This is a genomic window from Pseudarthrobacter sp. SL88 (genome assembly GCF_026672455.1).
GTDB lineage: Bacteria > Actinomycetota > Actinomycetes > Actinomycetales > Micrococcaceae > Arthrobacter.
Map to the genome: position 1 here is coordinate 1 of NZ_JAPPRD010000001.1, position 230,686 is coordinate 230,686.

185 protein-coding genes, 1 tRNA gene, 3 rRNA genes, 2 pseudogenes and 2 riboswitches (1 of these 193 cut by a window edge) are annotated in these 230,686 nt (G+C 66.9%); of the genes and pseudogenes, 99 read left to right on the forward strand and 92 right to left on the reverse strand.

The window, feature by feature from the left end; all coding sequences use genetic code 11:
* Positions 1 to 487: 487 nt before the first annotated feature.
* From OVA06_RS00005 to OVA06_RS00035, 7 genes are all read left to right on the forward strand, one after another.
* Positions 488 to 2,009, forward strand: a 16S ribosomal RNA gene (locus OVA06_RS00005).
* Between the two features lie 486 nt (positions 2,010 to 2,495).
* Positions 2,496 to 5,624 (forward strand): 23S ribosomal RNA (locus tag OVA06_RS00010).
* Between the two features lie 162 nt (positions 5,625 to 5,786).
* Positions 5,787 to 5,903 (forward strand): 5S ribosomal RNA (gene rrf, locus OVA06_RS00015).
* Together the 16S, 23S and 5S rRNA genes form the textbook arrangement of a ribosomal RNA operon.
* 490 nt (positions 5,904 to 6,393) lie before the next feature.
* Positions 6,394 to 6,681: an HU family DNA-binding protein gene (locus tag OVA06_RS00020; RefSeq protein ID WP_015938867.1), complete on the forward strand. Its 288-nt coding sequence runs from the start codon at positions 6,394 to 6,396 to the stop codon at positions 6,679 to 6,681.
* Positions 6,682 to 6,813: 132 nt separating this feature from the next.
* Positions 6,814 to 8,970, forward strand: coding sequence for a cytochrome c oxidase assembly protein (locus OVA06_RS00025; protein WP_268160552.1), 2,157 nt, complete (start codon positions 6,814 to 6,816; stop codon positions 8,968 to 8,970).
* A complete protein-coding gene (locus tag OVA06_RS00030) occupies positions 8,970 to 10,994 on the forward strand; it encodes an NHL domain-containing thioredoxin family protein (protein ID WP_268155347.1) in 2,025 nt (674 codons plus the stop codon). The genes OVA06_RS00025 and OVA06_RS00030 overlap by 1 nt, the downstream gene beginning before the upstream one ends.
* Before the next feature lie 329 nt (positions 10,995 to 11,323).
* Positions 11,324 to 11,854, forward strand: coding sequence for an endonuclease domain-containing protein (locus tag OVA06_RS00035; RefSeq protein WP_268155349.1), 531 nt, complete (start codon positions 11,324 to 11,326; stop codon positions 11,852 to 11,854).
* Positions 11,855 to 12,036: 182 nt separating this feature from the next.
* Here OVA06_RS00035 and OVA06_RS00040 read toward each other — a convergent pair whose 3' ends face one another.
* From OVA06_RS00040 to OVA06_RS00055, 4 genes are all read right to left on the reverse strand, one after another.
* A complete protein-coding gene (locus OVA06_RS00040) occupies positions 12,037 to 13,029 on the reverse strand; it encodes a hypothetical protein (RefSeq protein ID WP_268155351.1) in 993 nt (330 codons plus the stop codon).
* A gap of 205 nt (positions 13,030 to 13,234) precedes the next feature.
* Positions 13,235 to 14,962, reverse strand: a complete 1,728-nt coding sequence (locus OVA06_RS00045; protein ID WP_268155353.1) for a helicase HerA-like domain-containing protein — start codon at positions 14,960 to 14,962, stop codon at positions 13,235 to 13,237.
* A 48-nt stretch (positions 14,963 to 15,010) separates the two neighbouring features.
* Positions 15,011 to 15,562: a GNAT family N-acetyltransferase gene (locus OVA06_RS00050; RefSeq protein WP_268155355.1), complete on the reverse strand. Its 552-nt coding sequence runs from the start codon at positions 15,560 to 15,562 to the stop codon at positions 15,011 to 15,013.
* Positions 15,559 to 17,520: an FAD/NAD(P)-binding protein gene (locus OVA06_RS00055; protein WP_268155357.1), complete on the reverse strand. Its 1,962-nt coding sequence runs from the start codon at positions 17,518 to 17,520 to the stop codon at positions 15,559 to 15,561. The genes OVA06_RS00050 and OVA06_RS00055 overlap by 4 nt, the downstream gene beginning before the upstream one ends.
* 332 nt (positions 17,521 to 17,852) lie before the next feature.
* Between OVA06_RS00055 and OVA06_RS00060 the strand changes: the two genes are divergently transcribed.
* Genes OVA06_RS00060 through OVA06_RS00095 form a run of 8 tightly spaced genes read left to right on the forward strand, consistent with a single transcriptional unit; the run spans position 17,853 to position 25,383 of the window.
* Positions 17,853 to 18,947 carry an amino acid ABC transporter permease gene (locus OVA06_RS00060; protein ID WP_268155359.1) on the forward strand — a complete coding sequence of 365 codons (1,095 nt, stop codon included), beginning with the start codon at positions 17,853 to 17,855 and terminating at the stop codon, positions 18,945 to 18,947.
* A complete protein-coding gene (locus OVA06_RS00065; RefSeq protein WP_268155361.1) occupies positions 18,947 to 19,753 on the forward strand; it encodes an amino acid ABC transporter ATP-binding protein in 807 nt (268 codons plus the stop codon). The genes OVA06_RS00060 and OVA06_RS00065 overlap by 1 nt, the downstream gene beginning before the upstream one ends.
* 10 nt (positions 19,754 to 19,763) lie before the next feature.
* Entirely contained in the window at positions 19,764 to 20,855 is a 1,092-nt protein-coding gene (locus OVA06_RS00070; RefSeq protein ID WP_268155363.1) for an ABC transporter substrate-binding protein, read from the forward strand.
* A complete protein-coding gene (locus tag OVA06_RS00075) occupies positions 20,852 to 21,985 on the forward strand; it encodes an LLM class flavin-dependent oxidoreductase (RefSeq protein ID WP_268155365.1) in 1,134 nt (377 codons plus the stop codon). Before OVA06_RS00070 ends, OVA06_RS00075 begins: the two co-directional genes overlap by 4 nt.
* The gene (locus OVA06_RS00080) at positions 21,975 to 22,802 is read left to right on the forward strand and encodes a DUF1684 domain-containing protein (protein WP_268155367.1); all 828 of its coding nucleotides are present in this window, start codon (positions 21,975 to 21,977) and stop codon (positions 22,800 to 22,802) included. Before OVA06_RS00075 ends, OVA06_RS00080 begins: the two co-directional genes overlap by 11 nt.
* The gene (locus OVA06_RS00085; protein ID WP_268155369.1) at positions 22,799 to 23,869 is read left to right on the forward strand and encodes an LLM class flavin-dependent oxidoreductase; all 1,071 of its coding nucleotides are present in this window, start codon (positions 22,799 to 22,801) and stop codon (positions 23,867 to 23,869) included. Before OVA06_RS00080 ends, OVA06_RS00085 begins: the two co-directional genes overlap by 4 nt.
* Positions 23,870 to 23,878: 9 nt before the next feature.
* On the forward strand, positions 23,879 to 25,252 hold the full coding sequence (locus tag OVA06_RS00090) for an NtaA/DmoA family FMN-dependent monooxygenase (RefSeq protein WP_268155371.1): 1,374 nt from the start codon (positions 23,879 to 23,881) through the stop codon (positions 25,250 to 25,252).
* The gene (locus OVA06_RS00095) at positions 25,252 to 25,383 is read left to right on the forward strand and encodes a hypothetical protein (protein ID WP_268155373.1); all 132 of its coding nucleotides are present in this window, start codon (positions 25,252 to 25,254) and stop codon (positions 25,381 to 25,383) included. The genes OVA06_RS00090 and OVA06_RS00095 overlap by 1 nt, the downstream gene beginning before the upstream one ends.
* Before the next feature lie 104 nt (positions 25,384 to 25,487).
* Here OVA06_RS00095 and fdhA read toward each other — a convergent pair whose 3' ends face one another.
* The 11 genes from fdhA to OVA06_RS00150 form a co-directional block, all read right to left on the reverse strand.
* Positions 25,488 to 26,699, reverse strand: coding sequence for a formaldehyde dehydrogenase, glutathione-independent (gene fdhA / locus OVA06_RS00100; RefSeq protein WP_268155375.1), 1,212 nt, complete (start codon positions 26,697 to 26,699; stop codon positions 25,488 to 25,490).
* A gap of 134 nt (positions 26,700 to 26,833) precedes the next feature.
* Positions 26,834 to 28,237 carry a ferredoxin reductase gene (locus OVA06_RS00105; RefSeq protein WP_268155377.1) on the reverse strand — a complete coding sequence of 468 codons (1,404 nt, stop codon included), beginning with the start codon at positions 28,235 to 28,237 and terminating at the stop codon, positions 26,834 to 26,836.
* Positions 28,234 to 29,538 carry an aromatic ring-hydroxylating oxygenase subunit alpha gene (locus OVA06_RS00110; RefSeq protein WP_268155379.1) on the reverse strand — a complete coding sequence of 435 codons (1,305 nt, stop codon included), beginning with the start codon at positions 29,536 to 29,538 and terminating at the stop codon, positions 28,234 to 28,236. The genes OVA06_RS00105 and OVA06_RS00110 overlap by 4 nt, the downstream gene beginning before the upstream one ends.
* Before the next feature lie 464 nt (positions 29,539 to 30,002).
* Positions 30,003 to 31,601 (reverse strand): APC family permease, encoded by a 1,599-nt coding sequence (locus OVA06_RS00115; protein WP_268160554.1) that lies wholly within the window; start codon positions 31,599 to 31,601, stop codon positions 30,003 to 30,005.
* 154 nt (positions 31,602 to 31,755) lie between these two features.
* Complete coding sequence (locus OVA06_RS00120; RefSeq protein WP_268155381.1) at positions 31,756 to 33,405, reverse strand: GMC family oxidoreductase; 1,650 nt, start codon at positions 33,403 to 33,405, stop codon at positions 31,756 to 31,758.
* The gene (locus OVA06_RS00125; RefSeq protein WP_268155383.1) at positions 33,406 to 34,902 is read right to left on the reverse strand and encodes an aldehyde dehydrogenase family protein; all 1,497 of its coding nucleotides are present in this window, start codon (positions 34,900 to 34,902) and stop codon (positions 33,406 to 33,408) included.
* Positions 34,903 to 35,250: 348 nt separating this feature from the next.
* Positions 35,251 to 35,850: a TetR/AcrR family transcriptional regulator gene (locus OVA06_RS00130; RefSeq protein ID WP_056081507.1), complete on the reverse strand. Its 600-nt coding sequence runs from the start codon at positions 35,848 to 35,850 to the stop codon at positions 35,251 to 35,253.
* A 75-nt stretch (positions 35,851 to 35,925) separates the two neighbouring features.
* Complete coding sequence (locus OVA06_RS00135; RefSeq protein WP_268155388.1) at positions 35,926 to 36,522, reverse strand: hypothetical protein; 597 nt, start codon at positions 36,520 to 36,522, stop codon at positions 35,926 to 35,928.
* Positions 36,523 to 36,673: 151 nt separating this feature from the next.
* Positions 36,674 to 37,654, reverse strand: coding sequence for an ABC transporter substrate-binding protein (locus OVA06_RS00140; RefSeq protein ID WP_268155390.1), 981 nt, complete (start codon positions 37,652 to 37,654; stop codon positions 36,674 to 36,676).
* Positions 37,655 to 37,898: 244 nt separating this feature from the next.
* Positions 37,899 to 38,597: a type 1 glutamine amidotransferase domain-containing protein gene (locus OVA06_RS00145; protein WP_268155392.1), complete on the reverse strand. Its 699-nt coding sequence runs from the start codon at positions 38,595 to 38,597 to the stop codon at positions 37,899 to 37,901.
* A gap of 49 nt (positions 38,598 to 38,646) precedes the next feature.
* Complete coding sequence (locus OVA06_RS00150) at positions 38,647 to 39,540, reverse strand: aldo/keto reductase (RefSeq protein WP_268155395.1); 894 nt, start codon at positions 39,538 to 39,540, stop codon at positions 38,647 to 38,649.
* 157 nt (positions 39,541 to 39,697) lie between these two features.
* On the opposite strand from OVA06_RS00150, the gene OVA06_RS00155 reads away from it, so the two are divergent.
* The 3 genes and pseudogenes from OVA06_RS00155 to OVA06_RS00165 all read left to right on the forward strand — a co-directional run bounded on the left by OVA06_RS00155 (position 39,698) and on the right by OVA06_RS00165 (position 45,209).
* Entirely contained in the window at positions 39,698 to 40,690 is a 993-nt protein-coding gene (locus tag OVA06_RS00155) for an LLM class flavin-dependent oxidoreductase (protein WP_268155397.1), read from the forward strand.
* A gap of 270 nt (positions 40,691 to 40,960) precedes the next feature.
* A pseudogene (locus tag OVA06_RS00160) lies at positions 40,961 to 43,592 on the forward strand (trehalase-like domain-containing protein).
* Between the two features lie 66 nt (positions 43,593 to 43,658).
* A complete protein-coding gene (locus OVA06_RS00165) occupies positions 43,659 to 45,209 on the forward strand; it encodes an MFS transporter (RefSeq protein ID WP_268155399.1) in 1,551 nt (516 codons plus the stop codon).
* A gap of 15 nt (positions 45,210 to 45,224) precedes the next feature.
* Here OVA06_RS00165 and OVA06_RS00170 read toward each other — a convergent pair whose 3' ends face one another.
* From OVA06_RS00170 to OVA06_RS00185, 4 genes are all read right to left on the reverse strand, one after another.
* Positions 45,225 to 46,355: an FAD-dependent oxidoreductase gene (locus OVA06_RS00170; protein WP_268155402.1), complete on the reverse strand. Its 1,131-nt coding sequence runs from the start codon at positions 46,353 to 46,355 to the stop codon at positions 45,225 to 45,227.
* 20 nt (positions 46,356 to 46,375) lie between these two features.
* Positions 46,376 to 47,302, reverse strand: a complete 927-nt coding sequence (locus OVA06_RS00175) for an AEC family transporter (RefSeq protein WP_261619829.1) — start codon at positions 47,300 to 47,302, stop codon at positions 46,376 to 46,378.
* A gap of 51 nt (positions 47,303 to 47,353) precedes the next feature.
* Positions 47,354 to 47,779: an aspartate 1-decarboxylase gene (gene panD / locus OVA06_RS00180; RefSeq protein ID WP_200937827.1), complete on the reverse strand. Its 426-nt coding sequence runs from the start codon at positions 47,777 to 47,779 to the stop codon at positions 47,354 to 47,356.
* A 145-nt stretch (positions 47,780 to 47,924) separates the two neighbouring features.
* On the reverse strand, positions 47,925 to 48,836 hold the full coding sequence (locus tag OVA06_RS00185) for a LysR substrate-binding domain-containing protein (RefSeq protein ID WP_268155407.1): 912 nt from the start codon (positions 48,834 to 48,836) through the stop codon (positions 47,925 to 47,927).
* Positions 48,837 to 48,989: 153 nt separating this feature from the next.
* On the opposite strand from OVA06_RS00185, the gene OVA06_RS00190 reads away from it, so the two are divergent.
* Both OVA06_RS00190 and OVA06_RS00195 read left to right on the forward strand, forming a co-directional pair.
* A complete protein-coding gene (locus OVA06_RS00190) occupies positions 48,990 to 50,453 on the forward strand; it encodes an amino acid permease (protein WP_056081484.1) in 1,464 nt (487 codons plus the stop codon).
* Between the two features lie 289 nt (positions 50,454 to 50,742).
* Positions 50,743 to 54,273 carry a bifunctional proline dehydrogenase/L-glutamate gamma-semialdehyde dehydrogenase gene (locus tag OVA06_RS00195; RefSeq protein WP_268155410.1) on the forward strand — a complete coding sequence of 1,177 codons (3,531 nt, stop codon included), beginning with the start codon at positions 50,743 to 50,745 and terminating at the stop codon, positions 54,271 to 54,273.
* A 113-nt stretch (positions 54,274 to 54,386) separates the two neighbouring features.
* On the opposite strand, the gene OVA06_RS00200 is transcribed toward OVA06_RS00195, so the two are convergent.
* Both OVA06_RS00200 and OVA06_RS00205 read right to left on the reverse strand, forming a co-directional pair.
* Entirely contained in the window at positions 54,387 to 54,701 is a 315-nt protein-coding gene (locus OVA06_RS00200) for a hypothetical protein (protein ID WP_056081481.1), read from the reverse strand.
* A gap of 147 nt (positions 54,702 to 54,848) precedes the next feature.
* A complete protein-coding gene (locus OVA06_RS00205; protein WP_045732473.1) occupies positions 54,849 to 55,703 on the reverse strand; it encodes a LysR family transcriptional regulator in 855 nt (284 codons plus the stop codon).
* A gap of 132 nt (positions 55,704 to 55,835) precedes the next feature.
* Here OVA06_RS00205 and OVA06_RS00210 point away from each other — a divergent pair, with 132 nt between their 5' ends.
* Positions 55,836 to 57,257 carry an MFS transporter gene (locus OVA06_RS00210; protein WP_268155413.1) on the forward strand — a complete coding sequence of 474 codons (1,422 nt, stop codon included), beginning with the start codon at positions 55,836 to 55,838 and terminating at the stop codon, positions 57,255 to 57,257.
* A gap of 2 nt (positions 57,258 to 57,259) precedes the next feature.
* Here OVA06_RS00210 and OVA06_RS00215 read toward each other — a convergent pair whose 3' ends face one another.
* The 4 genes from OVA06_RS00215 to OVA06_RS00230 form a co-directional block, all read right to left on the reverse strand.
* Entirely contained in the window at positions 57,260 to 58,510 is a 1,251-nt protein-coding gene (locus tag OVA06_RS00215) for an amidohydrolase (protein WP_268155415.1), read from the reverse strand.
* A 183-nt stretch (positions 58,511 to 58,693) separates the two neighbouring features.
* On the reverse strand, positions 58,694 to 59,872 hold the full coding sequence (locus OVA06_RS00220; protein ID WP_268155417.1) for a N(5)-(carboxyethyl)ornithine synthase: 1,179 nt from the start codon (positions 59,870 to 59,872) through the stop codon (positions 58,694 to 58,696).
* Entirely contained in the window at positions 59,869 to 60,009 is a 141-nt protein-coding gene (locus tag OVA06_RS00225; RefSeq protein WP_200937826.1) for a hypothetical protein, read from the reverse strand. The genes OVA06_RS00220 and OVA06_RS00225 overlap by 4 nt, the downstream gene beginning before the upstream one ends.
* Positions 60,010 to 60,127: 118 nt before the next feature.
* Positions 60,128 to 60,201 (reverse strand) — tRNA-Gly (locus OVA06_RS00230).
* A 241-nt stretch (positions 60,202 to 60,442) separates the two neighbouring features.
* Between OVA06_RS00230 and OVA06_RS00235 the strand changes: the two genes are divergently transcribed.
* Positions 60,443 to 60,904 carry an SRPBCC family protein gene (locus OVA06_RS00235; protein WP_268155419.1) on the forward strand — a complete coding sequence of 154 codons (462 nt, stop codon included), beginning with the start codon at positions 60,443 to 60,445 and terminating at the stop codon, positions 60,902 to 60,904.
* A gap of 91 nt (positions 60,905 to 60,995) precedes the next feature.
* Here the strand turns inward: OVA06_RS00235 and OVA06_RS00240 are convergent, their stop codons facing one another.
* Positions 60,996 to 62,780 (reverse strand): CAP domain-containing protein, encoded by a 1,785-nt coding sequence (locus tag OVA06_RS00240; protein ID WP_268155421.1) that lies wholly within the window; start codon positions 62,778 to 62,780, stop codon positions 60,996 to 60,998.
* Positions 62,781 to 62,913: 133 nt separating this feature from the next.
* On the opposite strand from OVA06_RS00240, the gene dcd reads away from it, so the two are divergent.
* Positions 62,914 to 63,489, forward strand: coding sequence for a dCTP deaminase (dcd, locus tag OVA06_RS00245; RefSeq protein ID WP_015938813.1), 576 nt, complete (start codon positions 62,914 to 62,916; stop codon positions 63,487 to 63,489).
* A 28-nt stretch (positions 63,490 to 63,517) separates the two neighbouring features.
* On the opposite strand, the gene OVA06_RS00250 is transcribed toward dcd, so the two are convergent.
* Genes OVA06_RS00250 through OVA06_RS00260 form a run of 3 tightly spaced genes read right to left on the reverse strand, consistent with a single transcriptional unit; the run spans position 63,518 to position 66,630 of the window.
* Positions 63,518 to 64,699 (reverse strand): cation:proton antiporter, encoded by a 1,182-nt coding sequence (locus OVA06_RS00250; RefSeq protein WP_268155424.1) that lies wholly within the window; start codon positions 64,697 to 64,699, stop codon positions 63,518 to 63,520.
* A 5-nt stretch (positions 64,700 to 64,704) separates the two neighbouring features.
* Complete coding sequence (locus OVA06_RS00255; RefSeq protein WP_056081463.1) at positions 64,705 to 65,187, reverse strand: cation:proton antiporter regulatory subunit; 483 nt, start codon at positions 65,185 to 65,187, stop codon at positions 64,705 to 64,707.
* Between the two features lie 39 nt (positions 65,188 to 65,226).
* Complete coding sequence (locus OVA06_RS00260) at positions 65,227 to 66,630, reverse strand: MFS transporter (protein ID WP_268155428.1); 1,404 nt, start codon at positions 66,628 to 66,630, stop codon at positions 65,227 to 65,229.
* A gap of 192 nt (positions 66,631 to 66,822) precedes the next feature.
* Between OVA06_RS00260 and OVA06_RS00265 the strand changes: the two genes are divergently transcribed.
* Genes OVA06_RS00265 through mnhG form a run of 6 tightly spaced genes read left to right on the forward strand, consistent with a single transcriptional unit; the run spans position 66,823 to position 73,380 of the window.
* The gene (locus tag OVA06_RS00265) at positions 66,823 to 69,837 is read left to right on the forward strand and encodes a Na+/H+ antiporter subunit A (RefSeq protein ID WP_268155430.1); all 3,015 of its coding nucleotides are present in this window, start codon (positions 66,823 to 66,825) and stop codon (positions 69,835 to 69,837) included.
* Positions 69,834 to 70,460 (forward strand): Na(+)/H(+) antiporter subunit C, encoded by a 627-nt coding sequence (locus OVA06_RS00270; protein ID WP_268155432.1) that lies wholly within the window; start codon positions 69,834 to 69,836, stop codon positions 70,458 to 70,460. Before OVA06_RS00265 ends, OVA06_RS00270 begins: the two co-directional genes overlap by 4 nt.
* Complete coding sequence (locus OVA06_RS00275; RefSeq protein ID WP_268155434.1) at positions 70,457 to 72,148, forward strand: Na+/H+ antiporter subunit D; 1,692 nt, start codon at positions 70,457 to 70,459, stop codon at positions 72,146 to 72,148. The genes OVA06_RS00270 and OVA06_RS00275 overlap by 4 nt, the downstream gene beginning before the upstream one ends.
* Positions 72,145 to 72,690: a Na+/H+ antiporter subunit E gene (locus OVA06_RS00280; protein ID WP_056081446.1), complete on the forward strand. Its 546-nt coding sequence runs from the start codon at positions 72,145 to 72,147 to the stop codon at positions 72,688 to 72,690. The genes OVA06_RS00275 and OVA06_RS00280 overlap by 4 nt, the downstream gene beginning before the upstream one ends.
* Positions 72,687 to 72,965 (forward strand): monovalent cation/H+ antiporter complex subunit F, encoded by a 279-nt coding sequence (locus OVA06_RS00285; RefSeq protein ID WP_091723671.1) that lies wholly within the window; start codon positions 72,687 to 72,689, stop codon positions 72,963 to 72,965. Before OVA06_RS00280 ends, OVA06_RS00285 begins: the two co-directional genes overlap by 4 nt.
* Before the next feature lies 1 nt (position 72,966).
* On the forward strand, positions 72,967 to 73,380 hold the full coding sequence (mnhG, locus tag OVA06_RS00290; protein ID WP_268155438.1) for a monovalent cation/H(+) antiporter subunit G: 414 nt from the start codon (positions 72,967 to 72,969) through the stop codon (positions 73,378 to 73,380).
* A 32-nt stretch (positions 73,381 to 73,412) separates the two neighbouring features.
* Here the strand turns inward: mnhG and OVA06_RS00295 are convergent, their stop codons facing one another.
* The 3 genes from OVA06_RS00295 to OVA06_RS00305 form a co-directional block, all read right to left on the reverse strand.
* Positions 73,413 to 73,676, reverse strand: coding sequence for a DUF4235 domain-containing protein (locus OVA06_RS00295; RefSeq protein WP_015938803.1), 264 nt, complete (start codon positions 73,674 to 73,676; stop codon positions 73,413 to 73,415).
* 58 nt (positions 73,677 to 73,734) lie between these two features.
* Positions 73,735 to 75,915, reverse strand: coding sequence for a hypothetical protein (locus OVA06_RS00300; RefSeq protein WP_268155439.1), 2,181 nt, complete (start codon positions 75,913 to 75,915; stop codon positions 73,735 to 73,737).
* 98 nt (positions 75,916 to 76,013) lie between these two features.
* Entirely contained in the window at positions 76,014 to 76,550 is a 537-nt protein-coding gene (locus OVA06_RS00305) for a heme-degrading domain-containing protein (protein ID WP_268155441.1), read from the reverse strand.
* A gap of 96 nt (positions 76,551 to 76,646) precedes the next feature.
* Positions 76,647 to 76,784: riboswitch (TPP riboswitch) on the forward strand.
* Between the two features lie 67 nt (positions 76,785 to 76,851).
* Here OVA06_RS00305 and OVA06_RS00310 point away from each other — a divergent pair.
* The 3 genes from OVA06_RS00310 to OVA06_RS00320 are packed head-to-tail and all read left to right on the forward strand — an operon-like array spanning position 76,852 to position 79,825.
* Positions 76,852 to 77,475 carry an ECF transporter S component gene (locus tag OVA06_RS00310; RefSeq protein ID WP_268155444.1) on the forward strand — a complete coding sequence of 208 codons (624 nt, stop codon included), beginning with the start codon at positions 76,852 to 76,854 and terminating at the stop codon, positions 77,473 to 77,475.
* On the forward strand, positions 77,475 to 79,028 hold the full coding sequence (locus tag OVA06_RS00315) for an ABC transporter ATP-binding protein (protein ID WP_268155446.1): 1,554 nt from the start codon (positions 77,475 to 77,477) through the stop codon (positions 79,026 to 79,028). The genes OVA06_RS00310 and OVA06_RS00315 overlap by 1 nt, the downstream gene beginning before the upstream one ends.
* Entirely contained in the window at positions 79,025 to 79,825 is an 801-nt protein-coding gene (locus OVA06_RS00320; RefSeq protein ID WP_268155447.1) for an energy-coupling factor transporter transmembrane component T family protein, read from the forward strand. Before OVA06_RS00315 ends, OVA06_RS00320 begins: the two co-directional genes overlap by 4 nt.
* Before the next feature lie 4 nt (positions 79,826 to 79,829).
* Here the strand turns inward: OVA06_RS00320 and OVA06_RS00325 are convergent, their stop codons facing one another.
* Positions 79,830 to 80,678: a hypothetical protein gene (locus OVA06_RS00325; protein ID WP_268155448.1), complete on the reverse strand. Its 849-nt coding sequence runs from the start codon at positions 80,676 to 80,678 to the stop codon at positions 79,830 to 79,832.
* Between the two features lie 180 nt (positions 80,679 to 80,858).
* On the opposite strand from OVA06_RS00325, the gene OVA06_RS00330 reads away from it, so the two are divergent.
* Both OVA06_RS00330 and OVA06_RS00335 read left to right on the forward strand, forming a co-directional pair.
* Entirely contained in the window at positions 80,859 to 82,382 is a 1,524-nt protein-coding gene (locus OVA06_RS00330) for a UDP-N-acetylglucosamine 1-carboxyvinyltransferase (RefSeq protein ID WP_268155450.1), read from the forward strand.
* A 66-nt stretch (positions 82,383 to 82,448) separates the two neighbouring features.
* Positions 82,449 to 83,669, forward strand: a complete 1,221-nt coding sequence (locus OVA06_RS00335) for a glutamate--cysteine ligase 2 (RefSeq protein ID WP_268155452.1) — start codon at positions 82,449 to 82,451, stop codon at positions 83,667 to 83,669.
* Positions 83,670 to 83,769: 100 nt separating this feature from the next.
* Here the strand turns inward: OVA06_RS00335 and OVA06_RS00340 are convergent, their stop codons facing one another.
* Genes OVA06_RS00340 through OVA06_RS00350 form a run of 3 tightly spaced genes read right to left on the reverse strand, consistent with a single transcriptional unit; the run spans position 83,770 to position 85,664 of the window.
* A complete protein-coding gene (locus OVA06_RS00340; protein WP_268155454.1) occupies positions 83,770 to 84,978 on the reverse strand; it encodes an O-succinylhomoserine sulfhydrylase in 1,209 nt (402 codons plus the stop codon).
* A complete protein-coding gene (locus tag OVA06_RS00345; RefSeq protein ID WP_056081412.1) occupies positions 84,979 to 85,389 on the reverse strand; it encodes a rhodanese-like domain-containing protein in 411 nt (136 codons plus the stop codon).
* A complete protein-coding gene (locus OVA06_RS00350; protein WP_056081410.1) occupies positions 85,386 to 85,664 on the reverse strand; it encodes a DUF1737 domain-containing protein in 279 nt (92 codons plus the stop codon). The genes OVA06_RS00345 and OVA06_RS00350 overlap by 4 nt, the downstream gene beginning before the upstream one ends.
* A 13-nt stretch (positions 85,665 to 85,677) precedes the next feature.
* Positions 85,678 to 85,792, reverse strand: a riboswitch (SAM riboswitch).
* A gap of 239 nt (positions 85,793 to 86,031) precedes the next feature.
* Here OVA06_RS00350 and opgC point away from each other — a divergent pair.
* A complete protein-coding gene (gene opgC, locus OVA06_RS00355) occupies positions 86,032 to 88,512 on the forward strand; it encodes an OpgC domain-containing protein (RefSeq protein ID WP_268155456.1) in 2,481 nt (826 codons plus the stop codon).
* A gap of 36 nt (positions 88,513 to 88,548) precedes the next feature.
* Here opgC and OVA06_RS00360 read toward each other — a convergent pair whose 3' ends face one another.
* Both OVA06_RS00360 and OVA06_RS00365 read right to left on the reverse strand, forming a co-directional pair.
* Positions 88,549 to 89,142 (reverse strand): GNAT family N-acetyltransferase, encoded by a 594-nt coding sequence (locus OVA06_RS00360; RefSeq protein WP_268155458.1) that lies wholly within the window; start codon positions 89,140 to 89,142, stop codon positions 88,549 to 88,551.
* A 130-nt stretch (positions 89,143 to 89,272) separates the two neighbouring features.
* Positions 89,273 to 89,527: a hypothetical protein gene (locus OVA06_RS00365; RefSeq protein ID WP_268155461.1), complete on the reverse strand. Its 255-nt coding sequence runs from the start codon at positions 89,525 to 89,527 to the stop codon at positions 89,273 to 89,275.
* Positions 89,528 to 89,781: 254 nt separating this feature from the next.
* Between OVA06_RS00365 and OVA06_RS00370 the strand changes: the two genes are divergently transcribed.
* Positions 89,782 to 90,489 carry a TetR/AcrR family transcriptional regulator C-terminal domain-containing protein gene (locus OVA06_RS00370; RefSeq protein ID WP_268155463.1) on the forward strand — a complete coding sequence of 236 codons (708 nt, stop codon included), beginning with the start codon at positions 89,782 to 89,784 and terminating at the stop codon, positions 90,487 to 90,489.
* A 24-nt stretch (positions 90,490 to 90,513) separates the two neighbouring features.
* Here OVA06_RS00370 and OVA06_RS00375 read toward each other — a convergent pair whose 3' ends face one another.
* Entirely contained in the window at positions 90,514 to 90,978 is a 465-nt protein-coding gene (locus OVA06_RS00375; protein WP_268155465.1) for a pyridoxamine 5'-phosphate oxidase family protein, read from the reverse strand.
* Positions 90,979 to 91,038: 60 nt separating this feature from the next.
* Positions 91,039 to 91,968, reverse strand: a complete 930-nt coding sequence (locus OVA06_RS00380; RefSeq protein WP_268155467.1) for an aminodeoxychorismate lyase — start codon at positions 91,966 to 91,968, stop codon at positions 91,039 to 91,041.
* Positions 91,969 to 92,097: 129 nt separating this feature from the next.
* Between OVA06_RS00380 and cls the strand changes: the two genes are divergently transcribed.
* A complete protein-coding gene (cls, locus tag OVA06_RS00385) occupies positions 92,098 to 93,537 on the forward strand; it encodes a cardiolipin synthase (RefSeq protein WP_268160556.1) in 1,440 nt (479 codons plus the stop codon).
* A 28-nt stretch (positions 93,538 to 93,565) separates the two neighbouring features.
* Here the strand turns inward: cls and OVA06_RS00390 are convergent, their stop codons facing one another.
* From OVA06_RS00390 to OVA06_RS00420, 7 genes are all read right to left on the reverse strand, one after another.
* A complete protein-coding gene (locus OVA06_RS00390; RefSeq protein ID WP_268155469.1) occupies positions 93,566 to 95,701 on the reverse strand; it encodes a chorismate-binding protein in 2,136 nt (711 codons plus the stop codon).
* Between the two features lie 19 nt (positions 95,702 to 95,720).
* The gene (locus OVA06_RS00395; RefSeq protein WP_056081387.1) at positions 95,721 to 96,260 is read right to left on the reverse strand and encodes a low molecular weight protein-tyrosine-phosphatase; all 540 of its coding nucleotides are present in this window, start codon (positions 96,258 to 96,260) and stop codon (positions 95,721 to 95,723) included.
* A gap of 161 nt (positions 96,261 to 96,421) precedes the next feature.
* Entirely contained in the window at positions 96,422 to 97,045 is a 624-nt protein-coding gene (locus tag OVA06_RS00400; RefSeq protein WP_268155472.1) for a LysE family transporter, read from the reverse strand.
* 34 nt (positions 97,046 to 97,079) lie between these two features.
* A complete protein-coding gene (locus OVA06_RS00405) occupies positions 97,080 to 97,469 on the reverse strand; it encodes a type II toxin-antitoxin system VapC family toxin (RefSeq protein WP_268155474.1) in 390 nt (129 codons plus the stop codon).
* A complete protein-coding gene (locus OVA06_RS00410) occupies positions 97,466 to 97,693 on the reverse strand; it encodes a type II toxin-antitoxin system Phd/YefM family antitoxin (protein WP_056081731.1) in 228 nt (75 codons plus the stop codon). The genes OVA06_RS00405 and OVA06_RS00410 overlap by 4 nt, the downstream gene beginning before the upstream one ends.
* A gap of 144 nt (positions 97,694 to 97,837) precedes the next feature.
* Positions 97,838 to 98,656 carry a methyltransferase domain-containing protein gene (locus OVA06_RS00415; protein ID WP_268155477.1) on the reverse strand — a complete coding sequence of 273 codons (819 nt, stop codon included), beginning with the start codon at positions 98,654 to 98,656 and terminating at the stop codon, positions 97,838 to 97,840.
* Positions 98,657 to 98,721: 65 nt separating this feature from the next.
* Complete coding sequence (locus tag OVA06_RS00420) at positions 98,722 to 99,252, reverse strand: MarR family winged helix-turn-helix transcriptional regulator (protein WP_056081375.1); 531 nt, start codon at positions 99,250 to 99,252, stop codon at positions 98,722 to 98,724.
* Between the two features lie 223 nt (positions 99,253 to 99,475).
* Between OVA06_RS00420 and OVA06_RS00425 the strand changes: the two genes are divergently transcribed.
* Positions 99,476 to 101,677, forward strand: coding sequence for an MMPL family transporter (locus OVA06_RS00425; RefSeq protein WP_268155480.1), 2,202 nt, complete (start codon positions 99,476 to 99,478; stop codon positions 101,675 to 101,677).
* 202 nt (positions 101,678 to 101,879) lie between these two features.
* Positions 101,880 to 102,170 carry a hypothetical protein gene (locus OVA06_RS00430; RefSeq protein WP_268155482.1) on the forward strand — a complete coding sequence of 97 codons (291 nt, stop codon included), beginning with the start codon at positions 101,880 to 101,882 and terminating at the stop codon, positions 102,168 to 102,170.
* A gap of 76 nt (positions 102,171 to 102,246) precedes the next feature.
* Here OVA06_RS00430 and OVA06_RS00435 read toward each other — a convergent pair whose 3' ends face one another.
* On the reverse strand, positions 102,247 to 103,542 hold the full coding sequence (locus OVA06_RS00435) for an MFS transporter (protein ID WP_268155484.1): 1,296 nt from the start codon (positions 103,540 to 103,542) through the stop codon (positions 102,247 to 102,249).
* Between the two features lie 94 nt (positions 103,543 to 103,636).
* Here OVA06_RS00435 and OVA06_RS00440 point away from each other — a divergent pair, with 94 nt between their 5' ends.
* The 6 genes from OVA06_RS00440 (at position 103,637) to OVA06_RS00465 (ending at position 108,818) form a co-directional block, all read left to right on the forward strand.
* Positions 103,637 to 103,957 (forward strand): ArsR/SmtB family transcription factor, encoded by a 321-nt coding sequence (locus OVA06_RS00440; protein ID WP_268155486.1) that lies wholly within the window; start codon positions 103,637 to 103,639, stop codon positions 103,955 to 103,957.
* Between the two features lie 235 nt (positions 103,958 to 104,192).
* The gene (gene dnaK, locus OVA06_RS00445) at positions 104,193 to 106,064 is read left to right on the forward strand and encodes a molecular chaperone DnaK (protein ID WP_056081363.1); all 1,872 of its coding nucleotides are present in this window, start codon (positions 104,193 to 104,195) and stop codon (positions 106,062 to 106,064) included.
* A gap of 3 nt (positions 106,065 to 106,067) precedes the next feature.
* Positions 106,068 to 106,742, forward strand: a complete 675-nt coding sequence (locus OVA06_RS00450) for a nucleotide exchange factor GrpE (RefSeq protein WP_056081358.1) — start codon at positions 106,068 to 106,070, stop codon at positions 106,740 to 106,742.
* Positions 106,743 to 106,825: 83 nt separating this feature from the next.
* The gene (locus tag OVA06_RS00455; protein ID WP_268155489.1) at positions 106,826 to 107,803 is read left to right on the forward strand and encodes a DnaJ C-terminal domain-containing protein; all 978 of its coding nucleotides are present in this window, start codon (positions 106,826 to 106,828) and stop codon (positions 107,801 to 107,803) included.
* Positions 107,804 to 107,818: 15 nt separating this feature from the next.
* Positions 107,819 to 108,244, forward strand: coding sequence for a heat shock protein transcriptional repressor HspR (locus OVA06_RS00460; RefSeq protein ID WP_056081345.1), 426 nt, complete (start codon positions 107,819 to 107,821; stop codon positions 108,242 to 108,244).
* Between the two features lie 175 nt (positions 108,245 to 108,419).
* The gene (locus OVA06_RS00465) at positions 108,420 to 108,818 is read left to right on the forward strand and encodes a hypothetical protein (protein WP_442793499.1); all 399 of its coding nucleotides are present in this window, start codon (positions 108,420 to 108,422) and stop codon (positions 108,816 to 108,818) included.
* A gap of 24 nt (positions 108,819 to 108,842) precedes the next feature.
* Here OVA06_RS00465 and OVA06_RS00470 read toward each other — a convergent pair whose 3' ends face one another.
* Entirely contained in the window at positions 108,843 to 110,252 is a 1,410-nt protein-coding gene (locus OVA06_RS00470; protein ID WP_268155492.1) for an aldehyde dehydrogenase family protein, read from the reverse strand.
* Positions 110,253 to 110,458: 206 nt separating this feature from the next.
* Between OVA06_RS00470 and OVA06_RS00475 the strand changes: the two genes are divergently transcribed.
* Both OVA06_RS00475 and OVA06_RS00480 read left to right on the forward strand, forming a co-directional pair.
* Entirely contained in the window at positions 110,459 to 113,167 is a 2,709-nt protein-coding gene (locus OVA06_RS00475; protein ID WP_268155494.1) for a PEP/pyruvate-binding domain-containing protein, read from the forward strand.
* A gap of 194 nt (positions 113,168 to 113,361) precedes the next feature.
* The gene (locus OVA06_RS00480; protein WP_268155496.1) at positions 113,362 to 113,541 is read left to right on the forward strand and encodes a hypothetical protein; all 180 of its coding nucleotides are present in this window, start codon (positions 113,362 to 113,364) and stop codon (positions 113,539 to 113,541) included.
* A gap of 99 nt (positions 113,542 to 113,640) precedes the next feature.
* Here the strand turns inward: OVA06_RS00480 and OVA06_RS00485 are convergent, their stop codons facing one another.
* The 6 genes from OVA06_RS00485 to OVA06_RS00510 all read right to left on the reverse strand — a co-directional run bounded on the left by OVA06_RS00485 (position 113,641) and on the right by OVA06_RS00510 (position 120,157).
* Positions 113,641 to 114,456 carry an HpcH/HpaI aldolase family protein gene (locus tag OVA06_RS00485; RefSeq protein ID WP_268155498.1) on the reverse strand — a complete coding sequence of 272 codons (816 nt, stop codon included), beginning with the start codon at positions 114,454 to 114,456 and terminating at the stop codon, positions 113,641 to 113,643.
* Positions 114,441 to 115,226, reverse strand: a complete 786-nt coding sequence (gene hpaH, locus OVA06_RS00490; protein WP_268155501.1) for a 2-oxo-hept-4-ene-1,7-dioate hydratase — start codon at positions 115,224 to 115,226, stop codon at positions 114,441 to 114,443. Before hpaH ends, OVA06_RS00485 begins: the two co-directional genes overlap by 16 nt.
* Positions 115,227 to 115,228: 2 nt before the next feature.
* Entirely contained in the window at positions 115,229 to 116,323 is a 1,095-nt protein-coding gene (gene hpaD / locus OVA06_RS00495) for a 3,4-dihydroxyphenylacetate 2,3-dioxygenase (RefSeq protein WP_268155504.1), read from the reverse strand.
* A 110-nt stretch (positions 116,324 to 116,433) separates the two neighbouring features.
* Positions 116,434 to 117,945: a 5-carboxymethyl-2-hydroxymuconate semialdehyde dehydrogenase gene (gene hpaE, locus OVA06_RS00500; protein WP_268155506.1), complete on the reverse strand. Its 1,512-nt coding sequence runs from the start codon at positions 117,943 to 117,945 to the stop codon at positions 116,434 to 116,436.
* Positions 117,946 to 117,975: 30 nt separating this feature from the next.
* Positions 117,976 to 118,662, reverse strand: coding sequence for a GntR family transcriptional regulator (locus tag OVA06_RS00505; RefSeq protein ID WP_268155508.1), 687 nt, complete (start codon positions 118,660 to 118,662; stop codon positions 117,976 to 117,978).
* Positions 118,655 to 120,157, reverse strand: coding sequence for a fumarylacetoacetate hydrolase family protein (locus tag OVA06_RS00510; RefSeq protein ID WP_268160560.1), 1,503 nt, complete (start codon positions 120,155 to 120,157; stop codon positions 118,655 to 118,657). The genes OVA06_RS00505 and OVA06_RS00510 overlap by 8 nt, the downstream gene beginning before the upstream one ends.
* A 259-nt stretch (positions 120,158 to 120,416) precedes the next feature.
* Here OVA06_RS00510 and OVA06_RS00515 point away from each other — a divergent pair, with 259 nt between their 5' ends.
* Both OVA06_RS00515 and betT read left to right on the forward strand, forming a co-directional pair.
* Positions 120,417 to 122,315, forward strand: coding sequence for an FAD-binding monooxygenase (locus OVA06_RS00515; RefSeq protein ID WP_268155510.1), 1,899 nt, complete (start codon positions 120,417 to 120,419; stop codon positions 122,313 to 122,315).
* A 219-nt stretch (positions 122,316 to 122,534) separates the two neighbouring features.
* Positions 122,535 to 124,733 carry a choline BCCT transporter BetT gene (gene betT / locus OVA06_RS00520; protein WP_268160562.1) on the forward strand — a complete coding sequence of 733 codons (2,199 nt, stop codon included), beginning with the start codon at positions 122,535 to 122,537 and terminating at the stop codon, positions 124,731 to 124,733.
* A gap of 13 nt (positions 124,734 to 124,746) precedes the next feature.
* On the opposite strand, the gene OVA06_RS00525 is transcribed toward betT, so the two are convergent.
* From OVA06_RS00525 to OVA06_RS00555, 7 genes are all read right to left on the reverse strand, one after another.
* Positions 124,747 to 125,604 carry a prephenate dehydratase gene (locus OVA06_RS00525; protein WP_268155512.1) on the reverse strand — a complete coding sequence of 286 codons (858 nt, stop codon included), beginning with the start codon at positions 125,602 to 125,604 and terminating at the stop codon, positions 124,747 to 124,749.
* Positions 125,605 to 125,656: 52 nt separating this feature from the next.
* Positions 125,657 to 127,570 (reverse strand): amylosucrase, encoded by a 1,914-nt coding sequence (locus OVA06_RS00530; protein WP_268155514.1) that lies wholly within the window; start codon positions 127,568 to 127,570, stop codon positions 125,657 to 125,659.
* Positions 127,571 to 127,801: 231 nt separating this feature from the next.
* Positions 127,802 to 128,578, reverse strand: coding sequence for a polyphosphate--glucose phosphotransferase (gene ppgK / locus OVA06_RS00535; RefSeq protein WP_268155516.1), 777 nt, complete (start codon positions 128,576 to 128,578; stop codon positions 127,802 to 127,804).
* Position 128,579: 1 nt separating this feature from the next.
* The gene (locus OVA06_RS00540; protein ID WP_268155518.1) at positions 128,580 to 130,298 is read right to left on the reverse strand and encodes a glycoside hydrolase family 13 protein; all 1,719 of its coding nucleotides are present in this window, start codon (positions 130,296 to 130,298) and stop codon (positions 128,580 to 128,582) included.
* 49 nt (positions 130,299 to 130,347) lie between these two features.
* On the reverse strand, positions 130,348 to 131,235 hold the full coding sequence (locus tag OVA06_RS00545; protein WP_268155520.1) for a carbohydrate ABC transporter permease: 888 nt from the start codon (positions 131,233 to 131,235) through the stop codon (positions 130,348 to 130,350).
* Positions 131,232 to 132,173 carry a carbohydrate ABC transporter permease gene (locus OVA06_RS00550; protein ID WP_442793500.1) on the reverse strand — a complete coding sequence of 314 codons (942 nt, stop codon included), beginning with the start codon at positions 132,171 to 132,173 and terminating at the stop codon, positions 131,232 to 131,234. Before OVA06_RS00550 ends, OVA06_RS00545 begins: the two co-directional genes overlap by 4 nt.
* A 37-nt stretch (positions 132,174 to 132,210) precedes the next feature.
* A complete protein-coding gene (locus OVA06_RS00555; RefSeq protein WP_268155524.1) occupies positions 132,211 to 133,488 on the reverse strand; it encodes an ABC transporter substrate-binding protein in 1,278 nt (425 codons plus the stop codon).
* Positions 133,489 to 133,579: 91 nt separating this feature from the next.
* Between OVA06_RS00555 and OVA06_RS00560 the strand changes: the two genes are divergently transcribed.
* Together OVA06_RS00560 and OVA06_RS00565 are read left to right on the forward strand one after the other, a co-directional pair.
* Positions 133,580 to 134,788, forward strand: coding sequence for an ROK family protein (locus OVA06_RS00560; protein ID WP_268155526.1), 1,209 nt, complete (start codon positions 133,580 to 133,582; stop codon positions 134,786 to 134,788).
* An 83-nt stretch (positions 134,789 to 134,871) separates the two neighbouring features.
* Positions 134,872 to 135,246 (forward strand): VOC family protein, encoded by a 375-nt coding sequence (locus tag OVA06_RS00565; RefSeq protein WP_268155527.1) that lies wholly within the window; start codon positions 134,872 to 134,874, stop codon positions 135,244 to 135,246.
* 51 nt (positions 135,247 to 135,297) lie between these two features.
* Here the strand turns inward: OVA06_RS00565 and OVA06_RS00570 are convergent, their stop codons facing one another.
* The gene (locus OVA06_RS00570; RefSeq protein WP_442793501.1) at positions 135,298 to 135,966 is read right to left on the reverse strand and encodes a GntR family transcriptional regulator; all 669 of its coding nucleotides are present in this window, start codon (positions 135,964 to 135,966) and stop codon (positions 135,298 to 135,300) included.
* A 124-nt stretch (positions 135,967 to 136,090) separates the two neighbouring features.
* On the opposite strand from OVA06_RS00570, the gene glyA reads away from it, so the two are divergent.
* The 10 genes from glyA to OVA06_RS00620 all read left to right on the forward strand — a co-directional run bounded on the left by glyA (position 136,091) and on the right by OVA06_RS00620 (position 147,737).
* On the forward strand, positions 136,091 to 137,440 hold the full coding sequence (glyA, locus tag OVA06_RS00575) for a serine hydroxymethyltransferase (RefSeq protein ID WP_268155529.1): 1,350 nt from the start codon (positions 136,091 to 136,093) through the stop codon (positions 137,438 to 137,440).
* Positions 137,437 to 138,657 carry a sarcosine oxidase subunit beta family protein gene (locus OVA06_RS00580; RefSeq protein WP_268155530.1) on the forward strand — a complete coding sequence of 407 codons (1,221 nt, stop codon included), beginning with the start codon at positions 137,437 to 137,439 and terminating at the stop codon, positions 138,655 to 138,657. The genes glyA and OVA06_RS00580 overlap by 4 nt, the downstream gene beginning before the upstream one ends.
* 29 nt (positions 138,658 to 138,686) lie before the next feature.
* On the forward strand, positions 138,687 to 139,094 hold the full coding sequence (locus OVA06_RS00585) for a sarcosine oxidase subunit delta (RefSeq protein WP_091723585.1): 408 nt from the start codon (positions 138,687 to 138,689) through the stop codon (positions 139,092 to 139,094).
* Complete coding sequence (locus tag OVA06_RS00590; RefSeq protein ID WP_268155532.1) at positions 139,091 to 142,033, forward strand: sarcosine oxidase subunit alpha family protein; 2,943 nt, start codon at positions 139,091 to 139,093, stop codon at positions 142,031 to 142,033. The genes OVA06_RS00585 and OVA06_RS00590 overlap by 4 nt, the downstream gene beginning before the upstream one ends.
* Positions 142,026 to 142,676 carry a sarcosine oxidase subunit gamma gene (locus OVA06_RS00595; protein ID WP_268155534.1) on the forward strand — a complete coding sequence of 217 codons (651 nt, stop codon included), beginning with the start codon at positions 142,026 to 142,028 and terminating at the stop codon, positions 142,674 to 142,676. The genes OVA06_RS00590 and OVA06_RS00595 overlap by 8 nt, the downstream gene beginning before the upstream one ends.
* A complete protein-coding gene (locus OVA06_RS00600; RefSeq protein WP_268155536.1) occupies positions 142,676 to 144,106 on the forward strand; it encodes an L-serine ammonia-lyase in 1,431 nt (476 codons plus the stop codon). The genes OVA06_RS00595 and OVA06_RS00600 overlap by 1 nt, the downstream gene beginning before the upstream one ends.
* Positions 144,107 to 144,109: 3 nt before the next feature.
* A complete protein-coding gene (gene purU / locus OVA06_RS00605) occupies positions 144,110 to 145,006 on the forward strand; it encodes a formyltetrahydrofolate deformylase (RefSeq protein ID WP_056081264.1) in 897 nt (298 codons plus the stop codon).
* Between the two features lie 168 nt (positions 145,007 to 145,174).
* On the forward strand, positions 145,175 to 145,756 hold the full coding sequence (locus OVA06_RS00610) for a sugar O-acetyltransferase (RefSeq protein ID WP_268155539.1): 582 nt from the start codon (positions 145,175 to 145,177) through the stop codon (positions 145,754 to 145,756).
* A 10-nt stretch (positions 145,757 to 145,766) separates the two neighbouring features.
* Positions 145,767 to 146,330: a TetR/AcrR family transcriptional regulator gene (locus tag OVA06_RS00615; protein ID WP_268155541.1), complete on the forward strand. Its 564-nt coding sequence runs from the start codon at positions 145,767 to 145,769 to the stop codon at positions 146,328 to 146,330.
* Between the two features lie 45 nt (positions 146,331 to 146,375).
* On the forward strand, positions 146,376 to 147,737 hold the full coding sequence (locus tag OVA06_RS00620; RefSeq protein WP_268155543.1) for an MFS transporter: 1,362 nt from the start codon (positions 146,376 to 146,378) through the stop codon (positions 147,735 to 147,737).
* On the opposite strand, the gene treS is transcribed toward OVA06_RS00620, so the two are convergent.
* Positions 147,668 to 149,962, reverse strand: a complete 2,295-nt coding sequence (gene treS / locus OVA06_RS00625; protein WP_268155545.1) for a maltose alpha-D-glucosyltransferase — start codon at positions 149,960 to 149,962, stop codon at positions 147,668 to 147,670. The genes OVA06_RS00620 and treS overlap by 70 nt on opposite strands.
* Positions 149,963 to 150,215: 253 nt before the next feature.
* Here treS and OVA06_RS00630 point away from each other — a divergent pair, with 253 nt between their 5' ends.
* Positions 150,216 to 151,706: an APC family permease gene (locus tag OVA06_RS00630; RefSeq protein WP_268155547.1), complete on the forward strand. Its 1,491-nt coding sequence runs from the start codon at positions 150,216 to 150,218 to the stop codon at positions 151,704 to 151,706.
* Here OVA06_RS00630 and OVA06_RS00635 read toward each other — a convergent pair.
* Positions 151,699 to 152,337, reverse strand: a complete 639-nt coding sequence (locus OVA06_RS00635) for an AmiS/UreI family transporter (protein WP_268155549.1) — start codon at positions 152,335 to 152,337, stop codon at positions 151,699 to 151,701. The two genes, OVA06_RS00630 and OVA06_RS00635, sit on opposite strands and share 8 nt — an antisense overlap.
* 204 nt (positions 152,338 to 152,541) lie before the next feature.
* Here OVA06_RS00635 and gdhA point away from each other — a divergent pair, with 204 nt between their 5' ends.
* Positions 152,542 to 153,879 carry an NADP-specific glutamate dehydrogenase gene (gene gdhA / locus OVA06_RS00640; protein ID WP_056081241.1) on the forward strand — a complete coding sequence of 446 codons (1,338 nt, stop codon included), beginning with the start codon at positions 152,542 to 152,544 and terminating at the stop codon, positions 153,877 to 153,879.
* Between the two features lie 88 nt (positions 153,880 to 153,967).
* Here gdhA and OVA06_RS00645 read toward each other — a convergent pair whose 3' ends face one another.
* Positions 153,968 to 154,933, reverse strand: coding sequence for a helix-turn-helix domain-containing protein (locus OVA06_RS00645; protein ID WP_268155551.1), 966 nt, complete (start codon positions 154,931 to 154,933; stop codon positions 153,968 to 153,970).
* A 213-nt stretch (positions 154,934 to 155,146) separates the two neighbouring features.
* Here OVA06_RS00645 and OVA06_RS00650 point away from each other — a divergent pair, with 213 nt between their 5' ends.
* Positions 155,147 to 155,332, forward strand: coding sequence for a DUF1345 domain-containing protein (locus OVA06_RS00650; protein ID WP_268155553.1), 186 nt, complete (start codon positions 155,147 to 155,149; stop codon positions 155,330 to 155,332).
* A gap of 79 nt (positions 155,333 to 155,411) precedes the next feature.
* Entirely contained in the window at positions 155,412 to 155,552 is a 141-nt protein-coding gene (locus OVA06_RS00655) for a DUF1345 domain-containing protein (protein WP_268155555.1), read from the forward strand.
* A gap of 90 nt (positions 155,553 to 155,642) precedes the next feature.
* Here the strand turns inward: OVA06_RS00655 and OVA06_RS00660 are convergent, their stop codons facing one another.
* Positions 155,643 to 155,819, reverse strand: a complete 177-nt coding sequence (locus OVA06_RS00660) for a CsbD family protein (protein WP_045730732.1) — start codon at positions 155,817 to 155,819, stop codon at positions 155,643 to 155,645.
* 203 nt (positions 155,820 to 156,022) lie between these two features.
* A complete protein-coding gene (locus OVA06_RS00665) occupies positions 156,023 to 156,613 on the reverse strand; it encodes a TetR/AcrR family transcriptional regulator (RefSeq protein ID WP_056081236.1) in 591 nt (196 codons plus the stop codon).
* Between the two features lie 123 nt (positions 156,614 to 156,736).
* Here OVA06_RS00665 and OVA06_RS00670 point away from each other — a divergent pair, with 123 nt between their 5' ends.
* Complete coding sequence (locus OVA06_RS00670) at positions 156,737 to 158,722, forward strand: primary-amine oxidase (protein ID WP_268155560.1); 1,986 nt, start codon at positions 156,737 to 156,739, stop codon at positions 158,720 to 158,722.
* Positions 158,709 to 159,200, forward strand: a complete 492-nt coding sequence (locus OVA06_RS00675) for a hypothetical protein (RefSeq protein WP_082497413.1) — start codon at positions 158,709 to 158,711, stop codon at positions 159,198 to 159,200. The genes OVA06_RS00670 and OVA06_RS00675 overlap by 14 nt, the downstream gene beginning before the upstream one ends.
* A 126-nt stretch (positions 159,201 to 159,326) precedes the next feature.
* Here OVA06_RS00675 and OVA06_RS00680 read toward each other — a convergent pair whose 3' ends face one another.
* Genes OVA06_RS00680 through OVA06_RS00705 form a run of 6 tightly spaced genes read right to left on the reverse strand, consistent with a single transcriptional unit; the run spans position 159,327 to position 166,067 of the window.
* Positions 159,327 to 161,087 carry a glycoside hydrolase family 35 protein gene (locus OVA06_RS00680; RefSeq protein WP_056081703.1) on the reverse strand — a complete coding sequence of 587 codons (1,761 nt, stop codon included), beginning with the start codon at positions 161,085 to 161,087 and terminating at the stop codon, positions 159,327 to 159,329.
* A gap of 13 nt (positions 161,088 to 161,100) precedes the next feature.
* The gene (locus OVA06_RS00685; RefSeq protein WP_056081228.1) at positions 161,101 to 161,850 is read right to left on the reverse strand and encodes a DUF624 domain-containing protein; all 750 of its coding nucleotides are present in this window, start codon (positions 161,848 to 161,850) and stop codon (positions 161,101 to 161,103) included.
* Positions 161,847 to 162,782, reverse strand: coding sequence for a carbohydrate ABC transporter permease (locus OVA06_RS00690; protein WP_156368406.1), 936 nt, complete (start codon positions 162,780 to 162,782; stop codon positions 161,847 to 161,849). The genes OVA06_RS00685 and OVA06_RS00690 overlap by 4 nt, the downstream gene beginning before the upstream one ends.
* Complete coding sequence (locus OVA06_RS00695; protein WP_056081225.1) at positions 162,782 to 163,711, reverse strand: carbohydrate ABC transporter permease; 930 nt, start codon at positions 163,709 to 163,711, stop codon at positions 162,782 to 162,784. The genes OVA06_RS00690 and OVA06_RS00695 overlap by 1 nt, the downstream gene beginning before the upstream one ends.
* A 9-nt stretch (positions 163,712 to 163,720) precedes the next feature.
* Positions 163,721 to 165,001, reverse strand: a complete 1,281-nt coding sequence (locus tag OVA06_RS00700; RefSeq protein WP_056081221.1) for an ABC transporter substrate-binding protein — start codon at positions 164,999 to 165,001, stop codon at positions 163,721 to 163,723.
* Positions 165,002 to 165,053: 52 nt separating this feature from the next.
* Positions 165,054 to 166,067, reverse strand: coding sequence for a hydroxyacid dehydrogenase (locus tag OVA06_RS00705; RefSeq protein WP_268155566.1), 1,014 nt, complete (start codon positions 166,065 to 166,067; stop codon positions 165,054 to 165,056).
* A 152-nt stretch (positions 166,068 to 166,219) separates the two neighbouring features.
* Between OVA06_RS00705 and OVA06_RS00710 the strand changes: the two genes are divergently transcribed.
* From OVA06_RS00710 to OVA06_RS00745, 8 genes are all read left to right on the forward strand, one after another.
* Positions 166,220 to 168,229 (forward strand): heparinase II/III family protein, encoded by a 2,010-nt coding sequence (locus OVA06_RS00710; protein ID WP_268155568.1) that lies wholly within the window; start codon positions 166,220 to 166,222, stop codon positions 168,227 to 168,229.
* Positions 168,226 to 169,389 carry a LacI family DNA-binding transcriptional regulator gene (locus OVA06_RS00715; protein ID WP_261619507.1) on the forward strand — a complete coding sequence of 388 codons (1,164 nt, stop codon included), beginning with the start codon at positions 168,226 to 168,228 and terminating at the stop codon, positions 169,387 to 169,389. The genes OVA06_RS00710 and OVA06_RS00715 overlap by 4 nt, the downstream gene beginning before the upstream one ends.
* Positions 169,386 to 171,290, forward strand: a complete 1,905-nt coding sequence (locus OVA06_RS00720) for a DUF2264 domain-containing protein (RefSeq protein WP_268155571.1) — start codon at positions 169,386 to 169,388, stop codon at positions 171,288 to 171,290. The genes OVA06_RS00715 and OVA06_RS00720 overlap by 4 nt, the downstream gene beginning before the upstream one ends.
* 273 nt (positions 171,291 to 171,563) lie before the next feature.
* A complete protein-coding gene (locus OVA06_RS00725; protein ID WP_268155573.1) occupies positions 171,564 to 174,293 on the forward strand; it encodes a helix-turn-helix transcriptional regulator in 2,730 nt (909 codons plus the stop codon).
* Entirely contained in the window at positions 174,290 to 176,971 is a 2,682-nt protein-coding gene (locus tag OVA06_RS00730; protein WP_268155575.1) for a LuxR C-terminal-related transcriptional regulator, read from the forward strand. The genes OVA06_RS00725 and OVA06_RS00730 overlap by 4 nt, the downstream gene beginning before the upstream one ends.
* 472 nt (positions 176,972 to 177,443) lie before the next feature.
* Entirely contained in the window at positions 177,444 to 178,829 is a 1,386-nt protein-coding gene (locus OVA06_RS00735) for a nucleotide sugar dehydrogenase (protein ID WP_268155577.1), read from the forward strand.
* Positions 178,830 to 178,858: 29 nt separating this feature from the next.
* Complete coding sequence (locus OVA06_RS00740; protein ID WP_056081198.1) at positions 178,859 to 179,863, forward strand: dTDP-glucose 4,6-dehydratase; 1,005 nt, start codon at positions 178,859 to 178,861, stop codon at positions 179,861 to 179,863.
* A 406-nt stretch (positions 179,864 to 180,269) separates the two neighbouring features.
* Positions 180,270 to 180,893, forward strand: coding sequence for a hypothetical protein (locus OVA06_RS00745; RefSeq protein ID WP_268155580.1), 624 nt, complete (start codon positions 180,270 to 180,272; stop codon positions 180,891 to 180,893).
* Positions 180,894 to 180,924: 31 nt separating this feature from the next.
* Here OVA06_RS00745 and OVA06_RS00750 read toward each other — a convergent pair whose 3' ends face one another.
* Complete coding sequence (locus OVA06_RS00750; protein ID WP_268155582.1) at positions 180,925 to 181,890, reverse strand: chitinase; 966 nt, start codon at positions 181,888 to 181,890, stop codon at positions 180,925 to 180,927.
* A gap of 514 nt (positions 181,891 to 182,404) precedes the next feature.
* Between OVA06_RS00750 and OVA06_RS00755 the strand changes: the two genes are divergently transcribed.
* The 3 genes from OVA06_RS00755 to OVA06_RS00765 are packed head-to-tail and all read left to right on the forward strand — an operon-like array spanning position 182,405 to position 187,173.
* Positions 182,405 to 183,868 (forward strand): polysaccharide deacetylase family protein, encoded by a 1,464-nt coding sequence (locus OVA06_RS00755; RefSeq protein ID WP_268155584.1) that lies wholly within the window; start codon positions 182,405 to 182,407, stop codon positions 183,866 to 183,868.
* A 45-nt stretch (positions 183,869 to 183,913) separates the two neighbouring features.
* The gene (locus OVA06_RS00760) at positions 183,914 to 185,806 is read left to right on the forward strand and encodes a polysaccharide deacetylase family protein (protein ID WP_268155586.1); all 1,893 of its coding nucleotides are present in this window, start codon (positions 183,914 to 183,916) and stop codon (positions 185,804 to 185,806) included.
* The gene (locus OVA06_RS00765) at positions 185,803 to 187,173 is read left to right on the forward strand and encodes a glycosyltransferase family 2 protein (protein ID WP_268155588.1); all 1,371 of its coding nucleotides are present in this window, start codon (positions 185,803 to 185,805) and stop codon (positions 187,171 to 187,173) included. Before OVA06_RS00760 ends, OVA06_RS00765 begins: the two co-directional genes overlap by 4 nt.
* Before the next feature lie 47 nt (positions 187,174 to 187,220).
* Here the strand turns inward: OVA06_RS00765 and OVA06_RS00770 are convergent, their stop codons facing one another.
* A complete protein-coding gene (locus OVA06_RS00770; protein ID WP_268155591.1) occupies positions 187,221 to 188,297 on the reverse strand; it encodes a hypothetical protein in 1,077 nt (358 codons plus the stop codon).
* A 377-nt stretch (positions 188,298 to 188,674) separates the two neighbouring features.
* Here OVA06_RS00770 and OVA06_RS00775 point away from each other — a divergent pair, with 377 nt between their 5' ends.
* Positions 188,675 to 191,356 (forward strand): helix-turn-helix transcriptional regulator, encoded by a 2,682-nt coding sequence (locus OVA06_RS00775; protein ID WP_268155593.1) that lies wholly within the window; start codon positions 188,675 to 188,677, stop codon positions 191,354 to 191,356.
* A gap of 109 nt (positions 191,357 to 191,465) precedes the next feature.
* Here OVA06_RS00775 and OVA06_RS00780 read toward each other — a convergent pair whose 3' ends face one another.
* Entirely contained in the window at positions 191,466 to 191,603 is a 138-nt protein-coding gene (locus OVA06_RS00780; RefSeq protein ID WP_156368405.1) for a hypothetical protein, read from the reverse strand.
* 180 nt (positions 191,604 to 191,783) lie between these two features.
* Here OVA06_RS00780 and OVA06_RS00785 point away from each other — a divergent pair, with 180 nt between their 5' ends.
* On the forward strand, positions 191,784 to 192,749 hold the full coding sequence (locus tag OVA06_RS00785; RefSeq protein WP_268155595.1) for a LysR family transcriptional regulator: 966 nt from the start codon (positions 191,784 to 191,786) through the stop codon (positions 192,747 to 192,749).
* A 51-nt stretch (positions 192,750 to 192,800) separates the two neighbouring features.
* Here OVA06_RS00785 and OVA06_RS00790 read toward each other — a convergent pair whose 3' ends face one another.
* The 6 genes from OVA06_RS00790 to OVA06_RS00815 all read right to left on the reverse strand — a co-directional run bounded on the left by OVA06_RS00790 (position 192,801) and on the right by OVA06_RS00815 (position 199,013).
* The gene (locus OVA06_RS00790) at positions 192,801 to 193,796 is read right to left on the reverse strand and encodes a fumarylacetoacetate hydrolase family protein (protein WP_268155597.1); all 996 of its coding nucleotides are present in this window, start codon (positions 193,794 to 193,796) and stop codon (positions 192,801 to 192,803) included.
* An 11-nt stretch (positions 193,797 to 193,807) separates the two neighbouring features.
* Positions 193,808 to 194,878, reverse strand: coding sequence for an amidohydrolase family protein (locus OVA06_RS00795; protein WP_268155600.1), 1,071 nt, complete (start codon positions 194,876 to 194,878; stop codon positions 193,808 to 193,810).
* Positions 194,875 to 195,999, reverse strand: coding sequence for an FAD-dependent monooxygenase (locus OVA06_RS00800; protein WP_268155601.1), 1,125 nt, complete (start codon positions 195,997 to 195,999; stop codon positions 194,875 to 194,877). Before OVA06_RS00800 ends, OVA06_RS00795 begins: the two co-directional genes overlap by 4 nt.
* A 64-nt stretch (positions 196,000 to 196,063) precedes the next feature.
* The gene (locus OVA06_RS00805; RefSeq protein WP_235501524.1) at positions 196,064 to 197,056 is read right to left on the reverse strand and encodes a cyclase family protein; all 993 of its coding nucleotides are present in this window, start codon (positions 197,054 to 197,056) and stop codon (positions 196,064 to 196,066) included.
* Complete coding sequence (locus tag OVA06_RS00810; RefSeq protein WP_268155605.1) at positions 197,053 to 197,994, reverse strand: fumarylacetoacetate hydrolase family protein; 942 nt, start codon at positions 197,992 to 197,994, stop codon at positions 197,053 to 197,055. The genes OVA06_RS00805 and OVA06_RS00810 overlap by 4 nt, the downstream gene beginning before the upstream one ends.
* Entirely contained in the window at positions 197,994 to 199,013 is a 1,020-nt protein-coding gene (locus tag OVA06_RS00815) for a VOC family protein (RefSeq protein WP_268155607.1), read from the reverse strand. The genes OVA06_RS00810 and OVA06_RS00815 overlap by 1 nt, the downstream gene beginning before the upstream one ends.
* A gap of 320 nt (positions 199,014 to 199,333) precedes the next feature.
* On the opposite strand from OVA06_RS00815, the gene glnT reads away from it, so the two are divergent.
* From glnT to OVA06_RS00855, 8 genes are all read left to right on the forward strand, one after another.
* Complete coding sequence (gene glnT / locus OVA06_RS00820) at positions 199,334 to 200,767, forward strand: type III glutamate--ammonia ligase (protein WP_268155609.1); 1,434 nt, start codon at positions 199,334 to 199,336, stop codon at positions 200,765 to 200,767.
* 41 nt (positions 200,768 to 200,808) lie between these two features.
* On the forward strand, positions 200,809 to 201,729 hold the full coding sequence (locus OVA06_RS00825) for a glutamine amidotransferase (protein WP_268155611.1): 921 nt from the start codon (positions 200,809 to 200,811) through the stop codon (positions 201,727 to 201,729).
* On the forward strand, positions 201,717 to 202,466 hold the full coding sequence (locus tag OVA06_RS00830; RefSeq protein WP_261619487.1) for a protein glxC: 750 nt from the start codon (positions 201,717 to 201,719) through the stop codon (positions 202,464 to 202,466). The genes OVA06_RS00825 and OVA06_RS00830 overlap by 13 nt, the downstream gene beginning before the upstream one ends.
* 9 nt (positions 202,467 to 202,475) lie before the next feature.
* On the forward strand, positions 202,476 to 203,870 hold the full coding sequence (locus tag OVA06_RS00835) for an FMN-binding glutamate synthase family protein (RefSeq protein WP_200937806.1): 1,395 nt from the start codon (positions 202,476 to 202,478) through the stop codon (positions 203,868 to 203,870).
* Positions 203,870 to 205,090 (forward strand): FAD-dependent oxidoreductase, encoded by a 1,221-nt coding sequence (locus tag OVA06_RS00840; protein ID WP_268155613.1) that lies wholly within the window; start codon positions 203,870 to 203,872, stop codon positions 205,088 to 205,090. The genes OVA06_RS00835 and OVA06_RS00840 overlap by 1 nt, the downstream gene beginning before the upstream one ends.
* A gap of 11 nt (positions 205,091 to 205,101) precedes the next feature.
* Entirely contained in the window at positions 205,102 to 206,388 is a 1,287-nt protein-coding gene (locus OVA06_RS00845; protein ID WP_261619484.1) for an allantoate amidohydrolase, read from the forward strand.
* A 49-nt stretch (positions 206,389 to 206,437) separates the two neighbouring features.
* The gene (locus OVA06_RS00850; protein ID WP_268155617.1) at positions 206,438 to 207,049 is read left to right on the forward strand and encodes a helix-turn-helix domain-containing protein; all 612 of its coding nucleotides are present in this window, start codon (positions 206,438 to 206,440) and stop codon (positions 207,047 to 207,049) included.
* 257 nt (positions 207,050 to 207,306) lie between these two features.
* Positions 207,307 to 208,599: an ammonium transporter gene (locus OVA06_RS00855; RefSeq protein WP_091723494.1), complete on the forward strand. Its 1,293-nt coding sequence runs from the start codon at positions 207,307 to 207,309 to the stop codon at positions 208,597 to 208,599.
* A gap of 195 nt (positions 208,600 to 208,794) precedes the next feature.
* On the opposite strand, the gene OVA06_RS00860 is transcribed toward OVA06_RS00855, so the two are convergent.
* Both OVA06_RS00860 and OVA06_RS00865 read right to left on the reverse strand, forming a co-directional pair.
* Positions 208,795 to 209,838 carry a glycoside hydrolase gene (locus OVA06_RS00860; RefSeq protein ID WP_268155619.1) on the reverse strand — a complete coding sequence of 348 codons (1,044 nt, stop codon included), beginning with the start codon at positions 209,836 to 209,838 and terminating at the stop codon, positions 208,795 to 208,797.
* Positions 209,839 to 210,009: 171 nt separating this feature from the next.
* Positions 210,010 to 213,579, reverse strand: coding sequence for a DEAD/DEAH box helicase (locus OVA06_RS00865; protein ID WP_268155621.1), 3,570 nt, complete (start codon positions 213,577 to 213,579; stop codon positions 210,010 to 210,012).
* 217 nt (positions 213,580 to 213,796) lie between these two features.
* Between OVA06_RS00865 and OVA06_RS00870 the strand changes: the two genes are divergently transcribed.
* The 4 genes from OVA06_RS00870 to OVA06_RS00885 all read left to right on the forward strand — a co-directional run bounded on the left by OVA06_RS00870 (position 213,797) and on the right by OVA06_RS00885 (position 217,048).
* On the forward strand, positions 213,797 to 214,648 hold the full coding sequence (locus OVA06_RS00870) for a DMP19 family protein (protein WP_261619481.1): 852 nt from the start codon (positions 213,797 to 213,799) through the stop codon (positions 214,646 to 214,648).
* 155 nt (positions 214,649 to 214,803) lie between these two features.
* A complete protein-coding gene (locus tag OVA06_RS00875) occupies positions 214,804 to 215,535 on the forward strand; it encodes a protein tyrosine phosphatase (protein ID WP_268155623.1) in 732 nt (243 codons plus the stop codon).
* A 144-nt stretch (positions 215,536 to 215,679) separates the two neighbouring features.
* Positions 215,680 to 216,258, forward strand: a complete 579-nt coding sequence (locus OVA06_RS00880) for an RNA polymerase sigma factor (RefSeq protein ID WP_268155625.1) — start codon at positions 215,680 to 215,682, stop codon at positions 216,256 to 216,258.
* Positions 216,251 to 217,048: a hypothetical protein gene (locus OVA06_RS00885; RefSeq protein ID WP_268155627.1), complete on the forward strand. Its 798-nt coding sequence runs from the start codon at positions 216,251 to 216,253 to the stop codon at positions 217,046 to 217,048. The genes OVA06_RS00880 and OVA06_RS00885 overlap by 8 nt, the downstream gene beginning before the upstream one ends.
* A 96-nt stretch (positions 217,049 to 217,144) precedes the next feature.
* Here OVA06_RS00885 and OVA06_RS00890 read toward each other — a convergent pair whose 3' ends face one another.
* Positions 217,145 to 217,684 (reverse strand): COG4315 family predicted lipoprotein, encoded by a 540-nt coding sequence (locus OVA06_RS00890; RefSeq protein ID WP_268155629.1) that lies wholly within the window; start codon positions 217,682 to 217,684, stop codon positions 217,145 to 217,147.
* 178 nt (positions 217,685 to 217,862) lie between these two features.
* Between OVA06_RS00890 and OVA06_RS00895 the strand changes: the two genes are divergently transcribed.
* Together OVA06_RS00895 and OVA06_RS00900 are read left to right on the forward strand one after the other, a co-directional pair.
* On the forward strand, positions 217,863 to 218,363 hold the full coding sequence (locus OVA06_RS00895; protein ID WP_268155632.1) for a sigma-70 family RNA polymerase sigma factor: 501 nt from the start codon (positions 217,863 to 217,865) through the stop codon (positions 218,361 to 218,363).
* Entirely contained in the window at positions 218,360 to 219,130 is a 771-nt protein-coding gene (locus OVA06_RS00900; protein ID WP_268155635.1) for an anti-sigma factor family protein, read from the forward strand. Before OVA06_RS00895 ends, OVA06_RS00900 begins: the two co-directional genes overlap by 4 nt.
* Here OVA06_RS00900 and OVA06_RS00905 read toward each other — a convergent pair.
* The gene (locus tag OVA06_RS00905) at positions 219,127 to 219,615 is read right to left on the reverse strand and encodes an SRPBCC family protein (protein ID WP_261619474.1); all 489 of its coding nucleotides are present in this window, start codon (positions 219,613 to 219,615) and stop codon (positions 219,127 to 219,129) included. The genes OVA06_RS00900 and OVA06_RS00905 overlap by 4 nt on opposite strands.
* Before the next feature lie 92 nt (positions 219,616 to 219,707).
* On the reverse strand, positions 219,708 to 220,583 hold the full coding sequence (locus OVA06_RS00910; RefSeq protein WP_268155637.1) for a DUF1206 domain-containing protein: 876 nt from the start codon (positions 220,581 to 220,583) through the stop codon (positions 219,708 to 219,710).
* Positions 220,584 to 220,721: 138 nt separating this feature from the next.
* Between OVA06_RS00910 and OVA06_RS00915 the strand changes: the two genes are divergently transcribed.
* Both OVA06_RS00915 and OVA06_RS00920 read left to right on the forward strand, forming a co-directional pair.
* Complete coding sequence (locus OVA06_RS00915; protein ID WP_056081054.1) at positions 220,722 to 222,302, forward strand: hypothetical protein; 1,581 nt, start codon at positions 220,722 to 220,724, stop codon at positions 222,300 to 222,302.
* A gap of 4 nt (positions 222,303 to 222,306) precedes the next feature.
* Positions 222,307 to 222,753 carry a hypothetical protein gene (locus tag OVA06_RS00920; protein WP_268155639.1) on the forward strand — a complete coding sequence of 149 codons (447 nt, stop codon included), beginning with the start codon at positions 222,307 to 222,309 and terminating at the stop codon, positions 222,751 to 222,753.
* A gap of 34 nt (positions 222,754 to 222,787) precedes the next feature.
* Here OVA06_RS00920 and trmB read toward each other — a convergent pair whose 3' ends face one another.
* Both trmB and OVA06_RS00930 read right to left on the reverse strand, forming a co-directional pair.
* A complete protein-coding gene (gene trmB, locus OVA06_RS00925; protein ID WP_056081048.1) occupies positions 222,788 to 223,717 on the reverse strand; it encodes a tRNA (guanosine(46)-N7)-methyltransferase TrmB in 930 nt (309 codons plus the stop codon).
* Positions 223,718 to 223,858: 141 nt separating this feature from the next.
* Positions 223,859 to 224,239, reverse strand: coding sequence for a hypothetical protein (locus OVA06_RS00930; protein WP_261619470.1), 381 nt, complete (start codon positions 224,237 to 224,239; stop codon positions 223,859 to 223,861).
* A gap of 270 nt (positions 224,240 to 224,509) precedes the next feature.
* Here OVA06_RS00930 and OVA06_RS00935 point away from each other — a divergent pair, with 270 nt between their 5' ends.
* Positions 224,510 to 225,784 carry a CynX/NimT family MFS transporter gene (locus tag OVA06_RS00935; RefSeq protein WP_268160566.1) on the forward strand — a complete coding sequence of 425 codons (1,275 nt, stop codon included), beginning with the start codon at positions 224,510 to 224,512 and terminating at the stop codon, positions 225,782 to 225,784.
* A 6-nt stretch (positions 225,785 to 225,790) separates the two neighbouring features.
* On the forward strand, positions 225,791 to 227,176 hold the full coding sequence (locus OVA06_RS00940; RefSeq protein ID WP_268155643.1) for an MFS transporter: 1,386 nt from the start codon (positions 225,791 to 225,793) through the stop codon (positions 227,174 to 227,176).
* 9 nt (positions 227,177 to 227,185) lie between these two features.
* Here OVA06_RS00940 and OVA06_RS00945 read toward each other — a convergent pair whose 3' ends face one another.
* Positions 227,186 to 227,977 (reverse strand): SAM-dependent methyltransferase, encoded by a 792-nt coding sequence (locus tag OVA06_RS00945; protein WP_268155644.1) that lies wholly within the window; start codon positions 227,975 to 227,977, stop codon positions 227,186 to 227,188.
* A 327-nt stretch (positions 227,978 to 228,304) separates the two neighbouring features.
* Here OVA06_RS00945 and OVA06_RS00950 point away from each other — a divergent pair.
* A pseudogene (locus tag OVA06_RS00950) lies at positions 228,305 to 230,201 on the forward strand (DEAD/DEAH box helicase).
* Between the two features lie 80 nt (positions 230,202 to 230,281).
* Here OVA06_RS00950 and OVA06_RS00955 read toward each other — a convergent pair.
* A protein-coding gene (locus OVA06_RS00955) for an MBL fold metallo-hydrolase (RefSeq protein WP_268155646.1) crosses the window boundary here: on the reverse strand, positions 230,282 to 230,686 show its 3' portion. Its footprint extends 246 nt past the window's final position; only the last 405 of its 651 coding nucleotides appear in the window; its start codon lies off the right edge, out of view; it ends in the stop codon at positions 230,282 to 230,284.

Here is a 230,686-nt window from a genome sequence, read left to right on the forward strand (position 1 = left end):
GGGATCCGCGCAATTGCGCGGGTTTTGGGGACCGTCCCAGTGGTTGGGGGGTGGATTTGCGGTGGGGTTGGTGGGCGTGTATTGTTTTCTGAGTCGCCGCCGCTGATGCGGAAAGATAGCGGCAAAAACCCCCTTCCGAACGGCCTGAAAAATGGTTCGCACTCTGGTGTGTTCCTGGTGGGCGGGGCTGATCATTGTGCGCTTTGCTCTGCTGGATAGCGGATTTGCGAAGTGGCGGGTGGTCGGGTAAGTTTGGAAAGTTGCTCCGGAGCGATCCTGAACGGAATGTTTGGGTGGTGCCGGGTGTGTCTGTTGTTTGAGAACTCAATAGTGTGCCAAGTTTGTTGATACCAATTTATTGTATTGAATTGGTTGAATTTGCTGTGCCGCCACCCCGTGGTTGGCATGGTGTTTTTGGCTGGTTTCAAATTTTGTGCATCCATTTTGTCCCGTTATTTCCGGGGTTGGTGGGTGTGTCTGTTTTTCTTCAACGGAGAGTTTGATCCTGGCTCAGGATGAACGCTGGCGGCGTGCTTAACACATGCAAGTCGAACGATGAACCTCACTTGTGGGGGGATTAGTGGCGAACGGGTGAGTAACACGTGAGTAACCTGCCCTTGACTCTGGGATAAGCCTGGGAAACTGGGTCTAATACCGGATATGACTGATCATCGCATGGTGGTTGGTGGAAAGCTTTTGCGGTTTTGGATGGACTCGCGGCCTATCAGCTTGTTGGTGGGGTAATGGCCTACCAAGGCGACGACGGGTAGCCGGCCTGAGAGGGTGACCGGCCACACTGGGACTGAGACACGGCCCAGACTCCTACGGGAGGCAGCAGTGGGGAATATTGCACAATGGGCGGAAGCCTGATGCAGCGACGCCGCGTGAGGGATGACGGCCTTCGGGTTGTAAACCTCTTTCAGTAGGGAAGAAGCGTAAGTGACGGTACCTGCAGAAGAAGCGCCGGCTAACTACGTGCCAGCAGCCGCGGTAATACGTAGGGCGCAAGCGTTATCCGGAATTATTGGGCGTAAAGAGCTCGTAGGCGGTTTGTCGCGTCTGCCGTGAAAGTCCGGGGCTCAACTCCGGATCTGCGGTGGGTACGGGCAGACTAGAGTGATGTAGGGGAGACTGGAATTCCTGGTGTAGCGGTGAAATGCGCAGATATCAGGAGGAACACCGATGGCGAAGGCAGGTCTCTGGGCATTAACTGACGCTGAGGAGCGAAAGCATGGGGAGCGAACAGGATTAGATACCCTGGTAGTCCATGCCGTAAACGTTGGGCACTAGGTGTGGGGGACATTCCACGTTTTCCGCGCCGTAGCTAACGCATTAAGTGCCCCGCCTGGGGAGTACGGCCGCAAGGCTAAAACTCAAAGGAATTGACGGGGGCCCGCACAAGCGGCGGAGCATGCGGATTAATTCGATGCAACGCGAAGAACCTTACCAAGGCTTGACATGAACCGGAAACGCCTGGAAACAGGTGCCCCACTTGTGGTCGGTTTACAGGTGGTGCATGGTTGTCGTCAGCTCGTGTCGTGAGATGTTGGGTTAAGTCCCGCAACGAGCGCAACCCTCGTTCTATGTTGCCAGCACGTGATGGTGGGGACTCATAGGAGACTGCCGGGGTCAACTCGGAGGAAGGTGGGGACGACGTCAAATCATCATGCCCCTTATGTCTTGGGCTTCACGCATGCTACAATGGCCGGTACAAAGGGTTGCGATACTGTGAGGTGGAGCTAATCCCAAAAAGCCGGTCTCAGTTCGGATTGGGGTCTGCAACTCGACCCCATGAAGTCGGAGTCGCTAGTAATCGCAGATCAGCAACGCTGCGGTGAATACGTTCCCGGGCCTTGTACACACCGCCCGTCAAGTCACGAAAGTTGGTAACACCCGAAGCCGGTGGCCTAACCCCTTGTGGGGGGGAGCCGTCGAAGGTGGGACTGGCGATTGGGACTAAGTCGTAACAAGGTAGCCGTACCGGAAGGTGCGGCTGGATCACCTCCTTTCTAAGGAGCACCTACAGCTTTCTGTCCTGGATGTATGTCCGGTGGTGGGGGTTGTCAGGAGAATGCCCGTTGCACGGACGAATGTTTCGTGGCGGGTGCTCAAGGGTGGAATATCAACAAATAGCGGCCGCGTGTTTCTTTGCCTTGTCTAGTACGAACCCCACCTGGTGGTGGTTCTGGAACGGTGGGTGAGGGGGTGGGTGGTTTAGTGTTTGGCACACTGTTGGGTCCTGAGGCAACAGGACCGGGGAGGCCCTTTCGGGGGTCTTGTCCGGGTTTGTTTGTTTCTGGTTTCCCTGCTGCACCGATCATGCACTGAGTGTGTGTGGTGTGTGGTGTGGGGTTGTTGTTTGAGAACTACATAGTGGACGCGAGCATCTTGTATAAGAAGCAATTTCCAAGAATATGAACCTGGATCTGGTTCGTGCGCCTTTGGGTGTGCGGGTCGGTTTCTGTGGTTCTCTCGAAAATGTTTTTGATCTTTGTGGTCAAGTTTTTAAGAGCACACGGTGGATGCCTTGGCATTAGGAGCCGAAGAAGGACGTAGGAATCTGCGATAAGCCTGGGGGAGTCGATAACCGGACTGTGATCCCAGGGTGTCCGAATGGGGAAACCCCGCCAGGAGCGCGAGTTACCTGGTGACCCGCATCTGAACACATAGGGTGCGTGGAGGGAACGCGGGGAAGTGAAACATCTCAGTACCCGCAGGAAGAGAAAACAATAGTGATTCCGTTAGTAGTGGCGAGCGAACGCGGATCAGGCTAAACCGTTCCATGTGTGATAGCCGGCGGGCGTTGCATGGTCGGGGTTGTGGGACATTACGTGTCAGTTCTGCCGGGCTGACGGGGTGTGGGTGTGCGTATAGGTGAACGGTCTTGAAAGGCCGGCCAGAGAGGGTGTTAGTCCCGTAACTGTAATGCGTTGCACCGCCTTGTTGATGTATCCCAAGTAGTACGGGGCCCGAGAAATCCCGTGCGAATCTGTCAGGACCACCTGATAAGCCTAAATACTCCCTAATGACCGATAGCGGACCAGTACCGTGAGGGAAAGGTGAAAAGTACCCCGGGAGGGGAGTGAAACAGTACCTGAAACCGTGTGCTTACAATCCGTCGGAGCAACCTTGTAGTTGTGACGGCGTGCCTTTTGAAGAATGAGCCTGCGAGTTAGTGTTACGTCGCGAGGTTAACCCGTGTGGGGCAGCCGTAGCGAAAGCGAGTCTGAATAGGGCGTTTGAGTGGCGTGATCTAGACCCGAAGCGAAGTGATCTACCCATGGCCAGGTTGAAGCGACGGTAAGACGTCGTGGAGGACCGAACCCACTTCAGTTGAAAATGGAGGGGATGAGCTGTGGGTAGGGGTGAAAGGCCAATCAAACTTCGTGATAGCTGGTTCTCCCCGAAATGCATTTAGGTGCAGCGTTGCGTGTTTCTTATCGGAGGTAGAGCTACTGGATGGCTAATGGGCCCTACAAGGTTACTGACGTCAGCCAAACTCCGAATGCCGGTAAGTGAGAGCGTAGCAGTGAGACTGTGGGGGATAAGCTTCATAGTCGAGAGGGAAACAGCCCAGACCACCAACTAAGGCCCCTAAGCGTGTGCTAAGTGGGAAAGGATGTGGAGTTGCGAAGACAACCAGGAGGTTGGCTTAGAAGCAGCCATCCTTAAAAGAGTGCGTAATAGCTCACTGGTCAAGTGATTCCGCGCCGACAATGTAGCGGGGCTCAAGTACACCGCCGAAGTTGTGGCATTCAAATATTAGCTAAGCCCTTGTGGTTCAGGCGTTTGGATGGGTAGGGGAGCGTCGTGTGGGCAGTGAAGTCGCGGTGGAAACCAGCGGTGGAGCCTACACGAGTGAGAATGCAGGCATGAGTAGCGAAAGACGGGTGAGAAACCCGTCCGCCGAATGATCAAGGGTTCCAGGGTCAAGCTAATCTGCCCTGGGTAAGTCGGGACCTAAGGCGAGGCCGACAGGCGTAGTCGATGGACAACGGGTTGATATTCCCGTACCGGCGAAAAACCGCCCATGTTGAACAGGGGATACTAACTGCCCGAGACCTGCCCGATCACCCTTGTGGTGTGAGGGTTTTGGTGGAGCGCAGGACCTGATCCTGGGAGGCAAGCGTATTAACAGGTGTGACGCAGGAAGGTAGCCGAGCCGGGCGATGGTTGTCCCGGTCTAAGGATGTAGGGCGAGTGGTAGGCAAATCCGCCACTCATGATGCCTGAGATCTGATGGGACCCCCGTTTGGGGGGATTTGGTGATCCTATGCTGCCGAGAAAAGCATCGACGCGAGGTTTTAGCCGCCCGTACCCCAAACCGACACAGGTGATCAGGTAGAGAATACTAAGGCGATCGAGAGAATTATGGTTAAGGAACTCGGCAAAATGCCCCCGTAACTTCGGGAGAAGGGGGGCCCCAACCTTGATGGACACTTGCTGTCCGGAGGGGATCGGGGCCGCAGAGACCAGGGGGAAGCGACTGTTTACTAAAAACACAGGTCCGTGCGAAGTCGCAAGACGATGTATACGGACTGACTCCTGCCCGGTGCTGGAAGGTTAAGAGGACCGGTTAGCCTGTAAGGGCGAAGCTGAGAATTTAAGCCCCAGTAAACGGCGGTGGTAACTATAACCATCCTAAGGTAGCGAAATTCCTTGTCGGGTAAGTTCCGACCTGCACGAATGGAGTAACGACTTCCCCGCTGTCTCAACCATAAACTCGGCGAAATTGCAGTACGAGTAAAGATGCTCGTTACGCGCAGCAGGACGGAAAGACCCCGAGACCTTTACTATAGTTTGGTATTGGTGTTCGGAGTGGCTTGTGTAGGATAGGTGGGAGACGTTGAAGCCCGGACGCCAGTTCGGGTGGAGTCATCGTTGAAATACCACTCTGGTCACTTTGGACATCTAACTTCGGCCCGTAATCCGGGTCAGGGACAGTGCCTGATGGGTAGTTTAACTGGGGCGGTTGCCTCCTAAAAAGTAACGGAGGCGCCCAAAGGTTCCCTCAGCCTGGTTGGCAATCAGGTGTCGAGTGTAAGTGCACAAGGGAGCTTGACTGTGAGAGAGACATCTCGAGCAGGGACGAAAGTCGGGACTAGTGATCCGGCGGTACATTGTGGAATGGCCGTCGCTCAACGGATAAAAGGTACCTCGGGGATAACAGGCTGATCTTGCCCAAGAGTCCATATCGACGGCATGGTTTGGCACCTCGATGTCGGCTCGTCGCATCCTGGGGCTGGAGTAGGTCCCAAGGGTTGGGCTGTTCGCCCATTAAAGCGGTACGCGAGCTGGGTTTAGAACGTCGTGAGACAGTTCGGTCCCTATCCGCTGCGCGCGCAGGAAATTTGAGAAGGGCTGTCCTTAGTACGAGAGGACCGGGACGGACGAACCTCTGGTGTGTCAGTTGTACTGCCAAGTGCACCGCTGATTAGCTACGTTCGGATGGGATAACCGCTGAAAGCATCTAAGCGGGAAGCTCGCTTCGAGATGAGATTTCCATACACTTTATTGTGTGAGAGGCCCCCAGCCAGACCACTGGGTTGATAGGCCGGATGTGGAAGCGAGGACTAACGACTCGTGAAGCTGACCGGTACTAATAGGCCAACAACTTACACCACACAGAAAATACATAACTCTGCTTGCGTCCACTATGTGGTTCCCAACCAACAACCCAACACGTTGCTGGCCGGAACCACAACAACTGAATACAACACCACATGTTGTAACCACCAGATTTCCCACACCACCCCCTGAAAGGGGTTGGTGACGGGTAGAAGGGTTACGGCGGTCATAGCGTGGGGGAAACGCCCGGTCCCATTCCGAACCCGGAAGCTAAGACCCACAGCGCCGATGGTACTGCACCCGGGAGGGTGTGGGAGAGTAGGACACCGCCGGACAAACATTGAGTAGGGCCCTGACACAACTGTCAGGGCCCTACCACTTTAACCACCACCCACAAACCCACAGCCCACCCGAAGCGGCACCCCCTGTTGCCCCATCAGACGGGGCACCCACCACCCCGGGTCAGGAACCTCACCTGACACAGCAACCAGGCCCCAGGGAACCCTCCCACAACTGAGCGAACGTCACCCGGAGAAGGGGCTCCGGGGCGACAGCCTGGTCTCAGGCGGCTCAGGTGATACGCGGGACGGCGGATTGTGGCTGGAAGGTGCTTGCCGGCGTCGTGCGCATCTCAACTCCCCACCGCGAGCTGTCAGGCTCCGCTGAGGGCGAAAAACCCCCCAATATGCGGTGATTAACCTCAAAAAGTGGCGGAAACACGCGGAATTTGCGGCCTCAAGGGGTGGTAGCTGGTAAGTTTTCGAACAGTGGCCTGTGCGCACACCGCGTGCGGGCTCCGTAACCAGACCGTCCAGGAGGACATCAATGGCTAAGAACCGTAGTGAACTTGTTGCAGAGGTAGCGGGCAAGGCCGGCACCAGCCAGGCAGCCGTCAACACCGTCCTTGACGCACTGTTCGAGGTTTTCGAGACTTCTGTCGCCGCTGGCGAGAAGATCACCATCCCGGGCTGGCTGGCAGTGGAGCGCACCGACCGTGCAGCTCGCACCGGCCGCAACCCGCAGACGGGTGAGACCATCCAGATCGCAGCAGGCCACAGCGTCAAGCTGACCGCCGGCTCCAAGCTGAAGGCTGCGGTCTCCAACAAGAAGTAAGCTTCTTCGCCCGGCGCAACGCCGGAGCAGCTCTGGGAGCGGTGACCTGAGGGTCACCGCTCCCCTTGCTTTAAGCCCCGTCCCGGACCCACCAGCCGATTCGCCGCACAGCCCGGCGTGGCGGACAATGTAGTGGTGTCTTCTGCCGCAAAACCACGTTCCGCCACGCCTCAGCCCGCTCCCGGGAACGGAGCGAAGGGGACGGGCGGCACTGCCCTCGGAATTCCGAAAGGCTGGCAGCTCGCCGGCCTCGCTGCGGTGTTCCTGGCCCTCATCGCAGCACTGATCTTCTCCGGGGCTGCAGTGACCCGCGGCGTCTCCGATCCCGGCGCACTGGTGCGCTGGGGGCTTCCGATCAGCAAGGCGCTGCACAACGTGGCCGTGGCCACCGTCATCGGTGGCCTGATCTTCGCCGTCGGGATTCTGCCCAGGAGCCTGTCGCCGCGGAGCCGGGACAAAGGCGACCTCGGAGACAGCCCGGAACACCCGGCCTTCAGCCGGGCCCTCGCCGTAGCATCCGCCGCAGGTGCAGTGTGGACCCTGTCCGCTATCGCCGTGCTGGTCCTGACCTACGCGGACGTGGCCGGACAACCACTCTCGGGCGACGCCGAATTCACCCAGGCGCTCGTCTACTTCATGACGGACATCGAGACCGGACGGGCCTGGCTTGCAGTAACGATCATCGCGGCTGTTGTCACCACGGCACTGTTCGGGGTCCGGTCCCTGGGCGGCCTGGCCCTCACCCTGATCCTGGCACTGGTCGGCCTCGTCCCCGCCGCCCTGATCGGCCACTCCTCCAGTTCCTCGGACCACGAAGGGGCCATCAACTCACTCGGACTCCACCTGGTGGGTGTGAGCGCCTGGGTGGGTGGCATCATCCTGCTGGCACTCCTGTCCGGGATCCTCACCGGCCCCAAAGCCGGTACAACAACGGACATCACCGAGCCCACGCTGCGCCGGTTCTCCACCCTTGCCGGTTTCGCCTTCGTCCTGGTCTTTGCTTCCGGTGTCATTAACGCCAGCATCCGGATCACCAGCTGGGGAGACCTCTTCGGCTCGTCATACGGACAGCTGATCCTGGCCAAGTCTGCCGCCACCCTGGTCCTGGGCGGCATCGGATTCATGCACCGGCAGTGGGTCATCCCGCAGCTGGGCCGCAAGGGATCCACCATGTCCTCCCGGCGGGTGCTCTGGCAACTGCTCCTCGCCGAACTCCTGGTGATGGGCGCAACCTCAGGCATCGCCGTGGCGCTGGGCCGTTCCGCGCCCCCGCAGCCCACCACGTTCGCGCCCGACGCCTCGCCGGCCTTCATCCTGACCGGCTACGAGCTCCCCCCGGAACTGACCGCCACCCGCTGGCTCACCGAGTGGCGCCTGGACTGGCTGTGGATCGCGGTGGCCCTGTTCGGCCTCGTGGCCTACGTCCTGGGCGTCGCCAAGGTCCACCGCCGCGGCGACAAATGGCACTGGTTCCGCACCGTCAACTGGATCATCGGCCTCATAGTCCTCACCTACATCACGTCAGGGCCGCCGGCGGTGTACGGCCGCATCCTCTTCTCGGCACACATGGTGGACCACATGGCCCTGACCATGGTGGCGCCCATCTTCCTGGTGCTCGGGGCCCCGGTGACGCTCGCCCTGCGCGCGCTGCCCGCACGCGGTGACGGCTCGCGGGGCGCCCGCGAATGGATCCTGGTTTTCGTGCACTCGAAGTTCTCCCAGCTGGTCACGCATCCGCTGTTCGCCGCCGCCAACTTCGCGGGCTCGATCGTGATCTTCTATTTCTCCGACCTGTTCGGCTACGCCATGCGCGAGCATGTTGGCCACGAGCTGATGATCCTGCACTTCCTGCTGACCGGGTACATCTTCGTGCTCACCATGGTCGGCACCGATCCCCTGCCGCGCCGGGCGCCGTACCCCATGCGGCTGCTGCTGCTCCTCGCCACCATGGGCTTCCACGCGTTCTTCGGCGTCTCCATCATGGGCGGCACCGGGCTGCTCGCAGCGGACTACTTCGGCAACCTTGGCCGCACCTGGGGCCAGTCCGCGCTGGCGGACCAGCAGACCGGCGGAGCGGTGGCCTGGGGCATCGGTGAGGTGCCCACGCTCCTGGTGGCAATCGGCGTCGCAATTATGTGGTCCCGCTCCGACCAGCGGGAGACCAAACGGGTGGACCGCGCGGCGGACAGGAATAACGACGCCGATCTGGCCGCTTACAACGATATGTTTGCCAAATTGGCTGAACGCGATGCCAGGCTGGCTGACCGCAACAAGCTGGAAGGACGCTGATGAGCGAAACCGTACGCACCCACGCCCGGGTCCGGGCCTCCGAACTGGTGGGCCGCAACTGGCTCAACACCGGCGGCAAGACTCTCGACCTCGAAGCCCTCCGCGGCAAGATCGTCCTGCTCGATTTTTGGACCTTCTGCTGCATCAACTGCCTGCACGTCCTGGACGAGCTGCGGCCCCTTGAGGAGCAGTACTCGGACGTTCTGGTGACGGTGGGTGTCCACTCGCCCAAGTTCGAGCACGAGGCAGACCCCGTGGCCCTGGCCGCCGCCGTGGAGCGCTACGAGATCCACCACCCTGTCCTGGACGATCCTGAACTGGACACCTGGAAGGCTTACACCGCCCGCGCCTGGCCCACCCTGGTGGTCATCGACCCCGAGGGCTACATCGTGGCGCACCTGTCCGGTGAGGGCCACGCAGACGGCCTGGCAGTGCTGATCCCCGAGCTGATCGCAGAACATGAGGCCAAGGGCACGCTGCACCGCGGCTCCGGCCCGTACGTGGCCCCCGAGGCCACCTCCGGCACCCTGCGCTTCCCCGGCAAGGCGCTCTTCCTGCCAGCCGGCCGCGGGTCCACGGCTGGAGAGGAAGCGTCCGACGGCGGCACGGCAGCGGGTGCCGCAGCCAGCGGTTCCGACGGCAAGGGTTCCTGGCTGGTCACCGATACCGGCCACCACCGCCTCGTGGAGCTCGGCACGGACTTCGAAACGGTCCTGGCCACCTACGGCTCCGGCACCAAGGGCTACTCCGATGGTCCTGCCGCCGGGGACGACGCCACCGCACAGTTCAACGAACCCCAAGGCCTGGTCCTGCTGCCGGAAGACGTGGCAGCCAGGGCGGGCTACGACGTCGTCATTGCCGATTCGGTCAACCACCGCCTCCGCGGCTTGTCCCTGACGGACGGGAAGGCGCTGACGCTTGCCGGCAACGGCGTGCAGCGGCTCCTGGAAACCGGGCCTGCCCGCGTGGATGAGGACGGCGCCGGCTTCAGCGGTTCCCTGGGCAACGACCCCCTTGACGTCTCGCTGAGCTCGCCCTGGGACGTTGTGTGGTCGCGCAAACTGAACGCCGTAGTGGTGGCTATGGCCGGCACGCACCAGATCTTCAGCTTCGACCCACTCACCGGCGGCGTGGCCATCGTGGCCGGCAACGGACTGGAAGGGCTGTTGGACGGGCCAGCCCACGAGTCCTGGTTCGCCCAGTCCTCAGGCCTCGCCGAGGACGCCGACGGGAACATCTGGGTTGCCGACTCCGAAACGTCGGCGCTGCGCACGCTGGTCATCGACGACGCCAGGACGGTGACCGTGAAGACCGCCGTGGGCAAGGGCCTTTTCGACTTCGGCTTCCGCGACGGTACTGCGGCCGAGGCCCGGCTGCAGCACCCGCTGGGCGTCACGGTCCTCCCGGATGGCTCCGTGGCCATCGCCGACACCTACAACGGCGCCGTGAGGCGGTACGACCCCGCCAACGGCACAGTGTCCACACTGGCCCGCGGCCTTGCCGAGCCGTCCGACGTGATTGTGGACGCCACCGGGGCTGCCGGCGCCGAGCCGCTGCTGGTGGTGGTGGAGGCGAACAAGCACCAGCTGGTGTACGTGCCCATTCCCAAGGAAGCCCAGCAGGTGGACGAGGGCGCCTCCCAGACGCAGCGGCCCAAGAGCCCCGTGGCTCCGGGACCGCTGGAACTGACGGTTCGCTTCACCGCACCCACCGGCCAGAAGCTCGACGACCGCTGGGGTGACCCCACCCAGCTGAAGATCTCCTCCACCCCGCCCGAGCTGCTGGTGTCCGGCGGCGGCACCTCCGTGGGCCTGTTGCGCACGCTGGAGCTCTCACCGGAGGTGCCTGAGGGCGTGCTGCACATTACCGCCCGCGCCGCGGCCTGCGACGGCCCCGAGACCGAGGACGGCGAGATCCCGGACCACGCAGCCTGCCACCTGTACCAGCAGGACTGGGGCATCCCGGTGCTGATTCAGGCCGACGGCGACACCGACCTGGTCCTGGACCTCCGCGGCATGGACTGACGCGCCGGCCGTGCTTTGAGGCTGCCGCCTGTGACCCAAACGTCACGGGCGGCAGCCTTTTGCATCCGCGGAAACGTGTCTCCCGCGGAATTCCGGGGCTTGCAGCACGTGTAGGGCGCAAAAGCATGCTGTCCGTGACGCGGTCCAACTCGCACCGTTGTCCACATACGCCCGCCGGGAGCTACAGGGATGGTTGATGGAGAGCCAGCATGGCCGCATGGACGTGCATAAGGCGCTGGAAATTTGCGGAGGAGCAGCCCGAAGGCCCGCACTGGCAAGACTGGGGGTAAACGACGCTTTCCCTCCGTCGGGCCGTCCGGGCAGGGCTGGTGCAGCCCGACCGCGGGCTGTATGCGCTGCCAACCGCCTCTCCGCATCTAGTGGCCGCCCTGGCCGACGTGCTGATCCACGCCCTGCGGTGCTTGCCGTTTGCCGAGTCCCTGGTCATGGTGGAGTGCGCGGTGAGCCGCGGTGACATGACCCTTGAGTTCCTGGTCCAGCGTTTGCCTGGGAAACGAGACGGTAAGGCGAGGGCAGTCTTGGAGTGGGTGGACACGGGAGCCGACTCCCTGCTGGAAACTCTGGCCCGGACGTATTTCCGACGGGCCGGCATCCGGGTCGAAACCCAGGTGTATCTGGAGCGGGTGGGATACATTGACCTGCTGCTGGATGGCTGGCTGGTGGTGGAACTGGACGGCCGGCACCACGCCGAGTGGAAACAGGTTCAGAAGGACCACCGGCGCAACAATGAATCCGTTCTCCAGTGGTATACGGCACTGCGGTATTACTACTCGGATGTGGTGTTCCATCCCGCTGCCATGGTGTCGCAGGTCTTGCAGGTTCTGAGTCGCCGGCTATAACGGGTCCGGCTGTCACGCAGGGCATGGTTTTGGCGGATCGGAACAGCAAGAACTCCGGAATTTTGGGGATTATTAGGGGACTGTAGCCCAAAAGGGTGCTCGGCGTGACTCTGGCCCAATAAACCAGCCGGAAAGCTGGGCCAGTTTGGCTGGAGACCACAGCCAAAGGAGCCCCAGCAGCCCTAGAAGCTCAGCTGGGGAGTGACCTTGACGGTGTCGCCGGAAACGTCCAGGCGGGTGGTGAAGCTGAAGTCCACCTCTTCGTCCAACGGGTACCAGGCGCCCGTGAAGGAGTTCTGCTGCAGGGCCTCCACCTTGGCTTTTCCGTCCAGCGGTGAGACCACCCAGCGGCCGTCAAAAGGTTCAATGGAGACGTTGGGGTACTCGGTCACGGACCACTTGATGCTGCCGTCCTGCACCCTGTTGTTGCTGGCGTAATAGAAGGGGCAGTCGGGCTGCAGCCGCTGCTCCTTCTGGGCTTCGGCGGCACAGCCATCCAGGAATTCCCGGACCTTGGCGGACACGTCCTCCTTGAGCTTGCCGGTGGCCTGGGTCAGCAGGTTCAGCGGAGCCACAGGGGTGTCCCGCCCGGTCACCGTGGCGCGGCTGGCAGGCGCGGAGAAGTACTGTCCATCCAGCGACGCCTCGTATTCGCCGGGGTAGAACACGGCGAAGGAGTTCCGTCCGTTGGGCATGTTCACGGGGACGCCGTTGATGTTCGCTTCGCTGCCGTTCACCACGGTGATGTCCACAGTGGGCAGCCGGGACGGGACAAAGGCCCAGGTGTTGAAGAAGATCCATTCGGTGCCGGTCTTCTGCAGCACGAATTCGGTGCTGAGCCGGCTTCCGTCAATGGTGTAGTCCATCGGCACTGCCACGCGGTTGTCCGGACGTTCTTGTGGCTCGCCGATCTGGACGTTGGAGAGCCTCGACGCCGCTGTTTGCAGGGCCGTGCCGTCCAACATCGCTGCGTTGCTGGGCGGAACGGTGGCCCGCAGGAGGCCCAGCGCCTTGCCGCCGTTCCCGCTCTGCAGGGCGTCAATGTACTCGCGCACCGGCTGCTGCGGGCTGGCCACTGTGCTGTTGACCAGGTTGATGGCCACAATGGCTCCGGCCACGGCAAGCATGAGGCCCAGCAGCCATCCGGCCGCTATTCTCACCAACGCTTGACTCATCTGCACGTTTATTACAGTAACGTCACTACGTTGGCACACTAAAGTCGGCGCCTCCCCTAATTCCCGCCGCAGCCCGGCGTTGGCACCAGGGAGAGCGCCCGACCACGCCGGCACGGAGAGTGCCCGGGGGCACCTTTGGATCCGGCCCGGCCCGGCCCGGCCCGGCCCTGGCTGGCTCCGCGGATCCCCGTGCCCGGGGCCCCGGTCAGCGGCGGCGACGCCGGGAGGATGTGCCGAACATGCCGCGCAGCAGCTCACGGCCCAGCTGGGTGCCTACGGACCGGGCCATGCTTTTCAGCCCGCCACCGAGGGCGCCGCCGAGCACGCCGCCCAGGTCGCCCATGATTCCACCCCCCGGCTGGGATTGGCGTTGGGGCTCGGGTGCACGGGGTGCCCGCGGAGCCGGGACAGTGCCGGGCCTTTCGGCGGCGTCGTCGCTGCCGGAACTGTTATGCGACGTCCTGCTGCTGGGCCGGCCCAGGATTTCCTCCTCGATGCGCCTGGCCTCGGCGTCGACATCGTTCTGCTGGGAAGTCCCACCCGGCGTTCCATCGGAAGCCGCGGGACCGGTAGGTGCGGCCGTCTTGCCGGTGAGCTTCTCGTACGCGGAGGGGTTGTCCACCGCGGTGCCGTACTTGCCCAGCAGGGCGGACCCGGCCACGGTGCTCCGGACCAGGGCCTCGTCGCTGGGACCCATCACCGATTCGGGGGCCCGCAGCCGGGTGAGGGCCACCGGGGTGGGGGCGCCCTTGTCGTTCATGACGGTGATGACCGCTTCCCCGATGCCGGCCGACGTGAGCGTTTCTTCGAGGTCGTAGTCACTGAGGGGGAACGTGGATACTGTGGCCTTGAGGGCCTTCGCATCCTCCGGGGTGAAGGCCCGCAAGGCGTGCTGGACCCGGTTGGCCAGCTGGCCGAGGACGTCGCCAGGAACATCCTTGGGGGTCTGGGTGACGAAGAAGATGCCCACGCCCTTGGACCGGATCAGCCGGACCGTGGAGGTAATGGCGTCCAGGAAAGCCTTGGAGGCGCCGTTGAACAGCAGGTGCGCCTCGTCGAGGAAGAAGACCAGCTTGGGCTTGTCCAGGTCGCCGGCTTCGGGGAGGTCTTCGAAGAGGTCGGCGAGCAGCCACATGAGGAACGTGGAGAACAGCATGGGCTTGTTCTGCAGCGTCGGAAGCTCCAGGCAGGTCACCACGCCGCGGCCATCGGGCGCGGTGCGCAGCAGTTCGGCGGTATCGAACTCCGGTTCGCCGAAGAACTTCTCCAGGCCCTGGGCTTCGAGCGTGACCAGTTCGCGCAGGATCACCCCGGCGGTGGCCTTCGAGAGCCCGCCGAGCTGCTCGAGCTCGTCCTTGCCTTCATCGGACGTCAGGAACTGGATGACCGCCCGGAGGTCCTTCAGGTCGATCAGTTCCAGGCCGTTCTTGTCGGCGAAGTAGAAGACCAGCTGCAGGCTGGATTCCTGGGTGTCATTGAGCTCCATGATCCGCGAGAGCAGGATGGGCCCGAACGAGGTCACCGTGGCCCGGACAGGGATTCCGTTGCCGTCGCCGCCCAGGGCCAGGAATTCCACCGGGAAGGTCTTGCCGTGCCAGTCCTGGCCGATGCTCTGGGTGCGGGCCAGGAGCTTCTCGCTTCCGGGTGCCGCCGTGGCGAGCCCGGAGAGGTCACCCTTGATGTCCGCCAGGAAGACGGGCACGCCGGCGGTGGAGAGCTGCTCGGCCATCATGTGCAGGGTGACGGTCTTGCCGGTACCGGTGGCTCCGGCCACCAGCCCGTGCCTGTTCATCATGGCCAGCGGCAGCCGCACCGGAGCGTCCTTGTGGAGTTCGCCATCGATCAGGGCGGCCCCCAGCTCGATGGTGGCACCTTCCAGGGCATAGCCCTTCTGGATGGTGGCAAGCTTCTCTGCTGTGGTTTTGTTCGCCATGGCGCTAGCTTAGCGGCGGGCGGTGCATCTGCCGAGGTATCGGGAAGGTCAGTCCTGCGCCGTCCTGGTGCCGGCGGCGGGAAGTTCCTTGGTGAACGCCAGCGCTCCGATGGTCTCGGGGTCCGCGGCCAGGTCGAACTGTGCCTGGTAACCGGTGCGCAGATACAGGTGTTTGGCCTCGGGCTGCCGCGGGCCGGTGGTCAGGTACAGGGAGGTGTAGCCGCGGGCGGCTGCCAGTGACTCCAGCTCGGCGAGGACGAGGCGGGCCAAGCCGCGGCGGCGGTGGGCGGAGTGGGTCCAGATCCGCTTCAGTTCGGCCGTGGTGGCGTCATACCGGCGGAACGCGCCGCCGGCGATGGATTTGCCGTCTTCCTGGATGATGAGCAGCGCGCCGGTGGGGCCCTCGAACTCCGCAGCCGGGTACCGGTTCAGTTCCTCGGCTGCGGCGCCGCTGCCGAAGAGGTCCCCGTAACGGGTGTCGTATTCGACGGCGAGCTCGTCCAGGAGCGGCCGGACCCGGGGATCCTGCATGGGCAGGATCAGGACGTCCAGGGCGGCGCGGTCCAGGGGGCGGGGCTGGACTTCTGGTTCTGCTGTCACCGGTGGTTCCTTGTCAGGGTATGGTTCCGGCCGGCGGCGGCCGGCTCTGGGGATATTGTGGCGGACATTTCGCCGGCAAGGTTGCGGGCCGTGCCGAGGATGGTCCGGGCCAGGGCATCATTTTCCCGGAATGGGGCTGCGTTGGTGCGCGGCCGGGCAAACGCTCCGGCGCCCCAGCCGGACGTTCCGGGGCCGACGCCGAACACGGTGTCCTGAGGGGTGCCGTCCGCCCCCACCAGCCGGTGCTGCGGGGTTACCAGCAGCTTCCCGGTGGAGTGGATTCCGTCCGCGGTCAGCAGCTGCTGCTCGGTTCCCAGCCCGCTGCCGTGCAGTGAAGCCAGCACAGGGTTGAGCGACCGGACCACCGACGTGGCCGGCAACCTGGCCTCGATGAACGCCCTCGCCGAAACCACCCCATCGGATTGCGGGGACGCGGCAACGAAAGCCCCGGTTGATTCGTCGGTGGTGACCTCCACGCCGGGTCCCAGGAACTGCAGCAGCCCGGCACGGTGCAGGGCCAGCATCTGCCGCAGGCGGTGGGGCGGCGGCCCGGAATCGACGAAGCTGAAGAACCCGTGCCACCAGCCGTGTATGGCCTGCTGGGACCGGGCGTTCAGCCGGTCCGCGGGGACCACGCGGCCCACCTCCATGTACACGTGCAGCAGGGCCAGGAACAGGGCGAGCGTCTCGGGATGGTCCGGGCTGTCGCGGAGGGCGAGGTCGTGTTCGATGTATCCGGCCACGGCTTCCTGCACGGCGCGGTGGTCCGCGAAGCGGCGCCCGTCGAAGGGCCGGTCCAGCCGTTCGAGGTCCAGGTGCAGGCCGTCGTCGGGAACGGCGGCGGCCACGAGGTCCGCGCGCTCGCTGCTGTACCAGTCCAGCGGGGCATAGCGGGCAGAGAATTCGTCCCAGCCCAGGGCGGCTTGTTCGGGGCTTCCGGTCAGGAGCTCGCGGTAGTAGTAGTACCCGGCCTCCTTGGCCACCAGCGGCCAGAGGTGCTGGTGGAAGTCCAGTTCCCCGTGGCTTTGGAGCAGGGATTCGATAGCGGCAGGGGTGAAGAACCGCAGCGGTCCCGGTGCTTCGCCGCGGAGGACGGCGGAGATCTTGGAGTGGTAGGGCACGCCGCGGCGCGACCCGGCCCACAGCCGCGGTTCCCGTCCGGACGGAAGGTAGCGCAGCCCGCCGTCGGGCGCTTCCTCGAACCGGCCGCCGCGGCCCTCCATCAGGATGACCAGCAGGTCCACGAAGGCCAGGCCCATGCCGGAGACGATGACGTCCTGGCCCGGGGCGATGCCTGAGTAATCGACGTCGGTGGTGTAGCTGGGTGCCGCGTGGTAGCCGCCGTGCCGGGCGGCGAAGCCGGCGTAGACGGAAGCGGCGTCGGGCTGCGAGTCGGTGTGCCCCAGGGCGGTCACCAGGATGTCCGCATGCAGCGTCCGGCCGTTGGCCAGCGCGATTTCGTGCCCGCCGTCCGCCAAGGGTGAGATCCCGACGGCGGTGCTCCGGTGGGTGGTGACGCTGCGGTTCAGTGCCCTGGCGGCCCGGCGGAAGAACCACTCGAGGTACTGGCTCTGCAGCTGGCGGGTGGGGAATGTGGTGCCGTTGAGTGCCCGGAGCTGGTCCTGCAGGTGCTGCGGGAAGTCCGGCACATCGGTGATGGATCCGTCCAGGACGCCGGCGGTCCACTCCACCAGTCCCGGGCCCGCGGCGGCCGGGCCGTCGCAGGCCACGGAATCATCGGTGAACATGGTGATGTCCGCGGCCATGGAGTTCAGGAGCAGGCCCGGGTCCTGGTCGTACCGCCAGATGCGGCCCGAGCCCGGAACGTGCGGCTCCACCACATGGATCTCCAGCGGACCGGCAAATACATCGGGCCGGTTCGCGGCGATCCGTTCCAGGACGCCGGCCGTGCGCGGTCCGCCGCCGATGAACACGACGGCCGGAATCTTCGCTGGCATGGGGGCTCCTGACGGGCGGATGGGCTGATGCGCGGGCTGGTAAGAGGTGCAGCGGCGCGTTGGCAGCCGCCGGAGTGCCCATGCTAGGCAGCGGTGACGAGGGCGGTCGAGCGGCCGGTCACGCCCGTTAACTCCGCGTCACAACAGGTCAAATGACGCAAGAAACCGACTCATGACGCAGTGCGAAGCCCGGTGAACTAATGCAACTTCCGGTGTTGCCGCCCTGTTTGGGCCGGTCCTAGATTTGCAGCCAGCAACCGGGGCAAAAGCCCAGGCCGGAGCGCCCGCTCCGACCCGAACACCGGGACCCAGGACAAGAAGCGAGGTGGCACATGAGTTCAGCAACATCGAGGGTGGCGCAGGTACGGCCGGCACCCACGGGAGAGCCGGCAACAACGGCGGAGGCCGGCGCGGCGGCAGCCGCTCCCGGACAGGCGGCCACCGAAACCGCTTCGGCCCACAGCACCCTGCCTTCGGGAGGGGGATTGCCGCCCGAAGGACCAGCACGCATTGCCGCTGACTATTCGTCATACCGCGTGGTGGCTGCGAAGCATCCGTGGCGCTGGGTGGGGACTGCCGCCGTGGCACTTGGCGTCCTGGCCATCGCGTGGTCGCTTGCCACTAACCCGCGCTGGGAGTGGGGCGTGGTGGCCCAGTGGTTCACCGCGCAGTCCGTGGTCAACGGGCTCCTGGAAACCCTGAAGCTCACCGCCATCTCCGGCATCCTCGGCTTCGTGCTGGGCTTCATCCTGGCGCTCATGCGGTTGTCCGCCTCGCCGCTGCTGGTGTCCGTCTCCTGGACGTTCTCCTGGATCTTCCGGTCCACGCCGCTGCTGGTCCAGCTGCTCCTCTGGTACAACCTGGGCTACCTCTACGAAAAGATCAGCCTGGGCATCCCCTTCACGGATGTGCGGTTCTTCGAGGTCCAGACCACCACGCTGATCAGCCAGTTTGCCGCGGCCGTCCTGGGCCTGACCCTGAACCAGGCCGCCTACTCCGCGGAAATCATCCGCGGCGGCATCCTCTCCGTGGACCAGGGCCAGCTGGAGGCCGCCGCCGCCCTGGGCATCCCGGCCTGGCGCCGGTCCACCCGCATTGTCCTGCCGCAGGCCATGCGTGCCATCCTGCCCACCGCCTTCAACGAGATCATCGGCCTGGTCAAGGGCACCTCGATTGTCTATGTCCTGGCTTACTCGGAGCTGTTCTACACCGTGCAGGTGATCTACAACCGCACCCAGCAGGTCCTGCCGCTGCTCTTGGTGGCCACCCTCTGGTACGTGGTGATCACCTCCGTGCTCAGCGTCTTCCAGTACTACATCGAACGCCACTACTCCAAGGGTGCCGTGCGCAACTTGCCCCTGACGCCACTGCAGAAGGCCCGCAAGTTCTTCGCCACCCACGCCGCCACCAACCGGAAGAGCCTCTGATGACCGCCACCCTTTCAGCCCCCGCCACCCGCGGGCTCGTCGAAATCACCGGCGTCCGCAAGTCCTTCGGCGCCACCGAGGTGCTCAAGGGCGTCAGCCTCACCGTGGAGCCGGGCGGCGTGGCCGTGATCGTGGGCCCGTCCGGTTCCGGCAAGTCCACCCTGCTGCGCACCATCAACCACCTGGAAAAGGTGGACGGCGGCCACATCTCCATCGACGGCAAGCTGGTGGGCTACGAAATCCGCGGCCAAAAACTCCACGAGCTGCGGGAGAAGGACATCCTCAAGCAGCGCACCGAGATCGGCATGGTGTTCCAGAACTTCAACCTGTTCCCGCACCTCACCGCATTGGAAAACGTGGCGGAAGCGCCCGTCGTGGCCCAGGGCCGTTCCAAGGAGGAAGCCCGCCGCCGCGGCCTGGAACTGCTGGACCGCGTAGGGCTCAAGGACCGCGCCGGCGCCTACCCCAGGCAGCTTTCCGGCGGCCAGCAGCAGCGCGTCGCGATCGCCCGGGCCCTGGCGCTGGACCCCAAGATCCTGCTGTTCGACGAGCCCACGTCCGCCCTGGACCCGGAACTGGTCAACGAAGTGCTGGATGTCATCCGGGAACTGGCCAAGTCCGGCACCACCCTGATCATCGTCACCCACGAAATGGGTTTCGCCCGCGACGTGGCGGACACCGTGGTGTTCATGGACCAGGGCCAGATCGTGGAACAGGGTACCCCGCAGCAGATTTTCACCAACCCCCAGGAACCGCGCACCCGGAGCTTCCTCTCCAAGGTGCTCGAACCGGCTTTCAACATCTAAGGACCCATCCATGGCTTTTCCACCCCTGCGCCAGTCCGGCCGGCGCCGCTCCAGCACCCCGGGCCTCCGCAACCGCCGCAGCTTCGCGGCACTGCCCGCCGTCGTCCTCCTGGGAACGGCCGCGCTGTCCGCCTGCGCAGACCCCGGCGCTTCGGCCTCCGGTAATGCCTCCGGCGCGGCGCAGACGACGGCGGCACGCAACGGCGTCGTCTACAACACGTCCCCGGACCAGCAGCGGATCCGCGGCGAGAAGGATGCGGCGCTCGCCGCCAAGGTCCCCGAGCTGATCGGCAAGGACGGGAAGCTGACGGTGGCCACCACAGCCGGGTCCATCCCCCTGTCCTTCCACGCCACGGACGACAAGACGCCCATCGGCTCCGAGTTGGATATCGCCCAGCTGGTGGCGGACAAGCTGGGCCTGGAACTCGACGTCCAGGTCACGTCCTGGGAGAACTGGCCGCTGAAGACCCAGTCCGGCGACTTCGAGGTGGTTTTCTCCAACGTGGGCGTCAACAAGGACCGCGTGAAGCTGTTCGACTTCGCCAGCTACCGGGCCGCGTTCATGGGCTTCGAAGCCAAGAAATCCGCCACCTACGACATCAAGGGCGCGGACGACATCTCCGGCCTGCGCGTCTCCGTCGGCTCCGGCACCAACCAGGAAAAAATCCTGCTGGCCTGGAACAAGGAGCTTGAGGACAAGGGCAAGGCGCCGGCCACCCTGCAGTATTACCAGTCCGAGGCAGACACCATCCTGGCGCTGTCCTCGGGCCGCACGGACCTCAATATTGCTCCCTACCCGTCCACCGTGTACCGGGAAAACACCCGTGACGACCTGAAGGTGGTGGGCAAGGTGAACGCCGGCTGGCCGTCCGAGACGCTGGTGGCCGCCACCTCGCTCAAGGGCAACGGGCTGGCGCCGGTGATCACCGAGGCCCTGAACTCCGCCATCAAGGACGGCTCCTACGGCAAGGTCCTGGAACGCTGGGGCCTGTCAGAGGAAGCGCTGCCGGAAGCGAAGACCATCACGGAGGACAACTACGCCGCCACCCAGGCCGCGGCCACGGCCAGCGCATCAGCCGAAGCATCGAAGAAGTCCTCATGAAATTCCAGGTCCTGGACATCATTCCGCACCTGAAGAACCCGCTCACCGGGGAGATCGTCTCCACCGCGGACCGGCTGAACCAGGTAGTGGAAACCGCCCGCCGGGCAGAAGCCCTGGGGTTCGACAGCTTTTCGGTGGGGGAGCGGCACGCGGGTGAGTTCATTTCCTCCTCGCCCACCACGGTGCTGGCGGCCATCGCAGCCGTGACGGACCGGATCCGGCTGCACACCGGCGTCACGGTGCTGTCCGTGCTGGACCCCGTGCGGGTGGCAGAGGACTACGCCACCATTGACCAGCTCAGCCGCGGCCGCCTGGAGGTCACCATCGGCAAGGGCAACGAGGTGCTGCAGTACCCGCTCTTCGGCCTGGACCTGGCGGACCAGTGGGACCTGCTGGCCGAAAAGTACGAGCTGCTGCGCCGGCTGTGGCGTGAGGAAGGCGTCACCTGGTCCGGCAGGTTCCGGTCCGCGCTGACCGAACCTGCCACCACCACGCCCCGCCCCTTCGACGGTCCGCCGCGTATTTGGCACGGCTCTGCTACAACACTGACGTCGGCTGCCCTGGCCGGCAAGTGGGGCGATCCCCTGTTCACCGCCAACGCCATCCAGCCGCGGGAAAACTACCAGGTGCTGATCGATCACTACCGCGAAGAGTACGAGCGCCACGGCCACGATCCCCGGCAGCAGTATGTCGGCTCGGGCTGCGGCGCCGGCGGCGTGTTCATCGCCGACACCACCCAGGAGGCGGTGCGCCAGTTCGGGCCCGTCTACGAGGCCCTGGCGGCCAACCGCAACGTGCCGGGCAACAACTCGCCCTTCCGGGACATCCAGCACGCCGTCGCGGAGGGGCCAGCGCTGGTGGGAAGCCCGGAGCAGGTGATCGACAAGATCCTGAGCTACCACCAGCTCTACCGCCACAACCTTCAGTCCATCTCCCTGCCTACCACGCTGCCCTTCGAACAACAGCTGGAAATCCTTGAGCGCTTCGCCCTCGAAGTGATCCCGGCCGTCCGGGCCGCAGCGCCCACCACGCTGTGGGAGGCCGGGGACCTCTACGGCAACCGCCCCGAATTCACGCGATCCAACCCGTCCGCCAACGCCAGCAGGAGTGAGAACGCCCTTGTCCACTGAAACAGCCCTCGAAACCTTCGACGCCGACTGGCAGGAGTGGCACGCGGCGCACGAGCGCCACCGCGCCCACCCGCACGGCTTCCTCGCGGTGACCCACCTCCACTGGCTTAGCAGCGATGCCGCTCCGCTGGAAGGCGCCCCGGGCACCTGGAGCGCGGAGGCCGACGTCGTCCGCGTTGTGCTGCAGCCGGGTGAGAGCCTGCAGCAGGACGGCAAGGAACTGAACACCGAAGCCGGCGCAACCCTGGAACTCGGACCTATTGCAGAACGCGGCGGGATCAACCTCGTGTCCGGCGAGACCGTCATCGAGGTGGCCAAGCGTGGCGGCGAGTACATCGTGCGGCCGCGGAACCCGGAGAACGGGCTGCTCCGCGAGTACCAGGGCACGCCCGCCTACTCGCCCGATGCCGCTTACGCCGTCGGCGGAACGTTCGTTCCGTTCGAGGCGCCGCGGCCCACCACGGTGGGCGCCGCCGTCGAGGGCATTCAGCACGTTTACGAGGCTCCGGGCGAGATCCGCTTCAAGCTCGCCGGACAGGAACTGGCGCTGACGGCGTTCAACGGCCACGCGCCGGGTTCCCTGTCGGTGCTGTTCACGGACCAGACCTCCGGCACCACCACCTACGCGGCCAACCGCTCGCTCTCCGTGGTACCCGAGGCGGACGGCTCCGTGGTGCTGGACTTCAACCGGGCCGTCAACCTGCCGTGCGCCTACACGGACCTGGCCACCTGCCCGCTGCCGCCGGCCGAAAACCGGCTGCCCGTGGCCATTGAAGCCGGCGAAAAGATTCCCTACGAACGTCAGGACCAAAAGTGAGCAACACTAATACCCCTTCGGCCGAAGGAAGCCCGGCCGGTTTCCTGGCCATCGAGCTCGACGGCGCCGGGTGGGACGGGGCGGACATCTCCGGTGCGGTGCTGGCCGCCGAGTCCGCCGGCTTCCACGCAGCCACGTTCACGGACGCGCCGGTTCCCGGCCGCGCCAACGCACTGCAGCGGGCAGCGTTCGCCGGCCCGGTTACCAGATCGATTGCACTGGTGCCCGAAGTGGACACCGTCTACACCGAACCGTTCCACGTCTCCACCCAGCTGGCCAGCCTCGACTACGTCTCCGGCGGCCGGGCGGGGTGGATCGTCACCGCGGACGAGGCACCCGCGGCTGCTGCCGCCGTCGGGCGCTCTTCCGCTACCGGCGCCGCGCTGGGCCAGGAAGCTGCGGCGTCCATTGAGGTCTCCCGTCGGCTGTGGGATTCGTGGGAGGACGACGCCGTGATCCGCGACGTCTCCACCGGGCGGTACATCGACGTGGACAAGCTGCACTATGCCGATTTTGAGACGCCGGCCGGGTTTGCCGGTGCGGGCTATTCGGTGAAGGGTCCGTCCATCATTCCGCGGCCGCTGCAGGGTCAGCTGCCCGTGCTGGCTCCGGCATCGCTGCTCGGTGAAGTGCCGGTTGATGCCCTGGACGCAGTGCTTGTGTCCGCGCCTACCCCTGAGCTGCTGGCCGCGGAGGTCCTTGACGTGCGTTCCCGGGTGGGCGCGTCCGTGGCGGTGATCGCCGAGCTCGACCTCGTCCTCGACTCGCGCGGGCAGGCTGCGGCCTCGCGGGAGACACCGTTCGACGGCGGCCGCGCGGCCTTCGCGGGCACTGCCGCCGCCCTGACGGACTTCCTGGAGTCGCTGCTGGAGGATGCCGACGGCGTGCGCCTCCACCCGGCGTCGCTCGCCCTGGACCTCGACGAACTGGGCCGCCTGGTCCTGCCCGAGCTGCGCCGCCGCGGAGTGCTTCGTCCCGTGCTGCAGGACGGGACCTTCCGCGACCTGCTGGGCCTGGAGCGCCCGGCCAGCCGCTACGCATCTGCCGCCGCCGGCACCGGAAAGTAAGGAAAAACCATGACACAACACAACCGTGCTAAATCCAACGCCTTCCAGCCGAGCGGCCAGATCCAGTTCGGCATCTTCTTCCAGGGCGTCAACTCCGGCACCATCTGGAAAGCCGCAGAATCCGGTTCACAGACCGACTTTGAGTCCTTCCGCCGCATCGCCCAGACCGCCGAGCGCGGACTGTTCGCCGCGTTCTTCCTCGGCGAGGGGCTGCGCCTGCGCGAGCACCTGGGCCGCCCGCACGCCCTGGACGTGGTTGGCCGTCCGGACGCGCAGACCATGCTGGCCGCGCTGGCATCGGTGACTAAAAGCATCGGCCTGGTGGCCACCCAGAACACCACCTACAACGATCCAGCAGACCTGGCGCACCGCCTCGCCTCGCTGGACCTGATCTCGGGCGGCCGCGCCGCCTGGAACATCGTCACCACGGATAACGCCTGGACCGGCGCCAACTTCCGCCGCGGCGGCTACCTGGACCACGCGGACCGGTACAAGCACGCCGAGGCATTCGTGGAGACGGCCAAACGGATCTGGGACTCCTGGGAGACCCCCGCCGGCCCCGCCCGCCGCGTGCTCCACGAAGGCCAGCACTACACAGTGGACGTGACTCCGCGGCTGCCGCGCAGCGCACAGTATCGGCCTGTCCTGTTCCAGGCCGGGGACTCGCCCGAGGGCCGGAACTTTGCCGCCCGCCAGGCCGACGTGATCTTCTCCGCCCACCCGAAGTTTGACGACGCCCTTGAGTTCCGTAAGGACCTCGTGGAGCGCTCGGTGGCGGCGGGCCGCGGTGCCAACGCGGTGCAGATCATGCCTGCCAGCGAATTCATCCTCGCGGCCACGGCCGAAGAGGCTGCGGAAAAGAAGGAATGGGTGCGCAGCCTGCAGATCGGCCCGCAGCAGGCTGTTGCCTACCTGGAGCAGTTCTGGGGCCGCGAACTCTCCGCCTACGATCCCGACGGCCCGCTGCCGGAGATCGACCCCGTGGTGGAGGAGACATCCGAGACCCGCGGCAGCGGCTTCCACGGTGCCAAGGCCCGCCAGCTCGCGGACCAGTGGCGCGCCGAGGCCAAGGACAAGGGCCTGTCCATCCGCCAGTTCGTGACCTCCAAGACGGCGCGGATCGACGCCACGTTCACCGGCTCCTACACGGCCGTGGCCGACCACCTGGCCGAGTACGCCCGGACGGGTGCGGTGGACGGTTTCAACATTTCGCCGTGGCTGGTTCCCACCGGCCTGGATGACATCGTCAACCACCTGGTGCCGGAGCTGCAGGAGCGCGGCGTGTACCCCACCGAGTACCGCGGCAGCACCCTGCGCGAGAACCTCGGGCTGGAAACGCCGGTGCGCACGGCCGATGTGCCGTCCGGGGCGGTCCGCGCCTGATGCGTACCGCAGGCTGCCAGAGAAGGGACGACGACGGCGGCGAGGAGGGTGCCGCCGCGGGCCCTTCCCTGGGGGCTGCTTGGGAGGAAACCTGCAAGCTGCAGCTCATCGTGTGGGAGCAGTGGCTGTAGGACCTTTCCCAACTGACGCGGGCCGCTGCGCTACCCATATGGACTGGGTGGTGCAGCGGCCCGCTCGAAACAGCCTCTGGGGAGACCCCGCCTCGCCTGCGGCTTTAGTTGAGGTAACCGTTCGGGTTCAGGACGTACTTGGTGGCCGCCCCGGCGTCGAACTCCGCGTAGCCCCGGGGTGCGTCTTCGAGCGGGATGGCCGTGGCGTTGACGGCCTTGGCGATGTGGATCCTGTCGTGCAGGATCGCCATCATCAGCTGCCGGTTGTACTTCATGACCGGGCACTGGCCGGTGGCGAAGGAGAGGGACTTGGCCCAGCCCGTGCCAAGTGACAGGGACAGGCTGCCCTTCTGGGCGGCCTCGTCCGCGGCGCCCGGGTCCCCGGTGACGTAGAGGCCGGGAATGCCCACCGACCCGCCGGCGGTGGTGATGTCCATCAGCGAGTTGAGCACTGTGGCCGGTGCCTCCTGGGCGCCGTGGCCGTGCCCGCGGGCTTCGAAGCCGACAGCGTCGATTCCTGAGTCCACCTCCCGGACGCCGAGGATCTGCTCGATCTGGTCGGCGGGGTCGCCGTTGGCCACGTTGACGGTTTCGCAGCCAAAGGACCGGGCCTGGGCCAGTCGGTCCTCGTTGAGGTCTCCGACGATGACCACCGCTGCACCCAGCAGCTGGGCGCTGGCGGCTGCGGCAAGGCCCACGGGTCCTGCTCCGGCAACGTAGACGGTGGACCCGACGCCGACACCCGCCGTGACGGCCCCGTGGAATCCGGTGGGCAGGATGTCCGAGAGCATGGTCAGGTCCATGATCTTCTCGAGGGCCTGGTCGCGGTCGGGGAAGCGCAGGAGGTTCCAGTCGGCGTAGGGGACCAGGACGTATTCGGCCTGGCCGCCCACCCAGCCGCCCATGTCCACGTAGCCGTAGGCGGACCCGGGGCGGTCCGGGTTGACGTTCAGGCAGATTCCGGTCTTGCGTTCCTTGCAGTTCCGGCAGCGGCCGCAGGAGATGTTGAAGGGGACCGAGACGATGTCTCCCACCTTGATGAATTCGACGTCCGGGCCGGCCTCGATGACTTCGCCGGTGATTTCGTGCCCCAGGACGAGGCCGGCCGGGGCGGTGGTGCGGCCGCGGACCATGTGCTGGTCAGAACCGCAGATGTTGGTGCTTACGGTGCGCAGGATGACACCGTGCGGGACCTTCCGGCCAACATTGACGGGATTGACGCCGGGGCCGGCCTGCAGTTCAAAGGTGGGGTAAGGGGTGTCGATGATTTCGACGACCCCGGGCTCCTTGTACGCAACGGCTTTGTTACCTGACATGGGCATGGCTCCTATGGTTGGCATTTGATTGCCACGGAAGGCCCGACGCTGGGTGCATCAGACCTTCCGTGTGGTTTTACTTTTCACTTGCGGTGAATCTTTGGGGTGGGCGGCACCCGCCGTTTACGGGACGGCTAGGCGTCGATCACCATGTCGGTGCGTGCGGTGGAACAGCAGGGCAGGAACTTGCCCGCATCGATTTCCCGTTTGCGGATCCCGCCCTGGTGGTTCATGTCGATGTCCCCGGACAGCTTGACCACCTTGCAGGAGCCGCACATGCCCTCTTTGCAGTTCGCGCCGATCCGGACACCGGCACGTTGCGCCACCTCGAGGATGTGCTCCTCAGGGTCGATCCGCACGTTGATTCCGGTGCGCAGGAAGGACAGGGTCAGGCTGCCGGTTCCCACGGTGTCGAAGCTGGACGCATCCGGGGTGGCGGCCTCCGGCGCGGCGGCTTCCGTGGAGGCCGGAGCGTCCGGGTCCACCGCTTCCAGCGGCAGCCCGGAAGCCTGCAGCGTTCCATCCTCGTCGTAGCCGGGCTCGTACATGCCGAACGCGGCGGGCTGGCTTTCGTAGTAGTCCTCGGCGGAGTCGGCGATTTCCTCCGCGATTTCTTCGGCAATGTCCGCTGCATGCGCGAGCTCTGCCTGGTATTCCAGGAGGGTCTGCCGGTCGCCCGAGAAGAACTCCATGTAGATGGAGGTGTCGTCGACGCCTACCTTCTTGAGCAGCTCCGTAGCGGTGTTCAGGTAGCCCTCCGGGCCACAGGCGTAGACCTGCCGGCCGTTGGCGTCGGGGGCCACCTCGTCGATCATCGCGGCGGACAACCGTCCCTTGAAGCCTTCCCACTCCTCGGGCCTGCCGCGGTCGCCCAGCGCGTAGAAGACCTTGACGCGCGAGTCCACTGAGGCGATGTAGGCCAGCTCCTTGTGGAACGCAAAGCCTCCGGCTTCCGCACCGTGGTAGAGGACCACCACGTCAGCGGTCCCGGGCAGGTCATGGATGGTCCGCAGCATCGACATGATGGGGGTGATGCCCGCACCGGCGGCGAGGAAGAGGTACCGTGCGCGCCGGTCCGCGTCGGGCAGGTGGAATGCCCCCACGGGGCCCAGCATGTCCAGGACCGTGCCGGGCCTGACGTTGCCGTGCACCCACGGTGAAACCAGTCCGCCGGCGTCGCGCTTGACGGTGACGCTGAAGGTCCAGGGTTCCGTGGGCGAGCTGGACAGCGAGTAGCTGCGGTCCACCGGCTCCTGGTCTTCGCCGTTCACCGGGAAGGCAATGTTCACGTACTGGCCCGCACGGAACGCCAGGGGAGCCCCGTCGCAGCGGCGGAACACGAACGTCATCATGCCGCCCGCTTCGGGGACGGTCTCAACGCATTCAGCCATGAACTCCTGCGGGTGCCAGGGCCCCAGGGCGCGCGCGGCGCCTGCGGGTCCCTCGGTGGTGCCCATCACCCTGTTCCACGGCATCTCCAGGCCGCGGATGCGTTGCGGCTCCTGGACAGCCGCCGTTTCAGAGAGGAGCTCAATCATGCCAAGTGCTCCTGCACCCGCTGCACGTACCAGTTGATGAAGGCCTCCACCTGGTATTCGCTCTTCATGTAGGGGCCGGGCTCGTAGGCGGGGCTGGCTGCGCCCTGCTGGCACAGCTCAACGAACGCCTTGTCCTGGATGTTGGTCTGCTGCCAAGTGTAGGTCAGCTTCTCACGGTCGTAGTCGACGCCTTCCACGGCGTCGTCGGCCACCAGCCAGGTGGTGCGGACCAGGGTCTGGTGTTCGTTAATGGGGAAGACGCCGAAGGTGATGACATGGTCGCTCTGAAAGTGGAACCAGCTGTTCGGCTGCAGGTGCATTGAGCAGCGGCCCAGGCGGAAGTCGCGCAGGTCGCCGAGCAGCTTCTTGGACAGCCGGCGGCCGTCGGCGGAGAAGGATTCGCCTTCTCCGTCAAGGGATTCCCGGGAGATGCGGATGCCCGCGATGCGCGTGTCCAGTTCCTCGACCACCTCGTAGGGGAGGCCGTAGCGGCGGCACCGCTCCTCGAGCGAGGACTGTGCTTCCTTGTTGCGGTCCCAGACCTCCTCGAGGTGGGTGGGGATCAGGCCTTCCGTCAGGCCCCAGGTGGGGAAGAGGGAACAGGCGAGTTCCGGGTGCCCGTCGCAGTGGTAGCACTCACGGTTGTTCTCCATGACGAGCTTCCAGTTGCCCTCTTCGATGATGTTCTGCTGGTAGGCAATCTTCGTCTTGGACAGGTCGTGCGGTGCCAGGTAAGGCTCGAAGATCTTCGAGGTCTCATCGAAGTCCGTGGGCGGTTCGTCAGCGATGCAGACGAAGATGAGTCCGGCAACCTCGCGGCTGTGGGCCCGCTTGAGGGCGAAGCAGTTCTTGTCGAACTTGGCTTCGCCGGGAGCGGAGGCGTGGATCAGGTTGCCCTCGGGGGAGTAGGTCCAGGAGTGGTAGCCGCAGACGAGGTTGCCGGTGGAACCGGCATTTTCGGTCAGGACACGGGCACCGCGGTGGCGGCAGACGTTGTGCAGGACGTTGACGCCGCCGTCGTCGTTGCGGAGCACGATCAGGGAATAGGGGCCGTAATCGACGGTGATGTAGTCGCCTGGCTCGGGCAGCTCGGCAACGCTGCCGGCAAAGATCCAGTGCTGGCCGAAGATGGCCTCCATGTCGATCTTGAAGATCGTGGGGTCAGTGTAGAAGGGGGCGTCAAGGGAGTAGCCCGTGCGCCGGAACTCGAACAGCGCTGCGATCTCTGCCTGCTGCTCTGCAGGCAAAGTCGAAGCGAGTTTTCCGCGTGAGTTGAGGGGCACGTTCACTGGAGCAGTCATTTTTTCCTCCCGGGAGGCTGGGTAAGTATGCGGTTGGTGGGGAGACTTCGGAGTTGGTGGAGGCAACTCGCGGTGTCGGAATGTCGCCGTTACGAGGTGGGGGAGGATCGACGCGGAAGAAGACCGGGCGTCCGGACTGAGCTTGTGGCAAGCCTCTCCATCTTGGGGTCCTTCCGCATGCGTCTTACGCAACAACAATCATGATGTGCAACAGCGTGACCTATGCCACGCCGACTGTCAAGTAGTTACAAACGCGTGGCCGCGGCCACAGAAATGTCTTGACATCGGAGTACGGCAGGGCGCCGCGGCATGGCGGCTGATTGGCCCGTCCAGCGCCGGTGCGGCAGCGTAAAAAAGCATCGAAATCTCTACTGCACGCGGGCGGCAAGGAAGGGCCGACGACGGCCTGGCGCGTGCCGTCGTCGGCCCTTCCCTGTGCGTTGTGCAGTCAGGGGTGGCGCCGCCTAGGGCACCTTGACCGCGACGGCCCCCTCCTCAGCGGGAACAGCGTCAGCCGGAAGAGATTCAGCCGGGACAGCGCCAGCAGCCGGGCCTGCGGACGGGTGGGCTGCCACTGCGGCGGCGTGCTCGGCCAGCACGCCCGTCTGGTGCCTGATCTTCAGCCGGTACAGCAGGGCCCCGCCGCCGGTCACGGCCGCCACGAACAGAACGCCGCCCCACTGCAGGTACCACTCGAAGGGCGGCACCGAGTTGTAGATCTCCGGCCGCGGCCAGATCAGGTTCACGGTCATGGCGCCACCCCACAGGACCGCGAGGATGTTCACGGGCAGCCCCCACTTGCCCATGCAGAACCCAGGCTCGGCACCGTCGGCATCGGCCAGTGGCCACTTCTTCAGGAGCCGCTTTCGCAGCAGGGGCACCGTCACCAGCAGGTAGGACAGATAGATCAGCACGATGCTGATGCTGGAGAGGATGGTGAAGATGGCCGGCTGCATCACGTTGATCAGCAACGGGAGTACCGCCAGGATTCCGATGACAATGGCAGCCACGGTGGGGGTACGGCGGACCGGGTCCACTTTGCTGAGCTGCCGGCTGAACGGCAGGTTGTTGTCCCGGGCCATGGCGAACATCATCCGGATCGCAGCGGCGTGGACGGCCAGGGTGCACACCACCACCGCCACTACGATGCAGGCCAGGAACGCCTTGCCGAACGGGCCGCCCAGGACGCTGAGCACGATGTACTGCAAGCCGCCGTCGGCCGATCCCACCTTGGGATCGGTAAGGTCCGGTGCGGCCAGGATGCCGAACAGCAGGATGAGCCCGCCCAGCAGGAACGACGCCGTGACGGCGCGGAGGATGGCCTTGGGTGCCGTCTTCTTGGGGTCCTTGGTCTCCTCACCCAGCGAGCTTGCCGTATCGAAGCCGTACATGACGTAGCCGGAGGCCATGGCCCCGATCAGGAAGACGCCGAAGAAACCGAGGTCGTGCCCTTCGCCGAAGCCCGCGGTATCGAAGAAGACCTCCGGCCCGCGCACCACATGCCAGCCGAGGGCGAGGATCAGCAGCACCGCCGCCACCAGCTCCACGAAGACGCCGATGCTGTTGATCCGCGTCATCAGCTTCACGCCGAAGGCGTTGATCAGGGTGGAGATGGTGATCATGATGGTGGCCAGCACCACGCCGTTCATGGCGAAATCGAACGGGCCCGTACCGTCTCCAACAAACTGGAAGCCGGACCAGAGCTGCGGCAGCGTGATCTGCAGTGCCAGTGCCACCGATCCCAGCGCCATGATGGAGGACAGCAGCAGCAGCCAGCCGGCCAGCCAGGACGACGTCCCGGACGCCAGCCGTTTGGCCCAGTTGTAGACCGAACCGGCCACCGGGTAGCGGCCGGCAAGCTCGGCGAAACAGAGGGCCACCATCAGCTGGCCCACGAACACGATGGGCCAGGACCACGCGTACGCGGGGCCGGCCATGGAGAAACCGAAATAGAACAGCTGGAAAACGCCGGTGAGGATGGAAATGTAGCTGACGCCTGCAGCGAAGCTGGCGAACTTGCCGATGCTGCGGTCCAGGGTCTGGGTGTAGCCAAATTCGTCCATGCCGCTTGAATCAATACTCTTGCTGGGTTCCACTGTGGACTCCTAAATCAGAAAAGCACGATGGGATCGAACCGCCCTGGGGCGCGGCTGAGTCGAAGGGACGGCGTGCACGCGGCGTGGCCATATTAAGCCCGTTGCCGCGGAGCCGTGCCCGTCAGGCGAAGGAAGGGGCGAATTCCTCCTCTGCCGTTGCCGCGGAGCTGCCGGCGCGGACCAGGTCGGCCCGGACCAGGTCGGCGCAGCGCTCGCCGATCATCATGACCGTGATGTTTGGGTTGACCGTGACGTGCTCGGGCATGACGGACGCATCGGCGACCCGGAGCCCGGTGACCCCCTTGACCCGCAACCGGGCATCCAACGGTGACATCCCGTCGTCGTCCGCCCCCATCCGGACGGTGCCCACCGGGTGGTAGACGGTGTTGTGGGTCTTGCGGATGTAGTCCTGCAGCTCCTCGTCCGTCTGCGCCGCGGCACCGGGTGAGAGCTCGCGGCCGGTCCATTCCGCCATGGCGGGCTGGGCGGCGATTTCGCGGGCTTTGCGGATGCCGGCCACCATGACGCGCATGTCGTGGCCGTCCGGGTCCGTGAAGTAGCGGGGATCCACCATCGGCTTGTCGCGGAAGTCGCGGCTGCGCAGGCGGACCGTGCCGCGGGAGCGGGCGTGGGTGACGTTGGGGGTGAGGCTGAAGCCGTTTTCCGTGGTGGGGTAGCCGTGCCGCAGGGTGTTCATGTCGAACGGGACGGAGCCGTAGTGCATCATCAGGTCGGGGCGGTCCAGGCCCTCCTCCGTGGGAGTGAAGATGCCGATTTCCCACCACTGCGTGGAGGCCTGCACCATGGGCTGTTTGGCCTCGAACTGGACCACGCCTTCGGGGTGGTCCTGCAGGTGCTCGCCCACGCCGGGGGAGTCCACCAGGACCTCGATGCCGTGGGCGGCGAGGTGTTCGGCCGGGCCGATGCCCGAAAGCATGAGCAGCTTGGGCGAATCGATGGCGCCGGTGGACAGGATGACTTCGTGGCGCGCGGAGAGCCGGTGGGTGCGGCCGAACGCTCCGTCCACCACGTCGACGCCGGTGCAGCGCTTGTCCGCGTTGAACACCAGTTGGCGGGCGCGGAGGCCGGTCAGGAGGGTGAAGTTGTCCCGCTCGATGATGGGGTGGATGTAGGACACCGAGCTGGAGGACCTGGTTCCGTCAGCCCTGCGGTTGATCTGGAAGAAGTTGGCGCCGTTGACCACTGTGGTGCCGGCGTTGAACTTCGCACGGGGGATGCCTGTCTGTTCGCAGGCGTCCAGGAGCGCGACGCCGGCAGGATCCGCCGGGGGCACGTTCATCAGGTGCACCGGGCCGGAGTCCCCGTGGTGGGGCGCGTCCGGCCCGGCGTCCTCATTGGTTTCCAGCCGCTGGTAGAGCGGCCAGGCGGCGTCGGCGTTCCAGCCGGTGGCTCCGTACTTGGACTCCCACTCGTCCAGGTCTTCGCGCGGGGCCCAGAAGGCGATGCAGGAGTTGTGGCTGGAGCAGCCGCCCATCACCCTGGCGCGGGCGTGGCGCATGAAAGAGTTGCCGTTTTCCTGCGGCTCAATGGGGTAGTCCCAGTCGTAGCCGGATTCGAGCAGTTCCATCCACCGGTCCAGCTGCAGGATTTCGGGCAGGTTGCGGTCGTCCGGGCCCGCCTCAACGAGTGCCACTGTCACGTCCGGATCCTCGCTCAGCCGTGCGGCCACGGCGGCGCCGGCTGACCCTCCGCCGATGATGACGTAGTCGAATCCGCGCTCGCTGACGTTCTCGATGTTGTCGAGGTGCATCTAGTTCTCCTTGCTGTGGTCAGCGAACCAGCCGGTGACCTGCGGGCTGGTGTTCTGGTAGATGTGCTTGGCTTCCTGGTACTCCGCCAGGCCGGTGGGGCCCAGCTCGCGGCCGACGCCGGACTGGCCGAAGCCGCCCCACTCGGCCTGGGGGAGGTAGGGGTGGTAGTCGTTGATCCAGATGGTGCCGTGCCGGAGCCTGCCGGCCACCCGCTGGGCCTTGCCGGCGTCCTGGGTCCAGACCGCGCCGGCAAGGCCGTAAATGGTGTCGTTCGCGGTGGCCACGGCCTCGTCCTCGGTGCGGAAGGTCTCCACGGTGACCACCGGGCCGAACGCCTCGTCGGTGACCACGGACATCCCCCGGGTGACGCGGTCCAAGACTGTCGGCTGGTAGTAGAACCCGGCGTCGTACTTTTCGCCATCCGGTGCCGCGCCGCCGGTCCGGAGCCGTGCACCTTCCTCGACGCCGCGTTGGACGTACGCGTTGACCTTGTCCCGGTGGGCGCCGGAGATCAGCGGCCCGGATTCGGCGTCCTCGTCGAAGGGGCCGCCTAGCCGGATGCCCCGGGCGCGGCGGACCAGTTCGTCCACGAAACGTTCGGCGATGGATTCCTCCACCACCAGCCGGGCGCCGGCCGAACAGACCTGCCCGGAATGGACGAACGCGCCGTTGAGGGCGTTGTCGACGGCGGCGTCAAAGTCAGCATCCGCGAACACCACGTTGGGGTTCTTGCCGCCGAGCTCCAGCGCCACCTTCTTCACGGTGACGGCGGCGGCTGCGGCGATGCGTTTGCCGGTCTCCAGGCCGCCGGTAAAGGAGACGAGGTCGACGGCGGGGTGTTCCGAAAGGGGTGCGCCCGCCTCGGGGCCGGTCCCGGTGACCAGGTTGGCCACGCCGTCGGGCAGGCCGAGGTCCTGCAGCAGCTGCATGGCCAGGATGCTGGTGGACGGGGTCAGCTCGGAGGGCTTGAGGACGAAGGTGCAGCCGGCGGCCAGGGCGGGGGCGATCTTCCAGGCGGCCTGGAGGAGCGGGTAATTCCATGGCGTGATCAGGCCGCAGACGCCCACGGGTTCGTAGGCGATCCGGCTGACGACGGCGGGATCTCCGGCGTCGACAATGCGCCCCGCCTGCTGCCCGGCGAGCCTGCCGAAGTATTCGAAGCAGGCGGCAATGTCATCCATGTCGATGCGGCTTTCCACCATCCGCTTGCCGGTGTCCAGCGACTCGGCGCGGGCGAACTTCTCGCGGCGCTCGCGCAGACCGGCGGCGACCCTGAGGAGGAATGCGCCGCGCTCCGGTGCCGGGACGCCGGACCAGGCGCCGGAGTCGAAGGCGGCACGGGCGGCTGTGATGGCGCGCTCCGCGTCCTCCCGGCCGGCCTCGGACACTGTGGCGACCAGTTCGCCGTCGGCCGGGTTGCGGATTTCACGGACGGCGCCGGACGCGGCGGCCTCCCACGATCCGTTGATGAACAGGGTGGTTGCTGTATCTGTCATGTGTCTCCCTAAGTGGTAGGTCAGGGGCCGTACCGGCGCTCCCCGGATGGTGCGGCAGCCGTGCCGCGGGCACGGCGGAGCAGCGCCGGAGGGTGCGGCGGCTGTGCTGCGGAGGTGACTTTTGCGGTGCGCGATGTCCGTGGTGCGGACATCGCGCCGGGGTTTTCGGGCCGGCGGGCTTAGCGCGGCGCGGAGCGGGGGGTGAAGTGCCGGGCCCCGTCAGCAGAAACCCGGGCAGGTGTGGCGTACGTCATAGAAGGACAGTAATGCATGTTGAACGAGTGTTCAATAGCAGGTTGAACACTCGTTCAAATGTGACTGGAGGATGAGGGTTTGTGGCGCTTCTGCCTAGCCGGCGTCCGGTGCAGGGCCGAAGGCGATGTCCTCGGTGCGCTGGATGCTGCGCTGGATGGAGGCCTTGTCCACGCCCAGGAGGGAGGTCAGCCACATGCCGTTCTGGATGACGACAACATCGGACGCGCGTTCCCGGCACTCAGCCCAGGTGAGCCCGGGCCTGGCATTGGCCACGAGAGTGGCGAGGCCGTCGATGTACCGGTCGAAGGCGGCGGCATTGATTTCGGCGTAGCCCTCATCGGCCTGGGCGAGGGCCCAGAGGTGGAGGCGCAGCGACAGGTATTTGGTGGTCAGCAGATCCGCACCCGCCACCCGGCGCAGGGCCGTGCGCAGCTGTTCGTCGGGAGTTGAGTCCGGATCGGGTGTGACCAGCAGGAGGTCGTGCTCGTCGACGCGGTGGAGGGCCGCCCGGATCAGGCTCGTCTTGTCGTCGTAGTAATAGTTCACCAGGCCCAGGGCGACGCCGGCCTCCCGGGCGACGGAGCGCATGCTCACGCCGGAGATCCCGTGCCGGGACAGCAGGTCCAGGGCCGCTTCGAGGATGCGGGACTGCCTGTCGAGCTGCTCGCCGGAGTTCACGGTGTTAGTCCCCATCTGGCCAGACTATTGCCAAACTTGCCGGCAGTGCACTTTCCCCTGTTCCTCAGCCGTGGTGTTGCGGCTGGGTGGTCAGTCGACGACGCCGTTCATGTCTTCGAACACCAGATAGTCCCCGTGGGCGGCCTGGAAGCCGAAGCTTTCCCAGTACCGGCGCAATGACGCCTTCGCGGCCTCGTACCCGGCCGTTCCTTCGGCGGGTGCGTTCTCCGCGGGCGCCGGGACTGCTTCGAGGATGACCTTGGACGCTGACCGGCCCACGCTGCTCAGGACGGCTTTAAGGATCTCGTGGCCGAGCTTGTTCCTGCGGAATTCCGGCGCCACCTGCAGCTTGGACAGGATCAGCAGATCCCCGCCCAGGGCCAGGTCCTTGACCAGGTCCGGGCGGTTGATCGTCAGCATTTCACCCACTGCGGCGACGTGCTGGTTCACAGCGTCCAGGGTCAGGAAGAGATCGATGATCCCGGCGTCCGGAACAACATACAGTTCCGCTTCACCGACGCGGACTTCCGTGCCGTCGCCGCCGTCGTCCGCGTCATCCCAGGTGCGGCCGCTGACGCTGACGTTCCACACGAGAGGATAGTCGTCCGGGTCATGGTGCACGCCTGGTATCCCACGGAACTGGCAGCGGTAATCGAAGCTCAGATACTCAGGGAGAAGTACTTCCACCGGAACTCCTAGTGCCACCACGCAATCGGCCTCGCGGCCCCATAGTCCTAAGACTAGGGACGGCGGCGCCGCTGCGCCATGGCCGGGCAATGAAGAATCCCCGCCTCGCACCCGAAGGTGCTGGGCGGGGATCCATTCGTCGGCGGTCCGCTTACTGCTTGGGCAAGCCCGCCGGGTTCAGTTCGGACTTCGGGATTGCCTCGGAGGACAGGCCCCAGCGGTCCAGGATCTTGGCGTAGGTACCGTCGTCGATCAGGTGGTTCAGGGCGGTTTGCGCGGCGACAGCCAGGCCGTTGCCCTTCTTGGTGGTGAACGCGATCTCGGCCTTCAGCGGCCAGCCGCCCTCCAGGGTGCCCACCTGCTTGGTCTTCCCATCCTTCGCCGCCTTGTAGGCAGCGCCGGCGTTGGGGCCGAACGTCAGGTCCGCACGGCCCGACTGGAGGGCCAGCCCGGAGGCGGAGTCGTCGTCGTAATATTGGAACTCCACCGGCTTGAGGCCGTTCTTCTTGTTCTCCTCGTCCCAGCGCACCAGGATGGCTTCCTGGTTGGTGCCGGAGCCAACGATGACCCGCTTGCCCGCCACGTCCTTGGCTTCCTTTACCTCGGTGATGTCCGAGTCGCTCTTAGCGTAGAAGCCGAGCAGGTCGTTGCGGTACGTGGCGAAGTCGAACTTCTCCTTGCGGGCCTCGGTGACGGTCACGTTGGAGAGGACGGCCTCGTATTTGGCTGACTCGATGCCCAGCGGCCAGTCGGCCCACGCGACGGGGAGGACCTCGACCTGCAGGCCGAGGGTCTCGCCCACGGCGTAGGCGATGTCCACCTCGCTGCCGATCAGGGTCTTGTTGTCGGAGGCGAAAGTGCTCAGCGGGGCCGTGCCGCCGGTGGTCACCACGGTCAGCTTGCCGTCGGCCTTGATGGCGTCGGGCACCTGCGCGGCCGCTGGCTGGTCCACGTCCACCTTGAAGCGGTCCTGCTCGGGGGACAGGTTGAAGGTCTTGCCGGCTGCGGTGGCGGTAGCCTCCGACGTCGGTGCTGTCGCCGCCGTCGCGCCCGGATCGGCGCATGCGGCCAGGCCCAGCAGGGACACTGCCAGGGCCGCGATAAGGGCCGGTTTCGGCGTGGGGATGGCCATGGTTTCCTCCTTGGAGGTACGAAGTTGATGCGACGGATGATGCGCGTTGCAGCAACTATCCGGGAGTGCCACCGGCAGAATCAAAGGCCCCGAAACCGGGCGATACGGGGAGTAACCGCAGTTAACGCGGGGACCGCCGCGGTCACAATCCGCGTACACCGACGGAGGGGACCAGCTCATAAGAGCTGGTCCCCTCCGTCAATACATCGGCGTCAGGCCATCCCGGCGGAAACCCGGAAGCCTGTCAGTCCAGGGCCTTGATGACTTCCTTGGCCACGTCCTCGCTGGACTGCGGGTTCTGGCCGGTGATCAGGTTCCCGTCGCGGACCACATGGGAAGACCAGGCAGCGGCGTTGTTGACGATCGCGCCCTTCTCCTTCAGCGCGTCCTCCACAAGCCAGGGCGTGTTCTCGCCCGTGCCGCCGTTCAGTTCCTCTTCGTTGCTGAAGACCGTCAGGCGCCGTCCCGCGAAAGTGAACGTCCCGGCGTCGTCCGTTGCGCTGAGCAGGCCCGCCGGGCCGTGGCAGAACGGCGCGATGACCTTGCCGTCCTTGTCCGCGGCCACCAGCAGGCGGCCCAGGTCGGCGTCCTTGTAGAGGTCTGCCATCGGGCCGTGCCCGCCGGGCATCACCACGGCGTCGTAGGAAGCGATGTCGACGTCGGCGAGCACCAAGGGCTGCGACAGCTCGGCGCCGATTTTGGCCAGGTAGTCCCGGAAGCCCTCGGCGCGTTCCTCGCCGCCGGCGGAATCTGCGGCCAGGCTGACCTGGTCCACGGTGGGCTTCGCACCGCCCGGTGTGGCGAGGTGGACAGTGTGTCCGGCGTCCACCAGGGTCTGGTGCGAGACCACCAGTTCTTCAGCCCAGAAGCCGGTGGGGTGTTCGCTGCCGTCCTTCATGGTGAGGGAATCGGCTGCTGAAACAACCATCAAAACGTTAGCCATGCTGTTCTCCTGCCTGTTGTGTTGCTGGGCACTGCGTGGAAAGCCGCCGCTACTTGCCGGCAGCTTCCAGCCCAGCGTACGTGTCGTCGTCGAGCGTGATGCCCGCCGCTGCGATGTTCTCCTCAAGGTGGCTGACGGATCCCGTGCCGGGGATGGGCATCATGACGGGGGAACGCCGGAGCAGCCACGCCAGCGCCACCTGCGAGGTGGTGGCATCCAGGCGCGTTGCGGCCTCGTCCAGCGGGCCGCCCGGCTGGGCCAGTTCGCCCGCGGAAATCGGGGCCCACGGGATGAAGCCGATGCCGTTCTCCTCGGAGTAGCGCAGCACGTCCTCGGAGCTGCGGTCCGTCAGGTTGTAGCGGTTCTGGACGGTGGAAACCGTGAAATGCTTTCCGGCGGCTTCGAGTTCGGCCACGCTGACCTGCGACAGGCCCAGCGCCCGGACCTTGCCCTCGTCCTGGAGTTCACGCAGCACACCGAACTGTTCCTCGGCGTCCACTTTCGGATCGATCCGGTGCAGCTGCAGCAGGTCGATGGTGTCCACCTTCAGCTTGCGGAGGCTCAGTTCAGTCTGCTGGCGCAGGTATTCGGGCCGTCCCACGGGGACCCACTTGTTGGGCCCGGTGCGGGTAAATCCCACCTTCGTGGCGATTCTCAGGCCGTCTTTGTAGGGGTGCAGGGCTTCGGCGATGATTTCCTCGCTGATGTTCGGGCCATAGGAATCCGCGGTGTCAATGAAGTCGACGCCGAGTTCGACGGCGCGGCGCACCACGGCCACGGCGGCGGCCCGGTCCGCGGGTTCGCCCCAGACGCCGTCGCCCACGATGCGCATGGCACCGAAGCCGAGCCGCTGCACGGTTCCCAGGTCTTTGAGGTCGATGGTGGCGGACTGGTTCGTTGTCCCGGTGCTCTTCGTCTCTGTGCTCTTCGTGTCTGGGCTCATAGGGGCGGCAACATCATCAGTGTGCTGCGTATTCCGCAGATCACAGAAATAAGCCGGGTGCCGCCGTGGTTATGCCATCTGTGCCTGCCGCGATTCCGGCGGGCGCGACGACGCAACGATATTCCGCACGCAACGCTCCGAAAGGCCGGCACCCGACGTGACCCTCCCGCTTTCCATCCTTGACCTGGCAACCATCGGCAAAGGCCAGACGGCGGCGGAAAGCTTCGCGGGCAGCGTGGCCATGGCGCAGAGTGCCGAGAAACTGGGGTACCGGCGGGTCTGGTACGCAGAGCACCACAACATGTCGTCCATCGCTTCGTCCGCCACCAGTGTGCTGATCGCCCACGTGGCCGCGCACACCGAAAGCATCCGGCTCGGCGCCGGCGGGGTCATGCTGCCCAACCACTCGCCGCTGACCATTGCCGAGCAGTTCGGCACCCTGGAAACCCTGTACCCGGGCCGGATCGACCTGGGCCTGGGCCGTGCCCCCGGCAGCGACCAGAACACCCTGCGGGCCCTCCGGCGCGACCCCATGTCCGCCGACAGCTTCCCGCAGGATGTCCTGGAACTGCAGGGCTACCTCACCGGACCCACCCGGATCCAGGGCGTGGAGGCAACCCCCGGCAAGGGCACCAACGTCCCGCTCTACATCCTGGGATCATCCCTGTTCGGTGCGCGGCTCGCCGCGCAGCTGGGCCTGCCGTACGCCTTCGCCTCGCACTTTGCCCCCAACGCACTGAAGGACGCAGTGGCCGTCTACCGCCGCGAATTCAAGCCCTCCGCGCAGCTGGAGGCCCCCCACGTGATCGCCGGAGTCAACGTGATCGCGGCCGATTCCGCGTCTGAGGCGCAGGAGATGATGCAGGCCACCAAACGCGCCCGCGTGTCCCTGTTCTTCGGCGGCGGGACCCGGGAATTCACCGATGATGAGGCGGACATGATTCTCGACTCCCCGCAGGGCCAGCACGTCTCGCAGATGATGACCTACTCGGCGGTGGGAACGCCCGACGTCGTCCTGGACTACCTTGACGGGTTCGGCAGGCACGCCGACGCCGACGAACTCATCGTGGCGCACCAGAGCACCGGCACGGACGCCCGGCTGCGCTCGGTGGAACTGCTGGCCGAGGTGGCCGGGCTGGCGCGCGTCTGAGCTGCCCGTCCGCGCAGGTCAACGCGCAGGTGGCCTGCGCGGAGACCTGCGCTCCGGCCGACCGTAGCGTCGCCCCGGATCCGGCGTGTGGCCCGGACTTTTACACATACGCAATGAAGGGGATATTCAGGAGAAACCGCAGGGGATGACGATGGGAACTGCTCCCCCCGGGAAATCCGCCAGGATCTCCGGGAGGGGCGCCAACCGGTAGTCCGCAGGTGACCCAGCGGCTGCAGTCCCGGCCTGGTTCTGCCTCGAAGGGGTTCCCTGATGCCCACGCCTTTGAACCAGAGCGTGGCGGATTCCGCCCTGCTCACCCGTTCCCTTCCGCTGGAGGTGCTCCGGTCGTTTGTCCAGGCGGATGCGGCGGACAGCGGGCTGACCCCGGCGCTGCTGGACGAACTGAAGGTTCTGGCACGTGTTCCTGCGCTGCTGGTGGCCTGCAACTACGGCGGCACCTTGTGCGACGCGGAAGGCATCTCCACCGAGATCCTCCCGCTGGGCAGCGCCGCCATCGCCTTGCGGGCACTGGCCGCCCTGCCCAGCACGCACGCCGCCATCATTTCGGGCCGCTCCCTGAGGGACCTGGCGGCGGTGTCCCGCCTCCCCGTGGAGGTCCACCTCATCGGGTCTCACGGCGCGGAGTCGGACATGGGCTTCGCGCACACCCAGACGCTGGCCACCGAATCGGTCCTGCAAAAGGTCAACGCTGCGCTCAACGAGGCCGTAGGGTTCCAGAGCGGCGTTTGGATTGAGCGCAAACCGGTGGCGGTTTCGGTCCACACCCGTCCGGCCCCGGCAGAGGTCGTCGCCTCGGTAACCGAAACTGCCCGGGAGATAGCGCGCGCCCACGGACTGTTCTTCATCGTGGACGGCTCGGTGCTGGACCTGTCGGTGGTGGAGCCGTCCAAGGGCGAGGCACTGGAGACCCTCCGGTCCCGGCTCGGCGCCAGTGCCGCCATGTTCGCTGGCGACGCCGACAGCGACGAACTGGCCATCGCCACCCTCCGCGGCCCGGACCTCGGGCTGCGGGTCGGCGGCGGCGAAACCGCAGCGGCGCACCGGCTCCGCGACCCCGAGTCCTTTGCCCGGGTCCTTGCCCTGCTCTTCGAACTGCGGCGGGCCTGGCTGTTCGGCGAGGACGCCGTGGGCCTCGAACGGCACACCATGATCGGCAACGGCTCCTCCACCGCACTGCTGACACCGGACGCAAAGGTCTGCTGGATGAGCCACCCGCTGCCGGACTCCGGCTCGGTGTTCGCCCACATCCTGGGCGGTGACGCGGCCGGCCACTTCTCCGTGGAACCGGCAAAGGCATCACAGGTGCTGGGCCAGCGCTACGTGGACAGCACCATGATCGTCGAAACCCGGTGGGCGGACGTCACGGTCACCGACTACCTCGAACCTGCCCCGGACGGCATCACCAGCCTGGTCCGGGTGCTGACCGGCACCGGAGCTGCCCGGATCACCTTCGCACCGCGGCCGGACTACGCCAACGCCCCGTTCGTCATGGAGGCCCGCGGCGACGAACTGCATGTGGTGGGCACGTCGGAACCGATCATCCTCTTCGCGCCGGGCGTGACCTTCAGCATTACCTCGGACGGCAGGCACGGGACGGCCACGGCATCGGTGAATCTCCAGTCCGGGCCCGTGGTGCTCAACCTGCGCTGCGGTGACACGGAACCCCGTCCCGCAGACCCGCAGGGGGAGACGGAGCGCCGGGCCGAGGTGGCCCTTCACGCCCGCCAGTGGGTGCAGAAACTCGCCCTCCCGTCCGTGAAACCCTCGCTGGTACGGCGTTCGGCACTGGTGCTCCGTGCCTTGGTCCACGAACCCACTGGCGCAGTCCTCGCCGCCCCCACCACCTCCCTGCCCGAAGGCATCGGCGGAACAAGGAACTGGGACTACCGGTACTGCTGGCTGCGGGACGGGTCCATGACTGTCAATGCCCTGGCGGACCTTGGCTCCACCGCGGAGGCCGTTGGTTTCCTTGGATGGCTGGGGCGGATCCTTGAGCATGCCCCGGGCCCGGAGTGGCTCCATCCGCTGTACTCCGTCACCGGTTCGCCGCTGTCCACGGAAGCCGTGGTGGACAGCCTCCCGGGCTACGCCGGGTCCCGCCCGGTCCGGATCGGAAACGCGGCGGACCACCAGGTCCAGCTGGACGTCTTTGGCCCTGTTGCGGAGCTGATCCATACCCTGAGTTCGAGAGAGGGCACACTCGCCGACGGGCACTGGGAACTGCTGGTCCAGATGGCCTCGGCAGTCCTGGCCCGCTGGCATGAACCGGACCACGGCATCTGGGAGGCCCGGCGCCCGGCACGCCACCACGTCTACTCCAAGGTGATGTGCTGGGTGACCCTGGACAGGTCACTGCGGACAGCTGACCGGCACGGCAGGGAGCCGGACCCCGCCTGGGCTCCCATGGCTGCCGCCATCCGGGATGAGGTGCTGCGGGAGGGCTGGGACGAATCGGCCAAATCCTACACAGTGGCCTACGACAGCCCGGATCTCGATGCCGCCGTCCTGCACATCGGCCTTTCCGGCCTGCTGGATGTCACCGACCAGCGCTTCCTGGACACGGTCACCGCCGTGGAACGGGAACTGAGGGTGGGGCCGACAGTCTTCCGGTACCGGTACGACGACGGCCTGCCGGGCTTGGAGGGCGGCTTCCACATCTGCACCACGTGGCTGATCGAGGCCTATGTCGCCGTGGGCCGCATCGATGAAGCCTGGGACCTGTTCGACCAGCTGGTAACCCTCTTCGGGCCCACCGGGCTGTTGCCGGAGGAATACGACCCCGGCACCGAGAACCCACCTGGGCAACCATCCGCAGGCATATTCCCATCTGGGTTTCATCCGCTGTGCCCGACTCCTGGATGCCCACCAGGCCGGACGGTAGGCGGCGTTTGTCCGGGGTACCTAGAGTGGAAGGAACAGGGATACAGAAACCGAATCGAGACTCATAATGACCGCCCGCGCCCAGGGGGTGGGGTTCCGCTCGGAGCGCGGCCCCATCCTCATCGCCTTGATGCTGTCCACCGGACTGGTGGCGATCGACTCCACTATCGTGGCTACCGCCGTCCCGTCGATCGTCCGCGACGTTGGCGGGTTCTCCTCGTTCCCGTGGCTGTTCTCGGCGTACCTGCTTGCCCAGGCCGTCTCCGTGCCCATCTACGGCAAGCTGTCCGACATGGTGGGCCGCAAACCGATCATCCTGACAGGCATTGGACTGTTCCTGCTGGGCTCTGTCCTCTGCGGCGTGGCCTGGAGCATGCCGTCCCTGATCGCCTTCCGGGCGCTGCAGGGCTTGGGCGCCGGCGCGGTTTTGCCGGTCAGCATCACCATCGCCGGTGACATCTACTCGCTGGAGGAACGCGCCAAGGTTCAGGGGTACCTGGCCAGTGTGTGGGCGGTGTCCTCCGTGGTGGGTCCAAGCCTGGGCGGCGTCTTCTCGGCGCTGGGCATCTGGCGCGGAATCTTCCTGGTCAACATCCCGCTGTGCGTCCTGGCTGGCTGGATGCTGGTGCGGACGCTGCACGAGAACGTGGAACGCGCCAAGCACACGGTTGATTACGCCGGAGCGGCCCTGATGGCAGGTTCCCTGGGCCTGTTGATCCTCGGCGCTTTGCAGGGCGGCGAGGCCTGGGCGTGGGATTCGCCGGTCAGCTTTGCCGTCTTCGGCGTCGGCGCGGTGCTCCTGGTGGCCTTCATCCTGGTGGAACGGCGGGCTGCGGAACCCATCCTGCCGTCCTGGGTGGTGCGGCGGCGCCTGCTGGTGACCACTGCGCTCGCATCCTTTGGCGTTGGGGCGGTGATGATTGGCTTGACCTCCTACGTGCCTACTTTCCTGGAGGGTGCACTGTCCGTCTCACCGCTGGTCGCGGGCCTTGCCCTGGCGGCACTGACCCTCGGCTGGCCCCTCAGCGCATCGCAGGCCGGCCGCTTGTACCTCCGGATCGGTTTCAAGGCCACCGGCCTGATCGGCATTTCCATCACCGTAGCCGGCCTGCTCATCCTGGCGTTGACGGCGGGCACCCCGAACGTGGCGCTGATCGCATCCAGCTGCTTCGTCGTGGGGCTCGGCCTCGGCCTGCTCGCAACACCCACGCTGATCGCCGCGCAGTCAAGCGTGCGGTGGAACGAGCGCGGCGTGGTGACCAGCACCAACATGTTTGCCCGCTCCATCGGCAGCGCCCTGGGCGTGGCAGTGTTCGGGGCCGTGGCCAACGCCATCTACTCCGGCAACCCGGGCGGTGAGGGAAACGGCCAGGCCGTGGTCGCCGCATCCAGCGCCGTCTTCCTGGCAGCCCTGGTGGCCGGGCTCCTGACGGTCCTGGCGGTGCTGGCCATGCCTCGGACGCGGGCAGCCGGAGCCGGGGATGCCGCTGCGGGGCAGGACCAGGCTTCCGAACAGGACACAGCGAACCAGGATCCAACGAACGGCAACGACGACGGCGGGGAGGACACCGGGCCGGACCGCACCGAAGTAGAGGATTCCGGCCGCCGAGGCAGCTGATCCGGCCGGCGGCAGCTAGCGCGAGGCGCTGAAGATGGCGGGGGCGGGGCGGGTGCCCGTGGCGAGGTCGGCAAGGATCCGGCCCACCACGGGCGTGAACTTGAACCCGTGCCCGGAGAACCCGGCGCCGATCACCACTGGCCCAATCCGGTCCAAGACGAAGTCCTCGTCCGGTGTGGTGGTGTAGGTGCAGCTGATGGCCTCGAAGGCATCGGCGTCCACGCCGGGCAGCCAGGTCCTCGCGTAGGCCTGCAGGGCAGCGAGCTGCTGCGGTTCCGGCTCGAAGGTGCGCCTGTCCGGGTCCACCACCGGGCCCACCCCGTGCCAGCCGGCCTTGATGCCCTCGCCGGGGGTGTGCATGCCGTAGACCGGGGAGTACCATCCCGCGTATTGCGATCCGCCGCCCGGGTAATGGTTGAACCCTGGCCATACCGCATCCGGATCGGTGATCCGGAAGTGCGCCGGCTGTTCCTGCGTCACCCTGAGCTTCGGCGTCCGCAGGCGCCCGCCCACGGCTGCGCCCAGCAGCTTTTCCGTCCAGCCGCCGGCGGTCACCACCACCTGTGCGGCGGTGACCATTTCGGTACCGGCGCTGCTTTCCAACCCCAGCCGGACGCCGTCGTCCGTTATCTCGAAGGACACCACCTTGGTGTGGTGCCGGATGTCGGCGCCCCGGGCTGCGGCAAGGCGCTGGAAAGCCGGCAGCGCGGCTTCCGGGTTGAGCTGGCCGCCGTCGGGCATGTAGAGGACCTGCTGGTCGAAGCGGATGCCGCGCCAGCGCTCGCCGGCCTCGTCCGGGCGCAGGAACTCGGCGCGCAACCCGGCCTGGGCCAGCGCTGCCGCAGCGTCGGGCAGCATGGGCTCGGGCCCGTGCGTGACGATGCCGGTCCGTGCCAGGAGCGATTCGCCGCTGTCCTGCTCCAGCTCGTTCCAGAGGTCCAGGGATTCGGCAATCATGGCAACGTATTCAGGCCGGTGGTATCCGGGATTGAAGTTGCGGGTGGTGCCGTGCGAAGCGCCGATCTTGTGCCCCGGCCCGAACTGCTCCACCAGTGTCACGTGGCGTCCCCGCCGGGACAGCGCCCATGCGGTGGCGGAGCCCATGGCGCCGCCGCCGATCACCACGGTGTCAAGAGTTGTTGCCACGGGTCCTCCTCGTCCAGTTGTCACGCCAGCAGCAGCGCGACGCCGATCATCGCCGGAACAGCCACCACGGTAGTAATCAGCACGGTGTCCTTGGCCACGGTGAGGCCGGTCTTGTAGCGGCTGGCGGCCACGAACACATTCTGCGCCGTGGGCAACGCCGACGTCACCACCACGGCGAACAGGGCGTGGCCGTCCATCCCCAGGGCGAAACGGGCAAAGACATAGGCCAGCGCCGGCTGGACGGCCAGCTTGAAGGCGCTGGCCAGCAGGGTGTCCACGCGGCGTCCGGCTGCTGCCTGCAGCGGCCGGGTCCCGTTCAGGCTCATGCCGAAGGCGATCAGCATGGCCGGAATCGCGGCGCCGCCAATCAGGTGGATGGGCTCCATGACCAGCTCGGGCACTTTAAAACCGGTGCCGGCAACAATGAGGCCCAGCGCAGATCCCACGATCATCGGGTTTCGCAGGATCATCACCACGAAGCCGAGCGGGGTGGTCCGGTGCGAGCTGGTGCTGGAGTCCAGGATCATGAGGAACACCGGGGTGAAGAAGGCCAGCTGGAAGATCAGCAGCGGTGCGACATAGCTGGCGTCGCCCAAGACATATACCGCAATGGGAATACCTAAGTTCGCCGAATTCGCGAGTGAGGCGGACATCGAGGACATCAGCGACTCGGGCAGCGAACGCTTCAGCCAAAACTTCACGATGGTGAAGAAGATGGCAGCCGTGGCGATGGCGGCCACTGCGGTGACCAGCAGCGGAGCGGCGAACACTTCCTGCAGCCGGGCCTTGCTGAGGGTCTCAAACAGCAGGGCCGGGCTGGCCACGAAGAACGTGAGGGAGCTGAGGACCTGGCGGGCGTTGTCACCGAGGATCTTCTGCCGGCCAACGAACCAGCCCACCAGGATGATGCACCAGACAACGAAGAAACCAGCGAGTACGCCTAGCACGGAGGAACCCGCGGCGGGCGGCGGAGAAGTATGCCGGGTCTCACGCCCCGGCTACAGGGCGGCGTTGTTGAGTGCGAACGGCGGACGCATCATGCCGGGGGTAATGCCCTCGGCGGGATCGTTCCCCAACTGGATGATGCGGTTGTTCTGGTCCACGTGGACCACCTTCGGCTCGTAGGCCTTGGCTTCCCCGGTGGTCATCTGGGCATAGGTGATGAGGATGACGAGGTCGTTCTCGTGCATCAGGTGTGCGGCGGCGCCGTTGATGCCGATGACGCCGGAGCCGCGCTCACCGGCAATGGTGTAGGTTTCCAGCCGAGCGCCGTTGGTGATGTCGACGATCGAGACAAGCTCGCCCGGCAGGATGTCCGCTGCCTCCAGCAGGTCCAGGTCAACGGTGACGGAACCTACGTAGTGCAGGTCTGCGTGGGTGACGGTGGCCCGGTGGATTTTGGACTTGAACATGGTTCGATTCATAACGGCTCCAGTCTAGCGCCGGGGGCGGGCCGCCGCAGTGACGCACGGAACACCCTCAGCTGAACGCTCTTGCGTCGTGAGCTGCCGGCTGGTTGCCCTGCGGCGGGGCCGGCGCGCAAGTCAGCCAACGTACGACGGCGGGCGGTTACCTGGCGTCTTCCCCCGCCACCGCGGCGGCAGCTGCAGCCAGGGTTTCCCTTGCTGCCAGGATGGCCGGCCGCTGCACGCTGGACCGGCGGACCGAGGTGAAGATGGTGCGGTGCGGCTTGCCCGGGAGCTCCAGCAGCCGGGCGGTGGTGCCGCGGCCCGTCCACACCAGGTCCGGCATCAGTGCCACAGCATTGCCGGATTCAATCAGCCGGGCCTGGGCCTGCAGGTCGGCCGTCTCGAAGCGCACGTCAGGTTCGAAGCCCGCGCTCCTGCACGCCTGTTCAGCCCAGTGGCGCGATGCGGCACCCCGCGGTTCCATGACCCAGGGGAGTTCCGCGGTGTCCGCGAGCGAGCGGATGGCCGTGCCGCCGTCGGACGCCGGGACCGCGAGCCGGATGGCGTCGGTTGTCAGTTTCACGCGGTCCAGTTCCGGGTAGCGGGGAGCCGCGTGGCCGGGGTACTGCTCGGCGATGACCAGGTCGAAGTCACGGGCCCATGTCTCATGCAGCGCGGTCTCGGGTTCCCGCTGGATCATCTCGATCCGGACCTCCGGGTAGGTGGTGGCCATCCGGGTGAGGGTGTCCGGCATCAGCGCCAGGGCCGCCGACTGGAAAACCGCAATCCGCACCGTGCCCGTAACGGTGGTCAGTGACGCCGCCAGATCGGCCTCGGCCTGCTCCATGGTTTCGAGCAGCTGGGCAGTATGTGTCACCAGCACCTCGGCCTGGGGGGTGAGCTGCACGCGGCGGCCCGTCTTCCGCAGCAACTCCACGCCCACCTCCTTCTCCAGGAGGGCAAGCTGCTGGGATACCGACGACGGGCTGTACTGCAGTGCCTCCGCCACCTCGGCGAGTGTCCCCCGGATGCTCAGTTCCCGCAACAGGCGCAGCCGGCGAACGTCAAGCATGGGGAAATCCTAACTGAAACTAATGAATATAGGTTAGAAGTAGTCACTTTATCTAATGCAAACCGGCTTGCATACTGTTGGGACTGAGTTACCCCCGTCACAGCCTTTCCAGGCGTGCCGCGGCGGGGCAGCACCCCACAGCAGGAGTTCCTGATGAGCACTAGAGATATGAGCCAGTCCATCATGCGGCGAAAGCCCATCGATGACATCGAAGAAGAGAACAAGCACAGCGGCCTCTTTAAATCGCTGGGCCTGTGGCAGCTCACCGCCATCGGCGTTGGCGGCATCATCGGCGTCGGCATCTTCTCCCTCGCGGGGCTGGTGGCCGCAGGAAGCGAAGGCAATCCGGGAGTGGGGCCCGCGGTGCTGATCTCCTTCCTTATAGCAGGCCTCGCCTCCGCGGCAGCGGCTCTTTCCTACGCCGAGTTTGCCGGCATGATTCCGCGTGCCGGCTCGGCGTACACCTACGGCTACGTGGCCCTGGGCGAAGTGATCGGCTGGTTCATCGGCTGGGACTTGCTGCTTGAATACATTGCCATCGTGGCCGTGGTGGCCATCGGCATCTCCGGCTACCTGGACGCGTTCCTGTCCGGCATCGGTATCCACATGCCCATCTGGATGACCTCCACGGTGGATGAGGGCAAGGGTGGCATCGTCAACATTCCCGCTATCCTGGTCTGCCTCCTGGTCACCTGGATCCTGTCCCGCGGCACCAAGGCATTCGGCCGCTTCGAGCTCGTGGCGGTGGCCATCAAGGTCATCCTCATCCTCTTCATCATCGGCCTGGGCGTCTTCTATATCGACACCAACAACTACAACCCGTTCATGCCCTCCGGCTTCGGGCCCGTGCTCGCCGGCAGCGCCACCGTGTTCTTCGCGGTCTTCGGCTATGACGCCATGAGCACCGCGGCGGAGGAAGCCAAGGACGGCAAGAAGCACATGCCCAAGGCCATCATCCTCTCGCTCATCGTCGCCATGCTGCTCTACGTGGCCGCCACCCTGGTGCTCACCGGCATGCAGAACTACAAGGACATCGACCCCAAGGCCGGCTTCGCGTCCGCCTTCAGCTCAGTCGGGCTGCCTGTGATCGCAACGATCATTTCCGTCTTCGCGGTGTTGTCCATCCTCACCGTGATGCTGACGTTCCTCCTGGGCGTCACCCGCGTGTGGTTCTCCATGAGCCGCGACGGGCTGCTTCCGGGCTGGTTCGCCAAGACCGACCGCAACGGCACCCCGCAGCGCGTCACCTGGATCGCCGGCATCGCCTCGGCCTTCCTGGCCGGCGTGTTCCCCATCAAGGAGGTCGCGGACCTGACCAACATCGGCATCCTGGCCGCGTTCGTCGTCGTCTGCCTGTCCGTCATCATCTTCCGATACAAGCGTCCGGATGCGCCGCGTACCTTCCGGCTGCCGCTGATGCCCCTGGTGCCGGCGTTCGGTGTCCTCGCCTCGGCCTTCCTCATGCTGCAGCTGCACTGGGAAACCTGGCTGCGGTTCGGTGTGTGGCTGGTCATCGGCCTGGTCATCTACTTCACCTATGGCCGCAAGAACTCGCTGATGAACCCGAACAGCCCGCGGCACCAGGAAATCGAGGAAATGCACCGCCCCCTCGCCTGACAGCCGAGCTCTTCGCAACACCTCAGCAACCTCTCCACACGGCAGGCCCTCCACCCGCAAACCCCCGGTTGCCCTATCAGATCGAGTCCCTAACACCCTGTTTTAGGTACTCGATCTGATGTGGCATCGAGGGAGGGTGGGGGGCCTGCCCTTTGGCGTCTGAAGGACTCCAGGAAACATCATTTTTCCTAACCTGTATTGGTTGGAAAAGGTCGCTTTATCTTATGTGATCAGGAGCGCATACTGATGAAAAGACCTCCTCCCACACTAGGAAAGATCGGGGAAAACCATGACCCACGTTGCAATGGAACCGGCAGTCACCCACGCGGCCACCCCGCAGACGGTCGACGTCGACGTCCCCCAGGCCAAAGCCCTCGCCACAGAGGCGGTCGCCTTGGTCCGGCGCTGGCTTACCGAGGCCGCGAAGGTTCCGGTGGATGCCTCCGCCGAACAGCTGGCCGGAGTCCTGAAGGACCCCAACGGCCTGGACTTCACTGTGGGCTTCGTGGACGGCGTGGTCCGCCCCGAGGACCTGAACGTCGCCGCCCGCAACCTGGCTGCGCTGGCGCCCAAGGTGCCGGCGTTCCTGCCCTGGTACATGCGCAGCGCCGTGGCGCTCGGCGGGACCATGGCCCCGGCGCTGCCGCAGGTAGTCATCCCCGCAGCCCGCAAGGTGCTCCGCGAAATGGTGGGCCACCTGATCGTTGACGCCACCGATGCCAAGCTGGGCCCGGCCATCGCGAAGATCAAAAAGGACGGCATCAAGCTCAACGTCAACCTCCTCGGCGAGGCAGTCCTCGGCGAGCACGAGGCCTCCCGCCGGCTCGACGGAACGCACACGCTGCTGGCGCGTCCCGACGTCGACTACGTCTCCATCAAGGTCTCCTCCACGGTGGCTCCGCATTCCGCCTGGGCGTTCGACGAAGCCGTGGAACACGTCGTCGAGAAGCTCACCCCGCTCTTCCAGCGTGCGGCTTCCTTCGCCGCCCCCGGCAGCAGCACGGGCGGCAAAGCCAAGTTCATTAACCTGGACATGGAGGAATACAAGGACCTGGACATGACCATCGCGGTCTTCACCCGGATCCTGGACAAGCCTGAGTTCAAGGACCTCGAGGCCGGCATCGTGCTCCAGGCTTACCTCCCGGACGCACTGTCCGCCATGATCCGGCTGCAGGACTGGGCCGCGGAGCGCCGCGCCAACGGCGGCGCCGGCATCAAGGTCCGCGTGGTCAAGGGCGCCAACCTGCCCATGGAACAGGTGGAAGCCTCGCTGCACGACTGGCCCCTAGCCACCTGGGGTTCGAAGCAGGATTCCGACACCAGCTACAAGAGCGTCATCAACTACTCGCTGCACCCGGAGCGGATCAAGAACATCCGGATCGGCGTGGCCGGCCACAACCTGTTCGATATTGCCTTCGCCTGGCTGCTGGCCAAGGAGCGCGGAATTGCGGATACCGCACAGCAGGGTATCGAGTTCGAGATGCTGCTGGGCATGGCGCAGGGCCAGGCCGAAGCCGTGAAGAAGGACGTCGGCTCACTGCTCCTCTACACGCCCGTGGTGCACCCGGCGGAGTTCGACGTCGCCATCGCCTACCTGATCCGCCGCCTCGAAGAGGGAGCCAGCCAGGACAACTTCATGTCCGCCGTCTTCGAGCTCGACAAGAACGAGGCCCTGTTCGAACGCGAAAAGCAGCGCTTCCTCGCCTCCTTGGAGGCCCTGGACAACAGTGTGCCGCTCCCCAGCCGGCGCCAGGACCGCAGCCTGCCGCCGGTCGCGATGCCGCACGATACGTTCAAAGACACCCCGGACACGGACCCCTCCCTGCCCGCCAACCGCACTTGGGGCCGGGCCATCCTGGACCGCGTTCCGGGCTCCACGCTGGGAAACGCCTCGGTCAAGGCGGCCTTCATCAGTGACGAGGCAACGCTGAACTCGGCCATCGAAACCGCCGTCGAGACGGGCAAGGCCTGGGGCGCACTCTCCGGCGCCGAACGCGCCGAAATCCTGCACCGCGCCGGCGACGCCCTGGAAGCCCGCCGCGCCGATCTTCTCGAAGTCATGGCCAGCGAAACGGGCAAGACCATTGACCAGGGCGATCCCGAGGTCAGCGAGGCGGTGGACTTCGCGCACTACTACGCAGAGTCCGCCCGCAAGCTGGACGCGGTCGACGGCGCCACGTTCGTCCCAGCGAAGCTCACCGTTGTCACGCCGCCATGGAACTTCCCGGTCGCCATCCCGGCCGGGTCCACCCTCGCGGCACTCGCCGCCGGCTCCGCCGTCGTCATCAAACCTGCCAAGCAGGCCGCCCGCAGCGGTGCCGTGATGGTCGAAGCCCTGTGGGAAGCCGGCGTGCCGAAGGACGTCCTCACTATGGTGCAGCTGGGCGAGCGGGAGCTCGGCACGCAGCTCATCTCCCACCCGGCCGTTGACCGGGTCATCCTCACCGGCGGCTACGAAACGGCCGAACTGTTCCGTTCCTTCCGCAAGGACCTGCCGCTCCTGGCCGAAACCAGCGGCAAGAACGCCATCATAGTCACCCCCAGCGCCGACCTGGACCTGGCAGCCAAGGACGTGGCCTACTCCGCGTTCGGCCACGCCGGCCAGAAGTGCTCCGCCGCGTCGCTGGTGATCCTGGTGGGCTCCGTTGCCAAGTCAAAGCGGTTCCACAACCAGCTGATCGACGCTGTTACCTCGCTGAAGGTGGGCTACCCGCAGGATCCCACCAGCCAGATGGGCCCCATCATCGAGCCCGCCAACGGCAAGCTCCTCAACGCCCTCACCACCCTTGGCGACGGCGAAAACTGGGCCGTGGAACCGAAGAAGCTGGATGAGTCCGGCAGGCTTTGGAGCCCCGGCGTGCGCTACGGGGTCAAGCGCGGTTCCTACTTCCACCTGACCGAATTCTTCGGCCCGGTCCTCGGCGTGATGACCGCCGGGACCCTGGAAGAGGCCATCGCCATCCAGAACCAGATCGAGTACGGACTCACCGCAGGCCTGCACTCGCTCAACACCGAGGAGCTGGGAATCTGGCTGGACAGCATCCAGGCGGGCAACCTCTACGTCAACCGCGGCATCACCGGGGCCATCGTGCAGCGGCAGCCGTTCGGCGGCTGGAAGAAGTCGGCCGTTGGTGCCGGCACCAAGGCCGGCGGGCCCAATTACCTGGCAGGGCTGGGCGACTGGATCCCCGCCGAGGCATCCGCAAAGGCTGACGTTGCGCACCCCGGCGTCCGCCGGATCATCAACGCCGCAGGCGCCGCCCTGGAGCCGGCCCACCTTGAGTCCGTGCAGCGCGCCCTGGCGTCCGACGCCGAGGCCTGGGCCAACGAGTTCGGCACCGCCAAGGACGTCTCAGGCTTGAGCGCGGAGCGCAACATCTTCCGCTACCGCAACCTCCCGGTCACCATCCGCCTCTCCGAAGGTGAGCCGCTGGCCCACCTCGTGCGGACCGTGGCGGCCGGCGTGCTGGCGGGGTCACCGCTCACCGTGTCCACCGCCGTCGAACTTCCCGCCCAGCTGCGTGCCGTGTTTCTCGGCCTCGACGTGGACCTGACGGTGGAGTCCGACGCCGGCTGGCTGGCTTCGGCGGGCCGGCTCGCCTCCGCGGGCAAGCTGTCCGGCGCCCGCATCCGGCTGCTGGGCGGTGACGCGCCGGCTCTCGCGGAAGCAACCGGCGGGCGGCCCGACATCGCTGTCTACTCCCACGCCGTAACCGAAGCCGGCAGGGTCGAGCTGCTGCCGTTCCTGCACGAGCAGGCAGTCAGCATCACCGCCCACCGGTTCGGCACCCCGAACCACCTCTCGGACGCGCTCATCTAGCAGGCCCTACGAACCAACGAGGCCGGGCGGCCACCTGAGGGTGGCCGCCCGGCCTCGTTGTTGGTTGGGTTTGCGGGGGAACGTCTATTACGGCCCGCCCGGCCCGTAGAATGTCAGCCCAGGTACCAGCCCGGCGGAGTCCACGTCACGGGCACGCTGTGGGCCGAGAAATCCTCGCACCGTGTGCAGGTGTAGGCCACTTCGCCCAGCGCTGCGACGGACCCGTCGTGCCGGTAGGTCGGCGGAATGTAGGACTCAAGGTAAATGAATTCGTCCGTCCGGCACTTTTCGCAGGTCGGCTTTCCGATGTAGCCCGAATCGGTGGCGGCAAGGCCGGTGCCGAGGTTGGACTGACGCGTTGCCGGCCGGGTGCTGGTGTGCGGGCGGGCGTGTGCGGCGCTGAGATGGGTGTTCCTGGCTGTCGTCATTGGCTGCCTGTCCCGGGCGGCGTGCCTTGGTGTGCAGGCGCGCCCGTAGTGTAGAACAGGCCTGCTGCTTGACCCCGGAGAAACCAGCATAGATTATGCAACGATCTGACATCAATGAAAGATTTCTCCGGTCTTTGCCTTGCCGGTTTACCCCTGGCGGTTGATGATCCGCCCAACAATGGACTGCGTAAGCGCGTCGATGACTTCAGCATTGGCTAGCGGGTTCCGGATCAGGGTGAAGTCCACATCGCCCACCGCTGGCAGGTCGAACCGGCGGGTGATGATCTTCAGGTCCTCCGGTACCAGCGATGACGGCATGACGGCCACGCCGATTCCGGCCCGGACCGCGGCCAGGACGCCGCTGATCTGGCGGGTAGTGCAGGTGATCCGCCAGGTCCGGCCGTGCGCTTCGAGAGCGTCGATGGCAAGTTTCCGGCTGAGGCTGGGGGAGGGGTAGGCGATCAGGGGCACCGGTGCGCCCGGTTCGAGGGACGTCTGCTCGAGGCCCACCCAGGAGAAGGAATCGTGCTGGACCACGGTGCCGTCCTTGGCCCCGGCCACCCACTTGACGAACACCAGGTCCAGTTGCCCGGCGTTGAGCTTGCGGTAGAGCTGATCGCTTTGGCCCACAGTCAGCTCAAGGTTGATCTGCGGGTAGATCTGCCGGAACTCGCGCAGGATCCGGGGCAGCCCGGTGATGGCCAGATCGTCAGCCGTGCCGAACCGCAGCCGGCCGCGCATCGCCGAGCCGGAAAAGTAGCGGGCCGCGGCGTCATGGGCGGAGAGGATGTTCCTGGCGAACCCCGCCATGGCGTCCCCGTTGTCCGTCAGCCGGACGTCCCGGGTGTCCCTGGTGATGAGGACGCGCTTGGCGGCGGTTTCCAGCTTCCGGATGTGCTGGCTGATGGTGGGCTGGGCCAGCCCCAGCCGGTCCGCGGCCTTGGTGAAGCTCAAGGTCTCGGCGACGGCCAGGAACGAGCGGAGTTGGGCTGGTTCGAACACGTGCACTCCATCGGCATTGTCTGTCATTGCGGTTTGCAATACGAGTTATAGGGACAATACGTCTCCATAATCTATTAGCGCCACCATAGCGTTAAGGGCATCCCGGACCGCACCCACTTTGAGGACAATCCTGTGGCACCCCCACCGCCGTCGTCGGCAACCGTCAGCCAGCCCGTCATCGATTCCGCGAGTTCAGCACCAGCCCTGCCGCCCGGCCCGCAAGCTCCGGACGTCCGGAACCGGGACGCGCTCACCCAGCCCGTGCCCGTCGTCGCGGAACGCCTGCCGTGGAAGCACACGTTTATCTCCCTCAGCGTGCCCAACTTCCGCATCTTCGCGGTGGGCCATTTCATCGCCGTCATCGCCATCTGGATGCAGCGCATCGCCCAGGACTGGCTGGTCCTCCAGCTGTCCGGATCCGTCACCGCCGTGGGGTTCACGGTGGCGCTGCAGTTCCTGCCGTCGCTGCTGCTGGGCCCGTGGGGCGGCATGATTGCCGACCGGTTCGCCAAGAGGAAGATCCTGATCCTGTGCCAGGGCATGGCCGCGGTCCTGGCTGCCCTGCTCGCCACGCTCGCCCTGACCGGCGCCATCGCGGTGTGGCACGTCTACGTGATTGCCCTGGTCCTGGGACTGGTCACGGTGCTCGACCAGCCCGCGCGCCAGGTGTTCGTCAACGAACTGGTGGGTCCCACCCACCTGCGCAACGCCATCAGCGTCAACTCCACCACGTTCCAGCTGGGCGGCCTGATCGGGCCGGCGCTGGCCGGACTGCTCCTCACCGCAGTCGGTGCGGGCTGGGCGTTCGCGGCCAACGCGGTGGCCTGCTGCTCCACCGTGGCGATGCTGCTCATCCTCCGCAAGGACCAGTTGCACGTCAGCGCCCCCACCCCCAAGAGCAAGGGCATGCTGCGCGAGGGGCTCCGGTATGCGCTGAGCAAGCCCACCATCTACTGGCCCTGGCTGATGGCCGGATTCATCTCCGTCTTCGCCATGAGCCTGCCGGTGATCCTCGCCGCTTTTGCCGACCACGTTTTCCGTGTGGGAGCCGGCGGGTACGGCCTCCTGAATGCGCTGGTGGCCCTCGGGGCCCTGGCCGGCGCCATAGCCTCGACCCGGCGACGCCAACTGCGGCTGCGCTCGGTGGTGTTCTGTGCGGGAATGTATGGGGCCATGCTGTGCCTGGCCGCGCTGGCCCCCTCGCTGGCAACGTTCGGGGCTGTGATGGTCCTGTCCGGGTTCTGGTGCCTGATGTTCCTCACCGGCTCCAACCAGCTGGTGCAGATCAGCTCAAACATGGGGATCCGCGGCCGCGTCATGAGCCTGTACATCATGGTGCTCATTGGCGGCCAGGCACTTGGCGGGCCGATGCTCGGGTGGATCGCCGAACATGCCGACCCCCACATGGCCCTGCTGGTATCCGGCGGTGTTCCGGCCCTCGCCGCACTCACGGTTGCAATTGTCCTGGCCCGGAAGGGCTCACTGCACCTGAAGGTGGACGTGCGGGACCGGCGCCGGCCGATCCGGATTGTGGACCGGCCGGCGGCTGCCTAGCACTACCCCTCGGGTGTTCCCACCCAAGCGAACGCGGCCACTACCAGCGCCGAGATTCCGGCGTCGAGCGTGGGCCGGATGACGGGGGCAAAATGCGGTGAGTGGTTGGACGGGATGGTGGAGGCCACCGTCCCGTCCTGGACCGCCTTGCCGTAAACCTCGGGATCGGTGCCGCCCAGCAGCCAGTACACCAAAGGTGCCCCGGCGGCTGCGGCGAGGGTGCCCACGTCTTCGCTGCCAGTGACGGGTCCGGGATCGACGGCGCCGCCCAGCTCCGCGGCAAACGCTTCCCGCACGCGGGCCGTGGCGTCGTGGTTGTTGATCACCGCGGGGAAGTGCTGCCCCGCGGTGATCGCGGGTGGTTGCGGAGCCCCGGAAGCTGCGGCCTCGCCGTTGATGATGCGGGTCATGCCGCTGATCATCCGCTCCCGGACCGCCGGATCCGCGGTCCGTATGCTGATGCCCAGCTGGGCCTCTTCGGGAATGATGTTGTCCTTGGTGCCGGCGTGGAGTTGGCCGACGGTGAGGACGGCCGTTTCGTTGCCGCCGATCTCGCGGGATACCAGCCCCTGCAGCCGCATGACGGTGGCCGCGGCCATCACCACAGGATCCACGGTGGTTTCCGGCCGGGAGCCGTGGCCGCTCCGGCCGAACAGCGTCACCGAGAAGCTGTCGGACCCGGCGAAGGCAGGTCCGGCATGCACGCCCAGTGCACCGGCGGGGAACGGGGCCACGTGCTGTCCCAAGACAACGTCAGGCACGGGGAAGCGGTCGAAGAGGCCGTCCGCCACCATGTCGCGGGCGCCGGCGCCGGTTTCCTCGGCCGGCTGGAACACCGCCACGATAATTCCGGACCAGGCCGGCCGATGGGCGCTGAACAGCGTAGCCGCGCCGAGGAGGCAGGTGACATGGATGTCGTGGCCGCACGCGTGCATTACGGGAACATCGGTACCCGTGGGGCCGGTGCCGCGCGCGGTGCTGGCGTAGCCAAGTCCGGACTTCTCCAGGACGGGAAGGCCGTCCATGTCCGCACGGAGCATCACGGTGGGTCCGTCGCCGTTCCGCAGGACACCCACGACGCCGGTCCCGCCCACTCCGGCATGGACCTCCCAGCCCAGCCCGGTGAGCCGTTCGGCCACGATCCCCGCCGTCCGGACTTCGGCGCCGGAGAGTTCGGGATGCCGGTGCAGATCCTCGTAAACTCCGGTGAGGTTCTGTGCCACCCCTGCAACGTCGTCCAAAACCTTTGTCATGACAGTCCTTACTTCCGGGTTCGCTTGCCTTGCGACCCTACGCCCGCAGGCTTGCGAAGGCCGGGCTTAAGCCTGGGCGTTCACCGATCGCAAAACCGTCGCCGGCCGGGGAAAAAGTGTGGCCTTGCCGGCGCCGGACGGTCCGGATTGTGGACCAGACGGCGGCCGTGCGGGGCCCAGGGGTCAGGACTGCCCGGCCAGGTCCGGGTTCCTGGCGGCGTGTGGATAGTCTGCCTCCCGCTGCTGGAACTCAAGCACGCTTTTGTTGAGGACCACGCCGGCGCGGATTTCGATGGCCCGCGCCAAAGTCTCGTTGCGGTCCCATTCGGCCGGGCCGCCAATCACCGGCTCAAGGAACGGCAGCAGGGCCTGGCTGATCTCCCAGCTGGAGGAGTTCCAGAGGTAGGACGGGCTGTGGTCCACCGCGTAATAGTTGATGTGGTCGCCCACCGTGAACATCGGCTCGGCAAAAGTGGTGGAACGGGCCCAGCTGAAACCCATGCCTTCATCACAGGAGACGTCCACGATCAGGCTCCCCGGGCTGAAGGCCGCGAGGTCTTCCGTCCGGAGGTAGGTCAGCGGGTTGTTGGGATCCTGCAGCGTGCAGTTGACCACGATGTCGCTTTCGGCCAGGAACGGTGCCAGCGGCAGCCGGCCCCGCTCGGTGATGACCTGGCTCAGGAAGGGTGCTTCGTCGTCGTGGTCGAACTGCACGATGTTCACTGAATGGATGGGGGCGCCCACCGCCGCGATTCCGCGGTTTGTCAGCACTTGGACGTCGTGTATGCCGTGGGCGTTCAGGGCGGTTACGGCGCCGCGGGCGGTGGCACCGAAACCGATCACCACGGCGCTGAGCCGGCGGCCGTAGTCACCGGTGGAACCGGTGAGCGCGAGGGCGTGCAGCACCGAGCAGTAGCCGGCCAGTTCGTTGTTCTTGTGGAACACATGCAGGCCAAAGCCGCCGTCGCTGGCCCAGTGGTTCATGGCCTCGAACGCGATCAGGGTCAGCTTCTTGTCGATGGCCAGCTGGGTGATGGCCCGGTCCTGGACGCAGTGCGGCCACCCCCACAGGACCTGGCCGTCGCGGAGTTCCGCCAGGTCTTCGGGTTGCGGCTTGGGCAGGAGCACAACGTCGGCCTCCGCAAGCAGCGTCGCCCTGGGCACGATTTTCCCCACCAGGGTGGCCAGGTGGGCATCCCCTACGCCGAAGCGTTCACCGTAGCCGTGTTCGAGGACGATGTGCTCGCGCAGTTCAGGGGCGATCCGCTCGAAATGGAGTGGGTGGATGGGCAGGCGGCGTTCGTCGGGTTTCCGGGTGGAGGCCAGGATGCCCAGGCTGAGCCGGGTCTGTTGGCCGCTCACTTCTTTTTGGCTGCCTTGCCGGGGGTGGTGTCGATGGAGCTGGCCGGCGCGGAAGCGGCCCTTTTGTCAGCGCGCTTTTCCTTGATGGACTTGCCGGATTTTTTGGATGCTGTTTGACGCGGGGACTTGTCAGCCATGGTTGCTCCTGTAGCGGAACCGAATAGGTTCCTGGCTTCCGACCTTACACGGGCGGACCTAATGGCCAGGCGGGAAAGCCGGGTGCCGGCGTCGTCCGTGGTGCTGGGCCTGGAAAACTGGAGCGGCTGACGGGAATCGAACCCGCGTATCAAGCTTGGGAAGCTAGCGCTCTACCATTGAGCTACAGCCGCATTGCCGCCGCATCCGCGGGGCAAAACTTAGCTTAGCGCAGATGGAAGGGCGCTCCGGCCACGGTGTTGGCTGTTGCAGCCGTGTCCCGGATTGGGCACGTCATCCAGTAACTCTTCAATAACGTCCCCGCATCTGGCTAGGCCGGCACCCGGCGCGCTGGCTAACCTGAACCGGAATGCTGCGGCGCCAGGGGGAGGCGGTCCGGGCAGCATGCCCGCGTCAACCACAGAAAGATCCCCCATGGCATCCGCAGAACACGAGGTCCTCATCCGGCGTGACGCCATGGCCGTGTACCTGTATTTGATGGACGCCACCAACCTGCTCCAGTGGCGCGAAGCTGTCCGGAGCGTGAAGCTGGTGCAGGGCTCTGCCGGTACCAAGGGGGCCGTTTACCGCAAGATGGTGGCGGGGCGGTCCGGGCTCAGCATTCCTGCCGAGCTGGAAATCACCCAGGCCAGGCCCGGCGCCGAAATCCAGTTCCGGGTGACCTCCGGCCCGTCGAACCGCTCTGGCGGCTACTACCTCAGCACCGAAAACGACGGCACCCGGCTCCGGTACGCGCTCGAAGCCCGTCCGGAAGGCCCGTTCTCCTTCCTGGACCGGTTCGGCCTCCTGAACAGGATCGCCCAGCGACGGGTGCGCACCGAAGTTTCCCAGCTGGACCGTCTCAAGGACGTGCTGGAGCTGCAGACCGTCAGCTAGCCAGGCGACGCATGGACGGACCATAGTTTTTCCACCCGCAGCCACCCCGGTGCAGGTTCTCCGCCACCTGCCCGTCGAGGTGCGCAGGTGCCTACTGCGCCAGCCGCTGGCCGGTCCAGGGGCCTGTAATGTTCGACGGCGACGCCAGGGTCCCGCCCGAGAGGTCCCAGTACTGCACAACATCCGAGGCCCTGCGGAGCGCGACGCCGGTGGAGTTCAGGCCGGTGACGTTCTTCAGCGGCCGGATGCCGGTGACATCCTGCCAGCCTGTGGCCACCGTGGGCCGCGCCTCGGCACGGAGGGCGGTGGTTCCCCAGCCGCGGTAGAGCTGCGCCGCGCCGTCAGCCCGGAGGGCGAGGACATCCTGGAAGCCGTCGGCGTCGTAGTCCACCATCGCGAGGCGGGACGCGGTGATGCCACTTGTGATCAGGGCCCTTGCCGACAGGTCGCTGGTGCCCTTGTTGGGGTACAGGAAGAGGTTCCCGCTGCTGTCCAGGGCCAGGATTTGCGGCATCCTGTTGTTGGCGCACCAGCCGCCCATAGCGAGGGTGAGGGACTGCCAGCCGCCGGACCCCAAGGTGATTGCTGCCTGGAATCCTCCGGTGGCGATGCCGCGGTGCAGGGTGAGGTTCCCGTTGGTCCACTGGGTCACGAGGTCGTAGGCGCCGTCCCGGTCCCAGTCGGTGACGAAGACTTCCTTCGCCCCGGTGAAGCCTGAACCGATGACCTTGGCGGCGGCGTACGTGCGGACACCTGTTGAGGCCCTGTTAAGCAGTTGGCCCGAAGAATTTACGGTCACGAGGTCGCCGGGCCCCGTGATGGCCGCGGCACTCAGGTCCAGGGTGGGAGGCATGTGCCGCCCCGTGGCATCGCACAGGGTGGGTGCCGGCGGCGGGAAGGCGGAGCCCCCGCCGGAGGAGGAACCGCCGGGCGAGTCCACGGTGCCGGCCGGGAGGGTGGTGTAGCCGAAGAAGTTCACCACACCCCATATCTGGAAGGTGGAGTTGGTGTACGAGATGCCGGCCCCCATGACGTTGAAGCGGGGGTCAATGAGCATGGCGTTGTGCCCCGGGGAGCCCTTCCACCACTCCACCAGCTGGGCGGCATCCCTGTCTGTCCGGATGGCGATGACCTCGCCTGCGCCGTTGTTGGGGTTCATGGCGCGCGGATCTGTCCAGAAGTTGGCGCGGTGCTCAATGACCTCGCGTGAGGCAATGTTGTCCGACCAGTCCTGCGCGAGGCCGGCGACAGTGGGGTTGTATTTCACCGGTTTCAAGCCCTTTGACGCCCGGTACTCGTTGATCTTGGTGAAGACGGTGAGGATCGCTGCGGAGTTGTTGTCCTTGACCAGTGCCTCCGTGGCCGGCAGCGCAGCCAACGATTCGGAGGTTGCCGGCCCGGATGCAGTGGGTGCGGACGTCGCCGGCGGAGGCGAGGCCAGCTCCGCCTCCGGTGCCCACAGCGGGGGTATCGAGGGCACCTCGTCAGCGGGCTGCGCAGCGGCGGGATCCGACGTGACGGTGGGACCGGCCGACGGCGCGGGGGACGGATCCTGGACCGGCCTGATGTCCAGCGCCGGTCCGACCGCGGCGGCCGCAGGAGCTGTAGGCGGTGCCGCATCCAGCGGCGGGGTGGGCGAGGCCACCCGGATGTCCGGATCAACAGCCGGGGTGAGGGCGGTACCCGTGGGGCTGTTTCCCGCGCCGGGCGTGCCGGCGCCGTCCCCCGTGGCCGCCCCCAGCGAGACGCGTGACGGTCCTGAAGATGCCACCTGCCGGTTCGAATCCAGCGGCAGCGGGGCTGGCCCCGCCGTCGAGGAGGCGAGCACCAGCGCGCAGAGCACGCCAATAAAAGAGGGCGCGACTAATTTATTCACAACATCCCCAGCTCTGTTGGGCCATCCGGGAGACCATCCGGCGCCTGTGTATCTGAGGCAACACTAGCCCCACTGGACAACAGCAACAACGAAAGAATGTGGCTGTGGATATCCCATACGGTAATTTGGGACGGTGCTGATCTCAGACCGCGATATTCGTGCCGAAATAGACTCCCAGCGGATCGTGCTGGAACCGTTCGAGCCCGCGATGGTGCAGCCGTCGTCGGTGGACGTCCGGATCGACAAGTTCTTCAGGCTTTTCGACAACCACAAATACGCCCACATCGACCCCGCGCAGGAGCAGCCGGAGCTGACGCGGCTGGTGGAGGTTGAGCAGGACGAGGCTTTTATCCTTCACCCGGGCGAGTTCGTCCTGGGCTCCACCTACGAGACTGTGACCCTCCCGGATGACATCGCCGCCCGGCTGGAAGGCAAGTCCTCGCTGGGCCGGCTGGGGCTCCTCACGCACTCCACCGCAGGCTTCATCGACCCTGGCTTCTCAGGCCACGTGACGCTGGAACTGTCCAACATGGCCACGCTGCCCATCAAACTGTGGCCCGGCATGAAGATCGGCCAGCTCTGCTTCTTCCGGCTCAGTTCCTCGGCGGAATTCCCCTACGGCCAGGGCGAATACGGAAACCGTTACCAGGGCCAGCGCGGCCCGACCGCCAGCCGGAGCCACCTGAATTTCCACCGCACCCGCATCTAGCGGAACCGGCACTCCGCACCAATTCCGACTACGCCTGCGCCGGGACCTGTCGCCTCCGCGACGACGCCTTGACCAGGGGTTCCACGAAGCGGGCGGCCAGCGGGCCGATGACGGCCATCAGCAGGACGTAGGCGGTGGCCAGGGCGGCAAGGTTGGACGGCACGGCGCCTGAGGCGACGGCCAGCCCGGCGATCACGATCGAGAACTCGCCGCGGGCTATGAGGGTGGCACCGGCACGGAAACGTCCGGGCCGGGCAATTCCTTCGCGTTTGGCGGCCCAGATTCCGGTGGCCATCTTGGTTCCGGCAGTGAGCAACGCCAGCACCAGTGCCCACCCCAGTACCGGCGGAATGGACGTGGGATCGGTATTCAGTCCGAAGGCCACGAAGAAGATGGCGGCGAACAGGTCGCGCAGCGGTTCGAGGATGCGGGTGGCGTTGTGGGCGGTGGCGCCGGAGATGGCGATGCCGAGCATGAAGGCGCCCACCGCTGCGGAGACCTGCATGGCAGAGGCCAGGCCGGCCACCAGGAGCGCGGCGCCCAGTACGTTAAGCAGGAACACCTCTGAGTTTTCGCTGTGCACGGCCTTGGACACATGGTGGCCGTGCCGCAGCGCCACCATGAGCACGGCTGTGACCACGGCCAACGCAATGGCCACGGTGGTCAGCCCGCCCAGGAAACTGACGCCCGCGAGGGTGGCAGTCAGGATGGGCAGGTAGACGGCCATGGCCAGGTCTTCGAACACCAGGATGGACAGCACCACCGGTGTTTCACGGTTGCCCAGCCGGCCCAGGTCCGTGATGACCTTCGCGGCGATTCCGGACGAGGAAATGTAGGTGACGCCGCCCATCACCATGGCCCCCACACCGCCCCAGCCCAGGAACAGGGCCAGTGCCGCTCCCGGGATGAAGTTGAGGACGAGGTCCAGCACGCCGGCCTGCCACGATCGCCGCAGGCCCGTGAACAGCTCCGCCGCCGTATATTCCAGTCCGAGCATAAGCAGGAGCAGGATGACGCCAATCTCCCCGGAAAGGTGTGCGAACTCGTGCATGCCTTCGAGCTTCACCACGCCACCGGCGCCGAAAGCGAGCCCGCCCAGCAGGTAGAGCGGGATGGGTGACATTCCGATCCGTCCGGCCAGCCTGGCCAACAGGCCAAGGCAGAACACAACGGCCCCCAGTTCGATGAGGGTCAGGGCCAGCGGGTCCATAGGGGTCAGCCGTGGCGCAGGATGTCGGCCGCCGAATCGAGGCCTTTCAGGGTTCCGACAGCAACCAGCAGGTCACCGGTATGCAGGATCACGTCGGGTCCGGGCGAGGGCAGGACCTCGCCTTCGCGCATGATGGCCACGATGGAGACGCCGCACCGGGTCCGGATGCATGCCTTGCCCATGGGCTGGTTCTGGAACGGGGACTCCGGGGCGATGGAGAACTGCCGGGTGACGATGCCCGGGACGTCCTTGTGCTCTTCCGTCAGTTTCATGGCGAGGTGCTGGCCGCCCAGCAGGTTTCCCAGGGTGGCGGCCTCATCGCTGGTCAGCGGAATGGAAGCCTGGCACGTATCGGGATCGTCCCATGTGGAGACGATGAGCTCGGTCTGGCCTTCCCTTAGCTCCACCACGCCGATCCGGCGTCCGGAAGCTGTCATGAAGTCCTTCCGGCGGCCGAGGCCGGGAAGGTTCGTTTCATCCACGTTCATGGCTAAAGCCTAGTCTTCCGGAGCGTTGCGTGGTGGGGGTCAGGCGGAGGGGACGACGGCGATGGGAGCCTTGTCCGGGGACTTCACCGGCAGCAGGACCAGCAGCCCGGCGAGCAGGACCACCATGATGCCCAGGATGCCCCAGCGCTGCGCCTCGCCGGCCGCCACCAGCGGGGTTGCCACGGTGATGCACAGCGTGAAGAGGGCCGGCGCCAGGAAGCTGACGGCCCGGCCGGTGGTGGCGTAGAGGCCGAACAGTTCGCCGGACTCCCCGTGCGGTGCGAGCCGGGCGAGGTAGGCCCGCGATGACGACTGCGCCGGGCCCACGAACAGGCAGAGGAACAGGCCGAACACCCAGAACGTGGTGCTGCCCGCCCAATCCATGCCGAAGAAGGAATAGTCGCCGTTACCCAGCACCAGGATCACGGTCCCGGCCACGAGCAGGCCCGCGAGCGAGCCGATAATGACTGCCTTCGGGCCCACCCTGTCGTCCAGGAACCCGCCGATGATGGCTCCGAATGCTGCCACCACATTGCCGAAAATGGCGAAGAAGATGACCTGTGACAGCTCGAACCCGAAGGTGCCCGCGGCGATGATGCCGCCGAAGGTGAACACCGCGGCCAGCCCGTCACGGAACACCGCGCTGGCCAGCAGGAAGTAGATGGTGTGCGGGCTGGTGGCGTAAATGGCGCGGATCCGGCGGAAGAGCAGCCGGTAGCTGGCGACGATGCCGAGGCGGGCTGCCTGGCCGGTCCGGGGCAGTTCCGGGACCGCGAACAGGACCGGCAGGGCAAAAATGAAGAACCACAGGGCCGAGAACACGGCCACCAGCCGGATGTTCAGGCTGTCCTGGGTGGAAGCGCCGAACCACTCGAAGCTGGGCTGGACGAACAGCTGCAGGACGATCAGCAGGGCCACGATGCCGCCCAGGTACCCGGCACCCCAGCCGATGCCGCTGACCTTGCCGATGTTCCGGGGGGTGGAAATCTGGGCCAGCATGGCGTTGTAGTTGACCCCGGCGAATTCGAAGAACACGTTGCCCAGGGCGATCAGCGTGACGCCCAGCAGCAGGAATTCCGGCTGCGGGAAGACGAAGAAACACAGCGCGGTGAGGACGGCGACGGCGGCCGTGTTGACTCCCAGCCACAGCTTCCGCCTGCCGCCGGCGTCGGAGCGCTGCCCGGTAACGGGGGCCAGCAGCGCGATGGCGAGGCCCGCCACGGCGAGGGCGGCGCCGAGGACCGCCGAGGCCTCATCCTTGCCGCCGAAAGCGTTGGACGTGAGGTAGACGGTAAACACGAAGGTGGTCATCACGGCGTTGAAGGCTGCCGAACCCCAGTCCCAGGACGCCCAGGCCAGGATCCGGCCCTTGCTGGATACCTGGCTGCCGGTTGCTAGTTCCGAGGACGGCTTTATGGCCCGGGGAGCGCTGGCGCTGTTCATAGCTGCATCGTATCCGCCGAGGGCGAACAGGATGCGGACCGAAGCCCTGACTGGCGCGGAATGACGCCCGGCGGCCGGGAAACCGCGACGGGTCAGGCGCCCGGACTTGATAAACTGTGGATTCCCGAACCCGACATTTTGCCGCCTGCTCCAACTTTTGACAATCGAATTCCTGACGTTGCGGAGATACCAGTGATCACAGTCCTTGCCGTGCACTTTTCGGTGGCTGTGCTGGCGCCGTGGTTCTTCAGGAAGTGGGGCCGCAACGCATTCTACGCTCTGGCAGCCGTTCCCGCTGCCTCGTTCGTCTGGCTCCTGTTCCAGTACGGCCCGGTCTACTCCGGGCAGGGTGCGGTGTCCGAGGTTGTCCCCTGGATTCCCGGCCTCCACCTCGAGTTCGCTTTCCGCATGGACCCGCTGGCCTGGGTGATGTCGCTGCTGGTGCTGGGCGTTGGTGCCCTGGTGCTGCTCTACTGCGCCCGGTACTTCAAACGGAAGGACCAGGACCTTGGCGCGTTCGGCGCGCAGCTCCTGGCCTTCGCCGGTGCCATGTTCGGCCTGGTGGTGGCCGATGACCTGCTGCTGCTCTTCATTTTCTGGGAACTCACCACCATCCTGTCCTACCTGCTGATCGGCTTTGCCCGCACCAGGCTGGCGGCCCGTCGCTCGGCGCTGCAGGCCCTCATGGTCACCACCGCCGGCGGCCTGGCCATGCTCGTGGGGATCATCATGCTGGGCCAGATGGCCGGAACCTACCGCCTTTCAGCCATCCTCGAACAGGCCCACGTGCTCGCGGAAGGCCCGTCCGGCGCCATGGTGAGCGCCGCCGTCGTGCTCATCCTGGTGGGTGCCATCACCAAGTCCGCGCTGGTGCCCTTCCACTTCTGGCTTCCCGGCGCCATGGCCGCCCCCACCCCGGTCAGCGCGTACCTGCACGCCGCCGCCATGGTGAAGGCCGGCATCTACCTGGTGGCACGGCTGGCGCCCGGATTCGCGGAAACGGCCTACTGGCAGCCCGTGGTGCTGGGCCTGGGCCTGGCCACCATGCTGGTGGGCGGCTACCGTGCGCTGCGCCAGACAGACATCAAACTCATCCTCGCCTACGGCACCGTCAGCCAGCTGGGCTTCCTCACCATGGTGGTGGGCCTCGGCACGCCGGACGCCGCGCTGGCCGGCCTGGCGATGCTGCTCGCCCACGGCCTCTTCAAAGCCACGCTCTTCCTGGTGGTTGGCATCATCGACCACCAGTCCGGAACGCGCGATGTCCGGAAGCTCTCCGGCGTCTTCAGGTCCTCCCGCGCCTTGGGGATCGTGGCCGGCATCGGTGCCGCGTCCATGGCCGGCGTCCCCTTCCTTGCCGGGTTCGTGGCCAAGGAATCCGTGCTGGAAGCGTTCGTCCACCACGCTGGGGACCCTGACGCCGGACCGTGGGGCATGGTGGTCCTGGTGGGGCTGGTCCTGGGTTCCGTCCTCACCTTCGCGTACAGCGCCCGGTTCATGTGGGGCGCCTTCGCCGTCAAACCCGGCGTGGAGCCCACCCAGTTCAAGGCCGTTCGGCCTTCCTTCATCGCAGCCCCGGCCGTCCTGAGTATCCTCACCATCGCCTACGGCCTGTGGCCGGCGCCGGTTGACGCCTGGATCCAGCCTTACGCCGCGCTGTTCGCGTCCACCGCGCCCGACGCCGGAACGCCGGGCGAGCAGGCCGGGCACCTGGCGCTGTGGCACGGATTGACCCCCGCACTTGGCCTGTCGGCGCTCACCTTTGTGTTCGGCGCTGCCATGTACTTCGGCCGCAACGCCGTGGCCCGGGCGCAGGCGCTGGTCCCGGACTGGGTGGATGCCGACCGCGCCTACCAGCTGACCATCGGTGCGCTGGACGACATCGCCGTGTGGATCACCGGCCGGACCCAGCGCGGTTCGCTGTACTACTACCTCGCCGTCATCCTCACGGTGGCGTTCGTCCTGCCGCTGAGCGCCATCCTCTTCGCCGGCAAGCCGCTTCCGGACAATATTTACCTGGTGGATCCGGGCTCTCCGCTGCAGATCGTCGCGGGAATCGGCATCGTGATAGGCGCCCTCGCGGCCGTCAAGGCGAACAAGCGCTTCCTTGCCGTCCTGATGGTTTCGGTCACCGGCTACGGCATCGCCCTGATGTTCGCCCTCCAGGGAGCCCCGGACCTGGCACTGACGCAGATGCTGGTGGAAACCATCATCCTTGTGGCCTTCGTCCTCGGCATGCGCCGCCTCCCGCCTGAACTGCGGGACCGGACAGGGGGCAAATACCGTGTGGTCCGTGTCATCATCGGCGCAGCCTTCGGGGCCACCATGGTGTTCGCGGCCATCTACGCCATGGGCGCCCGCGTGGCCCAGCCCATCTCCCTGCAGTTCCCGCAGCTGGCCTACGAAGGCGGCGGCGGACTGAACATCGTCAACGTCACGCTCGTGGACATCAGGGCCTGGGACACCTTCGGTGAGATCACCGTGCTGGCACTGGCCGCCACAGGTGTTGCGAGCCTCATCTTCGTCCGCGGCCGCGGCGACCGCCTGCGGGCCTCGGCCTCGGTGGCTGAAGGAACCGTGGGCCGGTTCCACGACGTGGACCCGGGTTCCCGGGACGGGGCCGCCCTGGCCATCAGCAGGAAGTTCGCCACGGCCACCCGGGACGCCTGGCTGGTGGCCGGCCGGACGCTGGCACCCGAACGCCGCTCCATCATCTTCGAAGTGGTCACCCGGCTGGTCTTCCACTCGCTGGTGATCTTCTCGCTCTACCTCCTGTTCGCCGGCCACAACCTGCCTGGCGGCGGCTTCGCAGGCGGCCTGACAGCCGGCCTGGCGCTGACCATCCGCTACCTGGCCGGCGGGCGGTTCGAACTCAGCGAAGCAACTCCCGTCAGCGCCGGTGGCCTGCTGGGCATCGGCCTGGCCACGGCCGCAGGCTCCGGTGTTGCCCCGCTCTTCCTGGGCGGCCAGGTGTTCCAGAGCGCCATCATCCAGTTCTGGCTGCCCGTGTTCGGGGACATCAAGTTCGTCACGTCCACCATCTTCGACATTGGCGTATACATCGTGGTGGTGGGACTGGTGCTGGACGTGCTGCGCAGCCTCGGCGCTGAAGTGGACGAACACATCGAGGAGCGGGGCTCCGAACCCGCAGAGTACGAGGAACCCGAAGACATGCCAGCCGAAACCATCTCAGGGGGCAAGGCATGAGCATCAACCTCGCCCTGCTCCTGGTCATGGGTGCCCTGTATGCCTGCGGCATCTACCTGATCCTGGAGCGCAGCCTCACCCGCGTCCTGCTGGGGCTCATGCTCCTGGCCAACGCCACCAACCTGCTGATCCTGGCCACCGGCGGCTACTCCGGCCTGGCTCCGATGTTCTCCAAGGACACCCCTGCCGGGGACTACAACGATCCCCTGCCGCAGGCGCTGATCCTGACGTCCATCGTGATCTCGTTCGCGGTGACCGCCTTCATGCTGGGCATCATCTACCGGACCTGGGTGCTGGCACGCGAGGACGAAATCCAGGACGACCTGGAAGACCTCCGCGTCGCCGAAACCCCCAGCTTCGACGCCGAGGACGACGCCGAGATCCCCGCCGAAACATCCGAATTCCCGCTCACCATGCTGGGGGGCGACGGGCAGGACATCTCAGACCACCGACCGGGCTCCGGCGATGAAGCGTCCGGCGGCCGTGAGGCCGGCGCCCGGGTGCACGGCGGCACTGCCACCGTGCTGGCGGGCGATCGCGAGATGCCCACCGAGCACGCGGCCCAGGAAGAAAAACCCGGCTCACCCAACGTCAAGCCCAGCCCGGAAGGAGGCGGACAGTGAACATCGCCAGTCTGGCCCCGCTCGCCGTCGTACTTCCCATCCTGGGCGCCGCCCTGACCTTCCTGCTGATCCGGCACTCCCGTGCCCAGCGGGCCGTCAGCATCGGGCTGCTGTCCCTGACCCTGCTGCTCGAATGCTTCCTGATGGCGGCGGTGTGGGACGGCGGAACCGTGGCCGTCAGCATCGGCGGATGGATTCCGCCGTGGGGCATCGTGCTGGTGGTGGACCAGTTCTCGTCACTGATGCTGGTGGTTTCCTCCGCGGTGAGCCTCGCGGTCCTCGTCTACGCCACGGGCCAGGGCATGGCCGACGGCGACAAGGACGCACCGGTGTCCATCTTCCACCCCACGTACCTGATCCTGGTGGCCGGGGTGTCCAACGCCTTCCTCTCCGGCGACCTCTTCAACCTGTATGTAGGCTTCGAGATCCTGCTGACGGCAAGCTACGTCCTGATGACCCTCGGCGGCACCGGGCCCCGCATCCGGGCCGGCGTCACCTACGTGGTGGTGTCCGTGGTGTCCTCGGTGCTGTTCCTGATTTCCATCGCCATGGTTTACGGGGCCACCGGAACCGTGAACATGGCGGACCTGGCCATCAAGCTCGGCGAACTGGACCAGGGCACCAAGACCCTCCTGCACGTGATGCTGCTGGTGGCGTTCGGCATCAAAGCCGCCGTCTTCCCGCTGTCCTTCTGGCTGCCTGACTCCTACCCCACGGCACCCGCCCCGGTCACCGCCGTGTTCGCAGGCCTGCTCACCAAGGTGGGCGTGTACGCCATGGTCCGAACCGAGACCCTGCTGTTCCCCGGAGACACCCTGAACACGCCCCTGATGATCGCGGCGCTGCTGACCATGGTGGTGGGGATCCTGGGTGCCCTGGCGCAGAGCGACATCAAACGTCTGCTCTCGTTCACCCTGGTCAGCCACATCGGCTACATGGTGTTCGGGCTGGCCATGTCCTCGGTTGTAGGCCTCGCGGCCGCCATCTTCTACGTTGCCCACCACATCACCATCCAGACCAGCCTGTTCCTGGTCACCGGCCTGATCGAACGCCGCGGAGGCAGCTCCTCGGTGGACCGGCTGGGAGGGCTGGCCAAGATCTCGCCGCTGCTGGCGATCCTGTTCTTCATTCCCGGCATGAACCTGGCCGGCATCCCGCCCTTCTCCGGCTTCCTCGGCAAGGTGGGCCTGCTGCAGGCCGGCGTGGAACTGGGAACCCCGCTGGCCTACGCCCTGGTGATCGGCGGGGTGGTGACCAGCCTCCTGACACTGCTGGCGGTGGCCAGGGTCTGGAACCGTGCCTTCTGGCGGCGTCCTGCAGACGCCGAACACCCGGACCCCGTCCTGCTGGCCGCCCCGGGGCAGCCGGTGGAAGGGGAAGCCCTGGACGAGGAAGCCCCGGCGGACCATGCCGGCAGGACTGGCCTGGCCGCACCGGTCCTCAGCCGGGCGGGAAGCGGTGGCAGCAGCACGCTGGTGAGGTCCACGCTGATGCCCCGCACTATGGTGGGGCCCACCGCCGGCCTGGTGGTCCTGGGCATGGCGCTGACCGTCTTCGCGGGGCCTCTGTTCGGGCTGTCCGACCGGGCAGCGGCGGAGATGCTGGACCGTGGCCCCTACATCCACGCCGTCCTGGGTGAGGACGTAACGGTGCCGGCCGTTGGAGTGCCCGCGGGAGCAGGAAAATGAGCCGCCGCCGTATTTCCCTGCGCCAGGAGCTTCCGCTCCTCGTCTGGCTGGTCATCGTCTGGGGCGCCCTCTGGCAGGACTTCAGCCCCGGCAACCTGCTGTTCGGGGCGCTGCTGGCCATCGCCGTCGCCCGGCTGTTCTACCTGCCGCCCGTGGAGCTCAGCGGACGCTTCAACATCCGGCACGCCATCCCCTTCGCCATGATGTTCCTGGGCCGGGTGGTGGTGGCCAGTTTCCAGATCCTGTACCTCGCCGCCGTCCGCGGGCCCAAGGTGCACAACGCGGTGGTGGCCGTGACGCTGCGGAGCCACCAGGACCTTATCGTCACCGCCACCGGCCACGTGATCTCGCTGATCCCGGGCTCGCTGGTGGTGGAAGTGGACCGGTCAACCTCCACGCTGTACCTGCACGCCATAAACATCAGCTCCGCAGAGGACGTGGAAAACCTGCGCAATGAAGTGCGTACCATCGAAGCCGGGCTCATCCGGATCATGGGCACCAACGAAGAACTCGCCATCGTACGGGCGGAGGCCGCAGCATGATGCAGGTGGTCCTGGCAGTTACGGCCGTCATCCTCTCCCTCGCCGCCGGCGGGGCGATCATCCGGATTGCCCGCGGCCCATCGCTGCTGGACCGGGTGCTGGCCTCGGACGTCCTGCTGGCCATCCTGGGCGCGGCGCTGTGCATTGACATGGCCGTGAACCGGCACCTGAACAACCTGATGCTGGTGGTGGCCATCTCCGTGATCGGCTTCATCGGGTCAGTGACCGTTGCACGCTTCGTGGCCGACCGGCGGGAGCACCCCAGTGAGCCCTGACATGTTAACCCCGGACCTGACCAGCGTGGATGGCTGGATCGACGTGGTGTCCGCCGTGTTCATGGTGGTGGGAGCCATCATGTCCCTGGGCGCCGCCATCGGCCTGCTGCGCTTCCCGGACCTTCTGAGCCGCATGCACGCCGCCACCAAGCCGCAGGTGCTGGGACTGTTCCTGCTGCTGGCCTCCATCGGGCTGCAGATGCGCACGTGGTGGGTGTGGCCGGTCCTGCTGGTTGCCTGGATCTTCCAACTGCTGACCGTTCCCGTGTCCGCCCACATGGTGGGCCGCGCCGGCTACCGTACCAAGCACCTGCACCGGGAACTGCTGACCTCGGACGAACTTGATGCGGTGGTGCAGAAAGCCGCCGCCCAGGCCGCCCGTGAGGACGGCGGGGACGACGGCTCAACCCGCTGAAGCCAGCCGGCGTGCGGGGACAGCGTGGGTGTTTAGACGATGTCCTGTGTCTTGGCGAAGCGGGTGATGGCGCGCTGCGTGCCGCGGTTGGCCAGGACCTGGATGATGGTGCTGACGAACGCAGAGATCAGCGCGAACGTCAGGGCCGAGCGAAGGCTGGTGGGGACGTCCTCGCCCTTGCCGGTGGGCGGCTTGTTGCCGGTGGTCTTTTCCCAGATGGTGTTGACCAGCTTGGTGCCGGCAAATCCTGCACCCAGGCTTACGCCGGTGCCGAGCAGCTTGATGAGAAGGTTCATTCCTAGTACTCCTTGCGGGCGGTAAAACGGTCTGCACCCCACCCTACTGGCTAAGTTCCTACGGCGCGGGGAGGAGCCCTTCCCATGCCACTGTCCAGTCCGGCGGGAAGCCGGGAGCATGCCGTGCCGGGCCGCCATCCCACCCCGCGGCCATGAGTGCCACCGCGGCCAACAGCCCGCCGTTGCCGGGCAGGTACAGCGGGAGCGATTCCGTCTGCCGGTTGTGCCCGTTGGGCAGGACCAGGTTCTTCGCCGCGTCCATCAACAGCGCATCCACGGCGGCCTCAGGGTCTTCCAGCCGGGCGGCCGTCATGGCCATCACGGGGTAGTCCCAGCCCCAGGTGCTGTCCCAGTCCCAGCCGGCCAGTACGTCATCAAGCGTGGCCCGCATTATTTCCGGGTCCACCAGGTCTGTCCGGGGCAGCACCCCGAGGCCGCACAGCATCGAGGGGTGGTCCGTGCGGATGGTGAAGGGCTCGACGTCGATCGCCGCGTACACTCCGTCCACCACCCTGGGTGGGACCATGCCGTCCGCTACCGCCGCCCAGGTGCGCTCGGCAGCCAGGCCCAGCCGCTCCCGCCACACATTCGCCACCCGGAGGGCCCACTGCCAGTAGGCAAGTTCGAACGTGGGGTTGGTGACCGTCCCGCGCACCGACTCGTAGCTCTCCTGCGCCGGCACCAGGGGCGGGCCCAGTTCAAAACCCCGGTCCGTTGGGTGTGCGAATGCGGCCATGAATACTGCCGTTTCGAAGACCACCGTGGCGAATTCCTCGAGGAGCTCCTGTGATGGTTCGGCCCGGTAGGCCAGTTCCGCCAGATGGATGGGGTGCGGCTGCTGCCAGACCAGGAAGGTGCCGATGGGGCTGGGACTTTCCCGCCCGTCCGGACCCACCTGCTTGGGCCAGCGGACGCCGTCGAACCCCTGGGCTTTGGCTGTCTGCCGGGCAGGTTCCAGGACGGACGCGTACCAGCGGAGTGCGGGCAGCAGGAGCTCCGTCCGGTTCCACATGGCGAAGTGGGCGGCATGCCACCAGTGCATCTCGAGGTGGAAGCGGCCGCGCCACGAATTGCAGACCAGCCCCGTCTCCTGCGGCGGCAGCGACCCGGAGCAGTTGATGGCCGTGAGGTACTGGGAGAGCACCGCCCGGCGTTCGATCTCGCCGGCCCGCGGATCGGCTGTTCCGGAGAGGTCGACGGCGCCGCCTGACTTCCAGAATTCCGGCCACGCCGTGCGGGACGCGGCAATGGCGGCACTCCCCGGTGCCGATGCCAGTTCCGGGGCCGGGCCCGATGCCGGCGCCGAAAGCCCGCCGATGCCGCCGCTGCCGCGGGGAAGACAGTCACCCCGCCCCGCGCTGATGAAGTGCACGCTGAAATCGAGGCTGTCCTGCCCCGCCGCGGCCCGGATGAGCACTTCGTGCGGGCCGGCCTGTTCGAGTTCCAGCCCCGCGCCGCTGACGGCCACCTGGTATCCGGAACTGTCCAGGCGGCGCGAAATCAGCCAGCGCCGGTTGGGGCCGCCGGCGTGCCGTTCCTCAACGGTGGTGGTGTGTGCGGCGGGGCTGTTCCAGTCGGCTGCGTTATGCCAGGCTTCGGAACCGTAGGGGAAGGCCAGGGATACGGCGAGGCCGTCCGCGAGGGCGGGAGAGAGGATGCGGAAGCCCAGCTCGTCCCTGTCCGGGCGGCAGGCCGTGGTGACATTGACCGGACTGCCGTGCAGGGTGAAGATGCTGGTGGCTGTGCCCGTCCAGAGGTCCAGGACCTGGTGCGCGCCGGTGATGTCGTTCCCGGTGAGCGCAGGGGCGTCCCTGCCCGGGAGCGCCAAGCCGATCCGGCCCAGGTCCAGCCGGTGGGGGTTGGCGCGGAGCCAGGTTTCCGCCCGCGATGACTGGGTTTCGCGGCCATCCACGATGGCGCCCACCATGTCCACGTAGGGGACCGGGCCGCGCGGTGAATCGTAGGGGACTGTGGAACCGGCAAGGGTGTACTCCTGTTCCGGCGGGATGGCGTGCCAGCCCCACTGTGCCTGCGTGCCCAGCAGGGTGCCGGGCGGCAGGTCGTCGCGGGCAGCTACCGGGTATTCCCCGGGAAGGGTCTGCATGCCGGTCAGGTCCATGGTGAAGCAGAACTCACCGTTGCCCACCGAGGCGGGGCTCCGCGGATCGAGGCTGTCCTGTTCCACGTTGTGGCGCCGTACCAGCGCTTCGCGGTTGATCACGGTCTGCTGGCTGTGCACGTTGCACGCACTCCTTGGCTCATGCCTGGGCCAGGTCCGGCAGCAGGCAGCTCAGAAAACGCTTTCCCGCCCAATCCTTGTAAGAACGCCGGGCAGTGTCAACCAGCCTGCCCGAGCACCCCGCGCATCGCTTCCACCACAAGGTCGTGGTCCGCTACCTGGGGGAGTCCGGACACGGTCACCGTGGCAACCGCGCCTACGCCCGCGACGTAGACCGGGAATGCACCGCCGTGGGCGGCGTAGCGGGACTGGTCGAACCACGTATTGTCCTCGATCCGGCCGCCACGGGCCCTGCCGCGCAGGCCCACCAGCAAGGACGGCACCTCGTAGCGGGCGGCCGTACGCTGCTTCGCGCGGACCCAGTGTTCGTTGTCCGGGGTGGCTCCGGGGAGCGCAACGTGGAAGAGGACCTGCTCGCCCTTGGTGATGTCGATGGCGATGGGAAGATTCCGCTCCTTGCCGAGTTCCACCAGGAGCAGGCCAAGGTTAAGGGCGTCATCGGGCGAAAAGCCGGGGAACTGCAATTCCCGGATCTCCGCCTCAATCCGGCTGATCAGGGCCTGGAGCGAGCCCTCCGGCTGGGCGTCGGTGGAGTCGGGATCGTAGGCAGTCACATCTGGCGGGTTGGCAGTCATGGCCCACAATCTACCGCCCTCCAGGTGTAAACTTGAGCACGCCCGGAAGGGCGCGAAAAATTCAAACGCAACACATCCACAGCATCATCAACAACACATTAACGACAGGGGAGCGCCGCCGTCGGCCCCGGCATCAGCCGGGAAACGCAGGCGGGCGCTGAGAGTGCGGACAGCCGCAGACCCTCGAACCTGATCCGGTTAGTACCGGCGCAAGGGAGTCGAGTTCTCGAAGTGCGCGGAGAATGGCGGCAGCAGCCGGCACCCGCGTCCACTTTCCCCTCCTGTTTTCCAGGAGGATCACATGACTACTTCAGCAATCAAAAAGCCCGCCAGCAGGTCCTGGCGCGTCGTGGACATTGTGGTGGCGGCCCTGATCGCCATCGCCGGCGGCGTCATCTTCTGGGCCTGGTCCCAGGGAACCGCCACGATTTCCGCGCCGATGAACGCGGCCTACCCGCCCCTCACCGGCCTGTTGGCCGGCGGCTGGATGATCCCGGCGGTCCTGGGCATGCTCATCATCCGCAAGCCCGGAGCTGCCCTGTTCTGCGAGACGGTCGCCGCCACCGGCGAGTTGCTCATGGGCTCCCAGTACGGCGCCTCCGTGCTGTTCTCCGGGTTCGTCCAGGGCCTGGGTGCCGAGATCATCTTCGCCATCTTCGTCTACCGGAAATTCAACCTCCCGGTCTCCCTCCTGGCCGGTGCCGCGGCTGGCCTCTTCTGCGGCCTGAACGATTCCTTCGCGCCGTGGGGCTGGAACATCGCCTACCCGGGCGGTGACAAGCTCGCGTACATCGCCTTCACGGTTATTTCCGGGGCCATCATCGCCGGCGCGCTCGCCTGGATCGCCACCCGCGGCCTTGCCCGGACCGGCGTGCTGAGCTCCTTTGCATCCCGGAAGGCCGCTACGGAGCCCGTTTTCTCCTGATGCCGGCACCTTCCCACGCCGCCGCGCCCCGAACGGTGCGGCCAGCGACGGTCACCGCCCGCGGCTGGGGCTGGCGGCACGCGGGCCGCACCACACCGGCCGTCCACGCCCTCGACCTCGACATCAGCCCGGGTGAGCGCGTACTCCTGCTTGGCCCGTCCGGGGCAGGAAAATCGACGCTCCTCCATGCGCTCGCCGGGGTGCTGGGCGATGAGGACGACGACGGCGAGGCAGGTGAGTCCGACGAGACCGGTTCGTTGCTGGTCGACGGCGGCCCGCCCCGCGGCCAGCGGGGCCGCGCGGGCCTCATGCAGCAGGACCCCGAGACCCAGGTGGTCCTTTCCCGGGTAGGCGACGACGTCGCCTTCGGCGCCGAAAACCTTGCCGTGCCCCGCGACGCCATCTGGCCGCGCGTGCATGAGGCGCTGGCCGACGTCGGCCTGTCCCACCTGCCGCTGGACCACCCGACGTCGGCTCTGTCCGGCGGGCAGAAACAGCGCCTGGCGCTTGCCGGCATCCTCGCGATGCGCCCCGGGCTGATCCTGCTGGATGAACCCACCGCCAACCTGGACCCGGCCGGCGTGCTCGAAGTCCGGGACGCCGTGGCCCGCTGCCTGGACAAGACCGGCGCCACGCTGGTGGTGGTGGAGCACCGGGTGTCCGTGTGGAAGGACCTCGTGGACAGGATCGTTGTGCTGCAGCCCGGTAGTGGCGCCAACCCCGCGGTGCTCCTTGACGGCCCGCCGGACCGTGTGCTGGCCGAAGCGCGGACCATGCTGATGGCCGCCGGCGTGTGGGTTCCCGGGTATGTTCCGTCCACCCGCGGGCGGGCGGCGGAACAGGCACCCGGGGCCGGAGGACTCCTCCTGGCCGCCGAAAACCTGGGCGTCTCCCGGCAACGCCCGCGCCGAATGGGCCTTCGGAAAGTCCCGCCGGTGCCGGTGCAGGAAGGCATTATTGCCCAGGTCCGCGCCGGGCAGGCGCTCGCTGTCACCGGACCCAACGGCGCAGGGAAATCAACCTTCGCGCTGACCCTTGCCGGACTCCTCGAACCGGTCAACGGGACGGTATCCGCGACGACGGACCTCAGCCGCGGCGCCGGAATCACTCCGTACCAGTGGAAAGCGGAACAGCTGATTGAGCGGATCGGCACGGTCTTCCAGGAACCGGAGCACCAGTTCGTCACCGGCAAGGTCCTGGACGAACTGCTCTTCGGTCCCAGGCACCTGGGGCACGGTGAAGACAGGGTTGATGAGCTGCTGGAACGGCTGCGGCTCACCCACCTGGTGGACGCCAACCCCTACACCCTGTCCGGCGGCGAGAAGCGGCGGCTTTCCGTGGCCACGGTCCTTGCGGCAAGCCCGCAGGTACTGGTCCTGGACGAGCCCACGTTCGGCCAGGATGCCAATACCTGGGCCGAGCTGGCATCGTTCCTCTCTGAACTCCTGGACGCCGGAACGGCAGTGGTGTCCGTGACCCATGACGCCGAGTTCACCGCGGCCCTCGGCGGCACGGAACTCAAACTTGCAGCGGCGGAAGCGGTGGCGACATGAGGCAGGAACTGAACCTTCGCGGAAACGCTGCGCTCCTGGCCGGCGCCAACCCGCTGAGCAAGCTGGCCGCCGTCGTGCTCATCACCGTGGTCCTGGCACTGTCCATCGACTGGGTGTCCGCGTCCGTGGCACTGTTCTTCGAACTGCTGCTGTTTCCGCTCGCCGGGCTCACGCTGGCGCTGCTGTGGCAGCGCGGCTGGCCGCTGATCCTCGCAGCCGCCGTGGGCGGGTGGAGCACCTCCATCCTGGCGCCGGACAGCGGCCGGACACTGATCGACGCCGGCATCTGGACCATGAGCGAAGGCTCGCTGGAGACTGGCGTGGGCTTCCTGCTGCGCGGCCTGGCCATCGCGTTGCCCGCAATACTCCTGGTGAGCTGCACGGACCCCACCGACCTCGCTGATGCGCTGGCGCAGAAGGCCCGGCTGCCGCACCGGTTTGTCCTGGGCACCCTGGCCGCGATGCGCCTCGTGGGGCTGATGGCCGAGGAATGGCAGACCATCGGAATGGCGCGGCGGGCCCGGGGGGTTGGCTCCCGCGGCAGCGTTTTGCAGCGGCTGAAGGCCACCCTGGGGCAGAGCTTCGGGCTGCTGGTCCAGGCGATCAGGCGTGCGTCACGGCTTGCGGTCACCATGGAAGCGCGCGGGTTCGGCGGCGGGCCACGAACGTGGGCCCGTGAATCCACCTACACGCTGTTGGATGCCTGGGTCCTGGCGGGCGGCCTGGCAATGGCCGGCCTGGCCGTCACGGCGGCAGTGTCAGCCGGTACCTGGAACATGGTGTGGGCCGGGAACTGACCTGCTAGCTGCAGGCGTGGTTGTAATCCAGCCCGGAGTGGATGAACTGCGTCAGCACCACTTTCCCGCCGCCCGTCAGCGGGGACTTTGAACACGCGGTGGCTGCTGAAGCTGCATTGCGGGATCCCGCCAGCCAGCTGGGCAAGGGGTAGAGGTTGCTGGAACTGCTGACGTTCCCCACGATCCTGTGCCACTGCTGGCCGGTGGAGTAGATACCCACACCAGCTGCGTCGATGCTGTGGAAGAAATCCGTCATGCCTTCCAGGACGGTGCGGTTGGCGTCCTTGCTGCTGGACCAGGTGTTTTCGGTTTCCACATCCAGCCACCAGACGTAGTCCGCGGGGTCGGTCACTCCACGGACGTAGGCTGCGTCAAAGGCCTTGGCGTAGCCGTACATGTAAGCGCAGGCCGTGCCGTAGTCCCCGGCCTTGCAGGAACCGTACGGGTTGTGCACCTTCGAGCCGGTGGGGTATTCGTCGCTGACCGGCCACCAGGAACCGGCCCGTCCGGGATTGGCAGTATTGATGTAGAGCTGCGCCTTGGGCTGCGAGTCGACTGCCCCGGATGACGATTCGGCCCATTCGAGCTGTTCCTGCAGGCACGGATTGGTGTTGTTGGCCAAACCGTTATTGACGCCCACGATGGCGAACGCCTGGTCTCGCGGCAGCTCGGCGCCGCACTGCGGCCACGAAACGTCGTTGCCGAGGAGGGACTGGCTCCCGCTTCCACCTTGCGGCACTGCCGGGGGATCAGTGGGATCAGCCCACGCGGGCCCGGCGCAGGTGAAAAGTACTGCTGCCACCAGCAGCCATGCCAGCCTGAACACTGGCAGGTGGGCTCGAGTCCGGGGCATGTGGGGCTCCGTTTTATCGCTTGAAGAAATTTATATTCCAGTCTCCCGCGGTATCACGGAGAGGACAAGGCGCAACGCCGCAGCCCAGCTCTATCGCATAGAAAAGATAAAGACGGACCTTGATGGAGCTGTAACCTGCAAAATTCGCCATCAAAAACTCATAGATGATATATTCGCTGCATGACCCAGGAAACCGCTGAACACGTCGCCGTCATGCTCAGGAACGCCCGGAGCGAAAAAGGCTGGACCCAGGGCCAGCTGGCCGCCGAGCTGGGAACCAGCCAGAGCGCGGTAGCCCGGATGGAGCAGGGTAAACAGAACCTGAGCCTGAAAATGATCCAGCGCCTCGAGACCATCTTCGACCGGAGCATCGTCAACGTGGGTAAACCGCAGATGACCCACCTTCGCGTGGAAGGCGGGCGCACCCTGTCCGGTTCGGTTGATGTCAACAGCAGCAAGAACGCCGGCGTTGCGCTCCTGTGCGCCAGCCTCATCAACCGCGGCACCACCGTCCTGCGCCGCCTGGCCCGGATTGAAGAGGTCAACCGCATCGTGGAGGTGCTGACCAGCATCGGTGTGGAATGCACCTGGCTCAACGCCACCGACCTCCGCCTGCGCCGGCCCGCTGTCCTGGACCTCGACTCGATGGATGTGGAGGCTGCCCGCCGCACCCGCAGCGTCATTATGCTGTTGGGTCCCCTGCTGGACGAGTCCGCCGAGTACAGGCTGCCCTATGCGGGAGGCTGCGACCTCGGCACCCGCACCGTCGAGCCGCACATGCAGGCGCTGCGCCAGTTTGGCCTGTCCGTCGAAGCCACGGCCGGTTTCTACGCTGTCCAGGCCCCGACGGCGGATTCGCGGGACCGCTCCTTCGTCCTCACCGAGCGCGGCGATACCGTCACGGAAAACGCCATCATGGCGGCCACCCACCGTGAGGGCACCACCGTCATCCGGAACGCCAGCCCCAATTACATGGTGCAGGACCTCTGCTTCTACCTGCAGATGCTGGGCGTCACCATTGAAGGCGTGGGCACCACCACCCTGAGGATCACCGGCAAGCCCGTCATCAACGCCGATATCGAGTACTTCCCGTCCGAGGACCCCATCGAGGCCATGAGCCTGATTACCGCGGGCATCGTGACGAACTCCGAGGTCACGGTGCGCCGCGTGCCCATCGAGTTCATGGAGATCGAGCTGGCCACGCTGGGGCAGATGGGCCAGCAGCTGGAAATCTCCGGTGAATACATGGCACGGAACGGCCGGACCCGGCTGGTGGACGTGACCACCAAGCCCTCGGAGCTGAAGGCCCCGGAGGACAAGATCCACCCCATGCCGTTCCCCGGCCTCAACATCGACAACCTGCCGTTCTTCGCGGTGATCGCAGCCAACGCCACCGGCCAGACGATGATCCACGACTGGGTGTACGAGAACCGCGCCATCTACCTGACGGAGCTGAACCGGCTCGGCGCGCAGGTCCAGCTTCTCGATCCCCACCGGATCTACATCAACGGCCCCACCAAGTGGCGCGCCGCTGAAGTGGGATGCCCGCCGGCGCTGCGTCCGGCCGCGTGCCTGCTGCTGGCCATGCTTGCGGCACGCGGCGTGTCCGAGCTGCGCAACATCTACGTGATCGAGCGCGGGTACGAGGACCTGGCCGAGCGGCTGAACACCATCGGCGCCAGGATCGAGTACTTCCAGGGCTGACATTCACTCTTCGTCATGAAGGGGCGGGGCACTTCAAATGTCCCGTCCCTGCCGCAGAATGTGACTATGCGTACCTTCGGCGTTGAGGAAGAGCTCCTGATTGTTGATCCGGAGTCCGGCGAACCGCTCGCCCTCGCTGACGCGCTTCTGTCCGGGCGGCACGTGGCAGCAGACGATTTGCCGCAGCCTCCGCAGGCGCCTGCCGCGAAGGACAACACGGACGGCGACGCGATGAGCCTGACTGCCGAGCTGAAGCTTGAGCAGATTGAGACGCAGACCCGCCCGTGCCTGGACTACGGAACGCTGCTGGACCAGATCCGTGCCGGCCGGTCCCTCGCCGACCAGGCGGCGCAGAAGAACCATGCCAGGGTCGCGGCGCTCGCAACCTCACCGCTGGGATCCACCAGCCACACCACCCCTGACCCCCGGTACGCCCGGATGCTGGAGCGTTTCGGGCTCACCGCCCAGGAACAGCTGACCTGCGGCTTCCACGTCCACACCTACATCGAGTCACCGGATGAGGGCGTGGCGGTGCTGGACCGGATCAGGGACAAACTCGCGGTATTGACGGCGCTCAGTGCCAACTCGCCTTTCTGGAACGGGCTGCCCACCGGCTTCGAAAGCTACCGGACCCAGGCTTGGAACCGTTGGCCGACGTCCGGACCAGCGGCCGTCTACGGTACCTATCCTGCGTACCGCCGGGTGGTGACGCGGCTCCTGGACAGCGGCGTGATGCTGGACGAAGGCATGTTGTATTTTGACGCGAGGCTCTCGCGGAACCACCCCACGGTTGAGGTCCGGGTAGCGGACGTCTGCCTGCGCGCCGACGACGCCGCACTGATCGCCTGCCTGGTGCGGGCGCTGGTGGAGTCGGCCAGCAGGGAGTGGCGCGACGGCGTGGACTCGGCTCCGGTCCCCACGGTCCTGCTGCGGATGGCATCATGGCAGGCCAGCAACTCCGGGCTCACGGGCGAGCTGCTGGACTTTGGCAACTTCCGTCCGGCACGCGCCGCCGATGTGGTCCGGTCGCTGGTGGATTACCTCGCCCCGGTGCTGGACGAACACGGTGAGCTGACACTGGCCCGGCAAGGCGTGGAGGACGTCATTGCCCGCGGCACGGGCTCGGCTGAGCAGCGCCAGGTGCGGGAAAAGGCACTGGCAGGCCAGCCCGGGGACTTCGGCTTCGGTGCGGTGGTGAAGCACGCTGTCAACGTGACCATGCGGGATACCCTCAAGGTTTCGGAGGCGAATACGGCGCCTGAGTTGCTGCGGGTGCGGCAGTCCTAACCCGCTCTGCCGGAAAGCCTGCCCCCACTGGCATCAAGGCTGGGCACACCGCCGGCGACGCCATCCGTGTCCGGACCAGCGTCGCCGCCGCGGAAACAGGCTAGATCTGTTTGAGGGCCTGTTCCAGGTCGCCGATGAGGTCCTCGGCGTCCTCAAGCCCCACGGACAGGCGCACAACCCCGTCGGTCAGGCCAATCGCAGCCCTGCCCTCCGGACCCATGGCCCGGTGCGTGGTGGTGGCCGGGTGCGTGATGAGGGACTTGGAATCGCCCAGGTTGTTGGAGATGTCGATGACCCGCAGCGCGTCCAGGAGTGCGAAGGCGGCCTCCTTGCCGGAGCGGCCGCCCGACGGTGCCAGCTCAAGGGTGAGTACCGTGCCGCCGGCCTTCATCTGCTTGGCCGCGAGCCCGTACTGCGGGTGGGACTTCAGGAGCGGATACTTCACCCAGCTGACGGCGGGCTGCTGCTCCAACCATTCCGCGAGCCGCAGCGCCGTGGCCGAGGAGTGGTTGACGCGCAGTCCCATGGTCTCCAGGCCCTTGGTGAGCACCCAGGCGTTGAACGCGGACAGGGCGGGCCCGGTATGGCGCATCAGTTGCTTCACGGGACCGTCAATGAATTCCTTGGTACCCAGGATGGCCCCGCCCAGCACCCGGCCCTGGCCATCGATGTGTTTGGTGCCGGAGTACACAATCACGTCCGCCCCCAGCTGGCCGCAGCGCTGCAGCAGCGGAGTGGCGAAGACGTTGTCCACCACCACCGTGGCACCCGCCGCGTGCGCAAGTTCGCTGACCGCCGCGATGTCCACGATTTCCTGCATGGGATTGGAAGGAGACTCGAAGAAGACAGCGGTGGTGGGCTCTGACAGGGCGGACCGCCACTGGTCCAGGTCAGGGCCGTCGACGAAGACGGTCTCCACGCCCCACCGCGGCAGGATTTCGTTGAGGATCACGAAGCAGGAGCCGAACAGCGAGCGGGCAGCCACTACCCGGTCCCCGGCAGCCAGCAACGCGCCGAGGGCCGTGAAGACGGCGGACATGCCGGACGCCGTCGCAAAGCATGCCTCGGTGCCCTCCAGCAGGCGGAGGCGTTCCTGGAACGTGGCCACCGAGGGGTTGCCGTAGCGGGAGTAGACGAAGCGTTCGTCTTCGCCGGTGAAGGCGCGTTCGGCAGCGGCGGCGGACTCGTACACGAACCCGGAGTTGAGGAAAATCGCCTCGGACGTTTCCTGGAAGTTGGTGCGGTCCAGTCCGCCGCGGACGGCCTGGGTGTCAGGGCTCCAGCCGGCGGCATCTTCGTTGAAGGTCACTTAGTTCTTTCCGAGGTTGGTGGGCAGGCCGCGGTTCTTCCAGCCGTTGACGGTACGTTCGCCGTAACGGTCCGGTTCGCCTTCGAAGCCTTCCAGGACGTTGTAGGAGATGAAGCCCGCCCGGGTTGCCGCTGTGGCCGCCGCGATGGAGCGCTGCCCGGAGCGGCACAGGAACAGCAGTTCGGTGCCGCGGTTCTCCGGGCCCTGCTGCTCAAGGTCGGTTATGAATTCCGGGTTGGGAATGCCGCCCGGAAACGTCCACTGGATGAACAGGGGATCGTTGTCCGTGGCCTTGGTGTCCGGGATGCCAATGTGCGCCCATTCGCCCTCAGTGCGGACATCCACCAGGATGGCGCCCTGCTCCAGTTTGGCCCAGGCCTCCTGGGGTGTCAGGTCTCCTGCGTAGCTCATGCATGGCCCTCGCCGTCGAATTCGGGTTCTTCAGTGGCGGATTCCAGGTGGTCCACAGCGGTGGCAACGGCGGCGTCCGCGGAGGCGATGGCTGCCGGGAGCACCACGGCCTGGGCTACGATGACGCTGCTGCCGTTGAAGGTCACTGCCGGGCTGCCGTGCAGCACGTACCCTTCCGCCAGGGCAGCCGAGATCCGCTCGCAAAAGGCGCGGTCGTCCGGGCCGCTGATCAGGCGGTAGGACAATTTCTCTTCAGGGACAGGTGCGTCAGACATGACGGATCTCCTTCTCTCACGCTTGCAGCTCGAATCGGTCGATATGCCGAGTATTCACCTGAGGCACCCCGCCGTGGAAGGAGGGTTGCCGACCGGCCAGTCAGGGCTTGGCGCCGGTACTCATTACTCCCCAAAAACGTAACACCTGCCGCCGGGAGCCGCACCGCCGCCGTCGTCATCTTCCGTAACTGAACCGGAAACACAGGGTCACAGGCGTGCCGGGCGCTTTCCGGACAGCGCCCGACGGCGGCATTGCCGCAGGTGGGCGGGTTTTACGCTGCTTCCTGCATGCATTCCCGGCGGGCTTCGACCGATAAAGTACAGGTGGGGCCGCTGCCCCATCAGGTCTTCGGCACCGGGGGGTTCCATGAGCATGCGTACATCCGCGCGACGACGCACCAAACCTTCGGTCCAATCGTTCCGCGCGGGCGCGTCGAGGGTGTGGACATTCCTTGCCGTTGTGCTTCTGGCAGCGAGTGCCGTGGTGCTGTCCGCAGGCGCCGCCAGCGCCGCCGACCTTAACCCGGACGAGGGAAAACCCCTGCTGGGGGCGGTGCTGGAGTGGGGTGAAGATTCCGCTGCCGGTTTCGCCGAACGGCTTGGAGCATCTCCCGCCGCCTACGGCCACGACCTCGCCCTGCCGTACCGCCCCTCGGAGCAGAACAACCTCCGGGGCTTCCTGGAGCAGGCGTCACTCCAGGGTTCGCATGCGATGTTCACTGTGAAGCCCACTGTGCCGCTCGACCAGATTGATGAAGCTGCCGCAGCGTCCTTTGCCGGGGAAGTGCGGCGGCTGACATCGGGTTTCACCGGGCAGGTGCTGATCCGTTTTGCCCCGGACATGAATGCCAGCTGGGTGGAATGGGGCCAGCAGCCCGGTGCGTACCGCAACGCCTTCCGTGCCGTGTCCGCCGCCTTCAAGACGTCCGACGGCGGCCCGCTGATGGTGTGGGAGCCGTACCTTGGCAAGGACTATCCCTTCGCCCGGAGCCGGAATGCGCCCGCTCCCGGCAGCGGGGGCTTCGCTTTGCTGGACACCAACGATGACGGAACGTGGGACGGGGCGGACAGCGCCTACGAACCCTACTATCCCGGCGATGACGCCGTGGACTGGGTGGGCCTGACCGCTTTCCACGACGATACGGCCGGCGGGGCGGCGGTGAACACGGTGCCGCGGGCAGGCGAGCTCCAGGAGATGCTCACCGCCTCCGGCGGGGAAAACTTCTACAGGGACTATTCAGCCGGCCGCAGCAAGCCGTTCATGCTGCAGACCGCTGCCTTCTACAGCCCCGCAGCCGGCGGCGCCTCCGAGGTGGACGTCAAGGCCGGCTGGTTCGACCAGGTGGTGGGGGCCGCCACGTCCACCAACTTCCCGAAGACCGCCATGGTGGTGTGGGACGAAAGGACCAGCACCCGGGACACGGGTGTAGCGAGCATCAGCTGGTTGCTGACCGGCAACTCCACCGTAGCCGCGGCTGCCCACGCCCGGCTGAAGGATTCGTCAATGGTGACCGGACCCGTCACGGAGGTTGGCGCCGGCGGCAGCTATGAACGGGCCAACACACTGACGGGCGCCGCGGCCTGGACTGTGGGAGCGGCGCTGATCCTCCTGTTGGCGGCACTGTGGCAGATTCCCCGCAGGGTTAACGCCGCCACGGCATGGGGCTACGGCGACCCCTCCAAACGGGATTCCCGGGTGGACCTGCTCCGCGGCATGGCCATTGTCTTCGTGGTGGTCAACCACCTGGGCATGACATCGCTGTTCCAGCTGCTGACCCAGGAGGCAGTGGGCTTCGTCAGCGGCGCCGAACTGTTCGTGTTGTTCTCCGGGCTGGTGGTGGGCATGGTCTACGGGCCCCGCGTCCGCGAGGATTTTGGCACCGTGCTGGACCTGACATCCCGCCGCGCCGGCAAGCTGTACCTGACGGCGCTGGTGGTCCTGGTTGGCGTCTTCCTGGTGTCCTTGCTTCCCATTTTCCGGACCGAGGCCCTCACCACCTTCGTGGACCAGGGGACCGGAGGGGCCGGGCACCAGGGGGCCGGCCGTACCTACGACCTCTATGCGGGGATGGAATCCCTCTTCCAGTTCCCGGTGCCGCCGCAGGTGCTGCCTGCCGTCCTCCTGCTGCAGTTCGGCCCCTGGCAGTTCAACGTCATGGGCCTGTACGTGGTGCTGCTGCTGGTCAGCCCGCTGGTCCTCGCCGCGCTCAGCCGTGGGAAGGCCGTCTGGGTGCTGGCCGCAACGCTTGGGCTCTACGCCGTCGGCTCCATCACACGCTTCCGGCTCTTGCCGTCGCAGTTCGAGGATTCGTTCCCTCTGCTTGTCTGGCAGGTGCTGTTCGTCATCGGCCTCGTGGCCGGCTACCACCGGCGGACCATTGTGGCGTGGCTGTCTGCCAGGACCTGGCTGGTAGTGGCATGCACCGCCGTCGCACTGCTGTTCGCGTTCCTGTCCTGGGGCAACCCCTACCTGGCCAACGGCTTCGACGTCCGCCTCGCCCTTATTCCGGACACGGCGTACCGGGTCATGTACGACGCACTCTTCGCCCGCACCTACCTGGCGCCGGGGAGGCTGCTCAACGTGCTGATCCTGGTAGTGGCTGCCTACGCGCTGCTGACTGCGTACTGGAAACCCATCGAGCGGGTGTTGGGCTGGTTCCTGATCCCCCTGGGGCGCGCCACCCTCTACGTGTTCATCATGCACGTGGTGCTGATCGCTGTGGTGGCCAACATCCCCGCCCTGCAGCAGGAGAATGTGCTGCTCAACACGGCGGCCTACGCCGTGGTCCTGGGGCTCCTGTGGGCGATGGTCCGGACGAAGTTCCTTTTCAAGATCATTCCTACCTAGCTGCGGCGTTCGGGGAGCCTGGGCTGGCTGCCCGGGTTACTGTCCGTGCGGCAGGATGAGCTGGTGCAGCAGGTGGTCCTGCCATGTTCCGGCGATTTTCAGGTACTCCGGGGCAACCCCGATCTCACCGAACCCTGCCCGGCGCAGGATTCGCCGTGACGCCGCGTTGTGCAGCAGGGTGGCGGCCTGGATGCGGTGGAGGCCAAGCTCGCTCTGCGCGTACCCGGCCGCGAACCGGACAGCAGCCGTGCCGACGCCCCGTCCCAGGAGGCCGTGGTCCACCCAGTAGCCAAGGTTGGCACTGAGGAACGGTCCCCGGACAATCCCGGTGAGGGTGATGGTTCCGACGATGCGCTGGGCCGCTGATGAGTTACCGAAGCCCTCGACGAGAACCCAGGGAACCTCCGTGCCCAGCACCAGCTGTTCACGCTTGGTCCGGATCAGCTCCCGCTGACGCCGGGCCGTGTAGAACGCCTCGGGCCGGCGGGGTTCCCACGGCGCCAGGTGCAGCCGGTTCCGGCGGTACGCCTCTGCGAGGGCGTGCCCGTCATTGCCGTGGAGCAGCCGGATACCCACGCCGTGGAGCAGTTCTTCCGGCTCGGCGACGGGTGCGGGGCGTGGATTGCTCATCCTTAGATTGTGCCGTGTAGTCCGCCGCTGCCTGCAGCCCGGCGGATCGGCCGTCCCGGCGGATGCTGTTGCCGCGGCATTAAATGAAAAATGCTGTGGCACACGTGGTGCCACAGCATTGGTTTCGGTTCTATACGAGTCCGGGGTAGCTGGCGACGATGTAGTCGGCTGCAGCCGGTCCCTTCATCCGCAGGCGGTTGTGCCGCGGGTTGATCCGGTGCTTCATGGCTGACCAGAACTGTGGTTCCGCGCCCGGGGAGCGCTGGTTGATGAAGCACCAGCTGGTGTAGAGCCCGAACAGGCGGTCACGGTTGAGGCCATGTTCTGTGGAGTCGTCGAGGTAGGTGGCTTCCTGGAGGAACAGATCGAACTGCGAATTAGCCATGGCGGCATCCCTTCGCTAAGTGCATGGTGTCGCCATTCGGCTATAGCGGCGAACCTCCACGCCCTGCACGGGGCGATGGAGTGTGACTTGACCCCTTGGAAAATTGGGGACTCTCAGGCGGAGTAACTGCCTTATCTACAATGTAGACTTTACCCGTAGACTACAACAGAAGCAATGCCCATGGCCGCTGAAGGCGGCCGACACCAGGTGCGGCAGCCGCCGGGTCCGGGCGTTCCAGATCCAAGGATGGAACCATGGAATCCCCCGAAACCCGCGGAGCAGGCGCTCAGCCGCGGCGCAAAACACCCCTCAGCAGGGAAACGGTCCTTGCCAAAGCCTTGGAACTCGTGGATTCCGACGGCGTGGACGCGCTGACCATGCGCCGCCTGGGCCAGGAGCTGGGCCGCGATCCGATGAGCCTCTACCGGTACGCAGAGAACCGTGCAGCGCTCCTGGACGGGGTGACCGAACTGGTTCTTGATGACCTCTGTATTGAGCCGGAAGATCCTGACTGGAAGGAACAGCTCCGCACCATCGCCCACAACCTTCGGTTGCTGGCGCTGCGCCACCCTAACCTTGTGCCGCTGCTTGTCACCAGGCCGCTCTCCACACCACTCGGACTGCGTCCCCTGGGCACCCTCAGGCCGCTGGAGCAAATCCTGTCACTGCTGATTGCAGCGGGCTTCAAGCCCTCGGACGCCCTCCATGTGTACCGCGCCTACTACGGATTCCTTTACGGCCATATCCTCAACGAACTGCAGGAATTCATCGTTGACCCGGAAGAAAACGAGGCGCTGCTCCGGTTGGGCCTGCACAGGCTGCCGCCGAAGGAATTCCCGCGGCTGCGGGCCCTGGCGCCGGCCCTTGCCGAATACGACGGCTTAAACGAACTCGACCAGGGAATCACCATCCTGCTGAGTGGCCTCGAAACCCAGCTGTCCCTGAAAGCCAACCGCTCCTGACAGCGTCTGCGCGGCCGGCAGTGGCTATTCGAACGATGCCCGCCGCCGGTCCTGCAGCCGGGTGTTCCAGACGTCCGGCCGGTTCACCTGGAACCGGCGGCCCGTCAGGGCCTTGGCGTTCAGCCGGATGTAGTTCGATTTTTCGCCGGGCTGCCAGGGCTCCAGCCCCAGGCCGTCCACGGCGTCCATTTCGGACTGATCCTCAATCACCTGGGTATCGCCGCGTACCACCACGCTCCATGCAAGCTCCGTGGCGGGGGCGTACCCGTCGATCTCCAGCGCCGCCGGGCGTTCCATCATGGCGCCCCACAGCTTGGAACCAGCTGCCGTGCGGAAGGCGATGCTCCGGCGGTGGACAACAAAATTTACCGGAAAGACCTCGGGGTGGCCGTCCACGACGATGGCAAGCCTGCCCAGCGTGTCGCCTGAAAGGAGGTCCCAGCAGTCGTCAAAGGAAAGGTTTTCGATTGGCAGCTTGAGCGAGTCCATGGTCCACACCTTACGGGCGAAGCGGGATGCGGAAAAGGGACTTCACCCCTTGTTTCAGTGCTATTCGATTCCGGCGTAAAGCTCGGTGAGCTCGGCCGTCAGTTCCTTCTGCAATGACGGGGTGCCAATCTGCTTGCCGTCGATCGTGTTAACGGGGGCGAGCAGGCGGACACTGGAGATCAGCCAGACCGCGTCGGCGTCCAGCAGGTCCTGCGGTTCCAGGGGTCCGTAGCCCAGTTCCCAGCCCGCTGCCTTTGCCGCGTGGAACAGGGCACCCTGGGATGTTCCGGGGAGAATGCCGCTGTCCAGCTGCGGCGTGATGAGGCGCTTGACGGTGGTGCCGTCCCCGGACTCTTCCACGTGGGCCAGCAGCACCGTGGAGGTGGGGCCCTCAAGCACGCGACCGTCGGAGGACAGGAAGATGACGTCGTCGGCGCCCTGCTTGCGGGCATGGCGCAGGGCGGCCATGTTGACGGCGTAGGAGAGCGTCTTGGCACCCATGAGCAGCCACGGTGCGCGCTCTGCAACGGTACTGTCGTAACCGCGGTCAAGCAGGATGACGTCGATGCCTGTTGCGCGCTGCCGGCGGCCGGCGGCCGGCGCAGGGGAGACCTGGACCCAGGCGGTGGCGGACGCCGCGCCCTCCACGCCGCGGGTAACCACCAGCTTGACCACCAGCTCGTCGTCATCCGGGGTGGTGGCGGGGTACTTTGCGTGGTGCCCGGCAATACCGGCAGCGATGGCCCGCCGCCACTCATCCTGCCCCGGAATGCTGAGGTCCAGTGCTTCCGCAGAGCCACCGAGGCGGTCCAGATGGGCCTGGATTTTCCGGACAGACCCATGTACGGCGAGCATTGTCTCGAAGATGCCGTCACCCCGGGTTGCTCCCTGGTCCGTGACCATCAGCTGCGGCTGGGATGCGTCGGCGGGCCGGCCGTCGGGGTAGGCGGGATCGAGGAAAACGAGTACCACGGGGGCGGGAGAGGTCATGGCTCCAGCTTAGTGCGGTGCCGCGCGGATAAGCTGGGCGGAGTGCCCGGACGGAACCCGTCCGCCGGGAGCTCATCTTCCGGGGGTTATCTCGTGTTGTGGCCATTTTCGCTTGCCGGCACCGCGCCGATGTGGGTAGTGGTGATCCTCGGTGTGGCAGACCTCGCCATCAGGATCCTGGCCTTGGGGATCATCCCGGGCAACCGGCGCCCCACCACGGCTATGGCCTGGCTGCTGGGCATCTTCTTCGTGCCCTTCGTTGGCATCATCCTCTTCCTGCTCTTCGGCAACTTCCGGCTGTCCAGCCGGCGCCGCGAGCAGCAGCAGCAGGTCAACGAGAGGGTGCAGGCGGGCATCACGGCGCTCTCCGACGCCGAAAACGACTACCAGGGCCCCGAATGGGTGAAGTCGGCCGGTGAACTGAACCGCCGGCTGGGTTCGCTGCCCATGGTGGACGGCAATACGGTGGATCTCATCCCCGGCTACCCGGATTCCATCTTTGCCATGACCGAAGCGGTGCGGAAGGCGAAGAAGTTCGTCAACGCCGAGTTCTACATCATGAGCACCGACCACATCACCGATGACCTCCTCACCGCCCTCGAGGAAGCCGCAGAACGCGGCGTCGAAGTGCGGGTGCTCTTTGACCACATCGGCACCCTGCGGGTCAAGGGATACAAGAACCTCCTCAAGCGCCTCAGAGCCGGCAAGATCCAGTGGAAGCGCATGCTGCCCCTGCTGCCCATCCACGGGCAGTGGCGCAGGCCGGACCTCCGGAACCACCGCAAGATCATGGTGGTGGATGGTGAGCTGGCCTTCACCGGGTCGCAGAACCTCATCGAGCCCTCTTACAACAACCCCCGCCACCGCAAGGCCGGCCGCGAATGGGTTGAGCTGATGGCCTGCCTCCGCGGACCGATCGTGACCACCCTGAACGTCGTCTTCGCCACCGACTGGCTCAGCGAGACGGACGAGTCGCTGGAGCACCAGCTGCAGCTTCCGGTGGACACGGCTCCGGGGCACGTCACCGCCCAGGTGGTGCCCAGCGGCCCGGGATTCATCACGGAGAACAACCTGCGGCTGTTCAACACCCTGATCTACTCGGCGCAGCACCGGATTTCGATCTGCAGCCCGTACTTCGTCCCGGATGATTCCCTGCTGTACGCCATCACCACGGCAGCCCAGCGCGGCGTGGACGTTGAACTGTTCGTTTCCGAAAAGGGCGACCAGTTCCTGGTCCACCACGCCCAGCAGTCCTACTACGAGGCGCTGCTCGAGGCGGGCGTCCGGATCTTCCTGTACAAGGCCCCGTTCGTTCTCCATGCGAAGCACTTCACCATCGACGACGAGGTGGCCGTCCTGGGCTCGAGCAACATGGACATGCGCTCGTTCTCCCTGAACCTTGAGGTGTCCGTCATGTTGCTCGGCGCAGACATCGTGGCCAAGATGCGCGCGGTGGAGAACACGTACCGGGACATCTCCCACGAGCTGCGGCTGGCGGACTGGCTGAACCGGCCGCTCGCCGCCCGCTATGTGGACAACGTGGCGAGGCTGACGGCAACCGTCCAGTAGTGCCGGCCAGCCAGTTCCGGCAGGGGCTTCAGGGGTCGGGGAATTCCGCGCCGAGGGTTGAAAGCACCCCGTAGGCCTTGGTCCGGATTTCATCGTATTCCTCGTCCGGCACGGAGTCGGACGTGATGGCGCCGCCGACGCCGAGGGTCAGTTCCGCCGTACCGTCGCCGTCCGCGCTGATCACCAGGGTCCGGATGGCGACGGCCAGGTCCGTGGCACCGTTCAGCGAGAAATATCCAATGGCACCCGAATAGACGCCGCGGGGGCCGGCTTCCAGCCGGTCGAGGATGGCCATGGTGCTGATCTTCGGCGCCCCGGTCATGGAACCGGCAGGGAAGCAGGCGGCCACGGCTTCGGCCCGCGGGGATCCCGGCGGCAGGCTGGCGTCGATGGTGCTCACCATCTGGTGCACTGTGGCGTAGCTTTCGATCGCGCACAGCCGGCTCACCGTCACGGAGCCGGGGACCGCGAAATGGCTGAGGTCGTTCCGCAGCAGGTCCACAATCATGATGTTCTCGGCCCGGTCCTTCAGCGACGTCGCAAGCTCCGTCCGCAGGGCAGCATCCTCAGCGGCGTCGGCAGCCCGGCGGCGGGTGCCCTTGATCGGTTCGGCACGCATGCCGCCGTCGGACGCTATCCGCAGGAAACGTTCCGGGGAGGTGCTGGCGACCGCCAGCCCATCGAACGCCAGGTAGCTGGCGAAGGGTGCCGGGTTTCGCCGGCGCAGGGCCAGGTACGTGTTCCATGGATCCACGGTATCCGCCGGAACATGCGCCGCGAGGGTGGTGGTCAGGCAGACTTCATAGGTGTTGCCCTCGCCGATTTCGCGCTGCGCCTCGGCAATTTTGGCCCGGTAGGCCACGCCACTGTCCCGGCTCGTGAACGCAGGCACGGGGGAGCCGCCGACGCCGGTGCTGCCGCCGTCAAGGGCGGCGCCGGCCGGGTAGGCGGCGGCATCCTGGCTGTCCGACGCCGTGGGTGTAGCCGCTGCGGCCCGCACCGCTGCCCGTGCGGTGTCCAGCCATTCGGTGGCGTCCGGGGCGTCCAGGGCCAGGAGCCAGGCAGTGCCTTCCACATGGTCCAGGACAACTGCCCGTCCGGCGAAGATCAGGGCAGCGTCCGGCGTGGCCGCGGAAACATCGGCGCCGCCGGTTTCCCGTTTCAGTTCGTAGCCCAGATAGCCCAGCCACCCCAGGGTGAACTCTCCGGGGTAGCCCTCCGGGGCGCGGACCGCCCGGCGGCCCCACACGGTGTCCAGCCACCGGAAAAACGGTCCGTCCACGCTGGCGGTAACGGAGCCGGCGCTGATGTGGCTGGCTCCGGCACGGTGCGTGACCGACTGGCCGAACGTGCCGCCGTCGTCCGCCAAAATGCTGAAGCGGCTGCGTTCGGCGGCCGTCCGCACGGTTGGATCGGCGGGATCCCCGCCTGCCGCCGGCCCCGTGATGATTGAAACCCCGGCGTTGGACGAGTCAAGCCAGACCGCGTTGGCGGACTGGCCGTAAAGGGCACTGAAGAGTTCGGCGGCCCGCGGGCGTGCGTCGAGCCGTTCCGCATGGAGGCTCAGGCCCCGGCGGGCAGACAGTTCGGGCGCGAGGACCTGGGCCAGCCCCGGGAGATACGGCAGGAGCTGCAGCACGTCCTCCGGCGCGCCGCCATCGGCCACGTTCCGGATGTGCAGGTCCGCCTCGGCGGCAACATCGTCCGCGGCGAGCCATTCGGACTCCTGGGCCGCCCACTGGTCCCAGTAAGGTTCGTAGGTTTCGCCGTCCCGCTGCAGCGCGCGGGTGCGTCGGACGTCCTCCGGCGAGTCCGCCCAGATGACCGCGCTCAGGAAGGGCCGGGCCGCGGCGGCCGCGGCGCCGACTCCCTCCACGATGACGATCTCGGCGGGAAGGGTGACCCGGGGGTCGCCGTCGTAATGCCTTTCCCAGTCCCAACTGGTCCAGGCAGCGGCCTCACCGCGGCTGAGCGGGCCGAGGACGGTGCTGATGTAGCGTTCGATGCCGGCGGCCAGGCCGTTCCAGCCGGGGTAGATGTCCTCGAGGTGGAACAGCGACACCTTGTGGCGGGCGCGCAGCCGCGCGGCGAGTTCCACGGCGAGGGTGGTCTTGCCTGCACCCGAGCGTCCGTCAATGGCGATGATGACGGGGGCTGGGCTCATGGAGTAGAGCGTACCGTTTTCAGTGCGCCTGCCGCGCCAGGTGTGCATTGCTTGCCACCGCTGCCCGGATGTGGTCAACGAGGCCGGGCATTGCGGTGTGGATCTGGTGCCAGACGGCGTCGAAATCGGCGTGGCCGCCGTACCAGGGATCCTCGATGCCCTGGTCCAGGAGGTCCCGGCCGGTCATCGCGGGGTCGAAGCTGCGGAGCATCCGGATCTTCTCCAGCGACTCCCTGTCCGGAGCTGCCTGGCTGAGCCACGCGTAGTGGTCGATGTCCAGTGCGAGGATCAGGTCCCGGTCGCGGAACCAGCCGTGGTCCCACTCCCTGGCCACATGGAAGTCCGTAGTGAGTTGCGTGATGGCCAGCCGGCGGGCCGCGCGCGGATCAATGGGCCGCCCGGCCTCGTACCCGGTGGTGCCCGCTGAGTCCACCATCACCAGGTCGTCCAGCCCCTCGCGTTCCAGTGCCGCCCGGAGCATGTGTTCAGCCATGGGGGAGCGGCAGATATTGCCCGTGCAAACGGCAATGACGCGGTATGGGCTCGACGTTGAGTTCATGTGTCTAAGCATGCGCTTTATGGCCACCGTTGGCCAGCGGCGATTCACAATATTTGACGGATTTGTAAAGATGCATGACGGCTGTTGGAAACGGGTAAGGGGCAGGGTTGAGGCCCTCCGGGCGCCTGGCGGGCCGCCTGTCCGGCGGCCGCATCAACCGATCAGTGGATGAAGGCCAGCAGGATTCCGACGCCGACGAACAACACGCCGAACACCTTGCTGAGGACCAGCTGGCCCCGTTCGGTCTGCGTGAACCGCTGGAAGGACCGGGCGGCCGCGGCGAAGAAGAACCACATGACCAGGATGTCGATGGCCACGATGGTGGCCGTGAGGATGGCGTACTGGGTAATCAGCGATTCTTCGGGCCGGATGAACTGCGGGGTGAAGGCGAGGAAGAAGACAATCGCTGTGGGGTTCAGGAGGTTGACCCAGAAACCCCGCCGGAAAATCGACGCAGCGGGCTCGAATGTGGACGCGGCCGCCTGCTCCTCCTGGACGGCGGGCTTGCTGAGGAACTGCCGGATGCCCAGGTAGACCAAGTAGGCGGCCCCGGCGTACCGGATGATGTTGAAGGCCAGCGGCGACCCGGAAACCAGGACACCCACGCCCAGCGCCACGATGAGCACGTGGACAACGAGCGCTGCCTGCTGGCCAAGGATTCCCCAGATGGAGCGGCGGAAGCCGGCGTTCAGGGAATTGCTCATGGTGTTGATAGCGCCGGCACCGGGCGTGAAACTGATGAGGGCGCCAGCGCCCGCCAGGGCCAGCCAAAGGGAAAATTGCACTAACCAATCTTACGCGGGCCGGCCGGCTGGCCCGTCACCAGAATGTGGCCACCGGTTCGAAGGCCTGCAAACTCCCGTCCGCCGTGACCAAGGTAAAACCCTCCACCATGGCCTGCGCTGCCAGCAGGCGGTCAAAGGGATCCTTGTGGTCCCAGTCGAGTTGTCCGGCAGCAAGCCCGTGGGATGCGCTGACCGGAAGCTCGGACGCATAGAGGTGGGCGAGTTGGCGGCCAAAGCTCGCGACGATCGCAGACCCGGCGGGAAGCTTTCCGAGCCTGTGCTTGTAGGAGAGCTCATAGGCGGTCACCGGCGAAACGAAGACCTGGTTATCCAGTTTGGTGATGGCGTTCCGGGCTTTGGTGGAGAGCCGCCGCGGCTCGGCGATTGCCCACAGGAAGACGTGCGTATCCAGGAGCAGCCTCATTCTTCGGCAACTCCCATTTCCTCCTCTGTCCACGGCTCATAAAACCCGTCCGGGATGTGGAGCGGGCCCAGGAACCCAAGATCCCGCCTGGTGGGAGGCTCGATCTTCACCAACCGCGCAACGGGGCGTCCGGCTTTCGCGATGACCACGTCCTCGCCGCGTTCCACGAGGTTCAGCAGTTCGGAAAGCCGGGTTTTGGCTTCCTGGACGTTGTACTGTCCCATATTGACCAAGTCTAGTTGGTCAACCTCCACGGCATAAGGCTCAGCCCAATACTCGTGGTCTCCGTAATAGGTCATGACCGAGGCTACGCCTGGGAACGCATGCGCGGCAGGGAACCTTGGGGCCATGTGGAAAACCGGTCCAACCTAGGCCCGGGCGATGACCTCCCCGTTCGGAATCAGGAACCAGCCGTCGTCCGTGGAGCCCCAGCGGTGCCAGCCGGCCGAGATCCGCGCCAGGTCCGCCGGGTTGGCGAAACCGTACTCCAGGGCCTGCTCCGCGAACGCCGAATGCAGCACCCGTTCGCCCCAGACTCGGGCCTGCCAGCGGCGCTGCTGGCCGGTGGCGTAGAGCCAGTTGCTGCTGGTGGGGGCGACATCGTGAAAGCCCGCGGACTGGGCCCAGCTGACCAGGCGCCGCCCGGCGTCGGGCTCGGCCCCGTTCCGCCGCGCGATGAGCTGGTAGAGGTCCATCCATTCGTCCAGCTCGGGGATGGCGGGGTACCAGCTCATGCCGTGGAAGTCGGCGTCCCGCACTGCAACGATGCCGCCCGGCTTGGCCACCCGGCGCATTTCCCGCAGCGCCTCGACGGGGTCGGTCAGGTGCTGCAGCACCTGGTGGGCGTGGACCACGTCGAACGTCCCGTCCGCGAAGTCGAGATCGTAGATGTTGCCGGCCACGAACTCCACGTTGGGCACTTCGCGTTCGACGGCGAGCGCCTTCGCCTGGGCGATGATGTCCGGCGAGCGGTCCAGGCCGGTGACCTTGCCCGGGCTGACCACGGCGGCAAAGTCGCACGTGATGCTGCCCGGCCCGCATCCGACGTCCAGCACATCCGTTCCCCGGGTGAGGTGCGGCAGGACGAACGCCGCTGAATTCTCGGCGGTCCTGGCGGCATGGGCGCGGACCACGGACTCGTGGTGGCCGTGCGTGTAGACGTCGTCTTCAGGCTGCTGGTCGCTCATGGACAAACGCTACTCCCAACCCGGCGGCAGGGACTGGCGTCGGGGCCGGAAAACGGGAGTGTCTGCTAGGTGGCGCTGTGGCCGGAGGGTTCGGGGGACTCCTCGCGGGCGGCAATGGTGGCGTCCACCATGGCGGCCATGAAACGCGAAACGGTATCCAGCTCCGCGTCGGTGAACTCCGCCATGGCCTTTCCCATGTGGCGTGAAAGCGGCGCAAAGATGGCACCGCCCTCGGTGAAGGCCTTGGGGGTCATCTTCAGCTGGACCTGGCGGCGGTCCGAGCTGTGGCGCTCGCGGACCACGTGGCCCGAGTTGTCCAGCCTGTCGATCAGGGCCGTGGTGGCGGGTGAGCTCAGGTTCAGTTCCTTGCGGAGGAGCCCGGGCGTGACCGTGTTGCCCTTCGCGGTATGGCGCATGATGACGGCCAGGGCGTTCAGGTCCGTCCGGTGCATGTCCTTGCGGCCGCCGGCGGCGTCCACGTAGCGGTTGGCCTCCAGCGTGAAGTCCTGCAGCAGCCGGACCAGGGGGTGGGGTCCGCCGGCACGAGGTGTTTCAGGCGCGGCCGGGCCGGTGTTGTCCGGGTTGCTGCCGGTCATCGTCACCTCCTGGAGTTCGCTGGGCCGTCGGTCTGCGCGCACTGGCCCTGACGGATATTACTTCAGCTGCCTTGGTCTTGCGTGGCATTGGCCCGGGAGGGCCCGCACCGGGCCGCGCAGCTAAAAAGCTTGACTGGCACTTATCTCTATCATGGAGATAGTCTAAGCTGGAATCAATCTTACTCCGCTTTGTCCCGCGTGGACCATCCGCATGGAAGGCATCATGAAACATCAGACTGCAGCCAAGGAACGCGTCCCGTTCTGGCTCCGCTGGCTCATTCCCGTCATCCTGGTGCTGACCTGGCTTGGCCTTGCCGGCATCGGCGGCCCAACCTTCGGCCGGTTGGAGGAGGTCTCCTCCAACGACCAGGCGTCGTTCCTGCCCGCCAGCGCCGAGGCCACGGAGGCCCAGGACTGGCAAGCGAAATTCCGTGACTCGGACGAGGTTCCCGGGGTGATCGTCATTGAGAGCGCCGAGGCTTTCACTCCCGCCCAGCTCGGTGAAGTTGCGGGACTCCGGACAACCTTGGAGGAACTGAAACTGGGCAGCGCGGTGATCGGCCCCATTCCGTCCGCGGATGGCAAGGCCGTGCAGTTCATCGCCCCCATAGGTGGCTCCGTGGAGGTCAAGGAGGCCGTCAAGGAGTTGCGGGACACCGTGGCGGAGGCGGCGCCCCAGGGAATGCAGACCTACGTCACCGGCCCTGCGGGACTGGCAGCGGACCTGACGGCCGCGTTCGGCGGGATTGACGGCATCCTCCTGCTGGTGGCGCTCTCTGCCGTGTTCGTGATCCTGCTGATCGTCTACCGGTCCCTGCTGCTGCCCATCATGGTCCTGCTGACATCAGTGTTCGCCCTCTGCGCAGCCATCCTGCTGGTGTTCGGCATGGCCAAAGCCGGCTGGATCCAGCTGAATGGCCAAAGCCAGGGCATCCTGTCCATCCTGGTGATCGGCGCGGCAACGGACTATGCCCTGCTGTTCGTGGCCCGCTTCCGTGAGGCGCTCACCCACACCATCAACCGGACATCGGCGGTGATCACAGCATGGAAGGCATCCTTCGAGCCCATCCTGGCCTCCGGCGCCACGGTAATCATCGCGCTGCTGTGCCTGCTGTTCTCCGACCTCAACTCCAACAAGGCCCTGGGCCCGGTGGCCGCGGCGGGCATCCTCTGTTCGCTGTTTGCCGCGCTGACCCTCCTGCCCGCCCTCATGGCCCTGCTGGGCCGAGCCGCGTTCTGGCCCTTCCGGCCCAAGCTGGTGCCCGCCGAGGAGCGCGAGCCCGAGCTGGTTACCGGGCTCGAGGGCCAGAAGGGGCTGTGGCGCGCCACCGGTTCGGTGGTGTCCCGCCGCCCGCGGACCATCTGGGTCGGCTCCGTCCTGCTCCTGCTGGTTGCCTCGGCCGGCGTCCTGCAGCTGAAGGCCAATGGGGTGCCCCAGACCGACGTGATCCTCACGGCCTCCAACGCCGTGGACGGCCAGGATGCGCTGGCGCGCCACTTCGACGCCGGAAGCGGCAGCCCCGCCGTCGTGGTTGCGGACCAGGCCAAGGCGCAGGAAGTCCTGGACGCGGTCAAGGCGGCCGACGGTGTGGGCGATGCTTACCTACTGGCCCAGGGCAGTGTTCCCATCACCGGAGCCCCCGGCGCGCCCAGCGAGCCGGACGTCCGCGAGGGCAAGGTCCTCATCAACGCCACCCTGAACTCCGCCGCGGACTCCCTCGAGGCAGAAGAAGCCGTCAAAGCGCTCCGGACTGACGTGAAGGCCGTTGACTCCGGTGCCCTGGTGGGTGGCGTGACGGCCACTGCGCTGGACACCAACACCACCGCCCAGCGGGACCTGGTGATCATCATCCCCGTGGTCCTGGTGGTCATCCTCTTCATCCTGATGCTGCTGCTGCGATCCATCGTGGCGCCGGTCCTGCTGGTGCTCTCCGTGGTGCTGTCCTACGCCGCCGCCATGGGTGTCTCCGCGCTGGTGTTCAACAACCTCCTGGGCTTCCCGGGCGCAGATGCCACTGTGCCGCTGTTTGGGTTCGTCTTCCTGGTGGCCCTGGGCGTGGACTACAACATCTTCCTGATGAGCCGCGTCCGGGAAGAATCCATCAAGCACGGAACACGGCCCGGCATCCTGCGCGGCCTCGGCGTCACCGGCGGCGTCATCACCTCCGCCGGCGTGGTCCTGGCGGCAACCTTCGCTGCCCTGGGCGTCATCCCCATCATGTTCCTGGTGCAGCTGGCCTTCATTGTGGCCTTCGGTGTGCTGCTGGATACCGTGCTGGTGCGCTCGCTGCTGGTGCCGGCCCTGGCCTACGACCTCGGCCCGAAGATCTGGTGGCCCGGCAAGCTCGCCCGGGCCGGCGGGGGCGCTGCGGAGAAGCCGCGGGAGCCCGGCGTCGAACCTCTCGAGGAGGTCTCCAGCCGCTGACGTCCGGCACTCCGCCAACCATCCATCCGTCTGGCCTGCTGCCGCCACCGCTCCAAGGTGGCGGCAGCAGCCGTATCCGGTGGCCGGGCGGCCCGGCCGGGGCGCCGGAAAGATAGGGTTCCGCACCCTATCGGCCGGTTCCGTGGCCCGATAAACTGCCCATGCGCCCGCTTGGACGCGGAACTCGAAGGAGAGATGACGCATGAGTGAAAACCGCGCTGACGAGGAACCCCAAAAGGGCAAGGCTGCCTCCGGCATGGAAGGCGAGGGCGGACAGTACACGGACGGCGACTACGGTGAGGCCGGCGCGATCGGAGTTCCTTCCGAAAACCTTGAGGATGGCCAGTATCCCGACGGCGACTACGGAGACGCCGGCACCAGCGGGAGTGAGCGCGGGGAAGAGGCGGTTCGGGACAAGGGGACTGACGGGCGGGTCCAGGCCGGGGAGGACGGGCACGGGCCCTCGCACGGGCGTCCGGAGTCCGACCGGTAGGCGTAACCGCCGGCTGATCCGGCAAATGACGGCGGCCAGCCGGGCCGGCTGGCCGCCCTTGTTGTGCCCGGCGGGCCTAGTGCCCGGCGTCCGAAGCCGCTCCGGCCCCGATGCGCTCTGCCTGGTGCGGGGCATCGCCGTCGGTGCCGTCCGTCGCTTCGCCGGACTGTTCGACGTCTTTGCTGCGGGCCCGGCTGATCGCTGCCACGGTGGCCAGCACCGTTACCAGGCCGCCGTAGGCGTAGGTGGTAACCGGGAGTGACAGGACAGGTGCCAGCAGGCCGGCCAGCACGGCCGGAACACCAAAGGCCGTGTAGGCCACAACAAAGAGTGACGCGAAGGTGCCGGCACGCTCGTGGTCCTCAACCAGGGGGCTGATGGACCGGATGACGCCCATGAAGGCCGTGCCGAATCCGGCTCCGGCCACCACTACGGCTGCCAGGAACAGGCCGAATGAGCCCAGCCCGATGGCCAGGAGTGACAGGGCGGTCCCCAGCGCCAGGGCCGTGGTTCCGAAAATGGTGATGGTGCGGGCACCGAACCGGTGCAGGACTGCGGCCGCTGCGGCTCCGACGCCGGCCAGGATGGTGATCACCATGCCTTGCCACAGGTGCTCCTGGATGCCGAACGTTGTGTGGACGATCGCAGCGCCGAGCGAGAGGTACAGCCCGCCCGTCGCCCATCCGGCAAATACGGCAGGGGCGCCGCTGACGAATCCGCTGCGGGCTGCCGGCGGAAGGGTCAGGTGCGGCTTGAGCGATGCTGCCAGGCCAGGCGCGCGGGGCGAGGTTTCAGGTGCGGCCCACACCAGCGCGGCAAAAGCGATGTAGAGGACCGACAGCGAGACGAACACCAGGGTGCGCGGCTCTGCCATCAGATCCAGCAGCAGCCCGGACGCAAGAGCTCCCAGCGCCAGGCCGCCCAGTGGCGCCACCGTGTTCCAGGCCGCGCTCGAGCCGGGGTCGTCCTCAGCTTCGAGATCCGCAATGGCCGCGGAAAGTGTGGTCAGCAGGAGGCCGCTGGCGATGCCCTGCAGGACGCGTGCCACCAGGAGCATGGCCAGCGAGTCCGCAAGGAGGAATGCCGTGACGCTGCCGGCGAGCAGGATGAAAGCGCCGCTGATGACGGGCCTGCGTCCCAGGTGGTCTGAAAGGGATCCGAAAACCAGCAGTGCCGCCAGGAGTGCGACGGCGTAGACGGCAAAGATCCCTGTGGTGGCTACCGGCAGCAGATGCAACTGCTCCTGCAGGGTGGGGTAGAAGGGGGACGGGGCGCTGGCGCCGGCCATCATTGCTGCCGTGGCAGCAGCGACGAGGACAAAGCCCAGCCGCCGGCGTGCTTCACGGGGCCGGGCTGCGGGGGAGTGCGTCACAACGTGCCACCTTCTGGGTTTTGGGGTTGGTTCGAAAAATATCGAATCAACAGTTTACTGGCACCAACCCCGATGGTTCAACTAAAATCGAACCGTGGCTACGCCGGCGAACCTCCCCCACCCCACCCGCGCGGATCTCGATCTGCCCAGCGTGCTCTTCGCATTGAGCGATCCTGAGCGGCTGGACATCGTGCGCCAGCTCCGCTCCGGCCCCCTCGATATGGCTGACTGCTCGCTCAGGGTCCCGGACATGCCGAAGTCCACAAAATCGCACCTCATGAAGGTCCTGCGCGAGGCCGGGATCATCCGCAACGAGGCCAACGGCCGGGGCCGGCGCCTGACCCTCCGGTCCGAGGACCTGGAAGCCCGCTTCCCCGGCTTGCTGCCCGCCGTCCTCGACGCGCCGGCGCAGTAGCGCCGGTTGGTACCCGTTCTCCCAGAGCGGAACCGGGCCGGAGTACCCCTTAATTCCCCGCCATTGCGGGCGTGGGGTGATTGCCGTCGTCGTGATCTGTATCCATAAAGGGACCAGAGTTGAGTGAAGTACGCTCAACTTCAGTTGACATCATGTGTGCCCTGAGTAAAGTTGAGTGCAGAACGCTCAATCATGCGGGCGCCAAGCAGTTTCCAAGGAAAGAAGGAAGCAACACATGTCACGTGCAGTAGGTATCGACCTCGGAACCACCAACTCCGTCGTCTCCGTTCTCGAAGGTGGCGAGCCCACCGTTATTGCCAACGCCGAGGGTGGCCGCACCACGCCGTCGGTGGTTGCATTCTCCAAGTCCGGCGAAGTCCTGGTTGGCGAAATCGCCAAGCGCCAGGCCGTCAACAACATCGACCGCACCATCGCCTCCGTCAAGCGCCACATGGGCACTGACTGGAAGGTGGACATCGACGGCAAGAAGTACACCGCGCAGGAAATCTCCGCGCGTACGCTGATGAAGCTGAAGAATGACGCCGAGTCCTACCTGGGCGAAAAGGTCACCGACGCCGTCATCACCGTCCCGGCCTACTTCAACGACGCCGAGCGCCAGGCCACAAAGGAAGCCGGCGAAATCGCCGGCCTGAACGTCCTGCGCATCGTCAACGAGCCCACCGCCGCCGCCCTCGCCTACGGCCTGGACAAGGGCAAGGAAGACGAACTCATCCTGGTCTTCGACCTCGGTGGCGGTACCTTCGACGTCTCCCTGCTCGAAGTGGGCAAGGACGAAGACAACTTCTCCACCATCCAGGTCCGCGCCACTGCCGGTGACAACCGCCTCGGCGGCGACGACTGGGACCAGCGCGTTGTCGATTACCTGCTGAACCAGCTCAAGGTCAAGGGCATCGACCTGTCCAAGGACAAGATCGCCCTGCAGCGCCTCCGCGAAGCCGCTGAGCAGGCCAAGAAGGAACTCTCCTCCTCCTCCAGCACCAACGTCTCCCTCCAGTACCTGTCCGTCACCCCCGACGGCCCGGTCCACCTGGACGAGCAGCTGACCCGTGCCAAGTTCCAGGACCTCACCAAGGACCTGCTCGAGCGCACCAAGAAGCCGTTCCACGACGTGATCAAGGAAGCCGGCATCAAGCTCTCCGACATCAACCACATCGTGCTGGTGGGCGGCTCCACCCGTATGCCCGCCGTCTCCGAACTGGTCAAGGAACTCGCCGGTGGCAAGGAACCCAACAAGGGCGTGAACCCGGACGAGGTTGTGGCCGTTGGTGCTGCACTCCAGGCCGGCGTGCTGAAGGGTGAGCGCAAGGACGTCCTCCTGATCGACGTCACCCCGCTGTCCCTCGGCATCGAAACCAAGGGCGGCGTCATGACGCACCTGATCGAGCGCAACACCGCCATCCCCACCAAGCGGTCCGAGACCTTCACCACCGCTGACGACAACCAGCCGTCCGTGGCCATCCAGGTCTTCCAGGGCGAACGGGAGTTCACCCGGGACAACAAGCCGCTGGGCACGTTCGAGCTGACCGGCATCGCTCCGGCGCCGCGCGGCGTCCCGCAGGTTGAGGTCACGTTCGACATCGACGCCAACGGCATCGTCCACGTCTCCGCCAAGGACAAGGGCACGGGCAAGGAACAGTCCATGACCATCACCGGCGGCACCGCACTCTCCAAGGAAGACATCGACCGCATGGTCAAGGACGCCGAGGAGCACGCAGCCGAGGACAAGGCCCGCCGCGAGGCAACGGACACCCGCAACTCCGCAGAGCAGCTCGCCTACTCCGTGGACAAGCTGATCGCCGACAACGCCGACAAGCTGCCCGAAGAGGTCAAGACCGAGGTCCAGGCCGACGTCGACGCCCTCAAGAAGGCGCTCGAAGGCACCGACGACGCCGAGGTCAAGACCGCGTTCGAGAAGCTGCAGGCTTCCCAGACCAAGCTCGGCGAAGCCATCTACTCCCAGGCCGGTTCGCCGGACGGTGCCACCGGTGCCGCGGGTGCTGAAGGCGCAGCAGCGGGCGATGGCGCCAAGGCCGACGAAGACATCGTCGACGCCGAGATCATCGACGAAGACGAAGCGAAGAAGTAAGCCATGCCCCATCACGGTAACGAGGAAGAGCACAGCTCACCCGCGAACCACGAGGGTAAGGGCAACAGCCAGGAACCGGTCATCCGGGACAACCGCAAGGTTGACCCGGTGACCGGGCAGGCCCGGCACCCTGAAGGCGAGCAGGCCGGTTCCGCGCAGGATTCCGACGGCGACGCGCTGGCCCAGGCCGAGGAGATCCTCAACGGCGTCGAGGTGCCCGCGGAGGAATCCGTGGCCCAGGGTGTTCCCGCAGGGTCCGCCAACGCTGAGGCAGCCGAGCTGAAGAACGACCTCCTTCGCCTGCAGGCTGAGTACGTCAACTACCGCAAGCGCGTGGAACGCGACCGCGCCGTGGCAGGGGAGATGGCCGTCATCGGCGTCCTGAACTCCCTGCTCCCGGTCCTGGACGACGTCGACGCCGCACGGCAGCACGGCGACCTCACCGATGGCCCCTTCGCCGCGATCGCCGCCAAGCTGGAGAACGCGCTGAAGACCTACGGCCTGGTCCGCATCGACGAAACCGGCGTGGAGTTCGACCCCACGGTCCACGAGGCCCTGATCCAGCAGCCCGGCGAAGACATCGAGGTTGACACCGTCAGCCAGGTGCTCCGCTCCGGCTACAAGTCAGGCGACCGCGTGCTCCGCGCAGCACAGGTCATCGTCGCTGTACCTGCGTAGCATTACCCCGGTGGTTGGGCTTGTCGAAACCCAGGTTTCGGCAAGCCCAGCCACCGACCCGTAACTTTTGAAAGGAAACGCCATTGGCTAGCCAGGATTGGGTGGACAAGGACTTTTACAAGATCCTTGGTGTTGCCAAGGACGCTTCCGATGCCGATATCAAGAAGGCTTACCGGAAGCTGGCACGGCAGTTCCATCCGGACACCAACTCCGGCGATGCTGCTGCCGAGAAGAAGTTCAAGGACGTCTCCGAGGCCTACTCGGTGCTCTCCGATGCCGACGAGCGCCAGCAGTACGATGCCATCCGCGCCATGGGCGGCGGCGCCCGGTTCGCTCCCGGCGGCGGTGCCGCAGGCGGCAACGGCGGGTTCGAGGACCTCTTCGGCGGCCTGTTCACCGGCAATACAGGGCGGCACGCGGGCGGCTTCAACCCGTCCGCCGGCAATATCCCGCCCGAGTTCGCGGACCTGTTCGGCGGCGGATTCGGCGGCTCGCCCGGGTTCCAGCGGACACCCCAGAAGGGCGCGGACCGCACCGCATCCACCAGCATCTCGTTCTCCGGTGCCATCCGCGGCACCACCATCGGCCTGCGCGAACCCAATGGCGAAGTCATCGATGTTCGCGTCCCCGCCGGCATCAAGGACGGCCAGAAGGTCCGTGTGCGCGGCAAGGGCCAGCCCGGCCAGGCCGGCAATGGCGACCTGGTGGTTGCCGTCTCGGTTAAGCCGCACGAGTTCTACACGCGCGACGGCGACAACCTCCGCATCCACGTCCCGGTCACCTTCCCCGAGGCTGCCCTGGGCGGTGACATCGAGGTGCCCACCATCGACGGCGAGAAGGTGCGGGTCCGTGTTCCGGCCGGCACGCCGTCGGGCCGTACCCTGCGGGTGAAGGGCAAAGGTGTGAAGACCTCCAAGGCGACGGGTGACCTCCTGGTGACCATCGACGTCGCGGTTCCCAAGAACCTGAACAAGGAGGCCGAGGCCGCCGTGAAGGCTTTCGCCGAGGCCACGGCCGGCGCTGACGTCCGAGAGGGCCTGGCCGCCAAGGCCCGGCTGTAGCGGAGGAGGTGTGCCGTGGACATCAACGCTGACCAGCCCATCTTCGTGATTTCCGTGGCGGCTGAGCTGGCTGACATGCACCCCCAGACGCTCCGCCAGTACGACCGCCTGGGCATCGTCAAACCCAGCCGTGCCCCCGGGAAATCCCGGCGGTACTCGCAGCGGGACGTCAACATGCTCCGCGAAGTGCAGCGGTTGTCCCAGGAAGGCGTCTCCCTCGAAGGGATCAAACGCATCCTGGAACTCGAAAACCAGGTGTCTGCCCTGCAGCGGCGCGTGCTGGAACTGACCGAGGAACTGGGGCGGCGCCCGCAGGCATTCGACTCCCGCATCTTTGCCGCGGGCGCGGCCGGCGACGTCGTGAGCCTGGCCCGCGGCCAGCGCCCCCGTCCCCGGTCGCAGGCCGTCGTGCTGTGGCGGCCCCGCGCCATCGGGCAGTAGCGGCAGCAGCCGGCCGGTGAGTAACCGGCGCCTGGCCGCTTGGCGAAAATAGAGTACCCACTACTCGTGCAGCCCCGTCCAAGGAAACCTTCAATGGAACCACTGCTGTTGCAGCAGTGGTTCCATTCGTTTCTGGGGGTTATTCCATGTTTGGTTCTCTTTTCTTGGCCCGGTCATGAGCCCGGGAATGGAAGCAGTGTCGTCCTTCAGCGCTTCGGTGCCCGGACAGACCCTGCTGGCCATCGGGCAAACAGTCGTGGTGGTGTGCGTCTGCTTCGACATGGTCCGGGCAACGTCCGTTCCGCGGTCGCACCGGCGCTACGTGGCCAGCACCGTCTTCCGGACCCTGGCCATCCCGGCGGTCATCGCCGATGCCCTGACGGTCCTGGTGGCCATCGTGGTGTCGTCGTGGATCGATGTGGTGATGGGCATGTTCGTGCTCACCGCCATCATCTTCCGGTTCCACAGCGGCAAGGACGAGGACAACTGGTGGCAGGGCAAGGGCAGGAAGCTCGCCCGTTGGGCCCGCCGCCACCTGTCCGGCCGCACGTCGGTGGCTTCTGCCATGGGGTGAGCCGGAGTCCTCAGCCGTTGAGACTCAGCCGTTGATGACCTGCGGGATGCCCAGGGCCTTAAGGCCTTCGGCGCCGAATTCCAGGCCGTAGCCTGACTGCTTGGCCCCGCCGAATGGAATCCGCGGATCGACGGCACCGTGCCGGTTGATCCAAACGGTGCCTGCTTCCAGCCGGGCGGCCACCGCACGGGCGGCCGCGGGGTCGGAGGACCACACCGAGGCGCCCAGGCCGACGTCGAGGGCGTTGGCCATCTCCACAGCTTCGTCGATGGTGCTGTAGCGGATGATCGGCAGTGCGGGGCCGAACTGTTCCTCGGCCACGAGTGGGTTGCCGTTGCCAATGTCCGCCACCAGCGTCGTGGGGTAGAAGTAGCCGGGCTGGCTGGAGTCCGGGTTCCCGCCGAGGAGGACGCGCGCTCCCGAAGCCCTGGCCGCCTCCACGAGGTTCGCGACGACGTCGTACTGCGCCTTGTTCTGCAGCGGGCCGAGGACGTTGTTCTCGTCCAGGCCGTTGCCCATCGGCATGGCCTTCGCGACGCCGGCGAGTGCCTCGCAGACGGCGTCGTAGATGGAGTCGTGGACGTAGAGGCGCTTGAGGGCGGCGCAGGTCTGGCCGGTGTTGATGAAGGCGCCCCAGAAGAGGTCCTGGGCGATCGCCCGGGGATCGGTGCCGGGCAGGACGATGCCGGCGTCGTTGCCGCCGAGCTCGAGCGTGAGGCGTTTGACGGTGTCCGCCGACGAGCGGATGATCGCCTTGCCTGTGGCGGTGGACCCGGTGAACATGACCTTGCCAACCGCCCCGTGCGACGCCAGAGCTTCGCCCACGTCCCGGCCGCCGGACACGACGGTCAGCAGCCCTTCGGGAAGTTCTTCGTTGAGCACCTTGGCCAGGGCCAGGACCGATAGGGGCGTGTACTCGGAAGGCTTGACCACCACGGTGTTGCCCATGCGGAGGGCGGGGGCGATCTGCCAGGTGGTGATCATCATGGGCCAGTTCCACGGCCCGATCGCGCCCACGACGCCGATGGGCCGGTAGTGGAGTTCGGCGCGGGTTTCGCCGTCGTCCACCAAGGTTTCGGGGGCCAGGGGAGTGCCGGCCGCAGCGCGGAGCCAGGCCGCGCAGGCGCCGACCTCGAAGCGGGCGTTGGGCCCGTTGAGGGGCTTGCCCTGCTCGCGGGAGAGCAGTTGGGCGAGCTCCTCGGCTGAGCGTTCGACGGCGTCGGCAGCCCTGAGGAGGATTGCGGACCGGGCGTCGTGGCCCAGGGCAGCCCACGCCGGCTGCGCGGCGGCGGCCGCAGTGATGGCCACTTCCAGGTCCGCCACACTGTGCACCGGAGCCTCGCCCAGAGCCGCGCCGGTTGCGGGATCCAGGATGGTCCGGCCGGTGCCGGGGGCGGGTGAGATGGCGGCCAGAAGCGCATCATAGGTTTCCACGGGTACTCCACTTCGAGTAGGCAAGGACGCCAGCCGGCGGCTGGACGGGCTACTTCCCAGTGTGGTTGAGCGCGGGGCGCGCCCCTTGTGTTGTGGCGCAGGACTGTTGACCTTGAGGGAACAGTGGCCAGGCCCGCGACGCGGTGCCATGATGTTGAGGATCAGGTTCACGGCACCGCCCCGCCGGGCAGCAAGGACGTGCGGTCATGCCATATATCAACGGTCTCAGCGATGTGGGAAACGGCGATCTGGCTGCTGCCGGCGGCAAGGCTCTTGGCCTGTCCGGGCTCATCCGCGCCGGGCTGCCGGTTCCGCCGGGATTCGTGCTGGGCACCGATGCCTACGCCGAATTCGTCAACGCCAACGGCTTGGGGGACGGCATCCAGCGCCTGGCCGCGGTGCCCCCGAACGCTGCGCCCGGCGACTATGCGGCTGCCTCCGACAGGATCCGTGCCATGTTCACGGGCGGCACCCTGCCTGGGGGGATGCGGGACGAACTTGCCGGCGCCTATGGGCTCCTCGGCGGAGCGGACGTCCCGGTGGCGGTCCGCTCATCAGCCACCGCGGAGGACCTGGCCTCGGCCAGCTTCGCCGGGCAGCAGGATACCTACCTGAATATCCGTGGATTCGAGGCCCTCACGAAGGCGGTCATCGACTGCTGGGCCTCGCTCTGGACGGCGCGCGCCATGGCGTACCGGGCCCGCGAAGGCGTCCTGCCCGGCCAGGTGCGGCTCGCCGTCGTGGTCCAGCAGATGGTGGAAGCCGAGGCGGCCGGCGTGATGTTCACTGCCAACCCCGCGAACGGCCGGCGCGACCAGGCAGTGATCAGTGCCGCCTGGGGGCTCGGCGAATCGGTGGTCAGCGGGACCGTCAGCACCGATGACGTGGTGGTGGAGGCGGCCACGGGGAAGGTGCTCTCGCGCCAGACGGCCGACAAATCCGTCATGACCGTATACGCGGAGGGCGGGACCCGGGAGCAGCCGGTGGCGGCAGCCCGCCGTCGTGCGCCCGTCCTGGACGACCCCGCCGCTGCCGAACTGGCCGCTTTTGGCAGGCGGATTGCGGAGCACTTCGGGATGCCGCAGGACATCGAATGGGCGCGTGCCGGCGGCAGCTTCTTCATCCTGCAGTCCCGTCCCATCACCGCCCTGCCGGCGGCGGCGGCCGACATCCCGGACACCTGGCCCCTGCCCTACCCGAAGGGCATGTACTTCCGGGCCAGCATCGTGGAGCAGTTGCCGGACCCGCTGACGCCGCTGTTCGCCGACTTCATTGACGGCTCCGTGGCGAGGTCGCTGCAGGCCCTTCTGGCCGGGGCGGTGGGCAAGGGAGCCGTCCGCGAGGGCGACGTCCGGCTGCCCACCGTCAACGGCTACGCCTATTACTACTACCGCAACTCCGGCATGTGGCGGATGATGGCCAAATCGCCGGCAGCCTTCCGCGCCCTGTTCCGCGGCGAGGCGCATATGGGCGTGGCCGGCTGGCGCGAATACTCGCACCCCAGGTACCAGCGGGTGGTTAAGGACTGGGCCGCGAAGCCGCTGCTGGAGCTGTCCGGCGAGGAACTGCTGGCCGGTGCGCAGTCGCTGCTGGACGCCGGGACCGTCTACTACACCGCCGTGCAGTCCATCATTCCGCTCGCAGCCACCAGTGAGCTCTCGTTCCGGGCGTTCTACGACAAGCTGGTCCGGCGGGACGGAGATCCGCCGGCGCAGGCGCTGCTCCTCGGTTTCGACAGCGAGCCCATCCGCGCCGAGAAGTCGCTCTACGACCTTGCCGGCTGGGCACGCAGCGACCCCGGGCTCACATCGGTATTGCTGGAACGGCCGACGGCGGAACTCGCCGGGTGCCATCGCACCGGTTCGCCGCCGGCCGGGGTGGACGACGTCCTGTGGCAGGAGTGGCGGTTCGCCTTCCAGGAGCATCTGGATCTCTACGGCCACGCCGTCTACAACCTGGACTTCGCCACCCCGGTCCCGGCCGACGACCCCGCCACCCTGCTGGAGACGGTGAAGTTCTACCTGCGCGGCCAGGGCACCGATCCGCATGAGCGCCAACGGCTCCTGACCGGGCGCCGGGAAGAACTGACCCATGATGCCGCGGCCCGGCTGGGACCCCGCCGGCGCGCCGTGTTCTTCCGTCTGCTGCGGTGGGCCCAGGCCACGGCTCCGATCCGGGAGGACGCCCTCGCCGACGTCGGACTCGCCTGGCCGCTGCTGCGGCGGACACTGCTCGAACTCGGGCACCGGCTGGTGGCCGCCTCCGTGATCACTGTCCCGGAGGACGTGTTCTGGCTGCGGTTCCAGGAGCTGCAGAGCGCCGTCGAGTTCGGGCTCGCTGCACCCGGCACGCAGGCGGCCGGTACTGCAGCCGTGGCCATCACCGGAACTGCCCGCCCTGTCCGCGCCGACGCCGTCGAGGAACGGCGGATGCTGTGGCGGGGCCAGGCGAAAGCCAATGCCCCGCAGATGCTCCCGGAGAGCCGGTGGATGGAGCGGTCCTTCGGCTCATGGATGCCGGCCGGGTCGCAGCACCAGAGCGGGGACGTCATCAAGGGTGTCGGTGCGAGCTCGGGCCGGGTCAGCGCACCCGCCCGCGTGCTGTCCGGGCCCCGGGATTTCGGCCAAATGCGGCCGGGGGATGTCCTGGTGGCACGGATTACCACGCCCGCCTGGACATCGCTGTTCGCCATGGCCTCGGCGGTGGTAACCGATGTGGGCGGCCCGCTGAGCCACAGCTCCATCGTTGCCCGCGAATACGGCATCCCGGCCGTCCTCGGCACCGGCGTGGCCACTCAACGGCTCACCACCGGGCAGCAGGTCCTGGTGGACGGGGACGCCGGCACGGTCACTGTCCTGCCGGCAGACCCCGCCGTGGCCGATGCTGCCGCGTCATCAACAAAAAAGTTATTGTGAACAGCTCATATTAAGCCGTAGGATCGGTTCCAGGCCGGCGAAGTCCTAAGAAAAACTGCCGGGTGACTCCTCCCCGGATCCAGGCACACCGCACCACCTGCCCAGCGCAACAACGTCTCCTGCTGCCGCCACAGCCGCGCGGGAACTGGGCATGTGGTGCTTGCTGCCGCCACCCCACCAAGCAGGAGAACACCATGACTTTGCAGTCCTACCTCATCGAAGCCGGCGCAATCGAAGCCACCGCCGTCCCTCGCGGCGGCAGCTACGTCACCTTGCCCGCCGGGCAGGAGGCTTCGCCGCGCCCCGAGGGCAGCATGTCCCGCACCCGGAAGACTTCCCTGAAACTGCCAGCAAAGCCCAGGGCACGTATGTGACCCTTCCCGGCGGCGCGGCAGGGGAGACGAAGCTCAGCTACACGCGCGTCGGCTGACCTGCGCCGGGCACTCTGCCCTGCCGCGCTGGCCGGTAGCTGGTCAGTAGCTGGCCTTGGTTTCGCCGTCGGGCTTTTGGATGAACTTTGCGACGAGGGCTTCGGAGCCCCGTGCGAGGAGGGCGACGTCGGCGCCCACCAGGATGAAGTCTGCTCCCTTGTCGAGGTAGTGCTGTGCGGTGTCGGGGTTGAAGGCGTTGACACCGGCAGGCTTGCCGGCAGCCTTGGCAGCGGCGAGGCAGTGCTCGACGGCGGCACGCACCTCGGGGTGTTCCTGCTGTCCCAGCAGGCCCATGGAGGCCGCGAGGTCGGAGGGGCCGATGAAGACCGCGTCGACACCGTCCACCTTCAGGATGTCTTCGACTGCTTCGACTGCGGCGGTGGATTCGATCTGGACGGTAACGCTGATGGTGCCGTTGGCCCGGGCGAGGTAGTCCGGGACCCGGTTCCACCGTGCGGCCCGGGCCAGCGCCGAGCCGACGCCGCGGACGCCCTGCGGCGGGTAGCGGGTGGCGGCCACCGCGGCTTCGGCCTCGGCGACCGAGTTGACCATGGGGATCAGCAGGTTCTGCACGCCAAGGTCCAGGTACTGCTTGATCACCACGGTGTCGTTGACCGGTGGCCGGACCAGCGTCTGAACCGGGTAGCCGTGGATGGCCTGGAGCTGGGCGAGGATGGATTCGAGCCCGTTGGGGCTGTGCTCGGCGTCCACCAGGAGCCAGTCCAGGCCGGATCCGGCGCAGAGCTCGGCGATCAGCGGGCTGCCGGAGCACACCCACATCCCGGCGAGCGGGCGGCCTGCGTCGCGTTGTTGTGCGGCCAGGGCATCGCGGAAGGTGTGGTCTATTCGAAGCGGCATGTCACGCTCCCCAGGGGTCCGTAGTCTGCGTGGACGGTGTCGCCCTTGTAGGCCCAGAGCGGGCGGGTGAAGGAACCGGCGAGGATGATGTCGCCGGCTCTCAGGGCGTCACCATGGGCTGCGATCTTGTTGACGAGCCAGTGGACCCCGTTGGCGGGGTGGTCCAGGACGCCGGCGGCCACTCCGGTTTCCTCCACGGTCTGGTTCTTGTAGAGGATGGCGGAGACCCAGCGGAGGTCCACGGCGTCCGGTTTAACTGGGCGTCCGCCGATCACCATGGCGCCCATGGCGGCGTTGTCCGAGATGGTGTCCACGATGGTCCGGCCCTCCATTTCGATTCTGGAGTCCAGGATTTCGAGGGCCGGGACCACGTAGTCAGTGGCGTTCAGGACATCGAAGATGGTGCAGCCGGGGCCCTTGAGCCCGTCTTTCAGAACGAAGGCCAGCTCCACCTCCACGCGCGGGTGGGTGTAACGGTCCCACTGAACGGAGCAGCCGGTTTCGAGGACCATGTCGTCGAAGATGGCGCCGTAGTCCGGTTCGGTGATGCCGGTGGCGGCCTGCATGGCTTTGGACGTGAGGCCGATCTTGCGCCCCACCAGGGTCCGGCCGGCTTCCTCGTTGCGGCGGCGCCATAACTGCTGGACGGCGTAGGAGTCCTCCACCGTCATGTCCGGGTAGCGTGCCGTCAGGCGGGGAACAGGGGTGCGGGTCCGCGCGGCTTCCAGCAGCTCATCCGCGATGGCCTCAATCGTCGTGGGCTCCAGCATGGCTACAGCTGCGCCCCCAGCTTGAAACCGGTCCTGTCCCCGGCGTCCGGACCGTCGCCGTCGGCCTTGCGCGTGTAGGAGAAGCCGTCGGCGCCCACGGTGACCGCCATCTCGGATTTTTCCTCACGTTCGATGACGGGCTGCGGGTTGCCGTCGAGGTCCAGGACCAGGGAAGCTTCGGTATACCAGGAGGGGACCACGGGGTTGCCCCACCAGTCGCGGCGCTGGTTGTCGTGGACGTCCCAGGTGATGGTGGGGTTGTCGGGGTCGCCGGTGTAGTAGTCCTGGGTGTAGATCTCGATGCGGTGGCCGTCCGGGTCCAGGATGTAGAGGTAGAACGCGTTGGACACGCCGTGCCGTCCGGGACCGCGTTCAATCCTGTCGCTGATGCGCAGGGCGCCCATCTTGTCGCAGATCTGGATGATGTTGTGCTTCTCGTGCGTGGCAAAGGCGACGTGGTGCATGCGCGGGCCATTGCCGCCGGTGAGGGCCGTGTCGTGGACCGTCTGCTTGCGGTGCATCCACGCGGCGTACGTGACGCCGTCCGAATCCTTGATGTCTTCCGAGACGCGGAAGCCGAGGTCCTCGAGGTACTTGCGGCCCTTGGGGACGTCCGGGGTGACCTGGTTGAAGTGGTCCAGGCGGACCAGCTCGCCGGCGGAGTAGAGGTCGTAGCGCTGGGTGAGGCGTTCCACGTGCTCGGTCTCGTAGAAGAACTCATAGGGGAAGCCCAGCGGGTCCTCAACGCGGACGGAGTCGCCGATGCCCTTGGTAAAGCCGTCCTTGCGGCGCTCCACGCGGCAGCCGAGTTCGCGGTAGTAGGCTTCGGCGGCGTCCACTTCGGCGGGCGACTTCACCCGGTAGGCGAATGCTGCGACGGCGGCGATGGGGCCTTGGCGGAGGACCAGGTTGTGGTGGATGAACTCCTCCAAGGAGCGCAGGTAGATGTTGTTCCCATCTTCCTCGGTGACGTGCAGGCCCAGGACGTCCACGTAGAACGCGCGGGACCTGGCGAGGTCGGTGACCACGATTTCCATGTAGGCGCAGCGGACGATGTCCGGGGCCGGGACGGTGGGAGTGGGGACGAAGTTGGTCATGGGATTCTCTCTTCTTTGAAAGGTGGGTTCTTTCCCAACTGGGTAGCAGCAGATGTCGTTTTGGGGGCCCATAACGACAACAACTGCGAGTCAGTTGGGCGGGGTGGTGCTTAGGCGCCGAACTTGGGGGTGTGGACGCTGCCGAGGGTGATGTGCACGGCCTGCTGGTCGGTGTAGAAGTCGATGGAGCGGTAGCCGCCCTCGTGCCCCAGGCCCGAGGCCTTGACGCCGCCGAACGGGGTGCGGAGGTCCCTGACGTTGTGGCTGTTCAGCCACACCATGCCGGCTTCGACGTTCTGGGAGAAATTGTGGGCCCGGGTCAGGTTTTGGGTCCAGATATAGGCCGCCAGGCCGTACTTGGTGTTGTTCGCGAGGGCGAGGGCTTCGTCGTCATTCTCGAACGGGGTGATGGCCACGACGGGTCCGAAGATTTCCTCCTGGAAGATCCGCGCGTCGGGGGCGACGTCGGCAAACACCGTGGGTGCGATGTAGTTGCCGTCAGGGAGGTGGTCCGGGCGGCCGCCGCCGGCCAGGAGCCGGCCTTCGGACTTGCCGATCTCCACGTAGGAAGCGACTTTTTCGTAGTGCTCGGGGTGGACCAGGGCGCCCACCTGGGTCTTGGGGTCGTGGGGGTCGCCCACCACGATGTTCCTGGCCCGGGCGGCGTACTTCTCACAGAAGTCGTCGTAGATGGCGCGTTCCACGAGGATGCGGGAGCCGGCGGTGCAGCGCTCGCCGTTGAGGGAGAAGACGCCGAACAGGGCCGAGTCGATGGCGGCGTCCAGGTCCGCGTCGGCGAAAACGACGCACGGGGACTTGCCGCCGAGTTCCATGGACAGGCCCTTGAGGTTGGTGGCGGCGTTGCGGAAGATGGTCTGGCCGGTGGTGGTCTCGCCGGTGAAGGAAATCAGCGGAACGTCCGGGTGCTTGACCAGGGCGTCGCCCGCTTCCTCGCCCAGGCCGTTGACCAGGTTGAACACACCGTCCGGGAGGCCGGCTTCCTTGAAGATGGTGGCCCAAAGGGATGCGGACAACGGCGTGAACTCGGCTGGCTTGAGGACCACGGTGTTGCCGGTAGCCAGGGCAGGGGCGAGCTTCCAGGACTCGAGCATGAAGGGGGTGTTCCACGGGGTGATCAGGCCGGCGACGCCGATCGGCTTGCGGTTCACGTAGTTGATCTGCGAGCCGGGGACCTTCATGGCGTCGTCGAACTGGGCCACGATCAGGTCCGCGAAGAAGCGGAAGTTCTCGGCCGCGCGAAGTGCCTGGCCTTTGGCCTGGGTGATGGGCAGGCCGGTGTCGAAGGTTTCGAGTTCGGCGAGGCGCCCCTCCTGCGTCTCCACGGCGTCAGCGATCCGGTTCAGGATCCTGGCGCGTTCGCGCGGCTTCATCCTGGGCCAGGGGCCATTTACGAACGCTTCGCGGGCGGCGGCCACGGCGAGGTCGATGTCTTCCTTCTGGCCGGCCGCGGCGGTGGCGTAGTTCGTGTTGGACACCGGGTCCAGGACGTCGAAGGTCTTGCCGCCCACTGAGTCAACGAACTGGCCGTTGATGTAGTGCTGGATGTGGGTGGGCAGGTCCTCGGGAATGTAGTGCTTGGCAGTTTCTGTTGAGGTCGTCATCGTTGAAGTCCTTTACTGGTGCTGAGCTTGCTAACGGGTTTGGGCGAGGTAAGCGTCCAACGTGGCGGTGCGGTGCTGGCGTGCTGCTTTTTCGATTGTGTCGGCGTCTGCTCCGTTTTCGATGAGCGTCAGCAGGTTTTCGTGTTCCTGGACGGAGCCCAGGGCGCGGCCGGGCACGAAGCGGAAGGTGGAAGACCGCAGCGCCGCGAGCCGGTTCCAGCCGCGGTGGACCAGGTCCAGGATGTGCGGGTTGGGACAGTGCTCAAACAGTACGGAGTGGAAATCCTGGTTGAGCCTGGTGAACCGGACGGGGTCGAAGTGGCCCAGACAGTCACGCATCTCCTCGTTGATGGCGCGCGCGCGGGCGATGGCCGGCCCGTCGATCAACGGTGCGGACAGCGCGGTGGCTGCCCCTTCCACGATGCTGAGGGTCTGCATGGTGTAGAGGTACTCGGTGGGGTCGATGCCTGCCACGGTGGCGCCGACGTTGCGCTCGAACGTCACCAGCCCCTCGGCCTCGAGCCGGCGGATGGCTTCACGGACAGGGACCACGCTGACGCCGAGGTCCTTGGCGATGATGCTCAGGACCAGCCGGTAGCCAGGGGTGAAGGTGCCCTCCACGATGCGGGCCTTGACGGCCTGGTAGGCCTGCTCGGACTTGCTGCCGGCGGAGGCGTCGGAAAGCTCCGGCACGCCGGTCACTGCTGTCTCAGTCATCGGCGTTGCCTTCCTTGCCTTCCCACTCCACGTACCTGGCCTGCCATTCGGCGTTCATCGGATAGAGGCCGTCCACGCTGTTGCCCTGCTTGACCATCTCGAAGATGAACGTTTCTTCCCGTTCCTGCCGGATGCAGTCGTCCGCGAGTTCTTCGGCGATGGCCGGTGGGATCACCAGGATGCCGTCGGAGTCGGCCACGATGATGTCGCCGGGCTGCACGGTGGCGCCGCCGCAGGCGATGGTGATGTCCGTGTCCCACGGGATGTGGCGGCGGCCCAGCACGGCGGGATGCGGGTTGGCGAAGTACGTGGGCATCTCCAGGCCGGCAACGGCGGTGAAGTCGCGGACGCCGCCGTCGGTGATGATGGCGGCGGCGCCCCGGATCTGGGCGCGGAGGGCCAGGATGTCGCCTACGGTTCCGGTGCCTTTCTCGCCGCGGGCTTCCATGACCAGGATTTCGCCGTCGTTGACGGAGTCGATGGCCTTCTTCTGGGCGTTGAACCCGCCGCCGTGGGTCTTGAAGAGGTCTTCGCGGTTGGGGACGTAGCGGAGGGTCCGGGCCAGGCCCACCACCTTGCGGTCCGGGCGGGTGGCCTGCAGCCCGTCGATGCTGACGTTGTTCAGCCCGCGTTTGCGCAGCTGCGAGGACAGGGTGGCTGTTGCCACGGACCCGAGCTTGGCTTTCAGTTCGGGGGAGAGGGCAGGCCCGACGGCGGCCCCCGCCCCGGGTGCCTCGCCAACGCCCGCCAGGCCGGCGGCCTCGCGGGAACCGTAGGCTTCCTCCCGCTGCAGGTCGTCAGCCTTGGGCCGGGCACCAAAGTTCGCGAACGCCGTCGTGCCTTGTTCAACTGTGGTGGCCAGGCGTCCCGTGGTGAGGGCGCCGTCAATGGTGCCCACCTCAACCTCCAGGACGTCACCGGGCGTGGCCACGGAGGCGCCGGCCGGGGTGCCGGTGAGGATTATGTCCCCCTCCTCGAGGGTGAGCAGCTGGGACAGGTCCGCGACGAGGCGGGCGAACGGGAAGAGCAGGTCTTCGGTGGTGTCGTCCTGGACCAGGTGGCCGTTGTGCCAGGTGCGGATGCGCAGCTTGGCGGGGTCGACGGCGTCTGCCGGGATCAGTGACGGGCCCACGGGAGTGAAGCCGTCCCCGCCCTTGGAGCGCAGGTTGGAGCCCTTGTCCGCGTACCGGAGGTCGTAGACGCCGAGGTCGTTGCTGGCGGTGACGGCGGCGACGTGGTTCCAGGCGTCCTCGAGGCTGACGCGGCGGGCGGCCTTCCCGATGACCAAAGCGATCTCGCCCTCGTAGCCGAGCAGTTCGCAACCGGCCGGGCGCTCCACTGTTCCGCCGCCCAGGGAAAGCGAGCTGGTGGGCTTGAGGAAGTACGACGGCTGCTCCGGGGTGCGGCCCCGCTGGGCGGCCCGGCTGGGGTAGTTGATGTGCACCGCGATCACCTTGCGGGTTGCTGCCAGGGTGTCGCCGTTGACCTGCTCCAAGACCTTCTCCTCATCAGGTACGAAATCGTATACGATCACTATTCTCCATCCTGCAGCCCGCCGTCAACCCCTGAATTTCCGGGCATCAGCACAGCGTTCCGGGAACTACTTGTAGCCTCCGTCACAGGCGGCGTACAGTGGAAGCCAGCTCTTAAGTTTCTATTATCGAATGTAGTGTTCTCATATAGAACGCATTCACAGGCTTTGGTCCACGAGATGACGCAGCGGTCATCCGCCCACAACGAAGTGAGGTAACCCCGTGCAGTTCCATCACCACGGCTATGTATCCGGCGACCCGCGTGTCCAGCCCGCGGCCGGCGTCGGACTCAATCGGCCCGAGGACCTTCCGGACGAGGTTGACGTGCTGATCGTTGGCACCGGCCCCGCCGGGATGCTGGCGGCGGCGCAGCTGTCCCGGTTCCCCAATATCACCACCCGCATCGTGGAACGCCGCCCCGGCAGGCTCGCCATTGGCCAGGCAGATGGCATCCAGGCCCGCAGCGTAGAGACGTTCCAGGCCTTCGGCTTTGCCGAACGGATCATCGCCGAGGCCTACCGGATTACCGAGATGGCCTTCTGGAAGCCGGACCCGGCCAACCATGCCAACATTGCCCGCGCCGCCCGCGCCGTCGACGACGAAATGGGCATCAGCGAATTCCCGCACCTGATCGTGAACCAGGCCCGCGTGCTGGACTACTTTGCCGAGTACATGGCCAACGCGCCCACCCGCATGAAGCCCGACTACGGCTACGACTTCGTGGGACTTGAGGTGGCCCGTGGCGGCGACTACCCGGTTGCCGTCACGCTCCGGAACACCGCCGGCCCGGACGAGGGCAAGGACCGGGTGGTCCGCGCCAAGTACGTGGTGGGGGCCGACGGCGCCCGCAGCAAAGTGCGCCAGGCGATCGGCTGCACCATGGCCGGGGATCAGGCCAACCACGCATGGGGTGTCATGGACGTGCTCGCCGTGACGGACTTCCCGGACATCCGCACAAAATGTGCCATCCAGGCCGCCGAGGGCAGCATCCTGCTGATCCCGCGCGAAGGCGGCCACCTGTTCCGCATGTATGTGGACCTGGGGGAAGTGGACCCCGCCACGCATCACGAGGTCCGCAGCACCAGCATCGAGCAGATCATCGCCAAGGCCAACGCAATCCTCCACCCCTACACGCTGGACGTGCGGAATGTTGCCTGGCACAGCGTGTACGAGGTGGGCCACCGGCTTACGGACAGGTTCGACGACGTCCTGCCGGAGGAGCGCGGCACCCGCACCCCGAGGGTGTTCATCACCGGCGACGCCTGCCACACGCACAGCGCCAAAGCGGGCCAGGGCATGAACGTCTCCATGCAGGACGGCTTCAACATCGCCTGGAAACTGGGCCACGTCCTGGAAGGCCGCAGCCCGGAAAACCTGCTCAGCACCTACTCCGAAGAACGCCAGGTGGTGGCCAGGAACCTCATCGACTTCGACAAGGAATGGTCCACCATGATGGCCAAGAAGCCGGAGGAGTTCGAAAACCCGTCAGACCTTGAAGACTTCTACGTCCGCACAGCCGAGTTCCCGGCCGGGTTCATGACCCAGTACACGCCGTCGGTAGTGACGGGCTCCGCGGACCACCAGGAACTGGCCAGCGGATTCCCCGTGGGCAAGCGCTTCAAGTCCGCCCGCGTGGTCCGGGTGGGCGACACCAACCCCCTGCACCTGGGCCACCACGCCACCGCTGATGGCCGCTGGCGGATCTACGTCTTCGCCGACGCCGCCCTGCCCGGCACCGGCTCAGCCGCGGACAAGCTCGCAGCGTGGTTCGCGGCCTCGCCGCAATCACCGCTGGCCGCAACGCCTCCGGACGCCGACCCGGACGCGTGGTTCGACCTGAAGGTCATCTACCAGCAGCCGCACACCGCCGTCGACATCGGTGCCGTGCCCGCGGTCTTCAAGCCGCAGGTGGGCCCGTTCAGGCTCACCGACTACGAGAAGGTCTACGCCACCGATCCTGCTGCGGACATCTTCGAGCTTCGCGGCATCGACCGCAGCGGCGCCGTGGTGGTGGTCCGCCCGGACCAGTACGTCGCGAATGTCCTGCCGCTCGGTGCGGTGGATGAGCTCGCCGAGTTCTTCGCTCCCCTCCTGGCGGCGGGTCAGCGCGCAGAGGTCTAAGGCAGGCAACCGGTTGCCAGAGGTGGGGGGTCGTGTACTACCATTGGCATGCAGCCCGCTCGGCGAGTGCCCCTCTGTGCACGGCCCTCCCTCCTTTTCCGGACCGGGGTCTTCTGCGGCCACCCGCCACGGGTGCCCGGCCGGCCCGCTGCCGATCGGAGGAGGACTTCATTGGCCGAAGAATTGGAAAACAGCCCGGGGGACCAGCAACCGAAAGCGATGATCCCGCGCAGCCAGCTTGGCGGCACCGAACGGCGGCGGCCCATTCCTGATGGGGAGAACCGCCCGCCCGTTTCCAGCCAGGAACTGAGCAAGGCCAAGGCCGAGCTCGCCGAGGAATCCAAGCCAAAGGTGAACTGGCGGGTGCTCGTCATCGCGTCAGCCATGATCCTGGCGTTTTCTGTCTGGGCCATGCTGGTGCCGGCCAGCGCGCAGGCCACCATGAAGACAGTGGTGGCCTGGATCGCCACGAACGTGGGCTGGTTCTACGTCCTCACTGTCACGGTCGTGATCGGATTCGTCCTGTGGGTGGCGCTGTCCAAGGAAGGCTCAGTCCGCCTTGGCCCGGACCACTCCAGGCCGCAGTACAAACTCTTCACCTGGGTGGCCATGCTGTTCGCAGCCGGGGTGGGCATCGACATGCTGTTCTACTCCGTGACCGGCCCCATCACCCAGTACATGAAACCACCCGCCGGTGAAGGGCAGACGGCGGCCGCGGCCCAGGACGCCGTGGTGTGGACCATGTTCCACTACGGCATTGCCGGCTGGGCCATGTACTCGCTCCTCGGCATGGCCATGGGGTACTTCGCCTACCGCTGGGGCATGCCGCTGTCCATCCGCGCAGCACTGTATCCGTTGCTCGGGAAGCGCGTCCGCGGCGGCGTCGGAGACACCATCGACATCGTCACCCTGGTAGGGACGGTCTTCGGCGTGGCCACGTCCATGGGCATTGGCGTGGTGCTGCTCAACGTCGGCTTCGCCATCCTGTTCGGCCTGCAGGAGGGCCTGGCGCTGCAGATCGCCCTGGTGGTTGTGGCTGTCATCCTCACCGTGGCCGCGTGCACCTCCGGCGTGGACAAAGGCATCCGCTGGATCTCCGAGCTGAACATCTGGAGCGCAGCGGCAATGCTGCTCTACATCCTGGTGACCGGGCAGACGTCCTTCCTGCTCAATGCCATGGTCGAAAACATCGGCCGGTTCCTGTTCACGCTGCCGGACCGCACCCTGCAGACGTTCGCCTACCAGGACGGCGGCTCGGAATGGATGGCCGGCTGGACCCTCTTCTTTTGGGCCTTCTGGCTTGCGTGGGGTCCGTTCGTCGGCCTGTTCCTGGCCCGGATTTCGCGGGGCAGGACCCTGCGGGAATTCGTCATTGCCGCCATCACCGCCCCGGTGCTGTGCGACTTCCTGATTGTGAGCATTTTCGGCAACAGCGCCATGCACAAGGTCCTGGGCGGGAACGCGGAATTCGCGCAGCTCGCCATGGCCAGCCCGGAGGAGGGCTGGTACGCCCTGCTGAACATGTTCCCGGGCGCCAGCTTCCTGATCGGGCTGGGCACGCTGTCCGGCATGCTGTTCTACCTCACCAGCGCCAACTCCGGCGCGATGGTGATGTCCAACTTCTCCTCATCGATACCCGATCCCTCGCAGGACGGCGCGAAATGGCTGCGCATCTTCTGGGCGGTCCTGACGGCGTTGCTCACCATCGCCATGCTGGTGGCCGGCGGCGTGACCACCATGGAATACGCCACCCTCATTTTCGCCCTGCCGGTGACGATCATCGCGTGGCTTGTGATGGCGTCATTCTCCAAGGCCCTGCGGATGGAGCGCGCCGAGCGCGAAGGGCAGGTCCTGCGGCGGCAGTCAACGGCGGCGCACGGAGGGCAGGTGCCGGACCGCACCTGGCGGCAGCGGCTGGCCAACATGCGCGCATACCCGTCCAAAAAGCAGGTGGCACTCTTCATGGAGGGCACTGTGCAGCCGGCGCTCGCGGATGTGGTCAAGGAGTTCACCAGGCAGGGGTACCACGCCACCCTGGATGTGGTGCCGAACCCGGATGCCGGCATTTCCAGCCACGCCCTGGTAGTCAGCATTCCGGAGCACCGCGACTTCCATTACCAGGTGCAGGCGGTGGAAGCGCCGGTGCCCATGTTTGGCGGGCGAATGTCCCGGCAGACGGACATCTACTACCGGGTGGAGGTTTTCGCACAGACAGGATCCGAAGGGTACGACCTCATGGGTCTGTCCCACCAGCAGGTGATTGACGACGTCCTGGACCGCTACGAGGCGCACCTGGGCTTCCTCACCTACTCCACCCAGCACGACTTTGCGTCAGTACTCACCCCGCCAGTGGCCACAGGCAGCATGGCAGTAGTGGACCCGGGGACGGCCAGCGCGCGGAATAGGACCGGAGCCTGAGTCAGCCCTGGCTTCAGGCCGCCGGGGTCCGGTCCGCCCTGTGGTCCGCTGCCGCGTACACGCCAAGGATCCGCACCTCGGTGGTGAAGAAGTCCAGTTCCTCGAGCGCCAGCCGGAGCGGAGTGTCCTCGGGGTGCGCCTCGACGTCGGCCATGAACATGGTGGCCGCGAACTCGTCGCCCACCATGTAGCTCTCCAGCCGCGTCATGTTCACGCCGTTCGTGGCGAAGCCGCCCAGCGCCTTGTACAGGGCCGACGGAACGTTGCGGACACGGAACACGAAGCTGGTCACTGCCGGGCCGGGAAGTTCGTCCCTGGCGGGCAGCGCGGTTTCCCGGGCCAGGACCACGAAGCGGGTGGTGTTGGAGGGATCGTCCTCCACCCTGGAGGCGAGAACGTCGAGGCCGTAGATCTGGGCGGCCAGCGGGGGAGCGAGGGAAAGCTTGCGGGGATCGTTCCACTCCGCCACCTCGCGGGCGGACCCGGCGGTGTCGCCCGCGATGACGGGTTTGAGGCCGTGCTCGCGGATGAGCTTCCGGCACTGGCCCAGGGCGTGGATGTGGCTGTGGACCTCGGCGGCACCCTCGATGGTGCTGCCCGGGATACCCAGCAGGTCGAAGTGGATGGGCAGGAAGAATTCGCCCACGATCTGCAGGTTGGACTGCGGCAGCAGGATGTGGATGTCCGCCACCCGGCCGGCGATGGAGTTCTCGATGGGGATCATGGCCAGGTCCGCCTCACCGCTGGAGACCAGTTCAAAGGCGTCCTCGAAGCTGGCGCAGGGGACGCTGTCCATGTGGGGGAACATCTGCTTGCACGCGATATTGGAGTTGGCGCCGGGCTCACCCTGGTACGCAATCTTTTGGGCCATGGTCCGTATGGTTTCACGCGCCGCGGCCCGTTACGAAAACGGGCCGCGGATACTACAGGGGAGTGACGCGCAGCCAGAGGTACTGCCGGGGGAGGAGCGTGACGCCCCCGTCCAGCTGCACCGCAGCTTCGGAGAGAAGGTCGACGGCGGCCGGGGCGAACCCGCCGAACGTTTCCGCCGGCAGGTCCTGGGCGGAGTCGCTGAAGTTGGCCAGGGCCAGCACCCGGGTGCTTTCCGGAGAAGCGCCGGGCCGCTGGTACGCCAGCACCGAGCGGTTGTGCGTGGCGAAGTCGATCAGCTGCGTGCCCGCCAGTTCGGGGGTGCCGGCCCGGACTTCCGTCATCCGGCGCAGCCCCGCGTAGACAGCACCCGCGGGCGTGGAGGGGTCGTTGCGAAGTTTGTACTGCTCCGACGGATAGTGCGGGCGGTGCACCCAGCGGCTGTCCTCCCCGTGGCCGGGTTCGCCCGCGTAGCCATAGTCGTTGACCTGCCCCACCTCGTCGCCCAGGTAGAGCAACGGGATGCCGCCGGTGCTGAACGGGACCGAGTGGGCCAGGAGGATCCGTTCCACCGCTTCCGCCGGACTGTCCTCCAGGCCGCACAGCGACGCCGTCGTCCCTGAAATCCTGCAGTCCCCGGTACGGGGGTTGTCCTGGAACGGGACGCCGCGTGCGAAGCTGTCGGGAAACCGGTTGACGTAGAACGAATTGAGGAAGCGGCGGTGGTCAAAGCCGTTGATGCCCAGTTCGGCGGCGTCCTCGTCGGCGAAGGTCCACCCGATGTCGTCGTGGCTGCGGACGTAGTTCACCCAGGCGGTGCCGTCCGGGATCTTGTGCCGGCGTTCGAGCGCCTGGGCGAGGAGTGACACATCCCGGGTGGCCAGGGATTCCCAGATGAGCGCCATCTGCAGCGGGTTGTAGGAGAGCTGGCATTCGGCGGGGTCGATGTAAAGCGCCACCTCGTCCGGGTGCACGATCGCTTCCGACTTAAACAGCAGCGACGGCGCCGCGAGCCGGCACACCGCGTTGAAGGCCCGGAGCAGAGTATGCGCTTCGGGAAGGTTCTCGCACGTGGTGCCCAGCTGCTTCCAGATGAACGCCACGGCATCCATGCGCAGGATGTCCACGCCCTGGTTGGCCAGGAACAGCATCTCGCCCGCCATGGCCCGGAACACGTCGGGGTTCGAATAGTTCAAATCCCACTGGTAGGTGTGGAACGTGGCCCACACCCAGCGGCCGTCCTCCATGCGGATGAAGGACCCCGGGTGGTTCTCGGGGAAGATCTCCCGGACGTCCTGCTCGAAGGCGTCGGGCATGGTCCGGTCCGGGAAGATCCAGTAATAGTCGCTGTACTCCGGGTCGCCCGAGGCGGCTTTCCGGGCCCACTCGTGTTCGTCCGAGGTGTGGTTGAAGATGAAGTCCACCACAAGGCTGATTCCGTTGCTGCGCAGCTCGGCAGCCAGCGAACGCAGCTGTTCCATGGTGCCCAGTTTGGGGTTGACCTGCCGGTAGCTGGACACCGCATAGCCGCCGTCCGAATGCGGCTCGGGCGCCAGGAACAGCGGCATCAGGTGCAGGTAGGTGAGGCCGAGTTCCTTGAAATAGGGGATGCTGCTGCGCACCCCTTCCAGGCTCTCCGCGTAGCGGTCCACGTAGCAGACGCCGCCCAGCATGCCATTGGACTGGAACCAGTGCGGGTTTGCCTCCCGCTCCGTGTCCAGGGCTTTGAGTTCCGGGGCGCGCTCCTGCCAGGACCGGGCGGCCTGGACCACCAGGGCTGCCAGCTGGTCCTGCCAGTCCGCCCGGGTGCCGTACAGCGGGCGGAACAGGCCGGTCAGCAGCGGGAGGTACCGGTCCAGCCGCCGCTGGAAGTCAGGGTCCGCGGCGAGACCGGCAGCGTGTTCGCTGGCCAGTGCTGCCAGAACTTGCTGCCGCGGGCTGCCCTCCACGCTGACGGATTCCTGCATGTCACGGCCCTTTCCGCTGACGCCGGGCGTGCCCTGAATGAAGCAGCCGACTTTTGTACCGAAGTATGCCACGTCACATTTTGGGGCGTGGCGCGGCAGGTGCGGGACGCTGACTTTCCCCACCTTTCAGGGCGGACGACGGCGTGTCCCGGCAACGCGCCGTCGTCCGCCCTGCGCCGCGGGCCAAGCCAGGGGAAATTCAGCGGCCCTGCGACGTGTACCGGTTCGGGATCAGGCGCGGAGCCGCGCATCCCGCCCTGCCGCGGCGTACAGGGCGGCGCCCACCACTCCGGCGGAATTCTCCAGCGCGGCGGGGACCACCGGGGTGCGCAGGGACAGCCGGGGGAGGAACTCGCTGCTGCACGCCGAAATGCCGCCGCCCAGGATGATGAGGTCCGGTGAGAAGAGGAACTCCACGTGCTGCAGGTATTGCTGCAGCCTGACGGCGTACTCGGGCCAGCCAAGACCCTCGTTCTCGCGGGCAAGGGCGGACGCCCGGGATTCCGCCTTGCGGCCGCCCACTTCCAGGTGGCCCAGCTCGAGGTTGGGCACCAGCCTGCCGTCGACGATGAGTGCCGATCCGATGCCGGTTCCCAGGGTCAGGACCAGCACCGTGCCGGAGACGTCCTGCCCCGCCCCGTAACGGACTTCCGCCAGGCCCGCAGCGTCAGCATCGTTGACCACGCACATGGCACGGCCCAGCCGGGCCTCGAGGAAGGGCCGGGCATCAAGCCCGATCCAGCTGCGGTCCATGTTTGCCGCGGACGCCGCCACCCCGTTCCGGACAATCGAAGGGATGGCGACGCCGATGGGCCGGTCCGGAGATAGTGGTGCCTGAGTTTCGAGCTCGCCGAGCAGCCGGTCCAGGGTGTCCGCGACGGCTTCCACAGTGCCGCCCGCCGGTGTGCGGAGCCGGCGCACGGCGCCGGCAGGGATGCCGCTGTCAAGGTTGACGGCAGCCCCTTTAATCCAGGTCCCGCCGACGTCGATCCCCAGCCCGAACCCCACGCTAGGCCTGCAGCCAGGCGGTGGCCGCTCCGGGCAGTTCACCGTTTTCCGCGGGCGAGCTGGCCACCAGCAGGCGGCCGGCGGGCAGCGCGAACGGCGCGGTGCCGAAGTTCGTTACCGAGGTCCAGCCGTTGGGCCGCCGGAAGGCCAGCACGTCATCCCGTCCGGTTTCCAGCCATTCCAGGGTCTCGGCTGACTGCAGTTCCCACCGCAGGGACAGCGCCCGGCGGTAGAGGGACAGGGTGGAGTCTTCCCGGTTTTCCTGGGCTTCCACCGAGGTGCCCGCGAACCATTCGGGCTGTGGCAGGTGGGAGCCGCCCGGACCGAACCCGAAGGAACTGCCGCCTGCGCTCCAGGGCAGCGGGACGCGGCAGCCGTCGCGGCCGATTTCGACGCCCTTGTTGCGGAAGAAGGACGGGTCCTGGCGCTCTGCGTCGGGGATTTCGCTGCCGACTTCCTGCAGGCCCAGCTCCTCGCCCTGGTACAGGTAGGCGGAGCCCGGGAGGGCAAACATCAGCAGCGACGCGGCGCGGGCGCGGCGCAGTCCAAGCTCGATGTCCACATCTTCCTGCCGGCCGCCCTCAAGCAGCCAGCGCTTGCCGGCCTGGCCGGCCATGATCTCCCCCTCCGCCGAAGATTCGGACACTGGAAGTCCGTAGCGGGTGGCGTGCCGGACGACGTCGTGGTTGGAGAAAACCCACGTGGACGAGGCGCCGGATGCTTCGGCCTCGGCGAGGTTCTTGGTGACGGTCCTGCGGAACTGTCCCGCGTCGAAGTCTGCCTGCAGGAGGTCGAAGTTGAAGGCCTGGCCCAGTCCATCCGGGCTGGCGTACCTGGCACGGCGGTCCGCGTGCACCCAGGCCTCGGCGACGGCGGTGCGCGGCGGGTTGTACTCGTTGAAGAGCGTGCGCCACTCGGCGTAGATCCCGTGGACTTCGTTGCGGTCCCAGTACGGGTGCTCGCCGGCAAGGTACAGCGCCTCGCCCCGGGCGTCGAGGTCAGCCTTGGAGGGCAGGGTCCCCTCGAGGTTCTTGGTAAGTGCGTGGGCGACGTCGATGCGGAAGCCGTCCACGCCGCGGTCGGACCAGAAGCGGAGGGTCTCCAGGAAGTCCGCGCGGACTTCCGGGTTGTCCCAGTTGAAGTCGGGCTGTTCCTTGGCGAAGATGTGCATGTACCACTGACCCGGTGTCCCGTCCGGTTCGGTGATGCGCTCCCACACCGGGCCGCCGAAGACCGAGTCCCAGTCCGACGGCGGCAGTTCACCATTCTCGCCCAGCCCGTCGCGGAAGATGTAGCGGCTGCGGGCCGCGGACCCCTTGGGCGCGGCCAGGGCTTCCCGGAACCACTCGTGGCGGTCGGAGGAGTGGTTAGGCACGATGTCAACGATCAGCTTGATCCCTGCCGCGTGCAGGGCGCCGGCCATGGCGTCGAAATCCTCAAGGGTGCCCAGCTTGGGGTCCACGTTGCGGTAGTCGTCCACGTCGTAGCCGCCGTCGGCAAGGGCGGAGGGGTAGAAGGGGCTCAGCCAAACCGCGTCGACGCCCAGTTCCGTCAGGTACGGGACCTTGGCGGTGATGCCGTTGAGGTCGCCGATGCCGTCGCCGTTGGAGTCGGAGAAGCTGCGGGGATAGATCTGGTAGACGGAGGCCTGGCGCCACCAGTTGGGATCGTCCTGGAAGGTGGCGGCGGTGCGGGGTGCCGTGATGGCGGTGGTGGTCACGAAGGTTCCTTTACGTCTGGTGTTCTGTGGGTGGGTCCGGGCGGAGAAGTTACTTGACGGCGCCCTGGGTGAGGCCGGACATGACCCAGCGCTGGGTAAACAGGTAGACCACGATGGCGGGCGCCATGGCCATCAGGTACGAGGCGAACGCCACGTTGTAGCTGTTGCTGAACTGCGTCTGGAAGATCTTCTGCAGTACCGGAATGGTCTGCATTTCGGGGTCGGAGATGATGAGCGAGGGCATCATGAAGTCGTTCCAGGAGGCGATGAAGGCGAAGATGCCCACCGTGGCGCTCATGGGCCCGAGCAGCGGGAAGATGAGCCGCCAGAACACCTGCCACGTCCCCGCGCCATCCATGCGCATGCTTTCCTCCAGCTCGAGCGGGATGGAGCGCAGGAAGGCCGTGAACAGCATGGTGTTGAAGGCCAGGGCAAAAACGATGTGCAGGATGGCGACGCCGAGGGGGTTGTCGAGTCCCACCAGGCCCGTGAGCTGGATCTGCGGCAGCGCCACCACGGGGAACGGGATGAACATTGCCGCGAGCAGGTAGAAGAAGGACCAGCGGAAGAGCTTGCGGTCCCAGTTCCTGACGATTGCGTAGGCTGCCAGCGCCGACACCACGATCTCCCCGACCACCGCAATGACGGACACGAAGACGGAGATCGCAAAGCCGCGGGAGAAGTTCGTCAGGGTCCAGGCCTGGACGAAGCTGTCAAAGGTCAGGGGGCTGGGCAGCGAAAATGCGTTGCCGTCGACGGCCTGTCCGGTGGTCTTGAACGCCATGCTGACGGTGACGTACAACGGGACGAGCACGCCGAGGGTGCAGACGATCAGGATGGCGGTTGCCGGCCAGTTGGTGCGCTCCTGGCCGCCGCCGAACCGCCGCTTCCCGGTGGCCGACGGGTTTGCTGGGATGGTGCGGGTCGCGGTGCTCATGCTGCGATCCCTCCTTTGCCACGGGTGAAGCGGAGCTGGATGACTGCGATGGTGACGCTGATCAGGAAGAAGATCACGGCGTTGGCCATCTGGTAGGCGTAATCGCCGCCTTCGAAGCCGCGGAAGATCGCCATGGCGACGCTGCGCGTGGAGACTCCGGGGCCGCCGTCGGTCAGGCCCACGATGATGTCGTAGGTGTTGAGGTAGTTCTTGAAGCCGAGGACCGTGTTGATCACGGCGTACCCGGCCACCAGCGGCAGGGTAATGTGCCGGAGGTTGTGCCAGGGGGTTGCTCCGTCGATGGAGCTTGCCTCGTAGACCTCCGGGGAAACGGTGAGGAGCCCTGCGATGTAGATCAGCATGGCGCTCGGAATCGACTGCCATGCCGTGACCAGGACGATCGCCAGCCAGGCAAGGTCGGGGTTGGCCAGGATGCTCGTGGCGAGCGGCTCGATGCCCAGGCTCTGGCCCGCCAGCGGCTGCGAATTCGAAAAGAGGTACTGGAACACGAAGGCGATGACGATGCCGGATATCACCATCGGGATCACGAACACGGTACGCAGCGCGGCGCGGAAGCGGATGCGGGACGTGAGCCCCAGGGCCAGGAAGAAGGCCACAACGTTCACCAGGATGACCGTCACGAGCGAGAAAGCGAGCGTGAATCCGTAGGATCCAAGGATTCCGTCATCCCGGAACACGGCGATGAAGTTCCGGATGCCGATGAATTCAAAGTCGCCGAACCCCACGGAGTTGGTGAAGCTGTAGACGAAGCCCAGCACGGCAGGCAGCGTGACTGCGAGCGTGAAGATCGCCAGGGACGGGAACAGGAAGAAGTAGTAGAGCGGGTCAACCCTGCGTTTACGCGTCCGTGGCGGGTTTGCCGCTGCTGGGGGCGATGTCACCACCGCCTCGGTGGAAGGTCTCGTCATTGATGACATGGATGGTCCTCGTTTCGTGCCTTGGTCTGTTGGGTGGTTACGCGCGGAATGCCAGGCGCGCCCAGTCGGCGTCCATCCGGCGCAGGGTGGCCTCGGCATCGGCGCCGCCGATGATCGACTGGATGTAGTTGGCGGCGGGAATCGTGTTGGGGATGAACTGTGAGGCACCCATGTAGAAGCGGCCCTCGTCGTAGTACTTCTGCATTTCCACGATCCTCGGGTCGGTGACCGGCGGGGCATCCTTGACCGTTCCGAAGCCCAGGAATTTGGCGTTGTAGGTGTCCTGGATCTCCGGCTGCATCAGGTACTGGATGAAGGCGCGTGCCCCCTGCTGTCCGTTCGAGACCTCGGGGACCCAGAGTGAAAGGTCGATGTTGACGCGTACCTTGAGGTCGGCGGGGTTGTCGGTCACAGGCAGGGGGAAGGTGCCAAGGTCCACATCGGTGCCGGCCTTTTCGATTTCGCCAAAGGCCCACGGCCCCTGGAAGTACATGGCTGCCTGCCCCTGCGCCATGGCGGTGTTGCCGTCCCCGTAGCCGCGGCTGGCGGCATCGGCGTTGACGTATTTCTTGAGCTGGACCATGCGGCGGACAGGTTCCAGCAGCGTCTTCTGGAATGAGACCTCGGAATCCGGTCCAACCTTCTCGCCCGCCTCGTGCATGGACTGGTAGAAGCCGCGCACATCGACCATCCCGCCCACGGTGTAGTCGAACAGGCCCTGGGCGATGGTCCAGGGATCCCGGAAGGTGCCGTAGATCGGAGTGATCCCCGCGGCCTTGAGCTTTTCGCAGACGTCAATGAGTTCGTCCCAGGTGGTGGGTACCGGGAGGCCGTTCGCCTCGAAGATGCGCCGGTTGTAGATGACCGACGCCGCCATGACCGAATAGGGGATGACGCTGGTGCGGCCCGGGTAGGTGGGGTACCAGTTGGTGAGGTCGAGGACGTCGCCGCGGATGGATGCCGCTTGCGGAAGGTCGGCCAGGTCCGATAGGGCGCCGCGCTCCATGAACCGCGCCATCTCCAGGTTGTAGTTGAGGCAGCCAAGATCCGGCGGGCTGCTGCGGACGAAGCTGGCAGATAGGTTCGTTGCCATGTCGTGCAGAACGCGGAATCGGTCCTGCGACGCCGTGAATTTCGCCGTGAGGTCGCGGAAGTAGGGGGCCGCTTCAGGTTTGGACTGGTGGAACGTGATGGTGGGCTGGGCTTCGGCCGGGCTGCACGCCGCAAGCCCGAAAGCGGCCAGAGAGCCTCCGGCGGCGGCAAGGAAAGTGCGCCGGGAGACTCGTGTCCCGGCGGACGGCAAAGGTGGCAACATCGGCTCCTCAGAGGGGGTCAATCAGAATTGATTTGGATCTTATATTTAGGTCCTATACGAGGATGGGGGACGCAGGGGCTATCGTCAAGGGGTGGACGGAACTACGGCGAGCTCGACGCAACTGTTACGGCAGATCAACTCCGGGGCGCTGCTGCGCTTCGCCCTCCAGGAGCAGGTGTTCACGGCGGGGGAGGCCATGGGTGCCACCGGGCTCACGCGCGCCACCGTGCTGGGCGTCTGTGACGGCCTGGTTGACGCCGGCTGGCTGGAGGAAGTGACCGACGGCGGCGAGGCCGGCCGTGCGCTCAAAGGCCGGCCTGCGCGCCGCTACCGGCTGCGCGAGGCCGCGGGGGTTGTGGTGGGGCTCGACGCCGGCGAAGGCCACCTCACCACCATCGTCGCCGACCTGCGCGGCCGTGAGCTCGCCAAGCGGCGCCAAAGCATCGACTCCCATGCGCTGGGGCGCGCCGGCCGCGTTGCCGGCGCCCGGGAGCTGATCCACCAGGCGCTGGCTGATGCAGCCTGCCAGGCAGGCGACGTGCTGCTGACCGTAGTGGGAGTACCCGCGCCGGTGGACGCGGACGGCAGGTCCCCCGGGGCCGGTGAATTCTGGCAGCTGATGAATTCCGGGTTCGACCAGCACCTTGAGGGCGCAGTCACCATCGAAAACGACGCCAACCTCGCAGCCATCGCCGAGCACGCGCAGGAGCCGTCAGCCAACGTGGCAACCCTGTTGTCGGGGGAGCGGTTCGGTGCCGGCCTGATCGTCGATGGGCGGCTGCTGCGCGGACGCAGGGGCGGCGCCGGCGAAATGCGGTTCCTGGACATTCTTTCGGACAGCAAGCTCGAACCTGAAGAAGGAACCTCGGACGGGTTCGGAGCGCTGGCCCGGAAGTGGGCGCGCACGCTGGTCCGTTCCTATGACGGAGACACGTCGCTGCGCCGGATCTCCGAGGAGGACATCACTGCGGAGGATGTGTTCCAGGCGGCCCGCGAGGGGGATCCGCTGGCGCGGGACATCATCGCCCGGCTTGGCACCCGGCTGGCGCGGATCGCCGTGGTGCTCTCCAGCCTCCTGGATATCGAACGGGTGGTCATAGCGGGTGGGATCTCGCGCGCCATTGAGCCGGTCCTGGAGCACGCACGCACACTGCTGCCGGCAAACTCCGGCCTGCCACTTCCGGACCTCGTTGCCAGCACCTTCGGAGCGGAAGCTGTGGTCCACGGAGCCATTGAAGCGGCCCTGACGCAGTTCAGGCGCGATCCCACGGCGTTCCTGCCGCGGGCAACCCGCCCCTGACCCACCTGCCCTGCCCTGCCCCGGGGCACTGCCGCTGCGGGAAATCGGCCGGTTCGGGTCTGCCAGCCCGTACACTGGCCACCATGTCATGCCGCATCAGTGAACTGGTCCTGAACTGCAACGATCCGGAGCTGCTGGCACGGTTCTGGTGCGGAGTGCTCGGTTACGAGGAGCTCGACCGCGAAGACGGCTCCATCGAGATCGGGCCTCCGTCCGGTTTCGGCGGACTGCAGCCCACCATCATCCTGAGTCCCAGCAGCAATCCGCGCACCGGGCGGCTGCCGCTGCATATCGACGTCAATCCTGTGGACCGGGACCAGGGCGCCGAACTGGAACGCCTGCTGGCCCTGGGCGCCCGGCCCGCCGACGTGGGGCAAACCGGCGACGAAAACTGGCACGTCCTGCAGGACCCGGAGGGCAACGAGTTCTGCCTCCTGCGCAGGCGCCTGGACCCGTAGCGCCCGGAACCCTGGAGCGTCGACCCCGGGGCAGGGGCCCGGCGTCCACGCCTACAGCACGTTGCGGATGGCCTGCTCGAAGCTGGTGACGTGCTCCAGGGCGAGCTTGCCCGCCCGCTCGGAATCGCCGTCGGCCACTGCTTCGAGCAGCTCAACGTGCTCAGCAATGTGCGACGACACGGACGGGACCTTCTCCAGCACCATGCACCAGATGCGGGTGGCCAGGTTGTCGTAGCGGATCAGGACGTCTTCCAGGTGCGCGTTTGCCGCTGCCCGGTAGATCAGCCGGTGGACCTTGATGTCATAGCGCATCAGGTCGTAGGGGTCATCGTCGCCGTCCATGCCGGCAATTGCGGCGGCGGTTTCCCGGATCTCCGCCCGGAGTGCAGGCGTGGCCAGCTTGGCTGCCCGCTTGGCCGCCAGGGGCTCCAGCGATTCACGCAGTTCGGAGACATCCGCGAGTTCGGTGATGTCGACGATGGTGGCGAACGTTCCGCGGCGGGGGTAGGAAACTACCAGGTGGTCGCTTTCCAGGCGTTTGAGGGCTTCCCGCACGGGCGTGCGCCCGATGCCGAGCTCGGCCGCGAGCTTGCCGTCGTTGATGGCTTCGCCGGGGCGGATTTCCAGCATGATCAGGCGGTCCCGCAGATGCCGGTATGCCCGCTCGGCGAGTGAGAGGTCTTCATCGCCGGCGATGGAGTTCTCCAGCATTACGCCCATGTTGAGCTCTCTTCCATGGTGACTATTGACTGCTACGTGATCTGGAACATACTATTACGTTAGTTCTAATATATCAGTTACAGATCAGTTACGGATCAGGACTTTCAGGTTTAGAAGGAGAAACATGCAGGACGCACTCAACGCCTCGCTCGCAACGGTGGACGCCGACGTCGCCGCCGCCGTTGCACGGGAACTGCACCGCCAGCAGTCCACCCTGGAAATGATCGCCTCGGAGAACTTCGCTCCGTCGGCTGTGATGGAAGCGCAGGGCTCGGTCCTCACCAACAAGTACGCCGAGGGCTACCCCGGCAAGCGCTACTACGGCGGCTGCGAGCACGTTGATGTGATCGAACAGCTGGCCATCGACCGGGTCAAGGCCCTGTTCGGTGCTGAATTCGCCAACGTCCAGCCGCACTCCGGCGCGCAGGCCAACGCCGCAGCCATGTTCGCCCTGCTGAACCCGGGCGACACCATCTTGGGCCTCTCGCTTGCCCACGGCGGACACCTCACCCACGGCATGAAGATCAACTTCTCCGGCAAGCTCTACAACGTGGTCCCGTACCACGTCCGCGAGGACGACCTCCGGGTGGACATGGCCGAGGTGGAAGCCCTGGCCCTGGAACACAAGCCCAAGCTGATCGTTGCCGGCTGGTCCGCTTACTCCCGGCAGCTCGACTTCGCCGAGTTCCGCCGGATCGCCGACCTCGTGGGCGCCTACCTGATGGTGGACATGGCACACTTCGCAGGCCTCGTGGCCGCCGGACTGCACCCGAACCCCGTCCCCTACGCGGACGTGGTCACCACCACCACGCACAAGACCCTCGGCGGCCCCCGCGGCGGCGTCATCCTCGCCAAGGAGGAGTACGCCAAGAAGATCAACTCCGCCGTGTTCCCCGGCCAGCAGGGCGGACCGCTGGAGCACGTTGTCGCTGCCAAGGCCGTGGCCTTCAAGCTCGCCGCCACCCCGGAATTCAAGGAGCGCCAGGAGCGCGTCCTGCAGGGTGCGCAGCTGCTGGCCGAACGCCTCCTGCAGCCGGACGTCCAGGAAGCCGGAATCTCCGTGGTCAACGGCGGCACCGATGTGCACCTGGTCCTCGTTGACCTCCGGCACTCCGAACTCGACGGCCAGCAGGGCGAAGACGCCCTCCACCACATCGGCATCACGGTCAACCGCAACGCCGTCCCGTTCGATCCCCGTCCCCCGATGGTCTCCTCAGGACTCCGCATCGGCACCCCCGCACTGGCCGCCCGCGGCTTCGGCGCAGCCGAGTTCGCCGAGGTTGCGGACATCATCGCGACGGCGCTTATCGCCTCCGCGTCCACGGGCACCCTGCCCGGGGACACCGCCGTCGAACTCCGCGCACGCGTCACGGCGCTCGCCGGGCAGTTCCCCCTTTACCCGCATCTTTCCGACAACAGCAGCGACGCCAGCCTGGCCGGTGCAGAAGCAGACCTGATTGGAGCAACCCAGTGAGCGCCCCCCACCTCCCCGAACACCCGGAATTCCTCTGGCGCAACCCGGAACCCAAGTCCTCCTACGACGCAGTGATCGTCGGCGGCGGCGGGCACGGCCTGGCCACCGCATACTTCCTGGCCAAGAACCACGGAATGACCAACATCGCGGTCCTGGAAAAGGGCTGGCTGGCAGGCGGCAATATGGCCCGCAACACCACCATCATCCGTTCCAACTACCTCTGGGACGAGAGCGCCGCCATCTACGAGCACGCCCTCAAGCTCTGGGAGATTTTGCCCGAGGAACTCGAGTACGACTTCCTGTTCAGCCAGCGGGGCGTGATGAACCTGGCCCACACCCTGGGCGATGTTCGCGAAAGCATGCGCCGCGTGGGTGCCAACAAGCTCAACGGCGTTGACGCTGAATGGCTGGACCCGCAGCAGGTCAAGGAACTCTGCCCCATTCTGAACATCAGCGATAACATCCGCTACCCGGTCATGGGCGCCACCTACCAGCCCCGTGCCGGCATCGCCAAGCACGACCACGTTGCCTGGGCCTTCGCCCGCAAGTGCGACGAGATGGGCGTGGACATCATCCAGAACTGCGAAGTCACCGGCTTCCTCAAGGACGGCGACCGCGTAGTGGGCGTCAAGACCAGCCGAGGCACCATCAACACCGAAAAGGTTGGCCTCTGCGCCGCCGGCCACAGCTCGGTCCTGGCCGAGATGGCGGGCTTCGAGCTCCCCATCCAGTCCCACCCGCTGCAGGCACTGGTTTCCGAACTGCATGAACCCGTCCACCCCACGGTGGTCATGTCCAACCACGTCCACGTCTACGTTTCGCAGGCGCACAAGGGCGAACTGGTCATGGGGGCCGGCGTGGACTCGTACAACGGCTACGGCCAGCGCGGCTCCTTCCACGTGATCGAGCAGCAGATGGCGGCCGCCGTCGAGCTCTTCCCCATCTTTGCCCGGGCGCATGTGCTCCGGACGTGGGGCGGGATCGTGGACACCACCCTGGACGCCTCGCCGATTGTCGGCACCACCCCGGTGGAGAACATGTTCGTGAACTGCGGCTGGGGAACCGGCGGCTTCAAGGGCACACCCGCGGCAGGCATGACTTTCGCGCACACCATCGCCACCGGCGCCCCGCACAAGCTGAACGCGCCGTTCTCCCTGGAACGCTTCGAAACCGGCGCGCTCATCGACGAACACGGCGCCGCCGCCGTGGCCCACTAGCCGCTGCCACGAGATAAGGACTAACGCACATGCTGCTGATCCCATGCCCCAACTGCGGCCCGCGGGACGAAACCGAATTCCACTACGGGGGACAGGCCCACGTCGCCTACCCGGAGAACCCCAACGAGCTCAGCGATACGGAGTGGTCCCGCTACCTCTTCTACCGCAGCAACACCAAGGGCACCTTCGCCGAACGCTGGGTCCACAGCACCGGCTGCCGCCAGTGGTTCAACATGCTCCGCGACACCGTGAGCTACGACATCCAGGCGATCTACCCGATGGGAGCGCAGCGGCCTGACCGGGCCGGCACCACCGGCGCCGAGTCCGGTACCGCCAGCCTTGCCGCGGACAGCACCACCACCGGGACCGCCGCACCCAGCACCTCAGGCACCAGCCTTTCCTCCACCACTGCAGCCCCGGAAGGAGCCACCAAGTGACCTCCCAGAACGCCCGCCTGGCCACCGGCGGCCGCATCGACCGCACCATCTCCTGGCGCTTCACCGTGGACGGCGAGGAGTTTACCGGCCACCCCGGCGACACCCTGGCCTCCGCACTGCTCGCCAACGGCCGCATCGCGGCCGGCAACTCGCTTTACGAGGACCGCCACCGCGGCATCATGTCCGCCGGTGTGGAAGAAGCCAACGCCCTGGTCCGTGTGGAAGCCCGCTTCCCCGGCCACGTGGCCGAATCCATGCTCCCTGCCACTACCGTTTCCCTCGTTGACGGGCTCCAGGCCCTCCAGCTCAACGGCCTGGGCAAGCTGGATCCGGCCGAGGACCGCGCCGAATACGACAAGAAGTACGTCCACACCGACGTCCTGGTGATCGGCGGCGGCCCCGCCGGCCTCGCTGCTGCCCGCGAAGCCGTCCGCACCGGTGCCCGCGTCGTGCTGCTGGACGACCAGCCCGAACTCGGCGGATCCCTGCTCTCCGGCTCCACGGCCGAGGGCCTGGCCGAAACCATCGAGGGCAAGCCCGCCCTGGAATGGGTTGCCGACGTTGAAGCTGAACTGGTGTCCGGCGCGGAATCCACGGTCCTGAACCGCACCACCGCCTTCGGCGCCTACGACGCCAACTACGTCATCGCCGTCCAGAACCGCACCGACCACCTCACCAGCCCGGCAGCACCCGGCGTCTCCCGCCAGCGGATTTGGCACATCCGTGCCAACCAGGTGGTCCTGGCCCCCGGTGCCCATGAGCGCCCCCTGGTCTTCGAGAACAACGACCGCCCGGGCGTCATGCTCGCCTCGGCCGTGCGCACCTACCTGAACCGGTACGCAGTGGCCGCCGGCAGCCGCGTGGTCATCGGCACCACCAACGACAGCGCCTACGCCACCGCCGCCGACCTCGCCGCCGCTGGCATCAAGGTGGCAGCCGTGGTGGACGCCCGTCCCAAGCTCTCCGCCGCGGCAACTGCCGCCGTCGAATCCGGCATCCGGGTGCTGATCGGCAGCGCGGTGGCCAACACCTCCGCTGATTCCGCGGGCCGGCTGGACGGCGTCACCGTCCGCAGCATCAACGACGACGGCGAACTCACCTCCGGCGTCGAGCAGATCGCAGCAGACCTGCTGGCAGTGTCCGGCGGCTGGAGCCCGCTGGTCCACCTGCATTCGCAGCGCCAGGGCAAGCTGCGCTGGGACGACGAGCTGGCGGCCTTCGTGCCCAGCACCGAAGTTCCCAACCAGCAGACCATCGGCTCCGGCCGCGGCTCGTTCGCCACCGCAGACTGCCTCGCGGAAGGCATCTCTGCCGGCGCGAAGGCGGCTACCGCAGCGGGCTTCGAATCCGCCGTCCAGCCTTCCGTCCTCTCCGAGCCGAAGGCCGCCGCCCCCACCCGCCAGCTCTGGCTGGTACCGGGGGAGAACGGCACCCCGGATGACTGGCACCACCACTTCGTGGACTTCCAGCGCGACCAGTCCGTGGCTGATGTCCTCCGCTCCACCGGGGCCGGCATGCGTTCCGTGGAGCACATCAAGCGGTACACCTCCATCAGCACCGCCAACGACCAGGGCAAGACCTCCGGCGTGAACGCCATCGGCGTGATCGCGGCGGCACTGCGCACGGCGGGCGAGGCTTCCCGCGGAATCGGCGACATCGGCACCACCACCTACCGCGCACCGTTCACCCCTGTGGCCTTCGCCGCCCTGGCCGGCCGCCAGCGCGGTGAGCTTTTCGACCCCGCCCGCATCACCTCGATCCAGCCGTGGCACGTAGCCAAGGGCGCCTTGTTCGAGGACGTCGGGCAGTGGAAGCGGCCCTGGTACTACCCGCAGGGCGGGGAAGACATGGACGCCGCAGTGCTGCGCGAATGCGCCGCCGTCCGTGACTCCGTGGGGTTCATGGACGCCACCACCCTGGGCAAGATCGAAATCCGCGGCAAGGACGCGGGCGAGTTCCTGAACCGTGTCTACACCAACGCCTTCAAGAAGCTCGCCCCGGGCTCGGCACGCTACGGCGTCATGTGCCTGGCTGACGGCATGATCTTCGACGACGGCGTGACCCTCCGGCTGGATGAAGACACCTTCTTCATGACCACCACCACCGGCGGCGCCGCGAAGGTGCTGGACCACCTGGAGGAATGGCTGCAGACCGAATGGCCCGAGCTGGACGTCCAGTGCACCTCTGTGACGGAGCAGTGGAACACCATCGCCGTCGTGGGGCCCAAGTCCCGCGAAGTGATCGCCAAGGTGGCCCCTGAACTGGCCGCCAACGGCGGACTCGACGCCGGGAACTTCCCGTTCATGACCTTCCGTGAAACCACCCTCGCCTCCGGCGTCCGGGCCCGGGTCTGCCGGATTTCGTTCTCCGGCGAACTGGCCTACGAGATCAACGTTCCGGCCTGGTACGGCCTGAACACCTGGGAGTCCGTGGCCGCTGCCGGCGCCGAATTCAACATCACCCCGTACGGCACCGAAACCATGCACGTGCTGCGCGCCGAGAAGGGCTACCCGATTGTCGGGCAGGACACCGACGGCACCGTCACCCCGCAGGATGCCGGCATGGAGTGGATCGTCTCAAAGGCCAAGGAGTTCATCGGCAAGCGTTCCTACTCCCGCGTGGACGCCCAGCGTGAAGACCGCAAGCACCTGGTCAGCGTCCTCCCCGTGGACCGCACGCTGCGGCTGCCGGAAGGCACCCAGCTGGTGGAAAAGGGACGCTCCACCAACCCCGCCTACGGCCCCGTGCCGATGGAAGGGTTCGTCACCTCCAGCTACCACAGCGCAGCGCTGGGCCGTTCATTCGGCCTGGCCCTGATCAAGAACGGACGCAACCGCATCGGCGAAACGCTGATTGCCGCCGCCGGCGACCAGCTGGTGGACGTGGTTGTTGCAGAGACAGTGCTTTTTGACTCCGAAGGGACCCGCAAAGATGGCTGAGACAGCAGCTTCCCCCACCCCCGCAAAGACTCCGGCGGACCAGGACCTCGCGGTCCGCACCAGCCCGGCCGGAGCGCTCCGGGACGCGTTCGCGGCCGGCTCGCTGGCCGGAACCGTTGAAATCTCCGAGCTGCCCTTCCTCACCATGGTGGGGATCCGGACGGCCGCAGGCTCCGACGCTGCGCAGCGCATCGCCGCGGTGACCGGCGGCCTGCCCGCCGGGTCCGGCGCGGTGGCCGGCAGCGGCGACACTTCGGTCCTGTGGTTGGGCCCGGCCGAGTTCCTGGTGGTTGCGCCCACCGAAGCCCACGAGTCCCTGGGCGGCGGCCTCATCCAGTCGCTCCGGGACGCCCTGGGCGGCGACTCCGGCCAGGTGGTTGACCTCTCGGCCAACCGCACCACCTTCGAACTGACCGGCCCGCAGGCCCGCTCCGTCCTGGAAAAAGGCTGCTCGCTGGACCTGCACCCCCGCGTCTTCAAGGCCGGCACCGCGTACTCCACGGAAATCGGGAACATCCCCGCCCTCCTGTGGAAGACCGGCGACGAGTCCTTCCGGGTCTTCCCGCGGGCCTCGTTCGCCGAGTTCCTGGGCCGCTGGCTCCTGGACGGCATGCGGGAGTACGCCTCGCCAGAGGTCCCCTGATGGCGCTCAGCGTCCTTGATCTCTTCTCTGTCGGCATCGGGCCCTCGTCGTCACACACGGTGGGCCCGATGCGGGCGGCAAAGCTCTTCGCGGACGGGCTGAAGGGCGACGGCCACCTGGCCTCCACCACCCGGGTCCAGTCCGAACTGTTCGGCTCCCTGGGCGCCACCGGCCGCGGCCACGGCTCGGACAAGGCAGTGGTGCTGGGGCTGCAGGGCCTGGAACCGGAGACGGTCAACACCTTTACCGCCGACGACCAGGTGGCTGCCGCGGCGCTCAACGCAGAACTGCAGATCGCCGGGACGCACCGGGTGGACTTCAACTGGGAAGAGGACGTGGTCCTCCACCGGCGCAAGTCCCTCCCCGCACACCCCAACGGCATGACGTTCCGGGCGCTGGACCACACCGGTGCCGTGCTGAGCGAACGGAGCTACTACTCGATCGGCGGCGGCTTCGTGGTGGACGGCGACGCCGAGGGCGCGGACAAGGTGGTGGCGGATGACACCGTGCTGCCGTACCCGTTCTCCACGGCTGACGAACTCCTGGAAATCTGCAGCCGCGAAGGCATGTCCATCTCCGAGGTCATGCTCGCCAACGAACTGACCTGGCGCAGCGAAGCCGAGCTCCGGGAGCAGCTGCTGGGGCTCTGGGACGTCATGAAGGAATGCGTGGAGAACGGCTGCAACGCCGAAGGCATCCTTCCCGGTGGACTGAAGGTCACCCGGCGGGCGCCGTCGCTCTTCCGCACGCTGACTGCCTCCGCCGCCTCGGCCGAAGCGTCCGCCAAGGCAGCGGCAGCATCGCCGTCGCCCGTCCAGGCGCCGGCCGATCCCTTGCTGGCGATGGAATGGGTGAACCTCTTCGCGCTGGCCGTGAACGAGGAAAACGCCGCCGGCGGGCGCATTGTCACCGCCCCCACCAACGGGGCAGCGGGCATCGTGCCTGCCGTGCTGCACTACTACGTGAAGTTTGTTCCGGGAGCCGACGACGACGACGGTGTGGTCCGCTTCCTGCTGGCGGCGGCCGCCGTCGGAATCCTGTTCAAGACGAACGCCTCCATCTCCGGCGCTGAAGTGGGCTGCCAGGGTGAGGTCGGGTCGGCCTGCTCCATGGCCGCCGCCGGCCTCTGCGAGGTGCTCGGCGGAACACCCGCGCAGGTGGAGAACGCCGCCGAGGTGGGGATCGAACACAACCTCGGCCTGACTTGCGACCCCGTGGGCGGGCTGGTGCAGATCCCCTGCATCGAACGGAACGCGATCGCCAGCGTCAAGGCGATCAACGCGGCCCGGCTGGCCCTGCATGGGGACGGCAGCCATAAGGTCTCGCTGGACAAGGCGATCAAGACCATGCGCGATACCGGAGCCGACATGAAAACCAAGTACAAGGAAACCTCCCGAGGAGGACTCGCCGTGAATGTGATCGAGTGCTGAACCATGACTGCTACTGAAACCCACGTGCCCGCGCCCAAGGCGCCCACCACCGTGGAACACGTCCTGACCCTTGACTGCCCGGAAGGGCCCGGCATTGTCCACGCCGTGTCCGGCTTCCTGCTGGATCACGGCTGCGACATCATCGACAACAAGCAGTTCGGTGAACGCTCTGAAGGGCACTTCTTCATGCGCGTGCACTTCGCCTCCGAAGGCGACGATTCCACGCTGGACGTTTTGCGGAACTCCTTCGCCCCCGTGGCGGAGAAATTCGGCATGCGCTGGCAGCTGGAACGCCAGGGCTCCAAGCGCAAGGTGCTGATCATGGTGTCCAAGTTCGGGCACTGCCTCAACGACCTGCTGTTCCGTGCCCGCATCGGCGAACTGCCCGTGGACGTGGTGGCTGTTGTGTCCAACCACCGGGACCACCAGGCCCTGGTGGAGTGGCACGGCATCCCGTTCCACCACATCCCGGTCACTGCCGCCACCAAGCCCGCAGCGGAAGCCGAGCTGATGGAACTGGTGGACGGGCTCGACGTCGAACTGGTGGTGCTGGCCCGCTACATGCAGGTGCTCAGCGACGACCTGACCCGGCAACTGGACGGCCGGGCCATCAACATCCACCACTCGTTCCTGCCCAGCTTCAAGGGCGCCAAGCCCTACCACCAGGCGTACGCACGCGGCGTCAAGACCGTTGGCGCCACCGCGCACTACGTCAACGCAGAGCTGGACGAGGGGCCCATCATCTCCCAGCAGGTGGTGGACGTGGACCACACCTACGGCCCCGAGGACCTGGTGGCCGCGGGCCGCGACACCGAATGCAAGGCCCTCTCCAACGCAGTGAAGTGGCACTGCGAAGGCCGGGTCATCCTGCAGGGCAACCGCACCGTGGTGCTCCGCTAGCACGGGCCTGCGCCGCTGCCGGGACTGGAACCGCCTCATAGGCGTCCCGGTCGGCGCCTGAGCGGACATCTTTACAGCTGAAGCGCGGCTGGTTGCCCTGACGGGTGGCCGGCCGCGCTTTATGCCGTGCTCTGGCACCGACCACAGCCGTTGTGTACGATCGTACGCATGACCGATTATTTCGCGGGTGATCCGCGCACCAACCGCGAGCGGATGCTGGCCGGGGACCTTTATATCGCCGATGACCCGGACAACGCCAAGGCATTTCACCGTGCCCTGAAGCTGCAGGCCCGGTACACGGCGGCCTACATCGAAGACCCGGAATCCGCGCGGCCCGTGCTGGCGGAACTGTTGGGTTCCGTGGGGGACAACGTGGATGTCCGGCCGCCGATCACCGTGGACTACGGCAGCTACATCACCGTGGGTGAAGGCACCTTCATCAACTCCAACCTGACGGCACTGGACGTCGCCGCAATCACCATCGGACGCGACTGCCAGATCGGCCCCAACGTGCAGCTGCTGACCCCCACCCACCCGCTCGAAGCCAAGCCGCGCCGGGACAAGCTCGAAGCGGCCAAGCCCATCACCATCGGGGACAACGTCTGGCTGGGCGGCGGTGCCATCGTCCTGCCCGGCGTGACCATCGGGGAGAACACCGTGATCGGTGCAGGGGCCGTGGTCACCAAGGACATCCCCGCCAACGTGGTGGCCGTGGGAAACCCTGCCCGGGTAGTCAAGGACCTGCCGTGAGGGTATTCCGGTGGCAGTGACCCAGCGCCGTTTCGACCCGGAACGGCGCGACCGCATCATCTCAGCAGCCCTGGACGTTATTGCCGAAGCCGGAGTGGCCGGGGCCTCCCACCGCAAAATCGCCGCCTGGGCAGACGTGCCGCTGGGCTCCATGACCTACCACTTCACCGGCATGGAAGAGGTGCTGCGCGAAGCCTTCACCCGCTTCGCCGCCACCATCGCCGTCCGCTTCGAAGCCCGCATGGCGCAGGCAACCACCTTCGACGAGGCCCGCGCCGCCGTGGTTGACCTGATCCACGAGGACCTCACCGGCTCAGCCCGCGAACTGGTCCTCACCCAGGAGCTGTACACCCTGGCGGCCCGCGAACCGCTCTACCGGGAGATCACCCACGCCTGGATGAAGCAGAGCCGCGACGCGCTGGTCCGGCACTTCGACCCCGCCACGTGCCGGATGCTGGACGCCCTGATTGAAGGCTTGTCCCTCCACGCCGCGCTGGACATCGAGGAACACCATCGCACTGCCACGGCCGAGGCGGTGGCCCGCATCACCACGCCCGCCGCGCCGCACCACTGACGCAGCAGCACACCACTGCCGTAATGCCCCCAGAAAGGCCGCCCCATGGCTTCCTCCGAAAGCCCACCTCCTTCCGAAGGCCCTGCTTCCTCCGGGAAAGATGCCCGTCCCGGCAGCACAGCACTCCCGGAAGCACGGCTCCGCCGGGCACGCATCGGCGTAGCACTGCTGTTCCTGACCAACGGCGCCCTGTTCGCCAACCTCCTGCCGCGCTACCCGGCCATCATGGATGAACTGCACCTCTCCAATGCGCAGTTCGGTATGGCGGTGGCCGCCTTTCCGCTGGGCGCCCTGGTGGCGGGCCTGGGCGCCGCCGCGCTGATCCGGCGCTTCGGAAGCGCAGCCGTGGCGGTACTCGGCACGGTGCTGACCGGCGCCGGTGTGCTGGCGGCCGGTGTGGCACCATCTTGGGCGTTACTGGCCTGTGCGCTCTTTGCCGCGGGGGCGGCGGATGCCATCACGGACGTGGCCCAGAATTCGCACGGGCTCAGGGTGCAGCGGCTGTACGGCCGGTCCATCCTGAACTCGTTCCACGCGGTGTGGAGCATCGGCGCCGTCCTGGGCGGACTCATGGGCGCGGGTGCCATCCTGGCCGGGTTGTCCCGGGGGCTCCACCTCGGCCTGTCCTGCCTGGTCTTCGCCGCGGTGGCACTTGCTGCCTCGAGGCTGCTCCTGCCGGGCCATGATCCCGCGGCCGCAGCGCAAGAAGCCCAGGCCACAGGGACGGCGAAAACCACGGGACGGCCACCGCTAAAGATCTGGGCAATCCTGGCGGCATTGGTGCTGATTGCCGTTTCGGGCAGCCTGGTGGAGGACGCGGGCAGCACGTGGGCCGCTGTGTACCTGTCCGGTTCCCTCGGGGCTGCCGCCTCGCTCGCGGCGCTGGGTTATGTTTCGCTGACCGGCGCACAATTCGTCGGCCGGCTGGTGGGCGACCGGCTGGTGGACCGTTTCGGCCAGCGTGCCGTGGCCCGCTGCGGCGGCGTGATCGTCCTGGCAGGAATGGGCTGTGCCCTGGCCTGGCCCACAGTCCCCGGAACCATTGCCGGGTTCGCCGCCGCAGGCCTGGGTGTGGCCACCCTGGTCCCGGCTGCCATGCATACCGCAGATGAGCTGCCCGGGCTGCGGCACGGCACCGGACTGACGCTGGTCAGCTGGCTGATGCGCCTGGGATTCCTCTGCTCACCGCCCGTCGTGGGGCTCATTGCCGACGCCACCAGCGTGCGCACCGGCCTTTTGGTGGTGCCGCTCGCCGGGGTCCTGGTCCTCCTCCTCGCCCAGGTGCTCCCGCCACGGCGGGGCGTGCTCCACTTGCCAAAGCAGCCCCGCCCCGGGGATCAGGCCTCCGTTGCCGGGGACCCGTCGTCGTCCGCTTCTTCAACCTCGAGCAGCAGCGCGGTGCCCTGATACGCCGGCAGGTCGATGAAGAAGCTGTGCAGGTCATCCACCTGGCCCACGGTTTCGCCGCTGAAGAGGTCGCGCACGCTGGCACCCGGCGGAAGGTGGGTGGACCGGACGCTGCCGGAGATGTCCTGGCCGGAGAAGTTGAGCACGGTGATTTCGACGGCACCGCCGGCCAGCCCGTTCACCAGGACCAGCAGCCCGCGGTGCGAAACGTCCGGCACGTCCAGGAGCGTTCCGGTGGCGATGCCGTGCTCCTCCCGCACCGCCAGGATCCGCTGGAGCCTGCGGGCAAAGGAGTTTTCGTTGTCGAGCTGTTCCGGGAGCGGCCCGTAGAGGCTGCGGGCGCGGGGCATTCCGGAGGATGAGGCCGTGGCGTCCGGGCTGGTGCCCATGATGTCGTGCGCGCCGCGGTTGATCCAGCGGGTGTCGCCCTGCGCGATCAGCTCCCCAACGGTGCCGCGGTCCAGCACCGAAATCCCGGTCAAATCCCAGCCGGACAGTGCGAAGACGCCCGGCTGCAGCGCGTTGTACATGGACAGCAGGATGTGGGCGTCCAGAACCTGCACCTCCTGCTCCGGCGTCAGCGCATCCGGATCCTGGATCCCCAGCGTGGCCATGATGAAGCTGACAGTGGTGCAGGCGATCCCGTTCATGGTGAACACGGAGTTGTAGGGGGCGTTTTCGCCTGTGAGCCGCTCCCGCATGGTCTGCTGGACGTGCTCGGCGATCTGGGCCCCGGTCATTTCCTGGCCGCCGAGCTCGAAGACGTCGTCCCGGTGGCCCGCGGCGAAGTGCATGAGTTCGTAGGTGAGCTCGTCGTGGTTCTGCAGGGCATGGACCAGGGAGGCCTGGTCCACCCCGATCTCCTTGGACAGACGGAGCGTCAGCCGCAGGAACTCCGTATCCCCGGTCACCAGCGCGAAGTGGTACGCGGGCCGGGTGATGAAGTCGTAGGAAAGGTCCGGGCCGGATTCGGAGGTGGCCTTGATGTCGTCGATGGTCAGGTTCAGTTCCTGGAAGGAGAACCCGCCCACCTTGCGGATCATGGAGCCGATGAGCTGGTTGGCGGCCTCGGACAGCGGGTGCCCCTCAGACCAGCCCGGCTCCTCCTCGGCGCTCTTCTCCACGCCCAGGAACCCGTTGGCATCGAGCCGGAGGGCGCCGGTGCCGAGGTCCACCAGCGAATGCAGCGCATCGCCCACCACCAGGCGCATGCCGGCGAACGTGGGGTCCAGCCAGTTGATGGACGGCTGGCCGGCTTTGAAGTAGTGGAGGTAGACCCAGCGGCGGGTCTTGCCGGTGGTGTCCACGATGGCCCGGGTGGCACTCCAGTTGGTTTCCTTCACGCCGGGTTCGTAGAAGATCACCCGCTGCAGGCGGCCGATGATGTAGCCGGCCTTCTGCAGGGCCTGTTCCGCGTCCGGGCTGAGGTTCACCGAGTCCTTGCCCTCGGGGACGTCCGGCAGCAGGTGCCAGTCCTCCTCGGGGATGTCCACCATGTGGTAGATGCCGGGGTAGTCCCGGAAGTTCATTTCGGCGAGGCGGAAATCGGCGCCCTTCCCGGTGTGGCCCGGGACGATGTCGTCGATGATGGTGCCGCCGTGCTCCGCGGCCACCTCGCACATCCGCCGGAATTCATCCTCGTCGCCGAACACCGGATCGATGCCCATGCTGATCCGGTCGAAGTGGCCGTCCACGCTGGGGGTCTGCATCCATCCGCTGATGCCGCCGGCCAGCTTGACCGGGCCGGTGTGGATGGCGCGGATGCCGATGTTCCGGAACGCCTCCCACATTCCCTCGTCCCCCAGGGCGGACAGGAAGGACTGGCCGGGCTGGGTGATGAAGGACAGGGGATAGGCGGTGAACCACACGGGGGCGCGTTCGACGGCGGCCCGCGGGTTGGGGTGCGCGTAGGAATTCTGCCACATGCTGGCCTGGCCCGAGAGCTGCCGGGCGAGCGTGTTGGCGTCCCCGAGCATCGCCTGGTTCCGCAGCCATTCGACATAGGCGGCGTTGCGTCCGTCGAACTCAAAGGACGGCCGGGTGGCAAGGTACTGGCGGCGCCGGGCGATGGGCCTCAGGGCCTTGGGGCGCGCCGGGTAGAACTGTTCGTCGTAACTGATCTCCGCGTCGGCTGCCTGCTCGGTGGCAGCGGCCGTCTCCTGGCCTTCTTCGACGTCGAGGGCATCTGCTTCAAAAATCCCCTCGCTGGTGGTCGGTTCGCTCATGGTTCCTCTTTCCGAAGGTTACTTCCATGGCCCGGAGGCGAAGCCCCGGGACACCTTGCGCACGAATTCACCGTACCCCGGCGGGCAAGGGCTATTCGCGGAACCGCGGCGGTGCGGCAGTAAAGGACTGTCATACGCACCGCTGCGCTCACGGACAAGAACCGGTCGCTGGCGGACAAACGGCCGCCTGATCCCCGCTGCGAAGCTGGATTCCTCAACAACTTCCCCGCTCATGACCGTGAGAAGGACCCTTATGAGTATTTCGAATTCCGAACCCCGGACCACTGACGCTCCGGCCAGGGAGCATTCCACCGCCCTCCGCGCCGGAAGCGTCGGAGTGATGGGCATTCTCTTCTTTGTCCTGTCTGCCCAGGCGCCGCTGACCGGCATCGTGGGCGCCTCACCGCTCGCGGCAGCCCTCGGCAACGGCGCCGGCGCCCCGGGCGCCTACCTGATTGTCGGCGTCGTGATTGTCATCTTCGCGGTGGGCTTCGTAGCCATGAGCCGCAGGATCCAGGCCAACGGCGCCTTCTATGCCTATGTGACGGCCGCGTTCGGCCGGAGAACCGGTGCGGGTGCGGCCTGGCTGGCCCTGCTGGCCTACAACACCATCCAGGCGGCCATGTACGGGCTGTACGGTGCGGCCTTCTCGGGGCTCCTCGCCTCCGCGGGCCTTGACGTTCCGTGGTGGCTGCTGGCACTGGCCACCATGGCCGGCGTCCAGGTGCTCGGGTCCCTGAATATCGAACTCGGCGCCCGCATCCTGGCCCTGCTGGTAGGCCTCGAAGTGGCGGTGCTGCTGCTGTTCGGCTTCACCGTGCTCTTCTACGGCGGCGGCCCGGAGGGCATCAGCGTTGCGGCATCCTTCTCGCCCCAGGCCATCGGGGCCGGCGCCCCCGGGGTGGCCATCATGTTTGCTGTGGCGTCCATGTTCGGGTTCGAATCCACTGCCATCTACTCGGCGGAAGCCAAGGACCCGCACCGCACAGTGGCACGGGCCACCTACCTTTCCGTGGGTGTCATTTCGGTGTTCTTTTCCTTCATCTCCTGGATGCTGGTCAGCTACTACGGGCCCTCCAGGGTGATGGACGCCGCCGGGGCAGCCCTGGAATCGGGAGATGCCACCTCCTTCGTGCTCGGCCCGATGGTGGAACTCTTCGGTCCGTGGGCGGGGACCGTCACGGGCATCCTGCTGGTGACGTCGCTGCTGGCCGGGACCATCGCCTTCCACAACGGCATCAACCGCTACCTGCACTCGTTGGCGCTCCGCGGTTCCATGCCCGCCCGGGTGGCCCGGACCAACCGGCACCGTGCACCCGCTGTCGCCGCCTGGATCCAGACTGCCGCCGCCGTCGTCCTGGTAATGCCGTTCGCGGCACTCGCCCTGGACCCCGTCCTCACCCTGTTCTCCTGGTTCAGCGGGCTGGCCGTGGCGGCGCTGCTGGTGCTGTACATGCTGTGCTCCGTGGCCGTCGTCGGCTTCTTCCGCCGCGAATCCGCCGGAGCCGGGCTGTGGCAGACGCTGATCGCCCCTGCGCTCGCCTCCGTCCTGCTCGCGTGGGTCCTCTACCTGGTGGTCAGCAACTTCACCGCCCTGATCGGCGGCAGTGGGGAGACAGCCGCGGCCCTGCTGGCGGCCGTCCCCGTGGTCTTCGTGGCGGGGGTGCTGGTGGAAGCCAGGGTGCAGCGCCACCTTGACGGTGCCGGGCGCGGAACGGCAGAGCCGGACCCGCGGCTCAGCTGAGTGTTGCCCGGCCGGCCGCAGGACCCGGCGGCAGCGGATTGGCCCGGTGCGCAGCTAGCGTCTCGCGCCGGGCCAGCAGGTGCGCGGCGCAGAACAGCCCTGCCACGGCGACAGCTGCCACCCATGCAGCCTCCGAGCCGGACGGCCAGGTGCCGGCCAGCCCCAGGAAGGCCGGAACGGTGGCGGTAACGGGGCTGGCCAGCACCAGGGACCACCCGATAAACGGGTCCATCCGCCTCCGGCCCAGTGCCAGGGAACCGAACAGGGAGCCCCATAGCCCGGCCCAGGCCAGCCACAGGACCGCGAGCAGGGGATCGGTGCCGAGCCAGGCCGCGGCCAGGAGCAGCCCCAGTCCGGCCACCATGCCGCAGAACCAGCCCAGCCCCTTCGATCCCAGGTGCAGCAGGGCGTCCAGCCCCACGTAGACGTAGGTCAGTCCGAACAGGAACATGCCGGCCACCGTCAGCAGCGGCGCCGCGCCACCCGCCAGGGACATGAGGCCGAGCAGCAGCTGGAGGGACCCCACCACCAGGTTCAGGATGGCGGCATCCCGCCACGGCAGCCGTTTCAGGGTGGCCAGGCCGTTGACCAGCAGGACGGCGCCGGAGAGCAGGAGGCACAGGTGCGCCATGTCAGGCCGCCTGTGAGCCGCGGTGACGACCGGCATTAGATATCGCTGAATGGAATTTCGTTGTCACAATACGGAGATTAGCTGAGAAGGTGGGTTTCGTTTGGCGGGCGGCAGTCGCAATCGGTTAGGTTGAAACGTAAACCTCTTGGGACAGCGCCGCCTCCGGTGTGCCGTCCCGCGTCCGGCCACGGTAAGGAAAACATCATGGATGCTCGGCTCGAGGCCATCAGGGACACCGTCCTGGCCAGGAACCCCGGCGAAGCGGAATTCCACCAGGCTGTGGTGGAAGTCTTCGAAAGCCTGGGGCCCGTTCATGACAGGCACCCCGAGTTCCTTGAAGCCGCCATCCTGGAACGGCTGTGCGAGCCCGAGCGGCAGATCATCTTCCGCGTCCCGTGGACCGACGACGCCGGACGCGTCCAGATCAACCGCGGCTTCCGGGTGGAATTCAACTCAGCGCTGGGGCCGTACAAGGGCGGCCTGCGGTTCCACCCCTCGGTGTACCTGGGCATCGTCAAGTTCCTGGGTTTTGAACAGATCTTCAAGAACGCCCTCACCGGCATGCCCATCGGCGGCGGTAAGGGCGGCTCCGACTTCGATCCCCGGGGCCGCAGCGACGCCGAGGTCATGCGCTTCTGCCAGTCGTTCATGACCGAGCTTTACCGCCACATCGGCGAATACACCGACGTCCCGGCCGGCGACATCGGCGTGGGCGGCCGCGAAATCGGCTACCTTTTCGGCCAGTACAAGCGCATCACCAACCGCTACGAGTCCGGCGTCCTCACCGGCAAGGGCATCTCCTGGGGCGGCTCGCTTGTCCGCCCCGAAGCTACCGGGTTCGGTACGGTCATCTTCACGCAGGAGATGCTGAAGACCCGCGGATCCTCCTTCGACGGCCAGCGCGTGGTGGTTTCCGGTTCCGGCAATGTGGCCATCAACGCGATCGCCAAGGCGCAATCGCTGGGTGCCACAGTGGTGGCCTGCTCCGATTCGTCCGGCTACGTGGTGGACGAGGCGGGCATCGACGTCGCACTTCTTCGCGAGGTGAAGGAAGTGGAGCGCGGCCGCCTGAAGGACTATGCGGAACGCCGCGGCGGTGTCACCTATGTGGACGGCGGCTCCGTGTGGGACGTCGACGCCACGGTGGCGCTGCCCTGCGCCACGCAGAACGAGCTCGACGGCGATGCTGCCGCCCGCCTGGTGCGCGGCGGCCTCCTGGCGGTCGGCGAAGGCGCCAACATGCCCTCCACCCGCGACGCCGTTGCGGTGTTCCAGGACGCCGGGCTGCTGTTTGGCCCCGGCAAGGCTGCCAACGCGGGCGGGGTGGCCACCTCGGCTTTGGAAATGCAGCAAAACGCCAGCCGGGATTCGTGGTCCTTCGAGCACACCGAGGAACGGCTGACGGAGATCATGGTGGGCATCCACCACCGCTGCGCGTCCACCGCCGACGAGTATGGCCAGCCGGGCAACTATGTGCTGGGCGCCAACATCGGCGGCTTCGTTAAAGTGGCCGATGCCATGCTGGCCCAGGGCCTGATCTGACCGGGGCTGCACCAGGGCTGCACCGGGGCGCCGCTCCGTGATGCCGCACCCGGCCGCTGCACCCGGCGTCCGTCCCCGGCTGCTGCTTCTAACTGCCGCGGCGCCAGTCCGACGGCGGCACGCCAAACGCATCCCGGAACGTGCGGCTGAAGTGTGCCGCGTCCAGGAAACCCCACCGGGCGGCCACGGCGCCGACCGGCAGCCCGGCGTGCAGCGGGTCCCGGAGGTCGCGGCGGGCGCCTTCGAGCCGCTGCGTCCGGATCCAGCTGGCCACCGTGGTGCCGGACTCGTGGAATACGTTGTGCAGGTGCCGGGTGGAAATGAAATGCGCCGCGGCGATGCTGGCCGGCGAGAGCAGGGGGTCCGACAGGTTCGCGTCAATGTACTCCCGCACCGCCACCGCCAGCATTGCCTGCGGCCTCATCCGGTCCGGGGAGATGTCCATCTCGGCGTGCAGCATGGTGGACACCAGGTCCAGGGCGTTCGCCGCCAGCCTCGAGCCGCTGGGCCCGTTGAGGACGTCCAGGTTCCCTGACAGCTGCCGGATGAACTGCCCCACGATGCCGCTGAGGCCGCCATCGCCGGCCATCCGCACTGCCGCCAGCTGCCCCACGTAATCCGTGGGCAGGGCGAGGGCGTCGCACGGGAACATCACCACCAGGATCCGTGTGGTGTCCTCGAAGGCCAGGGTGTAGGGCCGGTTGGTGTCGTAAATGGCGAGGTCGCCGGGGCGGAGGACCGCCTCCCGGTTGTCCTGGATCAGCAGGCCGGTGCCTTCGAGCTGCAGATTCAGTTTGAAGTACCGCTCGTGGGCCCGGGCAATGAGCGCCGGCGTGCGGTGGACTTCGTGGGATGTGGCCGTGACCTCCACGATGGACATCCGGTCCAGGACCCTGGAACGCAGCTGTCCGCGGAAACCCTCAACGTCTGCCGTCTCCGCCGCCAACGGCACGAAGGACTCGGCCACCAGATGCTTCCAGTGGTCGAACGATGAGGCAATGCTGGCGGTGAGGGCCTGGCTTGCGGGGACCGTAGCCCGGACGGGTGCTGGCATGGCTGCTCCTGACGAGTGGTCACTCGGACGTTCCCCCGGGACTGTGTCGTGGAACACAGTGACAACAGGTTAGGGTCCCTGGAATTTTTTTTCAACACTTGGCGAAAAAAGGCGACGGCGGCACTTTGCCGCGTGCCGTCGTCGTCCGTCCCCTGAGCGCGGCTTGGGCCGGAGGCCACCGCCGCCCATGCGCGGCGCGAAGACCCGGGCCGGGTGTTCTCCGACGCGCTGGTCCTTACCGCAACCGTGGCAAGCTTCGCCGGCGTGGGCCTCATCCTCGTCGATGCGTCCACGGCGGAGGGCTCCGCCAAAGATGCCATCGTGGCCCTCGGCAGCATCGCCCTGTCCTGGTTCCTGGCGCACACCCTCTTCACCCTGCGGTACGCCTCGATCTTCTAACGGGACCGGGGCGGGATCGATTTCAGCGGGGAGGAATCCCCGCTACAGGGATTTTGCGTACCGGGCCTTCACGGTGGGCATGACCTTCCAGGTTTCGGTCACGAGCCTCAAAACGCGGGCGATCCGCGGTACGGTCCTTCGGCAGGCACTGCTGTCCTACCTCCTGGGAACCATCGTGCTGGCCACCACCATCAACCTGGTCTCGGGCCTCGTCCGCTAGGCGGAGCCAGGTGCATGCCCCGGACATGCGAATGGGTGCAGTCCCCCTGAGGGGGCTGCACCCATTGCTATACCGGGAGCCGGCCTGGGACTAATCCTTCTTGAAGGCGTCCTTGACCTTTTCGCCGGCCTGCTTCAGGTCAGCTTTGGCCTGATCGGTCTTGCCCTCGGCCTTCAGGCTTTCATCGCCTGAAGCGTGGCCTGCAGCTTCCTTGCCCTTGCCGCCAAGCTTTTCCGCGGCGTTGTCAATCTTGTCGTCCAAACCCATGAGATGCTCCTTGCGTTCGTACCCGCCCCGGGAAGTCCCGGAACCTGACCCTCAATACTAAGCATGCTTTTAGTTTCCTGCGTCCCATTCCCGGCGGGTTTAAGGCAAACTCACAGGATTAGGGTAGGGGCCCTTGCGGTGTCCCGGCTGCGGCACTGTCTGGCTGCGTTTTCCGGCGCTGCCGGGGGCGGCTGTGGCGCGGTTCAGCAGCGCAGCAGGGCCAGATAGCCTTCCAGCTGCGCGGCGTGGCCGAACTCCATGCGGTCCGGCGGGGCGAGTGCGGCCTCGATCTGGGCGCCGAGCAGCATGTTCAGGAGCTGGCGGGCCAGGAGGGAATCGTCGACGGCGGCACGCACGTCGCCGCTCTTACGCGCCTCCGCGAGGTAGCGCCGGATGGTCTCCACCCATTCCTCCATGGACTGCCGGTGGATTTCCGCCTTCCCGGAATCGGTGACCGCCTTCTGCCAGAACGGGATCACGATGCGGGCCTCGTTGACACGTTCCTCGTCCAGCGGGAGGACCTCGAGGCAGAAAGCCTGGAGGGCGTCGAGGCCGGACCTGCCCCCGGTGACTTCCGCAATGCGACGGTTGGTCCGGTTGAACACGTGCCCGAAGGCGAACTCCAGGAGTGTGTCCTTGGTGGGGAAATAGGGTTTCAGGGCTCCGTTCGCGAAGCCGGCCTCCAGTGCGATTTCCCGCATGGTGGCGCCTTCCATGCCCTGCCTGGCGATGATCCGCCAGGTGGCATCCACCAACTCCAGGCGCCGCTCGTCGTGGTCAACAATCTTCGGCACCGCGGCCCACTCCCGGAAATTTTTTGGCTCGGACTCTTGTGGGCCATGTTACGGACGTTTATTCTCTACAACTATAGAAAATAAACCATCGGCGGCCGGCGACGGCCCGATCAAAGGTTTCCCATGACTCTCACCCCCACTGAAACCACCACGGCATCGGCCTCTGCATCTGCCTATGGGCCGGTCACGGCAGCGGAGATCCTTGAAGTCCGTTCCATCCTCCAGGCCAACGGGCTCTTTGGCCCACAGCACCGCATCGCCTACCTGGGGCTGCTGGATCCGGCGCGCGGCACGGACCCGCGTGGCGCGGACCCACGCGGTGACGCCGGCACAGTGAACCGCCGGTTCCGTACCTTCATCCACGATGTCTCCGGCGCTGCGCCGCGCGACGTCGTGGTCTCCGTGACGCAGCGGACGGTGGAAACCGCCGTCGAACTCGACACCGCGGTGACCGGCGAACTGCCGGTCCTCGAAGAGGAGTTCGAGGTGGTGGAGTCGCTGCTTGCCACCGACGGACGCTGGCTGCAAGCCCTGGCGGACCGAAACCTGGACGTCAGGAAGGTCCGGGTGGCACCACTCTCCGCCGGCGTCTTCGAGTACCCGGAGGAAAAGGGCCGGCGCATCCTGCGCGGGCTGGCGTTCGTCCAGGAGTTCCCGGAGGACAGCGCCTGGGCCCACCCGGTGGACGGGCTGGTGGCGTACGTGGACGTGGTCAGCCAGGAGGTCACCCGGGTGATCGACCTCGGTGCCGTTCCCGTCCCGGCCGAACACGGCAACTACACCGACCCCGAACTGACCGGCCCCATCCGCGAAACCCAGAAGCCCATCAGCATCACCCAGCCGGAGGGGCCCAGCTTCACCGTCACAGGCGGCAACCACGTGGAATGGGAAAAATGGAGCCTGGATGTGGGGTTCGATTCCCGCGAAGGCGTGGTCCTGCACAACCTGGCCTTCCAGGACGGTGACCGGAAGCGGCCCATCATCAACCGGGGCTCCATCGCCGAGATGGTGGTGCCGTACGGCGACCCGTCCCCCATCCGGTCCTGGCAGAACTACTTCGACACCGGTGAGTACCTGGTGGGCCAGTACGCCAACTCACTGGAACTGGGCTGCGACTGCCTGGGCGAGATCACCTACCTGAGCCCGGCCATCAGCGATGCGTTCGGCAACCCCCGGGAAATCCGCAACGGCATCTGCATGCACGAGGAGGACTGGAGCATCCTCGCCAAGCACTCCGACCTCTGGAGCGGGATCACCTACACCCGCCGCAACCGCCGCCTGGTGATCTCCTTCTTCACCACCATCGGCAACTACGATTACGGCTTCTACTGGTACCTCTACCTGGACGGCACCATCGAGTTCGAAGCCAAGGCCACCGGCGTCGTCTTCACGTCGGCGTTTCCGGAGGGCGGCTCGGACAACATTTCCCAGCTTGCCCCCGGCCTGGGCGCGCCGTTCCACCAGCATCTCTTCAGCGCCAGGCTGGACATGGCCATCGACGGATTCACCAACAGGGTGGAGGAAGAAGACGTCATCCGGCAGGCCATGGGCGAGGGGAATGAACGCGGCAACGCCTTCTCCCGGAAGCGCACGGTGCTCACCCGGGAGTCCGACGGCGTCCGGGAAGCCGATGCACGGGCCGGCCGCACCTGGATCATCTCCAACCCCGAATCCCGCAACCGGCTGGGCGAGCCGGTCGGCTACAAGCTCCACTCGCAGAACCAGCCCACGCTGCTGGCCGATCCGGACTCCTCCATTGCCCGCCGTGCGGCGTTCGCCACCAAGGACCTGTGGGTCACCCGCTACGCGGACGAGGAGCGGTACCCCACCGGGGATTTCGTGAACCAGCACGGCGGCGGAGCAGGCTTGCCCGGGTACGTGGCGCAGGACCGGGATATCGACGGCCAGGACATCGTGGTGTGGCATACCTTCGGCCTGACCCACTTCCCGCGGGTGGAGGACTGGCCCATCATGCCCGTGGATACCGTGGGGTTCAAGCTCCGCCCCGAGGGCTTCTTCGACAGGAGCCCCGTCCTGGACGTTCCCGCGAACCCGAACCAGCAGGCGTCCTTCTGCCACAGCGGGGGCGGCAGCGGTGGGTGCCACTAGCCTGGCCCCCGCCGCGCCGGGCGGCGCAGCCACGCGGACGACGCCGGGCGGACGGGTCCGCGCCCAGGGTCCCGTCCTGCACCGGCGCCTCTGCGCGGTGGTCACCGCAGTGTCCTGCGCTGCGCACCTGTGGCTGGCTGTCCCGGGGCACCACGGACCCTGGCTGGGTTTCCTTATGCTTGCCCTCGCAGCTGCCTGCCTTCCCTGCACCGTGCACATCTGGCGGCACAGCCGGGTGGGGCCCCTGCACCAGGTGGCGGCGTCCGCCGTGGCGATGGTGGCCGTGCACGCTGCCCTGCTGCTGGGCACGGCCGGCGCGGTGCACGCCCACGGGGGAGGGCCGGCGTCGTCCGCCGTTTCCCTGCCCGCGGCGGAGGACAGCCTGCAGCTGCTGCTGGTCATCGCCCTCGAACTCACCACCGCGCTGCTCGCCACAACGCTGGTGGCGCGGCTCCGTACTGCACGCCGGCCTGGCTGAGCCGCCCGGCGTCACGCAGGGCACGCTTTTGGCCTTCCCGGGCCCGGTACTCCGCGCAAAACCGGGCGTCCGTCGTCGGGTGCCCGCCGAAAGGATGCTGCGCGTGACGCGGGCAGGTCCCGCGAACTACTTCTCGTCCGGCCCCAGGTCCGGGGCGGCCACGAAGCGGACCTCCCGGGTGGTGCTGCCCTGCAGTTCCAGGACGGCGAGCTCATTGGCGCCCTCGCGGATCAGCGGGCCGGGCACGTACAGGGTGCGCTGCGGCCCGCGGCTCCAGTAGCGGCCCAGGTTGAAGCCGTTGATAAAGGCGTTGCCCTTGGTCCAGCCGTCCAAGCGGAGGAACCTGTCGCCCGGACCCTCGGCCTCGAAGGTGGCAAAGGAGACAGCGGGGCCAGCAACTCCGGTCTCGCCGGGCTGTTCGGCGGGAAGTTCCACTGCAGCGGCACGGAACGCCGCCAGCGAAGACAAGTCCACCGGCCGGACGCTCCAGTCCCGCACTTCCACACCGTCCAGCAGTGCCGGACCGGTCAGGCCCTTCGCCTCCCCGATCCGCGGCCCGTAGTTGACCCGGCCCTGGTCCTCCACGAGGACCTGCAGTACGCCGCCGCGAGGGAGGACGATGGAGCGCTCGCCGAGCTCCCGGCTTAGCGTCCCGAGGGGAAAGCCGTTCAGGAAGAACTGCGCGCGGTCGCGGATTTCGCTGAAGGTGAGGACGCCGCCGTCGTCCAGCCACCTTTCGTAGAGGAAGAAGCCGCGGTACTGGCCGGTGGTTTCACTCGGCGGCACGGAACCGGGGACGGCCACGGCGGGGAAGGCCGCGGCGACGTCCAGGAGCGGGGCACTCGACGTTACCGGCACGGCCGACGCCGGAACAGCGGCCCGGCGCTCCGGCACCTCCGCGGGAACCGGGAAGTGCTTGGCGATGACGTCCCGGAACGCGAAGTACTTCTCCGTGGGGTGGCCGTCCTCGGTGAGCGGCGCGTCGTAGTCGTAGGAGGTGATGGTGGGTTCGTAGATGCCTTTGTCGTTGGCACCGTTGGTGAAGCCAAAGTTGGTGCCGCCGTGGAACATGTAGATGTTCACCGACGCACCGGCGGCCAGCAGGGCGTCCAGTTCCGCAGCCGAGGCGGCGGCATCGGTGGTGTGGTGGTGGGTGCCCCAGTTGTCGAACCAGCCGTTCCAGAACTCCGCGCACATCAGCGGCCCGTCCGGCTGCCGCTCCCGCAGGAAAGCCAGCCGCTCATCCGCGCGCGAACCGAACGTGCCGGTCTTGTGCAGTCCGGGCAGCGAGCCGTCCTCGATCATGGTCCCGAACGGCTGGTCGCAGGTGAACAGGGGAACCTCGACGCCGCCGCGCTTGGCCGTATCCACGAGGTGCTGCAGGTAGGCCTTGTCCGAGCCGTACGCGCCGTATTCGTTTTCGATCTGGAACAGGATCACCGGACCGCCGCGGGTGACCTGGCGCTCCACCACGATGGGCAGCAACTGGTCCATGAACCCGTCCACGGCCGCCAGGTAGCCGGGCTCGCTGCTGCGCACGCCAATGCCCGGCTCGGTGAACAGCCACGCCGGCAGGCCGCCGTTATCCCACTCCGCGCAGATATACGGCCCGGGCCGGACGATCGCCTGCATGCCCTCGGCTGCCACCAGGTCCAGGAAGCGGCCAAGGTCTAGGCCGCCGCCGGTCCGGAAGCTGCCGGGCGTGGGGGAGTGCTCGTTCCATGGCACGTACGTCTCGATGGTGTTCAGGCCCATGAGGCGCGCCTTGCGGATCCGGTCCGCCCACAGGTCCGGGTGGACGCGGAAGTAGTGGATGGCGCCGGAGAGGATGCGGAACGGTTCTCCGTCCAGGAGGAAGTCGCGGCTGCCGATGGAAAAGGTATGCACGGTGGATCCCAAATCAGTTGGCGGTGCGGAGGGCGGCGGTGTAGGCGTAGGAGGTGTTGCTCCAGATGACAAAGAGCAGTGGTGCGGGCGCCAGGGCAATGCCGAGGACGGGCTGGAGGACGGCAGCGGAGGCGATGATGCCGAGCAGCACCAGCGCGGCGAGGCTGAGGTACCAGCGTTGGACGGTGAGGTAGAGGGCTGCCTTGAGCAGGTTCTTGAGGCCTGTTCCGGGCAGGAGTACGACGCCGGCGATCGCCATCACGGTCACGGTCACCGTTGCGGCGGCAGCCACGAGGATCACGGGGACCAGCAGGGCCGCCGCCGGCATCGACTGGACGATCACCAGGTCCACGCCGAGGAACAGCAGGATGGCGACGGCTGCGAGCCCGAGCGGGGCGGTCTTTCGGAAGCTGCGGCGGTAACCGCGGAGGTAGGCGGCGACGGGTTTTACCGCGGCGCCGTCGTCGTGCAGGGCCTTGAAGGTGGTGAAGAGTCCGGCGAGGGAGGGCGGGATGGTGATGGTGAGGGCGAGGAAGAAGGGCCACGCGGCGGCGGGGTCTGCCACCAGGGCCAGGCACAGCACCAGCGGTGCGTTCGCGAGGGCCATCAGTACGTTTCCGGCGAGGAAGGTGTAGATGAAGCCGAAGATGTTCCCGAAGGCCTCGAAGCCGGGGCTGGGGATACGCCCGGCCAGGCCGCGTTGCCGGGGGTGTTGGCCTGTGTTCGGTGAGTGCCGGGTGGGGTGCTGTGCCACGGTGGTCATCCTTTCATGCCGCTCGTGGCGATGCCCTGGATGAAGTAGCGCTGGCCGATGAGGAAGATCGCGAGGATGGGGATCACCGAGATCACGGAGCCGGTCATGATCATGGCGTATTCGGCGTCGAACTGGCCCACGAAGGAGCGCAGGCCGAGTTGGACGGTCCAGAGCCGGTTGGAGGTGAGGTAGATGAACGGGCCCATGTAGTCGTTCCAGGTGTTCACGAACGTCAGCAGGGCAAGGCTGGCAAGTGCGGGTTTGGACAGGGGGAGGATGACGCGGGCCCAGATGCCGTATTCGCTGAGGCCGTCGATGCGGGCGGCTTCGCAGAGTTCGTCCGGGATGGTCATGTAGTACTGGCGCATGAGGAACACGCCGAACGCGCCGAAGGCCTGGAGCAGGATGAGGGCGTTGAAGCTGTTGGTGAGGCCAAGGTTCTGCATCATGATGTACTGCGGGACCATGTAAGCCTGCCAGGGCACGGCGATGGTGCCGATGTAGGCCAGGAACAGTACGTCGCGGCCGGGGAAGCGGACCTTGGAGAAGCCGTAGGCGGCCAGGGAACCGGTGAGGACCTGCAGGCAGGTGATGATCACGGCGAGGTAGAGGGAGTTCTGGAGGTAGCCCATCATGGGGATGCGGGTCCAGATGTCGGTGTAGTTGCTCCACACGAACTCGGTGGGGATCCATTGGATGGGGACGGTGAGGACCTGGTTGTTTTCCTTCAGTGAGGAGGAGACCATCCAGATGAACGGCACCATCAACGCCGCCACGAGGACCACGAGGGCGGCGTAGATGACGAGGTCGGTGGTGCGTTTTTTCTGCTCGCGAGGAGAGCGGCGGCGTTCGGTTCGGCGGTCCTCTTCCGCGCTGTTCGGGGGAAGCCCGGTTCCCAGGAGCCGGGACTCGGCCTTGAGGTCTTCGGCCATGTTGGTCATCAGCGTTCCCTCCGCTGTTGGATCTTGAATTGGAGCACGGTGACGGTCAGCACGATGAGGAACAGCACGAGGGAGATGGCCGAGGAGTAGCCGAATTTTCCTTCGCCGATGCCTTCCTGGTAGATGAGCTGGGACAGCACGGTGGTGGAGCGGCCGGGGCCGCCGTTGGTCATGACGACGATGAGGTCGAAGACTTTGAAGCTGGAGACGGTCAGCATGACGACGACGAAGAACGTGGTGGGGCGCAGGGAGGGGATAGTGACATTCCAGAAGCGTTGCCAGGCGGAGGCGCCGTCGACTTCGGCGGCTTCGTAGAGTTCGGCGGGGATGGCCTGGAGGCCGGCGAGGTAGAGGACCATGTAGTAGCCCATGTCGCGCCAGACGCTGGTGATGATGACCGCGGGCAGGGCCCAGTCGGAGCTGGAGGTCCAGCCCGGCGGGTTGGCGATGCCGATGGTGGTGAGGAACTGGTTGATGGGGCCGTTGTCGGGGCTGAAGAGCATGTTCCAGACCACGGCCACTGCTACCAGTGAGGTGATGTACGGGAAGAAGATGGCGACGCGGAAGAAGCCGATGCCTTTGAGTTTGCGGTTCAGGAGCATCGCCAGGAGCAGGGCCAGGGCCATGGTGAGGGGGACATGGCCGATGGCGTAGACCACTGTGTTGCGCAACGCGATCCAGAAGGAGTCAGACGCGAACATTCGCTGGAAGTTGGCCAGTCCCACCCACTTCGGAGCGGTGAAGGAGGTCCACTCCATGAAGGACAGCGCGAACGCGGCCAGGACCGGGATGAGGGTGAAGGCCAGGAACCCCAGGAAATTCGGCAGGATAAACGTCCAGCCAATCAGGGTGTTGCGCCGGGCCTGCTTCCGGTTGCCCCGGCTGTGGACAGCCGGGGCAACCGTCGAAGGAATAGTTTCAGTGCTCATGGCTGCCTGTTACTGGCCCAGGACTTCGCTTTTGACGCGCTTGCCCATCTCGGCAACCCCGTCGGACACCGAGCGCTCACCCACCATGATCAGATCGTGCTCCTGGTTGAGGACCTTGTCCGTGGCGGCAGACTTGTCACTGACCGGCATTTCCAGGGCAACCTTGTCCGGGGTGAAGGCCTTCTTGGACAGCTCGTCCGTGGGCATGCCGGCAAGCTTGAAGTACTCGGCGGTGATGGCGTCGTTCTGCAGGGCCGGCACAACGCCGATCTTCGAGATGGCCTTGGCGCCCTCCTCACCGGCGGCCCACTCGATGAACTTCTTGGCTGCGTCCGAGTGCGCGGCGTTCTTGTTGACGGCGAACGCGGTGGGCGAACCGAAAGTGGTGACCTTGCCGTCGTCGTTCTTCTGCGGCATCGGAGCCAGGCCCCAGTCCACCGTGGACTTGCCGTCCTTCTTGGCCTGCAGGATGCCGGCGATGTACCAGGTACCCATGGGCATCATGGCTGCCTGGCCGGTCTCGAACATGGTGCGGTAGCTGGTCTTCTGGCTCTTTGCGGTGCCGAAGTCCAGGGTGGCACCGCTCTTCTGCAGGTCCAGGGCAGTGTTGTACTGGTCCTCGAAGAAGCCGTAGTCGCCGCTGTTCTGGTCAGCGTCATCCTGGGCGGCCGCGATGGCCTGCACCACGGAGCGCCAGATGTGGTGGTAGGTACCGTAGACCTTCTTGCCGCCGGCCTCGGTGGTGAGCTTCTTGGCCAGTGCGGTGTACTCGTCCCAGGTCAGGTCAGCGGGGTTCTCCACGCCTGCGGCCTTGAGCAGGTCCTTGTTGTAGTAGAGGAGCCAGAAGTCCTGCCGGTAGGGGGCGGCGTAGTACTTGCCGCCGATGTCGAAGGCGTCCAGGCCCGCGAGGTTGTCCTTGCCAACGGTGTCCACCACGCCGTTGATTTCCTGCAGCTGGCCGTTGTTGGCGTAACGGGCGTAGTCGATGACGTTCTTCATGGTGAGGACGTCGGTGGTGTCTCCACCGGCCAGCATGGTGGTGACCTTCTGCGGGTAGTCATCGGCGAGGATGTCCACGGGCTCGATGTCGATGTCCGGGTTGGCTGCTTCGTAGCTGTCGAAGAGGGCTTTGAACTCCGGGGTGCCTTCGTAGTTCCATACCGAAACGGTCAGGCGGGTCTTGCCTTCCTGGCCTTGGGGTTCGGCCGGTCCGGCGGCGCCGGCACAACCGGACAGGCCCAGGCCTGCGGTTACTGCCAGTGCGATGGCGGCGAGGGTGGTGCGCTTCATTGCGTGCTCCTTACTGGGTTTTTGGTCTGCCGCATCCGCGGCCGGGGTTGGTTCAGGCGCTCAGGGAGAGGTCTTCGGAGACCACCTGGGCTACGAGCTGTTCTCCGGTGAGGTACCGTTCGAGGTCATTCAGGGCGGCGTCGGACATCCGCCGGGTTTCGGTGCCCAGCGACCCGGCGATGTGGGGCGTGAGCACCACATTGGGCAGGTCATAGAGGACAGAATCCCTCGGCAGCGGCTCGGGTTCGGTGACGTCCAGGAGTGCGTGGATCCGTCCGGTGGCGCACTCAGCCTCCAGGGCCCGGGTGTCCACCAGCGAGCCGCGGGCCGTGTTGATCAGGGTGGCGTGGTCCTTCATGGCCCGCAGTTCCGCAGCCCCGATCATGTGCCGGGTTTCTGGCAGCGCCGGGGCGTGGATGCTTACGACGTCGGACTCCCGCAGCAGTTCGGCCAGGTCCACCAGCCGGCCGCCGGCGGCGGCCACGGCGGCAGGATCGGCATGCGGATCGTGGACCAGGCAGGTGACGTCCTGAAGCTGCTGGACCAGGCGGACCACGCGGCGGCCGATGCGGGAGAACCCCACCACCCCGATCACGCGGCCGATGTTGCCCACCTCACCGCGCTCGGTGGCGTAGGACCAGTCCTCACGCCAGGTGCGGGCATCGTTGGCCAGCACCTGCGCCTTCTTCCCGGCCAGCACGATGGACGCGAACGTAAACTCGGCCACCGGAATGGCGTTCGCATCAGCGCCGTTGGTCACCAGGATGCCCCGATCCCACAACTCAGGCGTGACGAAACTGCGCACCGTACCGGCGCAATGGAACACCGCCCGCAGGTTCGGCATCCGCTCGAGCGCCGCAGCATCAAGCCGCGGCACGCCCCAACTGGTCAGCAGGACCTCAACGTCCGCGAGCCGGGCCGCCACCGCCGGATCCTCCAGCGAATCGGTCCACGGCTGCCCGCCCAGATCCACCAGCTCCGCCAACCGGTCCAACCGGGTGGAATCGAACTGGTCAGCAAAGGTTCCGCGGTTCATGACCAGCAGGGCCTTGGGTTTTGGCGACATCCGGGCCTCCCTTCTCTCATGTTCGTTTGCGTTCACAACCGCACTTCATGTCTTGCATCACATCTAACAATCAGTAGATACTCATGAACAAGACAGAACAACCAAGTTATTCAACATCGATCTAAAACGATCGTATTCGAACAAGTGAGCTGATGATGACGTCCCCTTCCGGTCCCCACACCACGCTGCCGGCATCCGCAGCGCCACTGGCCGCAGCCTGGGGACCCCACGCCTCCCAGCCGTCGCTCCTCCGCCTGTTGGCCGGCGCGGCTGAGCGCATCAGTATCCCCGCAGCGGGCAGTAAAGCCTGGCCTGCCGCGGGGTTGAACTTGCCCGGGCCTGCGCTCGGGCAGGCACTGGAGGAACGGGGAACGCCGTGGCCCCAGCCCCTGGTGTCCCACTACGCCCGGTACTTCCGGGACGGAAACCGGACAACCTACGAGGGACTGGTGGCCGCCCGCCAGCAGCGGCTGACCCGCGCCGTCGTCATGGCCCTGGCCAGTGATCCCGGCCGCCAGGGCGCGTACGGAAGCGATGCGGAAGCGTGGCTCGACGAGGTCATCGACGGCGCGTTCCTGCTCTGCGAACAGAGCTCGTGGAGCTGGGCAGCGCACGACGACGTCTTCCGCCGCACGGGCTGCGTTGTTCCGGACCTGGCTACACCGTACCTGGACCTCGGCGCCGGGGAGGTGGCCGCGCAGCTGGCATGGCTGGACCATGTCCTGGGCAGGCAGCTCGATGACCGGGCGCCGGGGCTGCGGCGGCGCATCCGCGGGGAGGTCACCCAACGCGTCATCCGGCCTTTCCTCGACCGGCTGGACTGGCACTGGCTTGGCCTGGACGGGGACGTCCACAACTGGAATCCCTGGATCCACTCCAACCTGATTGCGGCGGCGCTGTTCCTGGTGGATGACCCCGCCACCCAGGCGCAGGCGGTGGCCCGCTGCATCGAGGGGCTGGACCGTTTCCTCGCATCCATCCCGGCCGACGGTGCCATTGACGAGGGCTTTGCCTACTGGTGGAACGGCGCAGGGCGGGCGCTGGAGGGGCTGGCCCTGCTGGAACAGGCCACGGGCGGCGTGCTCGACGGCGGCCTTCCGGTGGTCCGCGAACTGGTCGCCTTCCCGCACCGCATGCACATCGGCGGCGCATGGTTCCTCAATGTGGCAGACGGTCCGGCGCGCGCTGCGGCTGCCCTCCCGTGGGACATGCTGCACCGCTGGGCAGTTCGGCTGGGCGATCCGGAGGCGGCCGCCCACGCCGCCGCCATGGCCACCGGGGCGCCGGATCCCGCCGCGGGGCTCGGCCGTGTCCTGCACGCGCTGCTCGAACTCCCGGAACCGGCTTCCACCGCCAATCCGGCCCTTCCTCCGCTCGTGGCCGCCACGTACCTGCCATCGGTCCAGATCATGGTGGCCCGGGAAACCGGGGGAACGGCGGATGGACTGCTCCTGGCCGCGAAGGGTGGCCACAACGGCGAGCACCACAACCACCGCGATGTCGGCTCGGCAGTGGTTGCCGTGGACGGGGTTCCCCTGCTGGTTGACGCCGGGCAGCCCACCTACACCGCCCAGACGTTCGGCCCGGACCGCTACGGCATCCGCGCGATGCAGAGCAACTGGCACAGCGTCCCGTCCCCGTTTGGCCTTGAACAGGGGACCGGCAGGGAGTTCGCGGCCGGCGTCCTCAGCGCCCCTACCCAGGAGCGGCCGCAGCTGGAGCTGGCCCTGGGAGCGGCGTACGGTTTCGAACCCCGGGCCTGGATCCGGACGGCGGAACTGCACCGGGCCCCCGGCCGCATCACCATCGCCGACCGCTGGGACCTTCCCGCGCCGGCCACCGGCGGAACGGCCGACGTCGACATCACCTTCCTCACGGCGGGAACCCTGAGCCTCGGACCGGAAGGGACGGCGACCGTGCGCCCGGACGGCATCCGGGCGGTTGGCACAGCAGCCCGGACCCCTCGGGGAGCTGCTTTGCGCTGGGACCCGGCAGCCGTCGTCGTCCTTGTGGACGAATGGCTGCTGGACGATCCGCTCCTCGCCGACGTGTGGGGACCACGGCTGACCAGGCTGCGTTTCCGCACGCCGGCCGCAACTGCACCATGCTCTGTTTTCCGCGCCGCCGGCGCATTCACCCTCACTGTGGAGGCAACACCATGAGCCCTGAGCAACCGACCGAACCCACCGGGAAGTCGTTGTTTTCGCTGCAGCGACGGGAACGGCTCATGGAGGACCTGCGGGCGCACGGTGCCATCACCGTCCGCGATATCGCGGCGAAGCTTGGCGTCAGCGAACTGACCATCCGCCGCGACGTGAACATCCTCGCGGATGAGGGCCTGGTGTCCCGCGTGCATGGCGGCGCCACGCTGCCCAGCCCGCTGGACCGCTCGGCAGCGGGCCGGGCCGCCCAGCACAGCTACTCCATCGGCATGGTGGTGCCGTCGCTGGACTACTACTGGCCGCAGGTCATCAGCGGGGCGCGGGCCGAGGCGGAAGAGCAGAACCTGCGGATCATGGTGCGCGGGTCCGCGTACGACGCCGCGGACAACCGCAGGCAGGTGCAGGCCCTGCTGGACACCCAGAACATCGACGGCCTGATCGTGGCGCCGGACATGGGCGGCCACCACGGGCATGAACTGCTCCGCTGGCTGAACGCCCTGCCCATCCCGGTGGTGCTCGCCGAACGGCGTGCGCCGGCCGAGATTCCCGCGCACCGCCTCGAATGGGTGGCCACGGACCACGCGTTTGGTGCCGGCATGGCCGTGCGGCACCTGTGGCAGGAAGGCCACCGGCGGATCGGCTGCCTGACCGATTCGTCCAGCCCCACCAGCCCGCACGTGGTCCGGGGCTGGCAGCAGGCCCTGGCCGCACTGAAGATTCCGGTGGAGGACTCTGTCCACGAGGACTCCGCCAGGCAGGACCCCGCCAAGCACGGCAACGGTGGCCGGGCCAGCCACTTCGACCAAGTGCTGGAACTGTGCACCAAGACCGGCACCACGGCAATGCTGGTGCATTCGGACACCCAGGCGGTGGCATTCGTGCAGCACTGCGTGGACCGCGGGCTCACCGTTCCGGGGGACATCGCGATCGTGGGATACGACGACGAGGTGGCCTACCTGGCCGAGCCCGCCATCTCCGCCGTGCGGCCGCCCAAACAGTACGTGGGCAAGGTGGCGGTCCAGCTTATGGCCGCCCGGCTGGCCGAAGGCAGGATGCGTCCAGTGCACCGGATCGAGCTGAACCCGGACCTGATCCTGCGTGAATCCTCCATCGGGGCTCCACGGGTTCCGGCTGCCGGCGTACTGCAGGACTCCCTGTGAGCGCCGCGCCCCTGGCCATGCCCCCGCTGGACTTCCGTATCTCGCCGTATACCGGCCTCACCCGGGGCCACTGGTGCGCGTACGCCGACTACCTGCTGCGGTCAGCGCACCGCCATGCCACGGAAGACCACGCCAACCTGTACCTGCCGGGAGCCACCAGCGCCTACGGCCGGAAAAGCGATTCGCTGGAGGCCTTTGCCCGGACCTTCCTGCTGGCCTCGTTCCGGATCGCAGGTGATCCGGAGGGCACCGCGTGGCTGGCCGACTGGTACGCAAAGGGCCTCGACGCCGGAACCAACCCCGCGAACCCTGACCGCTGGCCCACCCCGGGCGAACTGGACCAGGCCAAGGTGGAGGCAGCATCGCTGGCCGTGGGTCTGGCACTGACCCGGGGCGTCCTGTGGGACCGGCTGCCGCAGCGCGTCAAGGAACAGCTGGTGGCCTGGTTTGAGACCGTGATCGGCCAGGCGTACCCGCCCATCAACTGGGTGTGGTTCCAGATCGTCGTCGAAAAGTTCCTTGCGGGCGTGGGCGGACGATACTCCGATGCGGACATCGACGCCGGGCTGGCCATCCACGATTCCCTGTACCGCGGCCACGGTTGGTTTGCGGACGGCCAGGAGCGCGCCTACGACCACTACGTGGGCTGGGCGTTCCAGGTCTATCCCCAGCTGCTGCAGCTGATGGCGCCGGAGGACCCCCGAGTGAAGGCCCGTGCTGCACTCGACGGCGAACGGCTGGCCGATTTCCTGGACGACGCCGTCCACCTGGTGGGGGCTGACGGCGCCCCGCTGGTCCAGGGCCGCAGCCTGATTTACCGTTTCGCGGCGGCAGCGCCGTTTTGGGCGGGACAGTTCGCGGGTCACACCCGGTTGACGCCCGGTGTGACCCGGCGGGCGGCCTCCGGCATCCTGAAGTACTTCCTGGACCGGGGCGCCCATAACGCCGACGGGCTGCTGACCATCGGCTTCCACTCCGAGTTCCCGGGCATGAAACAGTCCTATTCCGGAGCGGGGTCCCCCTACTGGGCCGCCAAGGGAATGATGGGCCTCGCCCTGCCCGCCGACCATCCGGTGTGGACGGCCGTCGAGGAGCCGCTGCCGGTGGAATCCGGTGACACCCAGCGGTTCATCGCGGCTCCGGGCTGGCAGGTGGACGGAACCGCCTCGGACGGTGTGGTGCGGATCCGCAACCACGGCACCGACCATGCCAACGCCGGCGTCCGGGTAGCCGATTCCCCGCTCTACGCACGGCTGGGCTACTCCACCGCCACCTTCCCGGACCTTGCCGCGGAATCAGTGGACAACGCCGTCGCCTTCGCCGATGCGGATGGCCGGCTGACGCACCGGACCGGATTCGAGTTCCTTGGCCATTTCAGGCAGGACGGGGTGCAGGTGGGGGCCTCGCGCTTCACCGCGCACTGGATCGATGTTGATCCCGACGGCGGCCCGGACCACGGCAGCGGCGCTGCGGGAACTGCCACGCCGGGGCCGGAGGTGTTGGTGGCATCTGTGACACGCGGCGCCGTGGAGCTGCGGCTGGTGCGTGTCCGCAACGCGGCTCGCAGCCGCGCCCGGTTGCGGATTGGCGGCTGGCCGGCTGATACCGCGGCCGGCCTGGCCAGTGAGGTCTTGCCCGTTGAGTGGGGCGGGGTCCTTGACGACGCCGGCACCTGGCACCGCGAGGCGCCGCACCCGGTGGGGGAGCACCTGGCCATCCCCTGGATTGGCACCACCGGTGCGGTGGCCGACGGGGACTATGCCGCCGTCGTCGTGCTCTCAGGACCAGGCCCCTTCGCCGAAGCGTGCGGGGCGCGCTTCGTAGCCAACGGCCGGTTCGCCTTCGCGGACGGTGCCACGATCGACGTTGATTCGGTGTTCGCGCAGCTCAATCCCGCGTAGGAACCACTGGTACCCCCTTCAACAACCTCTCCGCGTTGTCGAGTACTCACGAGTAGCACAGTAGTCCGTTAGGTAGTTAAGACGAGTACCCGCTACTGGTGCCTGCCAGGTGTCCAACTGATTAATTGGGGCTGTCACTACTTGACTGGCGGGGACCCGGTCACGGTGGCAGTTGGTGCGTCAGGGCCCCCGAAGTCCGTTCACCGATGCCCGCCTCACTGGGGTGCCGGACGGCCGGGCATCACGACGTCTACCAGCAGAGGGGGCCGCGGGGTGAGCTCAAGGACCTGGCCGCAGATTGGCGGCAGGACCACCGGAGAGGACCTCGTCCGCGCCCTGGACGATGCCCGCGCCGGGGTACTCATCACAGGAGCCTCAGGGAGCGGCAAAAGCTACCTCACCAGCCTCCTGACCAAGGAAATCCGTGATGACGCCTACATTGTGGTGCTCCGTGCCAGTGCCGGCCTCACCGCAAGCCCGTACGGCGCGCTGAACGTATTGCTGCGGGACCTGGATTCCCAGTTCCTGTCCCACCCGGCGCTCGTTTTGTCTGCCTTAACCACCCTGCTTGCCGAACGGGCCGAGGGCAAACCGGTGTACCTGGTGATTGAGAACGCGGCGGACGTGGACGAGCTCGCCGGAGTGGTCATTTCCCAACTTGCCCGCAACGGAACGGCCGGCCTGATCCTGACCTGCTCCGATCCGCAGCGGCTGGGCAGCGAACTCTCCCGGCTCTGCACGGACGGATATCTGGCACGGATCGAGCTCGGGCCGCTGCCCCTGCCCGAGGCCGTCACCTGGCTTGAAGCAAGCCTCGGCGGCCGGATTTCAGCATCCGCAGCCCACGAATTCTGGACCGCGAGCGGCGGGAACCCGCACTACCTGAAAATGCTTGCCGGGGAGTTGGTTGAGTCGGGCTCCCTCGCGGTGCGCGACGGAGTGTGGGTCCTGACTGCCACGGACAGGCCCCATGGGCCCGCCATTACCGACCTGGTGGTAACCCGGCTGGGCAAGCTGGGGCCTGGAGAACGCATGGCCGTGGAGATCGTGTCCCTGGCCGGGACCGTGCCGCTGGAGGCGCTGCTGGCCATCGCGCTGCCTGACGATGTCGACTCGCTTGAGAGGCGCGGAATCCTGGTGGTGGACCATTCGCTGCCGAGGATGGTCGGCGTGCAGAACCAGCTGCTGCGCGATGTCATCCGCGCCAACATCCCCACCGGCCGCAGCAGCGATCTCCGGCGGCGGTTCTGCGAAGCAGTGGACCCTGCGCTGATGCATCCTGCCCTCACCGCGGCCCTCGCCGGGTGGGCCCTGGAATGTGGTGTTCCGCTCTCCGAAAGAGATGCCCTGCGGGCGGCCCGAATCGCCAATACCCGGGCTGACCATCCGCTGGCGCTTCGTCTGGTCCGTTCCATTCCGGGTCATTACCTCAGTGCAACGGCGGTCGCTGAGGAGTCGTCCGCACTGGCGGCGCTCGGGGCTGTCAGCGAAGCGCGAAACGTCCTCCGGCAATATCGCGACAAAATCGGGGAAAGTGCGGGCGGCGATGGTCCGGGTCCGCTGCCCCCCGAAGAAAACGTGCGGTTCCAGCTGGCGGAGGCCGCGGTGCTGCAGTCCGATCCGGAGACCATGGACCAGGCAGTGGAACATCTCCGGCATGCCCGGAAGGCAATGGACGGGGAACTGCTGAAGGCAGACCTGGCCGGACGCTCGCCCCGGGGGAGCGGTGACGGTTCGGGCGGTGAAACCGTGCGGTTCCTCCACCAAGAGCTGGTGCTCGCCGAGGCCCGGAGTGCGGGGCTCCTGGGCCGCTATGGCGAGGCCGCCGCCCAGCTGGAAGGTGCCCTTCAGGACTTCGAAACCCACGGACCGGACTTCCGCTTCACGGCCGGGAGCTTGCTGTGCGAGGCCTGGGCGCTGACCGGGCGCCAATCTGAAGCAGCTGATCTTGCCGGCCAGCTGCTCGCCGACAGCCGGAACCCCATGGTGTCCGCTGCAGCGGCATGGGCGGCCGCGGGCCGGTTGCGTTTCGCGCTCCTGCTGGCGGGCTGCTGGGAAGACGCGGCCTCCATGCAGCAGCCGCACTGGGACTCGCCGCTGCCCGCAGGCCAGCCGCTCCCCGCGTGCTTCGACTTGGCCCTGGCTGTCTTGCGGTGTTTTCAGGGCAGGGCACACGAGGGCCTGGAAGCCCTGGTTCCGCTGATCGGGCAGCTGCGCGTGCGGGACGACGAGGGCCTCCTCGGCGCTGCCACCAGGGCGGCGGCTTACGCCTCAGCCCTGCAGGGCGAGCCGGAGCAAGCCGGGAAGTGCCCTGCCGGCAAACGGCCCGGGCCTGCGCGGCCCGGACGGCCGTTGGAGTTCATCACGGCGTTTTTCACCATCCTCGCCGCGGACAGCCCCGACAGGCCCCAAGCTGCCATCGACGCACTGATGCGGCTGGCAGATGACGAGCATGCCGCCGGTAATTACGGCCTTGAGGTGATCGCCCTGAGTACGGCCGTCCGGCTGGGACGGACGGCCGCGGCTCCCCGGCTGCTTGAGACAGCGTTGAGGTGCGACGGCGACTTCGCCGGATTGTGCGCAGCCTACGCGAATGCAGTGCTCGCCCATGACGTGGCCCAGCAGGTGGCCGTGGCCCAGCTCGCCCAGGACCTGCAGCACGACCGGTTCGCCTTCGACGTTGCGGAGGCGGTAATCCGCCGTGCACACGCTTTGGAGGACCGCGCCCTGCTCCTGCAGGCCCGGCGCATCGCGGAAACCTGCCGGCACCGGATGCGCGCCCCGGAGGACGCCGCCCAGCAGGAGGACCGCATCACCGCGCGGGAGTTGGAGATCGCCACCCTCGCGGCCAGGGGCCAGAGCAACAAGGCCATAGCCGCCAGGCTGCACCTGTCGGTACGGACGGTGGAGGGACACCTCTACCAGATCTACGGAAAATTGAAAATCGTGGAACGCTCGGAGCTGCCGTTTGCCCTGGGCCTCGCTGAGGGGAACCAGCAATGACCGAGGTACTGGCAAACGAAACGCTCGTCGGGCGCTCGGGCATCCTGGCCGCTGTTGCGGATTGCCTGCTGGACCGCAACGGGCCCGGCGTCCTCCTGCTGGGTGATGCCGGGCTTGGCAAGACTGCTCTGGTCAACGCGGTGATCCAGGAACTGGGCCACCGCGTGCGGCCCTTCCGGGTGTTCGCCGGGGCCACGCTGGCCGGGGTCCCGTTCGCCGCGCTGGCACCGTTGATCACCTCGCTGACGCCTGGCCAGATCACCGAGCCGCTGTCCGTGCTGAAGGCGGTGACCGCCGCCCTGAATCCAGCCAGGGAACGGGAATCGGTGCCTGCCGTCCTGGTGGTGGAGGACGCCCAGCACCTCGACGAGGGCAGCGTCGCCGTCCTGGCCCAGCTCACAGCAGCCGAAGTGGCCAAGGTGGTCTTCATCTGCCGCCCCCATCCGGCGCCGCCCGGCGAAATCTTTTCGATGTGGTCCGAAGGATTGCTGGACCGCTTCGACCTGCAGCCCCTGAACGGACAGGACGTCGACCAGCTGTGCGCCCAGGTGCTGGGCGCACCCGTGGTGCCCAGTGCGGGCGCAGTGCTCCGAAGGGCATCCGGTGGCAACCCGATGTTCCTGCTTGAACTCATTGGCAATGCCAGGTCCACCGGCCAGCTGGTCAGCCGGAACGGAGCCTGGATGCTGACCTCTGAGCTGCGCGGCAGCAGCCTGCGGCTCCTGGACCTGGTCCGGAACCAGATCGTCCACCTGGACCACCTGCAGCGTGAAGCCCTGGACACCGTCGCCCTGGCCGAACCCCTGCCCCTGGACGTGCTGCGGCAGGCGAGCGACCACTACGCCGTGGACGAATTGCAGGAGATGCGGCTGATCACCATCGATTCCGATGCCGGGCAGCATGTCCGGCTGGCCCAGCCGCTGGTGGGCGAAGTACTCCGGCAGATTGTGCCGGCCGCCCGCAGCCTGCGGATCCGCCAGCGCATCCTGCAGCTCCTCGAAAGCCGCCCGCAGACCATGGACGGCCTGCTCCGTTACGTATCCTGGGGGCTCGAGGCCGGTGCCAGGATTCCGGACAGCGAAATCCTGGAGGCCGCGCAGCTGGCCAACCGGCTCTTCATCCCCAGCTACGTCGAACGCGTAGCGGGTGCCATCAAAGACCCGGCACTCAAGCTCGCAGCCCGCGTGGAGGTCGCCCGCGCCAAGTGGTACCGCGGGGATATCCGGGGAACGGCATGGGAAATAGGCGGAATCGTTGAGAGGACCAACGATCCAGCCACCCTGCGGCAGGTGTCCATGCTTGCGGCGCAACTCGCCAGGCGCCAGGGGGCCGGACCCAACGCGGTAAAGCAGGCGGCGTACGAATGGGAGGCCGCCCTGGCCCGGATCGCCGAATCCGCCAGGGGAATCGACGCCCAGGAGCTCGAACTGGGACGCCTGGGGAACCGACTGCTGGTCCTGGAGGGAATGCAGGCGGAGGGCCGCCACGTGGAAACGGAGCGAGAGCTGCGGCAGATCTGGCAACGGAGCGGGGACGGGGAAACGCGGCTGCTCGCAGGAACCCTGCTGGCTGAGTCCATGGCCGTCACCGGCAAACCCCTATCGGCGATCCAGGTCCTGGCCGACGTCAAGGACATCCTCGATGCTGCAGGCCACTGGGGTCTGCAACACACAGGTTTCTTCATGCGCCGCTACATCCTGGCCCTGCTGCACGCCGGCGAGTTCGCTGTCCTGGAGGAGTACCTCCGGGACCATGTGTCCCTGGCGCCCAACTCGCTGATCTACGACGGCGGCGCGCTGCATTTCAGCGCTGGCAGCGTGGACCTGCGCCGCGGCAACCTCGGGGCGGCGCTGCCGTGCCTTCGCCAGGCTGTGAGCATGCTTCGGGTGTCGGACCTGCAAAGCGATCTGCCCGACGCCGTCGCTGCCGCCGCCTACGCTGCATCCCTGCTGAAATTCCGGGAGGTCGCTTCCTCCTACACGCTGGAGCATGAGGCGCTGACCAGGGACGGGATGGAATCATCCCTGTTGGGCCGTGCCCACGCCGCCATGGCCAAAGTCCAGCAGGTCGGGCTGCGCCCCACGTTGTCCCGGCTGATGTCGCTCGCGGATACCGCGGCAGCCAACGGGGCGGTGGGGCCGGAAATCGATATCCTCGTCCTGGTCCTGCGGGCGGGGGACCTCTCCGTGGTGCGCCGCCTGAAGTCGTTGGCTGAGACCAGCGAAGGCCGCACAGCCGAGTTCGCCGTCAGCTACAGCCAGGCCCTGGACACCAAGGATGCCGCCGGGCTCATCGCCCTGAGTGAATCCGCCGCCAGGGAGGGCCTGGACCTCGCAGCAGCGGACTACGCGGGCCACGCGCTCAGGATCCTCGAAAGCCGGGGGGACAAGTCCCGCCAGCTTGAAGCGCAGCGGCTCCTCAAACGGCGCACCGCGGCCCTGGGCAAGGCGCCGGCGGCCACAAGGCAGGGCATGCCGGACCTTACAAAGCTGACGCGTCGCGAACAGGAGATCGTGGCCCTGGTGCAGACGGGTTCGAGCAACAGGGACATCGCGCTCAGCCTCGGGCTCTCCCTCCGGACGGTGGAAGGCCACCTGTACCGGATGTTCGCCAAGCTCGGAATCAGCGACCGCGAAAAGCTGATCAGCGGCGATCACGGCGGCGAGCAGACAGTCTAACCATCCTTCTTCGTTAACCAGCGCCTGCTGCGGCGATGGTTTTCGGTGTTGCCTCCGCGGAATCCCGGGCAATCCAAGGGCGCGTGCCCCTCCGAGTACCAATGCGAGTGGTGGGCCGCCACAAGCCACGTAGTCTCACCGCCGGGTGCGGCGGGCGGGGTCAAAGACGGGTACACCACACTCGCGCCGGGCAAAGGACTTGATTAATACCCTCGTCTTGTTGGCAACCGCCAGCACGAGGGGAAGTGGGCCTCGACATGAAGCGCAGGAAGATTTCCTTTGCGGGGGACAGCCTCATGGCAGTCCGGCCGGAAGGCAGCTCCGATGCGACAGGTCTCCCGCCTTTGGCGGGGACCCCCCAAAACGGACCGGCGGTGAAGGGCGACGTGCCCCCGGAGACCCGGGCACACGCCTTCTCGCCGCCGGCTTTTATTCACACTGGAGACAAAATGCACCGGGAGGTCGACTGACCATGGCACCGAACACGAAGGTAAAAGCCCTCAAGAAACAGGTCGCCGTTGAATCCCATTCCCTGCCGGCTGAGGCAGTGGAATGGACTGAGGGCACCGCGGCGAGGGCAATTCCCGCCCAGGACCAGGTGTTCACTTTCGACGTCGCAATCGTCGGCCTGGGATACGTGGGACTGCCCACCGCCCTGGCCATCAATGCCTCCGGGCGGCGGGTCCTCGGGCTCGACGTCTCGGAGCGGCGGCTGGCGGTGATCCGTGAACAGCAGGCGGACCTGCTGGACTCGGACAAGGAGCGGCTGAAGACAGCGCTGCTGGACCCCTCGTTCATGCTGACCAGCGACCTCTCGCTGCTGGCCCACGCTGCGGCCGTTGTGGTCTGCGTTCCCACTCCGGTGGACGAGTACCTTGTTCCCGACCTCGGCATCCTGCGCGCAGCGTGCGCCTCAGTCGTGGAATACGCGGTGCCGGGGCAGCTGCTGATGCTGACGTCAACCACGTATGTGGGCACAACACGGGACCTGCTGGCGATGCCCCTCGCGGCGAAGGGACTCATCCCGGGACGCGACGTGTACGTGGCCTTCTCGCCGGAACGCATCAATCCCGGCGTCGACTCCTTCTCCCACGAAGATGTGCCACGGGTGGTGGGCGGTGTCACCACAGCCTGCGGTGAGGCAGCGGAACGGCTGCTCAGCGCCAGCACCAAGCTGGTCCATGTGGTCCCGTCCGCCGACGCCGCGGAAATGACCAAGCTCGTGGAGAACACGTTCCGGGCCGTCAACATTGCCCTGGCCAACGAGTTTGCCCAGATCTGCCACGAACTGGACATGGAAGTGATGGACGTGATCAACGCGGCCGCCACCAAACCGTATGGGTTCATGCCGTTCACCCCCGGACCGGGAGTCGGCGGGCACTGCATTCCCTGCGACCCGCACTACCTCCTGTGGCAGTTGCGCAAGGCCCGCGTGACGGCGCCCGTGATCGAGCAGGCAATGATCGGGATTGCCGGCAGGCCGCACCAGGTAGTGGAAAAGGCGAGGCGGATCCTCTCCGAGCGGAACCACGGCCTGGCGGGCTCGCGGGTGATGGTGGTGGGCGTGGCCTACAAGCCCGACGTCGAGGACCTCCGTGAATCCCCGGCCCTCGAGATTATCGCCGAGCTCATCGCGGACGGCGCCGAGGTGGCCTACTCGGATCCCTGGTGCCTCACCGCGCCCGACGGCAGGGGCGGCACGCTCATCTCCAATCCCGCTCCCCAACTGTGGGAAGCGGACCTCGTCATCCTGCACACCAGGCACAGCCAGACGGACCTTGACTGGCTGGAGAACGCCGCGGCAGTGCTGGACACCACCTACCGGCTGCCCAAGGCAGACAACGTCACCAGGCTCTGACCACATCACTCCATTTGGAAGCAGGAAGCATGAGAACAGCAATTACCGGCGGTGCCGGATTCATCGGGAGCCACCTTGTGGAGCACCTCCTGGCAGCGGGGGACGAGGTAATTGTCCTGGATGACCTGTCCACCGGCCGGCTTGAGAACCTCAAGGGCGTCATCGGGCACCGCAAGTTCCGTTTCATCGAAGGCAGCATCCTTGACCGGGCTGCCGTCGACAAAGCCGTGGCGGGGGCGGACCGGGTGTTCCACCTGGCCGCCGCGGTAGGCGTCAACCTGATCGTTGACCACCCGTTGGAAAGCCTGCGCACCAACATCCACGGCACGGAAGTGGTCCTGGACTCCGTCCTTGAAGCCGGAGCCAGCCTCCTGCTGGCATCCACCAGCGAGATCTACGGCAAGAACACCTCGGACAGCCTTTCCGAGGAATCGGACCGGATCCTGGGCTCCGCCCTGAAATCGCGCTGGACGTACGCGGCGGCCAAGGGCATCGACGAAGCCTTCGCCCATGCTTACTGGCGGCAGTTCGGGCTGCGGGTGGCGATCGTCCGGCTCTTCAATACCGTTGGTCCACGACAGACGGGACGCTACGGAATGGTGGTGCCGCGCCTGGTACGCCAGGCGCTCGCGGGCGAACCTTTGACGGTATACGGGGACGGGCACCAGACACGCTGCTTCTCCTATGTGGGCGACATCGTGCCCGCCATTACGCGGATCTCGGAGGACGAGCGCGCGTACGGTAACGCCTACAACCTGGGTGGCAACCACGAAATCTCCATCCTCGCCCTCGCGGAGCGGATCGTGGAACTTGTGGGAAGCGACAGCCCCATCACCCTGGTGCCCTACGAGCAGGCCTACTCCGAAGGGTACGAGGACATGCGCCGGCGGGTACCGGACAACACCAAGGCCTTTGGCCTGGTGGGCTTCGACCCGAAGACCACGGTGGACCAGATCATCACCAACGTCGCCGCGGACAACCGGACGGCGAACACGGTGGACGCTTCACGGTGGAAGGTTATTCTCGCCTCCTGATGGCCTGAAGTCCGGTTATCCGGTAGTCCAGTGGCCGGGCAGGGATTAATTTCCCGGCCCGGCCATTGGGCTGCAAATTTCCGGAAATGCGGTAAATGTCCGGAAAGCTATGAATTGGCTGTCAAAGTGCGCATTTCCCTCGCCTATGCCACCGGATATCAGGAAAATAAAAGTGGCAAGGCATACGAAGGAGCTTGGGTTGAAAAGAGCGGCAGCGCTGAATTATCGGCTTGTACCAGGGGGATCGCGCACGTGCCGAATTCGGCACAACAAGCGGCTCCGGTGGGGCCTCACCGCCGCCCTGTCCTCGGTGGCGCTCATCGCCGCGGGTTGTTCCTCACCGCCTGCCCCTCCGGACGGAGGAAGTTCCTCCGGAGAGGGCGGTTATCCGTGGCACACCAACATCGTGGCCACCACCTTTTGGGTGGGCGAACTTTTCGATCCCAGCGCTGACGACGGCAGCCAGGTCATGTCCACCTACGACTCCGGCTGGATGCGGAACTACGGCGGCTGCGACGGGGTGATGAAATCAGGTGCCTGTGAGACCGAGCAGCGGACCGAAGCCAACCGCTTCATGCCCACCGGCATGACACCCAAGGAAAACCCCTTCTATCTCGACCTGCCCTACGACGACGTCAACGACAGCAAAGCGTTCGCGGAACGGGCCAGTGTCATTCCCTGGGCCAGGGATTCTGTATATGCGGGCCGTGAGCAGGACAAATCATTCAGTTACATGAAGAACCAATGGGTGCGGATCCGCAAGGGAAACCAGGAATGCTACGGCCAGATCCAGGATGCAGGTCCCGGCCAGTACCACGACAAGGAATATGTCTTTGGATCCAATGATGCCCGCCCTGCCAATAAAGAATTCAACGGGGCCGGCATGGACGTTTCTCCGGCGCTGAACGCGTGCCTGGGTTTTGAAGACATTAACGGCGAATCGGACACCGTGGACTGGCAATTCGTGACACGCGACCAGGTGCCGGATGGGCCATGGCTCGACATTGTCACCACCAGCCAGGTCCGCTGACCCGGCAGCTCCAGGCAGCCCGCCGGCGGCGTTAGCGCAACCGGCCCTCAAAACCTCTGGCGAGGACCCTGGCGAACTCGCCGGGCTCCTGCTGGACTCCGCTGCACACGTGGCTCGCCTGGCCATCGGCAGCGGCTGCTGCGCATTCCCGGTCCCGGTTGAGCGACCACATCGACACCCTCTGGATGCCCTTTTGGACGGCGAAGGAATTCAGGCCGCTGGCAGCGTCCAGCCCAAAGACTTCGTCCGGCAGGTCATTGACGCCGATCATCGGAGTCAGCCCCATTTTGGACCAGATTTCCTGGCTGCTGAGGTTGGTCCCCACCCGTTGGTAGCTGATGCTCAGCTGGTCGTGGGTGGAGTCGGCGGCCGCCACCGCCGCGTCCAGCATGCTCTGCGAGGGACCGCGGCTGGACCCGTAGTTCATGGTCATGATGTTGACGCCGGCAAGGTCGACTCCGGCGGCCAGCATCTGGTCCACCACGGCAATGCCGTCGTCGGTCAACCCGCGGGGTGACGCCGGGAGCGTGAGCCACACATCCAGTCCGCCGCCCCACCCGTCCTTTTCCTTTTGGAGGGCTGCTACCGCCTCTGCCCGCCGTTCGCCGGCCGGACCGTTAAGCAGCGCATCCCCCTCAATGTCGAAATCGATGGTGGAGGGGGAATAGCGCTCCACGACTGAACGGTAGGCCGCCTGCAATTGGGCAGGATCCTGGCACGCGACGGCAAGCTCCGTGTTGACCGAGCCGCCAAACGAAACGGCAATGGCGCCACCACTGGATTTAAGGGCGGAGATCCGTTGCTCAAGGTTGAGCGCGTCCCTGGCAGCATCGAGGCTGTAGGCGTTGCCCCAGCTGGGAGCGCACGGCTGCGAGGAGTCTGCGACGACGAAGGCCAGGGTGACGTTCCGGCTCTCCGGCAGGCCGGGCCCGGCCAGGTCGTAGGGCGGGTCAACCGTCACATCTGCGTAACCCGAAAACCACGGTTGCTGTGCCATGCCCGCCTCCGCAATGAAACGCCATAGGAATAAGCCGCCAACCAGCGCCAGTGTTACTGCTGCGGCGACCACCGCGAGGCGCGTGCTGGAGCGCCGGTTTCCCGAAGGCAGGTGCAGCCGTCCCGCCCGTGATGGTGCCGGGGACGCGGCAGCCCTGATGACCTGGCCGGTGCCCGGTTTGGCTGCCACATGTCCCCCGTGTTGGTCGGAATTCCTGTCCACTCTCCTGAACCACCATTTGACCATAGGCGCCTTGTTTTCATGCCAGGATTGCCTGCAGGACGGGCCGCAATCGCCGGACAGGCAGCGCCGAGTAGTGGCTGCGCGCGGGTACGTGGTGCGAAAGCCAAATACGGGTACTGCCTACTCGTGTCCGGGGACAACGGCCCTCCATAGGCTGAGGCTGTGAACGACTGAAACCGGTCGGTGGAGAAACGGGTCTCACCATGGAAATCTCGGCAATAAAGGGCGTTGCCCTCCGATGGCGGCGTGCCGCCGCGGGCAGGTCCGCGCCGTGACCGGCGCACATCCCGGTTCCGGGAGCGCCGGCCGCGGGAATGACAGGCTGGCGTCAATGCAGGCCCGTGCTTCGCGCAGGAGGGTGGGCCTCCTCGCCGTGTCCTGGATTGCAGTCCTTGCCGTACTGACTGGCGGTGCGTCGCTCATGACGGCCAAAGGCGGGGACAGCAGCGGCGTTGCGGCGGGCCCGCAGACTTCCGATGCGCCCACCGCCGGCGCCGCGCCGCTGCTGTCAGTTTCCCTGACGTTCGACGGCGGCCGGTCCAGCCAGCGGGAGGCGGCCCGCATCCTGGCGGACCACCAGTTGCGCGCCACCTTCTTCGTCAACTCAGGCTTCATTGGCGCAGCCGACTTCCTCAACCAGGAGGACCTGCACCGCTTGGCCGAACAGCACCACGAAATTGGCGGCTACACGGTCACCCTGGCGGACCTCACTGCCGTCGAACCCGGCGAAGCGCAACGGCAGGTGTGCAGTGACCGGGCGACGCTCAGCGAATGGGGTTTCAAGGTGACCAGCTTCGCCTACCCGTTCGGCGCGTCGTCCCCCACCGCCGAGGAGATCGTGTCCGGCTGTGGCTACAACAGCGCCAGGGGGCAGGACCTGATCCGCAGCCCGTACTCCTGCGAATCCTGCGCCCCTGCCGAGACCGTACGCCCGGAGGATCCGTTCAACACCCGTGCCACCGCCGAGGTGGGCCGTGATTGGACTCTGCAGGGGCTGCAGCAGACCGTGGAGCAGGCCGAGGCGGCAGGCGGCTGGCTGCAGCTGGCCTTCTACGACATCGATGACTCCGGAAGTCCGCTCTCGATCACCCCGGCCCTGTTCGAACAGTTCGCCGCATGGCTGGATGCGCGGACAGCGAAGGGCACCATGGGGGTGCGGACCGTCCACGAGGTCATCGGGAAGGTGGCCAAGCCTGTGGTTCCGGGAGCGGATGCACCTCCTGCCGGGCCGGGCGTCAACGCCCTGCGGAATCCCGGGCTGGAAACACCGGGGAAGTACGGCCTGCCGGAATGCTGGCAGGTGGCAGGCTACGGAGAGAACTCGTCCGAATTGGCAACCCTGGTTCCCGGCTTCCGGGACGGAACGTCCCGGCGACTGGACGTCACGGCCTACAAATCCGGCGACGTGAAGCTCCTCCCTGCCCTGGACCTGGGCGCCTGCGCACCGAGCGTCATCCCAGGCCACGCCTACTCGCTCCGCGCCTGGTACCAGTCCAATGCGCCGACGCAATTCGCTGTCTACTACCGCAATGCCATGGGTGATTGGCAGTTCTGGACAGCCAGCCCGTACTTCCCCGCCAGGACCACGTACGGGCAGGCGGTCTGGGAGACACCGCCTGTTCCCGACGGGGCGGAAGCCATCAGCTTCGGGCTCAACCTTTTCAGCGACGGCCAGCTGGCCACCGATGACTACGAAATGTACGACACCGTGGGCGCGCCGCCTCCTGCCCAGTGAGCCCCCTGCCCCGGGGCCTCCCCAAGATGAATCGAGTGGTACGCCATGAAGACTGTTGGTAACGAGCCCGTGGAAGAGCTCCCTCCGCGCGAGGGTGCCCGGCGGGGACTGCTCCGCCGGGCAAAATCCTTGGTGACAGTGACGGCCGCCCTGGCCCTGGCCGTCGCCGGTCTGGCGATGAGCCCGCCTGCTGCCCACGCTGCCGCGCCCACGGTGGTCAGCCTGACGTTCGACGACGGCCACGCGGACCAGATGTCCGCAGCCCAGACCATGGACTCGCTGGAACTGAAGGGCACCTTCTACGTGACCTCCGGCGTCGTGAATACCCCGAACTACTTCACGCTCGCGCAGGTCCAGGCACTGGCGGCTGCGGGGCATGAAATCGGCGGCCATACCGTGACCCACCCCGACCTCACTACCCTGCCCAGCGACGAAGCCACGCGGCAGGTCTGCAACGACCGCGTCAACCTCAGCAACTGGGGATTCCGGGTGACCAGCTTCGCCCACCCCTTCGCATCGGCCAACGCCAGCACCGAAGCAATCGTCAGGAACTGCGGCTACAACAGTGCCCGGGGACTCGGTGACATCCGGACCAGGTTCAGTTGCGGCACCTGCGCGGTAGGTGAGTCGATGCCGCCAGCGGACCCGTACTATACGAAGGCGCCCGACCAGGTGGAAAACACCTGGACCTTGGCCGACCTCCAGCGAAGCGTTACGCAGGCCGAAAACGGGGCCGGGGGATGGGTGCAACTCACCTTCCACCACATCGCCAACAACCCTTCCGACCCCATCACCACTTCGCCAACGGTCTTCTACCAGTTCGCCACCTGGCTGAAGACCCGTCCCACCACCACTACCGTCAAGACGGTGGACCAGGTCATCGGCGGGACGCTCAAGCCACTGGTTTCCGGGCCGGCCGTTCCGCCGCCCGGCACGGGCAACCTGGTCAAGAATCCCGGCTTTGAAACGCTCACCAACGGCGCTCCCCAGTGCTGGCAGCAAGGCGGATACGGAACCAATACCCCCACGTTCAGCACCGTCAACCAAGGGCGGACCGGCAGGGGAGCCCAAGTGGTCATGCGGAGCTACGCCAACGGTGACGCCAAATGGCTGCCATCCCTCGACCTCGGCGGATGCTCACCCGCGGGAACGGCCGGGCACAGCTACAACCTGGGCATGTGGTACAAATCCACGGTCCCAACGCAATTCGCCCTGTACTACCGCAGCGGAATAGGCTCCTGGACCTATTGGACCTCAAGCCCCTGGTTTGCAGCGGCGTCAACGTTCCAGAAGGCGGCCTGGACCACCCCCGCGCTTCCCGCCGGGGCCAGCGGCATCAGCTTCGGCCTGAACATCTTCAGCAACGGCACGCTCGTCACCGATGACGCCGAGATGTTCGACGCCGCCGCAACACCACCGCCGCCCCCGCCCGCGGCGGGCGCGAACCTCGTGCAGAACGCCGGGCTGGAAACTGCGGGCACGGGTACTCTCCCGCAGTGCTGGCAGACGGCGGGCTTCGGGACCAACACCCCCACCTACGCCACGCTCGCCACCGGCGCGCACTCCGGTGCGAAGGCCGTCCGGCTGGTGATGAGCAACTACTCAAACGGGGACAGCAAGCTGCTCCCGTCCCTGGACACCGGTTCCTGCGCCCCACCTGCCATCGCCGGCAAGACCTACTCGCTGCGGGCCTGGTACACCTCCACTGCCACCACCCAGTTCGCGGTCTATTACCGCAACTCCGCAGGGGCATGGGTGTACTGGACCTCGAGCCCCTGGCTCGCGCCAACCGCCACCTTCACGCAGGCAAGCTTCACCACGCCGGCCCTGCCGGCGGGGGCCACCGCCATCAGCTTCGGCCTGAGTCTCTTCAGCAACGGCACCCTCGTCACGGATGACTACGCCATGTACGACACTGTGGGGGCTCCGGCGCTGTGATTGCTGTTTCCATCATCCTGGTCCTCGGTGTCAGCACCATCTTCTGGACCCTCGTGGGGCTGGCGCGCTTCGCGGGGGAGAACTCGTGGCTGCTGGAGGAGTGGCCACGCCGGTACCGCACCTGGCGGTCAGCCCGGGCAGGGTTGCCTGCCGTCGCGGCCCGGCCACGGAGGGGCCGCCACAGGGATCCGGGCGTCCGCATCCTGCCGTCCCATGTTGCCGTACTGGTGGCCGCCCACAACGAGGCGCTGGTGATCAATGAGACTATCCGCGCTGCGTCCAGGCTGGTACCGCGCCGCAACATCCACGTGGTTTCCGACATGTCCACGGATAACACAGCACAGCTGGCACGCGCCGCCGGGGTCAAAGTGCTGGAGCTTGACCCCAACCGGGGCAAGGCCGGTGCCTTGGCCGCCGGGATCGTGCACTTCGACCTTTGCCGGCGGTTCAAGGTGGTGATGCTCCTCGATGCCGATACCCGTCCCACCGAGGACTACCTTCGGACCGGCCTGCCGCTGTTTTCGGATCCAACGGTGGTGGCCGTGGCGGGCAGGGCAAAATCCATCATGGATCCGCCATCGCCCACCGCCATGGGACGGTTCCTGGTGGCGTACCGGGAGCGACTGTACATCGTGGTGCAGCTCCTGCTGAAGTACGGGCAGGCGGCTCGCGGCGCGAATGTGGTGTCCATCGTTCCGGGGTTCGCCAGCATGTACCGGACCAGTGCGCTGCAGGAGATCGACGTCGTCGCTCCCGGCCTGGTCATCGAGGACTTCAACATGACGTTCGAGATCCACGCCAGGAAGCTGGGCAGGATCGCGTTCCACCCGTCCGCTGCAGTGGCCTACACCCAGGACCCGGACCGGCTGCAGGACTATATGAAGCAGGTCCGCCGGTGGATTCTGGGATTCTGGCAGACGGTCCGGCGCCACCGGAAGCAGACCGGCCGGTTCTGGCTGGTCCTGGCAACTTACATCTTCGAGCTGCTGATGAGCTGCATCTTCTTCGTGCTGCTGCTGCCCGTGTTCCTGGTCTCCACGTTTGCCGCGATCCAGGTGGCAGCCTTCGGCAACGACTGGGACGTGGTGGTCTTCCTGTCCGGCCTGCTGCGGCCACAGGATGTGCTGATCGGTGTCCTGCTGCCGGACTTCCTGTTGACCATCCTTGCAGCGGTTTCCCTCCGCAAACCGGGGATACTGCTGATGGCGCCATTGTTCCCGCTGATGCGGATCCTGGATGCCTTCCTGTGCCTCCAGGTACTCCCGAAGGCGTTCTCCTCGGCGTCGACCGGCACCTGGGTCAGCCCCGCCCGCAGGGTGCAGGGGAAGGAACTGACCCCGGTGACGGCCGGGAACGTAGCCTCCTGAAAGCTGTCAGGAGGCTACGTCGCGCGGCACTGCAGGAGATGATCCCGTCAGTTGCTGACTCCGGAGGTGGTCTCGACGGTCAGCCACGGACCGGCCGGAACGTTGGCACGGTCAATGAAGCGCCACGAGACCCGGTCGCTGCTGCCGTCCGGTTCGGCAAAGCCAAGGCAGCCGTTCAGGGCGGGGGAGACGTCCATGCCGGCGCCCTGGGTAGCGTCGGCGGAGAAGCTCTGGTTGACGGGGCGCGCGTCGCCGGACCCGAAGACGTAGGCGGAGTCGTGGTATTCGGAGCCGCTGGAGGGGCCGGCATCCTCGATCTGTCCGTAGCAGGTGCTGCCGTTCGGGCCCGTGATTTGGACCCACCGGTTCTTCATATAGCTGTAGCCCTGGTCCGCGCAGTGGTCCACCCCCGCGGCGGCGTTGTCCGCGGCGGCCCAGGGAATGACCCGGCAACGCTCCTGGAAGGCGACGCCGTCGTTCAGGTCGTCGTAGGGCAGGTCCAGGTAGAACGGGTTCTGCAGCGGCCTGGGCTGGTTGAGCGGGAAGTATCCGTTGCTGGCAACGCGCCGTTCGGTGTCGCATTTGAAATCGGCGCCGGAACCGGAGCTCACTCCGTCACACCCGCCGTAGTAGCTGCCGGGACACCCGGCAGCGCCGGCGTCAACGGTGCCGAGCTTTACACCGGTGTGCTGGTACGCCCACTGGCTGTTGTAGGTGGAGCAGACCTGCGAACCGTCCGAGAGGCTGGCGTTGAAGATCTCGCCAACCCAGAACGTGGTGCTGACGATGTTGCTGTGCAGGGGGTACGCGCTGCTGCCGCTCCCGGTGGCTGCCGCCGGAACAATGGCCGGAGCGGGCGCCGGAGCCGGTGCTGCGGGGGCCGGGGCCTGGGTGGCCGGAGCGGGAGCGGCGGCCGCAGGGGAGGTTTCCGCTGCGGGAACCGGCGTGCTGCTTGGCGTGGGAGCGGGCGTTTGCTTGGGCTGTGCCTTGTCCTTGGCCGGCGACTCGGAGGGGCGCTGTCCGGCTGCGGATGTGGTGGCGGACGACTGCGTGGCCGAAACCGTGAACAGTCCGCCGATGGCCAGTAGCAGCACTGCTGCAAGAGCTGTAATCAGGTGTTTCATGGGGGTTCATATCTGTTGGGTGCATGGACTCCGAGACCATGGCGACCCGCCGCGGGCGCGCAAAAGTAACGCGCAGCGGCAAAGCTGCACGTCGTTTTTCTATCGCCCGGGATGGTGGATCGCGGTGGGGGCAGCTACATCAATCGGCGGCACGTCAACTCCCCAGCCGCAGGCGCCGGGACCTGCCCACGCCACCCAACCTTACACAGGCAGGGTCCAGCGCCCGAATCGGGGATACCCGGTCCGGGGCCCGAAAATCCAAGTAGTACACACTCAATCCCTGCCTGAACCGGCCCGATACCGTGTGAGCATCTCGACAACGGTCCTACCGCGGCCACCAGGAAATGCGCCCGGTGGCCTTCACCTAAGACAGGACCATGGACAACGCGGCAGGCAACCACCCTTCTCAGGGAATCATCCGGGCAGCGGAGCTGCATGACATTGTTGTCGCCCTGTCAGGGCCGGAACCGGCGGGTGTGCTGATCTCCGGCGCCGGCGGTTCGGGCATGACAACCCTGCTGGACGCCGCAGCCTCCGTCCTGGAAGGCACCTTCTCTGTAGTTGCGCGCACAGCGGCCAGTTCCTTCGCCGATGTTCCGTTCAGCATTGCCATGGCGCTGGTTCCGGACCTGCCCGCGAAATCGAATGCATCCCCCAGGTTCCTGGTGCAGGCCTCGCGCCAGGCGTTGCGCAGCGCCGGGCCGCCGGGCACGCCCGTGCTGCTCGCCCTGGACAACATAGATTTCCTCGACGACCTGTCGCTCTGGCTCCTCAACAGGGTGGTGTCCGAACCGGACATCCGGCTGCTGGCAACGCACCGTTCCGACCGGCCGCTGCGCATGGAACTGATGGAGTCGGTGGTGGCCAGGCAGTTGTCCGTGGTCAACCTTTCCGAGCTTGGACCGGAACGGATGCGGGACTTCCTGGCGTCCCGCCTCCAGGGCCGGCCGTCCGAAGGCCTGGTCCGGGACATCCAGGCGGACTCCGCAGGCAACATGCTGGCCGCGAGGCTCCTCCTGGATGCGGCGGTGGCCGGCGGTGGTGTTGCCTGTTCCGGTGGTGAATGGTCGATGACCCGCGACGCACGCGGGAGCACCCAGATCCAGGAGCTCGTGACGCGCCGGCTGGCCACGTATCCGCACCAGCAGCGGCAGCTGATAGATTTCCTGGCCGTCGGCGAGCCCCTGTCCGTCGGCGTCGCCGAAGCGCTGGCAGGCAGCGTAGCGCTGGCGGAGCTCCGGTCTGCGGGAGCCGTCCGGATCCAGGACGCCGGACTGCCGGATCCCGCTGCCGCCACCGCAACTCTCAACCATGTCCTCGAAGCCGGTGTTGCCCTGCAGCAGTTGGCGCCGGACCGGCAGCGTGAACTGCGGCTTGCCCTCCGCGGCCAGATGTCCCACGGCGATGCCGGTTCGCTGTGGGACCTGTTCCGCCGCGTAGCCCTGGAGCAGGTAAGCGGCTTGCCCACGCCGGACGCCGACCTGTTGGCCGTCGCCGTCGCCGCCAACGACCTGCATGACAGCCACCGGGCCCGGCAGGCCGCCGCAGGGGTGACGGCGCCGGAACTCAGGCTCCCGGCCGGCGTCGAACATGCGAGGGCCCTGTACCTCATGGGGGACATTTACGCCAGCGTCCAGCTGCTCAGGCGGTTGCTGGCATCCTCGGACGGGTCGGACAACAGGGAGTTCCTGCGGGCGGTCTGGTTGCTGCTGCGGGCGCTGTATCCCACGTCCCCGGACCCCAACGTTTTGCATGCCCTCGTGAACGATGCACGACGGCGGGTGGAGGCCGCCGTCGACGCCGAACCCTTTGGCGGGCAGGAGGCCCGGGACGAACTGGACGTCCTGCAGTTGTACCTTGACGCCCAGTCCGGAACCTGGCCACGCGCCGGGGATGCGCTGTACCAGCGGCTTAGCCGGCAGCACACCATCGGTACCGCTCTGGGCGGCGATCACCGGGATGCCCGTGAGACCGGTGGCCCGCCTCCGCTGCCGACAACCGAGGCGGGTGTGCTGCTCATGGCCCTGGTCTCGCAAGGGCTGGCCGTTGGCGGCCGGTTTGCCGAGGCGGTGGAGCTGTCCACCGCGGCCCTGGAATCCTTGGAACACCTGCCCCGGTGCACTGTGGACTTCCATGCCGTGGTGCTGATCATTCACGGCTCCAACCTGATCTGGCGGGGCCAGTGGGGTGGCAGGGAAATGGTGTGCTCGGGGGCGCCGCGGCAGACTGTGGGCCGGCTCAGCTATTTTGAGGGGCCGGCGCACCTGTACCGGGCCTTCGTCCTGGCCCGGCAGGGCAGCCTCGACCTGGCATGTGAGCATTTCCGGCAAGCAAAAGTGCGTTTCGATGAAGCAGACCCGGAAGGGCTGTTGCCGGTCACGCTGGGTGGACTTGCCGCGGCCGCGTGGCTGCTGGGAGACGTGGGGCAGGTCCGCCGCGCCCTGGCAGCCTACGACGCGAGACGGCAGTCAGGCAGCTATCTGGCTGCCCGGCTGGCGGACAGCTACTCTTCGGCGGCCCGTTCGGTGGTGAGCGGAGCAGGCTCGTCCAACCGCAGGCTGTTGCAGTTGGCGGATACCGCCGGCAAACGGGGACACCGCGCCCTGGAGAACCTGAACCTGGGACTTGCGGCACGGACGGGAGCGCGCGGAGTGAGGTCCCACGAGGTGGGGGTGGCGGACCTCATCTGGACCGTGACGCCGGCAATGCTGGGGGAGTTGCAGGACGACGTGCCGGCGTTCCGTCCGGAGGTAGCATTCCCCGGGGACGACGATCCTGACCAGGAGGATGTCCTGGGGACCGGGGACATGCCGGCGTCAGGGGCCACAGCTGCAAGGCCCGCCGCTGCCCTCCCTGACCTCGGCAAGCTGTCCAACAGGGAGAGGGAAGTTGCCGGGCTGATAGCTTCCGGGCTGAGCAGCGCAGAAGCGGCGGTCCGCCTGGGGATCTCCGTGAATACAGTCAACGCCCACCTGCAGCGGACCTACGGAAAACTCGGGGTTTCGAGCCGGCAGGAACTTTCCGAGGTGTGGAACCACGGAGGGGATTTCCCGGAGTAGCCCGGCCCGCCAGGAGGGTTGCACCAACCTACTGCCCGCAAAGGGGCCCGGCCGGTGAAGACTGCAATGCAGCTCTCCGGCCGGGCCCTGGTGGTGCCGGGCATCCCCGCTACAGCGGCAGGGACGTCATGAGTACCGAAATCGACACGAGGCCAAGGACGCACCAGACAAAGGCCAACTGCCACATCTTGGCCTGGCCCTTCCGGTGGCTTCCATGCCACACCCGCTCCATTTCCTGAGCATCCATGCAGCAATTCTGATGGCCCCGGCGCTGCCCTGAAAGCGTGCCCACCACCCCTCTGCGGGGTGGGGGCACTCCAATCACCCAGGTGCTACCTACGCATCCGGGGCGCGCGGAAGGCGGTCCGTGAGCTGCCTCCAGAGGTGCCCGGTCTTTGTGGGTGCGGGGCGCGGATAACCTGTGGGTATGAAGAACCTGGACCTGAACCTGCTGCCCCCTTTGCAGGTCCTGCTGGAGCTGAAGAACATCTCCCGGGCGGCGGAACGGCTCCAGCTCAGCCAGCCGGCCACCAGCGCGGCGATGGCGAGGCTCCGGCGGCATTTCGACGACGAACTCCTCGTCCGCAACGGCCGTACCTATGATCTAACCCCTTTTGCGCAATCCTTGGTCCCACTGGTTGACGAAGCCCTGCTGCACGTCCGGCGGGCCACCCGGGTGAGGTCAGGTTTCGACCCCGGCACCAGCGAGCGGGAATTTATCATCGCCGCCTCGGACTATGCCGCGGCGCTGATTGTTGGTCCCTTGCGGGGAATCCTCCGTGATGAGGCTCCCGGAGTGTCAGTGGACTTCATGCCCACCTCCAAATCCGGGATCCAGGGCCAGATGGCCGACTACTCGAAGATCGACCTTCTGGTGGGGCCCACCGGATACCACATGCAGGGTGCCAGCAGACAGCTTTTCCGGGACAGCTTTGTGATGGTCGCGGACGCCGGGAGTCCCCTGCTTCAGCAGCCCCGGCTCACACCGGCAGACCTGATCACGGTGCCGCACGCCGTCGGGTATTTCGGCGAGGGCGTCAGCACCCCGGCGGACAAGCTCTTCGAGTCACTGGGCCTGCAGCGGCGGGTAGCGGCCGTTGTGGCCGGGTTCCTGTCCCTGCCGCTGCTGGTGGAGGGGACGGACCTTGTGGCGCTGGTCCCGCGGATGCTGGCCGCGCGCGCCGGGCGCGGCGCCAACATCGTGGTCCTGGAATTCGCAGAGGGGACCGAAGCGTCCCTGGTGGAGGCCATGTACTGGCATCCGTCCCAGACGGAGGACCCGGCAAGCGTCTGGCTGCGTTCGGTGGTCCAGCGTTCATGTAGCCGGCTGCAGGAACTCTTCCCCGTCGAGGCTCACGCAGTCGTGATTGAATCCGCCACCGGGCAGCAGTAACTGCCGTCATGAGCCTCCTCAACGGCACTTGCGGCTACCTGCAGTGGTTTATCAGGTAGCCGGAACCGGAGCGGCAACCCGGTTGCGCGGACGGGTCCGGGCGGGAACCCGGGTCACCGCTTCGCGGCGCTCGCCTACGGTGTTTTCAATGCTGCCGATGCCTTCGACGGTCATGCGCACTACGTCGCCGGTTTGCAGAGGTGGGGGAGTCTGGGATCCGTTGCGGCCCCAGAGTTCGGCGAGGCAGCCGCTGCCGCAGGTTCCGGAGCCCAGTACGTCACCGGGCTTCACCACGGAGTCCTGGGAAGCGTACGCCACCAGTTCGGCGAACGGCCAGCCCATGTTGGAGAGCAGGTCCTGGCCGATCTGTTTGCCGTTGACTTCCACGGCCATGGCGACCGGCAGGAACCCTTCGCCGTCGTGCCGGTCCTCGAACTCGTCCGCGGTGACGATCCACGGTCCCAGGGTGTTGGCGAAATCCTTGCCCTTGCAGGGCCCCAGGCTGACCTTCATCTCCCGACGCTGCAAATCGCGGGCGGACCAGTCGTTGAGGATCGTGTACCCGAAGATGTGCCGGTGCGCCTCCTCGGCGGTCAGGTTGCGCCCGTCGCTGCCGGGAACGCGTCCGACGACGGCTGCCACCTCGGTCTCAAAGTCCAGGTCCGTACAGCCCGCCGGGATCCCAATCACCTCGCCGGTGCCGGTCACGGTGTGCGGGTTGGTGAAGTAGAACGTGGGCGCCTCGAACCATTCGGGTACCACGCCGGCGACGCCGTCGATGCTCTTCCGGACCCCCTCAACATGCTCCTCGAAGGCCACGAAGTCGCGGATGGTGGCCGGCGCCAGCGGAGCTAGTAGCTGCACGTCCTCCAGCGGAACCGCCGGGCCGGAGCCTATAGTCCGCCGGGCAATGTCCAGCGTCTCCTCCAATCCGGCGTCCAGCAGGGTTTGCACGTCCTGGGCCGCCGGCAGGGCGTGGCAGGCGCCGTCATCGACAAAGCCGGACTGCGTTCCGCCGTCGTGATTCCATCGGGCGATCTTGACCATGAATGTGTTCCTTAGGCTGTGCGGCTGGCGGTGCGGGCGGACGCTGGCACGATACCGAGGGCTGCGGCGTTCCCGGCAAGGATCTTGGCATCGTCTGTGGAGTGAAGCTGTGCCTGGGTTACCTCGGTGACTGGCTGGTCTGAGCCCATGTCGAACGGGTAGTCGGAGCCGAGCAGCACCTGGCCCGGGCCGGCGGCGGCCACGAGGGCCGCCAGTTCGGCCGGGCTGTGCACCAGGGAATCGAAGTAGAACTTCTTCACGTAGGACGACGGCGGTTCGGCGCACCCGTGTGCCTCGGGCCGGACCCGCCAGGCGCGGTCGGATCGGCCGAGGGTGGTGGGCAGGTACCCGCCGCCGTGTGCGGCCAGAATCTTGAGGTCCGGATGGCGGTCCAGGACGCCGGAGAAGATCAGATGGGACAGGGCCACGGCGTTTTCGGCGGGCTGGGAGACCGTGTTGGCGAGGTAGAAGCGGTCCAGCCGCTCATCCAGGGAGCAGCCGAACGGGTGTAGGAACACCAGGGCGCCCAGATCCTCCGCCCGGGACCAGAACGGTTCCAGCCGCGGGTCACTCAGCTCAACGGTGGTGCGGTCGCCACCGGGGGTGGCGGCGAAAGAACCGATTTCCACGCCCAGCAGCCCGCATGCCAGGACCGCGTGTTCCAGGGCTTCCACACACAGGTCAGGGTGCTGCAGCGGAACCAGGCCCAGGCCATTGAGCCGGTCCGGGGCGCGGTCCACGAAGTCCCGCACGGCCTGGTTGGCGGAACGGGCCAGCTGGAGCGCGAGTTCCCCGCCGGCGAAGTAGTAGAAGTGTGAAGGCGACGGCGAGACCAGCTGCACATCGACACCCTGGGCATCCATGTCGGCAAGCCGGCGGTCCAGGTCCGTCAGTTGCGGCCAGCGGTCCTTGATCATCTTGCCCGACACGGCCATGGACTCCTGGCCGTTGCGCCGCACTTCCAGGGCCTGCTGGGCGCCGAAACCCTCGGGATCAGCCTCGGCCACCAGCTGCTGCAGGGCCGGAAGCAGGACGTGGGCGTGGACGTCCACAGTGGGGGATTGAACTGAATCGGTGCTCATGCGGGTTCCTTCAGCATCGTGGACAGCGAGTTCATCAGGCCTGGCACGTTGGCGTCGCGGACGCCGTCGAGCATCCACTGGCCCAGCTGGACGGAGGCGGTGACTACTGCCTTGGCCCGGTCCAGCCGGCGGTCGGTGAATTCCTTCCAGAGCGTCTCGGTGATCTCGTCGGCCTGGATCAGCAGTTCAGCGAGGACAGCGGCGTCCTCAAGTGCCATGGCGGCGCCCTGCGCCACCGTGGGCGGGCAGCTGTGTGCGGCGTCGCCGATGATAACGGTACGGCCGCGGTTCCACGGCCCGTCCACCAGGTGGGTGGTGAACCACGTGTAGTTGATGCGGGCGCTGTGGTCCAGGTTGGCGCGGATTTCCTTCCACGGGCCGCCGTAGGCTGCGGCGAGTTCGGCCATGATGCGGGGGCCGTCGCCATGCTTGCGCTCCTGCGCCTTTTCCACCAGGTAGGCGTAGATGGTGTCAGGGCCCGTGGGGCAGTAGCCGGCGATGAAGCAGGGGCCGCCATAGGTGAGGTCGGTGCGGACCACTTCTTCGGGCCGCTCGACGAAAGCGCGCCAGATGCCCATGCCGGTGGGCCTGGGTTCGACATCGATGCCGATCGCCCGGCGAACAGCGGAGTGCAGGCCGTCGGCGCCGATCAGGATGTCGTAGCTGGCGGCGGTGCCATCGGCCGTGCGTACGGTGACAGACCCGCCGTCGTCCGCTATCTCCGTGACGCTCTTGCCGTAACTGATGCGTGCGCCCGCCTGCTCGGCGCGCTCGCGGAGGATGGCGGTGAGATCCGGCCGGTACATGCCCAGGGTAGCCGGAAGATCCTCGCCGCCTGTCCGGATGTCCTCCAGAACCGCAATCACCGTCCCGGCGGGATCCGGAGCGCGGAGGCCAAGATTGCTGAAGGAATACCCCTTGGCTTCCACCTGGTCCCAGACGCACAGCTGGCGAAGGATCCGCAGGGCGTTGCCCTGCAGGGTGATTCCTGATCCCAGAACCTGCGGCTCGCTGGCCTTCTCCAGGATTTCGACGTCGACGCCGGCCTCGGCGAGGAGGATGGCAGCAGCCAGGCCCGCGGCTCCGGCTCCGGCTATTCCCACTGTCTGTACTGCTGCCATCGTTGACTCCTTTGTTGGGACGGCGTTTATTGCATTGTGTGCCCGGTTCCGGAACGCGGGCTGACTACCTGACGGCGATCGGGTTGACCGGTGATCCCACTGCACCCGTGATGGGAAGCGGGGCCGCGGTCAACATGAAGTCGTACCTGCCGTCCAGGGCGCAGGCTTCCGCCAGGGCATCCGGATCCCACATTTCGCCCAGGAACAGGCCCAGGTTGGGGATGGCGATCTGGTGGAGCGGCTGGAAAGCACCCTCGAACTCGTTCGGCCGGACCTCGAAACCCCACGTATCCGTTGCGATACCCGCGATCTCGGATTCGTGGAGCCACGAAGCCGTGGTGAAGGACAAGCCCGGAGCGGAGCCACCTGCGTAGTCGCCCCATCCGTCGCGGCGTACACGGCTGTACTGGCCGGTGCGGATGATCACGATGTCCCCGCGCCGTACCTGCGAACTGGCACCCTGCGCCTGGATGGTTTGCTCGAGGTGTTCCGGCGTGATGGCAAAGCCGTCCGGCAATTCCCCACCGGTCCCCAGAACGCGCCCTACATCCAGCAGCACGCCACGGGTGACAACCTTTGCTGCCGCGGTCTCGATACCGGTGACCAAATCTCCCTCGGAGGTGACAACGTCGCCCGCTGCCCTTCCGTTCCAGGCCTTGCCGCGATCGAAGATGTGCCCCAGCCCGTCCCACTGCGTGGAACATTGGAGGGGCATGGCAATCACGTCATCTGCCCCGCCAAAACCATGAGGGAAACCCTGGTTTCCGCGTTCGGCGTCAACCCCGGTGTCCGTCATGGTGTGCACCGGGTTGGTGCGGCGCCGCCAGCCCTTTTGCGGCCCGTTGGTGTCGAACGGCTGCGAAAGGGAGAAAGCCTCGCCGGAGGTAACCAGCGCCGCTGCCTCGATCCGCTTTCCGGCATCAATGAAGTTCAGTGTCCCCAGCACGTCCCCTTCACCCCAACGGCCCCAGTTGTTGTACTGCTCCGCCGCGGCCGTAATGCTGGCCAAAGGATCGTTGCGCTGGATCACCGGCACCTCCACCTGGTTGGACGTCACTTTTCGTCCTGGCAGTGGATAAGCTGTGTTCCCAGGCCGCTGATGGTGCCTTCCATGACGTCACCGTCCTGGAGGAAGCGGCCCCAGTGCTGGCCGTTGCCGGCCGGGCTTCCGGTCAGGACCAGATCGCCCGGACGCAGCGGCATGATCTGGGAAGCTTCGCTGACCAGCTTGGCCACGCCAAAGATCATGTCCTGGGTGGACTCGTCCTGCATGGCCTTGCCGTTGAGTTTCAGGGTCACCTGGACATTCTGCGGATCGCCGAAGAACTTGGCGGGAACCAGCAACGGACCGGTGGGCAGGAAGCCCCGTGCGTTTTTGGCACGGTACCAGTCCGAACCAATGGCCGGCATGTCCTTGCGGAACACGAATTCCCGCGTGGTGATGTCGTTGACCATGGTGTAGCCGAAAACGTACTCCAGGGCTTCCTCGGGGGTGACCCGGAAAGCCTCTTTGCCGATCACGGCCGCCAGTTCCAGTTCCCAATCGTCGGATTTGCTGTAGGACGGCAGGGTGAGGGGGTCCGTGGCGGACGCGATCGCCGTCGGGAGTCCGATGAAGAAGTACGGCGTTCCCTGGCCAGCGCGCTTATCCATCATCGCGGCGGTCTTGGCCCTGACTTCCTCCGCATCCTGCCCGGCATCGCGGTGTGCCACCGCAAGATCAACGACGTGCTTGCGGTAGTTGGCGCCGGTCTGCAGGACCTGCGCCGGTTCAACGGGCGCAAGAATTTCGACGGCGGCGCGGTCCAGGCCGCTGTCCGCGCCGGCCGAGGCCGCCAGGGTGTCCAGTTCTGCTTCCATGCTGTCCCAGTGCTGGATCAGGGAATTGATGTCAGAGTCCAGCGGCAGGACGCGTTCTCCCACCAGGAGGCCTGCGCGGGCCTTGTCCGTGCCGGCTTCCTGGAAGCGGACCAGGGAGTATGCTGCCTCAGTCATCAGCCGCGGCCCTGCTGGGCGTAGGGGTTGAGCAGGGCTTCCTTCATTTCAGGAGAAGCGCCTTCTTCAGTGGCCGTGAAACCTTCAGCCGGCGGGAAGGACTCGGTCATGGAGTGCGGCATGGCACCGTTCTTGTAGAAGTTGTTGGAGCCCTCGGACGGCTTCCAGGTGTTGGCTTCCCAATCCGGCACGTAGTTGCGGTAGCCGCCGGAGTTGAGCTCAACGCGCATGCCGGACGGATCACGGAAGTAGAGGAAGTTCTGTTCGCCAACGCCGTGGATGGAGGGGCCGTATTCCATGGGGGTGCCGTTTTCCATCATGACGTCCGCGGTGCGGAGCAGGTCCTCGGTGGCGTCCACCCAGAAAGCGATGTGGTTGACGCGGCCGGCTCGCTTGGAGGTGTCCATGACGACGCCGAGGTCGTGGGACTTCTCGTTGGTGGTCAAAACGGAGAAGACCGTGATGGGAGCTTCGTCCAGGTCCACGAACGCCATGACGCGGAATCCCAGGGCCTCGTTGTACCACTTGGCGAATCCGCGGACATCCGAGCACGCCACCGTGACGTGGTCCAGGAAGCGGGGAGCGGCGGCGTGGCTGCTGCGGCGTTCGGGGCGGTCCGGGTAGGTGGATTCGAAGCCGGGCTCAGCCACGAACTTTTCTACCTCATAGAAGAGGCGCATGTGGTGACCGTAGGGGCCGGTGAATTCGTAGGCCTTGCCGAAGCCGTGGCCGCCGGCAGTCCAGGTGCCCTGAACACCGCTGGCTTCAACGCGGGCCGCAGCGGCTTCAAGTGCCTGCTGCGAATTGGTGCGCCAAGCCATGCGGCCAAGGGTGGCCTCGGGGCCTTCGGTGATGACCAGGCTGTAACGGTAGTAGTCGCCCCAGCAGCGCAGGTAGACGTTGCCATCCACCCGGTCGATGATGCGCATTCCGAACTTTTCCTCGTAGAACTTGGCTGAGGCGTCGACGTCGGGGGTGGTGATCTCAAGGTGGGCGAGATGGGAGAGGGGAGTTTCCACGCTGAATTCCTTCTGTGTACTGGCTGCTATCGGTTTGCTGCAGGTCCTGTAACCACTGTGAGCCAGTTCATGTATTTGGGAAAGAGCGCCTTTTCTATATATACCATCTGTCAAACAAATACCTTGAGGCCGGACGTTTAGCTTTCGAGTTGGAAGTTCCGGCCCGCTAACAAGTCCGGGCAGAACGCAGCGTGCCGCGTCTGTGCGTGCGGGGAAACATCGAGTTAACCTCCCGGCGCGACGCATGAAACGTGCCCTTGGATACTCTGGTGCAACAAGGTTTACTAGTAGCTAACACCAACCCGGACAGGAATGTTTCGATGACAAGTGTCGCAACCCCTGCTGTAACCCCCGCGGCGGAGTTCACCACTTCCGAACGCACCGAGCCGCCGGCAGCCCGCCCGGAAACTCCCGCCGAAGTGCCCGCCATCTCCCTTGCGGATATCGCCCGTGCCCACAACGTCCGCTTCCTCCTGGCCACCTTCGTGGACATGACCGGCAAGCCCTGCGCCAAGCTGGTCCCGGTGGAGGCCGCCGACGAACTCGAAAAGGGCGCCATGGGCTTCGCCGGCTATGCAGCGGGCCTCATCGGCCAGAAGCCCCAGGACGCGGACCTCATCGCCGTCCCCGATCTCACGTCCTTCACCCCGGTGCCTTTCATCAAGGAGGGCCTGGCCATCATCCACTGCGATCCGCACTTCAACGGCAAACCCTGGCCCTACGCCCCGCGTGTCATCCTCAAGAATGCACTGGCGCGCCTCGCGGACCAGGGCATGCAGGCCAAAGTGGGCGCGGAGGTGGAGTACTTCCTGGTCAACAGGAACGACGACGGGACGCTGAGCACCGCCGACGCCCGCGACGATTCGCCCCGGCCCTGCTATGACGCCCGCGGTGTCACCCGGATGTACGAGCACCTGACCTCCATCTCCGAAGCGATGAACAGCCTGGGATGGGGCAACTACGCCAACGACCATGAGGATGCCGCCGGCCAGTTCGAGCAGAACTTCAACTACGCTGATGCCCTCACCACGGCGGACCGCGTGGTCACCCTGCGCTACATCCTGAACATCCTCGCCGAACAGCGCGGCATGACCGCCACGTTCATGCCGAAACCGTTCACGGACCGCACCGGCACGGGCCTGCACTTCCACCTCTCGCTCTGGTCCGACGGGAAGGCCCTGTTCCCGGAGGAAGGGGATGCAACGGACGGCGGCGGCCGCGGCCTTGGGCTGTCCGGCCTCGCCTATTCGTTCATCGGCGGGGTCCTGGACCACGCCCCGGCGCTGCAGGCCTTCCTCGCCCCCACGGTGAATTCCTACAAGCGCACCGGCGCCACCACCAGCTCCTCCGGCGCCACCTGGTCGCCGCGGAAGGCATCGTACGGCGGCAATGACCGCACCCATATGATCCGTGTGCCGGACAACAAGAGGATCGAACTGCGCTCCGGCGACGGTTCCGCCAACCCGTACCTTGCGATCGCTTCAATCGTCGCAGCCGGCCTGGACGGGGTGGAGAGGTCGATCGACCCGGGCACGCCGTCCGGCCCGGGGGAGTCCAGGCCGGACGCCCACCTCCTGCCCGCCACGCTGCTGCACGCCGTCGAAGCACTCCGCAGGGACCCGGTCATCCTGGCCAGCCTCAGCGGCGACGCGGCAATCGGCTCCTATTACGCGGACGCCAAGGAAGACGAGTTCCTCAGCTGGCACAACCAGGTCAGCGACTGGGAAATCCGGACCTACCTCACCTCGATCTAGCCCTCCGCCCCGCCACCAAGAACCCAAGCAAAGGACTTTCCATGTGCGGAATCGCCGCGCTGCAGCTGCGCAATCCCTCGCTGCACCCCCAGATGGGCAGCCTCCTGTCCTCGATGCTCTGCCAGATCGTGGACCGCGGCCCGGACTCGGCAGGCCTCGCCGTCTACAACACGCCGGGCCTGGTCTCCCCAGGCACCTCCACGCTGAGCCTGCTCGGCGCGGACCAGGGGATCCCGACGGCGGCACTCACCGCAGGCGTCTCGGCCCTCCTCGCCGGAGTGCTTCCAGCCGATGCGCAGGCCGCCGCGAAGGTGGTGGGCGACACCACCCTGGTGAGCGCCGCCGTCGGGACCGACCTGCTGGTGAAGGCCGTCACCGAAACCGTTCCCGGCGCCACCATCATTGGCCGGGGTGAACACGTGGCCGTGATGAAGAGCGTGGGCCACCCGATGGAGATCGCCGTCCACCACGGGCTGGAGGCGATGGCCGGAAGCCAGGGCCTGTCCCACACCCGGATGGCCACCGAATCGGCCGTCACCTCGGGCGGCTCGCACCCGTTCTCTGTGGCCGACGACCTCTGCCTGGTCCACAACGGCTCCTTCTCCAACCACGCCACCGTCCGGCGGGGCCTCTTGCGTGAAGGCGTGGTGTTCGACTCCGAGAACGACACCGAGGTGGGCGCCCGCTACGTCGCCTCCCGGCTGAAACAGGGCGACACCCTCGAGGAAGCATTGGTGAACCTGGGCAAGGTCCTGGACGGCTTCTACACCCTGGTGGTCACCACCGCGGACAGCATGGCAGTGGTCCGCGACCCCATCGCCTGCAAGCCCGCCATCATCGCCGAAACGGACGACTACGTGGCCATGGCCTCCGAATACCGCGCCCTGGCCGCCCTGCCCGGCATCAGCAACGCCCGCATCTTTGAACCGGAACCCGGAAAGGTCTACACATGGTCACTCTGACAGCCCCCGAAACCGCTGCGCCTGAAGCAGCTGCACCAGCGGAGTCGGACGGCGGGGCCGCACCCACCGTGGTGGACCTCGCCGATGCGTCCGTCCGCAGCCTGAACCAGGCCCTGCATGACGCCGTTGACGGCCAGTCCTGGACCATCACCAGCCCGGGCGGCAAGCACAGCCTCGCTGTCGGCATCAGCGCCCGCGTGGCCGTGACCATCGAAGGCCATGCGGGCTATTACGCAGCCGGGATGCACCAAAAGGGTGACGTGACCATCAACGGCAATGCCGGCGTGGGGCTGGCCGAGAACATCATGTCCGGCCGCGTCCACGTGACCGGTGATGCCTCCCAGTCCGCCGCCGCCACCGGCCACGGCGGCCTGGTGGTCATCGACGGCAACGCCGGGGCACGCTGCGGCATCTCGATGAAGGGCGTGGACATCGTGGTGGGCGGCAACATCGGCCACATGTCCGCATTCATGGCGCAGGCCGGCCGCCTCGTGGTGTGCGGTGACGCCGGGGACGCCCTGGGCGACTCGATCTACGAGGCCCGGATCTACGTCAAGGGAACCGTGGCCTCACTCGGCGCAGACTGCATCGAAAAGCCGCTCCGCGAAGAGCACCTCGCAGAGCTCGCCGAACTCCTCGAAGCCGCCGGCCGCACCGACAACCCCGCCGACTTCAAGCGCTACGGCTCCGCCCGGAACCTCTACCACTTCCACGTCGACAACTCGTCCGCCTACTAGGAGGCCTCCATGACCGTCACCTCCCTCCCCGCACCCGCCCAGGCACCTGCTGCAGCTCCCGCCCAGAACCTGGCTGCTTCTGACATCGCTGCACTCGGTCTCCGCGAGTCCGCCACCTTCGACCGCGCCACCATCGCCGACATCCAGCGCGCCGCCGCCACCGGCGTCTATGACATCCGTGGCTGGGGCGCCAAGCGCAAGGTCCCGCACTTCGACGATCTGCTCTTCCTCGGCGCCTCGATGTCCCGCTACCCGCTGGAGGGCTACCGCGAGAAGTGCGATACCGACGTCGTCCTTGGCGACCGGCATGCCAGCCGCCCGCTGCACCTTCAGACCCCGGTGACCATCGCCGGCATGAGCTTCGGCGCCCTGTCCGCCAACGCCAAGGAAGCGCTGGGCCGCGGCGCGTCCGAGGTGGGCACCTCCACCACCACGGGCGACGGCGGCATGACGCCTGAGGAGCGCGGCCAGTCCAAGCACCTGGTGTACCAGTACCTGCCGTCCCGCTATGGCATGAACCCGGACGATCTCCGCAAGGCCGACGCCATTGAGATCGTGCTGGGACAGGGCGCCAAGCCCGGCGGCGGCGGCATGCTCCTGGGCCAGAAAATTACCGAACGCGTGGCCGGAATGCGCACCCTGCCGGTCGGTATCGACCAGCGTTCCGCCAGCCGCCACCCGGACTGGACCGGCCCGGACGACCTCGAAATCAAGATCGGCGAACTGCGCGAAATCACCGACTGGAAAACCCCCATTTACGTCAAGATCGGCGCGTCCCGGCCGTACTACGACACCGCGCTCGCCGTGAAGTCCGGCGCCGATGTGGTGGTGGTGGACGGCATGCAGGGCGGGACGGCCGCGACGCAGCAGGTGTTCATCGAGAACGTGGGCATCCCCACCCTCGCCGCCATCCCGCAGGCAGTCCAGGCGCTCCAGGAACTCGGAGTGCACCGCAAGGTCCAGCTGATTGTCTCCGGCGGCATCCGCACGGGCGCCGACGTCGCCAAGGCCATGGCCCTGGGCGCAGACGCCGTGGCCATCGGCACCGCCGCGCTGATCGCACTCGGCGACAACGACCCCCGCTACGCCGCCGAATATGCTGACCTGGGCTCCGCGGCCGGGTTCTACGACGACTTCCAGGACGGCCGGGACCCCGCCGGCATCACCACCCAGGACCCGGAACTCGCCTCGCGGCTGGACCCGGTGGCCGCTGGCCGGCGCCTGGCCAACTACCTGCGCGTCCTCACCATGGAAGCCCAGACCATCGCCCGCGCCTGTGGCAAGTCCCACCTGCACAACCTCGAACCCGAGGACCTGGTGGCCCTGACCATCGAAGCATCGGCCATGGCCCGCGTGCCGCTGGCCGGCACCAGTTGGATCCCCGGCGTGCAGGGAAGCTTCTGATGTCAGGCGGCGTCCCTGGCGGGACATCCGGCGAGGCCACCGGCTTATCCGGCGGCCACTCAGGTCCGTCAGATTACGTGGTGGTGGGCGCCGGCCTGGCCGGTGCCGCCACCGCCTGGCAGCTGTCCGCCCGCGGGCACCAGGTCACGCTGCTGGAGCGCGACGTCCCGGCCGCACACGACGCCAGCTCCCACGGCTCCGCCAGGATCTTCCGCTACGCCTACCCGGACCCGTTCTACACACAGGCCGTGCTGGACTCGAAAGCACTCTGGGACGGGCTGGCCGCCGAAGCGGGAACCGAACTGATCACACCCTTTGGCGCTGTGGACTACGGCCCCACCCGGCAGCCCGCCCTGCTGGCCAGCGTCCTGGCCGGGGCCGGGATCGACCATGAGCTGCTCTCCGCCGCGGAGGCCCGCCGCCGATGGCCGCAGATCGCGTTCGATACCGAGGTCCTCTGGCACCCAGGGGCAGGGGTCATCGACGCCGAAACCTCCGTGAACGCAATGGTGGCGCTCGCGGTCCGGAACGGGGCGGAGGTGCGGACCGGCTGGACCCTGGAGCGGGTGGAACGCCTGGGCAGCGGTACCGGCGCCGGTTACCGGCTGCACTCCGCCGCAGGGGAAACACTCGACGCCGGTCACGTGGTCATCAGCGCCGGCGGCTGGCTGCCACGGCTGCTGGAGTCGTTGCCGCTGCCGGCCGGGTTCCTCGCCGGCCTGCCGGAATTCACCGTCCGCCAGGAGCAGGCCTTCCACTTCAGGTACCGGGAGGACCCTGGCTATTCCGGAGCCACCTGGCCCACCTTCATCCACAAGGCCGCCGACATCCAGGCCTACGGGCTCCCTGGCGGCCGCGACGCCGGATTCGCCGGCCAAAAGGTGGCCGAGTACAACGGCGGCCCGCTGATCCCGTCGGCCGCGGACCAGACCGGCCACGTGGACCCTGCCAACCGCGCCCGCGTGGTGGACTACGTCCGCCGTTACCTGCCCGGCCTGGACCCCGAACCCTACGCCGAAACCACCTGCCTCTTCACGAATACGCCCACCGAGGACTTCCTCATCGACCGGGCGGACAACCTCACCGTCGTCTCGCCCTGCTCCGGGCACGGCGCCAAATTCGCCCCGCTGATCGGACAGTGGGCAGGGGACCTGGCCACCGGCGCAGCGGCGGTCCCAGAACGGTTCCGCGGCGCCACCTTGCCAGCACTCACCACGTAGAACGGATCCCCGTGAGCTTTCCCCAGACAGCACCCGCGCCGCTCGCCGTACCCGCAGGAACCACCGGCCCACCCACCGTAGCCGGCCTCCTTAGGGAGATCTCCGGCGTCGGGCGTGACAGGACGCGCGGCGGCTACTCCCGCCCGGTGTTTTCCACCGCCGAAACGGACCTGCGGAGCTGGTTCATCGAGCAGGCAACCCGGCGCGGGCTGGACGTCCACACCGATGCCAACGGAATCATCTGGGCTTGGTGGGACACGGCGACGGGCGTACGGAAGGACGCGGTGGCCACCGGCAGCCACCTCGATTCCGTCCCCGGCGGCGGCGAGTATGACGGTCCGCTGGGGGTCGCCTCGGCGCTGGTCGCCGTCGACCTCCTCCAAGCCCGCAATTTCCGCCCCCGCCGCCCCCTGGCGATCGCGGTGTTTCCTGAGGAGGAAGGCTCGCGGTTCGGTATCGCCTGCCTTGGCTCGCGGCTCCTCACCGGCGAACTCGATCCCAACAAGGCCCGCAACCTCCGCGACCCGGACGGCAACACCTATGCCGACGTCGCAGCTGCCAACGGACAGGACCCGCGGTTCATCGGCGCCGACTACAAGGCGCTGCAGCAGCTGGGCCTGTTCGTTGAGCTGCACGTGGAACAGGGGAGGGGCCTGATCGACCTGGACCAGCCGGTGGCGGTTGGCTCGTCCATCCTGGGACACGGCCGCTGGAAACTGGCCATCTCCGGCGAGGGGAACCACGCCGGCACCACACTCATGAAGGACCGCAGGGACCCCATGATCGCGGCCGCCAAGGTGGTGGTAGGCATCCGCGACACCGCCCGCAAGTACCGCGACGCCCGCGCCACGGTGGGCCGGCTGCAGCCCGTCCCCGGCGGCACCAACGTCATCGCGTCCCGCGTGGACCTCTGGATCGACGTCCGGCACCCGGAGGATTCGGTCACCGCCGCGCTGGTGGAGGCCATCGGGTTGAACGCCCAGGTCCTCGCCACCGGGGAAGGCTGCTCCGCTGCGCTCAGCATGGAGTCGCTGAGCCCCACGGTGCAATTCGACGGCGGCCTCCGGGACCGGCTGCAGCAGCTCCTGCCTGCCGCGCCGGTGCTGGCCACCGGTGCAGGGCACGACGCCGGGGTGCTGGCGGCGCACCTGCCAACGGCCATGCTCTTCGTCCGCAACCCCACCGGCATCTCGCATTCGCCCGACGAACTGGTGGAGGACCGGGACGCCGAAGCCGGCGCCGCTGCCCTGGCGGACTCCCTTGCCGGGCTCCTGGGCGGGGCCCGCGTCCTTGGCTAGCGCCGGCGTCGTACTCCGGAGCCCGCGTGGCCCGCCTAAGATGGCAACCATGACCGAACAGGCCGGGGACCGCGCAGAAGACCAGCCGGCCGGTGACGTGGCCGGCAAGCTCGAGCAGGTCATCGCCGCGCAGGTCCGGCACTACCGCACCGCGCAGGGCCTGTCCTCCGCTGAACTGGCCGCCCGGACCGGGCTGTCCAAGGCCATGGTCTCGCGGGTGGAAACCGCCACCACCTCCTGTTCCCTCACCACCCTGCAGCGGCTCGCCGACGGGCTGAAAGTCCCCGTCACCGCGCTGTTCCGCGGTGCCGACACCGACCGGGATGCCACCTTCACCAAGAGCGGCCAGGGCAGCCTGACGGTCCGCAGCGGAACCCAGCACGGCCACGAATACCGTGTGCTGGGAACGCTCAAGGGCCGCACCGACGCCCTGGAACCAACCCTGGTGACCCTCACGGACGCCAGCGACGTGTTTCCGCTGTTCCAGCACCCGGGCACCGAGTTCATCTACATGCTTTCGGGCCGGATGGTCTACGGCCACGGCTCCTACGAATACGCGATGGAAGCCGGCGACTCCCTGCTGCTGGACGGTGAAGGACCCCACGGGCCGCTGGAGCTGCTGGACCTCCCCATCAGCTTCCTGGCCATCTCCGCCAGATAGCTTCCGCTGCTGCCTAAAAACCCCGCAATACCGGGCATTTTGGCCTGCCCTGTTACTCCTGAAACTCGCGCGTGGATGGCTGAAACCAGCATTTAACACGCCCGAAACCCAGCCCGAAATGCCCGCCTTACAGTTGGATCACGACGGCAAACTGCCGCCCTCCGCTGAAGATGGCACAGACCCCGCGTCCCTTCCGCCGGAGCGGTTCTGACGGCAAAATTTCCGTTCTCTTCGTCGCATCACGAAAGGGGTTTCCCATGGATTCGGGAAATGTCGCTTGGATATTGGCCAGCTCGGCACTGGTCTGCATGATGATTCCCGCCCTCGCACTCTTTTACGGGGGCATGGTGGGCTCGCGCCGCATTCTCAACATGATGATGATGTGCTTTGGCGGCGCCAGCCTGGTGGCCGTCCTCTGGGCACTCTTCGGGTACTCAATGGCCTTCGGAAACTCCGTGGGCGGGCTGGGGCTGATCGGTGACGTCACCGAGTTCCCCGGCATGGGACAGCTGATGGCCGAGGATAAGGAGGCGTCCATCCCGGTCATCCTGTTCGCCGCGTTCCAGCTGTTCTTCGCCTGCGTCACCACTGCGCTGGTTGCCGGTGCCGCCGCGGGCCGCATGAAGTTCGGCGCCTGGATGGTGTTCGCCGGCATCTGGGCCACCGTCGTCTACTTCCCCATTGCGCACTGGGTGTTCGCGTTCAATTCCGCGGACGGCAGCACGGTGGGCGGCTGGATCGCCAACGGCATCAAGGCCATCGACTTCGCCGGCGGCACCGCGGTGCACATGAACGCCGGCGCAGCTGCCCTGGCCCTGGCCCTTGTCCTCGGCAAGAGCTCCGGCTGGCCCAAGGTGGAACACGCCAAGCCTCACAGCCGGCCGCTGGTCCTGGTGGGCGCGGGCCTGCTGTGGGTGGGCTGGTTCGGCTTCAACGCAGGCTCGGCCCTTTCCGCCGGACACTCGGCGTCGGTGGTCTTCCTGAACACGGCCGTGGCCGCGTCCGCCGGCCTGCTGGCCTGGGCCCTTGTTGAGCGGTTCCGACACGGCTCCGCAACCAGCATGGGCGCAGCGTCCGGCCTGATCTCGGCGCTCGTTGCCATTACCCCCGCCTGTGGCTCGGTCAGCCCGCTCGGTGCCGTGGCCATCGGTGCGATTGCAGGCGCTGTCTGCTCGCTGGCCATCGAACTGAAGTTCCGGCTGGGCTTCGACGACTCGCTCGACGTCGTCGGCGTCCACCTGGTGGGCGGCATCCTGGGTACCCTGCTGATCGGCCTCTTCGCCACCGACGCCGCCCCCAACGGGGTCAGCGGCCTCTTCTACGGCGGCGGGTTCGAACTGCTCGGAGTCCAGGCCCTCGCCACCGTCACGGTGCTGGCCTACTCGTTCGGCATCACCTGGCTCCTGGCCAAGATCCTGGACAAGACGATGGGCGGCCTCCGCATCAAGCCCGAGGACGAACTGCGCGGCATCGACCTCGCAGCCCACTCCGAGCTGGCCTACCTGACGGACGAGGACCCGGTGGACCTGGGCTCGCCGCAGCGGGTCTAACCCCGGCCCGTCACCTACCGGAAAGCAAAGCTGCCGGGCCCGCCTGCTGGGGGCGGTGTCCGGTAAACCCTCACTCCGTGAGGTGCAATCCAGAGCACGAGTCAGGGCCAAACCTTGGACCGGTGCCGGCAGGATTCTGCCGGCTTATAGTTCCAGGGTTTGGCCCTTCGTTGTGCCCGGCGCAACGCGGAAGTTTCAGTGTTCGGTGCACACCAGGACGCCGTCACGGACTTCCAGCACCGCGGCGCGGACGTGGCTCAGATGGGTGCGCGGGTCCGGTGCCATGGTGCCAATGTCCTCACCGCCCCAGTGCGGGTGCGTAAAGTAGACCAGCAGCGCCTGCTGCGCGCCGCCGTCGTACGTTCCTGCTGCAGGCGGAACGGGTAGCGGCACCACGTCCGCATGGCGTCCGACGACGGGCTGCCCGTCCACGGTTTCCGGCGCCGTGAGGATCAGCCCGCCCAGGTGTTCCTGCCGGATCCAGGCGCCGGCGGCATCTTCGGAACGGTAGACGGCCTGGCCGCGCCATTCGTCCACGATCATCCAGTAGCTGCCGCCCAGCCGGAAGACCTTGGGTCCCTCGTGCGGGCGCCCGGGGATTGCCACGCCTTCAAGGACCCACGACGCCGGGTCTTCCGGGGTGTCGCTGACCGCGCTGCAGGTGTTCGAACCGCGGGTCTCGTCCTTGTACCAGAGCCGGTAGCGGCCGTCCCCGCACCGGGCCACGGCGGCGTCGATGACCCTGGGGGAGTCGAGGTCGATGGGGCCGAGGTACTCCCAGTGGTTGAGGTCCCGGCTGGCGAACTGGACGATTTGGGCTTTTCCCGTCCAGTCCGTGCGCCGTCCGCCGAGTACGGAAAGGTACATGATCCACTGGTCCCCGATGCGGACGACGTCGGGCGCCCAGAGGGTTGCCGGCAGTTCCGTTCCGGGCGGGATGAGCCCCTCCGCGGTGCCCTGGTAGCGCCAGGTTTCGCCGCCGTCGGACGATCTCGCGACGCCGATGCCGGTCCCGTGGACCCATTCCACGCCGCGCAGTCCCGGAGCGGTGGCGCGGCGCTGGGTGTAGAACAGCACCCACTCGTTGGCCAGGTGGTCGGCCACCAGGACGGGATCGGTGGGGCCGTCCCAGACGGGGTCGCGGTAGGGGACCGTGAAGGCGTCAGGGCTCAGGTGCGGCAGGGCCTGCGGGGCCGGCGCATCAGGGGCAAGTTGCTCGGCCTGCTGTGGCTGGGGCACTTTTTCTCCAACGTTGTAGTTTTCGGCTGGATACCAGCATAGACGGCGATTTCGGACGCGTGAATGCGTTGGCGCTGCGCAGGTTCGCTGACGCTGCGCAGATCCGGGCCGCGAAACCGGATCTGCGCATCGAAGGTGGGTTTACGTGTCGAGGGTGCGCCGGCGCGAGGCCTACTCCTTGAACAGCCCCGCCAGGTCCTCGGCTGTGATGGCACCGCCGGACAGGGCATCGCCCTCCATGACGTCGGCGAACAGCTGCGACTTCCGGGTCTTCAGCGCCATGACCTTCTCCTCGATGGTGTCCTTGGCGACGAGCCGGTACACCATCACGTTCCGGGCCTGGCCGATCCTGTGGGTCCGGTCCACGGCCTGGGCCTCCGAGGCCGGGTTCCACCACGGATCGAGCAGGAAGACGTAGTCGGCTTCGGTGAGGTTGAGCCCGAATCCGCCGGCCTTCAGCGAGATCAGGAACACCGGTGCGCTGCCGTTCTTGAATTCGCTGACCACGTCGGCACGGTTCCGGGTGCCGCCGTCGAGGTAGCAGTAGTCGATCTCCTCCTCGTCCAGCCGCTCCCGGACCTTCCCCAGGAAACCGGTGAACTGGCTGAAGATCAGGGCCCGGTGCCCCTCAGCCACCAGGTCCTCGAGCTGCTCGAACAGCACATCCAGCTTGCTCGACCGGACCGCGGACAAAGCAGGGTCCACCAGCGAGACGTCCAGGCTCAGCTGCCGCAGCAGCGTCAGCGACTGGAAGATGGTGAACCTGTTCTTGTTGACGTCCTCGATCAGCCCCAGGATCTTCTGCCGCTCGCGCTGCAGGTGCGTCTGGTAGACCTTCTGGTGCCGCGGGTTCAGTACCACTTCCAGGATCTGTTCCTGCTTGGGCGGCAGGTCCTTGATCACCTGGTCCTTGGTGCGCCGCATCATCAGTGGGCGGACCCGGCGCCGCAGCTTCTCCAGCTGGCCCTTGTCGCCGTTCTTTTCCACCGGTTTCTGGTAGTACTCCGCGAAGCGCTTGGGGCTGGAGAACAGGCCGGGGGCCACGATGGACGTCAGCGCCCAGAACTCCATCAGGTTGTTCTCCAGCGGGGTACCGGTGATGGCCAGCTTGAACGCCGCCGGCAGCTTCCGGGCGCACTGGTACGCCTTGGACTGGTGGTTCTTTACAAACTGCGCCTCATCCAGCACCAGCCCGGACCACTCGCGCGAGGCATACGACTCGTAATCGATCCGGAACAGCGCGTAGGAGGTAATCACGACGTCGGCCCCGCCCAGGGAATCCGCCACGTCCTGCCCGCTCTTGGCAAAGGTTTCGCCCACGGTGCGGACGGTGAGGCCCGGGGCGAAGCGCGCGGCTTCGAGCGCCCAGTTGCCCACCACGCTGGTGGGTGCCACCACGAGGAAGGGCGCGACGGCGGCAGGCCGGGTGTCCGCAGGCTGCGCACCCGGGGTGCCAGTGCCGCCGTCGGACGAGCCAGCGCCAGCCGCCGCGGCCGAATCCTCCGGAACCGCAGCCCCCGAAACCGAATCCGCCGGAACCGAATCTTCCGGAACCGCCCCGGCCGCCTCAACGGCGAGTTCCTTCGCCGCGCACATCAGGGCGAGCGCCTGCACGGTCTTGCCCAGGCCCATGTCGTCCGCGAGGACTCCGCCCAGGCTGTGCTTGTACAGAAAACTGAGCCAGTTGAACCCTTCGAGCTGGTACGGGCGCAGCTCGGCGTTCAGGGAAGCGGGCAACGGCAGCCCGTCCATGCCGCCCTCCAGGAGGCCACCCACCGCGGAGCGCCACGTGGCCGCCTGCTGGTCCACGATCCCCAGCTGCGCCAGCTCATCCCAGAGGCCCGCCTGGAACCGGCTGATCTGCAGCGGCGCATCCTTGTTGTCCTGCAGCGACCGGGCCTCTTCGATGAGGGCACGCAGCTGGTGCAGTTCCGGCAGGTCCAGGGAGAAGTACGCGCCGCTGGGCAGCAGCATCTTGGTCTGCCCGGAAGCCAGGGCGGAGAACACGGCGGCGAAGGACACCGGCTGGCCCTCCAGCGAAATCTGGATGCCCAGGTCGAACCAGTCGCGCTGTTCGGTGGCTTTGGTGGAGATGGACACCACCGGCGCTTCCTCAGCCTCGCGGTAGTCGGCGATATCTCCGGCCGTCTCCACGTCCACGTCCCGTGCTTCGCGCAGCCGCGGCAGCACCTCCTCCGTGAAGGCGAGGGTGTCCAGCCCCTTCAGCTCGGCCGAGGCCGCCAGCCGGGGGGTGCCCCAGCCGCCGGTGGAGGACTCGCCCAGCGCGGCCACAACCTCCCACGGCTGCCCGATGCCTTCCAGGATGCGGGACTCCGCGGTGTCATCCCGGTAGCCCTGGTCGCCCGGGTGCCGCCACAACGGCTGGGCCGTCACATGGTTGCCACTCTTGTAATGCCATTCCCAGTGCAGCCGGACCCGGTGGTCGTTGCCGTAGTTCGCCAGCAGGGACAGCGACGGAACGGCCAGCGTGGGCAGCTCCACCGATTCGTCCCGGGCCGTGACCCGCGCTGTCTGCTTCAGCTTGGGGTAGAAGCCGGTGAGGAACCTGGATTCATCCCTGGCCGGGATGTGCAGCGTGCTGCCGGCCGTGACGAACGCCAGCAGTTCCTCGCTGAGCCCGCCCTCCAGGGGTGCCAGCGTGAGGACGCCGTCCGGATCGGGTACGCCCGGCAACGACGCCTCCCCGGTGGTGAAGAAGATCCCGTGCGCGGGCCGGCCGATGGTCCCGGCGGCCGCCGGATCGATCTCTTCGCCCTCCACGGTGATGGTGGGCGCCAACTCCAGGCCGCCGTCGGACGCGCCGCTGCCCGGGGCGGCGGGCTCGGGCTGTTCCGGTTCCGCGAGCGGAGTGCCGTACCGGCTGAGGGAAAGCGCGACGGCTGCAGGCGCCTCGGCGAGCCGCACGGGTTCAGAGCCGCGCGAGTTGACCAGAACAAGCCCGATCTTCCGGGCGTCGGCCAGCAGGCTCCACAGGTTCTTCCCCGAGTAGGAGTTCAGCCCCAGCCACAGCCCGGAGGCGTTGTGCATCCGGCTGGCCGCCGCCGAGTGGGAAGCCAGGAATTCCTGCAGCCACTCCACGTGTTCCTGGTTCGATTCCCGCCGGAAGTTCAGGTAGTTCAGGGTGTTCCAGGAGACGTCGCCGCGGATCCACTTGCCTTTGGCGCCCATGATCACGGGCCGGGCCTTGAGCTGCCGGACGCTGCGCACCGGGTTCCGCCGGCCGGTGTAGGAGAAGTGCGGGGCGGGTTCTTCAACCTCGAACTGCAGCGCCAGCGGCACCCCGCTGCCGGCAGCTGCCGTTCCAGGCTTGGCAATCAGGGGGTTGAGGGCCTGCTCCCAATCGGACAGCACGGCCCCTCCGGGCTGGTGCGAGACCTGCGTGGACGTTGACGGGGCCAGCAGCTGGACCCTTGTGGCCGGGTTGTCCTCAGCCGCGAACAGCAGGGCGGCAACGTGCTTGCAGTCTTTCCGCACCGGGCAGCTGCACACACCCACCGTGCAGCTCCACCCGCCGCCCTTGCGGACCAGCTTGGCCGTGGTGGAATACGGTGTGTCCGCGCTTCCCCTGACCTTGCCCAGCATGAGCCCGGTGCCGGCGTCGAACGATATCCCGGTGACCCGGCTGCCCATGGCATAGGCAAGCCCGGCCGCGAGCGAGCGGTCGTTGATGGCGGGAGTCTGTATTGCCAGTGCCGCACTCTCGTCCGGTTGGGATGGCATGGTGCGCGCTACTTTCAGCAGCCCACGGAAGGGCCGGGTCCGTCGGGTGGTTATCTGATCCATCTTAGTTCGCCCGGCAGCCCGGCCGTGCCGCGGTCCCCGGCACCGGCCTCCCATGAAAACTTCGCCTGACGTTCATGTCCCCCTCTACGGGGCGGCAGTTTTGCGGACGTAGCGTGAAAAATGTCCGCAGCACCAGCCAGCAGTGAGGGATTCCATGATCACCACCCAGCAGCCCGTCGTCCTGACCAGCAGCAGCATCGAAGCAAGTGATGAGGAAGCCGTGGCGGCCAACGTCAGCGTGGTGGATGCCATGCACACGGCGCTCCTGGCCACTGACGAAATGTCGCCTGTTGCCGTCCGCAGCTACTACGTGGATTTCTACCTCACCCAGGCGCTGGAGGGCGGGTTCGCGCAGTACGCCTTCATGTCCGTTGACCGTACCGGGACGGACACCCTCATCCGGGAGGGCATGGCCGGCATGGGCGCCACGGTCCACCTGGACCTGTTCAACCGCGCAGTGGAAGCCTACGGGGACCTGTCCGACGAGGACGCGGAGCACTACCTGGACGGGCCGCTGGATGACGACGACGAGGTGCCGGCCGGGGTCCTCGCCATGGAAGAGCTCGACGGCGAGTTCGAGGAACTGCTGGAACGGGAGAACATCACCGCCCTCAACGCGGCGTGGCTGCGCGGTCAGGCGGACCTGCTGGTCCTCGACGACGAAGAGGTGGGCCCCTACATCCAGCAGCTCGCCGCCCAGATCCCGGACCTGCCGGAGCGCCAGGCCAGGGCGGCCGAGGAAGCCCTGGAGGACGCGCCCGATTTCGAAATCATCATCCGGGAACTGTGCAGCATTGCCGGCTACGAGCTGGCCAGGATCACCATGGGCGACCCCAACTACGTGCACGACGGCGAAAAGACCCTCGCATGGTACTTCAGTACCGACCACGGCGACTTCCTCATGGTCGAGGAGGACGACGAAGCCTTCATGATCAACCCCGAAACGCAGGAGATCGTGGCGGCCGTGGAGTTCGAAGAGGCAGACGCCGGTTTGGTCGAAGCCTAGGGACGCGTTTTCCGGCCACGCCGAGTGGTCCCCCGGAAACCGGGCTGCCGGAAAAACTTTCACAGCACCCGTAACCTTTCCGGACTGCCCGGCGATGTAGGGGGTGATGGGCCCACCGGCCCCGACCCGCAAGTCGCCAAGGTTTGGAGTGTTTTATGTCTTTGTTCACCGTTCTTGCCACCAGTAAAGTCGCCGCCGGAGTCCTGGCAGCAGGCACCCTGGCCGTAGGTGGAACCGGCGCAGCCGCCGCTTCCGGTGTCCTCCCCACCGAAGCCCAGCAGGCCGCCCACGAACTCTTCGGCGCTCCGGCCCCGAAGCTGGCAGCCAGCGCCGCTTCCGACGCTCTTGAAGGCACCGCCGGCGCCGCAGCCAGCACTGATGCTGAAGACGTCGAGGCTGCCGCTGATTCAACGGCGAAGGCCACAACCTCCGCGGACGCAACTGCTTCCGCTGACGCCGATGCCAAGGTCAGCGAGGACAGCGTCGCTGCCAAGGGCTCGGCCTCCGTTGCCGCCAACTCCGCCGTGGACGCCGCAGGTGCCGCAGCAATCGGCCTTTGCACCGCCTTCACCCACGGTGGCCTGAACACCGCCTCCGAGGGCTTCTCCTCGCTGAAGCTCGCCGCCGACGGCGAAGCCAACATCGGCAGCTACTGCGCCGACATCGCGGCCGACGCCGATGCCGCAGCGAAGGCCGCGGCCTCCGCCAACGGTTCCGCCGCCGTCGATGCCCACCGCCCGGAACTCCCGGCCGTTCCCACCCTCCCGGCCGTTCCTGCTGTTCCGGCCGTCCCCGGCGTTGACAACGCTCCCAAGGTTCCGGCTGTGCCGGCAGTTCCCGCCGTCCCGGGCAACACCGTGGACGTTCCTTCGGTTTCCGCCCGCTAGCAGCAGTTGGCTAGGGTGGACTGCGGGAACCGGCCTTTGCCGCCTGCCCCCGCAGTCCACCTCGGCTGGTAAGCCGCAGCCGGGGCAACGCGCCGGCAGCCTGCAGATAGAACCGGGAAAGGCGCGCGCACGCCGTGTCCCGGAATGGAGGAGCCGCTGGTGCTGGACACTTTGGCCCAAGCAGAAACCGAAGAATTCGAGAACACGGCCGGAGCAGATCCCGCTGTGTTGTTTGCTGCTGCCTACCGGTCCTTCGCCGGCCCGGTCCAGGGTTACCTCAAAGCACGCGGCGTCGATGATCCCGAGGCCGTGACCCAGGACGTCTTCCTGGCCTTCTACCCCAGGATCGAAAGCCTCACGGGCGGCCTGCAGGGCGCAAAGTCATTGATCTTCTCCATTGCGCACGCCCGCATGGTGGACCACTACCGCCGGCTGGAGCGCAGGCCGCACCTGACGCCGTACGATCCCCACGACGACGCCCGGACGTCCCCGTCGGCGGAGGAGGACGCGGCGGGAATCACCGGAGGGGCGGCCGCCATGCTCGAAGGGCTGGCCGATGAACACCAGGAAGTACTGGCCCTCCGCATAGTGGCGGACCTGTCCATCGAACAGGTGGCCGCCATCATGGGCAAAAGCACCGGAGCCATCAAGCAGCTCCAGCGCAGGGCCCTCCAAAACCTCAAGGCACAGACGCTCAAAAGAAACCAGGCGAATCATGAGTGACACCGCAGGATCCCGCAGTGAAGGTTTCGTTGACCAGCTGCTGCTCGAGGCAGACCTGGACGACGACGGCCAGCTCCGCCCCGCCCTTTTGCAGCTCCGCGCCCTGGGCACCGAAGTTCCCGAGCCCTCGGCCGCCGTCGCGGCATTGCTCGGAGGCGCCCATGCCGCCGGGCCCGGCGAGACCAGCGCAGCACCTGCTGACCCGGCTGAACCCGCCGCAGCGGATTCCCCTGCTGCCCCTGTCAATGTTCCAGCTGGCACAACCGGCTCACCCGGTGACGAGCTTGCCGCGCGGCGCCGGGCGAAGCGCCGGGCCGCCCTCACCGCACTGACCTTGGGCGTTACCCTGACCGCCGGCGGTGCTGTTGCTGCCGCGTCCGATCAGGGCATCCGCGATTCGTTCACCCACTTCAACCACGCAGTGACCTCCTTCGTCACGGGATCCGGGCCCGCCGGACAACGGCAGGCACCCGTACCCCCGGCGCAACCGGGGGAACCGGCGGCGCCTGCCCCGGCTGCACCGGCGAGCCCGGCCGCAGTGCCCGCGGCTCCTGTGCCGGCTGAGGCACCTGCCGGGGCGCCGGCGTCGGACGCTCCCGCTGTTCCGGAAGGCGTCCCGTCCCCGGCCGTGACACCGGGCAAGCCTGCGGGCGTACCGGCGCCGGGGTCGCTGCCCACGGCCGTCCCCACCGAGGTCACGGACAGGCTGCCCCAGCGGCCGCAGGTGCCACTGCCGGAAGTGCCGCAGCTTCCGCTGCCCACCACGCTTCCGGCAGCCCCCCACGAATAGGCGCCTGCAGCCCGTCTTTGTGCCCGAAAACCTGTACCCGCGGACCTTTGCCTACGAGACCTGTGCCCACGAGCATAAGGGCCCGGCAGGCCGCCCCTAATAGGCGGCGCCGCTGGCCGTCTGGATCATGCTGCCGGATGGGTCTGCCAGGTACCAGACGTTGTTGACGCCCTGGCCCAGGACGTCGCCGGGCTTGGTGTCCTTGGCGAAGTAGTACAGCGGCATGCCCTCAAGCGTTACCTGCTGCTTGCCGTCCGCGGTGGTGATGGTGCCCAGCTTCCCGGTCACACCGTCGGCCGACGGTGTGGCGGACGTGGTGGTCAGCGGCGGCCACGCCTTCAGGCAGGCATCAGCACAGGCGCTGGTACCGGAGTCCTTGGTGTCCTTTGTGAAGAAATAGACGCTCATGCCCTTGGCGTCCACCACGATGGTGCCCGCACTGGAGGACGCCGTCTTGAGGTCGACGGCGGCACTTGACGTGCCGGTGGAGGTGGCGGACGGCGCAGCGGACGTGGCCGGGGCGCTTGCCGTTCCGGCCGGGCTGGAGGCCGGTGCGGTCCCGCTGCTTCCGCCGCAGGCGGCCAGTGCAGCAGTGAGGGCCAAAATGGCGAAACCTGTACCCAAACGGGATTTCATGGTTGCTCCTTTGCTGGTGCCCGGTGTGGGATCACCGGACGCTAACCGGTATGACGCCTCCGGGTGAAGAATGGTTCAAGGCGGCGGCAAAACAGGGTAGGCCGGTGTGGTTGAACCATTTGCCCGGAAACGGCGTCTGAATGGACAAACAGCGGATGGACGCGGGCAGGAGGATGGGATGCCGCTCGACGAGGATGCGGTGGAGTCCCTCTACCTTGAACACGGCACGGCGCTGCGCCGGTTCGTGCTCAGTGCCTCGCGGGACCCGCAGCTGGCCGAGGACGTGGTGCAGGAAACCGTGCTGCGGGTCTGGCAGCAGGCGCCCGACATCAACGGCAGCATCCGCAGCTACCTCTACCGGACGGCCAGGAACATCATGATCGACAACTACCGGCGCGCCCAGCGCCGCCCCGCCGAAACGCTGGAGGGCGAGCCATCCCGCCAGGCCGGGGTCATGGAGCGCGTGGACGGCCTGCTGAACCGGGTGCTGATCGAGGAAGCCCTCCTGCGCCTTAGCAAGGAGCACCGGGATGTCCTGGTGGCCCTGCACTACCGCCGCTTCACGGTCAACGAGGCCGCCGCCCAGCTCAACATCCCCAGCGGCACAGTGAAGTCCCGCGCCTACTATGCGGTGCGGGCCCTGCGGACCATCCTGGATGAGATGGGGGTGGAACCATGACCAAGGACCCCCACCACCTCCTGGGTGCCTACCTGCTGGGCGGGCTCGACGCCGGAGACCGGGCGGTGTTCGAGTCACACCTTCGGCAGTGCCGCTCCTGCCGGGACGAACTCGCCGGGCTGGAGACCCTCCCTGCGCTGCTTGACGCCCTTCCCGTGCCGGACGCCCTGGCCCTCACGTCGGTTCTCGGCGCCACCGAGCCCGCTGCCACCGAGCCCGCTGCCATCGAGCCCGGTGCCACCGAGGCCGGTGTAAAGGAGGCCGGGCTTGTGACCGGGCTGGCCGGCGCCGTGCCCACGGCCTTCTCCGGTTCGGCCCCGGACCAGGCACCCGAGTCGCGGCTGCTGCACGAACTGGCGCACCGGCGCCGGACAGCGCGACGACGGTGGGCAGCGCTCGCGGGCGCCGCCGCCGCTGCCTGCCTTGGGGTGGGCCTGGCCGTGGGGCCGCTGCTGGTGCGGGCGCCGCAGCCTGACGCCACCTACTCGGTGCAGTCCGGGGGAGGGCTGCAGTTCAGCATCGACCTGGCCCGGAAGACCTGGGGGACGGAACTGGCGGTCAACGGCAGCAGCCTGCCATCCGACGGGACTCTCTCGCTGTGGGTCAGGGACCGCGACGGCGGCGAGGACCGCGCATGCGCCTGGACGGCCACGCCCAGTGGCCGGGTCAAGGTCACCGGCGCCACGCCGATCCAGCTGGGCAAAATCTCCAGTGTGGAGCTGCGGGACGGGACGCAGCAGGCGGTCGCCGTCATCACCGTTCCCTAGGCGGTGCGGCCGCGGAGTTCCCGGAACTCCGCCTGGAGGGCGGCGTCCTCGCAAGCGCGTGCGAACGCCTCGATCCGCTTTTCGATCTCCCGGCCCAGCAGCCAGGTGCCGATCTTTTCCATCACCGGCCGCAGCAGCGCCGGACGGCAGGAAAAGGTGTACTTCCAGACGGCCCGGGTTCCGCCGTCGTCCACCGTGAAGCGCCAGCCCCCGCCGAAGTTCTCGAAGAACCAGGGGCCGGACACCATGGTCATGCCCACGTTCCGGGGCGGCGCATAGGAGACGTACTCGCTGACCATCACCAGGCCCAGGCGGGACCGCGTCCGGGTCCTGACTCCTTTGCCGGCCTGGGCTGCGCCGTCCAGGAATCCCTGCGCGGAGATGAACGGGTCCCATTTCAACCGGAAGGAACCCGTGGTCTGGGAGAAGGCGAAGGCCGTCTCCGGGTCGGTGCGGATATGGCGTTCAGCGCGTACCTGGGGCATGGTCCAACCCTAGCGACACGGGCAGCACTCCGGCCGCGCCGGACCGTACTGGAGGCGCCCGTGCCCGGCCACCTCCGGTACGTCCTGCGGGACTACTTGATCATCCGTGCGATCTTGGCCCGCACGATCATGAACACGCCGTAGCAAATCAGCCCTGCCCCCACCGCAGCCAGGAGATAGATCCCCAGGGGCTGGTCCCGCAGGCCGCGCAGGCCGCCGTCCAGGCCTGTGGACTGCTCCGGATGGGATTGCCACGCGGCAATGGCGATCAGCAGCCCGGTCAGCAACAGCACCGTCCCCTTGGCCACGTAGCCGGCGACGCCCAGCACCGTGACAGCGGTCCTGGCGGTGGGATTGCTGGGCAACACCAGGTGCTTTTCGAAGGATTTCCGCAGCCCGCGGATGGCGTACACGACGCCGGTGACGGCGATGGCGGTTCCCAGCAGTACCAGGAGGGCGACGCCGCCCGGAGCCTTCATCAGCGAGAAGGTCAGGTCGCTGGCGGCTTTTCGGTTGTCACCATCGGATCCCGTGCCCATGGCAAAGGACATCAGCGTCAGGGCCATGCCGGCGAACACCACTGCCTGCGCTGCGGCCTTCGCCTTGTTGGCGGCTTTCTGCTTTGCGGGAAGGTGTGTGTAGTCGAAGATCGCATCGCTGGCCTGCCAGATGGCCAGGGCTGCGCAGGCGGCGAAGCTGGCCCACAGCAGGAACGGTCCGGCAGGCTGGGTGGCAAGCTCGGCCACGGCTCCGCTGAAGTCCGCGCTGCCGGTTCCCCCGGTGGCGAGGCGGATGGCTATGGCACCCACCAGGAGGTGCAGTATGCCGCTGGCCGCGAATCCCGCCCTGGCCAGCACTTCCAGTGCACGTGAGTTGGTGACGTCTTCAGCCGCATCGGCGGCCTGCTTGAGTTCTCTTTTGATGGCAGTTCCTTTGTGCGTGCGCCGGGCGGCGGCGCTGTGGTTCACCGGTATGCGTGCCCCACATAAGGTAATCGTGCCACGGGTCCGGGCGATGGGGAGGGATCCCCATCGCCCCGGTCCGGTGGTTGTGCAACCATAAGCTTCAGCGATTCACACTCACCGCGAACCACCCGGGGGAACACCATGACTTTTTACGGCGCTGACGTCAGCCAGCTGCGGGCGCTGGCCAAGGCAGTGGACCAGGCCGCCTCCCTGCTGAGCAGCCGCGCAGGTTCGCTGCAGGGCCAGATCCAGTCCGCACCGTGGAAAGGGGCCGACGGCGCCCGTTTCCGCCAGGACTGGAGCTCCAGCCACCGGCCCAACCTGGAAAAGGTGGTCTCCAGCCTCCGGGCCAACTCCAAGATCCTGATGAAGCACGCGGACGAGCAGGAGAAGTCTTCCAACTCCTCCGGCGGAGGCGGCGGGGGCGGCACCTGGGACCGGATCAAGTCCCTGGCCGGGCAGGCGAGGGACTGGCTGCAGGAACAGGCCGCCGCAGCGGCGGCCGCCGCCGAACACCGCAAGGAACTTGAGTCCGGCCTGGACCGGATGCTGGACGCCAGCCCCGAAGAGCAGGCCAAGTGGTGGGCAGGCCTGTCCGAGGCGGACCGGAAGTACCTGATCGAGGGCGAAGGCGAGGACGGCCCCTTCGCCAAGGACCTCATGCGCATGGACGGTGGCATTCCCGAGTCCGCGCAGCAGCAGGCCAAGGAGCACCTGCAGGAACTGGCCAAAGCGGACATTCCGGTCTACACGGAGACCGGCAAGGCCTCCATCGAGGCACGTGTCGCCTGGGTGCACGGCGGCGCCGAAGTGGGCACCGAGGTGGTGGAGAACGCGGACGGTTCCGCCACCATGAAGGTCTACGGAAACATGGGCCTGGGCGTCAATGACACCTCGGGCACGGCCGGCGTCACCCTGAGCGGCGAAGTCTCGCGGGAGTACACGTTCGGCAGCGTGGAGGAAGCCATGGCGGCGCGGGCCCAGATGTACAAGGACCTGCCGCCGGACAGCATCGGCGACATCAAGGACGTTGCCGGCAACCCGCCCGGCTACGTCCTGGACACCATCAACGATGCCGCCGGAGACAACGGCTCAACCGGCCAGACGGACAAGGCCAAGGGCACGCTGTCCCTCGAGGCAGAGGGCGAGAGCGGGGCGGCCTCCGGTTCAGCCAAGCTGGACCTCTCCTACGAACGGAACCTCACGGACGGCACGGCGACCGCCAGCGGCGAAGTGTCAGCCCAGGGCAAACTCAATCTGGACGGACGGACGTTCGAGGCTTCCGGCAAGGGCGGCCTGCAGGTCAACATGGACAAGGGCAACAACATCGATTCCGTGACAGTCTCGATGGAAGGCACCGTAGCGCAGGGCGTTACCGAGGGCACCGACGTGAAGGCTGCCAAGGTGGAATCCTCCGTGTCCGCGGGAACGCAGGGCACCGTGAAGATCAACGTGGACTACACCCCTGAGAACCGCGCCGTGGTGGACAGCTACCTGCGCAACGTCGCCCTGGGCAACGACTACGGAGCAGCGCAAGACGCCGCCAAGCTGTACGAGGCCGGCTCGGCCACCGTCCAGGTCAACAGTGTGGTGACAGCATCCAACGAGGCCGGCTTCGACGTGAAGCTGGGCGAGGTGGAGGTCAAGACCGAGAGTTCTGCCACCACCAACGTGTCCACGTACTATAAGGTCCCCAACGACACCAAGCTCGAGAGGCTCTGAACCCATGTCAGTGCACATCGAATCCCCGCTGGGGTTTACCGCAGACTTTCCTGAGTACACCCAGGTCCTGGATGATTCCAGCGCCGGTCCCAACACCGAGCAGTACGGCCTGCTGGGCGGAGTCCTGGTCACAGTCATCAAGGACGACAACTCGGTGCAGGACGCGCCGCAGGCCACGGGCTGGGCGCACCTGATGGCTGGGTTCTACCTGGAGGAGCGCGGCGGCACACTGCTGGCTGAAGGCGAGCTCGGCCTGCCCGGCAAGTCAGCGTACGCCGTGGTGGCGGGCTACAGCGACGCCCAGGGGTCACCCAAAGTAGCCGCGACGGTAGGCGTGCTGGAAGACGGCCGGTTCATCGGCGTCGTGGTGATCTGGCCCTACACCAGCCCCGAAGCGGAGCCCCGCCTGGACCTGCTCAAAGACGTCGTCGCCGCCATCAGCGTCAGCTGAATCCTTCTGCCGGCTTGGTTCCAGCCCCCGGCTGTCAGGCCTGGCGCCTGCGGTAGCAAAGATCGAAGATCAACCGGCCGGCTTCGTGGGCTTTCGCCTCGAAGCTGGTCCTGATCCTGCCTTCGAACCGGGGAGCCCAGCCGCCGGTCTCGTCCACGCCCTCGTTGGGGCCGGTGTGCCCGGTACTGACCGGCGCGCGGCCCTCTCGGACAGGGGCGCCGCCCACCACTGATTCGACGCCGGACTGCCACACCTGCGTCAGCGGACTCTCCGGTCCGCGGCGCTCGCCGGTGTGCAGGTTCTCGAAGTCGGCGGACCCTGCCATCACATCGCGGACGTGGATGGCGTAGTTGGACCAGTCAGTGGCAATCCGGAACAGTCCGCCGGGCTTCAGTGCACGGGATGCCAGCCCGGCGAACTCCGGCTGGATGAGCCGGCGCTTGTGGTGCCGGGACTTGTGCCAGGGGTCCGGGAAGAAGACCCAGAGTTCATCGACGGAGCCTTCGGGCAGCATGGTGGCCAGCACCTCGGGGGCGTTGGCCTCCACCACGCGGACGTTGGTGAGGCCCCGGCCGTTGATCTTGATGATGGTGTTGGCCAGGCCGGGCGTGTAGACCTCAACAGCCAGGAAGTCCGTGTCCGGGTTCTGTTCGGCGGCGTGGCAGATGGCATCGCCCAGGCCCGAGCCGATTTCCACCACCAGCGGCGCCTTGCGGCCAAACTCCGCCTCGGCGTCGAACGTGTAATCCGGGTGGACCGACGTGTTGGCGACGTGCCGGGGGACGTCGACGGCCCACCGTTCTGCGTGCTCCTCCCAGGCGGTCTGGCGCCGGCCCTGGAGACGGGTGCCGCGGCGCACGAAGCTGACCGGCCGGCCACCGTAGGTGCCGAAGGACGCCTGCGTTCCGGGCGTCACCGGCCTCGGGACATGCGGCTGCTGGGGGTTTTCGGGGGAATCGCTCATCCCTTCCAGAATACCGGCAGGCAACGCCCGCCGCCCCCCGGCCCTGCTTGGCCGGCCCCGCCGCCCGCTGCACAGCTGCTGCCGCCCGGCCCCATCGGAGCCCGCAGGATGGACTCGCGAACCCGGATGGACCCTGCGGGATCAGTAGAACAGCATGGGCACATACCTCAGCGAGAGGACCAGGGCGATCACGGAGAGGACGCCGGACACCCAGAGTGATGCCACCGCCAGCCCCCAACCGCCCGATCGGCCTGTGGACTTCCTGATGACGGATACAGCCAATGGGACGGACACGAGCCAGCAGGCCAGTGGCAGGCTCAGGAAGACCAACGGCGCCACCCAGGGCGCGTGCGACGGGCCTTCATCCGGGTAGGTCATCAGCACGGCGATAAACGCCAAGGGACTGGAAATGTAGAGTGTGGCCGGTGCCACGATGGACAGCACCAGGCTGGCGATGGCCTTGGCGGAAACCGACTGTCCGGGGACGGGCGGAATGGACTCTTGAAAGGGCTGCGCGCTCATGTTCTCCCTGCTGGGCCGGATTGGCCGGTAGTTGGGCAATGGACGGGTAGGGCAGTGGACGGGTTGAGGACTTCGTTTGGCACTGGTCCGCGTCTCCAAACTAGGAAAGCGCCGGCCGGTCCATAAGCCATCGGCTCCCGTATGTGGATAACCTCCGGGTGCGGGGTGGCCGCGGCAAGTTGCCGGAGCCTGGCGGGGATCCGCCAGGGCCGGTGCTGCAAGAATGGGCGGGTGACCGAAGCAACGAATGCCGGGGCAAAGAAACCTGGCCTGAAGGCGGCGAAGGACCCCGCGCCACCCAAGGATTCCATCGGCCTCATCGACGCCGAGGCTGATGAGGCGCCCGCCCCCGGACCCACCCGGGTGGGGAACCGCCGGCAACTGGCCTACCTGGGACTGTGCCTGGTGCTGATCGGGCTGAACCTCCGGACCGTCTTCTCCAGTTTCTCTGCGGTACTTCCCGAGATCACGGCGCAGGCGTCGTTGCCCGGGTGGGCCATCGTGGTGCTGACGACGGTGCCGGTCACCCTGCTGGGGGTGTTCGCGCCGCTGGCCCCGGTGCTGGCGCGGAGGTTCGGCGCCGAACGCGTGCTGCTCGGTGCCATGGCCGTGCTGACCGCGGGGCTCCTGCTGCGCCCGGCCGACCCCGGACTTCCCGGCGGCCACCTGCCCGGCCTCCTCGCCGGAACTGCGGCCTGCGGTGCGGCCATCGCCCTGTGCAACGTCCTGCTCCCCGGCCTGGTCAAACGCGACTTCCCGCACCGGCTGGGCCTGATGGGCGGCCTGTACACCACGGCCATCTGTGCCTCGGCCGCGCTGGGGGCCGGCTTCACCTACCCGGTCTACGCGGCAGCAGGGGAGTGGACCGCGGCGCTGTGGTTCTGGGCGCTGCCGGCCGCCGTCGTCCTTCTCCTGTTCCTCCCGGTGGCCCTGCGCCAGCACCCTGCCCGGCACCAGGCTGTCAGGGACGGCGTGAACGTTTGGCGTTCCGCGGTGGCCTGGCAGGTCACCATCTTCATGGTGCTGCAGGCCATGATGTCTTTCAGCGTCTTCGCCTGGCTGGCCCCCATCCTGCGGGAACGCGGCGTGGACGGCGCCACTGCCGGGCTGATCGTCTCGGTGAGCATCGTGCTGCAGATGCTGGGTTCGCTGTTCGCCCCCGCGCTGGCGGCGAGGTTCCGGGACCAGCGTGCCATCAATACCGTTGTTGCCCTGATGACCGGCGGCGGCTTCGCGCTGAGCATCTTCGGGCCCCTGGAACTGGTCTGGGTGTGGGCAGGCCTGCTGGGGCTGGGGCAGGGCAGCCTTACCGCTGTGGCCCTCACCCTGATCATGCTCCGCACCCGCGACGGGCACACTGCCGCGCACCTGTCGGGCATGATGCAGGGCGTCGGGTACGGCCTGGGCTCCACCGGGACCCTGATGGTGGGGCAACTGCACCAGGGGACGGGGTCCTTTACCGCCGCCGGTTTCCTGTTCCTCGCGGTGGGGCTGCTGGCCGCCGTCTTTGGCTGCCGCGCCGGCCGCAGCCGGTACGTGGGGTAGGGGACAGTGGGCCGCTCCACCCTCCCCGCCACGGAGCCCACGGCCGGCATCCTCCAGCGGCCCTACCTGTGGGTCACTGTGGGGACCTGCGCGCTGGTGTTCCTTGCTGCCTTCGAATCGCTGGCGGTCACCACCATCATGCCGCTGGTCAGCCGCGAACTGGACGGTGCAAGCCTCTACGCCCTCGCCTTCGCCGGCCCCCTGGCCGCGGGGGTGATCGGCAATGTGGCCGCCGGCAACTGGTCCGACCGCCGCGGCCCCACCGTCCCCCTCTACGCCTCTGTGGCTCTGTTCGTGGCCGGCCTCCTGATCGCGGGCACCGCCGCGTCCATGCCGATGCTCGTGGCCGGAAGGCTGGTCCAGGGCCTCGGCGGCGGCGCCCTGACAGTGGCGCTCTACGTCCTGGTGGCGCGGATTTTTCCTGGCACGCTCCACCCGAAGATCTTCGCGGCGTTCTCCGCCGCTTGGGTGATCCCGTCGCTCGTGGGACCGTTTGCCGCCGGCATCGTGGCGCAGGTCTTCAGCTGGCACTGGGTCTTCCTCGGCGTGGTGGGCCTCGTCATTCCGGCCTTGCTCATGATCGCCCCGGTGCTGAAGGGGATGGACCGGCCGGGAGCGGCGGCAGCTGCAACGCCCTGGGCCATCGGCCGGCTGGGCTGGGCGGCGCTCGCCGCAGTCGCGGTGCTGGGGCTGAACCTGTCCGCCGAGGTCCGTATCCAGGGCTTTCCGGCTGCCACCGCGGTCCTGGCCGTCGCCGCCGTCGCGCTTGCCCTTGCCGCCGCCCGGCCACTGGTTCCCCGCGGCACCCTCCTCGCCCGCCGCGGGCTGCCGAGCGTCATCCTGGCCCGCGGACTCGCTTCAGCCTCGTTCTTCGGCGCCGAGGTCTACCTGCCGTACCTGCTGATCGAGCAGTATGGCTTCCCGCCCACCTTCGCCGGCCTCACCCTCACCGGTGGCGCGCTCGCCTGGGCGGCAGCCGCGGCGGTGCAGGGCCGGCTGGGCGACCGGCTGTCCAACCCCGGCGCGGTCAGCGCCGGGGCATTCATGGTCCTCGGCGCGGTGATCCTCGCTCTGGCCACCACCGCGCTGCACTGGCCCGCCGCCGTCGCCATCGTGGGTTGGATCTTCGCGGGCGGCGGCATGGGCCTGCTTTATCCGCGGCTCAGCGTGATGACCCTGGCACTGTCCACGAAGGACAACGAAGGCTTCAACTCCTCGGCCATGTCCATTTCCGACTCCCTCGGCGGGGCGCTGGCCCTGGCCACCACGGGCATCGTCTTCACGGCGTTCACGACGACGGCGGCCTCCTTCGCCGGCGTCTTCACCTTCGCTGCGCTGGTGGGCGTCGCCGCGGCTGTGGTGGCACCGCGGGTCACCTCCCGCGCGGGCTGACCCTGCCGGTCAGGGGAGCCGGGTGGCCCGCAGCACGACGTCAGCGATAGTGGCCTGCTGGCCCTCCGGCCCCGTGACCGGGCGCTCCCGGCTGGTCAGCACTTCCACCTGCCAGCCCGGGCCCTCCAACGACAGTTCCCGGACCAGGTCCTCGCCCTTGTAGAACATGTCCCCGTGGTGGTGCCCGCCGCCCCACGGCGGCAGCCGGTCCGGGTGGTGCCCAACCACCAGGAGCGTCCCGCCGGGCTTGACGGCTGCTGCTGCGGTCCGGAGCGGAAGCCGCCAGTCGAGTTCCTCGGAGTGCAGGAACTGTGAGGTCACCAAATCGAAGGCGCCCTCAGGCTGCCACTGCTCCAGGTCGGCCTGCTGCCACGTGATGCGGCTGGCCGGCACAGCCTCTGCAGCCTGCACGCTTTCGCGCGCGAACACGGCTTTTTCGTGGGACTGCGCCCGTTCCAGGGCAACCGCTGAGACGTCGACGGCGGTGACCGTCCAGCCGTGATGGGCCAGCCAGATGGCGTCGGCACCTTCGCCGCAGCCCAGTTCCAGCGCATGTCCCGGCTTCAGGCCGCCGGCCTCGCGGACCAGCTGGGGGTTCGGGTTTCCGCTCCAGAGCTGCGTCTTGGTGCGGTACCGCTCGTCCCAGGCCGCGGCCGGATCGATGGCAGCCCTGGCACCTTCAGTTCCGTTATGGGCCGCGCTGGTGCCGTCAGCACTGTGGTGGTCCGCGCTGGTGCCGTGTCCGCCGGTGGGGGCGCCGTCGTCGTGCGTGTCATGGTGGTGCGCCGCATGTTCGCTCATGCCTCAACCCTGCCTTGTGCCACCCGCCAGGGCAACGCCCTGAAGCGGCCCCGGAGGCCGCCACTTATACGTCGACGGGGCAGGGATGCTACGATGGTGGAACTTGATGTGCAGTGATGCCCTGGTAACCCTTCATTTAGGGACAGGGCTTTTTTCATGTGAGAGGCACATCCTGCGTCGATGAACGCGTTCCATTTGGTCCCGGCTGGCTGCCCCTTTATGCAGCAGAACGGTTGATCACCTGACTTTTCTTCGGCGAACCCCTGGTCCAACCGGCGCCGGGGGCCGATATCCGCCTGGATACCGCCTGAAAGACCGTATAAATACATGACTACTTTCGCTGCCCTCGGAACTCCCAAGGCGCTTGCAGACACCCTTACCGCACAGGGAATTGTTGAGCCGTTCCCTATCCAGGTCAAGACCCTTCCGGATACCCTCTCCGGACGTGACGTCCTGGGCCGCGGCCGGACCGGCTCCGGTAAAACCATCGCTTTCGCTATCCCGCTTGTAGCAAGACTCGCTGAGCGGGAAGCCAAGCACTTCCGCAAGCCCGGCCGCCCCATGGGCCTGGTGCTGGCACCTACCCGTGAACTGGCCACCCAGATCAACGCCACCATCGAGCCGCTGGCCAAGGCCGCCGGCCTGAACACCACCGTGATCTACGGCGGCATCTCCCAGGCCCGCCAGGAGAAGGCGCTGCGCGCCGGCGTCGACATCGTCATCGCCTGCCCCGGCCGCCTGGAGGACCTGATCCGCCAGCGCATCCTCACCCTCGAAGCCGTGGAAATCACCGTCCTCGACGAGGCAGACCACATGGCGGACCTCGGCTTCCTGCCCGTGGTCAAGAAGCTCATGGACATGACCCCCAGCCAGGGCCAGCGCCTGCTCTTCTCCGCCACCCTGGACAACGGCGTGGACAAGATCGTCCAGCGCTACCTGTCCAACCCGCTGACCCACTCCGTGGACGACCCGCAGGCCGCGGTGACCACCATGGAACACCACGTGCTGGTGGTCAACGACCAGACCGTCAAAGAAGCAGCTGATCGTGGAGCTCGCCTCCGGCGCCGGCCGCCGCGTCCTCTTCATGCGGACCAAGCACCACGCCCGCAAGCTGGCCAAGACCCTCACCGATGCCGGGATCCCCGCCGTCGACCTGCACGGCAACCTCTCGCAGAACGCCCGTGACCGCAACCTGGCCGAATTCTCCAACGGTGACGTCCGTGTCCTGGTGGCCACCGACGTCGCCGCCCGCGGTGTGCACGTGGACGACGTCGAACTGGTCATCCACGTTGACCCGCCCACCGAGCACAAGGCGTACCTGCACCGCTCTGGCCGTACCGCCCGCGCCGGTTCCGACGGCACCGTTGTCACGCTGACCCTGCCGGAACAGCAGTCCGACGTGAAGAAGCTGATGAAGGCTGCCGGCGTGGAGGTCAGCTTCGAGCGCGTCACCGCGAACTCCCCGCTGGTCGCCGAACTGGTGGGCGAAATGGCTGACAAGATCGATCCGCGTACCCGCGCTGCGCTGCTGGCCAAGAAGGCTGCGCAGCAGGGCGGCGGAACCTCCACCGGCGCCAACGCTGAGCGCAAGCGCGCCCGCCGCCAGGCGTCTCCGTCGGCCGGTGGCCGTGGCGGCCGTGGCGGCCGGGGCAAGGTCTCCGCCGAACCCGCCCGCACCGACGTCCCGCGTGCCCAGCGCCGCGCTGCTGCCTTCGAAGGCCGCACCGAGGCCCGCGCCGCCGTCGACGCCGTGCGGGAGCAGAACGAGGACCGCTCCGTGGCGGCAGCAGCTGCCCGGCGCAATGCCCGCGGCCGTGGCACCGCCAGCACCCACCGCAACGACGTCCCCGCAGCAGGCGGCCGCGCAGCGTCCGGCCGCGGTTCGGACGGACGCTCTTCGGAGGGCCGCACCGATTCACGCATTACCCGCAGCGAGGCACCCCGCGGCGGATCCGGCCGTCCCGCTTCGGGCGGCGGGCAGCGCAGCGGACGTCCGGCAACCGGCCAGCGTGCTGCAGCCGGTGCGTCCGGTGGCCGTGGCCAGCGTTCCGCCGGAGCAGCCAGCGGCGGTTCCAAGGCAGTCTGGTCCTCCAACACCGGTGGCACCTCGGGTGGCTCGTACAGCGCCGGCAATGGCGGCTCGGGCAACGGTTCCGGCCGTCCCGCGCGCAGCGGTCCCCGCCGCGCTTCCGCGCCTGCGTCGAACGAGCGCCGCGGCCGCTAATCCCCCCTAGCCTTAGAACTACGGCGGTGGTTGAGCTTGTCGAAACCCGGTTTCGACAAGCTCAACCACCGCTTTTTGTTTTACCAGCCGCGGGCGCGCCATTCCTCCAGGTGCGGCCGTTCGGCGCCCAGGGTGGTGGGCTTGCCATGGCCGGGATGGACGACGGCGGTGTCCGGGTAGGCGTTGAACAGCCGCTCCGCCACGTCGTCCAGGAGTTGGGCGAACCGTTCCGGGTCCTTCTGGGTGTTACCCACGCCGCCCGGGAAAAGTGAGTCGCCGGAGAAGATGTGCGCCGGCCCTTCAGGGTCCTCGTAGACAAACGCGATCGAGCCCGGGGTGTGGCCGCGCAGGTGCACTGCCGTCACGTTGAACCCGTCGAAGTTACCCACGTCGCCGTGGCTGAGGCGGACATCCACCGGAACGGGCAGCGCCTCGGCGTCGTCCGTTCCCGCGGCGGTGCGCGCCCCCGTAGCTTCCACGAGTTC

Excerpts from the sequence above, each read along its gene's own strand:
- OVA06_RS00380 (WP_268155467.1), bottom strand. The coding sequence starts at position 91,968 with ATGACCTCTCCCGCCCCCGTGGTACTCGTTTTCCTCGATCCCGCCTAC.
- OVA06_RS00875 (WP_268155623.1), top strand. The coding sequence starts at position 214,804 with ATGTCTTTGTTCACCGTTCTTGCCACCAGTAAAGTCGCCGCCGGAGTC.
- OVA06_RS00850 (WP_268155617.1), top strand. The coding sequence starts at position 206,438 with ATGACCGAACAGGCCGGGGACCGCGCAGAAGACCAGCCGGCCGGTGAC.
- OVA06_RS00710 (WP_268155568.1), top strand. The coding sequence starts at position 166,220 with ATGATGACGTCCCCTTCCGGTCCCCACACCACGCTGCCGGCATCCGCA.
- OVA06_RS00370 (WP_268155463.1), top strand. The coding sequence starts at position 89,782 with ATGGAATCCCCCGAAACCCGCGGAGCAGGCGCTCAGCCGCGGCGCAAA.
- OVA06_RS00450 (WP_056081358.1), top strand. The coding sequence starts at position 106,068 with ATGCCCCATCACGGTAACGAGGAAGAGCACAGCTCACCCGCGAACCAC.
- OVA06_RS00840 (WP_268155613.1), top strand. The coding sequence starts at position 203,870 with ATGTCAGGCGGCGTCCCTGGCGGGACATCCGGCGAGGCCACCGGCTTA.
- OVA06_RS00730 (WP_268155575.1), top strand. The coding sequence starts at position 174,290 with ATGACCGAGGTACTGGCAAACGAAACGCTCGTCGGGCGCTCGGGCATC.
- OVA06_RS00545 (WP_268155520.1), bottom strand. The coding sequence starts at position 131,235 with ATGAGCACCGCGACCCGCACCATCCCAGCAAACCCGTCGGCCACCGGG.
- OVA06_RS00185 (WP_268155407.1), bottom strand. The coding sequence starts at position 48,836 with ATGCTTGACGTTCGCCGGCTGCGCCTGTTGCGGGAACTGAGCATCCGG.
- OVA06_RS00420 (WP_056081375.1), bottom strand. The coding sequence starts at position 99,252 with ATGACCGGCAGCAACCCGGACAACACCGGCCCGGCCGCGCCTGAAACA.
- OVA06_RS00685 (WP_056081228.1), bottom strand. The coding sequence starts at position 161,850 with ATGACCACCGTGGCACAGCACCCCACCCGGCACTCACCGAACACAGGC.
- OVA06_RS00325 (WP_268155448.1), bottom strand. The coding sequence starts at position 80,678 with ATGCCCCGGACTCGAGCCCACCTGCCAGTGTTCAGGCTGGCATGGCTG.
- OVA06_RS00810 (WP_268155605.1), bottom strand. The coding sequence starts at position 197,994 with ATGACTGAGGCAGCATACTCCCTGGTCCGCTTCCAGGAAGCCGGCACG.
- OVA06_RS00285 (WP_091723671.1), top strand. The coding sequence starts at position 72,687 with ATGATGCAGGTGGTCCTGGCAGTTACGGCCGTCATCCTCTCCCTCGCC.
- OVA06_RS00620 (WP_268155543.1), top strand. The coding sequence starts at position 146,376 with ATGGCTTCCTCCGAAAGCCCACCTCCTTCCGAAGGCCCTGCTTCCTCC.
- OVA06_RS00150 (WP_268155395.1), bottom strand. The coding sequence starts at position 39,540 with ATGAGCCCAGACACGAAGAGCACAGAGACGAAGAGCACCGGGACAACG.
- OVA06_RS00345 (WP_056081412.1), bottom strand. The coding sequence starts at position 85,389 with ATGAGCTACGCAGGAGACCTGACACCCCAGGAGGCCTGGGCCAAACTG.
- OVA06_RS00690 (WP_156368406.1), bottom strand. The coding sequence starts at position 162,782 with ATGACCAACATGGCCGAAGACCTCAAGGCCGAGTCCCGGCTCCTGGGA.
- OVA06_RS00480 (WP_268155496.1), top strand. The coding sequence starts at position 113,362 with ATGACTTTGCAGTCCTACCTCATCGAAGCCGGCGCAATCGAAGCCACC.
- OVA06_RS00945 (WP_268155644.1), bottom strand. The coding sequence starts at position 227,977 with ATGAGCGAACATGCGGCGCACCACCATGACACGCACGACGACGGCGCC.
- OVA06_RS00375 (WP_268155465.1), bottom strand. The coding sequence starts at position 90,978 with ATGGACTCGCTCAAGCTGCCAATCGAAAACCTTTCCTTTGACGACTGC.
- OVA06_RS00130 (WP_056081507.1), bottom strand. The coding sequence starts at position 35,850 with ATGGGGACTAACACCGTGAACTCCGGCGAGCAGCTCGACAGGCAGTCC.
- dnaK (WP_056081363.1), top strand. The coding sequence starts at position 104,193 with ATGTCACGTGCAGTAGGTATCGACCTCGGAACCACCAACTCCGTCGTC.
- betT (WP_268160562.1), top strand. The coding sequence starts at position 122,535 with ATGATCCCGCGCAGCCAGCTTGGCGGCACCGAACGGCGGCGGCCCATT.
- OVA06_RS00260 (WP_268155428.1), bottom strand. The coding sequence starts at position 66,630 with ATGAACAGCGCCAGCGCTCCCCGGGCCATAAAGCCGTCCTCGGAACTA.
- OVA06_RS00790 (WP_268155597.1), bottom strand. The coding sequence starts at position 193,796 with ATGGTCAAGATCGCCCGATGGAATCACGACGGCGGAACGCAGTCCGGC.
- OVA06_RS00895 (WP_268155632.1), top strand. The coding sequence starts at position 217,863 with ATGCCGCTCGACGAGGATGCGGTGGAGTCCCTCTACCTTGAACACGGC.
- OVA06_RS00195 (WP_268155410.1), top strand. The coding sequence starts at position 50,743 with ATGACCCACGTTGCAATGGAACCGGCAGTCACCCACGCGGCCACCCCG.
- OVA06_RS00485 (WP_268155498.1), bottom strand. The coding sequence starts at position 114,456 with ATGCCGCTTCGAATAGACCACACCTTCCGCGATGCCCTGGCCGCACAA.
- OVA06_RS00090 (WP_268155371.1), top strand. The coding sequence starts at position 23,879 with ATGACACAACACAACCGTGCTAAATCCAACGCCTTCCAGCCGAGCGGC.
- OVA06_RS00890 (WP_268155629.1), bottom strand. The coding sequence starts at position 217,684 with ATGAAATCCCGTTTGGGTACAGGTTTCGCCATTTTGGCCCTCACTGCT.
- glnT (WP_268155609.1), top strand. The coding sequence starts at position 199,334 with ATGACAAGTGTCGCAACCCCTGCTGTAACCCCCGCGGCGGAGTTCACC.
- OVA06_RS00780 (WP_156368405.1), bottom strand. The coding sequence starts at position 191,603 with ATGGATGCTCAGGAAATGGAGCGGGTGTGGCATGGAAGCCACCGGAAG.
- OVA06_RS00700 (WP_056081221.1), bottom strand. The coding sequence starts at position 165,001 with ATGAAGCGCACCACCCTCGCCGCCATCGCACTGGCAGTAACCGCAGGC.
- OVA06_RS00430 (WP_268155482.1), top strand. The coding sequence starts at position 101,880 with ATGAGTGAAAACCGCGCTGACGAGGAACCCCAAAAGGGCAAGGCTGCC.
- OVA06_RS00140 (WP_268155390.1), bottom strand. The coding sequence starts at position 37,654 with ATGGCCATCCCCACGCCGAAACCGGCCCTTATCGCGGCCCTGGCAGTG.
- OVA06_RS00065 (WP_268155361.1), top strand. The coding sequence starts at position 18,947 with ATGACCGCCACCCTTTCAGCCCCCGCCACCCGCGGGCTCGTCGAAATC.
- OVA06_RS00250 (WP_268155424.1), bottom strand. The coding sequence starts at position 64,699 with ATGGACCCGCTGGCCCTGACCCTCATCGAACTGGGGGCCGTTGTGTTC.
- OVA06_RS00410 (WP_056081731.1), bottom strand. The coding sequence starts at position 97,693 with ATGGGACAGTACAACGTCCAGGAAGCCAAAACCCGGCTTTCCGAACTG.
- OVA06_RS00900 (WP_268155635.1), top strand. The coding sequence starts at position 218,360 with ATGACCAAGGACCCCCACCACCTCCTGGGTGCCTACCTGCTGGGCGGG.
- OVA06_RS00330 (WP_268155450.1), top strand. The coding sequence starts at position 80,859 with ATGACCCAGGAAACCGCTGAACACGTCGCCGTCATGCTCAGGAACGCC.
- OVA06_RS00095 (WP_268155373.1), top strand. The coding sequence starts at position 25,252 with ATGCGTACCGCAGGCTGCCAGAGAAGGGACGACGACGGCGGCGAGGAG.
- OVA06_RS00865 (WP_268155621.1), bottom strand. The coding sequence starts at position 213,579 with ATGCCATCCCAACCGGACGAGAGTGCGGCACTGGCAATACAGACTCCC.
- OVA06_RS00610 (WP_268155539.1), top strand. The coding sequence starts at position 145,175 with ATGACCGATTATTTCGCGGGTGATCCGCGCACCAACCGCGAGCGGATG.
- OVA06_RS00425 (WP_268155480.1), top strand. The coding sequence starts at position 99,476 with ATGAAACATCAGACTGCAGCCAAGGAACGCGTCCCGTTCTGGCTCCGC.
- OVA06_RS00225 (WP_200937826.1), bottom strand. The coding sequence starts at position 60,009 with ATGGCTGACAAGTCCCCGCGTCAAACAGCATCCAAAAAATCCGGCAAG.
- hpaD (WP_268155504.1), bottom strand. The coding sequence starts at position 116,323 with ATGACCAACTTCGTCCCCACTCCCACCGTCCCGGCCCCGGACATCGTC.
- OVA06_RS00045 (WP_268155353.1), bottom strand. The coding sequence starts at position 14,962 with ATGGCGAACAAAACCACAGCAGAGAAGCTTGCCACCATCCAGAAGGGC.
- OVA06_RS00660 (WP_045730732.1), bottom strand. The coding sequence starts at position 155,819 with ATGGGTTTGGACGACAAGATTGACAACGCCGCGGAAAAGCTTGGCGGC.
- OVA06_RS00055 (WP_268155357.1), bottom strand. The coding sequence starts at position 17,520 with ATGCCAGCGAAGATTCCGGCCGTCGTGTTCATCGGCGGCGGACCGCGC.
- OVA06_RS00905 (WP_261619474.1), bottom strand. The coding sequence starts at position 219,615 with ATGCCCCAGGTACGCGCTGAACGCCATATCCGCACCGACCCGGAGACG.
- OVA06_RS00390 (WP_268155469.1), bottom strand. The coding sequence starts at position 95,701 with ATGAGCCCAGCCCCCGTCATCATCGCCATTGACGGACGCTCGGGTGCA.
- OVA06_RS00365 (WP_268155461.1), bottom strand. The coding sequence starts at position 89,527 with ATGGCTAATTCGCAGTTCGATCTGTTCCTCCAGGAAGCCACCTACCTC.
- OVA06_RS00320 (WP_268155447.1), top strand. The coding sequence starts at position 79,025 with ATGAGGCAGGAACTGAACCTTCGCGGAAACGCTGCGCTCCTGGCCGGC.
- OVA06_RS00405 (WP_268155474.1), bottom strand. The coding sequence starts at position 97,469 with ATGAGGCTGCTCCTGGATACGCACGTCTTCCTGTGGGCAATCGCCGAG.
- OVA06_RS00830 (WP_261619487.1), top strand. The coding sequence starts at position 201,717 with ATGGTCACTCTGACAGCCCCCGAAACCGCTGCGCCTGAAGCAGCTGCA.
- OVA06_RS00305 (WP_268155441.1), bottom strand. The coding sequence starts at position 76,550 with ATGACTGCCAACCCGCCAGATGTGACTGCCTACGATCCCGACTCCACC.
- hpaH (WP_268155501.1), bottom strand. The coding sequence starts at position 115,226 with ATGCTGGAGCCCACGACGATTGAGGCCATCGCGGATGAGCTGCTGGAA.
- OVA06_RS00415 (WP_268155477.1), bottom strand. The coding sequence starts at position 98,656 with ATGAGCGACCAGCAGCCTGAAGACGACGTCTACACGCACGGCCACCAC.
- OVA06_RS00565 (WP_268155527.1), top strand. The coding sequence starts at position 134,872 with ATGTCATGCCGCATCAGTGAACTGGTCCTGAACTGCAACGATCCGGAG.
- OVA06_RS00705 (WP_268155566.1), bottom strand. The coding sequence starts at position 166,067 with ATGTCGCCAAAACCCAAGGCCCTGCTGGTCATGAACCGCGGAACCTTT.
- OVA06_RS00695 (WP_056081225.1), bottom strand. The coding sequence starts at position 163,711 with ATGAGCACTGAAACTATTCCTTCGACGGTTGCCCCGGCTGTCCACAGC.
- trmB (WP_056081048.1), bottom strand. The coding sequence starts at position 223,717 with ATGAGCGATTCCCCCGAAAACCCCCAGCAGCCGCATGTCCCGAGGCCG.
- mnhG (WP_268155438.1), top strand. The coding sequence starts at position 72,967 with ATGTTAACCCCGGACCTGACCAGCGTGGATGGCTGGATCGACGTGGTG.
- OVA06_RS00595 (WP_268155534.1), top strand. The coding sequence starts at position 142,026 with ATGGCTGAGACAGCAGCTTCCCCCACCCCCGCAAAGACTCCGGCGGAC.
- OVA06_RS00505 (WP_268155508.1), bottom strand. The coding sequence starts at position 118,662 with ATGACTGAGACAGCAGTGACCGGCGTGCCGGAGCTTTCCGACGCCTCC.
- OVA06_RS00530 (WP_268155514.1), bottom strand. The coding sequence starts at position 127,570 with ATGCAGGAATCCGTCAGCGTGGAGGGCAGCCCGCGGCAGCAAGTTCTG.
- OVA06_RS00125 (WP_268155383.1), bottom strand. The coding sequence starts at position 34,902 with ATGACAGATACAGCAACCACCCTGTTCATCAACGGATCGTGGGAGGCC.
- OVA06_RS00295 (WP_015938803.1), bottom strand. The coding sequence starts at position 73,676 with ATGAACCTTCTCATCAAGCTGCTCGGCACCGGCGTAAGCCTGGGTGCA.
- OVA06_RS00335 (WP_268155452.1), top strand. The coding sequence starts at position 82,449 with ATGCGTACCTTCGGCGTTGAGGAAGAGCTCCTGATTGTTGATCCGGAG.
- OVA06_RS00735 (WP_268155577.1), top strand. The coding sequence starts at position 177,444 with ATGGCACCGAACACGAAGGTAAAAGCCCTCAAGAAACAGGTCGCCGTT.
- OVA06_RS00020 (WP_015938867.1), top strand. The coding sequence starts at position 6,394 with ATGGCTAAGAACCGTAGTGAACTTGTTGCAGAGGTAGCGGGCAAGGCC.
- OVA06_RS00315 (WP_268155446.1), top strand. The coding sequence starts at position 77,475 with ATGCCGGCACCTTCCCACGCCGCCGCGCCCCGAACGGTGCGGCCAGCG.
- OVA06_RS00475 (WP_268155494.1), top strand. The coding sequence starts at position 110,459 with ATGCCATATATCAACGGTCTCAGCGATGTGGGAAACGGCGATCTGGCT.
- OVA06_RS00110 (WP_268155379.1), bottom strand. The coding sequence starts at position 29,538 with ATGACTGCTCCAGTGAACGTGCCCCTCAACTCACGCGGAAAACTCGCT.
- OVA06_RS00105 (WP_268155377.1), bottom strand. The coding sequence starts at position 28,237 with ATGATTGAGCTCCTCTCTGAAACGGCGGCTGTCCAGGAGCCGCAACGC.
- OVA06_RS00585 (WP_091723585.1), top strand. The coding sequence starts at position 138,687 with ATGCTGCTGATCCCATGCCCCAACTGCGGCCCGCGGGACGAAACCGAA.
- OVA06_RS00060 (WP_268155359.1), top strand. The coding sequence starts at position 17,853 with ATGAGTTCAGCAACATCGAGGGTGGCGCAGGTACGGCCGGCACCCACG.
- OVA06_RS00655 (WP_268155555.1), top strand. The coding sequence starts at position 155,412 with ATGACCTTCCAGGTTTCGGTCACGAGCCTCAAAACGCGGGCGATCCGC.
- OVA06_RS00165 (WP_268155399.1), top strand. The coding sequence starts at position 43,659 with ATGACCGCCCGCGCCCAGGGGGTGGGGTTCCGCTCGGAGCGCGGCCCC.
- OVA06_RS00600 (WP_268155536.1), top strand. The coding sequence starts at position 142,676 with ATGGCGCTCAGCGTCCTTGATCTCTTCTCTGTCGGCATCGGGCCCTCG.
- OVA06_RS00395 (WP_056081387.1), bottom strand. The coding sequence starts at position 96,260 with ATGAACTCAACGTCGAGCCCATACCGCGTCATTGCCGTTTGCACGGGC.
- panD (WP_200937827.1), bottom strand. The coding sequence starts at position 47,779 with ATGAATCGAACCATGTTCAAGTCCAAAATCCACCGGGCCACCGTCACC.
- OVA06_RS00870 (WP_261619481.1), top strand. The coding sequence starts at position 213,797 with ATGATCACCACCCAGCAGCCCGTCGTCCTGACCAGCAGCAGCATCGAA.
- OVA06_RS00070 (WP_268155363.1), top strand. The coding sequence starts at position 19,764 with ATGGCTTTTCCACCCCTGCGCCAGTCCGGCCGGCGCCGCTCCAGCACC.
- OVA06_RS00310 (WP_268155444.1), top strand. The coding sequence starts at position 76,852 with ATGACTACTTCAGCAATCAAAAAGCCCGCCAGCAGGTCCTGGCGCGTC.
- OVA06_RS00795 (WP_268155600.1), bottom strand. The coding sequence starts at position 194,878 with ATGAGCACCGATTCAGTTCAATCCCCCACTGTGGACGTCCACGCCCAC.
- OVA06_RS00115 (WP_268160554.1), bottom strand. The coding sequence starts at position 31,601 with ATGGACGAATTTGGCTACACCCAGACCCTGGACCGCAGCATCGGCAAG.
- OVA06_RS00715 (WP_261619507.1), top strand. The coding sequence starts at position 168,226 with ATGAGCCCTGAGCAACCGACCGAACCCACCGGGAAGTCGTTGTTTTCG.
- OVA06_RS00855 (WP_091723494.1), top strand. The coding sequence starts at position 207,307 with ATGGATTCGGGAAATGTCGCTTGGATATTGGCCAGCTCGGCACTGGTC.
- OVA06_RS00915 (WP_056081054.1), top strand. The coding sequence starts at position 220,722 with ATGACTTTTTACGGCGCTGACGTCAGCCAGCTGCGGGCGCTGGCCAAG.
- OVA06_RS00770 (WP_268155591.1), bottom strand. The coding sequence starts at position 188,297 with ATGAAACACCTGATTACAGCTCTTGCAGCAGTGCTGCTACTGGCCATC.
- fdhA (WP_268155375.1), bottom strand. The coding sequence starts at position 26,699 with ATGTCAGGTAACAAAGCCGTTGCGTACAAGGAGCCCGGGGTCGTCGAA.
- OVA06_RS00525 (WP_268155512.1), bottom strand. The coding sequence starts at position 125,604 with ATGGCCCAAAAGATTGCGTACCAGGGTGAGCCCGGCGCCAACTCCAAT.
- hpaE (WP_268155506.1), bottom strand. The coding sequence starts at position 117,945 with ATGACGACCTCAACAGAAACTGCCAAGCACTACATTCCCGAGGACCTG.
- OVA06_RS00235 (WP_268155419.1), top strand. The coding sequence starts at position 60,443 with ATGGCATCCGCAGAACACGAGGTCCTCATCCGGCGTGACGCCATGGCC.
- OVA06_RS00280 (WP_056081446.1), top strand. The coding sequence starts at position 72,145 with ATGAGCCGCCGCCGTATTTCCCTGCGCCAGGAGCTTCCGCTCCTCGTC.
- OVA06_RS00885 (WP_268155627.1), top strand. The coding sequence starts at position 216,251 with ATGAGTGACACCGCAGGATCCCGCAGTGAAGGTTTCGTTGACCAGCTG.
- OVA06_RS00740 (WP_056081198.1), top strand. The coding sequence starts at position 178,859 with ATGAGAACAGCAATTACCGGCGGTGCCGGATTCATCGGGAGCCACCTT.
- OVA06_RS00145 (WP_268155392.1), bottom strand. The coding sequence starts at position 38,597 with ATGGCTAACGTTTTGATGGTTGTTTCAGCAGCCGATTCCCTCACCATG.
- OVA06_RS00920 (WP_268155639.1), top strand. The coding sequence starts at position 222,307 with ATGTCAGTGCACATCGAATCCCCGCTGGGGTTTACCGCAGACTTTCCT.
- OVA06_RS00775 (WP_268155593.1), top strand. The coding sequence starts at position 188,675 with ATGGACAACGCGGCAGGCAACCACCCTTCTCAGGGAATCATCCGGGCA.
- purU (WP_056081264.1), top strand. The coding sequence starts at position 144,110 with ATGACTGCTACTGAAACCCACGTGCCCGCGCCCAAGGCGCCCACCACC.
- glyA (WP_268155529.1), top strand. The coding sequence starts at position 136,091 with ATGCAGGACGCACTCAACGCCTCGCTCGCAACGGTGGACGCCGACGTC.
- OVA06_RS00570 (WP_442793501.1), bottom strand. The coding sequence starts at position 135,966 with ATGGGCGTAATGCTGGAGAACTCCATCGCCGGCGATGAAGACCTCTCA.
- OVA06_RS00630 (WP_268155547.1), top strand. The coding sequence starts at position 150,216 with ATGAGTATTTCGAATTCCGAACCCCGGACCACTGACGCTCCGGCCAGG.
- OVA06_RS00825 (WP_268155611.1), top strand. The coding sequence starts at position 200,809 with ATGTGCGGAATCGCCGCGCTGCAGCTGCGCAATCCCTCGCTGCACCCC.
- opgC (WP_268155456.1), top strand. The coding sequence starts at position 86,032 with ATGAGCATGCGTACATCCGCGCGACGACGCACCAAACCTTCGGTCCAA.
- OVA06_RS00190 (WP_056081484.1), top strand. The coding sequence starts at position 48,990 with ATGAGCACTAGAGATATGAGCCAGTCCATCATGCGGCGAAAGCCCATC.
- OVA06_RS00670 (WP_268155560.1), top strand. The coding sequence starts at position 156,737 with ATGACTCTCACCCCCACTGAAACCACCACGGCATCGGCCTCTGCATCT.
- OVA06_RS00750 (WP_268155582.1), bottom strand. The coding sequence starts at position 181,890 with ATGGCACAGCAACCGTGGTTTTCGGGTTACGCAGATGTGACGGTTGAC.
- OVA06_RS00270 (WP_268155432.1), top strand. The coding sequence starts at position 69,834 with ATGAGCATCAACCTCGCCCTGCTCCTGGTCATGGGTGCCCTGTATGCC.
- OVA06_RS00215 (WP_268155415.1), bottom strand. The coding sequence starts at position 58,510 with ATGACAAAGGTTTTGGACGACGTTGCAGGGGTGGCACAGAACCTCACC.
- treS (WP_268155545.1), bottom strand. The coding sequence starts at position 149,962 with ATGAGCGAACCGACCACCAGCGAGGGGATTTTTGAAGCAGATGCCCTC.
- OVA06_RS00200 (WP_056081481.1), bottom strand. The coding sequence starts at position 54,701 with ATGACGACAGCCAGGAACACCCATCTCAGCGCCGCACACGCCCGCCCG.
- OVA06_RS00635 (WP_268155549.1), bottom strand. The coding sequence starts at position 152,337 with ATGGCGCACCTGTGCCTCCTGCTCTCCGGCGCCGTCCTGCTGGTCAAC.
- OVA06_RS00550 (WP_442793500.1), bottom strand. The coding sequence starts at position 132,173 with ATGTCATCAATGACGAGACCTTCCACCGAGGCGGTGGTGACATCGCCC.
- OVA06_RS00075 (WP_268155365.1), top strand. The coding sequence starts at position 20,852 with ATGAAATTCCAGGTCCTGGACATCATTCCGCACCTGAAGAACCCGCTC.
- OVA06_RS00350 (WP_056081410.1), bottom strand. The coding sequence starts at position 85,664 with ATGTCTGACGCACCTGTCCCTGAAGAGAAATTGTCCTACCGCCTGATC.
- OVA06_RS00030 (WP_268155347.1), top strand. The coding sequence starts at position 8,970 with ATGAGCGAAACCGTACGCACCCACGCCCGGGTCCGGGCCTCCGAACTG.
- OVA06_RS00930 (WP_261619470.1), bottom strand. The coding sequence starts at position 224,239 with ATGAGCGCGCAGCCCTTTCAAGAGTCCATTCCGCCCGTCCCCGGACAG.
- gdhA (WP_056081241.1), top strand. The coding sequence starts at position 152,542 with ATGGATGCTCGGCTCGAGGCCATCAGGGACACCGTCCTGGCCAGGAAC.
- OVA06_RS00555 (WP_268155524.1), bottom strand. The coding sequence starts at position 133,488 with ATGTTGCCACCTTTGCCGTCCGCCGGGACACGAGTCTCCCGGCGCACT.
- OVA06_RS00255 (WP_056081463.1), bottom strand. The coding sequence starts at position 65,187 with ATGAACGTGGATGAAACGAACCTTCCCGGCCTCGGCCGCCGGAAGGAC.
- OVA06_RS00360 (WP_268155458.1), bottom strand. The coding sequence starts at position 89,142 with ATGAGCAATCCACGCCCCGCACCCGTCGCCGAGCCGGAAGAACTGCTC.
- OVA06_RS00760 (WP_268155586.1), top strand. The coding sequence starts at position 183,914 with ATGAAGACTGTTGGTAACGAGCCCGTGGAAGAGCTCCCTCCGCGCGAG.
- OVA06_RS00645 (WP_268155551.1), bottom strand. The coding sequence starts at position 154,933 with ATGCCAGCACCCGTCCGGGCTACGGTCCCCGCAAGCCAGGCCCTCACC.
- OVA06_RS00120 (WP_268155381.1), bottom strand. The coding sequence starts at position 33,405 with ATGCACCTCGACAACATCGAGAACGTCAGCGAGCGCGGATTCGACTAC.
- OVA06_RS00040 (WP_268155351.1), bottom strand. The coding sequence starts at position 13,029 with ATGAGTCAAGCGTTGGTGAGAATAGCGGCCGGATGGCTGCTGGGCCTC.
- OVA06_RS00800 (WP_268155601.1), bottom strand. The coding sequence starts at position 195,999 with ATGGCAGCAGTACAGACAGTGGGAATAGCCGGAGCCGGAGCCGCGGGC.
- OVA06_RS00785 (WP_268155595.1), top strand. The coding sequence starts at position 191,784 with ATGAAGAACCTGGACCTGAACCTGCTGCCCCCTTTGCAGGTCCTGCTG.
- OVA06_RS00880 (WP_268155625.1), top strand. The coding sequence starts at position 215,680 with ATGGAGGAGCCGCTGGTGCTGGACACTTTGGCCCAAGCAGAAACCGAA.
- cls (WP_268160556.1), top strand. The coding sequence starts at position 92,098 with ATGTGGGTAGTGGTGATCCTCGGTGTGGCAGACCTCGCCATCAGGATC.
- OVA06_RS00465 (WP_442793499.1), top strand. The coding sequence starts at position 108,420 with ATGAGCCCGGGAATGGAAGCAGTGTCGTCCTTCAGCGCTTCGGTGCCC.
- OVA06_RS00835 (WP_200937806.1), top strand. The coding sequence starts at position 202,476 with ATGACCGTCACCTCCCTCCCCGCACCCGCCCAGGCACCTGCTGCAGCT.